Source organism: Vibrio phycocola (genome assembly GCF_054404255.1).
In genome coordinates, this window is the sequence record NZ_JBTAMQ010000004.1 from 1 (window position 1) to 230,686 (window position 230,686).

Genomic DNA, 230,686 nt, shown 5'->3' on the forward strand with positions numbered 1-230,686 from the left:
AATAGGCATTCTTCTGTCGTATAAACGGTACCATTTCCATCACAATGAATAGAGCCACCTTCTAAAACAAGAGGTGCCTGGTAGAGATCATCTTTAGTTATCTCTAACATCTTTCCGGCCACAGCATTATCGAAATCCCATGGGAAATATAGTCCGTCAACGAGTCCTCCCCATGCGTTAAATTCCCAACTAATGCCTCGACGCTCGCCATTTTCACTGACTACGTAGGTCGCACCAATGTCTCTCATCCAGCTATCATTGTATTCCATTTCAATAATTGTGATTAGAGAAGGTAACTGGGCACGTGCGTTGGTCAATTGATCATGTGGAACAAGCATAATGACTGGAGTCGCTTTTGCTATCGCAATTGCAGTCTCTACAAATGCTTTCTGAGCAGGTTTCCCATTTAAGCGCCAGTTGTCGCTTCGAGTTGGCCATGCCATCCATATTTCGCTGTGTGCTTCGTTCTCTCCTGGCATGCGAAAATTATCACTTGCTGGGAATGATTCTATCAAGTTGCTCACGTCATGCTCCTCGGTTTTCGTTTACTCCGTTCTTTAATTGGTCATCTAGTGTTAACAAGCTTCTGAATACGGCGTTGGTATGACTCCCCACATCAAGTAGAATGCAATAATTTCGGCCTAATTCCTTCTTAGTAAGGATTCATGGTATCTATGTTTTTCTCATGGTAATGGTGTTCAATGAAAAGAGTTAAGTTTTTCGCATTATCAGGGAGCCTTCGAAAAGATTCCTATAATTCAGCAGCTTTAAAATCATTAGTAAAGACCTCCCCAGATCATATTGATATTGTAATTGGTGATATTAGCCAGTTACCTTTGTTTAATCCTGATTTGGAGTGTGAAGCAATTCCTGCACTCGATGACATTAAATCTCAACTTAAATTATCAGCGGGAATAATTATTTCCAGCCCAGAATATGCTCATGGCATTAGTGCGCCAATGAAAAATGCATTAGATTGGTTAGTCAGTAGCTATGAGTTCTCTGATATTCCGATTATGTTAATCAATACTTCGCCACGCGCTATCCATGCAATAGAGTCTTTAAAAGAAGTATTAACGACAATGTCAGGAATTATCATTGAGAGCGCTTATGTTTCAGTTCCATTATTAGGCACCGATTTAGTTGACGGGGATATTGACAAAGATAGCGAGTGCCATTCTGTGTTGAACAACGGTCTGGCACGTTTTTACAGTGAAGTTGTAAAAACATAACACATAGACTCTCTATTAAAACCTTCTCTTCCCCCTTTTTAGTGCGGAGTTATGGTTGAGTGCTCGACTATTTATGCGAGAGGTAAGTTCGGCGAAATTACGGAGCTTTATGTTAAGCCCAAGTGAAGTTATGCCATGACACGCTGCGTCTCTTCTCGTAATAATTCGGCATCCAGATAAAGCTGACCCTTGCTCCCATGTTCTAACGTTGTTTTCACCTTATAGGCTTCTCCAAGTTCTGGCATGGCTAAAACGTCGAGGGCGTCACCTTGAGTTTGTATCACGCCTTTATTCAGCAGCATAATTTGGTCGCAAAATTTGGCGGCTAAATTCACATCATGCAGTGCTGCGATGGTTATGAAGTTTCTCTCTATGGTCAGTTTCTTGATCACCGTTAAAATGGACAGTTGGTGGTGCAAATCCAATGCGCTTGTCGGTTCATCCAGTAAAATGACTTTCGGGTTTACCACTAAGATACGCGCTAACGCCACGAGCTGTTTTTGACCACCACTGAGTTCGCTGATGTTTTTCTTAGCCAGATGTTCGATATTGAGCAAGCTTAAAACCTGAGCGACTTGTTTTATATCATCGGGTTTTACTCGCCAGCCAGAGTTTTGTTTAAACGACACCAACACCGACTCAAATACCGATAACGCCAAACTGCTATAAAACGACTGCGGCAAATAGATCACGTCGCGGGCGCGTTGTATTTTTGAATAGGTTTTAAGCTCTTTTCCGTCCAAGAATACTTCGCCAGACTGCGTTTTAATTAAGCCAGCGATCGATTTAAATAAGGTCGATTTTCCGGCAGCATTAGCCCCTAATAAAGCGGTAAAACAGCCTTTTTCTAACGGTGAGATATTTAAGCTTTTGAGCACGCTATGAGCGTCATAACCGACGCTTAAATTAGAAACGGATAAACTCATATCGATTGCTCCTTGGAGTGTTTTAAAATAATGGTTAAGAACACAGGGACACCAATTAACGCGGTGATGATACCGATTGGGTAAATGATACCTGGAGTAATGGATTTGCTGACAATGGAAGTAACACTTAACATCAGTGCGCCAAGTAAAGCAGAAAGAGGAATAAAGTAACGCTGGTTTTCACCGACCAACAATCGTGCAATATGTGGCCCAACAAGCCCGACAAAACCAATTGTTCCGACAAACGCCACTGCGGTCGCCGCCAATAATGAAATGCAAATCAGGATTTCAACGCGTAATCGAGCAATATCGATCCCCATACTGAGGGCGCTTTCTTCACCTAATCGTAAAGCCGTTAATTGCCATGTTCGCATCATACAAAATGGCATTACGGCACATAATAAAGCGGATCCCCAAAAGATCTGTAACCAACTGGCACGATTTAAAGAGCCCAACATCCAAAAGACGATGCGCTGTAACTGTGTTTCAGATGCGCCGTATTGCATCATCGCCAGCATCGCATTAAACGCAAAGAAGATCGCTATGCCAAACAATATGATGGTTTGAGTGCCAACACCTTTTAAACGCATGAGTAGCAAGAGCAATCCGCATGTTCCGAGTGCGAAAACAAAGGCATTTAGCGTGACTAAAAAGGAACCAATATTGGCCGCGAAACCCACACCTGCGACAATGGCTAATGCCGCGCCAAAGCTCGCCGCAGAAGAGACGCCCAGCGTAAAAGGCTCGGCGAGGGGATTGTTTAGCAAGGTCTGCATGAGAGCCCCCGAAATCCCTAACATAGCACCCACAATCACGGCGGTCACGGCGATAGGAAGACGGTAATCCCAAATAATGACGTCAAGTTTAACCCCGTGAGATGAACGGTCTAACAGAACATCAAGAACGGTAGATAGTGAAAAATTACCTGGGCCAATACTGACATCAATAATCAGGCTCGCCACTAATAAAGCAACGACCAATACTAGCATTTGAACCTTTTTCGCTTCACTGGCGACAAAGCCATGAATGAGGTCATTTTGCTTCTTCAATACATACGGTGCGATATCGGTATCGGTTGTGGCGTGTAATTCTTTCAAATCTTGGGTATTACTGGTCATAAAACCAACCTAACTATAAAAAGAGTAAACATTAAGAGGGCACTTAATCTTGAGTAAAAAGAGGATTTAAGAAGCTTGATTCACTTAAATACTCCTAAAAGGTTTTCTTTCTAATACCGATAAGCAGCAGAGAAAAGAAAACCTATTGAGTCATATAAACGAACTATTTAAGTTTGTGCCAAAACACACCGCTGAAGTCGATAGGAAGAAAACGGTCGTGCAATTCAATGAAGTTGGCCGTTGTATCAAGGTCTTTAAAGTCTTCTGGGTAAAACCATTTTGCAAATGTTTGCAACGCAATGAAATGGTATGGGCTGTTATAAAACTGGTGGTACATAGAATAGAAATGCTTAGATTTAACGGCTTCTAGCTCTGGCCAGCCTTTACGATCAGCAAGTGCTTGTAGACGTTCTTGAGCGAGTTCAGATGTTGCTTCGTAACCGAGTAATACTGCTTGAGTATTTGGGTTCGCTTCTGCCCAGTTCGCGCCTGTGCCAATGATGTAATCCAGTTTGTCGCTGAAGATAACCTCAGGGTTTACCGATCCGCTAAAACCAGAAATCTTGCGGCTTCCCCAGTTGATACCGCCCGCTTCATCAACCAAGCGACCTAGATTTGCAGCGCCAAATGTACTGCAACATTTATCAGGGTTGTAGCCCGCCGCCCGTTCAATGAAAACGATAGGGCGCTCTTCTGGTTGTTTCGCTAATACAACTGAGCTTACAACACGCATTTGTTCCACATAGTAATCGATGAATTCATTGGCTTCTTTTTCCCGGTTTAGAACTTTACCGAGCATTAATAAGCTTGGAACCGTGTTTTGAGTAGGTCTTTGACGGAAGTCGACAAAGACGACTTTAATGCCTGCTTTTTCAAGTTTTGTTAACAAGCCGCTTTCTTGTGCTTTTAATAAATTACCCAAGTTAAGAATAAATAAATCAGTATCAAGTGTGATGATCTTTTCTAAGCTGTAGTCGCCAGTGTAAGGACTTCCCAAATTTGCAATGTTAGCGATCTGAGGAAAAGCTTTTAAATATTTACGATACGCATCAGGGTCATATTGGATTAAATCGTCTTTCCAACCAACCACTCTCTCTAATGGATTCTCTTTGTCTAATAATGCCAACGAGTAGGTTAAACGGCCTTCACCCAAGACGATGTTGTCAATTTTTTCTGGGTCTAGGCTTACTTTACGACCTGCGATATCCGTCACTTGAATGACGTCCGCTGAAGCACTAAAAGCAACAGATAAGAAAATAGGCGCAACTAACTTTGTTATAAATGAACGATTCAAATTCATCTTCTCTTTCCTAGATAGGTAATTTGGAAAGGAGTTTACAGAGGCAATGCTATCTTGTAAATAGAAATGAGAATCATAATCATTTATGTTGGTTTTTTTGGGACTTAGATATCTAACCATCATAGGGGGATTGGTATGACTCCCAATATCAAGTAATTTCAACGAGTTTTTATAGGTATCTAGTCCGATGAAAAGTATGTTAAGTTTTGCCATTCTGATCGCCAGTTTTGAGTTTCGTTAACTTGTTTTAAAGCTGATCATGGAAATATGCACTCAGGAGTTCATTCGTATGCCACATGTAGAAATTAAATATTCTGACAACTTGGATATAGACACGAAAGAAGTGTTTGATGTCATTGAAAAAATTATTAATAAAAAAGATTCCAGTGCCGGGGTATGTAAATCTAGAGCTTATCCTTGCTCGGAATATAAATATTCCCACATTCTCATTACAATATCGCTGCTCACTAAACCTCATAGAGATGAAGAGTTCACGCTAACGTTAAGTCGAGAGCTAGAAGAGTCGATAAAACGGCACCTTAAACAAAGTGTCTATTTTTCACTAGATATCGAATATAGCCTAGCGTATTACACCACGAATGTTCATCTCGTGGATGGCGATACGTTGGAAGAAATGACGAGATAAATTTAAAAAAATTGAAGGTATCCATTTCACTGGCTGAAGACCAAAAACCACTGCGTGTTTATCGGTTGGGTGATGTTAGGCGTTCTACGGAGAAAAAGTTGTTGTTGAATATCGAAGTCGCTTTGGTAAATGCATTTACTGAAAACGGAAAAGGCGGAAATCCCGCAGGTATTGTCTTGAATGCTGACCAACTATCTGATGATCAAAAATTAAAAATTGCACAAGCGGTAGAGCATTCAGAAACGGCGTTTGTTTCCAGTGATGACGTCGCTGATTATGAGGTGTCTTTCTTTACGATAACTGGAGAAGTTGACTTTTGTGGTCATGCGACGCTAGCGACTTTTTCTACGATGTACCAAAAGGGTATTCTTGCCGCAGGCTCGTATGTTCAACGAACGAAAGCTGGAATGCTGCCAGTTACAATCGAGTCTAATGGTAAGGTCGTAATGGACCAGCAATTACCTCAAAAATTAGATAGTTTTACATACCAAGAGATTGCAAACGTTATTGGTATTGAAAGTCACATACTAGCAAGCACGGCGTTACCTATTGAAGTGATTTCAACTGGGCTAGCTGATGTGATTATTCCTGTTCCTAACGGGTATTTAGATTCCATAGAGCCAGATGATGATCTTATCGCCGACTTCTGCAAAAAACATAACGTTGTTGGTTTTCATGTTTTTGAACTTTGTGACCCTGAACGTAATCTTACAGCAAGCTGTCGTAACTTTGCGCCATTGTTTGGTATATCAGAAGAATCTGCGACAGGTAGCTCTAGTGGAGCATTAGCTTGTTATCTTACAGAGCATCTCGCTTTAGGCCATGAGTATGTTTTTGAACAGGGAAGGGCTATGAATTGCACTTCAATGATTACAGCATCAGTGGAGTCTCATGATTCAATGGTAATAAATGTAAAAGTGGGTGGCTTTGCAACTGGTCTTGGTACAGTGGTCATTCCCGTATAACACATAAAAATCGATGTAGGGCAGTCAGCAATCCGACAGCCTTGTTGTGCCTATTCCAAAAGGCGGTAAACTAAGAGTTAAAAGATGAGTTTGATTAAGTTTTCAGTTTTAAAAAATATCGCTACTTCCGTTTTTCTTCTGCTCCTCTCAAGTGCCGCTTTTGGCGTAGAACGAGAGTATGTTATTGGCCATGAAGCATTGGACATATTCGGAGCAGAAGCTCTTGCTTTTACGCCAATGTGGGTGAAGGTATGGCTGATCTTTTTGCTCGGTACATTTGTTGCGGGGATCTTCTTCGTTCGGCAACACCACTTGGCTCGATGGGTGGTGGGTGGATTCGTAATTTCTATGACAACCGGCCACTCAATATATTCAGCTCTTGATCTACCATTTTTGGGAGGCGGTATCGCGATTATGCACCTTGTTTGTTGGTCGCCAGCATTAATATTACTGTTGCTTAAACGGCCCTATTTTGACGTAAACGAATCAACAGGGTTTCGTATTTGGGCGGGACTAATAACGGGATTCATTATTTTCTCTTTCATCTTCGATATTCGAGATGCTGCAATCTACATTAATCATATTAATGGCCTAGATTAGAAAATATGGGCGTAACACGTTGCTACTCCGGAAAAATGATTCGTTAGCATTTTTTCATTTCACCATATATATTAACCCGCTTTATTAATCCGTTTGATTCGAAGTTCGCTCGTAATCATCCCCTTAGCCGCCGGAGTTTAGCTTTATGATTAATATGAAAATATTTTTATTGATACCTATATTGGCTTTTTCTTTGTCTTGTTCCGCCACAAATAATTTGGATGACAACGTTCCTAATGTTAAACCGGACAGCCCAAGGGTTGCTTGGGATAAAGATTGGTGGGAAAAAAGGCATAATGCAAAGATTAAGCAAGCTAAAAATGCAGAAATAGATTTATTAATGTTGGGGGATTCAATTACCCATCGTTGGGAGATGGCCGGTTCAGCTGTTTGGCAACAATATTACCAAGACAAAAACGCCTTTAACTTAGGTTTTAGTGGAGATAAAACCGAACAAGTTCTTTGGCGTCTACAGAACGGCGCAGTCGATAATATGAGCCCTAAACTAACGGTACTCATGATAGGCACAAATAATACAGGGCAGAGAATGGATCCCGCAGAAGATACCGCTAAAGGTATATCGGCCATTGTATCGGAACTGCGTACACGACTTCCAATGTCTAAAATATTATTACTGGGTATTTTCCCGAGAAATCATTCTCCAAACGATGAGATGCGCTTGAGAAACCAAGAAATTAATCAACTGATACGTTCACTCGACGATAATAAGAGTGTTTATTTTTTGAACATCAATGAAATATTTATCGACGATAAGCAAATATTAAATCAAAAACTCATGCCTGACTTACTTCACCCAAATAGCGAAGGCTATCAACGGTGGGCCGAGGCAATGGCACCAACCATTAACAGGTTGATGAACTAAGTGGTGTTTTTCCCTTTGAGTGCGACTGTTTTTGCCAACCCGTATTTTCCTCGCGCGAGGGGGTATACCTTTTGAAGGAGAGCGTATGTCTATACCAAAGAAGTCATTATTGAATGAGTACTCAATTGGTTCGTATTTCAGTGATAGTTTCTCAAAGAGAATAAAATATAACAATCAAACTGCGATTGACGTATTTCTTGAAATAACAACGCAAACACCGGATTGGGTGGCTGTTCTTATGTCGATGAGAAACTCGATAGTATCGAAGCTCGGTTTGAAAAATTTGGGCGGTCTACAAGATGTATCTGGAGACAAGTTAGGTTCAGACTATGCCGTGGGTGAGCGAGTCGGTATTTTTACCTTGGTCAGTGTCACAGATAATGAAGTCGTACTCGAAGACTGTGACAAACACCTAAATGTCCGAGTTTCTTTTTTCGTTGAACCTGAAGGCGATACCGCTATCATTCACGCAAGCACCGTGGTTCATGTGCACAACCTGTTTGGTAAAGTCTATATGTTCTTCGTTACTCCGTTTCATAAAATCATCGTGCCAAGTACTCTAAAAGGTTTAGATCCGGCTTAATATCAAAGGTGATGTTGCCGCTTTTTTTCGCCTTGAAAATGCGCCTTCATGCTATCTATTCATCATCCTATTAGATTTATTCATGTTCTTTTATATCAATTCCTTGCCTAAGGAAGTGAGAATCATAAAATTCCTTAATTGTTATGTTATAACGTATCAATATTGATTTTTCCCTTATATACTTCTTCGTCGTTGCTTCAGCAAGCACAGTACATAATCACCAGCGTTAAACGACAGGAACAACCAGTAAGGAAATGAATCGATATGTTTAGGAATTTTTTTCATTCAATTGAAGGCTACTCTGACGGAGATCATCTCCCCATCAATACTGTGCTTGATAATTTGTTTTTTAACGAAGCAGGCTTAATCCCTGTGATCACTCAAGATGCGAAAACCAAAGATGTGTTGATGTTTGCTTGGATGAATAAAGAAGCGCTGAATATGACTTTGTCGACCCAGCGTATGACGTATTGGTCTCGCAGCCGTAATCAATTGTGGATCAAGGGGGAAACCAGTGGGCATACGCAAGCGATGGTATCCATGGCCTTTGATTGTGATGGTGATGTGGTGCTGTGTTTGGTTAATCAGTCGGGTGCAGCTTGTCACACGGGCAGAAAAGACTGCTTCTATCTCGATGTCGATATTAAGGCGCAGCAGATCGTGATTAAAGGGGATGCGCAAGCAGTATGACCCATGTATTGATTAAGCAGCACTTTCACTGTGTGAATGATGGCAAAGTCATCGAAGCAAGTCTAAGAATTGAAGGCCAACGTTACGCCTTGTTTTCAACCGTGAGTTTCAGGAGTAAATTTTGTTAAAGCGTGTTCTACCGGATGTCACATCCGATATCCATAACGATACCCCATATACATTACAGTGGGTGGGTATGGAAGATATTGCCGTTCCATTTTTGCTAAAGCAATCCAATGGTGTGTTAATGCAAGTTGCTGCTAAAGCGAACGTCTTTGTAAGTCTTGATGCTGCTGAGTCTAAGGGGATCCATATGTCCCGTATGCATCTTGCGATGAATCGACTGGATGATGTCACTTTTGATAGGACGACGATTGATACTTTGTTGGATGATTTGGTTACGTCACAACAAGGTATTAGTCAGGCGGCGAAGGTGGAGTTTGGTTTTGATTTAATTTTAAAAAAGCCCGCTTTGCTCAGTGGTGAAAGTGGTTTTCAGTCTTATCCCATTGTTGTGCGTGCTGAAAAAAGTCCCCGAGGGTATGAGTATGAATTTGAGTTGACGATTCCGTACTCTAGTACTTGCCCATGTTCTGCCTCATTGACTCGGCAGCTCTATGCGGAAGCGATAGAGACCACGTTTCCTGATGCCATGATCAATAAGGCCGATTTACTAAAATGGGCGCAATCGCTACAGGGGTCGGTGGCTACGCCACATAGTCAGCGTTCTTATGCTTATATTTGTCTGTCGATGAGCGGCTGTGAATGGCCTGATTTACGCGAACTGATTGTTCAAATGGAAGACACCATTGGGACACCAGTACAGACTGCGGTGAAGCGAAGTGATGAACAGGAATTTGCGAGGTTAAACGCCGAGAATTTAATGTTTTGTGAAGATGCAGCGAGGCGTTTGAAAAAGCATTTAGAGCAAATGAATATCGTGAAAGATTATTCATTCAAAATTGAGCATCAAGAAAGCTTACACGCACATAATGCTGTGGTTGTTGATCAAAAGTTTGGGCGCTAGGGCTGTGACTAGGCTATTTAAATAGGAATCGATCGGTTTAGGATAACTCTATGTAGGTTATCATCATTGAGCAGTTTTGATGTGTAACCATACGGGTTGCCTAAACACTTTCCGTTGATGATTGGCAAAGTGTCGATTTCACCGATGTTCTACTGATAACATTTCAGGCTAAGATAACGATAAATCCTATTATTTGCTCGATTGAGTGAGTGTAAGGTATTACCATAAACTAATAGATTTTTACTTGTAAGTGGTCACATATGCCTTTTCCTCCTTGTCCAAATTGTCAATCTGAGTACGTTTACCAAGATCAAAATAATCTCATTTGCCCAGAATGCGCCTATGAATGGAACCCTTCAGAAGTCGACGAAGATCGGAGCATTAAAGATGCAAACGGAACGTCGTTGGTAGAAGGTGACAAGATCATTATGGTTAAAGATCTTAAGGTAAAAGGTAGCTCACTTGTTTTAAAAATTGGTACCAAAGCAGTGATCAGACGCATTAATGAGGGCAAAGATCATCAGATTGACTGCAAAGTGGATGGTGTCGGTGACATGATGGTGACCGCTAAATGCGTCAAGAAAGCCTAAACTTATTTAAGATCAATACGATGCATTTACGCAGGACATTAACGTGGCGTCTAGGCAGGAGTTGATCCGATTTATTATATTTGTTATACCTAATTGTGTTCTAACTGTATGATTTTATTGATTAGTTGTTATTTTTATTTCTAATGTTGTTGATCATTTATGATCGCTTTTTCTATGCCAATATAGTTGTTTTTACCTCCCAAAGTCCTGATGGGGTTATTATTTTAAAGGCGCATAAACTATTATTGCGCAACTTTGATCATATATTTAAATTAGATCCTTTAGGATCATAAAAATATATAAATGGTCGAAATTAAATATATTAAAACGGCTATTTTAGGAAGTGGATCTTTCGCTATGTCCTTCTTTGTTATAAATTTGTTTCCATAATCCCAAACTTAGACTAATATGTATATGTCTGTCGAAATTATATATTTTCTGGTATGCATAAAAATAACTTAATAATTGAAACATCTCAGTTTGGCTTTGATTTTAATATCGAGATATTACCGTGGAATAAAGGTTTAACAACTTACCGCGTATATCATGATGGCGAAATGGAAGAGCTTGAAGGAAATCTCGGTGTTGGGTTTGATTCATTCGGAATTTCGAGCAGTAACGAGTGGATGAGACAAATCCCGCTTGAGGCGCTTCAAAACACCTACGATTTTAGTGAATATCAATTTTATATGCTTTGGTTAGCAGCCAACTCTGATACCGCATTGGCACTATTGATCAAACAACCACTGTTGATCGCTCTTGTGTGCTCCGCGACTCAGATAGAGCGTACTGAAGCGTTGGAAATGTGTAACCAGGGGAGTAAATGCATTCTTGCGTCTCTTGGGTTAGACAGCAGTGATTTAGCACTATCATTTATTGATAAGCTACGTTTCACCTATGAGTATGGGCATGAACTGACCTATGTTAGAAAATACCTAGGTTCAGATAAAATGCATCATCGCTTTATGCACTACAACACTGTTAATGATATGGCATTCGCGATAGATCAATCGACGCCACAGCTCACCGGTTCGACGTTAAGTCTTAAGCTCTCTGAAGCCACGTGTAAGCACGTCTGGTCTAAAGCGGGTTTGATTCGCAATACGCTATTGCTGAGTGAAAAGGTGGAAGATTTTAATGCAATTGCGCTTAGAAATTGCCAATCTTTGTCAGATGTTAGAGCGCTACAAACGCAGCTGAGAGAGCTGGACACACCTCTTCAAATGGAACAGAGCAGAAAGTTAAATGTGTCGTAGAACGTAGAATATAGTGTTAACTTCTACGCTCAACGACTCAACGACTCAACGTTATCTTGCTACGCGTTCCAATCTCCCCGAGATCAACCATCCCAACATCAGCTGTCTAATTCTAAGTGATTCTCACGCGATCATTAACGATCCGCAATCATTAGCGATCTAAGTTGTCATATGAAATTAGAGTGCAAAGCCCACGCTATTAGCAATCTCTTTTAATTTGGCTTTTGCGGCGATCACATCTTCAAACCACTGATCATTTTGCGCCCACATTTCAATCACCAGAGGCGCGGCGTAATCTATTTCTTTTAATGTGGTAAAGATGGCGTGAAAGTCAACCTGGCCTTCACCGATGACGAGATCTCGGAACTGACCTTTACATGTGCCGGATACACGTAACGTATCTTTTAAGTGTATTTGTACAATATGGTCTTGCCCAAGTTTCAATTCGGTGCAGACGTCGTAATTCCAGCCAGAAATGTTGCCAACATCCGGATAGGCCATAAAGTATGGTGATGGAATTTCACGTTTAAGTACTTCAAATTTACCCAGTGAATTCAAGTAAGGCGTATCCATTATTTCAACACCTAACATGATACCTGCACGTTCGGCCATTTTAACAGCCTGCTTCATGCCATCGATAAAACGAAGATGAGTTTGCTCGGATTGTTCTTCGTAGTACACATCGTAGCCAGCCATTTGAATACAACGAATACCCAGCTTGTAAGCTAAGGCTATGGCTTTTTCCATAATTAATAACGACTCGTTACGAATAGCGTCGTCCATAGACCCAAATGGAAATTTTCGATGAGCGCTTAAACACATGGATTGCAATGGCATTTCGAGTTTTTCGCTGAGGCGGCGCAGTTCGTAGATTTCTGCATCGCTCCAGTCTAAACGGGCACGACGTTCATCGGTTTCATCCACAGAAATTTCGACAAAGTCAAAGCCAGCTTCTTTTGCCTTGGTGAAACGTTCTTCCCATGACAATGTGGTTGGCATCGCTTTTTCATACAGGCCTAAGCGAAATTTGTTTTGGCTGCTAAACATGATGGTTCCTTACAAATAGTGTCGATTCATTAACGGTGTATTCAGCACGGTAAACTCATGAGAAGTTTTGAGCAATGGCTTGGTGAAACTCTGTGGCAACATCTTCGCCATTATCAGCGGCGAGTGCTCGGCCAGCAATAAAGGACTTCACATTGATCTCTTTAAACAAATGTAAGTCGGCTGGTACGATTCCACCCGTAACAGAGAGTTCGATACCAATGCCCGAAAGTGCATGCATCTTTTCTAAATCCGCATCAGTCCATGTTACACCTGCGAGTTCTGCATCGCGCGAGCGGTGATAAATGGCTTGTGTTATGCCCATATCAATCCAGCTTTGCGCATCGTCCATTGTCCAATGGCCGTATAATTCAATTTGCACTTCACCGCCCAGTTCATCGGCTACCTTCTTAGCTGCGCGAATGGTTTCTAAATGCGCGGCGGCGCTGACGGTGACCCAATCGGCTCCGGCTTCAAGTGCAATGCGAGTCAAAATAGCGCTAGCATCAGTAATCTTCATATCACACACGATGGTGTGATCTGGGTAGCGTTGGCGTAATTCTCTAACCGATTGTACACCTGCGCCAAAAGCCAAAATGGTGCCCGCTTCAATAACATCGACAAACCCACTGACTTTTTTTGCGGTAGCCAGAGCGGTGTCTAGATCGGGAGTGTCCAGTGCAATTTGTAGTAGGGGTTTAGTCATCTTTGCTTTCCTCGAATTCTTTAAACAACGACACCAGTTTTAGGTAGCGTGCGTATTTGGTTTGGTACTGATCAAATTTTTCTGAGTTCGGTTCAATACAGCGTGTTCCGCTGTCAAATGCGGTTAGAGCGCTGTTCAAATCTGTGTGTTCTCCGGTTCCAACCATTGCCATGGCGGCTGCACCTAACGAGCCAGTTTCTTCAATGTTCGGTATCTCTAAGGTCATACCGGTCAAATCGGCGAGCATTTGCATCCATTGTGAAGAAGCTGTGGGGCCGCCAGTGACGCGAAGAATATCCGCCTCAGGGAAACGTAGCCGCATGCGTTGTAAGTGCACGTTATGGCAAAATAAAATGCCTTCCCAAATAGCTTTTACCAAATCGCCTCGTTTGTGGTGGGAGTTTAAACCATAAAAGCCAGATTTAATGCCTAGCCCCATGTTTGAGCCATATAAGAATGGGACAAAAAACAAGTCGTGGCTATCATCGGAAACACTCGCGACTTCGTTCGCAATCGTGTCATGATCGAGCTCGCCATTGTCACTAAGGTAATCAGCGAACCATTCATAGTTACTGGCCGAAGTTGGGCTGGCTTCATGCACAATGTATTGGTCTTTCACAGCGTAATGACCGTAGACAAAATTGTGATCCATCTTGGTTATGTCTTTTGATATGCCTGAGGTGACTGACCATGTGCCCATCACATAGTTAAGTTTTGGCTGCTCAGCATCAATACCGGAACAGACAGCGGTTGCGACCACGTCAAACAAACCACCGAAGACAGGTGTATCTTTCGCTAAGCCCGTCAGCTCTGCGGCTTTCGCAGTAATGCCGCCGGCAAGTTCATCGGCATTTAAGATCGGTGGCAAAGCATCCCACAATTCTTCAATGCCAAACAGCTCCAGCAATGCTTTATCGTATGAACCTGTGTTGGCATTAAAGAAATTGCTTTCCGACATATTGGTGAGCTCACCGTGTACGGCTCCGGTTAAGCGATAACGCAGGTAATCGTGAGCCATCATCACTGAACCAACATTCGCGTAATTTTCGGGTTCATTCTCTTTTAGCCAACGCATAATGGAAACAGGGTGACCAGTCCATAAGGTTTGTAACGTTAACGGGTAAATTTTTGCTGGGTAGTCCTGTTGATGCCACTCTTTAACGATTGGCAGTGAGCGGCCGTCGGATGATAAAATACCATTGCGTAAGTTATTACCCTGTTTGTCGAGTAAATAAACCCCTTTCCCTTGTGCAGAAATACTTACGCCCTTCACTTGTGCTGGCGTTACATCGGTTAAGGTAAATAACTGTTTTATCACATCGCAAGCGTTATCCCAGAGTGCGTCTAGATCGCGTTCAACCCAACCTTCTTGTTCAGTGACCACGCTGGCCGACACCCGTGCGAGGGCGATTTGTTTGCCGTTGCTATCAAATAAGCCCGCTTTCATAAACGTGCCGCCAGAATCTAAACCTATGAAATAATTCATGTCTGTATCACCTTGGGGTCACGCAGGGTATACCCCTGCAAAATGTTATCTATTTTGGATATTATTAAAAAATTGAATTCAAAAAATCGGATAGTGCATTGGCGTCGTCATGACCCGCTTGAAGTACTTTTTGAGCGGATTGTTTCACGGTGTCATCGGCATTGCCCATTGCAACTCCGAGCCCAGAAAGTTTAATCATGGAGATATCGTTGTGATTATCACCAACGGCCACGACTTGATCGGGATGATAGCCCTGCGTTTCAATATAAGTGCTCAAAGCGTTGCCTTTGGTGTTACCACACATGGCAAAATCAATACGGTCAACCCAAGAACGTTCACCAGAAAAGTCATTTTTAATTAAATCTTCTGAGGAGAAGCCTGCGAGATCGTTCCCTTCGACGACGTATTTCCATATGTAATCGGTTTTGTTTAGCTCGTCTTCAAAGCTCTCTACTTTACGAATGTCGGGACGTAATTCACCGTCAAATTTTTCAGACCATGCTTTTAATGCTTCCATATAATGAATTGGTTGCGCCTTGGAGTAGAGCATGGCGTCTTTTACGTACATCACTAATTTAAAATTATAGGATTGGGCTAACGCTAAAAACTCACGTGCTTTGTCAACAGGAATGGCGTTTTGCGTCAATATGGCTTGCTTCGCATAATCGTAAACATAGGTACCGTTACAACAAATAGCCGGCGTGTCTAAGCCAAGTTCATAGTGGTATGGCTTTGCGGCGGTATGGTGACGTCCTGTGACCAAAACAATGTGCACGCGATCTTTCAATGTCTGAATGGTTTGTCGCAGCGGCTCACTGATCTGGCGATCGGAATTTAGAACGGTGCCATCTAAATCGAGGGCGAGTACTTTATATTTAGTCATGATTATTTTTGACCATAATAGGCGTTTGAACCGTGTTTGCGGTTGTAATGTTTATCGAGTAATTCTTCTTGAATGCGGATGTTTGCGTTCAGAGCTCGTGTAGCGATCGCCATGGCTGAAACTTCTTCTAGTACGACCGCGTTATGAACGGCGTCAAATGCATCCTTTCCCCATGAAAATGGAGCATGACCTGAAATAATAGCGCTAGGAAGTGCAACAGGATCAATCTTACGTTTTGCAAACTCCTCGACAATGACATGGCCAGTATTTAATTCGTAGTCGACGTCAATTTCTGCTGGAGTAAGTTGGCGAGTGCAGGGAATATCGCCATAGAAATAATCTGCGTGGGTGGTCCCTAATGCTGGTACATCTAAACCCGCTTGTGCCCATACTGTGGCATGACGAGAGTGGGTATGCACAATGCCTCCAATATTTTCGAAAGCTTTATACAAAACAAGATGAGTTGCGGTATCGCTAGAGGGGTTGAGCTTGCCTTCCACTGTATTGCCATCTAGATCGACTATGACAATGTCATCTTCAGTCATCGCATCGTACGAAACGCCTGATGGTTTAATTGCAATCACACCATTTTCTCGATCAATTTCAGAAACATTACCCCAGGTGAACGTCACGAGACCGTATTCCGGTAACTGTAAATTCGCTTTTAATACACGTTTTTTTAGATCGGTATACATACAATGTCTCTCTATATTTTGTTTATTCAAGTGGGGCACTTCAGGTTTGTTATCGATTTTCTTTCTTCTAACTATTTTCTTTGGAATAACCTAAAACAGAACGAATTAGGTTATCCAAAAGCTATATGACACTACACTTCTAGGAAGCGAATGTAGTTAGGTGCAGGTACTTCAATTTCTTCGTCAGTCTTGGTAATAATGCCGGTTTCGATATCACGAGAGTAAACCAACACGTTACCTGTATCTTGGTTAGAAACGATGACTGCTTTGCCACAAGGAGAGATAGCAAAGTGACGTGGGAATTTTCCGTTGGTTGGGGTAATGTCGATACGATCTAACGTCCCATCATCCAATACTTTGAACACGGCAATTGAGTTATCGCCACGGTTTGATACATATAAGAATTTTGCATCAGGAGATAATTTAATTTCAGATACATAGCTGATCTGATCGTTGTTCTCTAGTGTTGGTTGGTATTGAATCGGAATCAAACGAGGTTTAACTTCGCTTGCATCGCTGTTGTCGAGTTTTGCGACACAAACTGTGTTGAATAGTTCGTTAGAAACGTAGCATATATCTAGTCTAGGGTGCATTGCCATGTGACGAGGACCAGAGCCAGCTTCGAACTCAATCCACGTTTCTCTTGTAAGATTTCGTTTTTCTGCGTCCCAACGGTATTGGAATACTGCATTTTCACCCAGGTCAGGAATGAAAACCCAGTCGTGCCAAAAATGCGCACAGTGAGCATGTGGGCCAACTTGACGGTTACCCCAGTGATCTTCCCGGTTCTCAACTTGACGCCATTCAGTTTCTGGACGGTAGAACTGTTTGAAGCTTTGAATGACTTCTCCTAAGCGGCCATTTTCGTCAACATCAACGACATCGATGATTGCATCCCAATAGTTGATGACAATCGCTGCATCTTTGTTTGGCGAGAACGATAGGTAGCATGTTGATTTACCATTAGCTTGAAAATCCGCGACCTCTTTTAACGAGCCGTCATTCTGTACTTCATATTGAATGATTGAACCGTTTTCACGAATGGTTTCCAAAATAGCGTACATATATTTGCTATTTGTACCTGGAATTAATACCGCTGGGTTCAACGCTTTTGTCGACGATTCGATCACTAGCTTGCCATCTTTGGTAAGAGTCGTTGAGTAGATACCTTCACCTGGTACTGGTGAGTATGGTTGGTGCGCTAATGCGTCGATGTCACTGTATGTACCAATAAGTAGTTTGTAGTCTTTTTCTAAGTTCATTTTCGTACCCAATATATAATGTTAAATAAAAATTTAGCCTTTAACAGCACCGGCGGTCATGCCTGTAATAATTTGTTTTGAGGCAACAAATGTGAAAATAATCGGTGGAACAGCAAGCAACATCCCCGTAGCCATGATCACACCCCAATCGATGTCGTATTCAGTTAACGAGTTTACGATGGTCACTGGCACCGTTCTGGTTCCACGGTCTAGCAACGCGTTCGCCAACAAGAATTCATTCCATGCAATGCGGAACGTAAAGATTGCTGCTGCAGCTAAGCCCGGCTTAATAATGGGCAAAACGACTAGGAAGAAAATTTGCATTGGTCGAGCACCGTCGACTTTCGCGGCCTCTTCTAATTGGATTGGTACCTGCACAATAAAACTCTGTAAAATCCATATCACAAAGGGCAGGTTCATGGCGACGTAGACCAGAATAATGCCGCTGAAGGTACCATCTAGCCCGTAGTTAAATGTCCAAATACCAAATACTGGAACAAGTAATACAGCGGGTGGAACCATACGCATCATCATGGTAGTTAATGATACCGCGCTACGACCCATAAACTTGAAACGTACAAGTGCATAAGCCGCCATACAGCCAAGCGTTAAAGTAATCCCTGTTGATATCAACGCGATAAGTAATGAGTTGCCTAATGAACGAGAGAAGGTTGGACTACAATAGTCAACATGATCGGGTTCATACCACAAAACATCACATAATACGGTTTCATAGTTTTTTAGAGTTGGTGAAAAAAGAAAGCTACTAGTATCACTCATAATATCGACGTTCAATTTTAACGACGTTGTTACCATGAGCATGATTGGACCTAGAGCCATAATCGCCAGTGCAACCAGTAAGGCATAAAATGCTGGATTTGGTTTTTTATCACCTTTATTAGCACTCATTCGTCATCCTCCTTATTCACAACTTTCGCTTTTTCAGCACGAGTTTCGTTGATTTTTGTATAAAGGAACATCGCCAGAGTGAGTCCTAACAATAAAAGCAATAGCATGTTGGACATGGCTGCTGCCATTCCTAGCTCTCTGAACTCAGAAGCGGTTCGAGAGATTCGCAATGCCATAATTTCGGTTGAAAGACCTGGGCCACCGTTGGTCATAACCAAAATAACTTCAAGAACTTTAAACGCATCGATCATTCGAAGTAGTAAGGTCACGATTAAAACTGGAAGCATTAATGGCAACTTGATGTATAAAATTTGGTGCCACGTCGATGCGCCATCAATACGTGCTGCTTCTAATGTCGATTTAGGGAGTGACTGCAATGCCGCAAGAGATAAAATAAAAATGAACGGCGTCCATTGCCAAACATCTGCAATGATAATTGAAGTCAGCGCCCATCCCGAGTCGGACAACCATGGAATCGATTCAAAACCAAGTGAGTTTAAGGTGCGGTTAAATATCCCTATGGTTGGGTGATACATATAACGCCACATTAAACCAACGACTATTGGTGCAATCATCATTGGTAGAATGAAGATCGTCCGTAATAGGGACATGCCTCGAACTTCACGATCCAGTAACAGTGCCAGTCCGACACCGATGAGCATCTCTAAAGTCACAACAATAACGGCAAACTTAACGGTAACACCGAGAGATTCGTGGAATGCTGCATCTTGGAATAAATTAATATAATTTCTAAAGCCAACCCAATCTGCTTCACCAATTAATTGGCTCGGGTTCCAGTCTAGAAAACTTGCGTAAATCATGTAGCCAATCGGGTACAGTAGCCCAAGCAACAAGATGACTCCCGCAGGCGCCAAAAACATATAAGGCGTCAAACGATTCAAGTTCGTGGATTTCATAGTAATTCCCTACAGGGTACTGAAATTTGGAGGTGCCTCGCGCACATCGTGCTAAGACGATGCCGCGAGACCGATCATCAACAGAGCTTACTCACTCCAAGAGTAGTAACCTGCATCTTCCATCACTTTCTTCGAACGTTCAGCAACGCCGTCAAGTGCTGTTTGGATATCAAGATCTTCTGTTAAAACTTTCGATAGTGTTGTACCTAAGTCTGCGTTGATTTTGCCCCAGACAGGGATAATAGGACGCCAATCTGGGTCCGCATCTTTAAGCGCAAGACCAAAGGTTTTCATGTGTGGGAACTTTTTGTTTACATCTGCATCTTCGTGCGTTGAGTAACGTGATGGGTTACCGCCAGCAAGGGCAATTAACTTGTCCGCTTTCTTAGAGGTTAGCCATTGCATTAACAAGAAGGCTGCTTCTTTATTCTCAGCGTTCTTAGGAATACCGATACCGAAACCACCTGTTTGTGAGCCTTTACGTACACCCATTGGATGTGGTGCCCAACCAACTTTACCAACAATCTTAGACTTTGTTGGATCGTCAACTTGGCCAGCAAAAACGGTTGAATCTAGGAACATTGCCGATTGGCCTTGTAAGAATGAGGTGCCAGCTTCTGCAAAACCAAATGTTTTCGAACCTTCAGCGCCACATTCAACGATTGTTTTCAATGCTTCAGCGGCTTTAACACCTTCAGCATTGTTCACAATTGGATTCCATTGGTCGTCGAAGATGCGACCGCCAAGTGGTGCAAGGTGTAATAGGAAAGCATGCGATGCATGGTGACCCGATGCAGCACGAGATGCTAAGCCGCCCATTCCAGGTTCTAACTTCGGAATTTCACACGCAAGTGCTAACAATTCGTCGTATGTTTTTGGTACTTCAAGATTATGCTTTTCAAAGATGTCTTTGCGGTAACCTAGTATCGATGTCTCAGAACCGAATGGAAGACCGTATACCGAACCTGTTGGACCGTCTAGGTAACCTTTTTTACCACCGACAACACCGATGTTTGCAACATAGCCGTCGACCAAATCTTCTGCGTCGTAGTTTGGATCAGCCAAACGTGGGTTCATGAAATAGCGAGCTAGGTTTTCAAGCTGATCGGCATAAACGTAATCGGCTTTCGAGAATACAACGTAAGCAATTAGGTCGTAATCGCCTTCACGTTTGGTTAATTCCAATGTTTGTTTTTCGCGCATGCGAAGGTATTGAAGTTGGTCTACTTCTACTTCTATGCCCGTTTCCTTGGTGAATTCAGGAAGCACTTTCATTACGGCATTGTAATGTGGGTGTGCTGGAAAATTCACAACAAGGGTCGTGTCTTTATATGCATCGTAGGGGTTGGCTGAAGCCATCGTCGCGACTGCAGCGGTGGCCGTCGCGAGTATCGCTTTGTTAAAAATCTTTTTAATATTCATCTTCATCTCCAAGAACTAACTGTATGAATTGTTGTTTTAAGTTCCTAACTTGAAATCACGTTATATCGAGTGTTACTTGTCTTACTTGTTTTTAAGTTGTTAACCTAAAAATTTAGTAAATTGCTTTTTCTGTTGTTTTGTCGAACACGTAAATATCTTCCGGTTCAACTTTAAAACTAACGGTATCGCCCAGGCTGTACTCATGGAACGAGTCCACTTCGGCCATAACGCGATTACCTTGGATTTCAGAAATTAAAACTGACTGAGTTCCAACGTATTCGTTAACGTTAATTTTAAATTTTAAAATGTTGTGAGATTCGTCGCTGTTGATTGGCTTAAGCGCTGATGGACGAATACCAATAACGACTTCGCCAGATTCGGGCAAATCTGCTTGATGTTCTAAATTCGGTAATTCAAATTCGAATTCTTCAAAAGCAGCGAATAATTTGCCGTCTTTTTTGCTTACCGTCATGTCTATAAAGTTCATCGGTGGCATGCCCATAAAACCGGCAACAAATTTATTGGCTGGTTTTTCGAACAACTCTTTTGGTTTGCCGTGCTGCTGAATATATCCATCCTTCATCACAACAATCCGATCGGCTAGGGTCATCGCTTCAATCTGGTCGTGGGTGACATAAATAATGTTCTTCTTAATTTTCTTGCTCATCATCGCCAATTCTGCACGCATCTGACCACGGAGCTTGGCATCTAAGTTGGATAAAGGTTCGTCCATAAGAAGAGTAGAGGAATCTCGTACCAGAGCACGGCCCATTGCAACACGTTGACGCTGACCTCCGGAGAGCTCCGCAGGTTTACGATGCAGATATTCGGTTAAGCCCAGCATATTTGCTGCTTCCGAAACGCGTTTTTCTATCTCTTGCTTTGGGAATTTCGCTAAGCGCAGCGCAAAAGACATGTTTTTTGCAACATTCATATGCGGGTACAGAGCGTAATCCTGAAATACCATTGAAATATTTCGATCGATAGGTTCAAGATGAGAAATATCTTTTCCATCCATTGTAATGGAACCATCTGACACTGTTTCTAAACCAGCAACCATTCGCAGCGTTGTTGATTTACCACAGCCAGAAGGCCCGACGAAAACGGTGAATTCGTTGTCTTCCATCACAAGATCGATGTCATGGATAACTTCGGTACTCTGATATTTTTTGTTTAATTTATTAAATGTAATTACAGGCATATTCAGTTACTCACTATCCTTGTTCTGCATGATAAGTGTAGATTTAAAGATACTGTCTACATGAGCCATAATGGCTCGTTCAGCAGCATCCGGGTCGTGATTTTTCAATGATCTAAAAAGTTGGTGATGTTCACGAAGACTTCGTACGGTAGACGTTTCCTCTAGTAATGCTGCAGTTCTGTACTCCAATGCATATGAATAAACATCTAATGCCATTTTCGTTAAAAGTGGGTTGCGGCATGATTGATAAATAAGCGTATGAAACTCGTTATCTGAAATCTGAAAAGCGACAGGGTCATCGATAACAGATTCTTGATATTCAAGCATCGACTCTAGCTTTTCTAAATCTTCTGCATTTATGTTGATAGCCGCAGAGCGTAGTATGGCGGACTCAACGACTTTTCGGGTCTCGGCAACAGTGATCGCATCGTAATTTTGGATATCGCTTAACGCACTGCTGGATTCAATTCGTTTCGCTGCCCCTTCTACAACAACACTGCGATTACCCTGTGATACTTTTATAAACCCATGTTCAATTAAAATCTGTAATGCTCCGCGAACGGTTTCGCGGCTGACATCATAAGACTTGGCTAAGTCTCGTTCAGATGGTAGAGCTTCACCTTCGGCAATCATTCTTGATGAAATCATTGCTCCGAGCTTATCGGCTATTTGAGATTTAAGCGTACGTTTACGAACATCTGCTTTGTAATCTGCTGAATATTTAGTGCTATTTGACATAACCCTATTTGCTTCCTATCGCCGTATTAATTTGTCTTATTATATTGGTATTGTTACCGTACCAGTTAGTATCTTAATGTTAAATTTTTAGCCTATTTCACGGCGTTAAATTAACCAGTATTTGGTGGATTTATTGATTCGAACACAAATAATGATCTAAAACAAGCTGATAAGAGGTAATTTTATACACAATATGATCCATCACACTCTTATTCTGTAACTTTTATCAATAATATTTAACCTAACACTGGTACGCATATAATACCAAATGTGGTTATCTTAACTAAGATGGATATTTGGACTGAATGGAAAGAACTGGAAAGAGTGCACGGATTAGATTTGGGAAATTCGAAGATCTAGAAGATGCTAAAGTTGATACATCTCTTGTGAGATATGGGCTATACCGACGTCTATTTTATAGCAGATCGTGCTGTTGGGGCTGGTCAATGTTTAGCTTTGAATTATACCCAAGATTAATGGTTGTTAGAGGAAATGAAAAAATCCCGCAATCTGTGGTAGATGACGGGATTGTATTTGCTATTGTTAGATTTAGAAGTCTACTAACTTAACTGTTTAACCATTCTATCGGCAATGATTTTACTATCACATTTATCTCGCCACCATTCTAAAGCGTCGGTATGCATTTTATCGAGGACGTCAGGTTGAGCGAGTAAAGATAAAATGGTTTCTTCGAGATCACTCCAATGCTCTAACTTTACAATTGGTGCGTCTTCGTAAAATTCTACATCAGGAACTACTTCCATAATTGGAATACACCCGAAACGAATAGCTTCATAAAAACGGTAGGTTTCGAGAGTCGTTCCTCTAGGGACTAGACAAAATTGGGAGCTCATCATCTCTTGTGAATAATTAAAGGTGCTCGCAATACTGGATTTGAAGTTGCTGGTCTGTCTCAAATTAATCGGTAAATCGGGATTGTTATCTTTTAAAACTGAGAGCGCTTCAAGCATTCTGTTTCGAGTCTGCTCTTTAGGGCTAGGAAATATCGGTTTATTGACGCGATGTTGCACACTTCCAGCAAAAGAAAGAAGGTATTCTCTTTGATTAAAGGGAATAAATTCTGCAGGTTGATCAGCGAAGTAACCTAGAGGAATTGCATAAATTGGCGCAAATTTAGTTCCGACAGCTTTCAATATAGTTGTTCGAATGCGGCCACCCAAACCATCGCGATATAAATCTCGACCATACGCTAAAACATTGGCAAGTTTTTCATTTATGCTGCCATGTTGCAAATTGTTCCACACCGTGGGTTTAAATCCACAGGTACGATATATCGCTTTAACTTTAGAACGATATCGTAGCTCTCTATTAAATTCGTCGAGTAATACAATAGCAATAACATTGTCGCCATACTCAGGTAACTGGTCTATGTTCCACATTGTTATATAAATGATAAAACCTTGATCAGGTAACTGGTTGTCAAATTCGCGAAGCACATCTTCAATATAACTTAAATGATATGAAGCTAAACATCCTGATTCTTGAGGATCAAATTCAAGAGGAGTACCTTCATGATTTTCTCTAAGGAATATATATCGATTGGTATTACTCGCTGACATTTAACATGGCCTATATATAGAAAACAGTTAGTTATGAAATAGGATCGTCTATTTATGTTATTTTTGCAAGTTTATCCTATTGTATTGATTAGAGTAAATAACTTAAAGTAGGGTGTTTCTTACTGATAATTTTAGCGGTAATACTGATTTATCATTGATATTCAAGCGTGTACAACTATTCACCCAAACATTATATTGAACAACAATGAGTTGCTTATTCTTCCTTTGCTATCATTTTCTTGCACCGAATGACGATGTTAATTTTTTCATCATCCGATTTATTGATCCAATCGGTAATTTCTTGTGACGTCCTGTAACATCCTGTACACACATTATTATTGTCTATTTTACATCGACTGGTACAAGGCGTAATGAGACTGGTATTGTTTCCTATAAACATATTGGTTTAATTATACTCTGTTGGTTCGTGACATGAGTGTCTAATTGGATTCTGATATAAACGCATCAGCGAGCATTATATGATGATCTATGGCTCAAAAATGATACTTTACTGGAGATATTTTAAACAACGATTGATCTGTATCATCTGTAAAACTATGCATTGTTTCTACTATTAAGCCATATCGCATTAGTACGAAGGAGTACAATATGGACTTATATCATATGTTATTAAATGATCCCGTTGTTTATTATTCATTTATTGGGTTGGGTGTGACAGTGTCTATCTTTGCCTTCTTGATGTTCTTCTTCATTAAAAACACAATCAAAGCGTCAAAGAAGTAGCGATTTTTTTTCTTGTTTTACTTAACGCTTCCCCCGTTGCTTTTTCATTGCTAAGGCATGCTAAGAGCAGTGGGTTTGTGCTTGTCTTTTAATTTGGTCCCTTAACCGCCAATCAACTAACCTCAAGCTCTCCACGATCTCTTTGCTTTATGATTTATCATCAGATTTTTGTAGATGTCGTCATTTAATATAACAAATAGATATTTCTAGATGAATTAATATAGCGTAAAATGTCAGGCTACATTTTCATATATATAGTGGTTAAAAAAATCATGAAGCAGTTTTTTAAGAAAATTATTCTCGGGTTAGCCCTAGTAGCAGTAGCGAATATCACTGTAGCCGCAGAACGTGATGTTAAAGTCGGTATGTCTGGCCAATATTTCCCTTTTACTTTTGTGAAACAAGATGAGTTGCAAGGGTTTGAAGTTGATATTTGGAACGAAATTGGTAAACGTAACGACTGGAATATTGAGTTCGTAACGGCTAACTTCTCGGGTCTGTTTGGTTTATTGGAAACGGGTCGCATCGATACTATTTCTAACCAGATTACCATTACCGAAGCTCGTCTTGCGAAATACAGTTTTTCTACACCTTATGTCATCGATGGTGTGCAAATTGTTGTGCGTAAAGGTAACGACAGCATTAATGGTGTTGAAGATCTAAAAGGTAAGAAAGTTGCTGTAAACCTTGGTTCTAACTTCGAAGAAGTACTTAGAAAACATAACGAAGACGACAGCATTAATATCGTGACTTATGACACAGGTATCGAACGTGATGTTGCATTAGGCCGTGCTGATGCTTTTGTTATGGATAAAGTGTCGTCATTGGCACTCATTGAGCAATCAGGCTTACCACTTCAACTTGCTGGTGAACCTCTAGAGTCGATTCAAAATGCAATGCCATTTGTGAAAAGTGAAGCAGGTGATGCGTTGCGAGTTAAGGTCGATGAAACATTGGCCGAAATGAAAAAAGATGGCACTTTGTCTAGCATTTCTCAAAAGTGGTTTAAAGGGGATATCACCCAGTAATGGCGTCCTTTGATTTTAACTATATGCTTGGTCTCTTCCCGATACTGTTTAAGTATTTGGAAGTCACCATCGGAATGGCCCTGATTGGGCTGTTCTTCTCTTTGATTCTTGCTCTTATCTTAACCATTATACGGGTATTTAAAATTCCTGGACTCAATGCTGCGGCGGTGATTTTTATCTCGTTCTTCCGTGGTACACCGTTACTTGTCCAGTTATTTCTCCTTTATTACGGCCTACCGCAAATATTACCTTTTATGGTTGGATTGGATGCATTTACGTGTGCAGTGATCGGTTTGACTTTGCACTTTTCTAGCTATAAATCAGAAAGTTTGCGTGCTGCGATTGATTCTGTACCGAAAAATCAGTGGGAAGCCAGTTATGCGTTTGGCTTGACTCGTTTCCAGGCACTTCGACGGATTGTATTGCCGCAAGCCTTTCGTATCGCGTTACCGTCATTGATGAACTATTTTATTGATATGTTGAAAAGCACGTCGTTAGCGTTCACGTTAGGGGTTGCTGAAATTATGGCAAAAGCGCAAATGGAAGCCGCGGGAAGCTTTAAGTTTTTCGAGGCATTTTTAGCTGTGGCATTAATTTACTGGGGCTTGGTTGCCATTTTAACGCAAGTACAATATCGACTAGAACAACATTTAGCCAAGGCTTATTAACATGATAAAAGTAACAAATCTGAGTAAGTCATTTGGTGACAATAAGGTACTAGAAGGTATCGACTTAACTGTAGAGCAAGGTGAAATCGTGGCGATTATTGGTCCTTCTGGGACTGGGAAATCAACACTGCTTCGTTGCTTGAATTACCTTGAAGAGCCAAGTGCAGGCGTGATTGAAGTTGGTCAACACAAGGTTGATGCGAGCCATGCTAGCCCACAACAAATTCTTGACCTCAGACGCAGCTTGAGTTTTGTATTTCAGAATTACTCTTTGTTTGCGAATAAAACGGCCGCTGAAAATATCAGTGAAGCGTTGACGACAGTTTGGAAACAGCCCAAAGAGCAGGCTCGCGCAACGGCCTTGTCGGTATTGGAAGAAATTGGTCTTAAAGATAGAGCCGATCATTATCCTAGCCAGCTTTCTGGTGGACAGCAGCAACGCGTCGGTATTGGTCGCGCAATGGCTGTGCCAAACGAGGCTATTCTATTTGACGAGCCTACTTCGGCATTAGATCCAGAATGGGTTGACGAAGTTTTAAGCCTGATTAAAAAACTTGCTGAGATGAAGCGTACGATGATTATCGTGACTCATGAAATCGAATTTGCTCGAGATATTTCCGACCGCGTGATTTTTATGGCAGAAGGTTCAATTATTGAACAAGGGCCATCGGACGAATTATTGAGTAATCCTAAGGATCCTAGAACCCAACGATTTTTAGCTCGAGTATTACGTTAGTTATTCATTGAATCTCAGCGAATAGTCACCGATAATCGTGGATTGTTTGTATTCGAGGTTTTGGCAATGTCAACGAAACTGACTCAATTGGTATGGAACTATAAAACCCATAAAGCAGAAGATAAATTGCTGTTTTTGGCGTTAGCTGAGATTGCCGATAATAAAGGAAATTTTTGCACGTCAATGACAGAACTTGTCGCTATGACAGGGATGCCAGATGGTGTTGTTAGGACTTTATTGCAGCATTTTACAACGCCCGCAACACCTTTAATTTCGTTGGACCGTTCTAATAAACAAGATTTAACCGGACAGTTTTCGGGCTGTCTTCAGATTGAAAAAAATCCCATTCAGTCCAAAACCTCTACCGGACAGGTCGATTTGATGAAACTGGCTCGTGAGCAGAATGAGCGATTAAATCAGAACAAAACCACTAGCAGAGCAAAACTCAATCGAAACCAACGCTCTCAAATCGCCCCTCTCGATAGAAATGCCAATGAAAAACAGTACAGTGTTCTGCAAATTCACATGGAAGAGATTCCGGATTGGGCGGAAGGCATTATGTATAAACAAGGTGTCCACAATAGAAAAGAAATTTGGGATGCATTTGTTGTCGATGTTCATGCTACTGGAGAAAAATTGTTTAGTTTAAGTCAGCTAACAAATCGGTTATATCAAAAAATTCAACATGTTAAAGACCTATCATTTTCACGAGTGAATGCCAAAGCGGCGAATCGACCTGTTAAGCAGTCGGCACTAAGTGAGTTTGAAGAAAAAGTGATGAATTATCTTTCAGAAGATGACGACTGAGGCTATTAATAAAGCTTTCTATCGGCGTACTATAGATACATTAAGAACAATAAGTAATTGAAGAGTGGATAAGTGACAATGTCAGATGATTTTAACAAACCGAAAAATATCGCTCAGGTAGGAGAATCATTCGAAGATCATTTACGACGTATGGGAAAAATGTCTAAGCAAGCCACCAATGATAGATACCCAGTACAACAGCGAAAAAGCAGTTTTCCTTCATCGGGTTCGAATACGCCCGCGTCATCCACAAATACGTCACTCAGTACAAAAGCGAAAGAATCTTTGTCTCAGTACAAAGAGAGCGGGCAACATATCCAGATTTTGAAAGTTTGGGGCATGTTGATGCAAGCATTTGACTCTAAACTTCGGCATTTTTTTGGTGACGAGCCGGATGTGCATTTTATGAAATTCGCTGCCTCATTGACGCCAGAATCATATAAGCGACTTGAAGCAAATCTGTTAGAACGCTTAGACGAAGATCGAGAGTGGCCACCTTCATTAATCAGGCTGCGTCAATTGGCGAATTCTCCAACTAAGGAGACGATGTATAAAGCGAGGCAAAATTTATTTCACTATCCAGTGCCGATTTCAGAGCTTACTCGCGTCGAGCTTTATATTAAGAGATTTAAAATGCATGAAGTTCGCCGATTATCCGATCGCTACTTCGAGACCGAATTTAACCGAAAATACACTCTATGGTTCCGAGAAGTCATGTTGGAAGACATGGACATAAAAATCGCCGCTAAGCAGAGTGAAATCGATGTTGCATTGGACACGCAGCATGTGACGGAGAATGATAGAATTATCGATGAAAGCATTGCTAAGGGTGATGCCTTCAACCATAAATTTGGCCAGCGAATTAGTGATGTATTAAAAGAAAAAGCGAGCCTCTCCATTGAAGAAATAACACCTTTAGATGCAGTCGAGTTAGAGCAACAAAACCTTGCTGAAAAAATTCGAAAAGACTTTGGTAATCACTAGTGCGAGATTTTGAAGTTATCGAGAAAGGTGAGCACTATTTTCGCTGCTATGTTGATGGCATAAAAGAGCGGCATTGCCGTATAGTAGTTGATGAGAACAGCTGTGAGCTTCCTATTGGATCGTTTCGGCTTCATGTTGAAGATGTCTCTGATCGATATAAGCATGGCTCGCTGGATAGTGTATTTCGATTGACCTTGCCATTTGAACAGCAAGACTCCATTGCAATTTGTACGCTAAATGGAGGAAGAAAAAATCGTTTTACTTATTTAGCATGCTTGAAGCTGGGGGGTAAGTGGGAACCGATTCTGAGTGAGTGGGTGTTTTCTGCTTCAGTGAAAGATAAAGTCGATGTACTCGGGGAGATTGTTCATTCAAAACCTGTTGTAGTTGATGTTGAATTTAAAGAAACGATCTCTGAGCCTAAAAAAGATCTAACGGTATTTGGCTTTGAATTAATTAAAGGAGTGCGAATCAACAATACGCCCATTTTTTGTAAAGGGGTTGTGTTGAAGAAAGGGGATGTTTCTTATATTGCGGGAATCAGTGCTAAAACGATTGTACTTGCTGGCTCCGTAATACGTCTTACTGTCCCTGAGCAAATGCTTGAATCGGATTTCTTTAAAGAGGACTATATGTGTAGCACTCGAGTTACGGTAGTGAAAACAAGAAAACGTAAAACGCGTTAATACGCTAATGTTTAAATCGTATTTAACGCGTTAATAATTTTACCACTTTTTCTTCTCACCAAATAGCATAGCCATATCGTTTTTACGTTCGTCATCGACTTGTTCATGACCTTCATCAAGCTTAGACTTACGACTATTTTCCATATCGTCAAACATAGTTTGGAGTTTTTCTCGTGCTTGAACTGAGAATTCATCATTTTTCTGACTTAACACATCAATTCCTTTTTTGAGTAATTGCACCGCGGTACCGACTTGGCCTTTTGCGATTGCGTCATTGCTGCGCTTCATCAGGTTTTCAATGTTGATTCTGAGCTGTATGGTTTCTAAACGTGCATTTTCAGCAATAAATGCTTGAGTTTCAAAACGGCCTTTATTGTGTTCACTGCGAATTGTCTCTCTCAGGCGTTTAACCAGTTTTAGCATTCCAACAGCTTGCTTGTCACTGCTTGGAACACGAAATGCCGCAGTTTTGGTATCGTCACCTTGTGCCTTCATTGCTTTAATATGGTTTTTTACATCGACAATGCGCTGTTTGATTTGCTTATTCTCTGGAGAGCACTCCAAGATGTTTTCTAATGAATCAAGGATTCGAGTATTCAAACAGATGAGCAAGTTGCGGCTATAGGGTATGTGGTGAGCGTTACTTATTAATTGCTCAGTACTATCGATGATAGCAAATTGGCGTGTTGATTCTTGCTTTTTTGCCGCGTTTACTTTGGCTTTGTACTGCAACATAACGTTGTAGCCCAAAACCATGACGAGCAAAATTCCAACTAATGTGATGATTAATCCAATACTCATATGATCGTTAGTTACTTCATGCCTAAAAATATTAGCTTAGCATATAGGATCAAACTCTGCTCTTTATAGAATTGTTAATTTATAATAAATTATTGATTGGTTGGAAATTGCGGGGTGCGGTTTAATATGCGTTATTGGGCTCCGTAATTAATTTAGTTATAGCCAAAGAGTTACACTTTATAACTAATCATTATATACTGATTTCATCTACGTCACACATGGGAATTCAGCCAAAATGAAACTACAACAACTCAGATATGTCGTTGAGGTCGTGAACAATAATCTCAATGTGTCGGCGACAGCAGAAAGCCTTTATACTTCTCAGCCCGGAATCAGTAAGCAAATCCGCTTATTGGAAGATGAGCTAGGAATTCAAGTATTTGAGCGTAGTGGGAAACACCTTACCCAAGTAACTCCTGCTGGCGAAGAAATTGTTCGCATTTCACAAGAGATTCTTGCTCGAGTGGAAAGTATCAAATCTGTTGCGGGAGAGCATACTCACCCTGAGATGGGAACGTTGAATATTTCGACAACTCATACCCAAGCTCGTTATGCGTTACCTGAAGTGATTAAGAGCTTTACGCAAAGATATCCTAAAGTTTCACTTCATATGCATCAAGGAACTCCCACGCAAATGTCGGAAGCCTTAGGGAAGGGGACTGCAAATTTTGCGATTGCAACCGAAGCGCTCCACCTCTATCAAGATTCTGTCATGCTCCCTTGTTACCACTGGAATCGTTCGATTGTTGTTCCTAAAGACCATCCTTTAGCTCAGAAAAGCAAATTGTCTATTGAAGATATTGCGGCGTTTCCTTTAGTGACCTACGTATTCGGCTTTACGGGGTTTTCTGAGTTAGATACTGCATTTTATCGCGTTGGGTTACAGCCTAAGGTTGTGTTTACCGCGACAGATACCGATGTGATAAAAACCTATGTTCGTATGGGTATTGGAGTTGGCGTTATCGCAAGTATGGCGGTTGATAAGCACCAAGATACCGATTTAGTTGCGTTAGACGCGAGTCATATTTTTGGATCGAGCACTACGTGTATCGGTTTTCGCCGCGGTACATTTTTGCGTTCTTATATGTACGATTTTATGGAACGTTTTGCTCCTCATCTAACCAAGCCAGTTGTTGAACAAGCCATGTCATTAAAATCGAATCATGAAATTGAATTGATGTTTAAGGATATCGATTTACCGATTAAATAGACGTTATTGGTGTTGATTTTGATGTTTACTGCAAGTGCGAGTCTTAGGTGAAATGGATTATTGTTCTCTGTTCGTATACTTAGATTCATACTTAGCCAAAACTGAATCACTATGGCGCTATCAGCCGTTTCAGCATATAACTCAAAGTGATGATTCATCACGCTATCCTTGGTGTGATGAGTATTTATTACTATCGGATTTTTTAAATTCGATTTCGGATCACGATATTGCCGCTCATAGGCAACAATCTGGTGACGATTGGTTGTACACATTGTTACCTGAATTGATTGATGTACGTCATGCAGCACGTTTTCCCACCAGCTCAAAAGTTGATGATAGCTACTCGATAGAGCAACAAGTTCAAGGTTTAATTAACGGTATTCCGGGAAGGAAAGCCGCTCAACTTGATGCAATGGTGAATGCCGTTGTGAGACGAGTGACGAAAGCCGAACAATGGTTAGAATGGTGTTCGGGTAAAGGCTATCTTGGGCGCTTGCTCGCAAGTCATACTAAGAAGAAAGTTGTGAGCTTTGAGTATCAAGCGACTTTATGTGATGCGGGACGAGCATTCGCTAAGCAACATTTGCTGCCTATTACATTTGTTCAGGGAGACGCTTTATTACCATCAGCCAAGAAGGCGATTCATCCTAGTTCCCATGCTCTCGCTTTGCACGCTTGTGGTGATCTTCATATCAAACTTATTCAGTATGGGACGGAGTTAAATCTTCCAGCATTAACTGTCGCACCTTGTTGTTATCACTTAATCCAATCTGATCGTTTCATGCCAATATCAGATGCCTATCAGCGTGCGCAAGTGAAATTGACCAGGGAAGAATTAAGGATTCCACTGCAACAAACAGTAACCGGTGGCGAACGAGTAAAACGTCACCGAAAACTTGAGATGATGTATCGGATCGGCGTGGATATGATTTTTCGTAAGCAGTGCGGTGACCAAGAATACACACCGTTGCCAAGTATCAAAAAGTCGATGCTAGCGGAAGGATTTGAACATTTCGTTCGCTGGGCCGCTGATTACCATTCTCGCGCTATTGGAGAATGTGATTTTAATGATTATATTTCTCAAGCAGAAAAAAAGTTCTATCAGATGGAAAGGATTTCACTTGTTCAGCAGCAGTTTTATCCAATTCTAGAAGCTTGGATAGTGCTAGATAAAGTCCTTTATTTACAAGAGTATGGTTACGATGTGTCTGTTGAACAGTTTTGTTCCAGCATAGTAACACCGCGAAATTTACTCATTCACGCACAGTTATAAACCTATTTTAAATGTTGTTAATGTATCGAAATGCGAGATATTTTGCCGATTTTTACTATTTTTGATTGTAAAATACAGAGTTTTGAATAAAATTTCGAGCATATAACTAGTAAAGTGCTATTATGATGGCTAGTTATACTTACAATTAGAACCCAATATTTGATTTTGCAAGGATGTGAAAAAGGTGGAACCTATGTCTGACTATAATAAAAAGCCCTCCAAGGATTTAGATAGAATTGATAGAAATATTCTCAATGAATTACAAAAAGATGGTCGAATCTCAAACGTCGAATTGTCCAAGCGTGTGGGGCTGTCTCCAACACCATGTTTGGAGCGTGTACGTCGTTTAGAACGTCAGAACTACATTACAGGTTACACTGCTTTACTTAATCCTCAGTATTTAGACGCGTCGCTTTTGGTTTTTGTGGAAATTACCTTGAACCGTGGTGCACCAGATGTATTTGAACAGTTCAATGTCGCAGTTCAAAAGTTAGATGATATTCAGGAGTGTCATCTTGTCTCTGGTGATTTTGATTATTTATTAAAAACACGTGTATCGGATATGGGCGCGTACCGTAAGTTGTTGGGTGATACCCTATTACGTCTTCCTGGAGTTAATGACACTCGAACCTATGTTGTTATGGAAGAAGTGAAACAAAGCAATCAATTGGTGATTAAAACGCGCTAGCGATAAGCGAAGGATGATAAGTTTGTCGTAGAGATACGATATCTTTCGAGATTCTGTCCTAAACAGATTGGGTTTTTAAAACTGATATGGTTAAATCCCATTTAAGAACCGAGCGGCTTTTGCCGCTCGTGCTGTTTTTATCCATTCAATGATATAATAAAGCGTATATGTTTACGCTCACATAAACTAGTTGGTTATGCTCAAAGAGAACGAAAACAAAGTTAAAACTATCGTAAAAACTAACGCGGTGCCTCAGTCATTACCGCGCACCACATCTCGCCTAAATGGACTTCAAAGACTCCGAGAAAGTGTCTTAATTATTGCTATTTTAGTCTCCATTTTCTTCTTTGTTGCTCTCATTACATATAGCCCTGCTGATCCATCGTGGTCTCAAACAGCCTGGGGAACAGAACTGCATAATGCGGGCGGATATATCGGAGCGTGGATAGCCGATACACTGTTTTTTATTTTTGGTTCTCTTGCGTATACGATTCCGGTTATTCTAATTTTTGCCACATGGTTGCTGTTTATCCGCCGGATAGAAGATGATTCACTCGATTTTACCTTGTGGGCGACACGACTATTAGGTATCACCATTTTGTTGCTGACGAGTTGTGGGTTGGCCGATATTAACTTTGATGATTTATGGTATTTCTCGTCTGGTGGCGTAGTAGGTGATGTGCTGTCGAGTCTTGCACTCCCAACATTCAATGTCTTGGGTTCAACGCTAACGTTCTTGTTCCTATGGGGTGCAGGATTTACGTTACTGACGGGGATTTCTTGGCTCTCAATCGTTGAATTTTTAGGTGATTCGGTTATCGATAGCACACAATTTGTGATGAACAAATTACGGGGTGAAAAAACTGAGCAATTCATGGAAGCAAAGAAAGAGATTCCGAGCGATCTTATTGCTGAAATGGATGAGCCTCTTGTTGAAACTCAGAGTACCTCGCTTCAACAAGAAAAATTGGGCAGTGAATTATTAGATACTGAGGTTGAGCATTCAGTTGAAAGTTTGGAAAAACCAGAGCCTGAAAAACCGCTCCGTCGTTTTAATATCCATATGCCACAGCCCCATGCACCTCAGTCTGATGCCCAAGAGCTTCATGTTGAGCCATCATTATCCGATGATATTGAACCTCGTTCTCAGCAACTCACTGCGACTATCGAAGAGTTAGATGACCAAGCTTTACAACATAATGATTATGCACCACAGATTGAAGAGGTACCGACAAGTGATGTGGATGTGTTTACCGATACTGTAGATGAGAAAATAACCATTTCGACCTTGGATATTGATAATAATCCTGAACCGACAATTTCGGATTTATCGGTTGTAGATGATGCGCCAGCCGAGAATGTTATACCAGAGGCTGATATTGACCCGGATGTCACCGCATTCCAAGAGATTGTCGCCGAGGCTCAGCAAAAACACGTTGCGTCTCAGAATCCATTTTTAATTCAAAAAGAAGTAAATCTGCCCAAACCAAAAGAGCCGATGCCAACGTTAGAGCTACTCTATCAGCCTGAAAAGCGGGCGGCCTTTATTGACCAAGAGGCGCTTGAAGATATTGCTCGTTTGGTTGAATCCAAATTGGCAGATTACAAGATTAGCGCTGAAGTAGTTGGTATTTTCCCGGGGCCAGTTATTACACGTTTTGAGCTTGATTTGGCTGCGGGTGTTAAGGTGAGCCGTATTTCTAGCTTGTCTATGGATTTAGCTCGTTCACTTTCTGCTCCTGCTGTTCGTGTGGTAGAAGTTATTCCAGGTAAACCCTATATAGGTATCGAACTACCGAACTTAACCAGAGAGACCGTTTTCCTTTCTGACGTAATCAACAGTGAACAATTCAAAGCATCAACGTCTCCGACTACGGTCGTATTGGGCCAAGATATTGCGGGCGAAACCGTCATTGCCGATTTAGCTAAAATGCCTCATGTGTTAGTCGCAGGTACGACTGGCTCGGGTAAGTCTGTCGGCGTTAACGTGATGATATTGAGTATGTTGTATAAATCTACTCCTGAAGATGTACGATTTATTATGATCGATCCAAAGATGTTGGAGTTATCGATTTACGAAGGTATCCCGCATTTATTATCTGAAGTAGTCACCGACATGAAAGATGCGTCGAACGCTTTACGTTGGTGTGTGGCGGAAATGGAGCGTCGTTATAAACTCATGTCAGTGTTAGGGGTTCGTAGTATAAAAGGGTTTAACGACAAGTTAAAAATGGCAGCAGAAGCAGGACATCCTATTCATGACCCACTATGGAAAGAGGGTGACAGTATGGATGAACTGCCACCACTTCTAGAAAAACTGCCATACATTGTTGTCATCGTCGATGAGTTTGCCGATCTGATGATGGTTGTCGGTAAAAAAGTAGAAGAATTAATTGCACGTCTGGCGCAAAAAGCTCGAGCAGCAGGAATACACCTGATTCTAGCGACACAGCGCCCATCTGTAGATGTCATTACGGGTCTAATCAAAGCTAATATTCCTACCCGTGTCGCCTTTACCGTTTCGACGAAAACCGACTCTCGTACCATCTTAGATCAAGGTGGTGCGGAAACGTTATTGGGTATGGGTGACATGCTTTACCTTCCACCAGGCTCAAGTCATACGACGCGAGTACACGGTGCATTTGCATCCGATGATGATGTGCATGCGGTGGTAAATAACTGGAAAGCACGTGGTAAGCCAAACTATATTTCAGAAATTACCAATGGCGATCAAGGACCAGAAAGCTTATTGCCCGGTGAGAAACCAGAGACAGATGAAGATGTTGATCCATTGTTTGATCAAGTTGTGGAACATGTGGTTCAATCTCGACGCGGTTCAGTGTCTGGGGTTCAACGTCGATTTAAAATTGGTTATAACCGAGCAGCGCGGATTGTAGAGCAGCTTGAAGCACAAGGCATAGTCAGTGCGCCTGGACATAATGGAAACCGTGAAGTGTTGGCTCCAGCGCCGCCTAGAGATATGTAAACATATAGGATGAACGTAAAAATGCCCTAACTCATAATGAAGTAGGGCATTTTTGTTTGTATCAATATAGATTTTTAACGCTAGGATTTTTTAAATTGTAAGGCGATAAATAGGAGTGCAATAATCGCATTTGCGGCGTAAATAACAACTAGCCACTGTGGCATCGACAAGCCAAACCATTGCCATACGATATCAGAGCAATCACCATACGCTTCAAACATTTGTGGTAGCCACTGATTTAGTGGTGCCCAACTTGGAAATTGAACAAAAAAATCACACGTTGCAAACGGTGAAGGGTTCATTTGGTATTCTACATGTTGAGAAGCAAGTAAATACCCTTTAACCGCCGCGCCAAGCCAAGCCAAAAGCCCAGCAATGCGAAATAATGGGGTATTTGGTGAAATCAAACCAATAATGGCTGCCCCACCAATTCCCAGCATGGCAACTCGTTCGTAGATACACATGACACACGGCTCTAAATCCATTACGTGTTGGAAAAACAGTGCACATAGCTCAAAGAGTATGACTGATGCGAGCAGTAATCCCCATGAGAGACGCTGCTGCGAAAATAACTTCAATTGGTTTAACACGATGATTACCTTACAAAGAAAAAAGCTCTGATACATCAGAGCTTTTTATCATGGAATGGTTCCGTAGAGAACTCTAAATTAATGTCCTGAAACTGCTGCTTCAGTAATATCTTTCGCCGAATGGTGGATAAGTAGTCCCCAGTCGTAGAAAAGCGAAGTCATTGGGTCGAGTAGATACACAATGCCAAATAGACCGACAAGAGCAAGTACGATAGTGTATGGGAATGCCATAATAACCATACGGCCATAAGACAATCTAATTAACGGTGCAAGAGCAGAAGTTAGCAGGAATAAGAACGCTGCTTGTCCATTTGGTGTCGCAACCGAAGGGAGGTTTGTACCTGTATTGATCGCGACTGCAAGCATATCAAATTGATCTCGAGTGATGATGCCTTCTTTTAATGCGGTCATGACTTCATTGATGTATACCGTACCGACGAACACGTTATCCGAAACCATGGAGAGTACACCATTCGCTACATAGAATAGAGCAAGTTGAAGGTCTGGGTTATCAACGGCAAGAACCGATTCGATAACAGGCTTGAACAGATGTTGGTCGATAATTACGGCAACAATCGCGAAGAAAACGCCAAGCAAAGCGGTAAATGGCAAAGCTTCTTCAAACGCTTTTCCAAGAGCGTGCTCTTCAGTAATGCCACAAAATGCCGTTGCCAAGATAATAACTGAAAGCCCAATTAAACCTACAGCGGCTAAATGAAATGCAAGTCCAACAATTAACCAAACTGCGATAGCACCTTGAATCCATAGCTTAGCGACATCAGTTTTAGAACGTTTCTTTGTTTCCTCTTCGTCGAAGTCGAGTAAGATTTGACGAACATTGGCTGGTAATTCAGCGCCGTAACCAAATACCTTAAATTTCTCAACAGCCATACAGGTTAAACAGCCACAGAAAAATACGGGTAAGGTAACCGGAAGCATGCGGAGAATAAATTCACCGAATTGCCAATGGGCTTGGCTTGCGATGATTAAGTTTTGAGGCTCGCCGACCATGGTCATTACCCCACCTAATGCGGTACCTACACCGGCGTGCATAAGTAAAGAGCGTAGGAATGAACGGTAGTTCTCCAAGTCTGAACGAGTTAAATCATTCAAATGACCATCTTGAGTGTGATCGTGAGAGTGGTTTGATTTACTCCCTGAAGCGACTTTATGATAAATCGCATAAAACCCTATGGTGACACTAATAATCACAGCGATAACGGTTAGGGCATCAAGGAATGCAGAAAGGAAGGCTGCGACAACACAAAAAGCTAAAGATAGTTGAATCTTGGAACGGACATTTAACAGTATCTTAGTAAAGATAAACAGCAGTAGCTGCTTCATAAAGTAAATGCCAGCGACCATGAAAATCAATAGTAACAATACTTCAATATTGGCGATAAGCTCATGAAGTACCTGATCGGGACTTGTCATGCCAATCGCTACTGCTTCTATTGCGAGCAATCCACCTGGCTGTAATGGGTAACATTTTAGCGCCATTGCTAAGGTAAAGATAAACTCAGCGACAAGTAGCCACCCTGCAGCAAAAGGGCTGACTGCAAAAAATACGATTGGATTGATAATTAAAAACGCAATGATTAAGACTTTATACCAGTCGGGCGTATGGCCCAGGAAGTTCTTAATAAATGCAGATCCCATTGTTAAAGGCATGGTTATTTCTCTTGTTATATATCGACAATATGTTCCACTTAATTTGGAATTATCGACGTCCCTAATAAATACACCGTAGCTTGTTGAGAGGCTCCTCTGCCACGGCACTCCTAAATAATTGTTACAATTCAAATTTAGAACAGCAAAAACTATACCCAAAGCACATAAAATATAGTTTCAAACGCTCAGGATGAGAACCTAATCTCATATTTGAATTATTATGCATAACAGGTGTATAAAGATGGCGGAATTATACGCTTTGACTTATCCAACGTGCTAGTACTATCGTCTATTTTTCTTATCAGACCTTAGTTTAATAAGTTTCCCTTGTTCCGTATTTACTCTAAATCAATTCTTTGTTGTAAATTGTGTGATTTATAACAAATGCCTATTTTTTGTTAGAGCTTTGTATTCGTGTCTATATTCGCATTCTTGATTGAGGTTTATAGTTTCCGTTGTGTGGTACTAGTGGTATGATGAGTCGAATAACATAATGAGAAATCAATAATTATTGGAAAACTGATTTAATGGTTATCAAGGCGAAAAGCCCCGCAGGATTTGCAGAGAAATATATTATCGAAAGTATTTGGAAAGGACGATTCCCTCCAGGTTCTATTCTCCCCGCCGAGCGAGAGCTATCTGAGCTAATAGGTGTTACCCGAACAACACTTCGAGAAGTGTTACAGCGCTTAGCTCGAGATGGATGGTTGACAATTCAACATGGTAAACCGACAAAAGTAAATCAATTTATGGAGACATCAGGTCTTCATATTTTGGATACACTGATGACATTAGATGCTGATAATGCGACCAGTATTGTCGAAGATCTTCTTTCAGCGAGAACGAATATTAGCCCAATTTTTATTAGTGCTGCATTTAAGCACAATCCTCAAGAAGCACAACAAACGTTGGAACGAGTCTTAACGTCTTGTGATGCTCTATTGAGTGCTGATAATTGGGATGAGTTTGTTGAACAATTTCCTTATGGCGAGAAGATTAGAGTAACGATTAAAGAAGATAGTGAATTATCGTCAGAGCAGAGAAATGATGATCTAATCGCAAAAACCTTTAATTACTACGACTATATGCTGTTCCAAAGGTTGGCTTTTAATTCTGGAAACCAAATTTACGGTCTGATATTTAATGGTGTTAAAAAGCTCTATGATCGAGTGGGTAGTTTTTACTTTTCTAACCCAACTGCTCGCGCTTTAGCACTAAATTTCTATCGTGATTTGCTGGCAATGAATCAGTCAGGTAATGGCAGTGAGTTACCTGTATTGATTAGACAGTATGGAAAAGACAGTGGTTTGATTTGGAACGAGATGAAGTTGGCGTTACCGACTAACTTCACCGAAGATGACTCCTAGTTAACCTTTGTTAGCGAATGATAATTTAGCGAAATAGTAATTTAGTGAATGATAAAGGGGCCGAGTTTGGCCCCTTTATTATTGAATAAAGCAATACCGTTATTCGGTGCCTCCTGCGTCGGCAAACCAGTTGGTGAGATGTGTTTTTAAGGTTTTTAGTTCTTCTGGCCCAATAAGCGCGAGCCCAAGATCACGTGCGCGGGAAATATCATTGTGTCTGAGAGGACGAAAACTCACTAACATTGCTCGTGCTTGTAGTCCACCTAAGAGGTCTCGTAGCGATTCAAGTTTGTACAATGTGTCATCGCCATCGTCTCTCATGCCTTTCGTTTTGCATTCAATGATATGAAGCTTGTTATTGACGACAGTAGCAACATCGAGCTCATTTTTGACTTCCTGTTCACCAAGTTGACGAAATACCTGAACGTTTAATGAGCGGTCTTGGATTGTTGGCATATCTTGTTGAATCTCACGCACGATCGAGTCGACCAAGGTTTCGAACCATTCACCATTGGAGAATCGTCTTGCATCTTCATTGGCAAAGGTGAGTATGCCATTGTCATACTGTGCGATTTCAGCATCAACTAAGTCATTAATTAATTGATTGAGTTCTTTATAGCCCTGTTGTTTCTCGCTTAATTCCACATCCAGTTTTTGTTCTTTTCGACAGGTGGTCGCTAAGTAGTTTAATGTTGCTAGCCCGGGGCCGAGTTCTAGTGCATTGCTCGCCCAACGTTCACCTAATTGATACAACTTTTTGTCTAACTCTTCCGGTATTTTATGGTCGATAAATTCACACCGAGCGCCAAATATTGAGAGGTAGTCAGGAATCGTAATAAGATCCTGAAGCTGGCTATACCCTTTTTCGTCTGGATAGAGCCAGCACAAGCGGTCGGAATTGGGCTCAACGACAAAAATAGGGCATTCATAACTGCGAAAAACTTCGTACGCTGAGAGCAAACGGTGACGCAGGCCACAACTGGCGTTTAGTCTGACTTTTTCACCGCGATTTAAAACATCCTCCGCGAGTTGGGTGATTGCTTCTTTGATAGCGGAGATACGTGTCCCTGATGGGATAAGGTAAAACTCTGTCGTGATGTCTTTTTCTTCTAATACTTTCTGCAATCTAGTGTAAATCGGGTATTGTGACTGATCGCCTAATAATAAAAGGTGTCTGCCATTACTTCGTTCGTCGAGAAGAGGTGTCACTAAGCGAACTGGATCTTGATCAATAATGCCAACGTGAATGGCCATAACTATTCCTCATACTTGGCTTGCAATGAGTCGTATAAAAAGCGGCAAGCTCTTTAATCATATCGGGTTAACATCGATAAAAAACAAGTGAAGTTCTTAAAATGAGAGTTTATTGGTAAAAAATAGGGAGATTAAGGGAAAGTGGGTCGCCATTGTCTATTGTGAACTTATTGTCTTGATTTGACTCTGATATAAGGTAATGAACATTGTGAAGTGAACAGGACGAAAGGACGTGGGGTTTTAATTGAGATTTATGATGCGTTACAGCATACTTACGTATTATCAATCTCGACGATTTTATGGAGTCGAACATGGCCGAAGAAACCATTTTTAGTAAGATTATTAGACGTGAAATTCCAACTGATATTCTTTATCAAGACGAGTTAGTTACTGCATTTCGAGACATAAACCCGAGAGCACCAAGTCATATTTTAATTGTTCCGAATAAATTTATTGCTACGGTTAACGATATCGAAGAAGTGGATGAGTTAGCGATGGGGCGAATGTTTACCGTGGCGAAGAAGCTCGCAATGGAGGAAGGGATTGCCGAAGATGGTTATCGTCTGATTATGAACTGTAACTCACATGGTGGTCAGGAAGTGTATCATATTCATATGCATTTATTAGGTGGGAAACCTCTCGGCCCATTATTAATGAACTGAAGGCTGACAGAGGGATAGTTCTGTCATTTTTGCTATGAAATCATTGCTAAGGTAAGACAAGTGAAGTTAATTAGCCGTATTGCATTGGTAATATTGAGTGCGCTCAGCTTGTCTGCTTGTAGCAATTTTTCGGCTGGAAATTTATTTAGCCACTATAGTGCACAGCATGTTGATCTTCATGATTATGTTAGCCAAGGTGAATATCAACAGGCGCAGCTAGCCGCACAGGGCGATGTTGCTGGTGACATTTTAGATAACTTTGAACGTGGTCGAGTTGCTCTCTTGAATCAGGACAATCAGGCAAGTCGTAAATGGCTTGAGCAAAGTGATGCAGCGGTAACGGAGAAACAACAGAAAGCAATAGTCTCTCTTTCTGAGTCATCAAATAGTGTTAGTGGCTTAATTACCAATGATAACCTGACAGATTATGAGCCAGCAGATTACGAGTTAGGCTTTCTTCATCTATATTTGGCTTTGAATTATGTCGTTGATAATAACCTAGACGATGCATTGGTTGAATTTAGGCGTGCAAACCAGGTCCAAGAAACAGCCAAAGATATTCGTCAAGATAGATTCGAGAAAGAATCCACACAGCTTGATTCTCAAGGTATTCGGGCCAATGTTGGTAGCATTCTTGCTCAGTATCCTACTTCGACAGAGTCTCTAGCAGCCGTACAAAATGGTTATCTATTTTTCGTATCAGGTTTGATGTACGAAGCCGATGGAAATGTAAACGATGCTTATATTGATTACAAACGGGGCTTAGCGCTTCAACCGAATAACCGGACTCTTATCGAGAGTGTTATACGTTGTGCAACTAAACTCTCTGCTTTCCAAGACCTCGATCTATTAATTGCGAAATATGGTCATGCTTCATCTCTAAATAAGGATCAAGCACGCGTTATTGTGGTTCAAGAACAAGGGGTGGTCAGTGCGCTTCGATCTTGGAAACAGAGTTTGCCAATATATACCGGTAAGGGGAGCATTTTATATTCTGTATCACTGCCTTTTTATCCCGATAGGTTGCGTGGTGCGTTTAGGTCTCCCATATTTAATGGTGAGGCTATTCAAGGTGACTTACTCACCGATGTAAATGAAATGGCGCAATATCAGCTTCATGAGCGAGTATCATCGACGTTGCTTCGACAAGTTGCACGAGTGGTGGTGAAGGAACAATTTCGTCAACAAATTAGCAAGGAAGACCCGTTGTCTGGCTTTTTGGTGAATATCTTTAACACCTTAACAGAGCAACCCGATACTCGAAGCTGGTTAACCTTACCTGCCGAAGTCTACAGTGCTACTCAAATAGTAGAGGCGGGAGAGGTGCAACTGGTTGTTGGTGGAAAAAAATATGAGATTCAGACCAAACGTCAAGGTACAACGCTAGTGTGGATTAGCCGACAAAGTGAAAATGCCGTTGTGTGGCATAAGCAGTTAGGAAATCTATGATGAAGAGATGGCTCTTAGTTCTAACGACCATGATAATCCTTGCAGGGTGCTCTAGCTCTCCTTCGGTTGGGTTATCGGTCGAAGGTAAGTTTCAGCAAGTTATCATGGATGACAGTCGAACAGCAGATACGATTAGTGTAGAAGGTGTTTCGTCAGCTGAAGAGCAGGGGCATTCGAAGGGCATCGTACGAGTGCGCAACAAAACCGCAGCGAACGTTGACATTCAATACCGCTTCCATTGGTATAATGAGCAAGGACTTGAAGTGAACTTAAGACCTAGTGCTTGGAATAAACTAACCATTTTTGGTCACGACGTAATGTCATTATCAGAAGTATCACTTTCTCCTAAAGGGAAAGAATTTCGAGTTCAAATTCGCGAATATTCTCATTGAATAAAGCCAGTATTTAAGGATCGATCAGGATGAAAAAATTAGTAATTTGTCTTTTGGGGTTATCAACCGTTCTGAGTGGTTGTTCGACTGTCGTGAATTATGGTGACGCACAATCGGTTGAGACGACAACGGTAGAATTCGGCTCAACCGATTTGCAAACCATCGCCGCTGATATGGTTGATAGTATGATGATGGCCGGTTCAATTAGCGCCATTACTCGTGATAGCCGCCCAATTGTATTTGTTGATGGAATTAAGAATAAAACCAGTGAACATATTGATACCGAATCGATTACCGATACGATCAGCACTAAGTTATTGCAGTCTGGAAAGTTCCGTTTTGTCGATGCCTCACGCGTTGAATCAGTGCGTAAGCAATTGAATTTTCAAAATAATGATGAGCTGGTAAACAAAAGTAGTTCCATTCAATTTGGTAGAATGGCGGGCGCTGAATACATGCTTTATGGCAATCTATCTAGTATCGTAAAAAGTACGGATAGTCGTGAAGATGTCTATTACAAAATGACAATGCGATTAATGGATCTAAGTTCTGGGCTGATCGAGTGGGCGGATGAGAGCGAAATTCGCAAAGAACAAACTAAGTCGTTTCTAGGTTTTTAAATTCACTCTATCAGTTTGCCACTGAGTCGTTGATAAGAGGGGAAATTTTATGGCTCAACTGTCATGGGATGAAGCTTGTTTGCTAGACCCCTCACTGAATTCACTACGTTCATCGATTCAAACACCAGACTCAGTCCAAACTGTGTCTGGTCTAACGAACCTCAGTTGGAAACTTAATTTTAAGAGTAAAACAACACTATTATGGCGGCCTGTTAGTCACATGACGCGGTCGTTTAATATATCTCGCCAACAAGAGTTTCAAGTTCTTCAGTATTTAACAACCCAAACTCAAGGACAATCGGTCAATGCAATTTTGGTTAATTCGCACGGCCTCTTGGTTGAATGGCTAGACGGGAATGAGGTGTTGTCCGCTGACGACTCGTTACTTGTTGAATTGGTTGGCCGGCTTCATGACTTAGATGTGTCTCATCTTACGTTTGCACCCTTTCAATTTACTGCTCGAATCGAGCATTATTGGCGTCAACTTATTAAGTCACCCTATATGACGCCACAGCTGCGTCATCTTTATCAACAATTGCGATCTCCTCCAACTCTATCACCCTTAGAAAATTGCTTATGTCACTTTGATGTGGGTGCACACAATGTTATTCAAACGAAAAGTAGCTATCATCTTATTGATTGGGAGTATTCTTGTTTAGCTGATCCTAGAATTGAATTGGCAATGTTAGTCGAGCAATCAGACGGCGACGTGATTACATTGGTATCACAGTATTGTCAGTTAAGAGGTATTGATGATGTTGAAGGTTGGATTGATGGTGTGGAAGCGTGGCAGCCGAGAGTGCGATTTATCGCTCTACTTTGGTATTATATTGCTCATCAACATAAAGAAAGTGATGAATATTTGCTCAATTCACAGCGACTTCTTGAGTCATTGTGTCGAAGCGATCACTGTTTACTCCATGAAAACAATCAATAAAAATCTAACCACTTTAAAACCTTGTATTTCGTGGTAGATTAAACACTTGGTTGTATGAGGGACGTACTATGATTATATATTTACATGGGTTTGACTCGACGAGTCAGGGAAACCACGAGAAAGTTCTCCAACTTCAGTTTATTGATAAAGATGTTCGTTTTATAAATTACAGTACGCTTCATCCGAAACACGATATGCAGCACCTGCTAAAAGAGGTTCATAAGCTTTTACAGGAAACGAGTGATGAAAGTCCATTGATTTGTGGTGTAGGGTTAGGCGGATATTGGTCTGAGCGAATTGGTTTTCTGTCTGGAATCAAACAAGTGATTTTCAATCCAAATTTGCACCCAGAAGATAATATGGATGGAAAAATTGACCGCCCTGAAGAGTATGAAGATATTGCAACGAAATGCGTTTCAGAATATCGAAAAACAAATCGCCAACGCTGTCTAGCGATCTTATCTAAAGAAGATGAATTTTTGGATAATCAACGCTCTGCTGATGAACTTTCGGACTACTACGATATTATTTGGGACGAAACACAAACGCATAAATTCCAGAAAATTTCCCAGCACCTCCAAACTATTAAAGCATTTAAGTCATCTTAATATTTTCTCGAACATTGACGATTACATCCTATAGTCAATGTTCGATTAATTTACCACTACTTCCGCTCGTATAAACCCTACCTCTGATAATGTTTTTTTCTCAATTTTGTTATTGCGTGCTCCAATTTGCTCGATATAATGTGCGCTACGAAATAAGTTGATTTACATCAATAAAAGAGCGAAATATTAATTCGCCCAATTTAATCTAAACCGCAATTCGATTGGTGAGTTTAGACCGTGCTTGAGACGACACTTGGCCCTACACATATATTGTTAACTAATTTCCGTTGTTCGACATTGTTCGGGCAGCGCTATTTTTGTACTTTTTGAGGATTATGTTGTGGAACGAATTATTGTTGTTGGCGGAGGCGCTGGTGGTTTAGAGCTAGCGACCAAGCTAGGTAGAAAATTAGGACGAAAAGGTAAAGCAGAAGTTACGCTGATCGATCGTAAATCAAGTCACTTATGGAAGCCTTTATTACACGAAGTCGCGACCGGATCTCTAGATGAAGGTGTCGATGCAATTAGTTACCGTGCCCACGCTAAGAACCACGGATTCAAGTTCCGTATGGGGAAGCTGGAAAATATTGATCGTGAAGGGAAATACATCACGTTAAGTGCGATGACCGACGACAAAGGTGAACAGGTCATGCCAACGCGACAGTTCCCGTATGACACATTAATAATGGCGATTGGTTCGACGTCTAATGATTTTAATACTCCAGGTGTACGAGAGAATTGTATTTTCCTAGATAGCCCAGAGCAAGCGCATCGCTTCCGTGAAGAGATGAACAATGAGTTCTTTAAGCTTCATTGGAAGCAATACAATGGAACCGTTGATATTGCGATTGTAGGAGCTGGGGCGACAGGTGTAGAGCTTAGCGCCGAGCTTCACAATGCGATCAAAGAGCTTAGAGCTTATGGATTTGATGATTTAGACTCAAGTAAGTTAAACGTTAACTTGATTGAAGCGGGTGAGCGTATTTTGCCAGCTTTACCACCTCGTATTTCCAGTGCCGCACATGCTGAATTGACTAAATTGGGTGTTACGGTTCGTACAACGACTATGATCACCAAAGCTGATGAAACAGGTTTGACAACCAAAGATGGTGAGAAAATCGACGCTACGATCATGGTATGGGCTGCGGGAATTAAAGCACCAGACTTTATTAAAGATATCGCAGGGTTAGAAACCAATCGAATTAACCAGTTAGTGGTTAAAGATACACTACAGACGACTCGAGATGATGATATTTTTGTGATTGGTGATTTGGCTCAGTGTACTCAAGCTGATGGTAAATTTGTGCCACCTCGCGCTCAAGCTGCGCACCAAATGGCCAGCTTAGCGTACAAAAATATCTTAGCTAGGCAAAATGGCAAAGAGCTGACGCCGTATGTGTATAAAGACCATGGTTCATTGGTTTCATTGAGTAACTTCTCTACAGTCGGCAGTCTGATGGGGAATTTGACTAAAGGCTCAATGATGGTTGAAGGGCGCATTGCTCGCATGGTGTACATTTCATTGTATCGTATGCATCAAATGGCACTTCATGGTGTCGTTAAAACAGGGCTAATGATGCTTGTTGGACGAATTAACCGCGTACTACGTCCTAATTTAAAGCTTCATTAATAACTTTTGGATAATAAAAAACGCTTCCATTTAGGGAGCGTTTTTTTATGTACGCAGCGCTTTCTTTAGGTAAGTTACTCTACTTTTCGAACCTGAATTACCATACCCATCAATGGATGGTCGAAGTAGTGGATTTCTTCACTTTTCATTTTCCGTTTTTGGTTGAGTCGGTAGGTTTTTAAAAACGGCTCTGATTCAAAGTTGTCTTGAAGGGAATCGATCCCATCGAGCGCGATTTCATCTGTATCGACATTCGCTATGTCCACACTCGGAACATCGATACTGGTTATGTCGGTGCTCACTGTACCTATATTCAAATCAATACCTTCATCGATGTCCGGTACTGGCATGTCGAGGTCAGACTCTTCCAATTCCACCTTACGCATGGCTGGCGCTCGCAAATCAAATTCAGCATTGGCAAATAAATAATGTTGGACATAGATTTGCAAATTGCCTTCAAACTCTAAAAGAGAGTCTGTTGAGGGTAATTCGGTCAATGCAATTTCGCTTCCGTCTGGGTTATATAGTGATGCATAGTTTTTACCCGCTGAGAAATGGAATATTGGAGCACGTGATGCCCCTCTGTCTCCCTGACGCCAAGCTGTGTGGAGTAATACTTGGAACTCTTGCTGATTATCTAAGCGCTGTTTCGCAGAGCTAAGTTGATACATTGAACGTGGCAGAAGACTCACTCCATGCGAACTTTTGAAGCTGGATGATTGCAGGCTACCACTGTTGCTGTATGAGATCGGTTCAACAGAATCAGGCCATGACTCCCCAGTTGTTTCTGCATTTACGTTACGTTTAAAAATGATAACTTCAACGTCAAACTGCCTAGCCCATGTTGGCATTGCAATCACTAACATCAGCAGTGAAACCAGTATTTTCATTTTAACTCCATCTCAATGTAAATTATTTATTATGACGCTTGTCGGCTTGTCACAGAATGTTATGTCGTACTTGGTAGACGATTTTGTTCAAATTCATTCAACATACTATTTACGAATTGAATTCGTTCGCGTCGATCGGTTAACGGTATGGTGAACTTGAATTTAGTTGGTCCTTCCATCGAAAACTGTTTCGGCTGACTTTGCAATAGTTTAACTAAAAATGCAGGGTTAATGTCAGCATTAGTTGTGAACTCAATGTGTCCACCACGATCATGTGCTTCTATTTTCTTAATCTTAAGACGATTTGCGCTAATTTTGATCCGAGCAACCTCCAATAGATTCAGAGCCGGATCGGGTATTTTGCCAAAGCGATCGATTAGCTCCACTTTCAATTCGCCGACATCATCATAATCGGATACGCTTGCAATCTGTTTATAGAGTGATAATCGAGTATTTATATCGGGAATATACTCTTCTGGAATTAGTGCAGGAATACGCAGTTCAACTTCCGTCTGTTCTCTTAAAAGATCGTCAAGAGATGGCTCTTTGCCAGATTTTAACGCTTCTACTGCTTGCTCTAGCATTTCCATATAGAGCGTAAAACCAAGAGACTGAATTTGTCCACTTTGCTCGTCACCTAGTAATTCGCCGGCTCCACGTATTTCTAAGTCGTGCGTTGCGAGGGTAAAGCCCGCTCCGAGATCTTCTAGTGATGCCAATGCTTCAAGACGCTTAACCGCATCTTTGGTTATTGCTTTAGGTGGTGGCGTCATTAAATAGGCATAAGCCTGATGATGAGAGCGACCAACACGGCCTCGCAACTGATGCAGTTGAGCTAAACCAAACTTATCCGCACGATTGATGATGATGGTGTTGGCGGTTGGGATATCGATACCGGTTTCTATAATCGTAGTACAGACCAATAAGTTGAAACGCTGGTGAGAGAAGTCATTCATGATGCGCTCGAGTTCTCTCTCTCGCATTTGGCCATGTGCAACAACCACTCGCGCTTCAGGAATTAACTTTTCTAAGTCGGAAGCGACTTTCTCGATTGTCTCGACTTGGTTGTGTAAATAATACACTTGCCCGCCACGCATGATTTCACGTAATACTGCTTCGCGGGTTGCAGCATCATCTTGTTGGCGAATAAATGTTTTAACGGATAAGCGTCGTGCAGGTGGTGTGGCGATAATCGACAGATCACGCATTCCACTCATTGCCATATTTAAGGTACGAGGAATTGGAGTTGCTGTCAGCGTAAGGATGTCTAAATTGGCACGCATGGCTTTGACTTTCTCTTTTTGTCGTACACCAAAGCGATGCTCTTCATCAACGATAAGCAAACCTAAGTCGCGATATTGAATATCACTGGATAGCAGCTTATGCGTTCCAACTAAGATATCGACTTTGCCTTCAGCAACATCTTGAATGATGGCCTTTTGCTCTTTGGCGGTTTTAAAGCGAGAGAGTACTTCGACTCGTATCGGCAAATTGGCAAAACGGTCACGGAAATTCTCAAAATGTTGCTGTGCTAGTAGTGTGGTTGGCACCAATACTGATACTTGCTTACCGTTATCTGTTGCGACAAATGCTGCGCGCATTGCTACTTCAGTTTTACCGAAACCGACATCGCCACACACCAAGCGATCCATCGCTTTGTTTTGGCACATATCGGAAAGTACCGCATTAATGGCCATTGCTTGATCGTCCGTTTCTTCAAATGGAAAGGTCGATTTAAAGCTCGCGTATTGTTCTCGATCTAGTTTAAACACAAAACCGGGTTTTAGTTCTCGTTTAGCATACACATCCAGCAGTTCTGCAGCCACATCGCGCACTTTTTCTGCCGCTTTACGTCGAGTTTTCCCCCACGATTCACTACCCAGTTTATTCAGCGGCGCATTCTCTTCAGCACCGCCGGAGTATCGGCTAATAAGATTGAGAGAGGCTACAGGGACGTAGAGTTTCGACTCATTGAGATATTCCAACGTCACGTACTCAGTCGCAATGCCGCCGGCTTCGATGATCTGGAGCCCCAGGTAGCGACCAACACCATGGTCGATATGAACGACGGGTTGCCCTGGTTTTAATTCTGTTAGGTTACGAAAAACCGCATCGGCATTGACGGTTTTTTTCTCTTTCTTGCGTCGCTGTGCAACACGGTCGCCCAAAATATCGCTTTCACAAATTAGTGCAGTGTTAGCATCGTTGAACAAACACCCATGTTCAGCGGAGCCAATGATAAGCGTGTGAACATCATTGGCTTGAAACGCATCATCAAACGAGGCATGACTGACAGGGCGGAGCTTTATCGGTTTCAGAAGTTCAAGCAAGGCTTCACGTCGACCTTCCGATTCTACCGAGAAAATGATTTTCCCCTGATGTTGCTCGCAGAATTGACGCAAAGCACCGAGTGGTTCTTTGTGATTATGTTGCGCTTTGAGTTCGGGAAGCGCTGATACGTCAGCATTAATTCGACCTGCTTGTTTATCGATCAGAACATCAGAGAGTATTGTTTGACGGTAATTCTTAAAATATTTGAATAACTCATCGTCTTTGAGCCATAGCGTTTTAGGTTCTAACAGTGGACGTAATGGGTCGACTTTTCGTTGATCGTAGCGAAACTCGACGTCCTTTAGAAAATGCTCGACAGCGGGTTGAATATCTCCCAATACTAATAATTGAGTTTCATTAGGCAAGTAATCGAAAAGTGTTTCTGTTTCTTCGAAGAACAGCGGTTGCCAATATTCGATACCGGCTGGCCACGTACCTTTAGAGACTTGCATGTACACAGATTCAGGCTCGCGGCGAGTTTCAAACTGTTGACGCCAACGATTTCGAAAACCTTCTATTGCCGCTTCTGTGGTTGGAAACTCGTGAGCGGGGAGTAGGCGTATTTCGCTTACTTCATCAATGGAACGTTGGTTTTCAGGGTCAAAAGTTCGAATTGAATCAATATCGTCATCGAGAAAGTCAATTCGGTAAGGTGAATCACTGCCCATTGGGAATAGATCGAGAATTGAGCCTCGGCTAGCGTATTCTCCGGGACCAAACACCTGATCGGTATGACGATATCCTGACTCTTCGAGTTGAGCGCGCATTTTTGTCATTGAAAACTCATCACCCACACTGACAAGCAAGGTATGTTGCAGTAAAAAACTGCGAGGTGACTGGCGTTGCAATAATGTGCTTATCGGCGCAATAGTAATGCCTTGTCGTTGCGTTGGTAATTGATACAAACGCAAAATTCGCTCGGAAATAATTTCTTGATGAGGCGAGAAACTATCATAGGGTAAGGTTTCCCAGTCAGGAAACAAGGTGACTGGGTAACGACAAAACTGTTCTATCTCATGTTGAAGTTTGATCGCACTCTGTGGATCGGGTGTCACGAGAAGCGTATGAGAAGAGTGCTGGTTAGCGAATTGAGCTGCTGAATACGCAAGGCTCGCGCCAGTCAGGTTACCCAGAGCCTTTTTGTCGCCGGCTCTGGTTGGTAGTGTAATTGGAAGCAGTGGCTGATTTTTCATTGATGATTTACTTTGAATCTCGTTCTAATGAGCGCTGGCGCAGAAGTTTTTGTTGCTGGAAGAGCGCAGCTTTGATTATTAGGTCTTGGTCAAGATCTCGAATTAAGACATATTTTACCGTTATTACATAACCTTGGTCAGTCGTTTCACACTCGGTAACTTCACCGTAGCAATATATTGCAGCGGCTGGGTTTTCGAGAAACATTTTGGCCCGCAAAATAGTATGTGCGTCGAGTGGGTTGCGTGAATAATAACTGAATTGGCTTGCGCCGAATGAGCGAGTCTTAGAGCGATACTGTTGGTCGTCTTGTTGAGCTAACATGTAGGTGAGAAGCAGGTTGAGCTTACTGTTCTGAGTATCCAATAACTGAATAACGTGGCGAAAATCACTGTTACGTAGTTCGGTTTTCGCTGATTCATTCAGATGGTCTAATTGACTAAATTCATTTGCGACAATAAAGGGAGCAGGAATTTCTGCTTCGAAAAGAATGGCATCAGGCAAGCTGAAATCACTCGCCATCGGTTCAACATTGACGGCAATAGCGTGGTGAACGGTAAAGTATTCTTGTTCGATCATGATGGGTTCCTTTATATATCGGAATATTGATTATCGTCATCGCTAGCAACATATCAAGGTATTGCTTCTTATTTAGGTGAATTAACAGCGTTTTAGCAAATAAGGACTACAACCCTTGCGCGTTTGTCGTTAAAGTACAGCCAATTGATTTATCTTGGTTTGGTGTATGTTTCATCCGATTTCTATTTTTATTGGTCTTAGATATCTGCGCGGACGCTCTGGAGATCGATTCAGCCGTTTCGTCTCCTATATGTCAACAGCAGGAATCACTATTGGCGTTATGTCTCTAGTGACCGTGTTATCGGTGATGAATGGTTTTGAGTCTCAGCTTAAATCTCGAATTTTGGGCGTTCTTCCTCAAGCGGTAGTCAGTCAAATAGATAATAAAACCGCGATTGCGATATTACCAAGTTTTATTGAACACTTGCCAAATAGCCAGCCGGCTCAACCATTGGTTCGGAGTGAGGCCATCGTACAAAGCCCAACGGGACTAGGCGCTGGTATGCTATTGGGCGTCATTCCTTCAAATGATGAGCCTGTCGCACAATATATTGTCGCCGGTAATTATGCGGCACTGTCATCTCAGAAATACCAAATTCTATTGGGTCACCGCTTGGCGCATACTCTTAATGTGACGGTCGGCGATAAGGTTCGCGTGATGGTGACGGAAGCCAGCGTAGTGACGCCTTTGGGGCGTGTTCCAAGCCAACGAAACTTTACGGTTGCTGGATTGTTTAACACAGGCTCAGATGTCGATGCGCAATTGATGATTACAAATATAGAAGATGCGCAAAAGCTGCTCCGGTATCGCTCCGAACAGATTTCAGGATGGCGTTTGTTTTTTGCAGACCCTTTCGATGTAGCCGAATTATCGAAGAGTGAGCGGATTCCTTCTGATTGGGCTTGGCATGATTGGCGTGAACAGCGTGGTGAGCTATTTCAAGCAGTTCGTATGGAAAAAAACATGATGGGCTTAATGTTAAGTCTCATTGTCGCGATTGCTGCATTTAATATTATCTCTGCATTGATCATGGTTGTGATGGAAAAACAAGCGGAAGTGGCGATTTTAAAAACACAGGGTTTGTCGAATTACTCAACCATGATGGTATTTGTGGTGCAAGGAGCAAGTAGTGGCGTTCTTGGTGCACTTGTTGGTGGTGGGGTTGGCGTTATTCTCGCGAGTAATTTAAATGCGCTTTTAGCCTTGTTAGGTGTAAACGTGGTCGCGACCGGTGGAGAACTGCCTGTGGTCATCTCTCTATCGCAAATCGTGGCAGTGGTGTTCTTTACCGTGTTATTGAGTATTGTATCGACCCTTTATCCATCTTGGCGCGCCGCGTCCGTTAAACCTGCTGAGGCTTTAAGATATGAATAACCTTCTTACATGTCGGAACATCACTAAGATTTACCAAGATGGTGATGTCGCAACACCGGTTTTACAAGGCGTAAACTTCTCACTAGAACAAGGAGAGTTAGCGGCCATTGTCGGGGCATCAGGTTCTGGAAAAAGTACGCTATTGCATGTGCTCGGTGCATTAGACACGCCAACTTCCGGCGACGTGGAAGTATTAGGTCAGTCATTGGCCGATTTAAGTCAGAATCAACAAGCTAAGTTTCGTAATCAAAATGTCGGCTTTATTTATCAGTTTCACCATTTGTTAGCAGACTTTACTGCATTGGAAAATGTTGCGATGCCACTTTTAATCGGCGGGATGAAAGTCAGTCAAGCTCAGGCAGAGGCAAAACAGATACTAGATCGAGTGGGCTTATCACATCGTGATGCTCATAGACCGAGTGAGCTCTCAGGTGGAGAACGTCAACGTGTTGCGATTGCACGCGCTTTGATTAATCGTCCTGCGTTAGTGTTGGCAGATGAACCTACGGGTAATTTAGATCACACTACTGCGCTCTCCATTTATGATTTGATGTGTGAGCTAAATCATGAATCACAGACTGCTTTTTTGGTGGTAACTCATGATCGCGACTTGGCAATCAAAATGGGACGTCAATTCTCTATGAAAGATGGGATGCTGGTTTAATTATGGGATCGTTATCGCTTTGGATTGGTCAACGTTTTAGTCGTTCAAAGAAACGCAATAAACTGGTGTCGTTTATCTCGGTATCGTCGACATTAGGGATCGCGTTTGGTGTTGCTGTGATCATTGTGGGATTGTCTGCAATGAATGGCTTTGAACAGGAGCTGCAAAAGCGAGTATTGTCAGTTATCCCTCATGGAGAATTTGAAGCGGTCGATGACCCGATTACAAATTGGTCATCCATTCAAACTCAATTAGCTTCGGAACCTCATATTGAGGCTGCGGCGCCTTATGTTCGATTTACTGGGCTTGCAGAAAAAGGCGCGAAACTCAAAGCCGTGGTGGTGCGAGGCGTCGATTTAACCCAAGAGCAGAGAGTCTCTGATTTGTTCTCGTTTATTGATGAAGGCACTCTGTCTGATGTTACTCCAGGTCAAAATGAAATTATTCTTGGTAAAGGGTTAGCGCGTTATTTAGGCGTCGAGAAAGGAGAATATCTCACCTTATTAGTTCCGCCAGACAATAAGGAGAAGTCACTAAAGTCACCCCAGAGAATTCGGCTTAAAGTGACGGCACTTTTTACACTGAACGGACAGATAGATCACAATATGGCGATTATACCTCTCACCGATGCTCAGCATTATCTTCGATTAGGAGAGAGTGTTCATGGCATGTCGGTTCGAGTGGATGATGTCTTTAACGCGTTAAACATTGTTCGTGAAGCGGGAAATAAGCTCAATGTCTTTGTTTACTTGCGCAGTTGGGAGTACCAATATGGCTATCTCTATCGAGATATTCAGATGGTTAGAATTATCTTGTATTTAGTGATGATATTAGTGATTGGTGTTGCCAGTTTTAATATTGTTTCGACACTAATGATGGCGGTAAAAGATCGTTCTTCGGATATCGCGATACTTCGAACCATGGGCGCTAGTGACGGTATGATCAAACGAATCTTTGTCTGGCAAGGCGTGTGGTCTGGTGTGACTGGGAGTATTTTGGGTTCAATATTTGGCGTTATTTTAGCCGTTAATTTAACTCGGATTATTCGCGGTGTTGAACAGTTGACTGGGTATACGTTTTTATCTGGCGATATCTATTTTGTCGATTTTTTGCCATCGAAAGTCGAATGGGTTGATGTGGCCGTGGTTTCTGTTACTGCGATTGTACTTAGCCTATTTGCGACATGGTATCCAGCCAAGCGAGCGAGTGCGTTGCAACCTGCTACTGTGTTGTCAGCTAAGTAACCTGAACTCGGGATAATTTAAGCCATTCAGTACCGCTATTTTAGCGTCTAACTGCGTTAAAATCAGCGCAATAGGCAAGCTATTGACTTATGATTTTGCCCTGTTATCCATCTAAAATGGCAGCACTGACTAAAAATCCTATTAGTGTATTGAAAATCAAAAAATGCAGACTTTCTTATCCCGACTTCAGGTTGAGTAACCCAATTCTTTGAACGATCTCTCTATTTAGACTGAAATAGAAATAACAATGGGCGCACTTTGTGCGCCCATTGTCGTATAACGAATTGTTCATTCTGCCTAAAGCGTGGGAATCATTTATCTTGAACGGCGCTTCTGCCAACTGCGAACCACTGAATATCGCCATAGCCAATGAATTGAAAAGTACCCAACAAGAGCACTGATTAAGCCACACAATATGCAGCCAATGATAAGTGGGGGGCCAATGGTCAGCATCTGATGAGATATAAATTCCCAGTTAGCTTCAAAGTGAATATGCAGTGGAGGTTTGTGCATGACCCAACTGCCTACTTTATACGCCCCATAAAACATTACGGGCATGGTGACAGGATTACTTATCCACACTAATGCGATGGAGAGTGGCAGGTTAACACCAATAGCTATGGCTGTACCTGCAGCGAACAACATCTGTGTAGGCAGTGGAATGAACGCAATAAAAAGCCCGACAGCAAAAGCACCCGCAGCAGAACGTCGGTTTAAGCACCATAAATTGGGGTTATAAAGCACGCTACCAAACACGCTCAAAACCTTCTGGCGTTGAATCGCCTCTCGGTTTGGCATGTAGCGTTTAATCCACTTTTTAGGCATAACTACTATGATTCTCTTAATGAACTACTGGCAACTGGGTTCGTTTTGCCTAATCCTAATTTCGTTACCATATTGGCCTATGGTTCCTGAGTTATTCTGGTGTGGTTTGTTTGTCATTTACTACTTAATTTTATTTAAAAGGCAGTCTTATCAAGTCATTAAGTATAGCTTGGGTATATCAATGGGACTGCTTTGGGGCGTGATGTTTGCAAACATAACACTAGAACAATCTGAAACGCTCTATAAATCTGATACGAATACTAGCATAAAGATCAGGGCTGAAAGTGATTTTGCACAAAATAATTTTGGTTTTAGTGGTCGAGTTCAAATCACTTCAGTTAATGGGCAAGCCCTCGAATGGTATCGTCAACCACGAGTTCAATTATATAGCCCCGTTATGTTACAGCGTGGTGATGAAGGGCAATTTAACGCCAAGATAAAGCCTATCTTTGGCTTATTGAATGAAGCGGGCAGTGACAGCGAACGTTATTATTTTGGTCAAGCAATTCTTGGTAAGGCGTATGTTGATAAGCGTATATCCCATTACGTCATCGAGCATATGTCGTGGCGAAAACGATTTAAACAACTGGTTAGCCTACGTGTTGAGCCACTGGTTCATTCAGCCATAATCTTGGCGTTATCATTTGCTGATCGCACCGGTATCGATAATCAACAATGGGAGAGGTTGAAATCGAGTGGCTTGTCTCATCTTGTCGCGATTTCAGGGCTCCATATTAGTATTGCATTTGGACTTGGCTACGGTGTCATACTTATGTTGTCACGTGTGATTCAGCGAGGCTACTGGGCAGCTTTGCCAGCGGGTGTCATGTTAGCGACGAGCTATAGTTGGTTGGCGGATTTCACTTTGCCTACTCAGCGAGCGCTGACGATGTTGTTTATCTATGTTGTGATTGCAAAACTGTCTGTGCAGCTAAGTTACGTTCAAAAAATGCTTTGGGTACTTACCATCGTACTACTTGTGAACCCTCTGGCGACAGTGAACAGCAGTTTTTGGCTTTCATTTTGCGCCGTATCAGCTGTGATTTATGTCATGACCGCTAATACTCATGCTCATGGGGTGAAAGCATGGGTAAAAGGGCATTTATGGGTATCGCTAGCGATGTTGCCACTCAGTGCGATTATGTTTGGCGGGATCAGTGTTGTTTCGCCATTCTACAATATGGTGTTTATTCCTTGGTTTAGTGTCGTTGTTGTTCCACTGTTATTTTTGGCACTCCTAGTTACGGGAATAGGCGTGCTTGGGGACCATTTGGTATGGACGCTAGTTGATTATTCTCTTGCACCATTGAGCTATCTGTTACCGTATTCTGATAATGCTTGGCTTGCTTTGTCTCAAAATGAGATTTGGTTAGTGAGCTGTAGCGTGTTTGTACTGGCGCTCAGACCAATATTAGGTGGCCAGTGGCTGATGCTTGTCCTACTCATCTTTTCGTCAGAATTTTATCGCCAAAGCCGACACGACTGGCGAGTCGATTTACTGGATGTGGGGCAGGGATTAGCAGTACTTATTGAACAAGATGGGCATTATCTACTTTATGATACGGGGTCAGGATGGAATGACAGTAGCATGGTGGATTTAGTGATAACGCCCGTCTTAGAGAAGCGTGGTGTTGATCAGTTAGATATTTTGGTGCTGAGTCATCTCGATAATGATCATGCTGGTGGTCGTTGGCAAGTTGAACAACGTTGGCGTCCTAGACGGCGTATTGCGTCTGCAAATCTCGCTGGCTATTCAACTTGCATTCAGGGGCAGAAATGGCAGTGGCAACGGCTGGACATTGAAGTCCTGTGGCCGCCAAAAACGCCAATGAATTCGAGAAATGAATTCTCATGCGTATTAAAAATATCAGGCCAAAATGGCGTCCACTCTGTCCTATTGACCGGAGATATTGGCGTGATGTCTGAATGGTTATTGGTGAAGCAGCTTGATGATGCTCAATGGGATTTGATGAGTGATATCATTGTAGTTCCACATCATGGCAGTGCGACTTCTTCATCATCTCAATTCATCCAAATGGTTCAACCTTCACTTGCTCTTGCAGGCTTAGCCAAAGGGAATCGTTGGAATTTTCCAAATTCTAAAGTAAAACAGCGATATACCGAGTCTGGTGCTCGTTGGTTAGATAGTGGGGATGCTGGGCAAGTGAGTGTAAGGTTTAACAAAGATGATTTTGTTGTTAGGTATCAAAGAAGTCGAGATTCCGTGTTCCACTATCAGTCGTGGTATAGGCAGATGCTACGTAAACAGGTAGAATGACCTCGTTAATTCTTAATAAAATTCAATTGGTTTTGTATGTCACTCGATAAAGATGAAGCAACATGGGTAACCTTTAAGCGTCTTTGGACCTATATCCGCGATTATAAAATTGGACTCATTGTCGCAAGCATTGCGCTTGTTCTCAACGCAGTTACCGATACCTACATGATTTCATTACTTAAACCACTATTAGATGAAGGGTTTGGTACGGTAGAATCTGATTTTCTCACTACCCTTCCATTTATTGTTTTTGGTGTCATGTTGCTCCGCAGCGTAAGTGGTTTTGTGTCGACTTATTGTTTGAGTTGGGTATCAGGGAATGTCGTCATGACGATGCGTCGAATGGTATTTAACCAATTTATGCACATGCCAGTCAGTTATTTAGACCAACAATCTGCTGGTAAGTTATTATCTCGAATTACTTACGATTCTGAGCAAGTCGCCACCGCTACAAGCCGTGCGTTAGTCAATATGGTGAGAGAGTCAGCCAGTATTATTGGCCTACTTGTGCTGATGTTCTGGAATAGCTGGCAATTGTCTTTGGTGCTTGTTGTGATAGTGCCGCTTGTGGCTTGGTCAGTGTCTTTCGTTTCAAAGCGTTTTCGCCGTATTTCAAAGAATATGCAAAATACGATGGGAGAAGTAACGTCTTCTGCTGAACAGATGCTTAAGGGCCATAAAGTCGTGTTGAGTTATGGTGGACACGATGTTGAGCGCGAACGGTTCGACAAAATTAGTAATCAAATGCGTCAGCAGTCGATGAAATTAGCTACAGCTCAAGCTATCGCTAACCCAGTGATTCAAATGATTGCATCTATCGCTTTACTGGTTGTCTTATTTTTAGCGAGTATGGAGGAATTCAGAGCAAATTTGACTCCAGGGACATTCACCGTCGTTTTTTCTGCAATGTTTGCACTACGTAAGCCAATCAACTCGTTGACCAACGTCATGGCCCCTTTTCAACGAGGAATGGCAGCGAGCCAAACTTTGTTTAGTATTATTGATTCTGACCGCGAAAAAGATGAAGGTGATCATGACGTAAAACGTGTTTCTGGTGATATCGAAGTCAATGACGTGACGTTTACTTACGAAGGTAAAGAAGAAGCGGCACTTTCATCACTTTCCTTTACTTTACCTAAGGGAAGAACCTTGGCGTTGGTTGGACGATCAGGTTCGGGAAAAAGTACGATTGCTAACCTTATGACACGTTTTTATAACGTTGACTCTGGACAAATTTTATTGGATGGCACTGATATTCGCGATTATAAATTGGCCAACCTAAGATCTCAATTCGCGATTGTGTCGCAAAATGTCCACCTGTTTAACGATACGATTGCGAATAATATTGCTTACGCAGCAACGGAAAAATACAGCCGAGAAGATATCGAATCCGCAGCTCGACAAGCACACTGTATGGAGTTTGTGAGTGAACTTCCAGACGGCTTGGATACCATTATCGGTGAAAATGGTGCTTCATTGTCCGGTGGTCAGCGTCAACGTTTGGCGATTGCCAGAGCCTTGTTGCGTGATACTCCAGTATTGATTCTAGATGAAGCCACGTCAGCCCTTGATACTGAATCTGAAAGAGCCATTCAAGCTGCGCTAAATACATTGCAACAAGATAAAACCGTATTGGTGATCGCCCATCGCCTATCAACCATTGAAGATGCGGATGAGATTTTGGTGATTGATCAAGGAAACGTAATTGAGCGTGGGAATCATAAATCATTGCTTGATCAAGGTGGCGCATATGCTCAACTTCATCGTGTCCAAGTCAGTGAGTAATCGTTGTGATCGATAAACTGTGGTTCTCTAACCATTGGCTTTCGCATTTACTGTGGCCTCTATTGTGGCCGCTCAGCCTTGTATTTAAGTGGGTGAGTACAAAACGAAAAGCGGCCTTTGTTAACGGCTCGCGAGAAAGTTATCGTGCACCCATTGCTATCGTTGTCGTTGGTAACGTAACGGCTGGTGGAAATGGCAAAACACCAATTGTCGTTTGGTTGGTTGAGCAACTGCAAGCACTGGGGCATAAACCTGGTGTCGTTTCTCGTGGCTATGGTGGCAAGTCTAATGATTACCCTTTGATCGTTGATGATGATACGGAAGCCTCCCAATGTGGTGATGAACCGAAACTAATCCAACAGAGAACGGGAGCACTGGTTGCTGTGAGTCCTGTCCGAAGTGATGCCGTACAAGCGCTCTTATCTCAAGGTGTTGATGTCATTATTGCTGATGATGGTTTGCAGCATTATGCGTTACAGCGTGATGTTGAAATTATTGTGGTTGACGGCGTGCGACGCTTTGGAAACGAGAAATTAATACCGCTGGGACCGCTACGCGAGCCCGTTAGTCGATGTGATGATGTCGACTTTGTGATTAATAATGGTGGAAAGGTGCAGGGCTGTGAGATGCCCATGACATTACATCCTAGTCTTGCAAAAAACTTAGTCACAGGTGAAACCAAATCGGTTTCTCAGTTAGGTTCGCTTGTCGCATTCGCGGGTATTGGTCATCCACCTCGATTTTTCAGAACATTAATAGATTTAGGTGCTGAGTTAAGTTTAACCAAAGGGTTTAGTGATCATAAGACATTTGACCCACAGGAACTTGAACAACTGAGCCAAGCTGGAGACAACTTGATTATGACAGAGAAAGATGCGGTTAAGTGTCGCACATATGCTCAAGATAATTGGTGGTATTTACCGGTCTCAGCTCAATTTGATAGAAACGATCAAAAAATTATAATTCAACGTATTCAAGAGGTTATTGAACAATATGGATCATCGTCTGCTTGAGATTGTGGCATGCCCAATTTGTAAAGGAAAATTGGTTTTTGATAAAGAAAATCAAGAGCTTATATGTAAGTTAGATAGGCTTGCTTATCCAATTAAAGAAGGGATTCCTGTTTTAATTGAGGCAGAAGCAAGAGTTATGGAAATGGATGAAAGGCGCTAATCTGATGTCATTTACTGTCGTTATCCCAGCTCGCTATCAATCGAGCCGCTTGCCCGGAAAGCCGTTAGCAGATATTGCTGGAAAACCGATGATTCAGTGGGTTTATGAGCAATCAGTGAAATCAGGGGCTTCGCTAGTCGTTGTGGCTACTGACGATCAACGTATTGCCGATGCTGTAGAGCAATTTGGTGGTACCGTTTGTATGACAGCGAATACTCATGAGTCGGGTACGGAGCGTTTAGCCGAAGTGGTGCAAAAATTGGGTATTGCCGACGATCATATCATTGTGAACGTTCAAGGTGATGAGCCTCTTATTCCACCATCTGTAATTACTCAAGTCGCTAATAACTTGTCAAACTCTATCGCGCCGATGGCGACATTAGCGGTGGAAATTGAAGATGAAGACGAAGCATTTAACCCGAATGCGGTCAAAGTACTGACGGATAAAGAGGGTTACGCGTTGTATTTTAGCCGTGCGACTATTCCTTGGGATCGCGATGGGTTTGCGCAAAGTAAGACATTACGGCACCCATTACGCAGACATATTGGCATTTATGCATACCGTGCAGGTTTTATTAATACGTATATTCATTGGCAGCCTAGTGAACTGGAGAAAATAGAAAGTTTAGAGCAGCTTCGTGTGCTTTGGTATGGTGAAAAAATCCATGTTGCGGTAGCCAACGAAACACCACCTCCAGGCGTAGATACTGCTGAAGACTTAGAACTGGTTCGACAAACCGTCATCGAAAATCAATCGTAAAAAAATCGGATAGTGAGAAAAACACTATCCGATATTTTGCGTACTAAGCTTTCACTACACCGCTATTATCGATGCTTATTTTTTACTTGGACAAATGGATAAAACTTCATGTCGTCCTGAGTCTTTGAGCTCCTCGAGTACAACGTCAAACCCCCATAATCGATGTAAATGTTTCATCACTTCATGATAGCTTGGATCTAGGGGAACGCGGTTTTGCGGGACAAATTGTAGAGTGAGTGAACGATCTCCACGTACATTAACGTTGTAAACTTGTATATTAGGCTCAAGGTTACTTAGGTTGTACTGAGAGGCCAGTTTTTCTCGAATTTGTCGATAGCCAATATCATCATGAATCGCACTGACTTCAATATGGTTCTTACGGTCATCGTCGCTGATAGCAAATAACTTAAATTCACGAATCAGTTTTGGGGATAAATATTGGCTTATAAAGCTTTCATCTTTGAAATTCTCCATCGCAAAATGAACCGAATCTAACCAATCGCTACCCGCTAAGTCTGGAAACCACTCTTTGTCTTCTTCGGTCGGTTCTTCACAAATTCGTTTTATGTCACAAAACATCGCAAACCCGAGCGCGTAGGGGTTAATCCCACTGTAGAACTGACTGTTATATGCAGGTTGAGCAACAACACTAGTATGACTATGTAGAAACTCGAGTATAAATCGTTCTGATACGAGACCTTCATCGTAGAGCTGGTTTAAGATCGTGTAGTGCCAGAATGTTGCCCACCCTTCATTCATCACTTGAGTTTGTTTTTGTGGGTAGAAATATTGACTTACTTTGCGAACAATTCGAACTAATTCTCGTTGCCATGGTTCTAGCAGAGGCGCGTTTTTCTCTACAAAGTAAAGAATGTTCTCCTCAGGCTCTGGCGGGAATCGATGTAGCTCATCTTGCTCTTCGTTGGTCTCTTTAGGAAGCGTTCTCCACAATTCATTGACTTGAGATTGAAGGTAAGCCTCTCGTTCTTCTTGGCGTATTTTTTCCTCGGCAATAGAAATTTTCTCAGGGCGTTTATAGCGATCTACCCCGTAATTCATTAAAGCGTGACATGAATCTAATATTGCTTCTACATTGTCAATACCATACTTTTCCTCGCATTCAGAGATGTAGTTCTTGGCAAAAAGCAAGTAGTCAATAATGGAGCTAGCATCGGTCCAAGTCCGAAAAAGATAATTTCCTTTAAAAAATGAATTGTGGCCATAACAAGCATGAGCGATCACCAGTGCTTGCATTGTTATGGTATTTTCTTCCATTAAGTAAGCGATACATGGGTCAGAATTGATGACAATTTCATACGCCAAGCCCATCTGGCCATGTTTATAATTTTGTTCCGTTTGAATAAATTTTTTACCAAACGACCAGTGGTGGTAATTTATTGGCATACCAACGCTGGAATAGGCATCCATCATCTGCTCTGAGGTGATAATTTCAATCTGATTTTGGTAGGTATCAAGGCGAAAGTTTTCAGCAACTCTCTTAATTTCTGTATGGTAGCGTTCTAGTAATTCGAACGTCCAATCGGGTCCATCGGGCAACCGCTTATCGTTTATTGGCGCTTTTGATTTTGATTTGGTTGTCATAGGAACACCTCCCTAAGCCGTCTCTTTTTGGAATAATTCCCGAAAAACGGGGAAAATATCATCGACTGACTGAATGTTTTTCATGGCAAAGTTCTGATATGTCTCTTCTAGCTTTTTATATTCATGCCACAACGTTTGATGAGAACGTTGTGTGATTTCAATGTACGCGTAGTACTGGCAATTTGGTAATAGATCTTTAGTGAGTAGAGAGTGACAGCGTGGAGAATCGTCGGCCCAATTGTCACCATCAGATGCTTGAGCACCATAGATATTCCATTGAGAAAGTGAGTAACGCTCCTTAATAATTTTGTCCATGAGTTTCAAAGCACTTGATACGATAGTGCCACCGGTTTCTTGAGAGTAGAAGAATTCATGTTCATCGACTTCTTTAGCTTGCGTGTGATGACGAATAAAGACAACTTCGACATTTTTATAGGTTCGGGTAAGAAAAAGATAAAGCAGCACATAAAAACGTTTTGCCGTATCTTTGGTTTCTTGATCCATCGAACCAGAAACATCCATTAGACAAAACATGACCGCTTGGCTTGAAGGAATAGGGCGCTTTTCATAATTCTTAAATCTCAAATCGAAAGTATCAATAAAAGGAACACTTTCTATTCGTTGCTTAAGTTCCTCTATTTCTTGTTTTAGGCGCTTTTCTTCGAGCAATTGAATGGGTTCACTCATCTGGATTCGATCTAACTCTTCTTCAAGCTCCTGCATCAAACGACGTTTTCCTGCAGTCATGGCCGTGCGTCGAGCAAGCGATTGCTGGAGTGATCGAACCACCGCAATATTTGATGGCACGCCTGATGTATTATATCCGGCTCGATGAGTTTCCCAGTCGAGGACTTTGTTGACCTGCTGTTTGTTTAGATTTGGTAATGCGAGATCTTCAAATAGGATGTCTAAATATTCATCTTTGGAAATTTGAAAAACGAAATCATCGGAGCCTTCGCCATCTTGACTAGCATCTCCTTGGCCTGAGCCTTGACCAGAACCGCCTTTTGGAGGCCGTTCTATCTGATCACCAGTAACAAATTGGTCATTGCCGGGATGGACTCTTTCTTTGTGCCCACCTTGGCCTTGATGGAAAGCAGGTTCACTTAAATCTCGGCTTGGGATAGAGATATCTTCACCAGATTCGGTGTTTGTAATGGAGCGTCGATTGACAGCATCCGCAACAGACTCTTTTATCTGCTCTTTATGTCGACGGATAAAGCGTTGGCGGTTGACTGAGCTTTTATTCTTTCCATTTAAGCGTCTATCAATAAATTGAGCCATATTATTCCCCTCACTGAATTCACCGAACTTCCCAAGAGACATTTTGTGTATTTGGGAGTTAAATTCAGGAGCGAATAGAGAAACTCCTGAATTTATATGTCGGTCGTTTCCTTACTTAAGAAGATTTACGTACACGTAAATACCACTCGGATAATAATCGGACTTGCTTTTCGGTATAGCCTTTTTCCATCATACGAGCGACAAAGTTATCGTGTTTTTTCTGTTCTTCTGTCGACGTCTTGGTATTGAACGAAATGACAGGGAGTAGCTCTTCTGTGTTGGAGAACATTTTCTTTTCAATAACGGTTCGCAACTTCTCATAACTTGTCCAAGCTGGATTCATGCCGTTGTTATTGGCACGGGCACGTAGAACGAAGTTAACGATCTCGTTACGAAAATCTTTAGGGTTGCTAATGCCTGCCGTTTTTTCAATTTTCTCCAATTCATTGTTTAGCGCAGAACGGTCGAATAATTGGCCTGTTTCTGGATCGCGATATTCTTGGTCTTGAATCCAAAAGTCGGCGTAAGTGACGTATCGGTCGAAAATATTTTGGCCATATTCTGAATAGGACTCTAGGTAGGCCGTTTGAATCTCCTTACCAATGAATTCTACATAACGAGGTACAAGATACCCTTTCACAAATTCAAGGTAACGGTCGGCGGTTTCAGTTGGAAACTGCTCCCGCTCAATTTGTTGTTCAATGACATAAAACAGATGTACTGGGTTAGCGGCAACTTCTGACTGATCAAAGTTGAACACACGAGACAAAATTTTGAAGGCAAAACGGGTCGATAAGCCATTCATGCCTTCGTCGACACCAGCATAGTCACGATACTCCTGATAGCTTTTGGCTTTTGGATCGGTGTCTTTTAGCGTTTCCCCATCATAGACCCGCATCTTAGAAAAGAGCGACGAGTTTTCTGGTGCTTTGAGACGGGAAAGAATACTGAATTGAGCTAATGTTTCTAAGGTACTTGGTGAACAAGGAGCCTGAGACAACTCACTGTGGTCGAGCAATTTTTGATATATCTTAACTTCTTCAGACACACGTAAGCAGTAGGGCACTTTGACAATGTAGACTCGGTCTAAAAAGGCTTCGTTATTTTTGTTGTTGCGAAAGCTTTGCCATTCGGACTCATTTGAGTGGGCGAGAATCATGCCTTCATATGGCAATGCTGATAACCCTTCAGTACCGTTGTAATTCCCCTCTTGTGTTGCAGTTAACAATGGGTGAAGCACTTTTATCGGTGCTTTAAACATTTCCACGAATTCCATAAGACCTTGGTTTGCCCGGCACAGTGCACCAGAATAACTATAGGCATCAGGATCATCTTGGGAGAAGTGTTCGAGTTTACGAATATCTACCTTACCGACTAACGATGAAATATCTTGATTGTTTTCATCACCGGGCTCAGTTTTAGCAACGGCAAGTTGGTCGAGGATCGAAGGTCTAACTTTTACGACCTTGAATTTACTAAGGTCACCACCAAATTCATGCAGACGTTTGGCTGCCCATGGTGACATTATCGTTTTAAGGTACCGTTGGTCGATGTCATATTCAGATTTTAGAAGCTTACCATCTTCGTTAACATCAAATAGGCAAAATGGATGGTCGTTGACCGGGCTACGTTCGTCGTTGGCGGTTAATACATAGATAGGCATCTGCTGCATCAATGCTTTGAGTTTTTCGGCTAGTGATGATTTACCGCCACCAACAGGACCAAGGAGGTAGAGAATTTGTTTACGTTCTTCTAGCCCTTGTGCGGCATGCTTTAAATAGGAAACGATTTGTTCAATCGCTTCTTCCATACCGTAAAAATCTTTAAATGTGTCGTATCGAGCGATGACACGATTAGAAAAAAGACGACTCAAATTGGGATCTTTTGCAGTATCAACCAGTTCAGGCTCACCGATAGCCATCAATAGTCGCTCGGCTGCATTCGCATACGCGCTTTTGTCATCCTTACATAGATTCAGAAACTCTTGTAATGTTAGCTCTTCTTCTTTCGCTGCTTCGTAGCGAGTTTGAAAATGCTCAAATATACTCATAGTCACTTCCCCTTTTAGTTGTCGCGATAGCTAATTGGCCTTACGAAAATGCAAACCGCTAACAACATTAGATTAGCCTTTATTAAACAAAAATGCTTAAAAAATATGCATATATTTACATTTTTTATCAATTTAATTATATTTAGTCACGTCTCGGCTTGAGCAAATGAAAAACAAAATGCAGCAATAAGGAGGAGAAAATAGTGGTAAAGAAAGGGATATTCGTAGAAAAGGCGAGTTTCCTCGCCCTTATTAATTTTGATAGATATATTATTAGGCGTTAAGAATTTGTCGTAATTCTGCAGGTGAAAGATGGTAATGACGAGGGCAATTTTGCCAAGTTGATAGCATTCTTCGGTATTTTTCAAGCATTGGTATTTGGCTGTTAAAGTGATGATCACCTTTGTCAAATTGGGAATATAAACCTTCTGAATCAACAAGAAAACGAACGTAATTGACTAGTTGAGTTTCCTTGGCTAGGTCAAATCCTAAGAATTGTAAACGACGAGGTTCCACTTCAGATTGAGCAGAATCATTTAGAATTTTAAACGATTCTTGCATCGCATGGTGCATTTCCATGATATCGATAATTTCACGACATTCATCTTCTTTCAAACAGCCAAACTCTTTGTTGAGTTCACGCATGTGAAGTGCATAGCCACGTTCCACAATGGTTTTTAGTCTTTTATATTTTGTTGAGTTCTCAGGATCTAATTGTGACATTAAAGTGTATTGATTCGATAGAATTAGGCGCTGAGCATTAGTCATATCCATAAAGGGAGTCCCATATTATAAGTTAATATTTTATTCCGTTAGAATAACGTGATTCGCGTGCCTGAAAAATGATCTCGCTACAATGTTAAGTCAATTAATGGGATGAGGTCTTGTAACAAAATGAAACTAATCAGAAACAAGAGTGATCAAGGTCCACTCAAATTCATGGGTACTTTTTAACAAAGGGAATACCTAAGTGAAGTTGAGTGGTTGTGGCTTAGTATTTGATATTTGAGTGGTATTGCTCAAGTATTGCAACGATGGAATCCATGGTCTCTTTCGATGGAGGATTGGTATCCGCTAATGGGTATTCTAGCCCCATCGCTTCCCACTTGTGAGCACCAAGCTTGTGATAGGGAAGGAGCTCGATTTTTTCGATATTATCCATACCTTTGATGAACTCTCCTAACATGTGAGCAGCTTCTTCATCATCAGTGTAACCTGGGACAATGACATATCTCAGCCAAGTGGTTTTACCTATCTTCTGCAGATATTTTGCGAAATCTAAAGTTCGACGGTTAGATACTCCAACTAAATCTTGGTGAATTTCATCTTTCATATGTTTGATATCGAGCATAACAAGATCCGTGGCATCAAGTACCTCATCGATAATGTCACTATGTTTACGAATATACCCATTGGTGTCTAAACAGGTATGGATATTTTCTGCTTGTGCAGCTCGGAAAAAGTCGCGAACAAACTCTGGCTGCAACATTGATTCACCGCCTGAACAAGTTACACCACCACCGGAGGCATTCATAAAGTGACGGTAACTTTTGGCTTCACTAATGATTTCTTCAACGGTGACTTCTTTCCCATCATGCAAATCCCAAGTGTCGCGGTTGTGACAGTATTTACAGCGCATTAAACAGCCCTGTAGAAAGACAATAAAGCGTATTCCCGGTCCGTCGACGGTGCCACAGGATTCAAAAGAGTGGATTCGGCCTTTGGTTGACATGTAACGTTCTCATTCAATTATTTGGTACATATATTAGTACATTTTGTGTGGTTTATATAGAGATGGACAGGCACAAGTTTCGAACTAATAAATAAATTTCGTAATCGTTGGTTTTGTGATCTAGATTTAAATGTGAAGGGGAAATTACTGTTTGAACAGTCACTACTAGCGAACATGAGACCATAGGGATTGAAATATGTTTGGATTGCATTTAACACAAAAGAATAAAATGGCGTTGTTTATTGGGATTTTGTGCGTCGGGTTTATTGTTGTCGGAATATTTACTTCACAAAGGCTAACTCACCTAGTTGAACAATACAGCCACAGTGCCAAAGTGTCGTTTGGTGCAAAAACTTTGTATGCGACTCAATCACATTTGTTGTCATTGGCGGCTCACAAAAATGACCTTACGATAAACGATGTAAGCAACACGGTTACATTGCTCGGTGAATTAAAGGAAGAAGCAAATCAAGATATTATGTTCCTTAACTCGATGGAATTAGGGGCTGATGCGGATGTATTACGTAACGCGATAGCTGAATTTGATGGTGCGATGAGACCATGGTTAGAACTCAAATCCGAATTAGGTTTTTCAGCCGATGAAGGTAAGCTAGGCGTGTTGAAAAAACTCGCTGCTGTTATTGAAGAAAGGATCGCCGAAACTGGAATGGTCAGTATTAATGCGGACTTTCAAGTTCTGATTAAAGCAGAACAGAATTACCTTCTGGAACCTAGCGATGATAATTTGACCTTGTTCAATCGTGCTATGGCGATGTTCAAAAACAGCTCAATTTCCTATTCAATGATGAATTTGTATGAAAGCGAGTTAAATGAGTTTCAAGAGACATTTGTGCGTGTGGGAGAGTTATCTCAGCAACTTGAAGTATTAGATGAGCAACTTAACAACGCTGAAACACGAGCTGAAACGGTAATTTACGACTTATCTGTAGAGTTAACGGGTATGAGTTCAGAATTTCAGGCTAGCGCTGAAAGTGATGCGAACTCCACTATATGGACACTTTTGATCTCACTTGTTGTATTGGCGGCTATTACCATTTCTATTGCAGGAACGATTTCATTCTCGATGAATCGCTCGCTATCTCAGGTCAAATCCGTTTTAGATAGTCTGTCCGAAGGAGATTTATCCACGCGTTTGACTGTCGGCAACAATAAAAATGACGAGTTTAATCAACTTGCTGTAACAATTAATCAAAGTTGCGAACACTTAGGGGAACTGGTGCAAGGGGTTCAACGTAATAGTGAAGCCCTGACTGGTGATACCACAGATTTAAATCATGAAATTGACTCATTAGTTCAAGCGCAACATGAAGTCATTGATCAAACAGACCTTCTAACTGCCGCAACCGAAGAAGTCAGTTGTACGACTATTGAAGTTTCAAATTCACTTGAAGTCGTCGCTCAAATGAGTATCGAATCAACCAAAACCTCTCAAGAGGGTGCAGAGGTTATTGGACTTGCGATTGAATCACTTGAAGAGGTCGGAGGGATATTGGCGTCGGCGGCGAACCACATTCAGCTCCTAGAGGAAGCATCGATGAAAGTGGACTCGGTAATGGACATTATTAATGGTATTGCTGAGCAGACTAATTTATTGGCATTGAATGCTGCCATTGAAGCAGCACGAGCGGGCGAGCAAGGCCGTGGTTTCGCAGTCGTTGCAGATGAAGTGCGTAATTTGGCGGTAAGAACGGTTGATGCGGTATCGGATATTTCGAGTACGATTGAGACAATGAAGAATGAAAGTTCAGAAGTGATTCGATATATCAATCAGTCTGAAGAGACAATGAAACGAGGTCAAGATCGAGGGATGCAAGCGATGGCGTCATTGTCGCAGATCACTGACAAAGCATCGAATACTGCAGATCAAACAACATTGATTTCTGATTCTATTAAGGAATTGGCAACAACAAGTCAATCGATGGCTGAGAGTATGGCAATCATCTCACAATCCCTTAAACAGTTGGAAGTGAATAATGATAAGTTGAGAGAGACGAGCGGGGTTGTTGATGACCGCTCTACTGAGTTGTCGAATGATTGCGCGAGATTCACAGTTTGATATCTGTTGGCTAAGTAATTAGTGTACATATGTTGAAGTGGATATATTTTTAAATCGGTCTTGTCTCGTCCTAAAATACGTTGACAGTTTTTAATAGAAGGTCAGAAGCTTTTCGCTCTGGCCTTTTTTGTGCACTTCATATAGTGTTTTCATCCCTAGGCTGTGGTGCGGCCTAAGATAGTTATATACCACTATTGATTCATTTACGCGCCTTTTATTTTATGGCAGGTTAAGCTGATGATTTATTAAGTTTATTGTCAATTAAATATGCTACCAGTCACACATTTAACAGTTAATTATACTGTAGAGTGTGGTGAATTAGTGTTATCTTTTCTTGAAATCATACTTTGTGTTGCAAATGGATATGCCCAAATTGTCTCTACGTTCTGTTCTTATTTTCCCCTACGTTATTCTTATCGTATGCTTAGCGATTGCGATTGGGTTCCTTTCTTATGGTGCCGGTGGCCATGCAGTACAAACGGTATCGAATCATTTACTTGAAGAAACCGTTAGTCGAATTAGTCAAGCGATAGACAGGCATGTGATGGGCTCAGTTGCAACGTTAGAAGTTGCTTTTCCTGATGGTATGTTGGCCGATTCAAATATTCAGACTAATGTAGAGGAGATGCGTACTCGTTTTTGGACTGCTTCGTCCTTGCATTTAGATCCTAATAATTATGTCTATTACGGCAATAAAGCGGGTCAGGCGTTGGGCTTATATCGGTACTCTAACGATAAAGGTGAATTACGGGTTAAATATCAACCTCAAGAGCATCGAAAATTTTATGAACTCGATGGTATAAACGGTATTCCGAGACTGACATCTATTGAAGAGAAAAACTTCGATCCGCGAGTTCGGCCCTGGTTCCATGCAGGTTCTAGCAATAATAGTGACACATGGACTTCGGTGTATATCGATTTTAGAACTCATGATTTAATTGCGACAAGAGCACGCCAGGTATTAGGGCTTGATGGGCAGTTTGAAGGGGTTGTTGCGACTGATATGTCGCTAAAGTCGTTAAATGATTTCGTGAGTAATCTTAATGTTTCAGAAAATGGTATTGCCTTTATTATTGAGCCCGATGGTCAGCTAATTGCCTCTTCACAGAGTGAAAACATTAAGCGTAATCAAGAAGGGGAAAATACAAGAGTCAATGCAGGTCAAAGTGGTAATGCGTTACTTTCGGAGATTTATTCGCAAATGGTCCCTTTAATTTCTGCAAAAGTAGCCAGTTTTAAGCCTGAAACCTTTCGTTTTACCGACGAATTACAGCGAGAAATTCATGTTGCTTATAATAAATTTGAAGATGGTGTTGGTTTAGAATGGATAAATGTCGTTGCGATGCCAAGTTCTGATTTTATGGGGGGTATTAAAAATAACGTTGTCCAAACTATTCTAATTGGCGTTTTAGCAACTTCGTTAGTGGTGCTCATCGGTCTTATGATACTGCAATGGGTAACGAAAGATTTAAAGATTTTGTCAAATGCTGTAAACAGCGTGAGCAGCGGACATATCGAAGAACCTATTAATATTCAAAGAAATGATGAAATAGGTGATTTAGCAAAGAGTTTCTCTGCTATGCAACGAAGATTACATTCGGACTATCTGACTGGTTTACCCAATCGATATGCCTTCGAACAACATCTTAAAGCAAAAATTAAAAAGTATGATTTGGAGATAGAGAAAAGTCCTTTTGCTATTTTGTTTATAGATTTAAATGACTTTAAAAAGATAAATGATGTTTATGGTCATGATGTTGGTGATCAAGTGTTGATTGAATTTGCGGTACGAATGTATACCACTATCCGAGAACATGATTTAGCCGCTCGATTTGCAGGTGATGAGTTTGTTATTGTCGTCAATGATATTAAGCGTAATGAAGAGCTAGACATTATTATTTCGAACTTAAAACAAACATTATCAGAGCCACTTAATTCATTCGATAATCCTATTGCGAGTTTGGGGGGATCTATTGGTGTTGCACATTATCCTGACGACGGGAATACTGTTGAGCAGTTACTCGTTGTGGCGGATCGTAATATGTATGTGGATAAGGCCGAGATAAAGGAAGAGAATAAAACTTCTTAAACTAAGCGAAAACAAAAAAGCCCTCGCAATTGCGAGGGCTTTTTTACATCCTATCTTTTAAGCTAAATAGCTTATAGAGATTCAGTAAAGGTACGCGCGATAACGTCTGCTTGCTGCTCTGTGGTTAGAGAGTTAAAACGAACAGCGTATCCAGAAACACGGATTGTTAGTTGTGGGTACTTGTCTGGGTTCTTAACTGCGTCTTCTAGAGTTTCACGGTTTAGAACGTTAACATTCAAGTGTTGACCACCTTCAATACCGGTTTCATGGTGGAAGTAACCATCCATTAGACCTGCAAGGTTAGCACGTTGTGAATCTTGCTCTTTACCTAGTGCGTTTGGAACGATAGAGAAAGTGTAAGAGATACCATCTTTCGCATCAGCAAACGGTAGTTTACCAACTGAAGTTAGAGACGCTACTGCACCTTTCTCATCACGACCGTGCATTGGGTTTGCACCAGGAGCAAATGGAGCACCAGCACGACGGCCATCAGGTGTATTACCTGTTTTCTTACCATATACCACGTTTGAAGTAATGGTTAAGATTGACTGTGTTGGAACCGCATTGCGGTAAGTTTGTAGTTTACGGATTTTGCCCATAAATACAGAAACAAGTTCACAAGCAATGTCATCAACGCGAGCATCGTTGTTACCAAATTTCGGATAATCGCCTTCGATTTCGAAGTCAACAGCAACACCATCTTCGTCACGTACTGGCTTAACAGTTGCGTATTTAATCGCAGAAAGTGAGTCAGCAGCAACAGAAAGACCAGCGATACCACATGCCATTGTACGGTACACGTCACGGTCATGTAGAGCCATTAGTGATGCTTCGTAGCTGTACTTGTCATGCATGTAGTGAATGCTGTTTAGTGCAGTCACGTATTGCTTAGCAAGCCAGTCCATGAAGTGGTCCATTTTGCCCCACAACTCATCGTAATCAAGAACGTCGCCAGTAATTTTGTCCATTGTAGGACCAACTTGCGCTTTAGACTTCTCATCGATACCACCGTTGATGGTGTAGAGCATTGTCTTAGCAAGGTTGGCACGAGCACCGAAGAACTGCATTTGTTTACCAACAACCATTGGCGATACACAACATGCAATTGCGTAGTCATCAGAGTTCATGTCTGGACGCATCAAGTCATCGTTTTCGTACTGAATTGAAGACGTATCGATTGATACTTTCGCACAGAAACGTTTGAAGCCGTCAGGTAGTTGCTCAGACCAAAGAACAGTGATGTTTGGCTCTGGAGATGGACCCATGGTGTATAGGCTGTTTAGGAAACGGAAGTTTGAACGAGTAACCAAAGTACGTCCGTCTAAGCTCATACCACCCATAGATTCTGTTGCCCAGATCGGGTCACCAGAGAAAAGTGTATCGTATTCAGGAGTACGTAGGAAACGAACCATACGTAGCTTCATTACGAAGTGGTCAATCATTTCTTGCGCTTGCGCTTCAGTGATTTTACCAGCAGCGATATCACGTTCGATGAAGATATCTAGGAAAGTCGAAGTACGACCAAGAGACATTGCAGCACCGTTTTGAGATTTAACAGCAGCTAGGTAGCCGAAGTAAGTCCACTGGATTGCTTCTTGAGCAGATGTTGCTGGAGCAGAAATGTCGAAACCGTATTTCTGAGCCATAACTTTGATTTGGCCTAGCGCACGGTGTTGTTCAGCAATTTCCTCACGAAGTTGCATAGTTGCAGTTAGATCTTCGCCATTCTCAAATTTTTCTTGAAGAGAAGTAAACTGAGCAAGCTTGTCCTTCATTAGGAAGTCAATACCGTACAATGCAACACGACGGTAGTCACCAATGATACGACCACGACCATAAGCATCTGGAAGACCAGTAAGAACACCTGACTTACGACATGCTAGGATATCTGGAGTATAAATATCGAAAACGCCAGCATTATGAGTTTTACGGTATTCTGAATAGATTTTAGAAATTTGAGGATCAAGTTCACGATCGTATGCTTTACAAGAACCTTCAACCATGCGAACACCACCGTTAGGGATGATTGCACGTTTAAGTGGCGCTTCAGTTTGAAGACCAACAATGGTTTCAAGGTCTTTGTTTATGTAACCAGCATCGTGAGCTGTGATGGTAGAAATAACTGAAGTATCAAAGTCAACAGGTGCGTGAGTTGCGTTTTCCTGTTTGATCCCTTCCATTACTTTAGCCCAAAGCGTGTTTGTTGCTTCAGTACCTTCAGAAACTAGGAAAGATTCGTCTCCTTCATATGGAGTGTAGTTTTTCTGAATAAAGTCACGAACGTTTACTTCGCTTTTCCAGTCACCAGAAACAAAATTTTCCCAAGCTTTAGCAAATTGCTCTGCCATGATATACACCTACCTTTTTAGCTGTAAATATACGTACTGACGTAGCTGTTGAGCCAGCTATCCTTATCCACCGTTTTGGTTGTGATGAAATAGGAGCAGTACACTCTTTAAATAACGATACGACTATTCAAATTGGATAGTTGTGATTCGGATACTAGTATCGTCAATTGGATTTTAATCTACACTGTAAATGCATTTTAGACTAAAAAAAAAACGCAAACCTTAAACTAAATCAATAAATCTTAAAAAATCTCAATAAATTTTTAGTCATAAATCTTATATGCATGCTTTAAGCTAGACGTTACGACAGTATTGTGACAAGTTATCTATTGATTACTCTAATTTGGGCAATAAGAATAGCAGAACAACTGTGTAAGAGTTTCCGCTTATCATCGTGGCGTGTCTACCCATTTGTGGTCCTATTTAATGATGTTTTAAAACATCTATCCGCTTTTCTATTAGAATAATTCACCACCTATCTAACTGTTAAGTTGAATTTGTGACTGTATGTAGTCGACAGCTTAGATGATAATTTGTTGCAACTTTATAGACGTAGTGATAGTTTTCACACTTTTTTACCAACCTTTTTAAGTGAATGATTTAAGGAGTTACAGCGCATGAGTCAGCCAGCGCTAGACATAAAAGAACTGCATAAGACGTTTGGTCAAAATGAAGTTTTGAAAGGAATCTCTCTACAAGCTCATAAAGGTGATGTTATATCCATTATCGGTTCATCTGGTTCCGGTAAGAGTACTTTCCTTCGTTGTATCAACTTACTTGAAACGCCAACATCAGGTGATATTTTCGTCGATGGCGAATTGATAGAGATGAAAGCGAATCGCCAAGGAGTGCAAAACCCGAGTAACGATAAGCAAGTACAACGAATTCGGTCACGTTTAGCCATGGTGTTTCAAGGGTTTAATTTGTGGTCTCACATGACAGTATTAGAAAATGTTATTGAAGCGCCTATTTATGTTCTTGGTGTGCCACGTAATGAAGCTATCGAAAATGCAGAACGCTTATTGAAGAAAGTTGGGTTGTACGAAAGAAAAGACTACTACCCAAACCACTTGTCAGGTGGACAACAGCAACGAGCTGCAATTGCACGAGCATTAGCTGTGGATCCTGAGGTTATGCTATTTGATGAACCAACGTCTGCGCTCGACCCTGAGTTAGTAGGGGAAGTGCTTAGCGTTATGCAGGATTTGGCTCAGGAAGGCCGAACTATGCTTGTGGTAACCCATGAGATGGCGTTTGCACGTGATGTTTCCAACCATGTTATGTTTCTTCATGAAGGAAAAGTAGAAGAGCAGGGCAGTCCGGAAGAGCTGTTTTCTAATCCAAAATCTGAGCGGTTGAAGCAGTTTATTTCTACCGTTTATTAGTGAACCATTCAACGTATAGTGATGGTTCGCAACGTGTCTATTTATGATGCTGAATAATATCTAAAATAATAATTTACAGGAGTATTAACATGAAAAAGTGGTTACTTGTCGCTGCATTAGCAGCAACTGCAGCAACGGGTGTTGCTCAAGCAAAGGAATGGAAAACAGTACGTTTTGGTATTGAAGGAGCATATCCTCCATTTAGCTGGACTGAAGCTGACGGCTCGTTAAAAGGCTTTGATGTTGATATGGCAAATGCACTTTGTACAGAGATGGAAGTGAAGTGTGTCATTGTCCCTCAAGATTGGGATGGGATTATTCCTTCTCTTCTTGCACGCAAATACGATGCAATTATTGCTGCTATGTCTATTACAGAAGAGCGCAAAGAGAAAGTTAATTTTACAGATAAATATGCCCTTATTCCTAACAAATATATTGCTAAGAAAGGCTCTAACCTAGAGTTCACTGCTGAAGGTTTGAAAGGCGTAAAAATTGGTGTTCAACGTGCAACGACTCATGATTTGTACATCACTGACAATTTTGGTGATTCTGTAGATGTTGTTCGTTATGGTTCGTTCGATGAAGCTTACCTTGATCTGGCTAATGGTCGTATCGCCGCAGTATTAGGAGATGCGTCAGCTTTAGAAGAGGGTGTTCTTAATAAAGAAGGCGGTGAAGCGTATGAATTCACTGGTCCATCGTTAACTGATCCAAAATGGTTTGGTGATGGCTTTGGTATCGCAACTCGTAAGAAAGACACCGATCTTACGATGAAATTGAACGCAGCGATCAAATCGTTACGTGAGAAAGGCGAATATCAAACGATTCAAAACAAATACTTTGATTATGACGTATATGGTGACTAATTCGTTATAAAACATCTTAGTACACGGGAGGGATTTATCTCTCCCGTATGTCTTCCACTAACGGTCATTAATATCCTTATATGCTGGATTTACAAGGTTACGAAAATTCAATCTTTGAAGGTGCCATTCTAACGATAGAAGTGGCATTACTTTCATTGGCGCTTGCCATGGTACTCGGGTTAATTGGGGCATTGTCTAAGCTGTCCCCTTATCGTGGGCTTCGCTTTATTGCCACTTTATATACGACAGTTATTCGCGGTATTCCCGATTTGGTATTAATGATGCTGATTTTTTTCGGTGGCCAAATTCTATTAAACAACTCACTTTATGCGTTCAATGAATGGATTAATGGTTGGATGCTTAGCTCCAATCCAGGCCATGAGTGGACGGAATATCTGCCAGAGTATGTCGACGTTAGCCCTTTTATTGCTGGTGTCCTCACCATTGGTTTTATTTTTGGTGCTTATATGGCAGAAACATTTCGTGGTGCGATTATGGCTGTTGACCGAGGTGAACTGGAAGCTGCAAAAGCATATGGTATGAGCTCGTTACTGTCATTTCGTCGAATTTTATTTCCGCAGATGATTCGTCATGCGTTACCTGGTTTTGGTAACAACTGGTTGGTGTTACTCAAAACAACCGCTTTAGTCTCCATTATTGGACTTGATGATATGGTACGAGTCAGCTCGTTAGCCGCAGGTTCAACTAAAATGCCCTTTACGTTTTACATGACTGTGGCCATTATATTTTTGTTATTTACGTCGATATCCACTGGCTTACTGAAGCTAGTTGAACGTAAATACAGTCTGCATATGAGGTAAATATGGATTTTTCTCTTATCGTTGACAGTTTACCTATTTATTTAAGCGGCTTATGGACGACGACTTGGTTGGTCTCGCTAGCGTTGATTTTGGGATTGATTATTGCGATTCCATTAGCACTAGCTCGCAATAGTAATAATCCTGTATTGTATTTGCCGGCTTGGGCTTATATTTACTTTTTCCGTGGCACCCCATTGTTGGTGCAACTCTATCTGATTTACTACGGTATGGATCAGTTCTTTCCAGTAAAAGGAACGTTATGGGAGTTTGCATGGTTTTGTGCTCTGGTCTCCTTTTTTCTTAACACATCGGCTTATACCGCTGAAATTATTCGTGGTGCGATTAATGGCTTACCGAAAGGGGAAGTGGAGGCAGCAAAAGCCTATGGAATGAGCACTATTCAGGCATTTAGACGCATTATTTTGCCTAGTGCGCTACGCCGTGCTTTACCTGCTTATAGTAATGAGGTGATTTTCATGATTCATGGTAGCGCCGTTGCGGGTATTGTGACGATCATGGATTTAACGGGGGCCGCTCGTTTGGTTAACTCTCGCTATTATGCTCCATTCGAATCATTTTTGACGGCAGGATTGTTTTATATGATGCTGACGTTTACCGTTATTTGGGTATTTAAGCGTGCAGAAACCAAACTTCTCGCGTTTATGCGTCCAAGAACTTAGTGCCGATTTAGCTATTCTAGAAAAACATAAGGCCGCATGTATTTAACCACATGCGGCCTTTTTAGTGATTCTATGCGTTTTAATTAGATATCAGAAAACGTCGCCCAAATGGGTGCGTGATCCGATGGCTTTTCTATACCACGAAGTTCGTAATCAATACCCGCATCGACACAATGTTCCTTTAAGCTCTCGGTAGCTAAGACAACATCGATTCGTAAACCACGATTATCTAAGAAGCCTTTCGAGCGATAATCAAACCAAGAATATTGATCGTTCACATCTGGATGCAAATAACGAAAAGTATCAACAAGCCCCCAATCGGTTAAGCGCGCATACCATTCTCGTTCTTCAGGCTGGAAGGAACATTTGCCAGTTTTAAGCCAACGAACACGATTGGGTTCACCAATTCCGATATCAATATCGGTTGGGCTAATATTGATATCACCCATTACAATCAAGTTTTCATCTGGCGAGTGGTGTTGATTGAGGTAGCTATCTAAGTCGTTATAAAAGGCGCGCTTATAGGGATACTTTGTCTCGTGCTTGATGTTGTCGCCTTGTGGGAAGTAACCATTTAATACGGTATAGCTTTTCCCATTTTCTCCCGCAAACGTAGCGATAATCATACGCTTTTGATGATCATCGTTATCGGTTGGGAACCCTTTTTGTAGATGTGTGGGTTCTGTTTTACTTAGCATAGCAACACCATAATGGGCTTTTTGTCCATGAAAGTAGACGTGGTAGCCCATGGCTTCAACATCTGCGATTGGGAAAGCTTCGTCATGAACCTTGATTTCTTGCAACCCAATAACATCGGGTTGATGTTTATCGATAATAGCTTGGAGTTGGTGAAGTCTGGCACGTAGCCCATTGATGTTAAAACTGATAATTTTCATCGTAGTCCTTTTCTCTATCAGGAGGTGATATTGAATGAGATGTTTTCGGTTATTCGTTATTCGTTAGTGACGTGAGCTTATTGATTTTTTCAAGTAAGTCTTGTTCGACAACTTTTAAGGCATCAATAGCAACCTTAGGATCAACTTCATTGGCCTCTAGAAGATAGATCAGATCAACGGCCAATTGAATGTGTTTTGGGGCATCATTTAATTCAGATGAGGTGTTATTCATTCGCTGTTTCTCCTCTTTTGCCTATCTAATCTATTTTGTAGCGTTTGTTTCGCCACTTGGCAACGAAATAAGCGTTGTTCTAATGTATTCACAGCTTGTTTGATTATCGAAGCATCTTCGTCCAATGACAATTCAAGTTGATGAGTTTTCTCTAGCAGCATCGTTTGCAATCGATATTCCCACTCTATATGTTGCGCTAAGTCTTGGTGTAATTGATGCGTCGATAATTGTGGCTCGTTGGAACGGGAGGCTGTTTGATTATTTATTTCTCTTTGAATGGCACTTAGTTGATTTATAAGTCGTTCACTTAAATAGTCCGTTTTCGTAGGATTCGTATCGAAGCCACAATGAACGATCAATTCAGACAAGCTCTGTTCGAGTTCTTCCACATAAGGATGTAATTTATAAGAGTGGTTACGAAACAGCGATGAATCAAATACTCGTTGGTGAGTTTTTTCTCCATGGCGGTCTAATGACAATGCCTTTGATTTTAATTCATTGATGACAGTGGAAAGTAGCTCTAGATTCATATCGCTATAAACCATGCTTCATAGGCGAGCTTAAGTGCGATGACGGAGACAACAGAAATAAAAACAGGGCGAATAAAGCGTCCACCAAAACGAATCGCAGAATGCGCACCAACATAAGCCCCTGCCATTAAGAAGACTCCCATGGTCAAGCCTACAAGCCAATCGATATGGCCCAACAAAGCGAAGGTAACCAACGAGGTTCCGTTGCTGGTGAAGTTCATTGCTTTCGCCAATCCGGAAGCTTTTAATATATCAAACTTATAGATTGCCATCGAACTTACGGTCCAGAATGCGCCTGTTCCAGGCCCGGCAACACCATCATAAAACCCTAAGACAGAGCCTTGTACCACTTGCTTAGGGTGAAATTGTTTGATGTCCTTAGTTGGAGTTATGTCCGTATTTTTGGGGGCCTTGTGCAATATCGTGTACAAGGCTGTAAGAAGTATGACAAGAGGTAGAACTTTTTCGAGCCATTCTGTTGAGATAAAACTCACCACATAGGTACCAATCGCAGCCCCAATACAGGTAGCGATAAACGCTCGCCCCCATAAATGAGGGTGAAATATTCTTTTTTTATAGTAGGTAAATGCCGCTGTTGATGAGGCGAAAGTTGAGGCAACTTTGTTAGTTCCAAGTGCAATATGTGGAGGCAGCCCAATGGAGAGTAGAGCCGGGATAGTGAGCATTCCGCCACCTCCTGCTACAGCATCAACAAAACCAGCGGTAAAAGCGACAATGGCTAATATCACGATAACCGAGGGTTCGAGTAATTCCAACATTGATTTATATTCCCAAAAGCTGCATTAAAGGCCGCTATTTTTCGACGCGCTTAAAAGGAGGCAGGGCATCTAAGAGAGCTTTGCCATAGCGACGTGTCATTATCCGCCGATCAAGGATGACGACTCTACCAGAATCTAGCTCCTTACGCAGCAAACGCCCAGCACTTTGGACGAGCTTTTTACTCGCTTCGGGTACCGTAATTTGCATGAAAGGGTTTCCACCACGACTTTCGATATATTCAGCCAAGGCTTGCTCGATGGGCGACGTTGGTACTGCAAATGGAATTTTAGTGATGATCACGTTCTCCAGAAGTTTTCCTGGTAAATCGAGGCCTTCGGAAAAGCTGCCAGTACCGAAGATAATCGAGGTGCCACCGTGATCGATGGTGAATTTATGATTATCTAGAATTTCTTTTCTCGACTTGGTTCCTTGGATTTGAATCAACCAACCTTTCTTACTTAGTTTGGCTGATAATGACGAAGCAACTTCATTCATTTGCCAATAAGATGCGAACAAGACTAAGTTGGCTTTTTTCTCTAATAAATAGTTAGGCAACTTGTTAACTAATTTTTTGGTGAAATCTTCTGCTTGAGGATCGACGCCAATATCCGCCACCAACAATTCACCCTGGGTTTGATAATCAAACGGCGAGGCCAAAGCTAGAAACTGAACACCATCTTCTTCTTTTTGACTGATACCAGCCTGATGACAAAAATAGCTAAAAGAGTTGAGTGCCCGCATAGTGGCGGAGGTGAGCACAGCTCCCACACATCGAGTCCATATCGCCTGCTCTAAGTGATAACCAACTTCAATGGGTGATACATGAACGACGACGTCATCTTCTCGTTCTTCACTTATCTCTAGCCACCGTGCTAGTGGTGTTGTGCTCTTCGAAGTAGGTTTTGCCATTAATGACCATACTTGGTTGAGATTTTCTAGGCGTTGCTCATAGCTTCCGAGTTCAGCTAAAGCGGGCTGAGCAATTCTCAATGCTAGCTGACCTTCCTTTGTTTTCTCGCTTATTAGGTCTGAAATTTTGCCCACGGCTTGGCGAGCTTTCTTGGTCGACTTCTTTAGATCCTTTGCTTCGGTTTGTAACCAGTCAGGCAATTCCCCATGCTCAAACCTAAGTCGCTTTTCGACAAAGTGCGTGGTGTCGATGTGTTTGGACACTAATAATAAGGATGGAATAATCACTTGGATTGCATCGGTTAGCTCATTACTAAAGCGAAAAACTCGTTGTTCTTCGGCTAATGTCGTAAATTTAGCCAAGGTTTGGTTAAGTCGTTCAAGCCAACTAATGCTGTTTTTTAACGGAGCAAATGCTGCGGTGTGTTCGCGGGCAATCTGTGGGAGATGGTGCGCTTCGTCAAAAATATAAATACTTTCTTCTGGCTCTGGCAGAATAACACCACCACCAAGCTCAGCATCGGAAAGCACTAGACTATGGTTTGCAATAATGACATCAGCCGCTTCTAGTTCTACTCGGGCTTTATGATATGGACATTGCCGATGGACAGAAAAGGTAGGATTACAGCCAAATTTGTCACTCGCGATACGCTGCCAAGTTTCATTTGTTATCGTAGAAGGCCAACTGTCACGTTCTCCATCCCACTTGCCTGAATCCAGAGCTTTATATAAGTCACGTAATAGGGCAATTTCATCCTCTTCGGGTTTTGTCTCAAATTGAAAGCCTAATTGATCGCCAGATTCTGAAAATGCAGCTAGCTTCTCTCTACAACAGTAACGTTGACGTCCTTTGGCAACGCGATATTGAAAGTCGATTTCGATTAAGCGACGGTATAAAGGAAGGTCTTTATGTGCGAGTTGCTCTTGAAGCGCGACAGTGGCGGTCGAAATGATCAATTTACGGTTGTTAAGCACGGCCATTGGTACGGCAGCCATTAAGTAGGAGAGAGACTTCCCAATTCCTGTTCCAGCCTCAGCAACCATTATGCGATTAGTTTTATGGTATTGACCATGTAGTGTCTTGGCTATTTCAGCAACAAGATAGTTTTGTGCTCGACGAGGAACAAAATTATCAAGTTGGTATGGGAGGTTTTGATAGCTTTTTTGGATGAGCTTTTGGACTTTACTGGTTAACATATTTGGCCCTAAATGATGATTTCACTATGTTACCACAGGCGTAGATACGGCGTTACTGCGTTTTACAACGTAACTTTTTTAAATAAAGTCAGATCCTTCTCACAAAAAAACCGAATCTTCAGTTACTTAAATTAAATTCGCGCTCAAAAAAATATAAAACTCTAAATGTCACGATTAGTTTTTATAAATGTCTAAATTTATGGGAATAAAATAACCAAACGAGTGTTTTATTTTGTTTTTGTGATAAAAATTAGAGCCCTATTTTTTTGGTTTTTGAGCGTGATATTGTGGCTGTTTTGTTATTTTATTGTTTAACTATATGTAAAATAGACAGTTATTTTTATTTTACATTGTTTTATTAAAGAGTTGACACGCAGGGTAATCTTTTGCAATCTAGGTTTCGGAATTACTGGCGAAGAACAAAAAAACTTTCGTTCTTCATCAAACAAAACAGAGGGAACCAATATTAGGATTCCCCAAAAGAAAAGGCAGTGGATTAATATGAAAAAGACTCTAGTAGCTCTAGCGGTATTAGCAGCAGGTTCTGTAAACGCAGCAGAAGTTTATAACGACGGTGGTGTTTCAACATCTATCTCTGGTGTAGCTGAAGTGCAACTTATTGGTAACGAAGGTTACACTGACTCAGACCTAGCAGTTCGTATCGATGATTTCGATCTAACAGCATCAACTTCTGTTGCTCTATCTGAAGATACTTCAGCAATTGGTGAAGTAAGTATTGATGATACTGCTGCAGACAGAACTTTTGTAGGTTTCTCATCTGCATCTATGGGTACTATCACTTTCGGTAAGCAACTTTATATTGCAGATGACGCAGGTATTGGTGCAGACTTCGAATTTGGTGGAGCTCAATACGGTACTACTAATGCTTCTGGCGACGATGTAATCAAATATACATTCGACAACGGCAGCTTCTTCTTTGGTATTTCTACTGACCTAGAAGAATCAGATGGTGAGAATTCTGATGTAGATGGTCGTATCGGTGTGTATGTTGGCGATCTTACTCTAGCAATCTACGCATTAGATGGCGAAGCAACTGGTTTTGAAGAGTCTGCTTACAACGTTCAAGCAACTTATTCAGCTGATGCACTAACTTTTAATGCATCAATCGGTTCTAAAGAAAAGAACGACGCAGAAACTGATTATTTAGAAGCTAACGTTAAATATTCTATGGATGCAACGACATACGCTCTAGGTTTCTCTACAGCAGATACTGAAGGCGTTGAAGATACAACTGTCTATGCAAACGTTGTTAACCAACTTGCAACTAACGTACGTGTATATGCGGAAGTTGGTATGAATGATTACGATCTTGATCAACGTGATGGCGTCGATACTGAAGAATTTGGTTACGTAGCTGGTATGGAAGTATCATTCTAATCTAGCGATTAGTTGAAACACTTTCTTTTAAGGCCGCCTTTAGGGCGGTCTTTTGCGTTTTAGGTTAATAGCATTAAAGTCAATCAATACAAAATTTATTCATTGTTTGTTTAAGTAAGGTTGTAAGTGATATGAGTAATAAACGTTTTCTAGTCTTGGGTATCAGCTTATTGTCGAGCTTGGTTGTAGAGGCGGCGACATTGACCGTCGATTCAACGATTGAACTGATGGCGATCGATGGTAAAAAGATAACGAAATCTGAATTAGTAAAGGGAACATTGAGTGATATCTCTGCGGGAGAGCACCAATTAGTATACCGTTTTAATGCTAGCTTGCGTGACGGAAGTATGAATCGGTTATATTCAACCACGCCGAATGTTTCGTTAATTCAGTTTAACGCTGATGATCAGTTATCAATTGTGTTGCCTAGGCTCCGTTCCTACTCTCAAGCAAAAGCCTATTTCAAGCGCGATCCTCAATGGACTTTAGTTAATCAAAAAGGGGATGAGTATCAACTGGAATATGATGCCTTACCTGGTCAAGGCTTTATGCCGTATTCGGATATTGAAAAGCCATTAGCGGCTTATAATTTGGCACAAGGAAATCAGTACGCACAAGATGGCGCTACAAAAGTTGTGACTGATGAAGTGATGCAGGGTGGGAATGATCTTTCGCTGCTGAATACGTTTAAGTTGCTTTATAACAATGCGACAGAAGAGCAGCGTGACCAAATAAAACAATGGCTTGCTGAACAAGAAAAGTAACTCGCGACGGTAGTAGTTGCTCTGAATTAATACATCTGAATCTACGTTGGGAGCTGGCTCATTGAGTCAGTTTTCATCTTATTTACTGTTCTTACGTCCTCACAATTCTCAATTGTTTCTTTTTAATAAGTTCCATCAACGTAGAACCAGAAACCTTTGTGTTTTATAAAGCGAGATTTTTCATTTAAGCACTGACTCTGACCATTATCATTGTAATAGGCCTTAAAGTGAACAAAGCCTTCAGTATTGCTCGACAAATGAGAATGCTCGACCACAAGCTTTGTCCATTCCAATTCACACCCTTCTTGAATATCATCTTTGGTGAATTCCTGTTGGCGATCGGGATGATAGGTCATGATGATGAAATCGACGAGATTAAGAACATGAGCGCAATAGCGAGCACGCATAAGTTGTTCGGGTTTACGTGCCTGAGCATGGTCATTATGAACTAACTGGCAGCAGTTTTTATAGTGTTTTTTGCTTCCACAAGGGCAATGCTTCATATTAATTAATCTATTTTAGTAAACAATTCAGATGTCCAAGCAATGGCGTTGTCATAGCAACTCGCGACCTGATCCATGTTGAGTTCAAGTGACTGCGCAATATCTTCCACAGTTCCCCATTCAGCTTTTTCATACGCCATAGATAGACGTATAAGGAGTCCTAATGAGCCAGTATGGTTGAGGAGTGCGTCCTTTACTGACTTCTCAATAGGAATGGCTTCTAAGAGCTCTTCGAGCGGTTGGTCAAGCAGGCTATCTAGGTAACAAAACATCCCACTTAGGAATGCGGAAGACGGGGTGATTTTCACGCTTGACAGTTGGGCAATTAATTCACAAAAACGAGCCGTTTGTAGAGATAAATTATAGAGATATTGCGGCTTATCTTCAGACGTTGACGCAATCGCTAACAGCGAAATAAATTTTCGTAATTTTTGCTCACCAAGATAAACAATAGCTTGTTTGAATGATGTGATATCAGTCATCACGTTGGGTGAACCATTCACAATAGTGAGCAGTTTAAAAGAGAGGCTCACATCTTTAGACATTAATGATTCAATGGCGTCGAAGTCCAATGCAGGCTTTGAAATCTCTTGGCACAGCTGAATGACCGTGAGTACTGATGGATCGATCTTTCTACTGCGTATGAGTTCTGGTTTACTGAAAAAATAGCCTTGAAATAGAGTAAATCCAGCTTCTAATGCTTCCTGGTACTCTTCATGAGTTTCGACTTTTTCAGCTAAAAATTGAATTGGAGTATGTTGCAATCGATCAAGAAGTATCTTTGCTTTCTCGATAGGTACGAGTCGAATATCGAACTTGATGATCGAAATATATGGTAAAAACGGCTTCCACTCAGGAGATGGAATAAAGTCATCTAAAGCCAGACGATACCCTTCTTTGTGTAACGTCTTCACAGCATTAAGAAGTGCTTGATTTGGTTCGCAATCCTCAAGAATTTCAATAATTAGGTTTTCTTTAGGCAACAGCGTAGGAACCAAATTAATAATGCTTTGATAAGGAAAGTTAACAAAGGTTAACACTGCCTGAGAATCTTGATTATGGACGGCAAAAAAATGCTCTGATAGCAGACGGCTAGTGGCTTGTTCCGCTTCTATGTCTGGAAATTTATTATTTGGGCCATCTCGGAACAATAGTTCATAAGCGACAAGGTTTTTATCCTTATCCAGAATCGGTTGACGAGCTATATATGAATACTGCAAAGGTGCCCCTTGTATTACCTTGTTTAATTAAATGCTGAAAGCCTGTTTATCAAATCTAATTTTAGATTAGTAATGGCAAAATATATTAGCTAGATCGGTTCGTCTTTTAATGTGTAACCATCATCATTAAAGTCCAAATAATACAGTTTGCTTCCCCAATCTCCCAGTACAATCCGAGTTAGACAAATACCTTGGTTATCTATCTGCTCAATATTAGGACTATGAGTATGACCATGAATCATGATTTCAGCACTATGGTTTGTCATAACGCGAATCACTTCTTCGTGCGTTACATCCATTATATCTAATGATTTCTTAGACTTATCCTGTTGTGTGCCCGTTTGTACTTTAATAGCGATTTTTTGTCTTACTTTAAAGGGTAGCTTGTTAAATCCCCATTGCAACCATGGATTATGGACTTTCTGTCTGAATGCCAAATAACGTTCATCTTCTAAACATAAAGTATCACCATGTAGGAGAACACATCGGCTTCCATTCAACGTAATCTCAGTGATCTCTGGTAAAACAACAACGCCTGTTTCTCGCTCAAACCTTGAGCCGATCAGAAAATCTCGATTGCCTTGGATAAAGTAACAATCGATACCACTATCAGTAAAAGACTTAAGAGTTGCTTTTATCGCTTGAGCAAATTCTGTTGAGTCATCATCGCCAACCCAAAAGTCAAATAGATCACCAAGAATGTAAAGCGCGTCCGCGTTACTGGCTTCGTTTTGTAAAAAGCGTATAAAAGCCTCAGTAAGTTTTGGCTGCTGAGGTGAAAGGTGGAGATCAGAAATAAAAAGTGTGCGCATAGTGGGTAATTAAAGTCTTCTTATAAAATAAAAGGCACTAATTTAATATTAGTACCTTTATTAGATAGGTTCAGAATCTCATAACGTCTGGCTTTGCGCCAACAGAGATAATTATTCTTCGATCGTTGTTCCAGTAATCACAACATCTTCCAGAGGAACATCTTGATGCATACCATATGAACCTGTACTTACGGCTTTAATTTTCTCAACGACATCCATTCCTTCTGTCACTTCTGCAAATACACAGTAGCCCCAACCATCTCTAGACTCCGAGCGGAAGTTAAGAAATGCATTATCATTGACGTTAATGAAAAATTGAGAACTAGCAGAGTGTGGGTCCATGGTGCGAGCCATTGCAAGCGTGCCAACAGTATTCTCTAAACCATTGTTTGCTTCGTTTTTAATTGGAGCGCGAGTGCTCTTTTCTTTTAGTCCAGACGTCATACCGCCGCCCTGAATCATAAAGCCGTCAATAACACGGTGGAATAATGTGTCATCGTAAAAGCCTTCTTTACAGTATTGAAGGAAGTTTGCGCTAGTTTCAGGCGCTTTTTCTGTGTTGAGTTCGATCTTGATGTCGCCAAAATTGGTATGAAGAGTGATCATCATCGTTACCTTAAGTTTTTGTGATTTTAGAAAGCGTAATTCTAGCTTAGTTAAGGCAACAATCAAAATACCTTAATGAAAGAATATAGATGACCTAGATACTTGAGAATGGTTATAATCATGGTTCATTTGACATTTAACCAACTTAGACAGTGATCATGCTAACTATATATAACTCCCTAACGCGTAAGAAAGAACAATTTAAACCCATTACTGATGGCAAGATCGGTATGTACGTGTGTGGTGTCACCATTTACGATCTCTGTCATATCGGCCATGGTCGGACGTTTGTTTCATTTGATGTTGTGGGGCGTTATCTTCGTTATTTAGGGTATGATCTTACATTTGTTCGAAATATTACCGATATAGACGACAAAATCATTAAACGCGCGAATGAAAACCAAGAGTCTTGTGATGCGCTAACTGAACGCTTGATCGGGGAAATGCACGCAGACTTTGACGCGTTAAATATTCTGCGTCCAGATCATGAACCTCGAGCAACTGACTATATTGATGAGATTATTACACTGGTAACAAGCTTAATTGATAAAGGTTTCGCCTATGTTGCTAGTAACGGTGACGTGATGTTTGAAGTTGCTAAGTTTAAACAATATGGAAAGTTGTCAAAGCAAGATTTAGATCAGCTTCAAGCGGGTGCACGAGTAGATATCGACAAGGCAAAACGCAGTCCGTTAGATTTTGTTGTGTGGAAAATGTCTAAACCGGGCGAACCAACATGGGAGTCACCATGGGGACCTGGGCGTCCAGGATGGCATATCGAATGTTCGGCAATGAATTCTGCGTTGCTGGGCAATCATTTTGATATTCATGGTGGTGGTTCTGATTTGCAGTTCCCGCACCATGAAAATGAAATCGCTCAATCATGTTGTGCTCACGGTACTGACTATGTAAATACATGGATGCACAGTGGGATGGTGATGGTAGACAGAGAAAAAATGTCTAAATCACTGGGTAACTTTTTCACGATTCGTGATGTTCTTGGTCATTATGATGCTGAGACGATTCGCTACTTCTTGATGTCGGGCCACTATCGTAGTCAGTTAAATTATAGTGAAGAAAACCTCAATCAAGCACGAGCTTCGCTAGAACGTTTGTATACCTCAATGCGCGGCTTAGATTTGACCGTTGATGCCGCTTATGGTGAAGAGTTTGTTGCTCGTTTTAAAACGGCAATGAACGATGATTTTAATACACCTGAAGCCTATTCCACATTATTTGATATGGCGCGAGAAGTGAATCGTCTTAAACCTAATGATACTGATAAAGCAGCAGCACTCGCGGTTCAAATGCGTGAGTTAGCCGATGTTATTGGTATTTTGTATCAAGAGCCTGATGCGTTTCTTCAAGGTAACGATGATAACGACGAAGTTGCTGAAATTGAAGGTTTGATTAAAATGCGCAACGATGCAAGAGCGGCGAAAGATTGGGAAAATGCTGATGTCGCTCGAGATCGTTTGAACGAAATGGGCATCGTCTTAGAGGATGGCCCAACAGGAACGACATGGCGTAAGAAGTAACCTGTTTGTTGTGCATTAACGTAAAGGGCTTGGGAAACTAAGCCCTTTCCACATTTAGGGCAATTATGTCGATTATATTGGGGATTGATCCAGGCTCGCGTATTACTGGTTATGGTGTTATTAAGCAGCAAGGTAGGCAACTTCAATACTTAGGAAGTGGTTGTATTCGTACCAGTGAAGGTGAATTGCCGGGTAGATTAAAACAGATATACGCGGGCGTGAGCGAAATTATTATTCAATTTCAGCCAGAAGAGTTTGCTATCGAGCAAGTTTTTATGGCGAAAAATGCCGATTCTGCGTTAAAGCTAGGCCAAGCTCGAGGTAGTGCGATAGTCGCCGCCGCCAATGCAGATTTGCCAGTGTATGAGTATGCAGCGCGATTGGTGAAGCAAGCTGTAGTCGGCTCTGGCGCAGCAGAAAAGTCTCAGGTTCAACATATGGTGAAGCAGATGTTGAAGTTACCAGCAAAACCACAAGCGGATGCGGCAGATGCGTTAGCAATTGCAATTTGTCATGCAAACACCAACAAAACGTTAGTGGCGTTATCTGGAAAAGCCACCGCTGCCAGACGTGGGCGATATCGTTAGTTAAATTGTTTAACACTGGCTATTTATCCAGTAATTTATTATTATTTTTTGAAATTCTTGAATTAGATAGGATCACGCTGTGATAGGACGAGTGCGCGGAAGCATCATTGAAAAACAACCTCCAGTAGCTTTGATTGAAGTGAGTGGTATCGGATATGAAATTCAAATGCCAATGAGCTGTTTCTATGAATTACCTGATGTCGGTGAAGAAGCTATTGTCTACACGCATTTTGTTGTCCGCGAAGACGCTCAGTTATTATATGGATTTAATACCATCCGAGAGCGTGCTCTTTTTCGTGAAGTTATTAAGGCAAATGGCGTAGGGCCCAAATTAGGTCTCGGGATTCTTTCAGGTATGACGGCAGAGCAATTTGTCGATTGTGTTGAACGAGAAGACATCTCAACCTTAATAAAATTGCCAGGTGTGGGTAAAAAAACTGCTGAGCGACTCGTCGTTGAAATGAAAGATCGTTTGAAAGGGTGGTCAACTGGCGATCTATTTAGCAGTCCACAGCCATCTCAAGCTGGTGTGGTAGCATCTTCAGCGAGCAGTGTCTCGGACGAAGCGGTTAGTGCATTGATTGCGCTTGGTTACAAAGAAGTTCAAGCAGTGAAGATCATCAAACAGGTTAGTGAACCTGATATGAGCAGCGAAGCCTTAATCAAAGCAGCCTTGAGAGCGATGGTATGATTGAAGCAGACAGATTGATTGCCGCAGATAACCCAGTTTTCAAAGAAGAAGAGGCCTTTGATCGTGCGATAAGGCCAAAAACACTAGCAGACTATCAAGGTCAAGATCATGTCCGTGTGCAGATGGAAATATTTATTGAGGCGGCGCAAAAGCGTCAAGAAGCACTTGATCATTTGTTGATCTTTGGACCTCCCGGGTTAGGTAAAACGACACTGGCTAATATTGTCGCTAATGAGATGGGGGTAAACATTAGAACCACGTCTGGGCCGGTATTGGAGAAAGCTGGAGACTTGGCAGCGATGCTAACCAATCTTGAAGAAAATGATGTGCTGTTTATCGATGAAATCCACCGCTTAAGTCCTGTGGTTGAAGAAGTGCTTTATCCAGCAATGGAAGATTACCAACTTGATATTATGATTGGTGAGGGGCCAGCGGCGCGTTCAATCAAAATTGACTTACCACCTTTTACCTTGATTGGCGCGACTACACGAGCTGGTTCGCTAACTTCACCACTTAGAGACCGTTTTGGTATTGTTCAACGGTTAGAATACTATCAAGTGGAAGACTTAAAAAATATCGTTAAGCGTAGTTCTGATTGCTTAGATCTTTCAATGGATATGGAAGGCGCGTTAGAACTAGCTAAACGCTCTCGTGGTACTCCTCGTATTTCCAATCGACTGCTTCGACGTGTTCGTGATTATGCTGAAGTTAAAGGGGACGGGCATATTGGTGTCGATACTGCAGATATGGCGCTTAAGATGCTGGATGTTGATCCTAAGGGGTTTGATTACATGGATAGAAAATTACTCCTCGCCATCATCGATAAATTTTCCGGTGGACCAGTCGGGCTAGATAATGTAGCAGCGGCAATTGGTGAAGAAAAAGACACCATTGAGGATGTCATTGAACCGTATTTGATTCAGCAGGGTTTTTTGCAACGTACACCTCGAGGACGAGTTGCAACAGATAGAGCTTACCTTCATTTTAATAAAGTAAAATAAGCTTTTCGAAAATGAGACCTAAGTCAATAGATTAAATCTAGTGTGATCTTTATCACACTTCATGAAGATATTTTATGATTCATAAATGTTGTTTTATCTGATTACTATTGTTAATTAAATGTATCCACAAATGGTTTGAATACCCATTTTCAACTCATTCAGACATTAACTCATATCTAAAAATTGATCTGCCTCAATTATTTTGTTAACAGATTGAAAATTAAGAAACTAAATTGATCTATATCAATACCCACGATTATTACAAAACCTTTGAAAGCCATCTCATTAACCAGTAAAATTCTCTCTATTATATTAGGTATTGCTTAATGAACTTATCTCTTTATAAGTTTATTTAACAGATGCCTCTTCCAATTACTTACAATTTGTAACAATAAAAAAATTTAAGATTGGTGCAGCTTAAGCTGCTTTATTTGAAAGACGTGTCATTCAGCCGACACAAAGGAGTTAACATGATCGACATAGTTGATCTATCGCGATTGCAATTTGCACTCACTGCGATGTATCACTTTTTGTTTGTCCCACTGACATTAGGAATGTCCTTTCTTCTGGCAATCATGGAATCACTGTATGTGATGACAGATAAACAGATTTACAAAGATATGACTAAGTTTTGGGGTAAGTTATTTGGTATTAACTTTGCGCTTGGTGTTGCAACTGGCCTCACAATGGAGTTCCAGTTTGGTACTAACTGGTCATACTATTCCCACTACGTTGGTGATATTTTTGGCGCGCCCTTAGCGATTGAAGCACTCGTTGCCTTTTTCCTTGAATCTACCTTTGTCGGGTTGTTCTTCTTTGGTTGGGACCGCCTGAGTAAGCGTCAACACTTAGTATCAACATGGTTGGTCGCGATTGGTTCAAACATGTCAGCACTTTGGATTCTAGTTGCAAATGGTTGGATGCAAAATCCTGTTGGATCTGAATTCAACTTTGAAACCATGCGTATGGAAATGACCAGCTTTGCTGAAGTGGTACTAAACCCAGTTGCTCAGGTTAAATTTGTTCACACTGTGGCTGCAGGTTACACCACAGGTGCGATGTTTATTCTAGGTGTGTCTGCATACTATATTCTAAAAGGTCGAGATCTCGCGTTTGCTCGCCGTTCGTTTGCAGTGGCCTCTTCATTTGGTATTGCCGCAGTATTGTCAGTTATCGTTCTTGGTGATGAATCGGGCTATGAAGTAGGTGAAGTGCAAAAAGTGAAATTGGCAGCGATGGAAGCCGAATGGCACACCGAAGAAGCACCAGCACCTTTCACCCTATTTGGTTTACCGAACCAAGAAACTCGACATACGGATTATGCGATTAAAATCCCTTACGTGATGGGTATTATTGCAACACGTTCTTTTGATGAAGAAGTCATAGGGCTTAACGATTTACGTGATGGTCACGTTGATCGTGTTCGCAACGGTATGTACGCCTATGAGCTGCTGACTAAATTGCGCTCAGGTGATAAATCCGCTGAAAATATTGCGGCATTTGATGAAGTTAAGCACGACCTAGGTTATGGCTTGTTACTTAAGCGATACACCGACAATGTTGTTGATGCGACAGAAGAACAGATTCAAGCCGCCGCAGATGACACAATTCCAACAGTATGGCCGCTATTCTGGGCGTTCCGTATTATGGTTGCGTGTGGTTTTGCGATGCTATTTGTATTTGGCGCAGCATTCATTCAAAGCTGTCGTCAGAAAATTGAGCAAAAACGTTGGGTTCTTAAAGCAGCACTGTTCAGTATTCCATTACCTTGGATTGGGGTTGAAACCGGGTGGTTTGTTGCCGAATTTGGTCGCCAGCCTTGGGCTGTCGGTGAAATTCTCCCTGTAAACGTGGCCAGTTCAGCGTTAAGTGCGAGTGAAATCTACATATCACTATTCGCTATTCTTGCACTTTATACCGTGTTCTTGTTAGCAGAAGTCTATTTGATGGTGAAATTTGCTCGTAAAGGGCCAAGTAGCCTAAAAACAGGTCGCTATCACTTTGAACAAAATGCAAACACTGCGGCGGATAACATCAGTCGCCAAGTCGAAGCTTAAGGTAGGGAGAACTAAAGAATGTTTGATTACGAAATCTTGCGATTCATTTGGTGGGCACTGGTCGGTGTCCTACTAGTAGGCTTTGCTATCGCCGATGGCTTTGATATGGGTGTAGGAGCGTTAGTTCCAGTTATCGGTAAAAGTGATGTCGAACGCCGAATAATGATAAATTCCATTGCCCCACACTGGGATGGCAACCAAGTATGGTTAATCACCGCAGGTGGTGCATTGTTCGCGGCATGGCCATTGGTTTATGCAACGTCATTTTCGGGTTTTTACTTGGCAATGATCATCACTCTTGCCGCTTTATGGTTGCGTCCAGTCGGGTTGGATTACCGCTCGAAATTGACGGATCCACAATGGAGACAAGCTTGGGATATTGCTATTTCAATTAGTGGATTTGTTCCGCCAATTATTTTTGGTGTGGCATTTGGTAACTTATTGCAAGGTGTACCATTTGAACTAACTGATTTTATGATGCCCTTGTACCAAGGTTCATTCTTCGGTCTGTTGAATCCGTTTGCCCTCTTGTGTGGTGTTGTAAGCTTATTGATGTTTTTGCTTCAAGGTTCATCTTGGTTGATTATGAAAACCTCTGATGATTTGCTTGCACGCTCAAAAGGCACTGCACAATTGGTTGGTTTGTTGCTAACAATTACATTTGTCGCTGCAGGATATTGGATTCAGAGTATCGACGGTTACGTAGTAAAAAGCGTTATCGATACCATGGCTGATTCTAATCCATTGAACAAAGAAGTGGCACGTGAAGCAGGTGCTTGGATGGCTAACTTTAATGCTCACCCATTACTTTGGATTGCTCCAGCGTTAGGAGCGGGCATGCCAATTATTGCTGTGATTGCTGCTCGTTTTAGTAAAGGTGGCATTGCGTTTCTAGCGGCGAGCTTATCGAGTGCAGGTGTTATTTGTACGGCGGGGTTCACTATGTTCCCATTTGTTATGCCTTCAAGTTTAGTGCCTAGTCATAGTTTGACGATGTGGGATGCGACATCGAGTGAGTTAACACTCCAGCTAATGACAGGCGTTGCAGCGGTATTTGTACCGATTATTTTGGCTTATACAACATTTGGTTATTACAAAATGTATGGCCGCCTTGATAACAAATTTATCGAAGACAATAACAGTTCACTTTATTAAGGAGTCGTAATTATGTGGTATTTTGCTTGGATTCTAGGTGTATTGCTTGCCTGCTCATTCGGTATTATCAATGCATTGTGGCTCGAACACAGTGAAATGATGGATAAGGATAGTGAATAGCAACCCAGCTGCTATTTTAATGAAGCCAATAAACAGCCTGATCGTTAGGCTGTTTATTATGGCTTTGGGACTGTTTCATGCAGGTTTATTGATGTGGGAGCCAACTCAATATGCCAATTCGATAGGCGGGTTTAGTCTATTGAAGGTGACATTGTTAATCTGGTCAATGTGCAGCAGTATGGTTGTAGGTATTGGATTTCACCCATATCGAAGCGTTTTTAAGATCATGTTTAGTCCTTATTTTTCATTACTAATATTATTAGGGTTTACAGGGCTGGTGTTGCTTTAGACATCACCGCTTACAATCGATGATAAAATAGCGTTACTTGTTTGAAGTAACGCTATTTTTTTATCATAACAATATCAATTTGAAGCAGAGCTTTTACGAATTGAAGAAAAGTACGTTATAGTAATCATTCGCATAGCAAAACTTATTGGGTTACTCGTGTCGCTAGAAAATATTGAATTTAAATGGCCAGTCACGGTTTATTACGAAGATACGGATGCTGGTGGTGTGGTCTACCATGCAAACTATTTAAAGTTTTTTGAACGCGCAAGGACGGAGATGATTCGAGCCTGGGGCGTCTCGCAATCAGTCTTACTTGAGCATGATATTGGTTTCGTTGTAAAGTCGATGGAAATTAATTATATCAAAGCGGCAATATTGGATGAACATTTGACGGTAATAAGTGTCATATCTGATCAAAGGAAAGCTTCTTTGCAATTTTGTCAGGAGCTCGTAAATGCTGAACAGCAGGTATTGTGCCGTGCTTTAGTTCAGGTAGCATGCATCAATAATAAGAAAATGCGCCCAATCGCTATCCCATTATCTATTTTTTCCAAGGAGTTACAGTGAACGCTGAACTTTCGATTCTCGATCTATTTTTACAAGCCAGCCTATTAGTTAAGTTAGTTATGCTTATTTTACTAGGCATGTCGGTTATGTCGTGGGCGATGATTATCAAACGTCTACGAGTGTTAAAACAAATTGGCAAACAATCTGCCTTGTTTGAAGATAAGTTTTGGTCGGGTGCGGATCTTACGCATGTCTATCAAGAAGTGAAAGCAAGGAAAGATGAGATCAGTGGATGTGAAGAAATCTTTTATGCGGGATTTACTGAATTTGCACGTCTACACAAGTCGAATAGCGGTGATGCCAATTACGTGATGGACGGAACTGCGCGCGCAATGCGTGTTTCTGTCTCTCGTGAAGTTGAGTCTTTGGAAGCGCATTTACCCTTTTTGGCTACGGTAGGCTCAATCAGCCCTTATATTGGTCTATTTGGTACCGTATGGGGAATTATGCATGCATTTATTGCTCTTGGTGCGGTAAAACAGGCGACACTCTCAATGGTTGCACCTGGTATTGCCGAAGCATTGGTTGCAACAGCGATGGGGCTATTTGCTGCGATTCCTGCCGTAATGGCTTATAACCGTCTTAGCAATATCGTTGGTAAGCTGGAACACAATTTCGCCACATTTTCTGAAGAGTTTCATAGTATTCTCCATCGTCAGGCTATGGTTGGGCGGGAGTAATTATTTATGGCCGGTTATCAGCCGAAGAAGCGTAAAATGACGGCAGAAATTAATGTCGTTCCCTATATTGATGTCATGTTAGTGTTGCTTATTATATTTATGGTGACATCGCCGTTTGTGACTCAGGGAGTCGATGTTGAATTGCCAAAAACGGAAAATGCGCAATCTGCTTCAGAGCTCGCAGGTGATAGTGATGTGAGCTTCATTATTGTAGAGATCACGCAAGCAGGAGAGATTGGTGTGAGTGTAAATAATGACAGTTTTCAACGCGGCTTATCATTACAAGACGCTATCGTGTTGGTTAAAGCTGAACGCTCAATTAACCCCGAATCTCCAGTGGCCGTTGGTGGGGATGCTCAAACACCTTATGCAGAAATCGTGCTTGTTCTTGATGAGTTAAATCAAGCAGGTATTACCAAAGTTGGCTTATTAACGGATATTCGAGAGTAGTTGTGTCGAATTTGAAAGAGACCTCAAAGGTTAAAAAATCAGGTTTGGGAATACCCCTATTCATTTCACTTCTTTTGCATATCGCGTTGGTGGTGATCTTGTTGTGGGGTTCTAATTTTATGTCCATAGAGCCTAAACAAACCGGAACGATGGTTGAGGCTGTAGTTATAGACCCGAACCTTGTGAGTCAACAAGCTAAGCGGATAAAAGAACAACGCTCTAAAGCTCAACAGCAAGAGCAAGATAGACTCGACAAACTGCGTCGTGAGAGTGACTTATTAGAGAAAAACCGTGCAGCGGAAGAAGAACGTATTCGTAAGCTGAAAGAGCAACAAGCGAAAGAAGAAAAAGCGACTCGAGAAGCCGAAAAGAAACGAGCTGAGAAAGAGAAAGAACGCAAAGAAGCGGAAGCTCGAAGTGCAGCCGCTGAGAAGGCACGAAAAGAGAAGCAAGCTGAACTAGAGAAAGTTGAAAAAGAACGTATTGCAAAACAGAAGGCCAAAGAAAAGTTAGAGGCCGAGACTAAAGCGGCGGCTGCGAAAGCTAAGGCTGCAAAAGAAGCGGCAGAGAAAGCGGAACAAATCAGAATAGCGAAAGAGAAGGCTGCCAAGGAAGCCGCTGAAAAAGCTGAAAAGGCGCGAATAGCGAAGGAGAAAGCCGCTAAGGAAGCAGCAGAAAAAGCAGCCAAAGAGAAGGCTGAACGGGAAGCGAAGGAAAAGGCAGCGAGAGAGAAAGCTGAGAAAGAAGCGAAAGAGAAAGCCCGTTTAGAGAAGTTAGAAAAAGAACGTTTGGCAAGAGAGAAACGAGAACAAGATGCGGCCTTGAGTGATGTATTCTCTGGGTTAGCAAATGAAGCTGAGCAAAATAGTAGTGCTCGATCGAAGTTTATTAGTTCAGAGCTCGACCGCTATGGCGCCATTTACAAGCAGCTGATCTCGAGTCAATTATTGACCAACGACAGTTTTTCCGGAAAATCATGTAAAGTGAATTTGCGCTTAATCCCAGCAGGCGGCACGGCTGTGTTGGGTAAATTAAGTGTATTATCAGGGGATTCCGCTGTGTGTGCTGCTACTTCGGCAGCGGTATTGAAAGTGAATTCTTATCCACTTCCAAACGATCCTGATATTGTTGAGCAGCTAAAAAATATCAATTTAACCGTAGAACCAAACTAAAAGGAAACGCTTGTGTTACAGCGCCTTATACTAAGTGTCACACTTATTGCTTTTAGTAGCATCCAACTTGCTCATGCTGCACTTGATCTTGTGATCACAGAGGGCATTAATTCAGCAAGGCCGATTGCCATTGTACCATTTGATTGGCAAGGTAATGAGCCGTTACCTGTTGATGTCTCTGCCGTTATTGCATCGGATCTGCAGCGTAGTGGGAAATTCAGCCCTGTCCCTACCAGTAAAATGCCACAAATCCCTTATGTGGATACGAATGTCGCATTTGAAGATTGGACAAAAATAGGCGTCGAATCGTTGCTGACAGGAGCGATTAGCGTGAATGAAAAAGGCGAGTATGTTATTCGCTATCAGCTGATCGATATTGTTGCTGGTCAATTGGGCGAGCATGAACGTAAAGGAGTCTCCAACGAAGGCTCATTGGTACTGTCGAAAGAATATTTACTGCTTAACAACGTCGCAGCTTATCCCAAAAAGCGTTTGAGAGAGTACGCTCACCGTATCTCTGATTTAGTCTATGAGAAACTTACTGGTGAGCGAGGGGCTTTTTTAACTCGAATTGCTTATGTTGTGGTACAGGATAATGAGAATTACCCATACCAATTGCGTGTATCCGATTATGATGGTTTCAACGAACGGTTAGTATTGAGCTCTAAACAGCCACTCATGTCACCTGCTTGGTCACCAGATGGACGTAAGTTAGCTTATGTGTCGTTTGAAAATGGTCGTTCAGAAATCTATGTGATGGATATTTATGCCGGTGTACGTGAGAAAATGACCTCATTCCCACGCCATAATGGTGCTCCGCGTTTCTCTCCAGATGGAAAATCACTCGCATTAGTTTTATCGAAGACAGGTAACCTCCAAGTTTATACTATGGATTTAGCGACCAAGAAGGTAAAACAAATTACTCGAGGGTCTGCTAATAATACAGAGCCATTCTGGCATCCAAATGGGAAATCACTGATATTCACGTCTGACCGTGGTGGTAAGCCACAGATTTATAACGTAGATTTGTACACAGGTGCGACAAAACGTATAACATGGCAGGGGCGACAAAACTTAGGTGGACAAATTTCACCTGATGGCCGTTACTTAATAATGGTAAATCAAAGTGCTAATGGCTTTAACCTTGCCAAACAGGATTTAGATTCTGGAACAGTGCAAATTTTAACAAAGACTTTGCTCGATGAATCTCCTAGTATTGCCCCTAATGGTGGTATGGTTATATACAGCTCAATTTTCAACAATACTAATGTGTTATCGATGGTTTCAATTGATGGACGTTTTAAAGCTAGACTGCCGGAAACAAATGGTCGTGTAAGAGCACCTGCTTGGTCTCCGTTTTTATAAAAAGTGATTTGAATTTAAGGAATATAAGATGCAACTGAACAAAGTTCTTAAAGGGTTAATGATTGCAATCCCGGTACTTGCGATGACCGCATGTAGTTCAAGTGATGAAGCTGCAAATGCTTCTGGAACTGGAAGTACGGTCGATCAAGCGATAACGAATGAATCAACCGTATTATCTTCAATTGACGAGAGCGGTCAATTATCTGAGCAGCAGTTGATGGAACGTGTCATGCAAGAGCAGACCGTTTATTTTGCATTCGATAACTCAACGATTTCTGCTGATTACGAAGACATGCTAGCACTTCATGCTACTTATCTAACGTCTAACCCAGCGGTAACCGTGACTATTGAAGGTCATGCTGATGAACGTGGAACCCCTGAATACAACATCGCTTTGGGTGAGTATCGTGCTGAAGCAGTTGCTCGTTACCTACAAGCTTTAGGTGCACTTTCTAGTCAAATTTCTATCGTAAGTTACGGTGAAGAAAAACCATTAGTTAACACTCACGATGAATCTGCGTACGCACAAAACCGTCGTGCGGTTCTTGTTTACTAATTAAAGAGTGGCTTAACTATGTTCGGTAATACACAGTTTAGGAGCACACCACGAGTTGCTATGCTTACGTTATTGGCGTGCGCAGCGAATAGTGCGTTTGCAGCTCCCGCTCCAGTATCCGATTTGAACGGTAATTCGACGATATTGCCTTCTGTCAGTGGAACGAGCAGCAATAAATCTCGTGTTGAGCGTCTAATCGAAAGTCGTAATCAAATGCAGCTACAAATGCAGCAGCAGCTTGAGCAAATGACGATGGAGCTTCAAGAGCTCCGTGGTATTGTTGAGCGCAACAGTTACGACATCGAGCAAACGATTCAACGTCAACGAGAGTTGTTTATTGAGGTCGACAGTATTCGCACTCAAGCTAAGAACACTCCTAGTGCTGCGTCGGGCTCAGAATCGACCGCGTCAACCGAAGGTACGTATAGCGAGAATGTTGATGAGCAAGCCGCATATCAAAATGCTGTTGATCTCATTTTGAAAAAACGTGATTACTCTGGAGCTATTGATGCGTTTAATCAATTTCGCCAGCAGTTTCCAAACTCATCATTTACTCCGAATGCCCATTACTGGCTTGGTCAGCTTTATTTTGCCAAAAAGCAATATAACGATGCGCAAACCAACTTTGCTTCGGTCGTAAATTTTGAATCATCGAGTAAAAGAGCCGATGCATTAGTGAAACTGGGTGATATTGAAAAGCAGAACAACAACAGTGCTGCGGCTACTCGATACTATCAACAGGTTGTTTCTGAGTATCCATCAAGTAAGTCTGCTGATGAAGCGAAACAGAAGCTCGGCAATTAATTAAGTTCGATAATAAAATAAAGGAGCATTTTTGCTCCTTTATTTATTTTTACTTCTTATTTTGCTCAATAAAGACACGTTATCGCTTTTGACTCTCTGCCTCTACGGTGTAGAATGCTCGGATTGAAAGATGTTGTGTAGAGCAGAGCAATGAGCCATATCCTAGATTCAATCCAAACATCCTACCCATTTCCGCCAAAACCAGTCCCGCTTTCTGATGAAGAAAAGCAGGCCTATATCAGTGAAATTAAGCAACTGCTGATCGACAATGATGCTGTATTGATAGCGCATTATTATACTGATCCGTTAATTCAAGCTCTTGCTGAAGATACGGGTGGTTTTGTCGGTGACTCACTGGAAATGGCTAAGTTTGGTAACCGTCACCCAGCACAAACACTTCTGATTGCTGGTGTTCGTTTTATGGGAGAGAGCGCAAAAATTCTCACTCCAGAAAAACGCATTCTTATGCCAACGTTAGATGCAGAGTGTTCGTTAGATCTTGGTTGTCCAGTGGATGAATTTAGTCAATTTTGCGATCAGCATCCCGACCATACTGTTGTGGTATACGCCAATACTTCGGCAGCAGTAAAAGCACGTGCGGATTGGGTTGTCACCTCTTCAATTGCTCTTGAGATTGTCGAACATCTAGATTCACAAGATAAGCCCATTATTTGGGGCCCAGATCGGCACTTAGGCTCATATATTGCGAATAAAACCGGTTGTGACATGCTGTTGTGGCAAGGCGAATGTATTGTTCATGATGAATTTTCTTCCGATGCATTAAGAAAGATGAAGGCGCTCTACCCAGACGCGGCAATTTTGGTTCACCCAGAATCACCTGCGAGTGTCGTGGATCTTGCAGATGCGGTGGGATCGACAAGTCAATTAATTAAAGCAGCGAAGTCACTACCACAGAAAAAACTGATTGTTGCAACTGACAAGGGTATTTTCTTTAAGATGCAGCAATTAGTGCCGGAGAAAGAACTCATTGAAGCGCCAACGGCGGGAGCAGGGGCAACGTGTCGCAGTTGTGCTCACTGTCCATGGATGGCGATGAACGGCCTTAAAGCAATTAAATCGGCGCTTGTAGATGGTGGAGAAGAACACGAGATATTCGTTGACGAAGCGATTCGGGTTAAGTCACTAATTCCATTGAATCGTATGCTAGATTTTGCAGAAAGTCTCAACCATACTGTCAAAGGGAATGCATAAAAGCACGACTTAGCTGGTGATAAGATAAAGTGAATGAAAAAATAAGGCCGAAAGTGGCCTTATTTTTATTGCGCTTGTTCGAGTTCTAATCCTTTGAGAGTAAGACCGCATACCATTCTTGGTATCGCGTTATAGATCTCTTCAAATTGGCTTAGTTCTGCTGCGTCGGATTGTTCGAGTGTTGCAATCGCGGTCTCTGGGTCGTAAAGCATTGAAATAGTGAGTAGTATTCCACCGATTAATGCGTTGTCTTCACTCTCTTCTTCGACCAAGTTTTGCCAATCATCTTGTGTCAGTTGCCAACCTTGTAAGAAGCCTTCGCAAAAGTCTTGGGTTGCTTGGTTGACTAATTGCTCTTCGTCGAGCAGGCAGTTATTTGGCCATTGCCAAGTTTGCTCAAGAAGTTGCTCGCGCGTATTATTCCAAAGTTCAACAATGGTCTGGCAATATTGCTCGAACTGAGCACCATCGCTAAAGGGGGCACTTTCGGTTCCGCCCCATAAAAACGGCAGCCATTCTTCAGCAGGCAGTAACATTGGTGCGCAAGTGATTGCGGTAATAAAGCCTCTCGTTGATGACTCATTCATCAGTTGCTCGGTAGGCTCAAGTTGAGCAAATAATTCAGTTAAGTTCATGTCGGTACCGTACTTGTAATTGTAATTGTGGGCTCAGTGTAGCCAAATTTCGTCAATGATTCTATTAGCTTATCGTGTATCCGTCATTATTTCGGCGGTTTGATATTGGTTCAGTATTTGCATGAAGTTAATTAATATTAAGGTCAAGGAAAACACGATGAAACCTCAACAATCACTGAAGCGAAAGAGCTTTATCGCTCTCGTTGCTTATCTCGTTCTATTTATTGCAATCAGTGGTGCTCTCATACATTGGGTTGTTAAAGCCCCAATTAGCTCTCAACTTAAGGAAAATTTAGATTTGAGAGCCGAGATATTCGCCGGTCACGTGAAAGAGCCACTATTAGAATCATTAAGTATCTTAGATAGCGTTGTTTCTGTGGGGCAGGCAAATATAGATCGTGATAGCCAAACCGAGCTATTAAAAGAGCTGTTCCAACATATTAACAGTATCGTTGTGAGTGGCGGGCTTTGGCCTCAACCGTTTCTTGATGGAGAAGACATGGTTTATTCCAGCCTATTTTTTAACCAAGGCAGCGATGGTGTTGTTGACCAGGTTACGTCGTGGGATAATGCCATTTCAGGAGGGTACGATCAGGAGGAATGGTATAAGTCAGTCGCAAATCAACCGCCAAAAACCGTTCATTGGTCTCAAGTGTATGTCGATGGCTATACACGAGTCAAAATGATCACTATCTCACAACCTTATTATATCGATAACGAGTTTTCTGGCGTTGCTACTGTTGATTTGTCTCTCGATGACTTAGTTGAACTTATTTCACCGACTGCGAGCCAATCTCAAATTGGTGTCAATCTAATTGATTCATACGGTTCACCGGTCGCATCTCATCAATTTCGAGTAAAGCAATCGGGTTACATCAGCCAATATCACTTCGCTGATTTGAATTGGATATTGGAAGTCGTCAATTCAAATAAATCGGTAAATGAACAAATTACCGAGATCGTTACTGATATCGAACTTTGGCTTATTCCCTTTTTGTTGGTCGGCTTAATCTTTGGTTACTTAATGCTAAATCGTAAGATTATTAGCCCTATTGTTGATATCGCTGACCGATTAAAGAATTCAAAAGAGGGCGGTATGATCGATATGCCGTACCGAAGTCACGATGAAATTCGCTACTTAATTGACGCTTTAAACCAAAAAACCGTCTTTCTAGATGCTGAGAAAATGAAAGCTCAAGAAAGTACCACTGCAAAGAGTAACTTCTTCGCGACCTTATCTCATGAGATTCGTACTCCAATGAACGGTGTGTTAGGAAACGCCCAGTTGATGATGAATGATGAGCTCAGTCCTGCACAAGCTAAACGCTTACAGGTTCTTCACCAATCCGGTGAACATATGATGACCCTGCTCGATGAAATTCTCGATTATTCAAAAATTGAACAAGGCTATTTAGAGCTTGATGCACAAGATTTCGCTTTAGAAGATTTGACCGACAGTATTGTCAGTGTTTACCAAGGGTTATGTGACGAAAAAGGCCTCACACTTAACATTGAATCGAATATCGAGCCAGACCGGTATTATGTTGGGGATATATCGCGGATTAAGCAGATACTTTTTAATCTCCTCAATAACGCGGTTAAGTTTACCGACCAAGGACACATTAGTATTCGTTTAGATGAAGAAGTGACAGGGTATCAAGAAAATACGTTAAGCATATCGATTGAAGACAGCGGCATTGGTATTAGCCCAGAAGCGCAAGATAAAATTTTCAGACCTTTTGAACAGGCCGAACTCAACACCAACCGTCGATACGGTGGAACAGGTTTGGGCCTCGCCATCGTTGATCAATTAATAAAACTGATGGGTGGGGAAATTAAGCTTACAAGCATACTGTCGCTTGGGAGTTTCTTTGACGTCAAACTTCCTTTGAAATTGGGTACTAAAACCGAATCATCGACTTCGTATGTGACGAAAGATGTTCAGTTTAATGGAATAAAAGCCTTGATCGTGGAAGACAATCGAGTCAACGCTCATATTTTGGAATCGTTTCTTGTTAAGCGAGAGATCGAGAGTGTCGTTGCTGAAGACGGCTCCATCGCACTTGATCAACTCGAGAAGGAGGACTTCGATTTTATTCTTATGGATCATCATATGCCAGTTATGGACGGTATCGAGACGATCAAACGTATTCGCGCTCGTGGAGATGCGATCAATCAAATCTTTATCCTCGGCTGTTCCGCTGATGTGTTTAAGCAAGCGAAGGATAAGATGATGAACGCTGGCGCCGATGTGATGCTCAATAAACCAGTAATGGAGCAGGAACTCAATGATGTGCTCTATCGTCATACCGATAAAATTTATCAATATCATAAAGAAGCAGCGCAACCTTCGGAGAATGATCCTCTAGCAGACGACAAAGAGACAGAGGACTAACCCGATTTATTTAAGCACAGAGGCGAACCCAGATGTTTATTGTTTAACCAAACAACTGTTTTTTGTATGAATATACTTGACCCAAAGTCAGATAATCATTACATTGACGCCTCGTTAGCCTATCGCGCTAACAATACGGTGAGTTGGCCGAGTGGCTGAAGGCGCACGCCTGGAAAGTGTGTATACGGCAACGTATCGAGAGTTCGAATCTCTTGCTCACCGCCACATTCTTGAATCAAGACGTCTTAGGACGTCTTTTTTTATGCCTCAATATAAGTAAAATCAATGACTTACTGTCTCATTCTATCTCATCTTGTCTCATAACATCCGCCAATTTGGTGTATGACAGAGTGTATGATTTAATCAAATCCGGATTGGGAGATATACACTTTATCAGCTTGAACTGCCAGGAGTATATCAGTTCAAAACTACAGTATTCTCTCCTTACTTAATTCGATTAATTTAATAAAAACATGCAGTTAAACATGAAAGTGTAGGACGAGAAATTTGCATGTTTTTGAACTTGATGGATAGTCCTACACTAGGGGAAGATATGTCACATTTATTGAACAAACTAACGGCCAAAGAGGTTAAAGAATCGCAAGGTAGAGAGAAGCCATATCGTCTCAACGACGGTGGTGGACTTTACTTACAAGTGAAGCCAAACAAACTCAAATACTGGGAGTTTCGCTACAAGAATAGAACTACGGGTAAAACCACAATGTTAGGGTTAGGAAGCTTAGATGTGCTTACATTGAAGAGTGCTCGCGATAAAGCACATGACATGAGAGTGCTTTTAAATGAAGGTATCGATCCTAAGCAAAATCGCCTTGATGAAAAAGCTAAACGAAATGAAGAGTTATCAAATACATTTATGGTTGTTGCTACGGGTTGGATTCAAACGAAAAATAAACTTAAGCCCAAAACGATCCATGATAACTGGAGAAAGCTCGAGATGTATGCATTTCCTAAATTTGGCGATGTTCCCGTAACGAAATTGACCCCTATGGTTGTTCAGGATGCGTTACGCCCCCTTGCTAAACTTGGTAAGTTGGAATCGGTTAAGCGCATCATTCAACTTATTAACGAAGTTATGAACTATGCCATTAATAGTGGTCTTTTACAGCATAACGTTTTGAGTGGTTTAGGTAGGACTTTTGAATCTCCAGAAGTAAAGCATATGGCTGCTCTGAAGCCTCATGAGATAACAGAGCTGCTTCAAACCGTTGCGACTGCGAACATGCAATTGGCTACAAAATGTTTGATTGAATGGCAGTTACACACAATGACTAGGCCAAGTGAAGCAGCTGGTGCTCGTTGGGATGAAATTGACTGGGAGAATAAGCTATGGATTATCCCGGAAAGTAGAATGAAGATGAAAAGAGAACACCGTATCCCTTTGACGCCACAAACAGTCGGCATATTGGAACGTATCCGCCTAGTTAGCGAAAACAGGGTTCACATATTTCCCTCTATGCGCTTTCCTAAGCGCTCTATAGATGCCGAGACGATCAACAAGGCTCTCGGACGTATTGGTTTTAAATCTCGTACCACCGCTCACGGTATGCGTTCCTTAGCCAGCACTACGCTAAACGAGAAGGGGTTTGCCCCAGATATTATTGAAGCTGCGTTAGCACACCAAGATCGTAATGCTATTCGTGCAGCATACAATCGCACAGATTATCTTGAGCGGAGACGTGAAATGATGGAGTGGTGGAGTGATTATATCAATCAAGCCGCAGTTGGTTCGTTATCCGTTATAGGCCATATGTGAATTGTATTGGAAGTATAATTTTACTTTATCGCTAAGTGGGTAAAAATTAGATTATCGTTGATATTTTTCAGGTTTAACCAACTTCTAGCTAAGTCCGATTAGAAAAGCCCAATCTCATCCATCTAGTTGTAATGTCAAAGACAAGCTATAGATCCTCGATTCCTCAGTGGCAGATTATGCCACTGAAATCGCTACACCGTAACTCATAGGCAGGCTGGCGAGAAGTAAAGGACAACATTAGCCAGATACGGATAACTTTTGGTATCCCAAAACGCAATCAGGCACCGCTGATAGGAGGTCGCGAGATGGAAGGAATGGATAAAACCTGAAGCACTTTTCTCCAAAGCGGATCTTAGCCTCTCTCCACCTTGTGTGATCACCAAGCGATTCTGAACTTATTGAACAAAAAAAAACACGCTGGCGGTCTTGCTCATAAACTATTTCTATTAAAGCATCAACTTAAAGCTCTTTAACTTTGAGACGAAACTTGGAAGTCTCTGCTTTTGCAAGCAAGCTAAAAACTCATCCTGACTCATGGATGGCCTTTTCAACGAGCTTCTTTGTTGCTGGGCAGCCTTAACGCACGCGCTGCTATCTAGCTCAAACATGTCACATAAGAACTCGTCTGGATGTATTGCAGATAAACCTATAGGATCAAGCTCCTTTAAAGGGAAATCTTTTAGATTGAAGGTGATGATAGACTCCGCTTGCCCTTTAATAGCAGCAGCAACAACGTGTCTATCATCTACGTCTGGTAAGGTTAACCCGTCAATCAATGGCTCATAACCTTCAACCAAGCAGTCAGGTACATGAGCGTTCATTAACTGCTTGGTTCTTTCTAGCCGCACAGGATCTGCATCAGGGTTGTTTTTGAGGAGATTTCTAATCCATTCATCATGTATTTGCTCTGTCCATCGCGCTCTGAATAACCCAGTGTTGGATAAATACATTAGGTAACTACGAAGCGGAGCAGGATACATAACACATGCGTCTAAAACTACCGTATATGATGTCATTAATATCCCATATCCATTTCTTGGTCTAATGCGGATAGTTCAGCAAGAGCAGCTAGTCTGTTCTCTTCTAAACGTTTTTTGTATTCCACAAGATCGGCATAGGCCACCTTCCTGCGGTTACCAGTGCGACTATACGGAATCTCTTTAGAATCGAGAAGTTTAATAAATGTAGGGCGAGACATATTTAGCATTTCAGCACCTTCTTGCGTTGTGAGTTCCGCATGAATAGGTGTAATACTAACAGAGTTACCTTGACCCAATTGAGTAAGCACCTCGATCATCATGTTTAATGCACTTGATGGAATAGTGACTTCGTGAGTCTTACCAGACTTATCAACAACATTAATCTTTTGAGCTTCACCATTGGTTTCCATAACGGCTGACAACTCTTGACTACCAAGCTTAGCCAGTGCAATTTCTTCAGCGCTTGGCAATTTTGTAGCAGTATTCATCATATTTCTCTCTAGTTTCTGATTTCAGACTATGCAAATCTGTATACCACTACATTATCCGAAATATTCGAAAAGGTCAATATTCGAAATATTCGAAACAAATAGAAGACTACTGTGAAGGGGGCTCACATTTCACTATATAAGCTCGACCTAAAAATTTATGTCCAGTTGCTAGATCTGCCTTCCGTCGAGATTGCATAAGCATGCAGGTGATTAATTCTGGTTAAGAAAGCTGCTCATGAACGAAACTGGGAGTTCATGAGCAATGCCGTTCTGGTGTCCGCCATAACTTCATGTATTGCAAACTCAGCAGCGTAGCTTGCTGTTGAGTAATCGCACAAGCAGGAATGGGGCAGCGGTGAGTTTGCCAACATCGCCCCGATTCGAACCCTATCAGCATAGGAAGCACTGCTTCTAAAAGAACTATACTTTCTTTCAGTTCACCTACAATATCTTAGATATTAACCATTATGAGGGTGTTACATCTTTAGTGATTTATAACATTAATGTTATTTTCTTGTTGTTCTTTTTTGAGATTTTTAATCTGCTCCTGTAGCTCTTTAATTTCTCGACTTTTAGCATCTAGTTCGGCGCATAATCTATTATTGATTTCATCTTGTTCACAACGAATAGATATGATTTTTTGATGCTCAATGTTTAAATCGATTAAGAATTCCAGAGCTTGCTTTACCGTCAATCTCTCACGGTACCTAAAACTATCAAAGTTCATTTTATGGCTTAACGACACCATTTCAGATATATAGCTTGTAGATTTCTTTTTATTGCTCCTTTCACAATGTTTCTCCCATGCATTAAACATTTTCTTGAGAACGATTTCGTTTTCAACGTTACTGAATACCTTTTCTTTTTTTTTGATGGTGTTGATAAATTCCGTTACATAACGAGTGGGGTGTGCAAACCAGCTCCCTAACATCGGGGTATTCGGTATGTAGTTTTTTTTACGTAAATAATTTGCTGCCCATTTAAGTTGTTGCTCATTATTGGGTCTTAACCAAGAAATATTGGCAGGTTGTCTTTTCTTTCTAATATCGCTCATTTCAAGGCCTATTTAAATCGAACTGGATTTCAATTAATATTAAGTTTTCAAAATGACACTGTCAATTGACAATCTTTGTTGTATCATAAATATAGGCTATCATGAAAAATTAATCGTATCGTAGGGGCCGGGAATATGACTGAATCTAAACTGTCTGCAGAAGCTCGATATTGTTTACTTTTACTGAGAGAGGATAGGGAGTTCGTATTTAATTGCTCCCTTAAAGTATTGGCCCAACGATACGCGATTCCATTAAGAGCGTTGCGCTCCGCATTGGATTACATGGAGGAAAATGATCGACTTGAAATATTGGTTAAAGGAAGACTAGGCAAAGGTAAATCTTATGAATATCGATTAAATTTTGATGGCATTTCACTTTTACCTGATATTGGCTGTGAGACCCTTTATTCACATATGCAAAAAACGATAACGCTAAAAGAGTGGAATGTATCACCAAAAATTAGCGGGCTTCGAGTGAGTCAAAAAATGTTTTTACTCATTCTTGCAGCGCACGCCGAGACATCCGGTATGGTACGAGAACTATCGTATTCATCAATTAGAAAATCGATGGGATCAACTTTCACTAAAAGTAGGTATAGAAACCAAATATCAAAACTTAAGAATGCGGACATCATTAGTTTTTATCGGCCAGGGTTCACTGATAATAAAATATTAGGGAAAGTGAGTAGCAGTTATGCTATAGACCGAAACTTATTTAGTAGCAATCCGAGCCCACATATTGATATTCTGTTTAATTGTGAAAGTTCACTCATAAATAATATCGTAATTGGTGATTTACAGTTGCACTTGCTCAAGCTTAGCGACTTGGATGTCAGTAGCCAAAAGCAATGGAAAGCACTAGTTTCACTAAACTCAAAGCCATATCTATGTGAACATATGGATAAAATTGTATCAAAGCTACTTTGTTTCAATGCTAGTTGTATTAAGGACAAAAAGCATTCTGTTCATCAATGGGTGTTTGAGCAGTTGCCCCTATTGAAGGTATTTCCACATTTGTGTGAAAATAATAAAGACGTTGAAGGCTTGTTATCTGAAGCAGCCCTAGATCTCAATATTATCGATTCAAGCATAGAAGAGTTACTTAAACTAAATGTTAATGACTCAGGAAAAGATATCATAGACCGAGAGGTGCTCACTTCATATCTTTGGGTGTTGAAGTTCGTTGCGAGTATGGCATTGAAACGGGCGTTAGCACTTAGGATAGTACTAGATGCTGTTAATGCTCCTAGTGGTGAAGGGGTTACTTATTTTTTGACTCCCATCGAATATCCAATCTTTAAAATTAGCATATCATTTTGTGATTCAAACAATGATACTGATTATGCACTCAGTTCAGTTATCACGTTAAAACAAAAAAGTACTAGTTCTGCCAGCTGGTTTTTCTATAAGCCCCCGGAATACATTGATTTGAATGTAGTACGCTGGATAAAAATTATGTCCCCAAAAAATTCGATTTCGTCTCTATATGTCGATGAGTTTCTCGTTCAGAAGACTCATGTTAATGATAAAAAACCTATCGACATTCAAAGCCTAGTTGACAATCTAAATTCGAGTTAAATGAATAATTACCGCAAGTCTTCTATTTAGGTATTAGTGCTTAATTTGGTTACATCTGAAAACTTTTTATCAGAGTTATTACAAATAGTGATTTACAAGTATGGCTTTGTTGCTCGGAAAGGTTATCTAAGTACAGTGTTTATTTTTGTTAAATTGGGCTGCGGTTGGGTAATATATGCAATATGCACATACTCTTTCCATTATTTAGTCACTTTATACCTAATGTATAAAGTGATAACTGAATCTTCACTATCATAATAAGTTAAAAAATACTGCCAATAACTCTTCTATGAACCCACCCATTGGAGAGTACCATGAACTACCTACCCATCAACCACACATCTACTTCTGGACCAACATATAAAGGATTGGAAGTATTACCGAAGTATCACCTAAATGAGCAGTATTTAGAATCCATTTATAACCTAATGAACAGAGCGTTAGCAGAGCACCCAAGAACAATGGTGGTTAGGTTTGATTTGCATCTACCCTACAGAGTGAATTGCCCTGATTATCCTTATGAGTATGGCACCGACGTGATAACCAAATTTATTGAGTCATGTAAAGCTCAAGTTAGATATGATCTCTCAACCAAAATAGGACGTTATCAAAATTGTACGGTGAGATATGTGTGGGCGAAGGAAACAGCGACAGCCAATCAACCACATTATCATGTTGCTTTATTTTTAAACAAAGATGCGTACTTTTGTATAGGCGATTACCGAACATTTACCGGTAGTAATCTTGTAAGTAAGATTTATAAAGCTTGGGCTAGTGCCTTGGGTTATCGAGATGCCGAAGAGGTGATACATTTCGTGCATTTCACTCGTGGCAGCCCTGTACATTATTTGAATCGTAACACTGAAGATTACACCACGGAATGCAACGATGTATTCTGCCGTTTAAGCTATCTGGCTAAATTTGAAACGAAGCAATATGGTGATAGAAGTAAGAATTTCATGTGTAGTCGTACATAGTACGCAGGTAGTTGTCTACGATTTAAGATTATCAGTGACTTGTTTTGAAAATATAGTGATTGAGATCCGCAATTGATTAGTGGCCCCTGTTCGAAGCGACTGCCTCATTATAGAGTATTTCTTTTTAAATAAAGGGATCTCCATTATGAACTGTAAATTAATGCCACGTGAAATTGAGTATATTAAAGATGGAGAGGACTTTGTGACGGGGGTTCCTCGGATTGAGTCGAGGGACGCCTGGACCGAATCGTCTTCTGGTTATCAAGAGCCTGATGACCGAGTTGAGGAGATCACGTGTGTAGCAGATTCGGAACATGGCCCATTTATTTGGAAAGTCACCTTTAGAGCTATTGGCTTTGAAACGAATCAAGATAGAGATGTTGAGTTAATATCGAGTCCGAATGGAGTTGAAGTTATGGGAGAACCACAGTTCGAATTTGAATAACAAAAAAATTAGAAGAAGTAATCAGGTGCTAGTTGCACCTGAAACTTAGTATAGAAGCAATGTCTCAGGCCTGTTTAAGGAATTTTAGTAATAATATATATTTGCAGAACTTTTGTTTGTCGCCAGTAGAAGGCTCAGAAACTCAACTAGGATAGACGGTTCAGCTGTATATCGTACTGTAAAAGATGTTCTTAACCTCAATCAATCGATTTTGGTTATTTAATAGCATTGCAGTGTTCTAATCGAGTGTATGTGAATATAATTTAACTGTTAAACCCCCTTTTATTAAATAATATATATCCAAAAGAAATTTGAATTGTTTTAATTAAATTAACTGGTTATAAACGTTACCCTGATTGGCCTTGTATGGATCGCCAGAAGGCTAAAGTGTGAGGTGGGAAGGTAAGTGTAAGGAACTAAACAAAAGCCTACCAGAGTACTCTGATGTCCTGGTAGGCTGGGGCTTTAAGCAGTTTAGACTATCATTACCACTTATTGACAATAGCTACGCTTATTTGATTAAAACTCCTATTTTGGATCTGGTTAAGTAAGACTGGTTCCCAAACACGATATAGCTCCGCAACCTTTGGGTGGTGGAGTTCACACATCCCAATATCTGGTTGATAAAACCAGCTATGCCTGAAGTTAAAGTAAAGCTCGATTTCGGCTTGTCTTGCATTCTCGTCAGGATACGCAAGGCTTGCGATGTCGATAATTTCCCATCGGTCAGTGATTTTTTCCATTTGGATTTCCATTGGTCGCGCTTCATGTTTTGTTTGGTAATAGTCACGATGGCGAAAGCTAATGGAGATACATTGAGTATGAATAGGGATATCCAGCTTACTGGTCAATTGAATCAGACAGTTGAGTAGATCTGCACTCGGTCGAGTCTCGTACTTCAATACGGGATAATGGTTCATAGCATTCCTCTCTCTGCAAATGACACGCACGTTTCACCAATTATTAAGTGATCTAATACTCTAATATCCACCAGCGATAAAGCTTGAGTTAAACGTTCGGTAATTCGTCTATCGCTTTGAGATGGCTCGGATACGCCAGACGGATGGTTATGCGCAAAGATCACCGCCGCTGCATTTCGTTCAAGGGCGAGCTTGACGACTTCCCTCGGGTACACACTGGCCGAATCTATTGTGCCGTAGAACAACTCTTGTATATCAATGAGCCTATTTTGATTATCGAGAAGCATCACAGCGAACACTTCACGTTCGTGTCCACCAATTTTATACGTTAGAAAATCCTTTACGGCTTGCGGGTTGCTGTATGTATCTCCACGTAAATATTTGTTTGCCAATATATCAGCCGCTTTCTCTAGGATGAGCATGGCACATTCAGGTAGTGCTGATTTGTAATCATTGTGCATATTAATGTCCTCTATAGATTGTCATGCACTGTGATGATGTATATCTGAAAATATTTTGTATCGAATGCCCATCTGATCACGTCATGGCTTAAGTGGGAGTGTCGACGTTGGCATATCTGGTCTACTGATAATGATTTCTTTATGTATTGTTGGCTTGTTTAATTCAAAAAATACGGGACGCCGTTATATGTGAGCGATATGACAGGAGGACCGTTCAATGAGCAAACGATTAATCAGATTTAATGAAGTCATGTATCTGACAAGCTTATCGAGACCGACGATTTATCGATACATGAAAGACGGTATCTTTCCGCAAAGAATAACTCTTGGTGGAGGTACTGTTGTATGGAAAGAGAGCGATATACACGATTGGATGGCTGCTTTAGTAGCCGATAGAGACAGGTCAGTTAATCAGGAAAACAACGCCACTAAGCTTAGGCTTATTGACTGGGAGTAGAGCTCTATCTTGAGGGTACGAGCATGAGTTAAATACGATCGAACATTAGGTTAAGATGGAGGTGACGATGAGGTTCATCCGATTGACAGAAGTACTTAAGTTGACGGGACTTAGCAGAACGACAGTGTATAAGTACATATACCAGGGTAGTTTTCCCCGGAACATCAAAATAGGTCCCAGAGCCGTAGTCTGGATTGAAGGAGAGATAGATTTATGGATAAAGGCATATAAACGTAATCCATGTCGAAACGTCGAACAGACTCTTGATTCAATTTCATCTCAACGGTTAATACATCAGGTTTTCAACTGAATAGCAGCCCTTTGAGTGAATAGCAATCGAATTACTCAATCACATCAACTAACTACATTCATCTCACAATACACCATTATTCACTACTCGAAAACACTAATTCGTCGTATATCGGTCTATGGCCAATATACCCGGGGCGATTGCGCCTAATAGAGGTGAATTTAATGAAGTGTGTGGTCGCCCAGGACCTTCGGAAACTCGAAGTGTATCGGTGATGGTCATTACATTGATGTAGCCCTGCGTTGTTGCGATGTGGAATTTGTATTCAACAATGTTGCCGGAAAACGACAACGAAGGTTCGTAAAAATATTAGAATGCCTACTTTATTCAGACAAGTCACGTTTGTCATTTGAACAAGAGAAGGTATTGTTTATCGACTTTTGTCGGCGTAATAAATATTTGAAACGCAACGGTCCGCAATTTAATCAAGAACTCAGCCGAGACCTATACTTTCACGCTATCCGTGTCAAATTTGGTTACGCGATTACTTGTCATAAAGCACAAGGCAGTAAAGCAGTAAATGGGAAAATGTGTTTGTATAGTTTAGTTCCGGCTCTAACTGCTTTTCAAAAAGCTATCTTAGATGGTTGTATACCACGATAACTCGAATTTCTAATCGATTGTACTTGATTGATGGTCCTTGGTGGAGCTGATATTGTGAATTGCAATAAATAAGAAGCTAGTTGCTTAAAATGTTTCATTCTTCAATTAAACAAGTGAAATTATGTTATTATTTCATTGGGTTATACATGTTGTTAGTTTTAGCCAGAGCTCTTTAAATTCGAAGGCTATGTAATGTTCGACTATAACTTGTGTTAGTAGGGCTTTGACTTTCGTTGTGCTGACATTCATCAGTGTTCTAGTTGAAGAATGATTTATTACTGAAATATAGAGATTATGAAGAAGTATCAAAAGCAGGGCGATCCATTTAAGTACTCACACGACTTTCCTAAAAACTGTTTTCATTTAGCTAAGCTTTGGTTTCATGCCAAAGCTATGTGGCGATGGCTTCGTGTGCAAAAAATAGTCACTAGAGTATTGGGATTTCAATACCAAGTTGCGAATGATTTGATTGAAATTGATATCACATACCAGTGTAACTTAAAGTGCAATAACTGTAATCGCTCTTCAGCACAAGCCCCATCAAAGAAGCACATCCAACTTGCCGAAATAATCGCATTCGTTGATGATAGCTTAAAGCAAAATAGAAGTTGGACTAAAATCCGGATTCTCGGTGGAGAGCCTACATTACATCCACAGTTACCAGAAATCCTTGATCAACTATATCGCCTTAAAAAGGCAAACACGGACCTATCGATACAGCTAGTAACGAACGGATATGGACGTCGTGTTAATCAAGTTATTTCAGAGTTGCCAAAATGGCTATATATTGAAAACTCATCTAAAACAGACTCCATTCAGCCTGAATTCGGTCCTTTTAATTTGGCTCCTATTGATAGTTGGTATCATCGATATACCGATTTTTCAAATGGTTGTGATATCGCGAACACGTGTGGTGTAGGGCTTACACCACAAGGTTATTACCCTTGTGCGGTAGCTGGTGGTATTGATCGAGTCTTAAACAAAGAAGGAGGCCGTAAACGGTTACCTGAACAAGGCGATGAAATGCGTGACCTTATGAAAAAAGCATGTGGATTATGTGGAAGGTTTAGAGATGGTCATTATGTACCACCTAAATTACGTTCCCAAATATTCGAACAGCGCACTTCGGTTTCATGGGAAAAGATTTATGCGGATTGGAAATCAGATTGAACTGTGAATGTCTGATAATAAGTTGTGAGTTCTTACCTCAGTTGACAACAGAGTTGAGGTAAGATTAAAGCTAAACATCTCTTTAATTCGCTACTTGTTCAGAAAGCGATGGCATCGTTAATAATTCTTCGATTAGCTCATCCTCACGTTTTCGTTCTTTTTGACCAATATATTTGCGGAAATGCCAATATGTATACCCTTCATCCAGATACATTGGTTTTTTTGCTAGTTCAGCCATAGGTAACATCGTTAAATAGTCGGTAACAGTATCAAACCATTCAGAGCTTTCTTGCCGTTTGAAATAGGTGATTGGAATCAATTCAAAGAGCTCTTTAGTAAACACCCTCAGATGACTCCAAACGTTGCTTCCAGCTTGCTTTCTTGGATTGTCATAATCTGAGATATAAAGATTAACTGGTTTATTTGGGCGGTACATTGGCATTTGTATTAAATCAGCACCTTTCCGCTTTGCATGTAATAGTGATTCAACGACGTTCTCCTGCATTAAGCAATCATCTTGGTCTAATATGGCAATTAAAGTTTGAGGGTCTTGGCAGATTTTATTGATAGCAAACAGGAAGTTTGGCATACGGCCCAAGTGGACACTATTTCTTATCAGTGTGGTCTTGTTTTGCAGATTGGAGAGTAATTTGGGGTAAAGCCAGTTGTGTTCTGCACCACTAGCATCATCAACTAATACTATCCCAAAATTTTGATTAGTTTGCATCCTTAGTGAATTCAAGCATCGTTCAAGCAAGGTATATTCGGTGAGTCTACCTTTTAGGATAAATACTAATTTTTCATTTCTTTGTTCATACTTCCAGTGCTTACCTGGTACCCAATCAAAGTTATCTAGTTGTTCAATAGGTTCGATTCCTTGAGCAATGATATCTCTTGCAACAGGTAACTCTTTTCGTTGTTTATGCTCATTACGAGGGTGGATATAATAACTACGTGGGTCACCGCCTCGTACAGCACGTAGCCCTCGGTGTTTCATTGCTGCTTGTAAAGCACGATGCCAGGTTAAAGAAAATTTATTATTCAATAGCGGATTATTTATTGGTAGCTGGTCTTTGATGCGAGTGAGATTTAGAAGGCCAAATCGTACTTCAGGTGCAAATTCACCGGGATCACCATGATATGGGGTAAACTGAGAGCTACTTTTAGGAATGTTAAAACCAACAGCTAAGATCTCCTCTTGAGCACTTGCACTAATCATGTCTGAAATAAAGTCATGTCCCCAATCACGACGTCCCACAAGTACATCTAAATCACATTGAAGCACATAAGGTGTCGAGATTTGATCGAACCCCCAAATTTGAGGGAAAAGAGGAGCATTATCAGAGGTATGAGAATCTAGGCAAGCTGTTTGATTAAACCATTTGTAATAAGTTGCGATTACTTCTTTTTTGTCTAACGGTGCGATAAGTATGGAGTCGATAATCCCGTTTTTTCTAAGTTGTTGAGCTTGTTCAATTACTGATTGTAGATTGGAGTTCGCGTATTGTCGTAAAAATTCCCCATCATGTGGATCTATTAAAAGTACTCTTTCCAAAAATGTCGATGGAAAGCTCAATTGAGTAACTATATGAGTTACTTGCTCGGTTAAAATGTTTGCATCTTGCCCACAAGCTTTAATTAATAGGGTGACAGTGTCATTTTTATATGGCGTTGTGGAAGTGAGTTTAATTGGTTTAATGCATTCTGGATGGAGTAAGTGAATCAGTTCGCGATAGAATTCTTCAAAGCCAGGTAAATCTTTCAAAGCGTCATCTTGGCGGCGCCAACTCTTTCTTCGAACTAATTCTTCATCGTGATTACCTAGAATGCCAATAGAATAAAGGCGTGCACTCATATCACGAAAGAATGATGTTGTTAAAGGTTGTATGTCACGACCAATGTCGATGTAGCTTAACTTCCCGCTAGCAGAAAGGGTTAGGTTGTCTCGTTTTATATTGAGTGTGGATATTCCAGCGCGATATAGGTTAGTCAGATATTCGATTACTGATTGCTTGGGTATTTTTTTTCTTGGGTTCGAGTTATTTAAATAAGCGGTTTGACACTGCCATAAGGAACCTTGTTTAACCCATGTTGCGTTAGGAATAGGGACGTTTTTATTTGCTAGAAGGGAAGTTAGTTTTTCTACGTCAGTGTCTGTAATTGCCCATGGGTAAAACTCTTTAATAACTTTATCATGCTCGAACCATACGGTACCTTCCATACCAACACCAAGAAGTTGTTTGCCAGCGGTATGAATCGCACTCCATTTACTTGCTACATGAGCCAAGCGTGCTCTTTGATTTTGCCAAGAGTCATTGTCTTTATTTAGCTTTGTATCCATTCCATCTAGAGCGTAGATTGAGTAGACGGGGAAAGGGGTAATCGCAGTATCGGCTGGGTAAAGCGTCAACAATATAGTTAATAGCCAATGGTCTTCTGCACTTCTAATATTCGGATATCTTAGTCCGAGGTTTGTTCTAAGTAGCAAGTTGCACGATGGAAGCTCTCTCTGTTGATAACCATTCGAAAAATTATTAATAAATTGAGCTAGTGACACGTGGTCAGTTAGTTCATCTGGGTTCGCAATATTATCAAAAGGTAGTAGCTCTCCATTCTTACGTAATTTATTACTACCAATAGCCGCTTTTTTATCCGACCCATGAACGGATTTCCATAACCCTTCTAAACTAATATCAGTAAAAAGCTCATCATCAGCATCTAGTCGTGAAATCCATTGAATATGTGGCTGTTCATCAGCCCAATCCAATAAGAGGTTACGAGCCCTTGCTGGGGAGCCACATTCGGCAAACAGAAGCGTAACAGAGGGGTGGTTGAGCAGAGATAATGTTTCTCGTTCCCAACTTGTATCTGAACTATCATCTAATACGACTATTCGAGCTATTCGTTTTTTTACCAGTGTTTGGTTAAACGCACTTTTCAAGGCTCTAGTTAAGTGATGGGTTTGATTCTTATGACTAATTGCTATGACGACTTCCGCATATTCAAACTGTTCTGCTGAGCGTTTCTTCAGCTGTAAATTTCGGCTACAGAGTATTTCGCGATACCTTGTCGGCGCCGTTGTTTTAAAGTTAGTCATTAGTTATTTCCGTTCTTTAGTTCTTCTAGCACATCTTTTCTGGGGATTGAGAAAAAATCTTGGATTCGTTGATAATAAGAATCCATTTCTGGCTCTGACATTTTGTCTCCATGTAATCGAAGAAATTGAGCACACCCTTTAAGCTTTTGTTGTGATTTTGGAGCAGAAAGAGCATCGGGTGATTGATTGCAATTCCAATCTACTGAAGCAAGCTTGGTATAAGAGATCGCTGCTTTTCCTGAATCTAGTACCTTAATCGCAAAATCTCGATCATTGCAGCTTATCAAGCCATCAGTGAATCCACCGATGTATTTAGCCAGTTCGGTTTTGACAAAAGTATTCGACCCTTGCCAGCCTGGGTTGCCGACTAAGAAATCGTTTTTAGAAATAGAGCTGGGGATGTTACATGCTACAAGGTTTTTACCAATTTTTATGTTGATTCCCGAAAGCACAACGTTGGCTTTGCCATTATCACTGTTAGCCACACATGAAGCTAAATGTTGTGGGGACCAATAATCGTCATCGTCAATAATGGCTATGTAACTATTGGGGTAGCGATCAGCGATATAATCGATACCTGTATTCCAACTCCCTGCTGCCCCGGCACAACGAGCGTTGGTCAGAGTCTTGACTGGAATATCTTTAAGTTCGAACTGTAATCGCAATTGTTCATCACAACTTAATTGCCTAGTATCACTAACTATGACTACGGCTGTAGGTAGAAACGTTTGATTAATGATTGAAGGTAGAGCGTATCTTGATAGTAAAGAAAGCCTAGGAGTGGTTGCGATGAGGACAATAACTTGATTCATGATTAGTTAGTATATTGTTTTCAATAAGAAAAATTATGTCATTTAACTAACTAAAATTAAATAAATATTATTGTTTTTTTCAATATTAGGGTCTTTTTATTAGCCTAAAATGATTGTGCTAATTCTAACGTATAGACGAAGGTTCGAGAAACGTTAATCATCTTGCCGTTAATTCAAGGGAACAATAATTCAGGAGATATATTTCGAATTTCTGGACGAATAGGTGTTGTATTCTCAAACCCCATATCGAGCTCATCAAACCCGATGCAAAAAAACAAATAAGAAAAGGGAATAGAGGAGGAGCCGAAGCTCCTCCATAAATTAAATTTTCTTAGAAAGGACAGCTTGAGTAACTGCTATCCATAACTACCATACTAGACTCACCAGAAGTACCACATTCTAGAACGTAGGTACCATCGTCGTTATACGTTTTCTTAGACCAGTAACTGTAATAATTATGCCAGAATATAAACTCGTCAGTTGACCAATCCCGAATCCAGTAACCAGCGCCGTTGTCGTCTTCATTGTAGAAGTCAGTACTATACGCTGCTAAATCAACTACTAGAGCATCACCATCTAGTGAATCTAGACTGTCTTCTACGTCAATCCATGCAGATAGATCGATTGGGTTTGCATCATCAGAATCGTATTGCCAAGTATTGGTTACAGATTCTGAATCATTGGTGCCACTAACAGTACGACGCACGATAGATTGCGATGTTAAGTTTGACGTGAGATCACCAGCTTCACAATCGTCATAGCTATCACCATCGAAGTAAGCTGTATTGCTAACGCCGGACGATACGTCTTCATCGGTCATGATCTCTTCAGTAACAATACATAGATATTTACTATAGAACTCGTTCCACTCAATCTTAATGTCCTTGGTGTATTCCAAATCATTTTGATAAGTGACTGTGTTCGTTGAATCGTAGTGAAGGAAGTCTATTTCTAGATCATCTGTTAGATACCATTCTGTAGCGGTTGACTCATCCCCGCTATAGATAGCTTCGCGTTTAACCCAAGTATCGTTTAGCTCACCGTTTTCATCAGTACCTTTCAGGTAAGTAATTCGAACGATTGAGTCAGGATAGAGAGCTTGAAGGGTAGTTTGTTCTTCAAATGCAATCTTTAATCCATCCACGATTTCCATTGCTTCATCATGCAGGTCAGAATTACCTTCTGCGATGAAGTCGGCAAAGATGTCGTCACCAGAGATATTGTAGTGATCAGCTAGAATGTTAACTTGGTCTTCAATACTACTAGAGATTGTAGAGCGAAGGTCTGATTCTTCAATCATGCGTTGACACGACATATCATCGTCTAACTCATCTAGTGCATCTTCAACAGTATCCCACACTAATGTAGTTAGAGGGGTAATGTTTAGGATATCCTCATCATTGAATGAAGTTATGGCGGGAGGGGTCGTCAATTGGTAAGCCTCAGTCACCACTCCTAGATCGCTATCAACGGCTCCGACAGGAACATCTACAACCAGTGGAGAGTATTGATAGCACACATCCACGATTGAAGAATTCGATAGAGTGTAGTCACCATTCTCACCAGTTATTGCGGATGGCTCACCGCTATCCAGTTCGCCATTATAGTTAATATCTAAAAAGACGGTTGCGCCTTCTAGATACCCGTCAATCGCTTTACCGGTTAAAGTAATGTCACCACCAGTTGAATCAACTGATGAACTAGAACTACTGCCACCGCCACAGCCAACCAGCGCGAATGTTAGTGTTAAAGCTACTATGGAATTTTTAGTATTGAATGTAGCCAAAATATTTTCCTTCTAATTAAAATAAAGTGTTGGATTAATTTACTGACTCATCCTTGTTATATGTATCTGAAATATTTTCCATTCGAGGTTTATTGATTTCGAGTAAATACTCTACTGACTTAATCAAGTGTAGGCATATGCCACGCTTATCGCCAATCTGGATCGCGAGGCTATTTAATGGTATCTGTTTAGATTTGTAGAGTTGAAGGAATACTCTAAAATTAAATTAGACGATGGTGAAAGGTTCGGATATTTAAAGCGATGCTGTATGCATGTCATTTAACTGTATTTATAAAAAGTAGCGCTATTATTCTGTACGGATGAGAAGGCAGTTCGAAACTTTGGCAGTAGCCAATGATAGTGGCACTGCTTTAGTTTAGTCGTCGATAAATTCTAAGCATCTTTTGGTACTTAGATGTTTGGCAAAGGATTATAAATCCTCGTTAATAGCATTTTTTTGATTTTCTAACAGCAAGACATCGTACTTTGGTGATGTGTAGACCAAAAGCGCACTTTGGGTGTAGTTTTCATCTGACTCTAGGATGAGATAAATGGTATCTCTATCAAAACCTAAAAATGCCTGTCGGTTTGGTAGTGTATCTACTGCTTCAAATTCTTCTTCAGTTGAAATAGAAGATGGAGGACCATATTTATCTGATAGAGAAGCAACTACCCCCTCGACAATATCTACTGAAGGTACAATACCAACCCGCAATAATTCATTATTGATAAAAAAGACACCTGCTTCTACGCTCTTACCGCCAAAATTAAAATTTGAACAACCATAATATTCAACGCCAACTTGACCCGACTCCAATTTTTGTAACGTACATATATCACTCGCAATAACTTGTTGTTTAGACATACCAAATTTCAAGCTTTTATAACCATCAATAGCAAATGCTATTTGAGGTAAAAACGTGATACCTAAAATTAAGGATTGTAATGCATACTTTTTGAGATTCATGATTTTTTGTCCATTTATATTCTTACGTGATAAAAGAATGTAACTTTATGATAGTGTAGTACTTTCATATGAAATCAACGCAGATTTCCCAAAAAATATTGGGTAACAAACAAGCTATGATCCGATCCAGAAGTTTTGGACACTGAGTTAAGTGAGTAAAATCACTAATGAGGTGAATTATGACAACCAAGAAAAAACGTATTATCTATTCTCCTGAATTTAAAGCAGAAACTCTAAATCTTGTTGAAAAAGAGGGAGTAGCTGCTGCCGCTAGATTATGTTCGAAGACCGACTAACTGACTACTTGTGACCAATGGCAGTTACACAGAATTATATACAGGGTCAGATAAACCCATGAGCTTAAATAGTGAAACCAGCCCAGTTCAAAATTATGGCTTTAGTTTTAATGTCCCAGCTTGTATCAGTTTATTAATAGCACCTGATGTCTCTTTATCACCAAAGGTTTCCCATTTTCCTGCAATATATTCAGCTCTGCTACATATAAGCGGGAAGCCAGTCTCTTTCCACCAACGAATAGAAATTTTAGAATGATTCCTTTCTTTATCAAAAGCTTTTATATATATCAGCTCATCAGGTGAAACAGAACGACATTCAACATCGATTCCAAATTCTTTTAGGTCTGTTTTTACGAAATCAATAATTTTCAGAGTCGAATCTATGCGTGCTTCTCTAAGCGTGCAGGACTCTTTTAGCCATATCCATAACTCGTCGTTTCCTCGTGAGCCAAATTGTTCTGGTTCTTCGAAAATAAACTCTATTCTTTCACTCATACAAACACCACTGTATATGACCAATTAACATCACTTATCGTATTTAATGCCCAATAACACCATCACCTTTATTTACAATGGCAATATCATTCAAGTAATCATAACTTGCTTCGTTTATGTTTTGCGCTGCTTCTTTCAAACAAAGTTCCCACGTATCCAGAGATTGTGACAAGGCGTTTTCTGTCAGCGGACTAACCCACAGTACTAACTGCTTTTCACTAATGGATACACAGCATCACCCCAAACTTTATCAGCTGAATCCATCATAATTTCTATTATGATTGGCACTAACTTTTCTAGGATACTAGTACAGTCTCTGAGTTGCTGCCGATTTGCCGAACTTAGGTAAGTTGCGCCGCCGTGAATTAGTTGGTTTCGCAGAGTATAAAGGCGAGACAATAGGATAGACAGAACCTTTGCCGTATCGTTTTGACTAAGGGCTTTGTTCGCAGCAGCCTTAGCTTTACTACGCATAGATTTCCAATCATCTTCAGTCACTCTACCAGCCTGAAAGTCCCAGTAGGCTTGCAGGATAAATTCGTTATCTAGAATTACTCTTATCGTTTTCGAGTACTCATCCCAGATTAGATTGTGCAGTTGCTTGTTCTGATCGCAATTGATTAGCTTTTTTAGAAACTCACCATAGATACCTTGCTCACTAAATTGTTGTCGTTGTTCAAACTCTTGTGCATAGGCGGAATTGAATGCAACCCAAAGAAAGATAAACCTAGAGTCATCATCGTCGCATTGCTCAGATTTATTCAACCAACTTAATGCTCTGTGGACGCGGAGGCTAAGGTTCCGAGGGTAAGTATCACGTTCATTACGTTGGCGTTGTTTTAGTTGTTCAAAGTTGAGCATGCGGTAATCTCATATATCTCGGGTTCATAGAGTTAATATATAAGCATTAGATTGCTTAGAAATTGATCTGTGATGTAAGTTTTACAATCAGTGGTTTGGTTCTATAGTTGTAAACTTGTTAAAGTGATAGGGATCTTAAAGCGAATGAGTAGGGATATATGGATTTTCAGGTTTTTAAATCACTGGTTGAACAAATAAAAGTCGGGAAGCGGTTACCAGATGCAGTCTATCTCCATAAAGATGCATTAGGTGCGGCTCCTGATCAATTACAACGTTTTATCCCTGCTGTAGCTCAGGCTGTCAATGTACCCAATGAACAGTGGAACTTAATCAAATTGTTTAAAAATGAGTTTCGCTTATCACTTCTTAATTATCCTGAATTCTACAATGATTCATATCCAGCGCTTGAGCAAAGTCTTAACGTAGATCTAAGTAAGTTAAGCCATAAAATTACATGTTATCGTGAATCTGATAACCCCCCGATTCTGCACCGAAAGGAAACGATGGTGTTGCCGGATAGTGACTACTATGAGCATTTTGTTGCCTTAACTCAGGAAGGTGAAAAAGCTGGCTTATATGACAATACAAGGATAATTGGTTTTAAAAATTCATGGTTAAACTTGATACATAAAAATGGATATCAGCTCGTAGAAGGACGACTAATAAAGATTTACGATAAAGAGCAATTAGAAAACAACCGTGAACCGGCGGGTATCGATCGCTATAAAACCGCTATTGTTCGTCACGAACTCTCTGCTCCTATGAAATCTTTGGTTAAACAAGGTTATTTAGACGGCCGATTTTCCATCTTTGATTTTGGCTGTGGGCGGGGTGACGACTTAAGGGAATTGGAGGCACATGGCCTTGACGTATTGGGTTGGGATCCAGTGTATTTACCCGATACTGATAAAGTGAATTCAGATATTGTTAACTTAGGGTTTGTTCTAAATGTTATTGAAGATCAAGATGAGAGACTTGAGGCGCTTTTAAATGCGTGGGACTTAGCGGATAAAATACTAGTTGTGTCAGTTATGTTGTCAAATGAGTCATATATTGCACAGTTTCAGCCGTATAAAGATGGAGTAATAACTTCTCGAAACACGTTTCAGAAATATTATGCACAATCAGAAATTAAAGGTTACTTAGAACGCTCTTTGCAGGAAGACATTATCGCTGTAGCACCTGGTATTTTTTATATTTTCAAGGATAAGTTGGAAGAGCAGATATACCTACAACGTAAGTATCATAGGCATCATACTTGGCAACAGCTAACCTCTCCTCAACCAGCTGAAAGCAAAGATCGCGCTAAACTTCTTATCACACAAAATAGTGAACTCTTTGATTCGTTTTGGAATACGTGTTTAGAACTTGGACGCATACCAGCCAATGATGAATTTGAACGAACTGACGAGATTAGAAATCTCATTGGTTCTCACAAGAAAGTGTTTAGTTTACTACAAGAGATGTTTGATACCCATGAATTTACTATGGCGGAGAGGTCAAGGAAGGAAGATCTTCTTGTTTATTTTGCGATGGAGTTATTTGAGAAGAGAAAACCGTATACGCAACAGCCGGAAGGTTTAAAGCGAGATATAAAGGCCTTGTTCGAAGACTACCGTTCGGCAATTGACCTTGCTACTGAGTTGCTATATGCGATTGCGGATAAATTGCTTATCAATGAACAGTGTGAAAAAGCATATCAGGAATTACCAGCAAGTATTCTCAATGATGGCCATTCTCTTATTTTTCACAAGAGTTATATAGAGAAGTTGCCAATACTATTACGAGTGTACGTAGGAGCAGCTCTTCAAATGTACGGAGAGCTAGATGAATCAGTTGACCTGATTAAAATACATATTACTTCTGGGAAGTTAACGTTAACTCATTACGATAACTTTGAACAATCAGTACCGTATTTAGTAGAGAGGACTAAAGTCAAAATGGCCGAACAGGATATCGATTTTTTTGATTATGTTGACGAATCTCGTCGGCCACCTCTTCTTAACAAGCACTTATTGATTGACAATAAACATGAGCACTATGAAAAACAAAAGAGCTTCGATAGGAGATTATCTAAACTATTGGGCGCAACTGATAATCGAGAAGTGATTTTACATAGACAGACATTTGACGAGCTTTTAGGGTTGGCTGGTAAACAAATTTCCGGTTTTCGTATTACTTCTCATTAAATCGATAAGGTGGAAGACTAATCCGATAGGTTCTTCGAGCTTTTTCCTCAGTCATTCCGATCGCCGTCAATACATGTGAAGCCACGTTAGATAGTGCATTGCAAGCAGAACCCTGAGAGATGAACCAAGGATAGCTGTTTGTAAAACGCTGTACATCGGCATCAGAGTGAAATGTTACGCTCCATGTGGTTGGTACGACATCAGTACTACCGTTTCTCGTGTAATTGAACGGTTCGATTGCAGTTAAAAATGTTTTTAGTTCATGGCTTGGCCTTGCTGGGTAATACTCAACAGCAGTGGCTAAACCGACAATTAGAGAGGTAGGGGAGGTTCCACCTCGCAGGCCTGCTTCTTGTCCGCCACCGTGAATGAGTGGAACTAACTCTGAGTCTCGAGCATCTCGAACGTACAGAGCGCCTATACCTTTAGGTCCATATATCTTGTGCCCTGAGAGCGAGAGCATATCGATATCCAAGTCATCTACGTCGATATCGCATTTACAGAAACTTTGCGCAGCATCCGTATGAAAAGGAATATTTTTTTCAAATGCGATTGCACCGAAATCTTTAATAGGCTGAATAGTTCCCAACTCATTGTTTACATGATGGATGGAAATCAGGATAGTATTATCACGTATCGCTTTACGTACTGATGCAGCAGAGATTTTTCCCTCATTATCAGGAGCTAGATAAGTAACGTCAAAACCTAACTCTTCAAGAAAAGCACATGTATTGAGAATACATTTGTGCTCTATTGATGAAGTGATTATGTGACCTTTCGATTCTAATTTATTGAAACATAACCCTTTTATAGCTAGGTTGTTTGCCTCGCTCGCACCGCTAGTAAAAATAATCTCGCTAGGTAGTGCTCCGATTTTTTCTGCGACGATCTCTCTAGCTTGTTGTATGGCTTGATAGCTGGCTCGTCCCGCTTGGTGTGCAGATGAGGCATTAGCAAAATTATCTATTTCCCATGGTTTCATCGCTTCAAGCACTTGTTCTGAAACTGGAGTAGATGCTGCATAGTCGTAATAGTTTTTCATTAGACGGTTGTTAGCTCGAGGTTAGAAATAAATATGATAATTGAGTCTTATCGTATACTGATTAAGTTGTGCCTTAAAGATCATTCTTAGTACAATGAGTAAGTTAATGAATCATATGAACTAATAATGATTGCCATTGGATTGATACTTATTATTCCGACAACTCTGTTTTGACTTCACCCTCAAGTCAAAATGAATGTGAAAATGTTACCTGTGTAGCTAATTTGTTGTATATTTCTGTATGTGACTGTTTATATATACAGCATTGTGACATCTTTCAGTAAAAGTACCTAGACCTAATGATATTAATGTGTAAGATCGGTGTTTGGATAAAATCTCCAATTCAACAAGGTACGCACAGTGAATATCGAATCAACAACTCTGAAGTTCTCCGGACATCAAACCTTCCCTATCCGTTATGGCTGGATTTATAAGATAATTCAAGAGGTTGTAAATGGTGAATCACTTTCTAGTAAGGATGATGTTGATAAACAGATGGAATCTATGGGTATGGGGAGAAATATGGTTCTCTCTGTGCGGTATTGGATTCAAGCACTGAATTTGGTTACATGCGTTGATAATAAAAATCAAATTTATCGATTAACACCTCTAGCCGAAAAGCTATTTACGAGCACTGGTGAGCATATAGCTTTTGACGAGTATTTAGATAAAATTGGCACAACCTGGCTTTTACATTGGTTACTTCAATCACTAGAAGTAAATGAGGGGAAATTAAACACTTCTAGATTTTTCTTTAATTACTTCAATGGTATAAAGGTAAAAAAAGAAGCTTTGTCTACTGAGATAAAGGATTCGTTGGTTAACCATGATAAAGAGGTGACGGAAGCGACTCTAAATAAAGACATAGACTGTTTTTTGCAGATGTATGCACATAAGCCCCTCCAAGCAAGCAAAATCAATGAAGATAGCTTCGCATCTCCTTTCACTGAATTAAGCTTGATCAAGCAAGAAGGAGCGAAAGAATATATTGCTGAACTTTCTCGAAGATCCTCACTACCTGTGGAAGTTTTTGCTTTTGCGGTTATCGATTTTATGAAGATAAAACAAAAAGATAGCAAGATAGGTACCCTCTCTTTTGAATCATTGTTGAATGATGTAGGCTCGCCTGGTCGAGTATTCCGCTTATCCTCAATTGGAATTAGCGATTTGTTAGATCAAGTGGAAACCCTGACTAATGGGATGATTGCTTGGACTGATACTCAAGGGTTAAGACAGGTACAGCATTCTTTTAAAAATATAAATGATGTCGACTCGGCAGAATACCTTAAGCAATACTACCAACCAGAGGATAAATAAGCCGTGACTCTTAGCAATATGTACTCTATCGCAACGCGCCATCAACGTTCAACTCGTATCGATAGTGACTTGAACGCCGATTTTTTTCATGGTTTGGTTTATCACGGTACCGCTCAAACAGCACTTGAAACCTTGTTTCGTCAGTTCAATCAGTCTGGGCAAAGTGCATATACTCTAACCGGAGCTTATGGATCAGGGAAGTCGACGGTTGCGCTTTTGATCGCTGGACTATTACACGCAGATTCAGAAATCCGCCACTCAGCTATATCAACTATCCATGAGGAGTCTAAAGCACTTGTTGACGCAAGTTTTGACTACAAAGATGGTTGGTTACAGATTCGATCTGTAGGCGGTGTCAGTGGTGCCGTAGAGTCATTTTGGAATGCTACGCTTGTTGCTTTGGAAGAGCACCCAAATACTCGAGGAAGGAAAAAATTTAATAAATATAAGAAGGCGCAAGTAGAAAGCGATATTGATTTAATAAAATCATGGAAATCACTTTTTGATGATGTTGCCTCTCATGTGGATGGTATTTTGATTGTCGCTGATGAGATGGGTAAAAGCCTTGAATACATAAACCGCAGCGGTGGTGATTTACACTTATTCCAAGATATAGTAGAGAAGTTCTCTCGTATTAACACGCCAATGATTTTTTTAGGGCTTTTACACCAAGCATTTAGTGAATATGCAAAAGAGCGTGGAACTAAACTCCAAGATGAATGGGCAAAGATACAAGGGCGTTATAGTGATATTTTGTATAACGTATCTACCGATGAGACTGTCGCGTTAATTAGTGATTCGATCAAAGCTGACTCAAGTCATCAAGGTCATCACAATCAACTCGTAAAAAGAGTGTTGGATGCTCTTGAGGATAAAAAGAGACGTAAAGAGTTACTGTTAAAACGCTTGGAAGGTTGTATTCCCCTGCACCCTTTAACAGCCTTGCTTTTGGGACCTATTGCAAAAAGACGATTTAGCCAAAACGAACGCAGTACTTTTAGTTTTCTAAACTCACACGAACAGTTTAGTTTTCAGCTGTTTTTGCAGCAAACTAGCGATGAGCATTCGCTATATGATTTAAGTAATCTGTGGGACTACTTAGAAGCTAACATGGAACATGCGATTCTAGGTTCTCCTGATGGGCATGCTTGGGCAACTGCTACAGATGCTATTAGAAAAGCAACAAAGAAGGATTTTCCGCTTCAAACCATTAAATTATTGAAAGCTATTTCGCTGATTACACTCTTTGGAAAGTTAGCTAATTTAACTGCAACTAATGAAATCCTTTTAACGACGAATGATATTTCTGATCATGAAGAGTTAAATCAGTATTTACAACAACTCAAAAGTGCTTCCTGTATTGTTTACCGTAAACATCTTTCATCATGGGTTGTATTTGAAGGCTCTGATATTGATATTGCTGAACTCGTTGAAGAAAAACTAGAACAGATACAAGACGGGAATGAATCAATTGAACGTATCAACTTTAGTTCACAAGTTATTGCGAAAGGTCATTATCATGAATTTGGTACATTGAGATGGGTGACTCAGACCGTTGTTCAAAAGTTTAATCATGTTGATCTTGAAAATCTAAAAAGAAATCGAAATGGAGAATTCGCGAATTTTGTTTTATTGCTCAAACACGAGCCAGAAAAACAATTACTTGAGTTAACTCGAAGTGACAAGTCCTTGATGCTTGCTTATGCACCCAATGCAGAAGAAATTATTGGTTTAGCAAATGAGAAATATGCTCTAGAGCTTATCAAGAGTGATAAAACAACGGGTTCAATCCTAACTCACGATAAGGTCGCTCGTGAGGAATATCGAGCTCGAATATTTAATGCACAATCTGCCTTGGATTCAGCATTAGTCGCAGGATTCAATGGAGCCCGTTGGTTGCATGATGGTGAGATCTACGAGAGCGAAACCATGAGTGAAATAGCTACTTTTGCGGCTGACAGGATTTTTTACAAAGCACCTAAAATTCTTAATGAGTTGGTGAACCGAAATAAGCTATCTGGAACAGCGGTATCTGCACTTAAAAAGCTTCTTGAGGCTATGTTATATCAAGAAAAAATTGAAGCTCTTGGTATTAAAGGTTTTCCACCAGAAAAATCAATGTACTTCAGTTGCCTTAAAACGACGGGTATTCATTCTGCTGATGCAGACGATGGGAAGCATTGGAAGAGAAATGAGCTGAATGGCAATTTCGAAGATGTTTTTATTACTGCAGAAAAATTATTGAAGCAACATCATGGATCTCAAGTAGAGTTATCCAAGATTGCAGAATTATGGGCGTCTGAACCATTTGGATTAACTAAAGGTGTTATCCCCATTTTTATTCTTGTTTTATTAAAGTCGATGGGAGATGAAATAGCCTATTATGAAAAAGATATGTCTGGAGATTTTTCCTATATAGCGGAACCAGATACTGACTATGTTCAAAAGCTTATTAAAAACCCAGGAGACCTCGCGGTAAAGTACATCGTTCTTGCGAAAGAAGATAAAGAATGGTTACAACACTTATCAGTTTTTGCCGCTGCAGAAACTAACCGAGATGTCGCAAACAACATACTAGCCGTTGCAACACCATTAGTAACTACCATGCATAATCTACCTCAATGGGTGAAAAATGCGCATAATTTAGTGCCCGATGACGAGATAAAGAATAAGAAATACCTGAAAATCCGAGACCTTTTTTTACAGGCAAATGACCCGCATACTCTACTGATAAAAGATTTAAAAGAAGTACTAATAACTGAAAAGTTAGACGGAGATCTTATTGGCAAAATTGACATGCTAGAAGATTGTTTTTCTACGCTTCGTCAGAAACATGAAATGATGTTGGCCAGCATCAAGCTCAAAGTTAAAGCGATATTCCCCGAAACGGGTGAAGAGCTGACTCAAATGTGTCAGTACGTTGAACAAAATTCAGGTGATTTGCGCCTTAAGGCATTTGCTAGAGAGTTAGCAAAGAGTGATACGGGCTTACTTCAGTGGTTAGAAAGCATGATACAGATTGTGATCGGGCGAGGTAAACAGAACTGGAATGAAGGTATTCTACAAACAGCTTCAAACAAGATTAGTGACTATGCGCAAGACTTTTTAAGTGTGGTTAAGTCACAACGCTCTAGTGAGGAATATTCAAGCCCAGCGAAAACGAAACTTGTCTCTCTTGTTTTGGAAGGTGATGACGGGCAGCTAACATCATTTAAGAAAGAAATTAGAGCTGTAGAGGTTAAACAAATTCAGCCAGTCTTAAATGCTATTGAGACTCAGCTAGCGGATCTGGATGAATTTGAAAAAGTCAGCGTGTTACAAAGGTTATTGAGACAAACGTTAGAGGTTCGGAGTTAAAAGCTTAGGTATTATTAATGAGTGAAGAACGAAAAGTAAAACATGTCCTGGGCCTGTCTGGTGGAAAGGATAGTGCAGCGTTAGCTGTGTATATGGCAAGGAACTATCCGGAACTCGATATCGAGTATTTTTTTACTGACACGGGGAAGGAACTTCCCGAGGTATACGAATACCTTGAACAGCTAGAAATCGTTTTAGGCAAGCCTATTTTACATATCAATGATAAAAAGGGATTCGACTACTGGCTTAAGGAGCACAATAACTATTTGCCAGCAGGTCAACAGCGTTGGTGTACTATTCGCATGAAGTTAGAGCCTTTTGAAAAATGGATAAGACCGTATCTAGATGATGGTTATGAAGTTATTTCGTACGTTGGAATACGCGCCGACGAACCATGGAGAGATGGATACAGGCCAAACGAAAATCAGAAATACCTGACGATCAAAATGCCTTTCGCAGAAGACGGTATTAAAAAGCAGGGTGTTCTAGATATGCTTGATAGTGCCGGATTAGGTTTACCGAAATATTATGAATGGCGTTCGCGGTCTGGGTGTACTTTTTGCTTCTTTCAACGAAAAATCGAATGGGTACGTTTACGCGAGAGGCACCCTGAAGCTTTTGAAGAAGCTAAGTCATATGAAAAGCGGGCAGAAACGAGTGCCAATGGAGAAACCTTTTTTTGGATGGGGCCAAACGAGCCTCTAGAAACATTGGAAGACCCTGAGCGGATTAAACAAATCAAAGAAAATCATGAAAAAGTTAAAGTTCGCTTCGAGAAAAAGAAGCAGCGCGAGCGCAAACGCCGCCTAGGCATGCATGCAATGGTTGATGAAAGCATGCTCATCGATACATTGGACATGGATGCCATGTATGATTTAGAAGAGGGTGGTGGAGCTTGTATAACGTGTTATAAGTAGTGAACCCGGAATCGATGATAAGAACTCTGCTAGATTTAAATTAGTCAGAGTTCTTGCATTTTTATAAAATTAAGCTGAAACAATGGTTTTATAAAAAATCGCTTTTAAGAATGCTTTACGCTCTAGAAAAAACTTATGTGTAGGAATCCCATTAGCACTATGTTTATCAAAAATAGTTTTTGTTTCACTTACTAACCAGTGTTGACCAAGCCCTGATTTTTCTAAAAATTTAAAAGCTTCGAAACAAGGTTGATTAGACTTACTCATATTTAGGTTTCCTGGAAGAGGGAACATGTTACCTAAGCCATTAACAATAACTTGCCTATCTTCACTATCAAAGTAACTTGACCTATTGTGGCTTTGTATACTACTAGGCTCCATATGATCAAGATGAAGCTTCTCTACATCGTTTTCACTTATAGTCATCTTAAACTCATTTAATTTAAGCTCTTTGGATGACGATTTTATAAGTCTTGAAAATAGGACGCAAACTTTAATATCATTTTTATTGTAGCGCCAGTTATCAAGCCAGTGGTTTAGTTCATCCTCTAAACTTTTTGTAATGAAATCCTCTTCATTAAAGTCAATATTTCTTGAGTTGATATTATTACTTTTTATTAACTTTATAGCATATTCTCTTGGAAGCTCTGCTGAAGGTGACTGCATTACTAATTGCCAAATTCGTTTAGATAAATTGTGTATTTCAATATGCTCCTTATTATCACTTATTAGTGTTTTAAAAAAATTACTAACCAACTTTGGCTCAAAGTCTTGAGAAATGTTCTTTTCAGTGTATTTAAATATTACGTTTGTCAGTCCAACTAAAACACCGAACTGGCCGAGAGCTGATAATAAGTGAACCAATTTGTACGTAGGAGTTCTGTTTATCGAATATTCAGCCTTTAATGCTTTTTTGTTACGACTTTTATGCCATATATCAAAGGTGTTAACAAAAATGGTTGAAGCTTCTAATGTATTAAAATCTTTGACGAAACTAGAGTGTTCGTAGCTTGATCTATTTTCAAGGTAATTAGTAATTTTTAATCTATTCTTTTCATTTGATTGCAACAGGTAGTCGGTTTCACCTGAATAGAAAGATGAAAAAATGTAGGTAATTAGAGGTTTATGCGCAATCTTTATCCCATCAGGGAAAATAGACTCTCCCCATTGCTCTTCTTGTTTTTCAATTACTTTATTAATTGTTTCTTCGGGTTCGGTTTTATTAAAAAGGCAATATTTTTTATAAAACTGGTTTTTAATTAAATCAAGATCATCTAATGATAAAGCTCGATCATTTAAGACTTCAAATAAAGTATAAGCATCATTTACACTACCAGTTTGTATGACACAAAAATTAACTTCTTTCATGAATCTTTCTATCATTTTTATAGTATTTATAGCCTTTAATAATGGTTCTTCACCAACAGAGGAGCTGATTTTTGTAAAATTATTAAATATAGTTAATATAGAATTCATATATTGAGAAACGATAGGATTTTCATCATTTTCAACAAACTCGAATGTTTGTTCATTTTGGCTATCTAGTTTTATTAGGCTATTAATCAGTGCCGAATTTAGTTGGCTATTGAATGCTGAACGGTCATACGATAATTTTATATCTTTTTCTGCAAGAGATTTTTCCAATAACTTTTTATATTCATATTTATAGTCTGTTTTACCTTCACTTCCTTTAGGTAAATAAGCACTGTTTGCAAAGGTTTCTAGTAGAGAGGTTTGTATATTGTTTTGTTCTTCTTCAGTTTTTGCATCCTCAAAACTATCTATTTTAGCTAGTATATTTTCTTTAAGAGTTTCAAATTCTTTTTTGTTATATTCTTTATATAAATAAGTAGCGCTCAGAAAAAAACTATCCAGCAACCCAGAGACTCTAGATCTTCTGTATAGAAGCGCCTCTCTAATTGCTACTCTAATAATTAAAAAACAAACAAAGTTTATTAAAAAAACAGTTGTAAATCTTTGCTGACCATCTATTAATTGATGGGTAATACCACTATCTTTTTTTACCGTAACAATAGACCCGGTAAAATAATTACCACTTTCCTCGTTGTGCCAATCACTAATTAGTGTATCTATATACTCTGATGGCCAACGATATGGTCTTTGGTAATGTGGTATCTTAACTAAGGCTTTTTCAATACCTTGTTCAGTTCCAAACGTTAAATTATAGTAATTGGCTATTTTAGCTTCTTTTAATTCCATATTAGTCTCTTTAAATTATTAGTCTTAAAGCTTCACTTTTTCTACCAGGTAAATAAATTTCTATTTCATCAAATGCATATAGCTTGAGGTACGAGTAGAAATTTTTTTGGAGGCTTTTCACTTCTTGTCTATAAGGAGCAGGGTCATCGGCAATCGCATCGTGCAGTAAACGCGATATTTGCCCAAACCCTAGATCGCGGTCGCTAATGTTGTTACAAACTTGGGTCTTTAACCACCGATAAGCTTTACTTTGCTTAAATAGTACTGTGGCAAGCTCTTTATCATTTCTAGCGTTTTCTATTTGAGCAAATGGAAGGGATGGATTGAGTTCATACTCTTTGGCAAAATTGCCAGGCTTTACTAACGGGAAATCAGAAACAAAAAGCTCTTTACACTGCGGTAGCACATACTCAGGCCACGACATTTGAAGTTCAGGTTTATCTATCCCCTCGATGCTTTGTATGTACTGTTCCATTTTATCAATGTTTTCCAACGTTAGCTCAGATGCTGAGTTGATTATTTTATTGATAAACTCCTTGGAATCAGAGGAAGCCAGCACTCTGTTACAAGCTTCTATGTTGCAATCATTAACTAGTGCTAGTCCCTTTCCTGTTAGGTTGGCACTACCACTAAATATTGTATCTTCATCAACTTGAAAGATTTTAGCATGTAAGTTGGGGAGCGATTTGACTTGGAACCCTTTTGCAATGCAATCGTGAAGAGCACTTAGATCACTTGAGCCTTGGATAAAATCTAATGGTGTAAAACGCCCGACTAATTTTACAGAAGGGTAGTGTCCTTCAACTAACTGACTCAACCAGCGTGTCGCTGGTTGGGTCATGAAAGCGGAAATAATGTTCAAGCTCTTGCAATTAGGGATTATGGCCTCTAACTCTTCTGTTAGCTCAGAGTTGGAAATTAATCCTGTCATTAAAAGTCGTCCATTTCATCGTCTGATGGCTCGTCTAAGAACTCACTGATAACTATGCCCCATTCTCGTCTAATAGAATTCAAATAAGCCAAGCGCCGTTCATCGGTTGTTTCATTCATTACTCGAGCAAACCCAGCTATGGTGGTTTGCATTATTTCGAGTTCATCTGGTTCCAATTTACTTACTAATTTTTTATAGAATATATGATTAGTATTAAATAGAACGAGTGTTAAGCCTTTACTGGTAGATACATCAAAAAAAGCATCTGAATCTCTAGCCACATCTTCAATTAGAAAACGATTTCCTGTCAGTATTAAACGTTCCGCTTTTTCTTCTGCTTCTTCTTCACTCATACCACCGGCTTTTTTTAGATGGTCGACGACATCCTTTTTCTCGAGTTTTTCAGGTGGAGTATCTTTGGCTTTGTGGCCATGATTATCTCGATTGACTGATCCTTGCGTAGCTTTTGATGCAGCACCTTCAGATGCTGTTTTTGGTTCTTCACCTTTTACAGCTTTACCTTCAATATTGATCGTATCTAATAATTTCGTTAAGGCTGATACATGTTTTTTTATTACAGCGACTACTTTAAGAACTTGTAATAACGAGTCAGAGTTTTCCTCAAGATCACGAAGGTATTCTTGCTCGGAGTCAAAACCGGCTTGAGTGAATATATTCTTCATTTCGTAAGGTATTAATCTTACGGCATCTTGCTTATTGTTCGTGACGCCAAAAACAGCATCTAGAGTAGGAGGGAAAGATACCTCGATACCTATGAATCGTCCCTTACTTTCCCTAAGTGCAGAAGTTAGGAAAGAATCCCTTAGTACAAGTTCTCTGTTTGCTCGAACTATTGAAATGCCGACATTTTTACCACAATGCTTACCCCATTGAGTACCTCCTAATCTGCCAACAGTGTCCTTGAGGATTCTATTCGAAATATTTTTCTTAACAATCGAGGTGGTGACGGTTACATCATCTCTCTTAGGTTCACCATTTTCATTTATATACTCAACGGAGATAACCTCTTCATCGACTTTTTCGAAGAAAGCTTCACCTTTATAGTTACCTGGGAGGGCTGGCAGCGAGGTCTTCTTTTTTAGATACATAGGATCGTTGGCTTTGAATGTTTCACGATCATAAACATCAAGACGGTTTTCGCCTGATTTACGGTAGGTGATACTTTCTATTTTTATATTGTCATCACTGATGAAGTTGCGATACATTCTGCCCACTAAATGTTCACAATGACGGTAAATAGACTTACCTGTTTTCCAACTAAGGCGGTCAAGCTTAGACCATATAATGAGGGTCCCTGATTCTGGTCTTTTGGTAAAAAAAGCTTTTTCATATTTGGTTGGGATTGGTTTAGCTAATGGAATTGGAACTTCTTCAAGTTGTCCGCTTTTCATTTCATCTACATCTAGATAGGTGTAATGAGGTTCGTTACCATTTTGCCAACTCCATACTTCAACTCGCTTGCATTGCGAGATAGAAGAATTGGGCAGCCCCATACCAAATTTACCCATACCCCCAGTATCTTTTCTATGCGTTCCACCACCAAATTGCATGGCAACACGAAGAGTTTCACTGTCCATGCCAATGCCGTTATCCCATAGAGAAATTTCCGAGACAGTATAGTTTTTTCGTGCAGCTAATTGTTCTTCAATAAAACCGACTTCAACGCGAGTCGCTGTTGCTTGTAAACTGTTATCAATTAATTCAGCTAGCGCATAAGCTGTGTTGTTGTAGCCATTGTCTCTTAGAGATTCAATGACAGTTTCTGCACTTAAAAACCTGTTACTCATTAATTTGTATCCTTGTCCGCCCACATATCGTTCCAATACCCGAATGCGAGACTAGTGCTTTGAAATTCTGGTATATCATCCATTACGGTATAAATATTACATTCTTTATTCCCACCACTTCTTGGACCTCGCATCGCTCTTCCCGCCATCTGCAAATATTGAACTAACGAGTTCATAGGCTTTGCTATGACAGTGACATTAGTCTTGGGTGCGTCGAAACCAGCAGTTAAAACATTGAAGTTAACTAAAACTTGTAACTCACCGTTTTTATATTGTGCGATTTTAGCTCTTCTACTTTCAGGTGAATCGTTTTTACTATCAATAGAGGCAGCTTTAATACCTTGGTAAGACAGTGCTGTGGCTAAATTAATACCGTGTTCAACAGTGCATGCGAAAACGATGATTTGTGAATTCAACTTACATTCGTCGATTATAGTGCTCATAATCTGGCGATTACGTTCAATATTGTTAGCTAGTGTTGTCATTGTTTCGGTACCACCAGCATCCTTTAGCTCGTAGGCAGTGATACTTGAATGATCGTAGTTGAGAGACTTAAAATTCGCCTTAGCGAGATAGCCATGTTCAACCAAGTAATCAATTGGTGAAAGGTATCCGGATATTTGCATTGATACCTTATTGTTATAAAAAAAATCAGCCAACCTTTTGTCTTCTGTAGATAACCCGTCTACAGAATAGCTTCGGCCAGGGGTCGCTGTTAACCCAATTAAATCGGCTTGAAATGCTTCATTGTTGATAAAATCGTAGACGACTTCTTGAAATTTTGGAGCGACAGCTTTATGTGCCTCGTCAAAAATGACTAATGTTACTTTTTCGGCAAGCTCTTTATAAAGAAGTTTTAGTTGCCGCGAGTTAGATTTTCTTAAGCTCAATAGTTTATGTAACCCAGCAACAACAAAGCCAGCATCAATTCCACTTAAACTTTCAGTCGAGCTTGAGTAAAAACCGTAGAGTGAAGTGGGGCGATTACCCAATGCTTTCCAAGCAGTTGAGAATTCGTTATACGCCTGTGAACATAGCTCTTCACGGTCAGCTAGCCAGAGTACTAGGTTGTCTTCGCATTCTCTCAAGTGTTCAGAAGCAATATTCATTGCTGTACGAGTTTTTCCTGCTCCTGTTGGTAGGTGGATTAACACTCTTTCTTTCTGGCTATTGAGATTGGTAAAGACCTGTTTACTGATGTTTTGTTGATAAGGGTAAAGGGCGTAAGCTGGCTCGACGTAAGCAATGCTATCAAATTCAATTTCTTGATCTAGCTGACTTTTATATATGTCTGATAGCCCTAAAGTTATTGAGAACTTTTCTAGATTCTCCTCTGCCCAGGCAACAATTGCATCGTAATGCTTTGGTGTTACGTGTTGGGGTTGTAAACCAAAGCTCGGAAATAATTCTGTTAGTTGCTTTTGAGTTAGCCGATCAATTAATTTATTACGTAATGATCTGTCAAATATGAAGTCTACTTGTTTGACACTTGCAACAATTCCCGCGAGTTTAGCTTTATTGAAAGATGAGTCTTCTGAGGAGGAGAACTGTTGGTCAATATCTAGTGCGAAGTTGATGGCACTTTTAGGTAAGAAATCTAGCAACTCATCTTCGGAAAAATTTAAGAGTATTTTAATGAGCATTTCTCTTCCTTCAAGCTCGAACTGGGTGACACATCATATTACTGCTGTGATAGTTTGCGTAGTTTATTATCATTATATTCAAAACATTACATTAATAACCCTGCTCCTTCAAGGATATTAGTGAGATTGTATGCATACGACTCTTATAGTGAGAAGTTGCATAACAAAAAATCAAGATTTTGTACATATCAGGTGTTAAATTCAATTAGATTTATAATTTTTGTTTCTATCACATCTGAGCGCTCCCTTCGTTAGGGCTGTGGAGCGATTCATTTATTCGGACAGTATGCACAGGATAATTAGAGGTAGAAATGCACGTCTCGTCTAATTCGTTACATGGTATAGAATAAAATGGAGGAGGTTAGAAGCTTAGATCTAATTCCAATCGAACTGAATGATGATCAGATTTACTTTTTGCAACACAGAGTCAACTACTTTAATCTGTATATTAATCAATCTAGCAGTTTAGTTTATCGGACCTATACTCTACGATTGTCTTATTCTCTATTTTTCGAAAGGTGTTCAAATTGAATGAGAATAGGTCCACCGAAACATAAATCGTAATGATTTTTGTGAACTTTGTCTCAAAAAACTGGTGTATGACAGAGTGTATAATCCCGAAAGTCGACTTGAGATAATTCTTTTATTTTCAGTGTACTAACTTCTTAATCTGACTCCCTTGCTCACCGCCACATTGTAGTCCGCAGACGTTCGTCTGCGGACTTTTTCGTTAAAATCTTCTTATTTTTCATTGTCTTACCTTTCGTGGTCGTTCGTTTGTGTTCACCTCTATCCGTGCATTTGTGTATGCCAAAATGTATGCCTACTATGTAGAACTCATTTTGGCATACACTTACAACAGGCTAGTCGTTAATGGAAAAGGGAACGATTTTACCTACTGTTGTTGAGATAATTGGTAATATTTTCAATACGTTAACTTATCAAGTGTATAACGGCCAAAATACCCAATTTCATCAAAAAATCCGCATACACTTGGAGATTGAAATATGGCTAGAAGCTTATACAAACTGTCTGCTAGAGAAGTAAATACCTTGAAGGCTAAATCAAAACCATACCGTGTGTCAGATGGTTTTTTGAAAGCAAACCGCCGATTAAACTTGAAATTAACGCAACAACAAAAGACCAATGGAACTCATGGGTCATCAATACGTTTATCCATCAACGTCCTTAGAGCACCGTGTTTTATCGAAATATATTACGGGCCGCTTCACTTGTATTAGGACAGATCGACACCGCATGCCGAATTCCTGGATAAACGTCACTAGATACACTGGCCGCTGAAAGTAAGTCCCCTAGCTCTTTCGGATTTTTCTCATACCAAAACGACACATTATCCGTCTCTAACTCTCCGTTTGAGAGCAGTCCAATTGGTCCATATTGACATTGCAAAATGGGATAGCCTTGTTTCTGTATCACAAGGCCAATTCGACGCATGTCTTCGTTTTGTCCCACACCATCCAATGCCAATCCCATACCTGTGCGGTAGGCCAACAGATCTTGTGAATAAAGAGCGTACCCATCTTCGGTTTTCTGTGGATTGCGGGCCCGCGCTTCATATGTTTTTCGCATGTAACGCAAAATATCTTTTTTTGTTGCAGGCTCGAAGTTGAGTTTTGGTTCAACGAGGTTAATCCGTGTAGTTTGGACAGGTTTAAGGTTATTTGCACCTCTCCATAAGTTTTCAGCGTATTGTTTTACAATCGGAGAGGCACAAGCTTCATTGGTTAAGAAATGCGCAGTTTCTGCATCGGACACCAACTCGTCATTAAGGGATGTTAATCTGTTTTGCGCAAATGAAAAAACGTCGCCATTTGATGTTGATGCGGCCCCGATTATTGCAAAAGGACTGAATTCACCGCTTAGATACTTCGCATTTGCCATGGTTTCATATTTTTTCGCCAAACGGTTTTCCATATCCACAGATTTTTGTCCATATGGCGTTGTCACCCCATAACGGGTTTGAAACCAAGATTCCGTATATCTAGTGCGGTTTGCGGGTAAATGCGTTTTACAAAGTTTTGAGTATTGATCGACATATATTACATAGCTCTTTGCAAAATCCCCCGCGTTAGCAATAAACTGAAAATTACCCTCAATAATATTCCGAGGTGTCTCAAAATTCTGGTAACTACTCCAATAAGTACCGGATTTATAGATAAGACCAGGTCGTTTAGACCAGTGTAGGAGATTCGCGAACCCGTCATATCGTTTCTTTTCTAGTGCCTGTTTTTGAACTTTGTGGCGTTCAAACATCGCTGAAATGTCGGTAAGGGCAGCCGTTTGTTGTGCCGACTTTGGTTTACGTCGCTTCAGTACGGTTGAAGCAGTCAGGTACTCAATTCCATAGGGGACTCCTTCAAGGCCATCGATTTCATATCCGGGTCGCCAAGGTGTGCCATCTGCAGGTTGTTTAAAACTTAAATAGATAACTGGATCTTCAGCTTCAAAGGAAGCCTTCTTACCGCCACCATACGGATGAAGATAATTGTCTTTTATATAGATCCATGCCGCGACACGTCGACGATTAGATTGATACCTTGGGTGATTTTTCCATTCTGGGAATGTTGCGTAAAGTGCAGGAATAATATGATTTGAGAAACGAGCAATTTCCACCTCCGAATACGTGAACCCAGGTTGGGGTGCTTCGATTGGTGTCGTTTGAATAGATGCCTCATCTGCTTCGAAATAAGTGCCTTTTGAAGAAATTGTTCTTTCGGCAAAAATCATCAACTCAATATTTCCTGGCGCACTATCTCTTGGATGAATGCCGGTGTAAGAGAGCATTGCACCATAATAGACACCGCTGGTATCCTCGTATATTTTGCGGGCTTCAGGTATGTTCCTCAAATCAAGAGTTTGCGCCATGGTGAGGAATGAGGAACATAATACCAGTGTGATCGATAACAAAAACCGCATGTAAGAGCCTCTATCGATTTTTCAACAACCTAATACTCAAGCTGACATCTTCACCACTTGAGACTTGTATGGAGATGAAAAACATTTTTGACGTTTAGAACGTTAATACACTAAACGACATTTCTTATCCATTCAACAGGTGCTGATTTTCCCAAAAATAAACCTTACTCAATTTTATGAGATATTTATACCCTATAGGAACCCACCTTAACTAACTGATATATTGCTCTGAAAACAGTACCACTCAATTACCCAAAGGCTAATTATTGTCTTTACATCTTTAACATTAACCTTTAAGTTAGATTTTTATTAATTAGATTATGCTAATGTTAATATATAGAAGTACCACATGAATTTAACACAGCGTCTTACTATATCCATTTTAGCCGGTGCATTGCTAACGGCTACTTGCGCTATGGCCGAGAGTACAGCCACTAATCCGATCGAGAATAAAGCACTTTTCATAGTCACCAGTGATTCTTTACAAACACAAGGGATGGCAATGGTATTAGGCAATGCTATGCAATCAAAAGGAGTTTCTGTAGATGTACTATTATGTGACCAAGCTGGTGATTTAGCGCTGTCATCTACTGTTAGTAACCCATTAAAACCACTCAATGCGACTCCCGAACAGCTGATCGCTAAACTACAATCGAAAGGGTCTAATATCAGTGTTTGCTCCCTTTATCTTCCAAATAGTGAGCACAGTAAACAAGATCTACGTGATGGTATCAAAGTTGCCACTCCACCAGAAATGGCAACAATGATGATTTCTGAAAATGTTCGCGTCTATAATTTTTAATCGATAGCCTTAAGTAAAGGGACTAAATGTAGATTAGAACATTGTTTTAGATTGAAAATATTGGCCCATTCGTGATTAATTGGCTCCGAAGCCTCAGGGCAGAGTCACGGTTAGGCCAATGAAATGGTTAAAAAAGTTGTTGGTGTGAAAAATCGAGCCTGTCACAGATTCTGTGTAACTTATATAAACACTAGCCATAAGCCGGGATAGTGTTTTTACAGGTGAGTAACAACTACTGGCCGTTGGTCTAACTGAATAATCTGTGAGTTTACTTCAAATAAATGACGAATCAATTCACGATTAATGATGTGATTGGGCTCGCCATACGCAAACAAGCTACCACGATGCAACGCTGCTACTTTGTCTGAATATTGAATCGCTAGATTTAGATCGTGAATAACCATTAACGTGCAAGCTCTTTGTTTAAGAGTATAGGCTTTTACGTATTCTAATAACTTTAATTGATTGTTCATATCCAGTGCTGAGGTGGGTTCATCGAGGATTAATATGGCGGGTTTGTTTATTACAGCTTGTGCCAAACCAACCATCTGACTTTCACCACCGGATAGCTCAGTACACACTTTGTTAGCGAGGTGTACGATGCCAATATCTATCAATAACGCTAGTGCTCGTTCTGCGCTGTTTGCTTGGGTAAACAAAGACCTAGATCCTACATGCATGGTAGTGATCAGCAATTCAACTACCGTAATACTTGCGGAAATTCGGTGGTCTTGAGGTAGGTACCCAATTTCGTCATTCTCAATTGGCTGGCCATTGTAGGTAATCAAGCTAGGATTTAACCGGATGAGTTTGGTCATTTGTTTGAGAACGGTCGATTTACCCGCTCCATTTTTTCCTATCAACGAAACCATTTCACCAGGTTGGATTTCAGGAATACTGAGAGCATCTAACACTTTATGCCCAGAGAAAGAGACAGATAACTCATTGATTTTTAGAGCCATTAAAATTTCCCTCCTTTTTTCACAATGAGAAAAATAAAGAAAGGCACGCCGACAGTCGACATCATGACGGTGAGGGGGAGAATAATCCCTGGCATGATAGATTTGCTCGCGATCGATGCTAGCTCAAGCAGCACAGCACCAATTAGAAATGAGGCGGGCAAAAAGAAACGCTGGTCTTCTCCTAAAATCATTCTAGCAATATGAGGGGCGACTAGTCCGACAAACCCAACAGCTCCCACAAATGAAACTGATAGCGACGTAATCACAGACACTAAGATCAACGTTTTAATACGCAGGCGATTCACATTTATCCCCATCGATTCTGCACGTTCTTGGCCAATTTTTAATGAGGATAACTTCCAAGCATCTTTCATCATGATGGCCATCACAATCGGTAACAAAATCGCAAGAATAGTGATTTTTTCCCAGCTACCTCTGTCGAGTGAACCCATTTGCCAGAATATCAGAGTCTGCAGTTGTGTCTCGGTGGCAATATATTGCATCATCGTCAACATTCCGTCATAGGCAAACATAATTGCAACACCAAATAACATTACTCCCTCAATCGAGATACGGCGTAATGATGACATTCCAGCAATCATAAATGTGGTGAGTAAACACATAACAAATGCCATCGTTGCAATTTGATATTGCTCTGGAATCAGAGGTAAAGAAATAATATTCGTGATGACCAAGGCTGCCCCAAAACCTGCCGCTGCCGAAACACCGAACGTATAGGGGTCAGCTAACGGATTATTGAGTGTTGTTTGCATCTGTGCCCCAGCAATGGCCAAGGCTCCACCAATAAACGGTGCCATCAAGGACATCGGCATACGGATGTCCCAAATGATGATTCGACTTGCAATATCACTCGATGCTGGGTCAAAGATTCCTCTTATAACTTGTGACAACGTAAGGCCTTGAGAGCCAATCAAAATATCAGCGATTAGGCACACAATACTCAATACAAAAAAGACAGCTAGAGCTATCCTTTTCTTTCTCGCCCTCATGTAGTGAAGGTTCAGAGCGTCAGACGCTTCATTCGTTAATGTGTCTTGGTTATCAATACTGATACTTTTGATGCAAGTCGACTCACTCACTATTTCATTGCCTCAAAATTATTTTGACCAAACACACCCGTTGCAGAACGATCGGCAAATTGCTTATTCATCTGTTCAAACGTCGCAAGTGGGTCTAAATCTTTAAACTGTTCTGGATGAATCCATTTTGCAAAATATTCCATCGCAACAAGATTATAAGGTGAGTTATAAAATGGCATATAAATAGAATATACGTTTTCAGTCTGATAACTTTGCGTTGCTTTTAGCCAAGTACGCTCCATTAATGCGCTAGTCGCCTTAGTAATCGCAGCTTCATTGAGTGGGGCATAACCGAATGGTACGCCCGCTTTGTTATTACCATCTTTATCTATCCACCCAGTCGTTTGCATGATGTACACATCCGGTTGAGAGGTAATCACGCTTTCTACCGACATTTGACCAGTAATAGCTCCTTTAAGTGGTTCATCCGCAATATTTGTCGCTTTTAAGAAAGGAATGTATGCCCCCATATTGCCCGCTGCAAATGTACGGCAACAAGAGTCTCGATAACCAGCGGCTCTCTCAATAAAGACCTTTTTGTTCATTTCATTTTCTGGCAGGTTTTCAACAACATCTGCTAGGTGCTGTACATGAGCTTGATAGTAGTCGGCAAATTTCTGGCCCTGCTCTTTTTCACCAAGTGCGGTCGCCAAACTCGTGACCGATTGAAGCGTGTTTTTAATTGGGTTTTCGCGAAAATCGATTGCGATGACCTTAATACCCGCGTCATCAAGTTTGGCAATCAGTCCTTTCTCTTCTGCGAGTTTGATGTTCGATATATCGACAACGAACAAATCAGGCCTATTATCCATACTTATAAAACGTTCGGCGTCAAACTCACCGGATTTGATTGTCCCTACCTTCAAAATATTCTCAAGTTGTGGGTAATCTTTAATATAGCTAGCATACATACTCGGCGCAGATAGTCGCATATCATCACGCCACGCAACTAAGTGTTCAGCCGCATCACGCTGGTAAATGATTTCCAACAATGGAAACACACGACCTGTTGATAACGCGATATTATTCGGTTTTTTTTCTAGGGTAATACTCCGCCCCGCAACGTCAGTAACCGTAACAGGAAATTTGTCGGCATGCGCAATATTAGGGAGTACGGAAACGGTAAAAATAATCGCTGACGTCGTAAGGTATTGACTAAATATGTTATTTGTCATGGGGAACACCAATTTATTAGAATTGATTTTAATGGTAATGATAAGTGTTCTCATTGCGATTAGTCAATCTAATTTAGTTGGTGAACACGGCCTGAACACGCATTAAATGAGTCAATTCTGAATAGCAGTAGGTGTGGAAAGTCTGATTTCGTGTAAAATCCCTTGTTAATTATCCTTTAAAATACAGAGTAACTCATGGAAGTTGAACTGTTAGAAATTCAAGACTTTATTAGACAATATCCTCCTTTTGATGAGTTACCAGAAGACGCATTACAAGAAGTCGCCAAGAGTGTTGAGATATCTTACAGCCGCGCTGATACTGATATTATTGCGTTTAAAGATGATATCCATGAGTTATATATGATCCGTAGTGGTGTCGTTGAAATTTATCGACGTAACGGTCAGCTTCATAATCGATTAGATCAGGGTGAGTTATTCGGTCAAATGGGCCTACTCACTAACAATAAAGTACGCTTTCCTGCTAAATCAATTAAAGATACGCTTTTGTATTGCATCCCAGACACGGTTTTTTATAGCTTATGCGAGCGTTTTGAATACTTTGCCGATTTTGTCGAAGCAGAGGACAGTGCTCGCTTAAAACAAGCCGTAAAAAATCAAAACGAGGGCGGTAATGATCTCACTACGTCTAAAGTAAAGACACTGATAGCGCGTGACCCGCTAATATTACCGTTGACTGCATCCATTCGTGACGTTGCAAAAACCATGGCAGATGAATATCAATCTGCTGCGTTAATTAATGACCCCGATAGTGAAATTGAAACGAATGGCTTTGTTGGATTGATCACCGAACATGACCTTTGCACACAAGTGGTGGCGCAAGGTATTTGCATCGACAATCCTGTTTCTGAAGTGATGACAACGGATCTTATTTCGTTAGACCGAAATGCCTACATCTCAGAAGCGATGTTAATCATGCTTCGCTATAATGTGCACCATCTACCCATCCTCAAAAATAAGCGTCCTATTGGTCTCATTACCGCCTCCGATATCATTCGTTATGAATCACAAAACAGTCTGTTATTTGCGAGTAGTATTTTTGAGCAGCAAACCACTGAGGAGCTGGCTCAACTCTCAACCCATCTAAAATATACCTTTGTGCGCATGGTTAATGAAGATGCCAACTCACATATGGTGGGACGTGCAATGTCGGAAATTGGGCGCAGTTTTAAGCAGCGTTTATTAATGTTAGCTGAAGATAAGTTTGGCCCACCGCCTATTCCATACTGCTTTCTAGCGCTTGGCTCTATGGCTCGTGATGAGCAACTTTTGGTTACCGACCAAGACAATGCATTGATTTTAGATAACAGTTACGATGTCACAGTCCACGGTGCTTATTTTGAACAATTATCCCAGTATGTGTGTGACGGCTTAGCGGCATGTGGTTACACTTATTGCACCGGTGACATTATGGCAACCAACCCTGAATACCGAAAAACTCAAGCGGAATGGGAAGCCTGTTTTGCTGATTGGATTGATAACCCTAATCCAAAAGCATTATTAAATTGCAATATCTTCTTCGATTTAACCGGAGTGCATGGGCGTATCAAATGGGCTGAAAAACTGAATGCCTTTATTTTACGAAGTGCCAAAAAGAACAACCGATTTTTAGCCTGTCTTGCTCGTAACGCGTTAAATAGAAAACCACCACTGGGTTTCTTTAAAGACTTTGTCATGGAAAATGATGGTCGTCATAATAACTCAATCAACTTAAAACGCCGTGGTACCGCGCCACTTGCAGATCTTATTCGGGTTCATGCTTTAGCCATTGGTTCGCACTCGCAAAACTCTTTTGGCCGATTGGAGGACATTATTGAAGCGGGTATTCTGCCTAAGTCTAAAGGGGAGGATTTACGACACGCCATGGAGCTTATTTCACTCGTACGACTACGTCATCAAGCATTAGACGTAGAGTCAAATATTGAACCGGATAATAATATTGAGCCAGAAAATATGTCCGATCTTGAAAGACGTAATTTAAAAGATGCATTTTTGGTGTTAAGTAATGCTCAAAATTTCCTAAAATACCGTTACACAGCGAATAAATTTTAAGGCAATCTATTCATGCATAGTATTACCTTCAATGACATTGTTAGCTGGGATGCACATTTACGTTTACAAGCTCGGTTATGTAAAGATCCGCGTTTAAAAACATTTTATAGTGCGGGTACATACCACAACGAAACGGCGATCAAGGATATCGAATTTGTTGCGTTAGATTTTGAAACAACAGGTTTGAATCCTGAAGAAAATAGTATTATCAGTATTGGTCTAATTCCTTTTAACCTCGATCGAGTCTTTTGTAACCGAGCAAAAAAATGGTTTATCACCCCTCAAGATAACTTGGATGAAAACTCTGTGGTCATCCATGGCATTACACATTTTGATTTAATAGATGCTCCGGATTTAAGCCATGTACTATCTCCGCTCTTAGAGGCACTCGCGGGAAAAGTCGTGGTGGTGCATTATCGTAATATTGAACGGAATTTTTTAGATCGTAATTTACGCGCATCAATCAATGAAGGTATCGTTTTTCCAGTGATTGATACGATGCAAATTGAAGCTAATATCCAACGTAAAGCCGTGTCCGGTGTTTATAATTGGTTAAAAGGTAAGAAACCGAAATCTATCCGTTTGGGGAGTTCTCGCCAACGCTACAATCTTCCGAGTTACCAGCCGCATGATGCATTAACGGATGCCATCGCAACAGCAGAGTTATTTCAAGCGCAGATTCGTCATCATTATGATCCTGACATACCCATCAAAAAGTTATGGCTCTAGTTATTTGTGTTGCTGTGGGTATAGCAGTAGAACGGTGAGTGGGTGAATCGTGAGGAAATCGATTCGCTGGGGAAAGAGTAGGGGAAAACATGTTCAAAAATCTGATGGTATAAAAAAACCGATTAACCATTGCTAATCGGCTTTTATCAATCAACTAGAAGGGTATGGTTAACTCACACCCATCCAAGACCCTATTTTCTAGAGTGCGGTTCTGTTCTCATCCCCATTAGCAAACTCACACACATCACGAGTAAGATAATAGTGAACGGTAAAGCGGTAGAGATGGTGCCTGCTTGCAGCGCCTGGATAGCATTAGTTCCACCAACCCAGAGCAAAGCAATCGCAATCGCTCCTTCAATTGAGGCCCAAAAAACGCGTTGAGGTATAGGCGCATCTACTTTACCACCCGCTGTAATGCTATCAATAACTAGAGAGCCTGAATCAGAGGACGTGATAAAGAAAACTAGAACGAGTACCACAGCCACTAATGACAATATGCTACCGAATGGAAGTTGATCAAACATTTGGAACATTGCTAACGGTACTTCCGTTAAACCATTGACACCTAATTCACCGACATTATTAATAATTTGATCAATCCCGACGCCACCAAATACAGACATCCATATAATAGTCACAAGTGTTGGAATAATTAATACGGCGATAATGAATTCACGCACTGTGCGACCACAAGAGATACGCGCAATAAACATACCTACAAATGGTGACCAAGAAATCCACCATGCCCAATAAAATACCGTCCAACCATGCATCCAAGCTTCATCTTCTCGGCCATGTGGATTACTTAAAGGAATGATATTCTCTATATAGCCCATTACCGTTGTTGGGACTGTTCCCATTGAGACAGCTAGGGTCACTAATGCAACAAATACCACCAATACAATCGCTAAAATCATGTTGACGTTGCTGATCAGTTTAACACCGCCATCAATCCCACGAACCACCGATATAATGGCAAGTAATGTCACGCCGACAATGATGGTTATCTGAGTGGTGATACCTGAATCAATACCAAATACATGATGAAAACCACTTGCCGCTTGTTGCGCGCCTAAACCTAAAGACGTCGCCAGACCAAATAAGGTTGCTATAACCGCGAAAATATCGATGATGTGTCCAGCCCATCCCCAAGTACGATCACCTAGAATAGGATAAAATACGGAACGCATTGAAAGCGGTAAGCCTTTATTAAAGGCAAAAAATGCGAGTGATAAAGCGACAACCCCATAGATAGCCCATGGGTGTAAGCCCCAGTGAAACATGGTCGCTCCCAAGGCCAACTTAGCGGCTTCAGGTGTATTAGGCGTTACGTTTAATGGTGTTTCATACCAACCGGTAAAGTATGCGACTGGCTCGGCGACTCCCCAAAACATTAAGCCAATACCCATGCCTGCGGCAAATAGCATTGATAACCATGACAACGTAGTGTAGTCACTTTTGGCCTGTTCACCACCAAGGCGAATTTTACCAAATGGTGACACCACGAGTATCAAGCAGAAAATAACGAAAAAGTTTGCTGACCACATAAATAAGCCATCAAAAGCACCGATTATTTTCCATTTTAAACCGTCTAAACCAGCTTTAGACACTTCAGGATCGATCACCATGATCGCAATTAAAAACGCAATGATCAATCCAGCACTTATTCCGAAAACAGCATTGTGGATATCAAATCCCCACTTCTGCACATTATCTCGCCCAATAGTATAATCGGTATTATCTATACTATATTTATCCTTATTTGAATTCATTTTTCCTCGTTTAGAGCATATGCTCATCTTATCAATTCTCGCAAATGCATAATAACAAAAGTGATGCCTGAATTCCGTCCTAAAAGCACAACCAGATTAAAAAGGTGCTTAACTGCGTAGATAACAAACAATTAATTTCAGAGGCTTGCTCCCTTCAACTTACATACACTTGAGGACAAAATAGGATTTACATAGTGGGCAGCATAAAGACCATTATTGGCCCTTTTATATATTTTTAAAATCAAGTGGCTCTTTTATGGTTCATAATAGATTGCTTTAGTTTATATTTGACCTTTAGTCGTTTAATAAGGAAATATCAGATCATTTGTGAATTCATCGATTAATCTGAAGTCGCTTTAATGCATTGGCAGGAGAGAAACTTCAACAATAATAGACTCTCATTGAAGCGGTGGCTGTTGCGTACAACTTTAACGTCCGCATAGGACTTCCTTAAATATTACCTTGGCTATGACAATACGCCGATTGTGGTAAATCGTTCATTTTTTCATGGTATGAGAAGAAAAAATGGGTTCGTTCGCTTCGGGATCGTTTAAACTCCTCAACATTGACGATAATTGGGACACACACATGCCTCACCGCTACACACCTACCATTAAAGATTGGCTATCTCTGCTAGTGCTGATTCTACTGTGGGGTACGTCATTTATGTTTACCACTGTCTCTCTGGAAAGTTTTAGCCCTGTTGGAATCGTCTCTCTTAGAGTGTTGTTCGCAGCGGTTATTCTCACGTTTTTTATGCTTGCCAAAGGTTTGAGCTTGCCCAAGGAACCGTTAACTTGGGGCGTGTTTCTACTGTTGGGTGCTGTGGGTAATCTATTGCCGTTTCTTTTGATCTCCATCGGTCAGAAGGAGGTTAGCTCAGGAATTACAGGGTTGTTGATGGCCTTTATGCCTTCAGCAACGATGATTTTGGCGCACTATTTTGTGGTTGGGGAACGTCTCAATCGTTTTAAAATACTCGGTTTTCTATTGGGTATTTCAGGCGTGGCGGTTGTACTTGGACCATCGATAGTAGGGACTCACAACAATTTACTCAGTGGTCTACTGATCGTGCTCGCCACCTTTTAATGAGCAATGCGAGAAAGCACACCAGAAATTACCAGCAAGTATTCTCAACGATGGCCATTCCCTCATTTTCCACAAAAATTATATAGAGATGTTGCCAATACTATTACGAGTGTACGTAGGAGCAGCTCTTCAAATGTACGGAGAGCTAGATGATTCAGTAGACCTGATTAAGATACATATTTTTCCCTATAAAAAACACACGTTAAAACAGTGAGTTAATATCAAAATAGTATGCTTCAAAAGTTGGCCTTATTTTAACTAAATTAAGCATACTAATGGGGTGATCATGGGACGTAGTTTATATCGTTTATCCGCAAGGCAAATCACTAGTCTAAAACCCAAAACAAAGTCATATAGGCTTGCAGATGGTAGGCATTGGCTTATTTCAGTCTCTAAACTAGATACTCAACTTTGTACCTTAGCTATCCCCTGGTCGGCTTGACGTATAAAGTTAGAAGGCTTTTGCGCGACGAGGAAAAAGGTAAGTTGAAAACATCCTTAGATTAATAATCATAAATAATGAAAAAATAAATGAACTATTTTTACGTTCTCGTCGTATTGAGATTAAGAATATATAATTTGTTTTAATTTTAGAGTCGCAAACTAACAATATGTAAAGCCATTACGCGCCTCGCGACAACCAATGAAAATGAATTAATAGAAGATTATTCAAACAAACTAGCACTCTTGTCATTGGGGTAGGGATATCATGCAAAAGAGCAAAAAAGTTGCAGTTATAGGTGGTGGTATAGCAGGGGCTTCTGTTGCTTTATACTTAAGTGAAATAGGGCTTGAAGTGAGTTTGTTTGAGAAAGGAACAAGCTTAGTTAATGGTCCTCCTATATGTCATTTGCATGCTGGTGGTAACTTATATCGTGAAATATCCGATAAACAGTGTGTCACCTTGCTTAAAGAGTCTATCGACACGCTAAGGTTATTTCCTGACTCTATTGATTACCGCCCGACAGTGATTGCTGTACCTAAAAGAGACAGTGGCGACGCACTTGCATTATTACCTCGTTTAAAAATGCTAACGCGTGAATATGAACAACTTATTCGACAAGATGCTAATAATGAAGTGCTCGGCGCAGCGCAGGATTATTACCGCTTATTTGAATTACAAGAGATGCAAGCATTAGCAAGGTTGGATGACGTCGCAGTACCGAGTACACCGGAAGAGTGGATGATACCGATTGCTAAGCATGTGGATTTATCCACTCTTAAATTTCCCTTAGTACTGGTTCAAGAATTTGGCTGGAATGTATTCCGATTAGGAGCTAGCGCGGCATTGTCATTAGAAAAGAACCCAAAAAGTAACATTCTGCTGAATACTAAAGTCAATAAACTAACGCATGCAGAAGATAAAGGTTGGAAAGTGTCTTTTGAGAAAGGCCAACAAGAAGTCTTTGAATATTTTGATTACATAATTAATGCCGCTGGTTTTAAAAGCGGTGAAATAGATGATGCGGCAGGTTTTCACAAGCAACGTATTGTTGAGTTCAAGGCTGCTTATGTAACGCAATGGGATGGAATGGGTAGCTATTGGCCTGAAGTTATTTTCCACGGTGAGCGGGGAACTCCTCATGGCATGGCACAGTTTACACCTTATCCAGATAACGTGATCCAAATACATGGTATGACTGAAAAAATCACCTTATTTGACGATGGACTGATTGCCAATGACGAAAATAGTGCTCAACCTAAGCTAGGACAACCTTTTCTAGATAAAATCTACAAAGGTTGGTCTTTGGATGAAACTAAACTTCGTACTCAGCGAGCTATTGAGCATATTGCAGAGTTCATCCCAAGTTTCTTAGAGGCAAGCGTAACCGATGTGCCATTATTTGGTGCGCAGCAAATACCTGGTGATGATGCAAGCCTGCGCGCTGCAGGTGTTTCATTTGAAGACAATAATTATGCACGTTGTGAAATAGTGAAAGCTTCTTCAGTATTAACTTGTGCAGATGAAATAACAAAACAGTTAATTTCATTAGGCTATGTTAATAAATCGGCTCAAGGTAGTAGAGAGTTTGCAATTACAAATTCTATTAGTGATGAAGCAATTACACAACGTGCTTTAACTTACACAAATCAGCGTGGTTATCCTAGCGGACTGGCTTATCGAAATATTGAACAAACATTTAATAAGACAGAATCACAAGTTATTTGTGCTTAATAACTTTCTTAAAACCCTGATTAGAAAGCTTCACTGCGAAGACATTTGGCAGAGTTAAGTTTACTTTCTGATTAAAATCATTACTAAAAATATGAGGCGTGAATGAACATTTTTATTCTAGATACTGATATTCAAAAATGTGCGCAATACCACTGTGATCAGCATGTTGTGAAAATGATTTTAGAAAGTGTACAACTTCTTTGTACTGCGTTAAATAAAAAAGGTTTCGTAACTCCTTACAAGACGACCCATACAAATCATCCTTCAGTATTATGGGTTGAGCAATCATATGATAATTTTTTGTAGCTTAAAAAATTAACGTTGGCACTCAATAACGAATATAAGTATCGATATAATAAACGAGCCGATCATAAATCAATAGCAATACTAAATGAAATTAGTCGTTATTCATTTCAGGCCAATGGCTTAACTCCTTTTCCTCAAGCGATGCCAGACAAATATAAAGTGGATGGTGATGCAGTAAGCGCCTACAGAAATTTTTATATTGGTGATAAAGTCAGATTTGCGAAGTGGACTAAACGTGCTGCGCCACATTGGTTTCCACTCGCTCAATAAGGAGGGATCGAGCAGTATTGTTAGGTTGGCAGGATATCAACCAATTAACGCAATAATCTTCTGGTCTTCAAAATCACCATTATCAAGAGCCTCTGTAAAAACATATGGCTCGTAGCGACACAACTAAAAACTTCATCTTTTTAATACAACTAGGAATTTTGCTTCTTCAGTTGTCATAACCTCTCCGGTTCCCATCATTACAAATACAATAACCCATAGTTTCTTTTTATGTACGTCATGGAGATTCCTTAAAATCGATTCTTGTTAAATACACACGTATGCAACACCCTGAGATATCATCTAAATCAGTGGCGTATAGATGCACGGTACCTTTATTAAATATATTCCTACCACTAAGTCTGTATCAAAAAATGATCTTAAATAGCCTTACACTCGTATAAATGAAAATAACTCAACAGCCTAAGTGATTTAATGAAGCATATCAGCGAAAAGCAACTTACAACGATGAACGATCGATATAGAGCACACTTAATTAACAGTCTATCGGGTTTTAAAAGTGCTAATCTCATTGGCACTATCAATAATCAAGGGCAAACGAATTTAGCGATGGTTAGTTCAGTAGTACACCTTGGCGCATCACCGGCTTTAGTTGCTTTTGTTACCCGACCACATAGCGTGACGCGCCATACATTGGAAAATATTAAGCAAACTAAGCAATACACGATTAATCAAGTTAATGAATCCTTTTATAAGCAAGCTCACCAAACTTCTGCCCGATATGAAAGGGAGCAAAGTGAATTTAATGAAACGGGGTTAATCGAGCATTATATTGATGGAAATATTGCCCCTCTTGTTAAACAGAGCGAACTAAAATACGCATTAACCTTACGCGAGATAATGCCTATTTCACTTAATAATACACAACTCGTGATCGGTGAAATTACGGACATTATTTGTAATGAGAAGGCGATTTATAGTGACGGCTACATTGATATTGAATATTTAAACACAGTTAGTATCTCAGGATTAGATAATTATCATGCTAGTCAGCGATTATCGCGTTTAAGTTATGCGAAACCAGCGTGTTTTACTGAAGAAATAACACTCAATGGGCAGTCAGTTAATAGCCAACGTGATTTCAATTTATAAGTACTATTTGGATTACCATGAGAACAATAAAAATACTCGGTTTTATGGGATTAATTCCCTTGTTTGCTAGCTTATACCTGAGCATAAATGACGTTGCGTGGCAATTAGAAAGTAAACAAGCATTCATGGCTTATAGCGCTATCATTTTAAGTTTTGTTGCAGGCACATTGTGGAAAAATCAGGATCAACAGATAAACAAGATCCACCTAACACATACTCAACAAAATTATATAAGTAATATCTTTAGTCTTTTTGCTTTTCTTGCATTACTGGTAAATCAGCATTTAGGTTTAGCTATTCTAGCGACTAACTTTCTCGCTTTATTTTTGTATGAGTCAAGGCTCGCTAAGGTTACAGAATGCAAAGAGAGCTTGAAGGGATATCTGGCAATGCGCTTACAACTTACGGTGATTGTCATTTTACTACAGCTCACAGCCTTGATTGTGTGGTGATGATTTCAATTTTACCCATATACATATTTGCCCGTAAACTTAGAAAAAAGGATTAACAATGTTAACCATATTTTATGATGGGCATTGCCCAATGTGCTCTGCAGAGATGAAGCACCTCAAAGAGAGTGATATAAACAATGCAATAATAACTGTAGATATACACCAAGAAAATTTTAGCAGGCTTTATCCCGAAATTGACTTTGAGAAAGCAATGAAAATACTCCATGGCGTCTATAAAGGTGATTTATTATTAGGTCTTGAAGTAACTCATCGTGCTTGGACGTTAGTAGGAAAAGGTTTTTGGGTCGCACCACTGAATTGGCCGATCATAAAAACAGTCAGTCATTGGATTTATTTAGGTGTAGCAAAACATAGGCATTCAGTATCACCCACAATTGCTAAAGTTTTCGGCGTTAAAACAAGTAGCTGCTCATCAGGGACTTGTTATAATAAACTAACCAACATTAATCGTCGGCGCTAACAGCGATTATAAAAATATTTAATCATCTACTATAAATCAAACAAGCAGTGACTCAAACTGAGCTTCTTAATGGACTGATCCGCACCAGAAGCTTTTGACACTGAGTGGAGTAAATACAATCACTAACGAAGTTGTAACCATCCCCTAAAATAGGTGTATTCCGATTTAGAGTTCTTCCGTTTAAGCTAAATAAAACGGAGAACGATGATCAAAAAGTCACGCTATACGGAATCGCAGATCGTTAAGATTTTGAAGGAAGTTGAAGCAGGCCGAAAAGTATCGGATGTTTGTCGTGAATACGGTATTTCGGACGGAACGTATTATAACTGGAAGTCTAAATACGGCGGTATGGAGGCTCTGATTTCAAGCGATTGAAAGAGCTTGAAGAAGAAAACCGTCGATTAAAACAGATGTATGAAGATTTAAGTCTGGATCACTCAATCCTTAAAGATGTTATCGAAGAAAAGCTGTAACGCCATAGGTTCGCCGTGAGTTGGTTGATTATGTGAAATACAAACATAACGCCAGCCAACGCAGAGCGTGCGAGTTGTTGATATTAGCGATTCAGTTTATCGGTACGAGCCGGATCTACATCGAGACGATGAGGTCATTGATGCGCCTCGAACAGCGGTTGAACGCTATCCAGCATACGGATTTAGTAGGTTATTTAAGACTTTAAAACGATGGGGTTACAAATGGAACCATAAGCGTGTCTATCGCGTATACCGTTTGTTAAACCTGAATGTGCCGACGTGGTAAGAAACGGCTTCCAACTCGTCACCCTATACCGCTGTGCGTGCCAGACCATGAGAATGAATGTTGGTCTATGGATTTTATGAGCGACTCTTTACAGTGTGGAAGACGTTTTCGTACGTTTAACCTTTTAGATGATTTTAATCGTGAAGCATTGGCAATAGAAATCGACTTGAGCTTACCAACGGTTCGTATACTTCGAGTGCTTGATAGAGTTGTTGCATGGCGTGGGTATCCACCAAAGATAATAATGGATAACGGGCCTGAATTTATCAAACCAGGAAAGCCCACTCAGAATTCTTATATTGAGCGATTTATTCGAACCTATCGTGATGCCATTCTGAATATGTACGTATTTAAAACGTTGAATGAAGTGCGAGAACTAACGGAAGTCTCGGTTAAGGAATATAACGATGAACGGCCACATGATTCACTGGGAGATCTTACTCCTTGGGAATATTTGTCCAAATCACAACAAAGGAAAAACTTTAATCACAGTTTGAGTCACAAGGATAGAAAATGACACGAATAATATTAATTGTTATGTCTTTATTTCCATTATTCGCAAATAGTCATGAAAAATTATTGCGTGATGTATCCGAATTACAATGGGAAAATAGAGTCTTGCTAATTTGGTCTGAAGATAGGCTGGAAAGTAGTTTGGAGACACTCACCGATGGGATTGATGAAAGGGATCTGGTTTGGTTTCTGCTATCAAAAACTGAGGTTACTAGCAATTATAGCGGTGAAATTTCTGATGATTTTTTGGCGGGCGCAAATAAAAAGCATCACGATCCTGAAGTAAAAGTAATATTGATCGGTAAAGATGGTGGTATCAAAAATAGATACTCTTCACTTGATGTGCTGTCGGTATTCAAATCAATCGATGCTATGCCAATGCGTCAATCTAAGATTAGAAATGGAAAACTGTAAAGCTAACCATTTCGTCCTTCTTTTCTCAATAAAGTAACTCAACAGTTGTTATGCGCCAATAAAGCTTGGCCTTTCTTGTCAAACCTTGCTTCTGACGTTGTGCCCATCGAGATTATTTTAATTGTGGCGTTTTCAATTTCTGATTCAGAGACGCGTATATTGCCCAATTCGCTTTGCTCTAAGGTGTCGTCTACATCAATGGTAAAGTGAGTCGAGCTATTAGCGTTGAGGGTAGCAATGTTGATGGACAATGTTGTTGCCCCATCATTGACTTGATTACCTTTAGCAAGTTGTATATTTCCATCACTTGATTCAAAAGGTTGAAAAACTTCAACGCCAGCCCCTGTGGCTGTGGTATCAAAAATCAGTTTGCCTGTGCTGTTGGATAAATCAATATTCGCAGTGATGTTTTGCATGGTGCATTCACCGTTGTTGTTTACTACAAATCTATCTTTGGGTGCGCTCTCAACAAAGCGGACTTCTATATCGGCGTGTGCGAATGGGCTGATAGAAAATAGCAAAGTAGTGATGCTAGAGAGCAATAATTTCGGCATCGGGTTTCCTTAAAATTTACATATTATGATTACAATACGCCAATTGTTGTAAATCGATCATTTTTCATGGTATGAGAAGAAAAAATGGGTTCGTTCGCTTCGGGATCGTTTAAACTCCTCAACATTGACGATAATTGGGACACACACATGCCTCACCGCTACACACCTACCATTAAAGATTGGCTATCTCTGCTAGTGCTGATTCTACTGTGGGGTACGTCATTTATGTTTACCACTGTCTCTCTGGAAAGTTTTAGCCCTGTTGGAATCGTCTCTCTTAGAGTGTTGTTCGCAGCGGTTATTCTCACGTTTTTTATGCTTGCCAAAGGTTTGAGCTTGCCCAAGGAACCGTTAACTTGGGGCGTGTTTCTACTGTTGGGTGCTGTGGGTAATCTATTGCCGTTTCTTTTGATCTCCATCGGTCAGAAGGATGTTAGCTCAGGAATTACAGGGTTGTTGATGGCCTTTATGCCTTTAGCAACGATGATTTTGGCGCACTATTTTGTGGTTGGGGAACGTCTCAATCGTTTTAAAATACTCGGTTTTCTATTGGGTATTTCAGGCGTGGCGGTTGTACTTGGACCATCGATAGTAGGAACTCAAAACAATTTACTCAGTGGTCTACTGATCGTGCTCGCCACCTTTAGCTATGCGGTGAACGCTATTTTAGCACGGCGCTTACCTTCCTTTGATCCTATCGTCACGGCAGCGGGTGTGATGATTGTGTCCAGTGTCGCCATAGTCCCATTGTGGCTTTGGCAAGATTTACCGTGGCAACAAAGCTACTCTTTCAAGTCCACGTTGTCTTTGTTGTGGCTGGGTGTCGGGCCAACGGCCTGTGCCACCATTATACTGTTTTCCGTTGTCCGCACCGCAGGCCCAACCTTTCTGTCGTACATTAATTACGTTATTCCCTTAGTGGCGTATTTTACTGGTGCGATTATTTTGAACGAAGCGATCGAATTACGTAGCTTAGTTGCAATGTTATTGATCATTGTGGGTATAGCGTTAACGCGTAAGCGGGTAGATATAAGGGCAAGCTAGCGTATTGAGGCGGGTATATGTTTGTTCTTTTTCACTTTTACCACTACAAACATCCTCTTCTCTCAGGTAACCCCCTTAAAATATCAGTTGGCTCCCTGACACTAATCTGTATATGATTTAATGACCTAATTAAATGGCGCGCACTATGTCTTCAACTTCTTCTTTTTATGACCAAAATGCTCATCGACTTTCAGAGCGATATAATGCTTTAGAGTTTGAAAAAGTGCATGAATCTTGGGAACTGTTTTGGCCTGGAATGGGTGAAACAGTATTAGATGTTGGTGCTGGAACGGGTAGAGATTCGAAATGGATGTCAGAACGAGGAGCGAATATTATCGCATTAGAACCTTCTTCTGCGATGCTTGAATGCGGAAAACAAGTTACGGGCGATAAAGTGACTTGGGTAAAAGATTCGCTCCCTTCTTTAAAAAAGATCGAAAACTTGGGTATACGTTTTGATCTTATCTTAGTCAGTGCCGTATGGATGCATTTAGCACCGAGTCATAGAAGCCGAGCTTTTAGGAAGTTATCCAACTTACTTGCTCCTAACGGTCGATTGGTGATTTCACTTCGTCATGGTGAATTCTCTGATGGAAGAGAAAGTTACCCTGTCTCGATTGAAGAGTTCGAGAGTTTCGCTAAAGATACCGCTTTGCTGGTTAGACGTAAAACACACTCAGATGACACTCTAGGACGCACAACGGTTACTTGGCATACGGTCGTGATGTCATTGCCCGATGATGGCTCTGGTGATTTGAACAAAGTGCGACATATTATTGTTAATGACAGCAAAAGTTCGACCTATAAGCTTGGTCTACTTCGAGTTTTATTACGTATTGCTGATGCTCACCCCGGTTGCGTGATCGACAGTTCAGAAGGTGAGGTGTCTATTCCGTTGGGGTTGGTCGCTTTGTATTGGGTTAAAGCGTATAAGCGTCTAATTGATATAGAAAATATTCAACAAAATAGTAATACTAAGGTTGGACTGGCGTTCATCAAACCTGATGGTTGGGATATAATTACTCACCTTTTAGCGGATGATTTGGCAATTGGTAGTTTCTTTACTGGTGATGACGCAATAGCAATTCAAAATACCCTCAAAGACTCAATTGAAACGATGAAACGGGGACCAATCAAGTTTATCTACAGTGGCTCTATTGAAGATAAAAATCAGGAATTTAGAACGAAGACTCCTCCCAAACGCCGAAAAATGGAATCAGGTATCGTTCTAGATAATGAATTTTTTTCAGGTTTTGGCTCGTTAGTACTTAAAGAGAGCTTGTGGGAGTGTTTTCGCTTATATAATTCATGGATTGAGCCGTTGGTCGTTAATCAATGGGTTATGCAAATGCAGCGCTTTAAACTCAATCAAGAGCGTCAAATTACCTTGCAGACTTATCATAATAGCTTGATATGGGTAGATAAAGAACACGATACAAGTGATGTGAGAAAGCGAGTTAACGATTTACAGCGTGATAATGTTCGAATTTCCAGCGTTTGGAGTAATACAAAAATTACTCAAGATTATCATGTCGATCATTGCTTACCTTTTTCGTATTGGCCTAATAATGATCGCTGGAACTTATTGCCAACAACGAAAAAGGAAAATCAAAATAAAAAAGATCGGTTACCTAAGCGAGAACGTTTGGTTCATTCCAAACATCGTATACTCGATTGGTGGCAATTAGCTTGGGGTGATAATGATGTTAACACTCAACGATTTTTTTCAGAAGCATCGCTATCGTTGCCCAATATCCCTTCGCAATGCCGTGAATTCGAAGAGGTGTTTGAAGCGATGGGATTGCAAATTAGTGGGGTAAAAAGCAGATTATTGGTGAGGGAGTGGTAAATCATTAAATCTGTAGAAAACCTTAAATCTGGTGTTAATCCCAAATTAAAAAACAAGCCATTACCAGATACACGGGTAATGGCTGGAACTTACTTTTCTCTATTTAGCTGTTTTATTCAAGAGGGCGTTTAGAAATCAAAAACAAGCCCTAGGCCAAGAGCTAATCCATCATCCAGGTCACTGCCTGATTCAGCAGTAAACGATGTATAAGATAAACCAACGCCAGCACTTACATGATCACTAATGGAATACTGAGCAGCCGCGTTAAGGATTGCTAGGCTCGTCCAGCCAGTATAATCATAGACAAAAATATTAGCTTCAGTATTGTTATCGCTATCTTCAGGTACCAGGTACATCAACCCACCGGTAAGCGTCATTGGTTTTGAAGGCTTATACATGCCACTGACAACGGCACCGATAACACCAGAGTTTTTGGTAATTGCAAACGGGGTGGTCGGTTTACCAAACATCTGCAGATTCGAGTCATCGTGATCAAACATCTGGCCAAGACCTTCGTTGAAAGGCTGGACCATCCCTTGTTTGAATATGTTAACTTGCTGAGTTTTATCGTTATCTACACTAGCTGCATAATAAAGCTTGGTGTTTACATAACCAGCAGGTAGTTGGTATTTGGCATTTATTACCAGTTGAGTACCATCATAATCTGTACCACTGCCGTCGTCGCCAAAGAAGGTCATCGCCTCACCAGTAAAACGAAGTTTACCGGTTTTATAACTGCCTGCTACACCAACCGATTGTTTGTCATCATTCGTCAATTGATCGATTTTACGAACGTAGTAAGCAGACATGCCACCTGCTGTATTTCCATGGCCGACCTCGATACCATAAGCGTATGCATCCTCGTCGGTTCCACTGTCACCATCGATATATTCGTTGCCTTCGAAAGGTGAATAGCCATCATTTCCAGAGCTAACATCATCGTTTTCAGAAGTGATAGCACCGAACGTGTGGATAACGGTACTCGTAGGTAGAGTATATTCTAGGTCTACACCGGTAAAACTATCACCTTGCAGGTTATAACCACCGCCAAAGAACACCGGCATCATACCGACTTTCAAATCGACAGTGTCAGTTTTCACTCGTCCGTAAACCTGAGCAATGGTGAGTTCCGAGCCTTCATTCTGAGCCATGGATAAATCGTCGCTTACCCCACTGTCATAACCCATGATTCCATCTACAGCTTTGACCCACCAATTTATCGTACTTATTTCATCAATGGTATACGACCCGACGTTGTTATATGCCATGGTGGTATACTCTGAACCCTCACCATCTTTAAAGGCACGATCATCGAGACTATATGTTCTAACTGCAAACTGGTTTCTCATACTAAATCCAAGCGCGGCTGCAGATGGTCGAACGAATCCTTCATCAACGGCATCTCTTGGGTGTTCAGGCTCGGCAGGTTTCTCAAATTCTGTAGCAAACCCAGCAGCGAATGCGGATGTGCATAAGACTGAAGAAATAATGGCGGCCAGTGGCAGTACGGCAAATTTTTTCACGTTATTCAAATATTTCATTTCTTGCGCCTCAGTGTATTTTTAGTTTATTTCATTGAATTCTTTAATAAAATTAAACTCTAGATTAACGGCTGGTAAGAGATAAAGGGCTTTCAACTTTGAGCAACACATGATGAATTTCCCATTAATGACCTATCTTCAGTGGCTGGTCGATAAAGCGTCGTGAGATGACAATATGTATCCACAACAAATTTAGCTAAGCGTCTAGTGCACTTATTTCTGCTAAATTTTTTGAATTATCCATCAACATTTTTCTATCTAGCACGAGTTACAGTGTTTTACGCTTCATTGAGCGTAGACAAACTTATCTTGTGTCAAAGAACTGCATTACGAGCATGAATATTAGTTAATCCATAGTTAGATAAATAATAGTTAGCTAAGTAATAGTTAGTTGAATAATGGTTAGCTAGGTAATAGTTAGATAACTAACTAGAAAGTTAAACCAATTAGGTAGGCGGGACAAAAGGTTTTATTTTATAATGTGAGGCTTATCACCACCAAGAGAGTTACGTACGGTGATTAAGGAAGATGTGAGGTCTTTAACCTGATCTAAATCAAGGGACTTGCGTAATTCATTATCAAGTTCAACCATGATTTCTAAGCTAATTTTAGCCGATTTTATGCCTTGCTCTGTAAGAGACACATTCATAATTCGGTCGTCTTGAGTATCTTGTTTTCGCACTATTAACCCCGAAACCTCCATTTTTTTGACTAAATTGGTCACAGTCGCGGGTTTGATGTCCAATCCTTGAGCAATTTCTCTTTGTGTTAAGGCGTCATAATCGAGTAACGAAATTAAAATTCGAGCCTGGCCAAAGTGAATTCCCAAGCTACCCAATGAGGATCTCATTTTGTCTTTAAGCAGTTTTTCTATATGCATGAAATAGTTGGTTAGTGGGTATTTTGTGTGATTTGATATCATGATCCTGTCTAAATCCTATACAAGCACGTAGATTATAGTTTACATGATGTCACACAAGTCTCGGTAGACAAAGGAAAAAACAAGAGAAGAAATTAACTTACGCTATTCTGCCGTCTTTCACACTGCAGGTTAACTAAAGCCACCAAATAATATAACGACTGTTTCTTATCTCTCTCTTGTCCCAAAAATGTTATTCAACTGAATTCATTACTTATACTTTACACATCAAATATTCACCTACTAGTATAACGAGTAGAGTCTAATAAAAGTTAAGGTGGAATATGAGGTTTCAGGTAAAAGAAGCGTTAGATAAAGTGTCGGATCTCGTTTCATGTGATCCAAATAGCGTTATCATAAATAGCATTGAGCCAAACAATATCAAACTTAGCTACGTGGATGAACTCAATTCTGAGTACGAGTTTACTTATCAAAATGGTGAGCTTTATCCATATCGAACAAAGACGATGAATTCTATTCCCAGTTAGTCGATAGCTGAATCTTTTTCTATCCCATTTGCCATTAAGATTTGGTTTCCCTTCACGATTTTTCCTTAATAATGACGAGTGGGCCTTTAACGACGTCCATAACCTTGGAAGCGGGTTGACCCTGTTCAATCAACTGAACCATGACCTTCATGTAGCGATGGATGTGCCTGAAGTATTTGTAATAACCTTCACAGAGATAGTTTAAGCCCGGTTCACCGCTAGGGGTGGTTAAAAAGCGATGGCGGGGGCACTCCCCATTGCACGCAAATAGGGCTTCACAGTTAAGGCATTTCTTTGGTAACGAGGTGCTTTTGTTTGCTCCAAAGTTCTGCTGCTGGTCTGAGGCAACCATATTTTTAGGGTCTTCTTTTAGGACATTGCCAAGGAGATAGTCGGGGTAGACATAATGGTCGCAGGAATAGATATCGCCATTGTGCTCCAATGCTAATGCGCTGCCACATTGTTTGGCAAAAATGCAGATTGTAGATGGTAGCCCCAACCAGGATTCGAGTGCCCACTCAAAATTGACGACAAAAACCGAGCCGACATCGGTGCGCACCCATTGCTCAAAAATCTGGATTAAAAAGTCACCATAGACGGCCGGTTCAACAGAGTAGGGTGATAGAGTGACATCCAGTTCTTCATCATAAATAGGTGGCGCTGCATGTTTGAGCCCCTGCTTCAACTGCGAATCGTTTGGAACCCTTTCTACAATAGGCGTGAATTGGATGTATTCAATCTCCAGCGATTTTAGGAAATTATAGATTTCGAGTGGGTGTTTTGATGTTTCTCTGGTAACGCAGACAAGAGCATTGTAAGGGATGTCATATTTTTTCAATAAATTAAGCGCGGTGAGGACTTTGCTTAATGTTGGTTTGCCTGAATGGTCAACGCGATAGCGGTCGTGATATAGCTCTGGCCCATCGATGCTTAGGCCGACGAGGAAGCTGTTCTTTTTTAAGAAAGTGCACCACTGGTCATTCAGCAATGTCCCATTGGTTTGCAGGGCATTGACGATTGACTTGCCATTCGCGTATTTGGCTTGAATTTGAACGACTCGCTCAAAGAAATCTAGGCCCGCTAAAGACGGCTCGCCTCCTTGCCAGACAAACTGAATTTCTGGAATATCCTGTGAGGAAATGTATTTACTGATAAAGGCTTCGAGTACCTCATCCGACATGCGGTAATAATTTTCCTTTCGAAGAAATGATTTCTTCTCTGAATAAAAACAGTACTCACAATCTAAATTGCACAGAGGCCCCATCGGTTTTGCCATCATGTGATAGCCGCTTCCTATTTGGCGATCATCGGTTTTCATTTTATATCTCTTTCTCTATGTTGTGGGGTGAGTTCAGTTTGAAAAATTAACCTTCGACCTGTGTGCCACTACAACCTTAGGCCGCTCCGCTAAATGACATAAAAGCTGAGCCAAGGCTGGGATTCCTTTTGGGAAAACCCAGCCTCGGCTCTTAGCACTTTAAGTTAAATAAAATATTCAACTTAAAGTATGGTCTAGTGACTTGCTGCGGCAGGGGCACCCGGTGGACGACCGCCCTCTGCACCTGGCTTGCCAGCACCCGGAGGAGGCCCAGCCATGAATGGCTTAACATCGAACTGGACGTAATCGATGCTTCCACTAAAGGCAAAACCATTCTCTTCGTCGGCATATGCCTTGCTAACAGGAAGGAAGAGGTCTTTACCAACATCCATGCCTTCAGGTCCGAGATTCGCAGAGGTTCCGATTTCGCCTTGACCGACCTGCTTGTCGTCGATGAAGAGTGTGCCGATACCGTTCTTGCGACTCTTTCTGTCGAACACATATTTCACAACGGAATCACCGGTTGGCACATTCGTGTCTGACGAAGCTTTATACATAACGCCATGGCTGTCGTACTCATAGACAAGCTTCTCATCCTTGATGTAGAAGGTATAACCGGCGATGTTGTCACCTAATGCAACCAGAACGCCTTCGTCATTTTTGTCGTCTCTGCTAATCGGAACAGTGATGGTCATGCTTCCTGAGTGAGGAGGAAATCCGCCGATGATGTGTGACATTTCTGGATAATATTTGAAACTGCTCCTAGCGGAGGCTGCATCTTTAGGGATGTAAGCGGCCAGCATTGGCGAAAAGGGTAGCATTGGAATTTCAGCTTCTTTTGTCATTTCAAAAAAGCGAGCCTTCATTTCATCGTGCTTAGCTGGATATTTGGCTGCGACATCGGTGGTTTGGCCCATATCCTCGTTAACATTGTAGAGTTCCCATTGGTCGGAGCTGAAATCCTGTGTCATTGCGACCCAGCCCTGATCATAGATATAGGACTTATTCTGATAGAGAACGAAGGCGTTATCCCTTACTTCGGGTGCTTCGGCGTTGTTAAAGGTGCTCGCAAGGCTGACACCCGTAACCGGAAGCTGCTCGATGCCTTTGTATACGGTTGGTGCTTCAGCATCGATAATATCGAGCATTGTTGCCGAGATATCACTTGAATGCAGGTACTGGGAGCGAACTTTGCCCTTATCGGCGAAGTCGCCTTCAGGCCAGGAGATTAGCAGTGAGGCTCTGATTCCGCCCTCGTATACGTTGCCTTTATATCCTTTGAATGGTGTATTGCCGACCTGCGCCCAGCCTTTCGGATAGAGGCCTGCAACATTAGGCCCGCCAATCTCTTTAAGTTTTGGATAGAGATCTTTAAGTGTTCTCGCTTTTCCGCCTGCCAGCGCCGCTGCAAAACTGTCGGTTCCATCAGGTCCACCGGCATCTGTGGCACCGTTGTCATTGAGCAGAACAATAATGGTGTTGTCGTACTCGCCAACCTTTTTCAGGTAGCTGACCAGTTCACCGATTTTTTCATCTGCTTCGGTAATAAAGCCGGCATAGACTTGCATGAAGCGAACGTAGAGTTCTTTCTCTTCATCGCTAAGGCTATCCCAAGGCCGTATGCCTGGGTCGGAAGCTGGAAGAGCCATGTCGGCAGGGAAGATGCCAAGGGCCTTCATGCGCTCAAATCGCTCTGCTCTGATGACGTCCCAGCCCTTGTCGTAAACCCCATCGTACATATCGACGTATTTCTCGACGACCTGTATAGGAGAGTGGCTGGTTCCGAAGGCAAAATTCATGAAAAAGGGTTTGTCGGGGTAGACCGATGCGTGATCCGCTATGTACATCTTTGCGTGAGCGATCAGGTCGTTGTTGAGAATGTAGTTTTCGTCATCGACTGGAGGCAGCGTCTCATTGCCGTTGATGAGTTGTGGCGTGAACTGATCCGTTTCGCCATCGAGAAATCCGAAGTAGCGATCATAGCCTTTAGCTAAAGGCCAATAGTCGAAAGGGCCAGCAGGAGTGTTGTGAACTTTGGGTGAATTATGATACTTCCCAACGCCATATGTACTGTAACCATTCTCTTTCAGCATCTGCATAATGGTTGCAGCATTGTGGGTTATGCGCCCTTGTAAGTTGGTTCTTTCTGGTGGGCCATTAAAGGCTGCGACGTGACCCATTCCGACTGTGTTACTTTCACGACCGGTTAAGAGGGATGCTCTGGTCGGGGATGATAGCGGCGATACATGGAAATTGTTGTAGCGCAACCCTTGCTCAGCCAACTGGTCGATATTAGGAGTCTTGATTTCAGACCCGAAAGCCCCCCAATCGGAGAAGCCCATATCGTCCAAAATGATATAGACAATATTAGGATCGGTTTGTTTTTGAGTATCAGTCTTCTGATCAGAAGCGGACATGTCTTTCATATTTTCGCCATCTGATTTTTCGGCTGGCGCTGCGTGTGGACCTGCTCCGAGCGGTGAGATTGTTGCCGCAACAGCAAGTGCAGTGCCTACTGCTGTAGGTCTGTTAAATAACTTATTCCACTGACCTCTATCCATGTGTTTCCCTCGTCAAGTGAGTTCCAGTTGACGGGGTGCTGGAACCACCAGAACCATCAGCAATCGGAACGTTTCAAAATCCAGATTTCAATTGATAGCAGACCCCGTTCCGAAAAAGTCACCATGATTACTTACCAATAAGATATTGAACGAAGTTTTTTGTTGCAAGTGCATCAATTTCGAATGAAACTATATGAGTAAATACCGGCAAGATCATTAGAAATTTGGACATTTATTGATCTGGGAACTGATCGTTAAAAAAATAAAATCTTTTCGGCATTTTTCGTCACATTGCTGGAATGTTGTTAGGGGTTAAGGGGGGAGGGGTAGTGAAGATCTCAGCCACTTCTTTTAGTGAGTTCTTAATGGTGGCAAAATGTATCACGAGATACGCCCGTGACTTTATCAATCTAATGAACATTCTTCCCCGAAATAAAGATATGTTTTTCAGCCAAGCAGCTGTTAATAATAAAATCCCACGTGAGTTTGAGATCTTTAAATTGATGCAAATCTTTACTGGTTGATATCCAAAGCTCTCTATCAAGTTGCTGGCTAGGAATTACGCTACTCAAAGTCGTCTCATCATAAGCGACAAAGTGAGGGAGAATGCCTAGACCTAACCCAGTCTTTATCGCCTGACATTGCGTGTGTATTGTCGTTGTTTTATATACAAACTGGAGACCTGGCGAGATTTCGTTTTGGTACTTTAATAGACTTGAAAACACTTGATCTTCTATATAGCCAATGAAGGGGTGTTCGATTAACTGCGAACGTTGTGTAATGGGTAGACGGGTGGCGAGGTAGTCTTGGCTGGCGAAAATACCGAGGGTGTAGTCCGTTAATTTCTTTTGAATAATATTGCTCCCTTTTTGCGGACCAATAGTGATGCTGATATCGACCTCTCCACTTGTCATGACAGTGAAACCGGCAAGCGAGACTAACTCTATGTCGATATTTTTGTCTCTTACCCACTGTGGAAGCCGAGAGGCGAGATAGTAATTACTAAAGCCTTCGGTGACGCCAATACGTATCTTTGAACGAATATTCTGACGGCTTCGATAATTCTCATTCGCGAGTCGCAGTGTTCTTTCGCACTCTTCGGCGTAAGGTAATAAATTTTCTCCTGCCTTCGTTAAATGAAACCCTCTACTGTTTTTAAAAAATAACTTGGTTTCAATGGCAAGCTCAAGTTGTTCAATACGGTTGGCGATGGTGACGTGCGTGCATCCCAATTTTTTTGCGGCAACGGAAAGACGTCCATAGCGTTTTAGCGCTAAGAAATACTTCAAGTCGTTCCAGTTGATATTGAGCAGATCAGGGGGCGTATTCACATTATTTGATTCCGATGAGGCGTTGGACAGAGATCTTCATGGTCTTATTTCATACTAAAATTTATAACATGTAAGCGATTTTAATGTAAATTTTTTTTCAGTTACTGTAAGAAAACTGCTATTGCCTTTGGTCTGAGCGACGTTTAGTTTGGTATTAAGCATACGGATTCTTGCTGTGTATAGGAATACATCACCTGTCCCATACGATGTGATTTATGTTCTCAAGTTAGAGAGCAATAAATTGACATGGGAAGAGTCGAGACTTACATGTAACTATAAGGAAATTATGATGAAAAAACGTTTATCAATGGCTATAGCCCTTTTATTGAGCGGCGCTGCGTCAGCGGCAGATTTTAACTTTACATTTGCCCATGTCCTTATTGATGAAACCCCAAATGGTCAGGCAGCGATTGCTTTTGCCAAAGAGGTCAATGAAAAATCAGACGGACGCATTTCAGTGACAGTACTTCCTGCAGCTCAGCTTGGTGGTGATGTAGAAATTATTGAACAATTGCAAATGAATATGGTTCAAATCGCCATCCCGCCAACGGCTACCTTAGGTAATTTTGAACCTCGTGTTCAGATTTTAGACCTGCCTTTCTTATTACCTTCTGAAGATAAAATGAAAAAAGTGCTCGATGGTCCAGCGGGTCGTAAGATCTTGGATACGTTAGACGGTCACGGCATGCATGCGGTCAATTTTTGGGGAGCAGGCTTTCGCCACATGACGAATAACGTTCGCCCAATCGAAACACCGGAAGACTTGAAAGGGATTAAAATGCGAACGATGCAATCCCCGATTCTATTGAGTACTTATCGAAATTTAGAAGCTAACCCAACGGCGATGGCCTATACCGAAGTTTATAATGGGCTTCAGCAGAACGTGATTGAAGGACAAGAAAACCCGATTGCCAATATCACGAGTAAGCGTTTTTATGAAGTTCAAAAATTCATGACGTTAACCGCAAATGCTTACCATGGCTATGCCGCTATCGTGAACAAGGATGCTTGGGATTCGCTACCTGAGGATTTACAACTTGTGATGACCAACGCGTTTAATCACGGCCGAGACGTTTCGCGTAAATTAACCAATGAATTGGAAAGTGCCGCTCTAGAAACGATCAAAGAAAGTACTCAAGTGACAGAGTTATCTTCTGAACAGATCGACGCCTTTATTGAGGCAAGTAAACCAGTACATGAAGAATTTCGTGACACGCTTACTTCCGACCTTCTAGACCTGGTTTATGCTGAATTAGATAGCGAATAATGGAAAAACGGTATCTTTGTGCAATGTAAGCAAAGGTACCATTTTCTAGTCATTTCGAAGTACGACTAAAAAGAGACAAGCATGTTTGAACGAGTAAATCGCATTGTAGATAAGGTTGAAGGTTTTGCTATCGCGGGTATTTTAGCGCTGGCGACGATTTTGACTTTTATTCAGGTCGTATTTCGTTATGGTCTCAATGATTCCATTTTTTGGGCAGAAGAGGCCATCTTATACCTCATTATCTCGATGACTTTTTTGTCAACCAGCTTAGGCATTCGCCGTGGTACTCATATTACGGTCGATGTGGTAAAAGTTCTTGTTAGTCAGACTTATTTGCCAATATTTAAAGCGATCTCGGCGACTCTAGGGTTGGCATTCGCGGCAGCTCTGTTGTATTACGGCGGCAATCTTTTCTATGCCACGTTAATGAGAGGGCAGCTTTCTCCCGCGCTTAGACTTCCTGTGGCTTCGATTTACGCATTTATTCCGATTACTGCATCGCTTCAAATGTATCGCTATAGCGAGCTTATATATTCGGCTTATAAAGAGCACATGCAACGAAAGTAAGTTGTGTTTCTACAACGATGAACGATTACTTTTCTTTTTAGTATAAGGCCTCTCATGATCGCATTCTTACTCCCAATTTTTATCGTATTGTTGTTATTAGGCTTGCCTATTTATGGCTCACTTGCCTTTTCGGTGGTTGGGGCTCTTGGTTTAGCTGGACCGATGGATCCGACTATCGTCCCAATGAGGATGTTTTCGGGCATCAATAATTTTTCTTTGATGGCGATTCCTTTTTTCATTCTTGCGGCGGAATTAATGCGTGTTGGTGGTTTGTCTACTCGGCTCATTCGCCTTGCTCAAGTTTTGATTGGTTGGTTGCCCGGCGGTTTAGCGTCTGCGGCGGTATTATCGTGCTTATTTTTTGGTTCAATTTCAGGTTCGAGCCCTGCGACTGTGGTTGCGATTGGTAGCATTATGTTTCCTGCTTTAGTGGAGGCGGGTTACAGCAAACGCTTTTCGATTGGTTTGCTGACAACCGCCGGTACATTGGGGCCAATCGTGCCGCCAAGTATCGCATTGATCATTTATGGTTCGGTGACTGCAACAAGTGTTGGTCAGCTCTTTGCGGCAGGTATTCTTCCAGCGTTGCTGTTAGGAAGTATGTTGATCGCGTATTGCGTGGTTCATGCAAAACGGAAGCAGTATGTGGGCAGTGAGTTCCCAAGCCTCAAAGAAGTGGTAGAAGCATTTAAGGGCTCGGCATGGGGCTTAGGTTTACCCGTAATCTTGTTAGGTGGCATCTATAGTGGGGTGTTTACCGCAACCGAATCAGCTTCCGTGGCTTGTGTCTATGGTCTGTTTGTTGGAATGGTGGTTTACAAGCAGATTACCCCTAAAGATGTTTGGAAAATTTTAGAAAACACCGGACTTACGTCTGGCTCACTATTGTTGATTACTGCGGGCGCCTCGGCATTTTCTTGGTTATTGACGATAACCGGTACTCCTACTGCTATTGCAAATAGCGTACTTTCATTGAGCGATTCTACGTTTGCGATAACCGCATTACTTAATATTGTCATGTTAATTGCCGGATTTTTTCTTGATAGCTCATCGGCCATTATCGTACTGGCGCCATTAATGACACCGATTGCTTCCGAAGTTGGGTTAGATCCTGTCCATTTCGGAATTATTAACCTCGTCAATTATTCTGTTGGAATGATCACACCACCTGTTGGGCTAAATCTCTTCGTTGCCGTCACTATTTCACAGATGAAGTTAGCCGATATTTTCAAGGGATGTATACCGTTTCTTCTTATTATGCTCGTTGGTCTAATGATCATTACTTATTGCCCATGGATTAGCTTGGCGATACCGGATCTGCTGTTTAAATAATGGTGGATGATTTAAATAGCGATTATTAAACCTCCTATTACTTGAGTTATGTCTAGATGTTATCCAGAAAGGAAAAGGCTTACGATGTTTCTTGCTGTCTGGAGTAAGGCATTGATATTAAATATTATCTTTTTGATTAAGGATTGAAATGAAACAAAGACAAGCATTGAAAGTCGGCATTATTGGTTTAGGTGCAGTTGGGCAAACGGTCGCGAGTTGCATCGAAAATGGCGATGCAGGCAATGCAACCTTAGTCTCGCTGTTGTGCCGAGATAAGCAGAAAAATCTCGCGAGAAATGGGCATCAATCGGATCATTTCAAATCAATCATTACTGAGAGTCGCGAGCATTTTTTTGCCCAACAACCCGATATTGTCGTTGAAGCTGCCGGGCAGGGAACACTGAATAGTGATGGTATTGATGTGTTGCAAAGAGGTATCGACCTTGTTGTGTCGAGCATTGGACTTTTTACAAACGATAAACTACTACGAGATTTTATCGATGCTGCAGATCAGTCTGGATCCAAAATATTATTATCTTCTGGTGCGCTTCCCGGTGTCGATTGGATGTCGGCGGCTTCGCTAGCGGATGTCGAACAGGTATCAATCTCACAGATAAAACCGACGTTGTCTTGGCAAGGTACACACGCAGAAGAGTTGGTTGACTTGAAAAATATCACCGATACAACCTGCTTTTTTAAAGGAACCGCTCGTGAGGCCGCTCATCTTTTTCCCAAAAGCAGTAACATCACCGCGATGCTTGCCCTCGCGACCGCTGGACTCGATAGTACCAATGTCGAGTTACATGCCGATCCTGTGAGTTCAACAATGAAAACTCGTGTTGAATTTAATAGCACTGTCGGAAATTTGAATATTGATTGGCAAGGTGTACCATCGGAGTTAAACCCAAGTACCAGTGCAGATGTTCCACTTGCCATCGTAAAAGCAATTAGAAATCTTACATCACCTGTTATATATGGGGTGTAGTGGGCTGAGGTTTCTATTTGTACGGCAGACTCGATGCTACAGTGAATTTTCTCTTTCTAGCATCATCGCTCGATTTGATGTAACGCCCATAATTGCGACATATGACGCTTGATAGTGCGACATATGGCGTGTATATTGTAGGAGTGTAAACATGAGGGTGAAATTATGTACTCAACAGCTTATCAATCGCTTGGCGGCAAGAAATCGGATATGAGCAATGTGGCGCAAAGCCTCGCTATGATTCGTAATGGCTTGCCCGTCTCGGTATTGGATAATGGGACAGAGCAATTAGGCGTAACCAAGCAGGAGTATGCGTTACTCATTGGTGAGAACCTACGTAATATTCAACGCAAAACTAAAGCCAATGGAAAACTTAGCTCCGCATCGAGTGAGCATGTTCTGATGCTTGCTGAGTTGGTCAACCAATGCGACAAGTACTTTGGTGATACTGAGAAACGTAAACGCTGGTTTCAACGCCCGAATGTCAGTTTGGGCAACGTAACGCCGATCTCTATTTGTGATACGGTAACGGGCATAAAATTAGTGAGTGAGACGATTACAAAACTCACCTATGGGTTTTCTGCGTAATGGAGTTGTATCGGCTATCCGTGGCTGACTTCGCTGATTTAGAGGGGGTTGGTGGACTCTATACTGCGGGTCGGTGGCATGATAGAGGCATGTTGGCATGTTATACGGTTTTTTCTCGATCTCTCGCTGCCTTAGAACGGCTCGTGCATGAATCTATGGACGAAATGCCAAAATTAGTTATGCTGACGATCTGGGTGCCAGATGATATTAAGATCCAACGCTTGATTACTGAAGAATTACCAAAAGGGTGGGACAGTTTACCCGACAGCGGCATTGCACGAGTGGTGAGTCAATCCTTTTACGACGAGAGAGAATCACTGTTACTGCAGGTACCGAGTGCCGTCATTCACGATGAATTTAACTGCATCATCAACCCAAGGCATAAAGATTTTCACCGAATTAAAATTGTAGATAAACGCCCCTATTATTACGATGTACGCTTACAGAAAATGATTCGATAAAGTCACTCTTTTTAGTTGCTTTCCACACATCAATATTACGGTATCACTGGATTAGCGAGCTGTAAAAAGTGCTTATTTAGTAAAGTCGACATATCCTCGCTACATTCAAAATCCTATCAGAATTGCTGGTTTTTTACTCTACCTCTCAATATATTTATCATTTCTTGCGCTTCTTAAGAGTTTCTTAAGTTTCACGTCTTATTGTGTTGATATCAAATCACACAAAGGAGACGCCATGACGGCTCGTAGACGAACCTCTCTGAATAACGTTACGTTGGATATTATTCATCCAACTCATCCACTGCGAAAGAGAGTGATTGAGCATGTTTCTCGCCGTTATCAGGATGCTTTCTTTGCTGAACTCAAGCAGTTTATGCCAGCTTATCTAACGCTGATGGACAACAATAATATTGTCTCAGTGTGCGGTATCCGCATCGCCGAGGATGAGCCTTTATACCTTGAGCAATACCTAGATGATGATGCCGATAAAGTGATCTCATCGATGCTTGATTGCGAGGTTAGTCGCTCAAGTTTGGTGGAATTTGGTCATCTAGCCTCGTTTGCTAACGGTATGTCGTCACTTCACTTTTACCTTATGGCGAAGACGTTAGTTGAGTTTGGGTTTGAATGGTGCATTTTCACCGCCACAGACCCGTTACACGCAATGATGGTACGACTGGGTTTAGAGCCTCAAGTTATCGTACATGCAGATCAACAAAAAATTCCTAATGCACATTCTACTTGGGGATCTTATTACGAGCACCAGCCTCGAGTATTGGCTGGCAATCTCCGTAAAGGACTTGAACGCCTTCAATGTATTCACGAACGAAAAACCAAGCAAGCATAGGTGGTATATGACAATTCTTCTCGACACCATAGTTAAGTGGGCGACAACTAAACCAGACGGAATTGCTTTGGTTGGGATGAATGAAGCGGATCAACAGATTCAACTAACTTACTCAGAACTGAAAAATAAAATGGAATCTGTCGCGACAGAGCTGATTGCACAAGACATAAAGGCTCTCGCGTTGCGATCTGAAAACAGCTTAAATTGGGCGATAATCGATCTCGCTGCAATGACGGCCAATATTGTGGTTGTCCCGATTCCAACATTCTTCTCTGATGCTCAAGTTGAACACACTATTATAGAATCAGGTGTCGATGCATTGATTGGTGATTGGCAAAAGTTATCCGTCTCAAGTCATGTTGAACTCCGTGCAAGTATAGAAGCCAATACGACGATCGCTGGGCAATCGTTATGGCGCAGAAAATCAGTAGGGCAACAACACTATCTGAAAGGCACGGGTAAAATTACCTTCACTTCTGGTTCGACCGGACGGCCCAAGGGAGTGTGTTTGAGTAATGATCATCTTTGTTTGGTTGCAAACTCACTTGCCCACCGTATTAACCATCTCGCTCAATCGCATTTGGTGTTACTCCCTTTGTCCACCTTATTGGAAAATATCACCGGTATTTATGTGCCGCTAATCTTGGGAGTAACGTCTTATATTTTTCCTGGCCGATACACTGGACTTCAAGGCTCAAGCCAATTTAAACCAAATCTATTTTCTGAAATTTTAGCGAGTGTTAAACCAGAAAGCTTAGTGTTAACGCCTGGGTTACTGCTTGCGCTTATTCAACTCGTCAAACAAACCCCTTCACTCGCTGAATCCCTCAAGTTTGTTGCGGTTGGTGGTGCTCGGGTTTCCGCGCAACTGATTGATTCTGCATATGCGCTGAATATTCCCGCATATGAAGGTTATGGGTTATCAGAATGTGGCTCTGTTGTGTGTTTGAATACACCTTCTGACTCTAGATCGGGGACGTGCGGAAAGCCTTTGCCTCACACCCAAATCCGTATCGCTGAGGATGGTGAACTATTGGTAAAAGGAAACGTTGCGCTGGGGTATCTAAATGATCCATTCACTCAAGAGTGGCTCGCAACTGGCGACTTAGCTCAAATCGATGAGCAAGGCTACGTTACGCTATCTGGTCGTAAAAAAAACCTGATTGTTACCGCTTTTGGCCGCAACGTTTCACCAGAGTGGGTTGAGTCAGAAGCGATGATATTGATGCCAAACGTTCCGTTCATTATTACTGGAAATGACCAGCATGCATTATGTGCAGTCATAGAGAATAACAATAATGTTGAACACAAAGTCTCGGCACTAAATGACAGACTGCCCGATTATGCACAAATGCAAACCCTATTCATGCTCGAAAAACCACTTGCGATCTCGAGTTGGTACACCGAGAACGGAAAAATTAAACGAAATGAAATCGAGGTCTGTGTTGCTCAATGGCTTCAAGACACAACATCCGAATTAATGCTGGAAGGACAAAAGATAGAAAGAATTAACGTCACTTCTCAACATATTATTGCTTATTAAGGAACAGGTTATGACACTATTTTTTGAACAGCTCAAACAAGCCACCTTCACCACTCAACAGGCAATGTTAGAAGCGCCTGTTATTACCGAGGTTCAACAAGGCAATATTTCGAAAGAAATGTACATAGCCTTTCTTACTCAAGCCTATCATCACGTTAACCATACGGTTCCTTTATTGATGGCGTGTGGTGGTCGTTTGTCTGGTGAATATGAATGGGTACGTGAGGCTATCGCTGAATATATTGATGAAGAAAAAGGTCATCAAGAATGGATTCTGAACGACATTGAAGCCTGCGGTGGTAGTGCCGAATCGGTACGTCAAAACCATGATGAAGGCCAGGTTGGGCAAGCCATTGAACTTATGGTTTCTTATCTTTACAACGCCATTGATAGACATAACCCATTAGCATTATTTGGAATGGTTTGGGTATTGGAAGGGACAAGCGTTGGGATTGGAGGTCAGATGGCTGATAAAATTCAAACGGTATTGAACTTACCACCTTCAGCGATGACGTATCTCATTTCTCATAGTGTTTTAGATCAGGAACATTTGCAGTTTTTTGAGTCTCTTATGAACAAAATAACCAAAGACGAAGACAAACAAGTCATCATCGATTCCGCCAATATGGTGTTTTCGTTATATGGACAGATGCTGCGTTCACTTCCAAGTCAACAAGAGGTGAAATAAGTCATGAAGATAGAGAATAGTACCATTTTACTGACTGGCGCGACTGGCGGAATAGGGCAGGCTATCGCACTTGAGTTGGCCAATAGTGGCGCACATCTTATCCTTGTGGGACGAAACCAAGAAAAACTTCAAAGCTTAAAAGCCTCGCTCCCATACCAGGATAAGCATGAGATCTTGGTTGCCGATATGATGTTGTCAGATGGGTTAACCTCGATCAATGAGCGAGCAACGCAAAACAAACATGTCGCGGCTTTGATTAATAATGCAGGCAGCAATGACTTCTCACTATTAAGCCATAAAAGCCAAGCTCAGATTGCCGATGATATTCAACTTAACCTTGTTGCTCCAATGTTGCTGTGTCAATCCGCACTAACTTGGCTAACTCGCCCCGGTATTATCCTAAATATTGGCTCAACGTTTGGCTCTATTGGATACCCAGGTTACACCTCGTATTGCGCTGCCAAAGCGGGTCTGCATCGCTTTACAGAATCCTTGGACCGAGAGCTCTTCACTACGGGGATTCGAGCTCAGTATTTAGCGCCGAGAGCGACGGAAACATCACTCAACAGTGATGCGGTTAATCAAATGAATCAGCAACTCGGTAACAAAACCGATTCACCAAAAATAGTCGCACAGCACGTTGTGAATATGCTGGAACAAGAACTTTCAGCGAAGTGGATAGGCTGGCCAGAAAAGTGGTATGCACGAGTCAATCAAATACTTCCTAGTGTTGTTTCTTCAGCGATTAAAAAACAGCATGAAACCATTCATCAATATGTGAATAAATTCAGTCATAAATAAAGGTAACGATGATGAAAACTAAGCAACTACTTTGTAGGTTAACGGTATCTCTGACACTTGCTTCAACGCCAGTGTTGGCGGTCAACCGGTCCGTTCATGATATTCAAACAAAATGGGCTGAATGTCAGTACGACACAACAGATGCTGATGAACGAGAACAATGTCTTCAGTTCACTATTGAAAAAACCAAGGCGTATTTGGTGGGTAATCCGGAAAACCCAGATTTGATGATCTGGCTCGCGATTAATAAAGCTTCTCTTGCTGGAACGGTCGGTGGTTTAGGAGGGTTATCTTTGGTCAAAGAAGCGAAAGCGATACTCGAAGATGCCATTGAAATTTCACCTACTGCTCTTAGCGGTTCCGCCTATACCAGTTTGGGATCTCTATATTACAAAGTCCCAGGGTGGCCAGTCGGTTTTGGTGATGATAAGAAAGCTGAAGAAATGTTGAAAAAAGCGTTGGAGATCAATCCAAATGGTATTGATTCCAACTATTTTTATGGTGACTTCCTTGCAGAAGATGGCCAAGATGAGGAAGCGAAAATATATCTTAACCGTGCCATGCAAGCATCGCCAAGACCTAATCGTGCGTTAGCTGATTCGGGTAGGAGACAAGAAATTGAAGCTGCACTTGGGAGATTAAATTAATCTATGCGTTTATTGCTCGTAGAAGATGACAAATTACTTGGTAAATCGATGGTGACTTCACTCAGTCGCCATGGGTATACCGTTGATTGGGTTGAAAAAGGTGCAGGTGTTGCGACGGCGTTAAAAACCGACGATTTTACAGCCGTGGTTTTGGATCTAACTCTACCCGATATCGATGGATTAGAGGTATTGCGTAATATTCGGCGTGGCGGTTTTAAACTTCCCGTTATGATACTCACGGCGAGGGATGATATTCATGACCGGGTTCAAGGACTCGACGGTGGCGCTGACGACTATATCGGCAAGCCGTTTGCGTTAGAAGAATTGCTTGCTCGATTGAGGGTATTAATTCGTCGTCAGTCAGGTAGTGCGGATGAAATCATTCAAGTTGGTCTTTTGTCTTTGTCATTGTCAGAACAAATTATCCGATATAACGACTCTCCACTAAAGCTCACACGTAATGAATTTAAGATATTAGCATGTTTAATCACAAATGCGGGGCGAGTACAAAGTAAAGAACAACTCCAGCAGTCAATGCATGGCTGGGATGAAGGCTCAAGTGATAATGCGATTGAAGTACATATTCATAATGTACGAAAAAAAGCACCAGACGTTATCATTAAAAACCTTCGTGGTGTGGGGTATATTCTTGAAAAATAAAAAGATGTATTCAATTAAGCGACAATTAACTCTCTCCGTGGGACTGTTAGTGAGTGTTCTGTTGCTTATTTCCTTGTATTTCAGTTTCCAATCTGCAAAACACGAAGTTGAAGAGGTTTACGATGCTAGACTGGGACAATCCGCCAAGTTGATGCTCCTAACCCTTTCTATTTCAAGTGAAGAGAACGTAATTGCACAACGTCGCCAGTTATTCGACCAATGGATGCAGAGCATTGAAACGTTAGCCGAGGAAGATGATGACAAAGAGACTCAATTCGGGCATCCGTATGAACAAAATTTAATATTTCAATTTTACCGTGACAATCATCTAGTTTGGAGCTCGGCACCAGAATTGGATGCACTTTCATCGTCATTCAAAAATAATGGATATGCCAACGCGGATAAAAATGGGGAGCAATGGCGAACTTTTCAACTCTCTTTATCTAACACTGTGAGCCAAAATGAGTTTGTAGTTGCAGCAGAAAAACAAGAAATTCGACAAGAGATTATCAACGAAATAGCACTCTCAACATTGGTAGAACAAATTTTAATTGTGCCGACGCTTTTAATACTGCTGTTTTGGTTAATCGATAAATATTTTCGCCCTATCAATGAACTTCGCACAGCTATCACACAGAGAAATGTACATTGCTTGGATAGGGTTCACGTGAAAGAGAGTACTGCAGAATTAGACCCGTTAGTGGATGCATTAAACCTATTATTTTCGAAACTTGAGCTCGCATGGCAACGTGAGAAACGCTTTACTCGAGCTGCCGCTCACGAGTTAAAAACCCCATTAACCATACTGCGTTTGAACGTTGAAAATGCTCTCGAAAGCAATGATCCGGACCAATTGCGCAGTGATTTTCAAAATATACTTCAAGGAATAGAACGAACCGATCGCCTTATTCATCAACTGCTGACATTAGCAAAAGTGGATAACCCTTCAGAGCGTATTTTTGAGAACGTAGAACTCACTCCTCTTTTGCAAAATGTGATTGCTGATTTGGCACCGTTAGCGTTGAAACAAAACCAAGATATTAGCCTTTCTGGTTGCCAAGTCGGTGTCTCGGGTGATCAGATGCTATTAGAGGTTCTATTTAGAAACCTCGTCGATAATGCGATTCGATATTCTGGTGCTCAAAGTGACATTCAGGTACATGTTTCACAAAACAAAAGTTCAGTGAATGTATTGATTTCTGATACAGGGCAAGCAATACCGAAAGAGGCACTTGAAAGGATTTTTGAGCATTTCTGTCGTGGCAGTACTGAAGGTGATGGTGCTGGCTTGGGAATGTCTATCTGTAAGGACATAGCAACACGACATAATGCAACGATAGAAGCTATTCCACGAGAAAATGATCGAAATAGATTTCTTGTGACGTTTCCAATATACAATTGAGCCACAGATGAGTGCCGAAATGATCTATCAACACATTAACGATTCCGATGTTTCTGAAACATTAGACCAACAGCTCCGAGAATTACTTAGCCTCTGCTTTGTTAGTGGAAATGATGAGGAAATCTTCAAAAAACAGCGCTATTACAATGACATGCCACAGCACCGATATATGTTGTGGCAAGGCGATGAACTTGCTGCACATATTGCTGTGCATGAAAAGCAGGTCATAATTGATGAACAACCTAGCGCAATCTGTGGAATTGCCGAGGTTTGCGTTCACCCCAAATACCGAAAGCTAGGATTGGTTAAGCGTCTTTTAAAAGAAGTTCACCTCGATCGCGCTCAGCGTGGTGATGCGTTTTCGATATTATTTGGAGATGAGGAAGTGTATGGATCTAGTGGCTATCAATGCATACACAATTTAAAAGCACTAAACCCAAATCAAGAATGGACGGTCACCGGACATACAATGGTATTGTCCCTCAATAAGCAATGGCCGTCCATTGAGGTTAAACTGGTCGGTATCCCATTTTAACCCCTCGTGGCTAGAAGCTACTCAGCAACTTTGTTCCCCATATTTTTCGTGGCTTTCTTTTTTGAAGATAGCTCTTTGAAAATGACGTCCCATTGACTCGCAATCATCCCTAATAGCATCAAGCCACACCCAAATAACCCTCTGGTCGTCATACCTTCCGAGAGAAAAAGAATTCCCCCAATAAGTGCAAACACGGACTCCAAACTCATGATAATCGCCGCGTGTGCGGGTGGAGCGTCTTTCTGAGCGATAACTTGAAGGGTATACGCGGTGCCGACAGAACCAAGCCCACCATAGAGAATGGGAACGGTGGCTTGAAGTATTGGTTCCAGCATAATGGGTTCTTTGATGATGGCAACAATAAAGCTAAATAGGCCACACCAAGCAAATTGGATAGAGGCAAGAGTGACAGGCTCTACACGCTTGGAGAAGTGATCGATCGTTAACACATGCATGGCAAAGAATAGCGAACACGCCAATATTAGCAGGTCACCTTTGCCGATATAGAAGCCATCTTTTACGCTAATAAAATAGAGGCCGATTGCAGCAAATAGAGCACCAACCCAAGTCGCGGCTCCTGTTTTGTGTTTCAAAACTAGGCCTAAAATGGGGACTAACACAACATATAACCCTGTGATAAATCCTGCATTTCCAGCGGTGGTATATTGAAGGCCAACTTGCTGTAGTGACGCGCCGAGAAACAGGATCGTTCCTGCTAATAATCCCGCAATAAAGATACTCTGTTTATTGGTTGAGCCGCTTTGCGTGCTATTTGCTCTCTTTCTGTTGAGAAAATAGATTAGAGGCAGTAATGAGATCGAACCAAGAGCGAATCTGATTGCGTTATATAAGTAGGGACCAATGTAGTCCATCCCCTTAAGTTGAGCGACAAATGCGAAACCCCAGATAGCAGACGTGAGCAGTAAGAGAAGGTCGGAGCGTAGTGTTTTATTCGTCATAGTGGAGTTTTAAAGGTTGTTGTTATAGGTGGCAAAATCGAATGAGGAGCATAACACGGTTTTGTTTATTCTCACGATATAAAGATTGGCTCCAACTATTATTAATATGCATCTTATGGAACTTTCGTATTGACATATCAACGTTTCACATATATTGTCTGAAATCAGACTATCTTTTTACAGACTATCTCTTTTCGTACTAAATTCTCTTTCAGTTTTATATCTAGACATGCTTTATCAACACATACTTTAATTAAAAAATGAGCTGCTTTTATGATCAACTTGGACGCCGACGATATTCTGCTTTTGTTTCAGATTCCCCATCACTTTGTCCATCAACTGATGCACGATCATATTGTGCCGAGTGAGTTGGGGGTCAATAAGACAGAGATGCGTACTCTGATGTCGGTTCGCCGTGGTGGTGGACTCACAATGCTTGAGTTGGGGCACCGTGTTGGGATCCCTAAAGGTTCGTTAACGTCCGTCGTCGATAAGTTGATCACACTAGAATTGGTTGTACGCTCTCAGCACCCTGATGATAGACGAAAAGTCGTGGTAGCCATTACTGACAAGGGTTTGGAAACCGGTGAGCTCATGGATACCCACCTGCGTAACCATTTGGGGAAAAAGTTCATGGCACTAAGTGAAGAACAACGTACAGACCTTTTTCAAGCTCTTAGAACCATTCATAACATTTCAGAACAACTACAGGATTTAAAATGAAACGCGCAGCGAACTCAGATTTTTTAGGTAGCGATCCTCTTGTGCCGTTATTGATGCGGCTTTCCATTCCAGCGGTTGTCGGCATGATGGTTATGGCGCTGTACAATATCGTAGACAGCATTTTTGTTGGACTTGGTGCCGGAGCGTTGGCACTTGCAGGTCTGGCCATCGCGTTTCCGATTCAAATTACCCTTGGTGCTTTAGGTCAAATGGTTGGAGTAGGTTGTGCATCGATTGCGTCTCGAAAAATGGGACAGGGTAAACAAGAAGAAGCCGAAGCCGTTCTTGGGACGTGCATTGTATATTCTCTGGTGCTCGCGATTATTGCAACGTCAGTTTTAGCGTATACATTGGAAGATGCCTTAATTCTGTTTGGTGCGACGAAAGCGATTCTTCCTTACGCGAAAGGGTACGTGCAAATCCTTCTGATTGCAGTTCCGTTTCAAATGATGAGCATGTCTACTATGAACATGATCCGCTCTGAAGGAAATGCGAAGAAAGCGATGAACGTGATGCTTGTTGGCGTCGTCATTAATCTTATCTTGGACCCGATATTTATTTTCACCTTAGATATGGGAATCGAAGGGGCTGCGTGGGCAACGGTTATTGGCCAGACAACTAACTTCATTCTGGTATTTTCATACTATTTACGCGGGCAAGGTGTATTAAAACTGAAATTCACACACATGGTTCTTCGATTTAGGTTGGTAAGACAAGTTACCGTATTAGGTTTACCTAACTTTATTCAAATGGCGGGGACTGGGTTAATTGCGATTATTGTTAATAATTTACTCGGGACGTTTAGTGGTGATATTGCGATATCAACCTACGGGATTATTTCACGCTTAATGTCTTTCGTGATGATGCCATTGGGGGGAATCGCACAGGGGTTTCAACCTATCGCAGGTTATAATTATGGTGCTCAAAACTACCAACGAGTGAAAAAGGTATTTCAGCTAGCCTTAGCCTTTGGCACTGGGATTTCCGTGGTATTCTTTACTTTAGCTATGGTGTTACCGGGTAACCTTGTTGGGATGTTTACAACGGATCCTGAGCTAAAAGCGTATGCGATTCCGGCGCTGAAAACATTCTGTCTATGTACTCCTATCATTGGGGTACAAATCATTTCGTCGATCTATTTTCAGGCGATTGGCCGCGGAATGCCGGCACTTTTGCTCGGGCTATCGCGTCAATTTATTGTGCTGTTGCCAATGATATTGCTGCTTTCCCACTACTATCAGGCTGACGGTATCTGGATTGCGTTCCCTGCATCAGACTTGATTTCTACCTTACTCACGGTATCTATTGTGTTTTTTGAGATCAAGAAACTAAACAGAAAAATTGATATGTCGACGTATTCGGTATCGACGACAGTCCCATCTAAATAAGATTGAGCTCAAACTTGTTCTCACATAGGTTTGAGCTTGAATCGATCACGTAACCTTCAAGCTTTTATCGAACCACTCATAAAGTGTCTGAATGATGGGGCTGGACTGACGGTAAGAGGGTGCAAGGAAGTAAAACCCATAACCGCTCGCAAACGATAAGTTAAGTGGGTTGACCAACTCACCTGATGTTAAGGCGGCTTCTGCCAGAAAATCCGGTACAAGCGCGACGCCTTGTTTGTGCTTCGCCGCTTCTATCGACATGAAAAAATGCTCAAATCCATGATAGAAATTAGGGTTGCTAGACAGTTCGCCTTGATTGACTTGCTGACTAATGAACTGGTCCCAAATTTGTGGGCGAGTGGTGTGCATTAGCAACGGAAGTGCTAAAAGATCCGTGCTGTTTTCCATGGGGTGCGAATCAAGGAAATCACGGTGAACCAAAGGCAGCATGGTTTCTGAACGTAATAGAGTCGCATTATCGTGAGTTAATGATAAAGTCAAACATCGAATGGCAATATCGGCACTAGATTGATGAAATTGATAATATCCATCCCCTGAAATAATGTTGAGTTTCATATTGGGAACAAGTTGGTTGAGTTGCGTGAGGCGTGGAATCAACCAAAGATTACTGAAGGACGGTGTCACATCTATCGTGATGTGTTTGGTCTCTTGTGAAAACTGTTGTAAGCGAGACGTTGAGGTTTGAATTTGATCAAGGGCAGACATGATGGTGGGTAGATACTGACGTCCCTCTTCGGTGAGTTTTAAGCTGCCATTGATCCGATCAAATAAGGGAAGCTCCAAGTACTGTTCGAGAAGCTTAATTTGTTTACTGACGGCTCCTTGAGTGACACACAACTCCTTTGCCGCGAGAGAGAAACTCAATTTTCGAGCCGCAACTTCAAAGGTTTTCAGTGCATTAAGGGGAGGGAGTTTGTTGGGCATGTGATACCTATGAGTTTTTTTCATGCATCTTGATAATATATCGTTTGTTTGACTCGGTAAAGCTGTACTAATTTAAAGCACTCCTACGAAATAAAGGGCTCTAAATAAAATGCCGAATCATCTGTTTCAACGTCACTGCCACGTCAATTTGCCATTAGCTAAACAAGCGAAAGGAGTTTATCTCTACGATCAACATGGTAAAGCCTATTTCGATGGTAGCGGAGGAGCAGCCGTTTCTTGTTTAGGCCACAGCCACCCAGCAATACGTGAAGCATTGCACCAGCAGATCGATCAAGTCGCTTATGCCCATACCGGATTTTTTAATACCGAAGTTGCGGAAAACCTAGCAGAAAAACTAACCGCTGCTGCGCCAGGTTCACTGGATAAAGTGTATTTCGGATCGGGTGGTTCGGAAGCGGTAGAAGCGGCGCTAAAATTGGCTCGTCAGTACTTTGTTGAAAAGGGTGAACTGCAACGAACGCGATTTATCTCTCGTCGCCAAAGTTATCATGGCAACACTTTGGGGGCGCTTGCGGTTGGAGGAAATGCCCTGCGTCGCGCACCATTTTCATCGCTATTGATGGACGTGGAACATATTTCACCGTGTTTTGCCTACCGAAATAAAACTGATCAAGAAACGCATTTTGAATATGGTCAACGCGTTGCGAATGAACTTGAAGAACGTCTGCTTGCTGTTGGACCAGAAACAGTGATTGGCTTTATTGCCGAGCCTGTCGTTGGAGCAACAGCAGGAGCGGTTGTTGCTGAGCAAGGATATTTCAAACGCATTCGCCAGATTTGCGATAAATATGGGATTCTTTTGATCCTCGATGAGGTGATGTGTGGAATGGGACGAACAGGAACGCTGTTTGCTCACGAACAAGAAGACGTTACTGCGGATATTGTAACAATAGCGAAAGGACTTGGTGCGGGTTATCAACCGATTGGCGCGATGATCGCTACTAAAGAGATTCACGATACCATATCGCAAGGGTCTGGGTTCTTTCAACATGGACACACATACATGGGGCATGCGGTTGCGATGGCAGGATCGCTTGCCGTATTGAATGTGATTGAACAGGAAAATCTATTACCCAAGGTACGCAGTTTAGGTGAGTTACTGCAATCACAACTTGAAGAAAAATTTAATAATCATCCATTTATTGGGGATATTCGCGGGCGAGGTTTATTTAGAGGGATTGAGATTGTTGAAGACATTACAACCAAGCGACCTTTCGATTCTAGCACTGCAATTCATAGCCAGATAAAAGCAAAAGCAATGGAGCTGGGGCTGATTTGCTATCCAATGTCAGGTACTGCTGATGGTCAAAACGGTCACCATGTTTTGCTTGCCCCGCCATTTATTATGAATGAGTCCCATGTTAATGAATTAACGGATAAAATTTTTATTAGTATTGATTCAGTGACACAGGCTGCGTACAAAAAATAATAGGAAATTACGATGCAACAAACACAGTGTGATAGCGATAAAAGTACCATGGTTATCGTCGCGTTAAATGGCGCACGTAAAACCAAACAGGATCATCCGAATTTACCGATCACGGTTGAAGAGATTGTAAAGGAAGTTAAAGGTTGCGTTGAAGCCGGTGCCGCGATGGTACATTTGCACGCGCGAAACCAAGAAGGGCTGCATTCGCTTGAAATTGACGATAACGCCTTGATTCTCGATGTCGTGAGAGAGCAAGTTGGTGACAATGTAATTATCCAACTTACCACCGAAGCGGTTGGAATGTATCCGCCACAACAGCAGATGGACCTGATAAAAGCACTAAAACCTGAAGCTGCTTCATTTGCAATTTCAGAGTTGATTCCTTCGAAAAATCAGGAAATTGCAGCGAGTAAATTCTTTCATTGGGTAGCCGAAGAGGGAATTATCGCTCAATATATCCTTTACTCAGAACAACAGTTTGAATATTATCTAGATCTTGTTGAGCGAAACATTCTCCCTAATCATCACCATCACATACTTATAGTGTTGGGTCGATATGATAAAAACCAGCAGTCTGACCCGTCAGAATTAGCCCCGTTTGTTCCTTTGGTTGAAAAATTAAATGGCACACGGTGGGCGGTATGTGCTTTTGGGGAAAAGGAGCAAGCTTGTTTGTTAGAAGCCGCGAAATTAGGTGCCGATATTCGAATTGGGTTTGAAAATAACCTCTATGATACCGAAGGACACCTCGCCGAAAATAATCTGCAACAAGTGACCGCGATCAACGCAAAATTGGAAGAAAGCGGGCACTATTTGCTTTCTGCTCGTGATAGTAGAGCAATGTTTGTAAAATAAGTGTGTTTTATGGTCAAAACATCTGATTCATTTAACCAATGATTTATTAAAATGTTGTTGTTCTGTACGTTACCTTTCTAGAATCGAAATATGACAGTATTTCAATCATCTATGAATGGATAAAACTAAAACAAAATGGAGTTAAGCATGTTTTTAAAAAAACTCGCTCTAACCGCTCTGGTTGGAACCGCGCTAGTGAGTACCGCATCAATTGCAAGTACTAAACACGTTGTTATTGGTACTGGTGGACAGACAGGTGTTTATTATCAGGTAGGTGGAGCTATTTGCCGTCTAGTAAATAAGGGCACTTCGGATCATGAAATTAACTGTACTCACAAAACAGGTGGTTCAGTAACTAACATTAATGGTATTCGCTCTGGTGATGTTGATATGGGCGTTGCTCAGTCAGACTGGCAGTTCCATGCGTACAATGGTACGACTCCTGACAAATTCCCAGATGGTGCGTTTACAGACTTACGTGCCGTTTTCTCTGTGCATGCTGAACCGTTCACTGTGGTTGCACGTACTGATTCTGGTATCAAAACCTTTGAAGATCTAAAAGGTAAAAAAGTTAACGTTGGTAATCCAGGTTCTGGTCAACGTGGTACTATGGAAATCCTGATGGATAAAATGGGTTGGAAGATGGACGATTTTGCCATTGCTTCTGAACTCAAGTCGTCTGAACAAGCTGCAGCATTATGTGATGGCAAAGTAGACGCGATTATCTTTACTGCTGGCCACCCAAATGGTTCAATCAAAGAAGCGACCACTTCTTGTGATGCAGTTCTAATCCCAGTTGACAACGATGTTGCTAAGCAACTTGCTGCTGACAATGATTACTATGCGATGACAACTATCCCAGCAGGTATGTACAAAGGTACTGATACAGATACTGCGACTTTTGGTGTTGCGGCGACGTTTGTTAGCTCAACAGCGACTGACGAAGAGACAGTTTATCAAATGGTTAAAGCGGTATTTGATAACTTTAAACGCTTCAAAAAAATGCACCCAGCATTTGCACATCTTAAAGAAAGCGACATGATCATTAAGAACTTGTCAGCTCCGTTGCACGACGGTGCAGTTCGCTACTACAAAGAAAAAGGCTGGATGTAATTATTCAGTCGCGCTAAGTTAGTCGATATCAGTTGATACGCTGCTTAGTGCGTTAGTGAACCTTTTAATTTAATGTAAAACGGAGTTTTTTCTCCATTTCAAATTGGTGTGAAGTATTGAGTTATTCAATATTTCGCATCAATTTTTTGCCTCAAATGTTGTTGCATATTTGTCTCGCTACTTTTTAAAAATTTGCTTTATTAACTTTTCGTTATTAACAAAGCTAAGAAGAATTTAGAGACAGAGTTCACTATTTAAAAAACCAATTTATAACTGATTCGCAAGAAGCAATTTGCAGTGCGTATTCAATAAGAAAAAACATTGGAATAGGAAGTCACAGGATGATGACAAACGATACGACGAATACACAATTAGATGACAAGGAATTGCAAGACCTTGTTGCGTCGAATGATATGGGAGGGAGGAATCCAAGTAATAAATCGATTGTCAAGCTGATGGCTGGAGTCGCACTTGCTTGGTCTCTTTTCCAAATTTGGATCGCTTCTCCGTTACCGTATATGATCGGATGGGGCGTGTTTGCCAGCGGTGAGGCACGTTCTGTCCACCTCGGCTTTGCTATATTTTTAGCGTTTCTTGCTTATCCAGCTTTTAATCAATCTCCAAGGGATAAAGTACCAGCGCTTGATTGGGCGTTCGCAATTGTTGCATCTCTATGTGCTTTATATCCATTAATTGCCGATTCTCAATTGGTCGACCATTTGTTTGGTCTTCGCCTAAGTGATCGTCCAAGTGCTCCAAAACCGTTTGATATCGCGGTATCCATTGCGGGTATGATTTTACTACTCGAAGCCACACGACGAGCATTGGGCCCTCCTTTGATGGTCGTTGCGATGGTTTTTCTTGGCTATACCTTTTTGGGACCGTATGCACCAGAACTGATTGCGTGGAAAGGCGCTACGTTCGGCGGTGTGATGGATCACCAATGGCTTTTCTCTGAAGGCGTCTTCGGTATTGCGCTTGGCGTTTCAACGGATATGGTGTTCCTGTTTGTATTATTCGGTGCCTTACTAGACCGTGCAGGCGCGGGTAACTATTTCATTAAAGTAGCATTTTCATTAATGGGGCACCTACGGGGTGGACCAGCAAAAGCAGCTGTAGTGGCATCGGGAATGACTGGCTTGATCTCTGGTTCATCGATAGCAAACGTGGTCACCACGGGTACGTTTACCATTCCGATGATGAAACGAGTTGGCTTTTCTGCAGAGAAAGCCGGTGCCATTGAAGTGGCGTCGTCTGTGAATGGGCAAATTATGCCACCGGTAATGGGAGCTGCGGCTTTCCTTATGGTGGAATATGTCGACATCCCTTATTTTGAAGTGGTTAAAACCGCGTTCTTACCTGCAATTATTTCGTATATTGCCTTGGTGTATATTGTGCATCTCGAAGCAATGAAATCGAACATGCAAGGTCTGGTTCGTGACGAAAGTAGCCGTACGTTTAAAGATGTGTTGATGTCATGGGCAATGACATTGTTGCCGATCGTTGCGTTAGCAGGTGCTGCGGTATACCTTTCTGAGTTGTACGAAGTATTAGCCAGCAATGCAGCGAGATTGCTGTTTGTTCTCGCGGTAATTTTGATTCAGTTCGTCGTATTGCGCAGTGTGAAATCTTCTTTAACTGAGGATAAGTTAGCCAAGGTTTTCTCCGTTGGCGCAATGGTGCTTTGCAATACAGTTATTGGTGCATTTGGTCTGTTTTTCTTAATTGGATCGATCAAATCTCACATCCCAAGTGAACTGGTAGCTTGGGTGATCATTGCGATAGTTATCGTGGCTTATGTGATACTGGCGAAGATCAGTTCACAATATCCAGACTTAGAACTCGATGATCCGAACGCACCTGTTCAGCATTTGCCAAAAGCGGGTCCAACAGTGATGTCTGGTTTGCATTTCTTGCTTCCAGTACTAGTGTTGATCTGGTGTTTAATGATTGAACGCAACTCACCAAGCCTTTCAGCATTTTATGCCACAGCATTAATGATTTTCATTCTGGCGACTCAACGTTACTTGTTTGATTTCTTCCGTGGAAATAAGACAGACGGTGCCCTAAAACTTGGATTTTCCGAGCTGGTTGAAGGACTAATCGGTGGTGCTCGAAACATGATCGGTATCGGTATTGCTACGGCTGCTGCTGGGATTATCGTTGGTGCCGTTTCACAAACGGGTGTTGGTTTAAAGTTAGCAGCATTGGTTGAATTTCTGTCGATGGGGCATATCTTATTGATATTGCTTTGGACGGGTATTTTAAGCTTGATTCTTGGAATGGGCTTACCGACGACGGCGAACTATATTGTTGTTTCTTCGTTGCTTGCACCTGTTATCGTTAGCTTGGGTCAACAAAGTGGTCTGATTGTTCCATTGATTGCCGTGCATATGTTTGTGTTTTACTTCGGTATCATGGCAGACGTAACGCCTCCGGTCGGGCTGGCATCATTTGCGGCCGCCGCGGTCTCGGGAGGCGACCCAATTCGAACTGGATTTGTTGCGTTCTTCTATTCGCTTCGTACCGCACTATTGCCATTTTTGTTTATCTTCAACACAGATTTACTTCTGATTGATGTGACATTCCTACATGGCGTTATGATGTTTATTACCTCGACAGCGGCAATGTTGATCTTTACTGCTGCCACTCAAGGGTATTTCTTGACCAAGTCTAGGCTTTGGGAGTCATTTAGCTTGCTTCTTATTGCCTTTACCTTGTTCCGTCCAGGATTCTGGCTGGATTACGTTATGCCTCCATACGACGAGCACTCTGGCAAAGAGTTTGCGCAAGTGATGGAAAGCGTAACTCCAGGTACTGAACTTCGCGTGCAAGTTGATGGTCAAAATGACGTTGGCGACGCAGTTAAACTTACGATGTTAGTTGAAGTCAGCGAAGGTGAAACAGGACAAGAACGTTTGGAAAATTATGGCTTAGAATTGCTGCCTCAAGATGATGGCTCGATACTCGTCGATGGTATCGGGTTTGATAGTCCGGCGGAAAAAGTCGGTTTTGATTTTGACCAAATTGTTGAAGTTGTCGGTGTTCCAGCTGATCGCCCTGCAAGACAGTGGTTCTATATTCCAGCGCTACTCTTACTCGGTAGCATTGTTATGTTGCAGCGTCGTCGTCGGTTTAATGACAATGCGGCTGCTCAAAATAATGCAGCTGGATCTGCTTAACGCGATCGATATAAACTTCTAGTGGCTTTATCTACAAGAAGTCATTTACAAAAGGAGCGCAGCAGCGCTCCTTTTTATTTATGTTTGAGGTTTAGAACGCTTGAAAGTAATATGGAGTAATTTATATAACTAATTCTCATTAAGCTTATCATTTGATACTGCACTTTTTGCTTATTGTACGTGGTCGATGGATATATAAGATAATGAATTAATTGCTATATTTTGATGGAGTTACATGAATATTTCGAAATTGTCTAAGGTATATCACGGGTCTGTGCTGTTGTTTGGGCTTAGCCTTGTAGCGTGTGGCTCTAGTGAGTCGGGTGATTATTTAGAAAGCAACATTCCAATTGATAATGTTGCTAAACAACATCGTGTTTCAAATGATAACGTTATAGACGATTCTTTGCCTATAGCGGAATTAGTTAACAATTATCCTTTTGGTTCGGCATTACCAGCAGGTTTTGCTCGAAATAGCGTGTTTAAGCGAGAAGATCTTCAAGCCGTTGTCGTAGAACATTTCAATCAAATAACCGCAGAGAATGTAATGAAACCTTCAAATCTTCAACCAAGAGAAGGGGTGTTTAATTTTCAATATGCTGATGAGTTAGTAGAATTTGCGGAAGAGAATAACTTGTCGGTGCATGGTCATACCTTGGTCTGGCGGCATCAATCTCCTAAATTTATGGAGAATTGTTCAAGTTATCAACAGTGTAAAGGGTATTTAGTCAAACATATCGAGAACGTAGTAGGACACTATAATGGTAGGGTAATCAGTTGGGATGTTGTGAATGAAGCTTTTACTAATGTAGGAAAGTCTGGAGCCACATATCGAAATAAAGGTGGTAATGGGAGTTTTTGGTACCAGCAAATGGGTGCAGATTACATTCCAATTGCGTTTACTACCGCTCATTCGGTAGATAGAAATGCAGAGTTATATTATAACGATTACGGACTTGAAAGTAATAGAAGCAAACTAAATGCGGTATTAAATATGACCAAGGAATTATTGAGCGATTCTGTTCCAATTCACGGTATTGGCTTTCAAATGCATATCGATTTAGAATTTCCGACAATTGATGATATTGAGTATGCGCTTTCTAGAGCTGTTGAAACTGGTTTGAAAGTTAAAATTACAGAGTTAGATGTTGCGGCAAACAAAGAGAATAAATATGCTTCTTACACTAAAGAGCTAGCCTATCAATTGGAATCTCGTTATAGGGATATTGTTTCGACGTATCTTAAAGTAGTACCAGAAGACCAACGGGGAGGCATATCATTGTGGGGAGTTTCTGATTCAGATAGTTGGATCCCTCATAAGACAGGCTTTGATGACTGGCCGCTTTTATTTAATGACAAACTAGAAAAGAAGCGAGCCTATTATGGTGTTGCTGCTGCAATAAGAGATTTTGGGGACTAGATTCTTATCTCACCAATAATTAACCACCTAACAATTAATATTGTAAGGTGGTTAATTCCGGTTTGTGTTTCAATATTAACATTCAGAGGGATCCATATCATAAATAACTGTTAAGTTAAAAATCTACTTATTATTAAAATAAGACTAAAATGAACCATTGTTTTATTTTATTTGTAACTGGTTTCAAATATTTAAAAAGATAGATGCGTTACATTGGGAATGACAGGCTATATTGTGGCGCTGATTATTTCACTTCAATGGTTAAACTGCGCTTCATTTTTAACGGGTAGGAGCCCTGATATGAAACCTTTTCTGTGTGATGATTTTTTACTGACTAACGATACAGCAAAAACGCTTTATCACAGTTACGCTAAACACCTCCCGATTATCGACTATCACAATCACCTAAGTGCCCAAGAAATTCATGACGACATTATGTTTGAGAATATTGCTCAAGCATGGCTAGGGCATGACCATTACAAATGGCGTGCGATGCGCAGTAATGGCATTGATGAATCGTTGATTACTGGTGATGCCGATGAATTCGATAAGTTTCAAAGTTGGTGTGCGACGGTCCCGCAACTGATTGGCAATCCATTATATGCGTGGACTCACATGGAATTGCGTCGTTATTTTGGTGTCGATACGATTATCAATGCTCAAAATAGTAAAGCGATTTGGGATGACGTAAATCCTAAAATTTCGACGGAAAGTTATTCGGCTCGTAACTTGTTACGCATGATGAATGTTGAATCACTTTGTACCACTGATGACCCTCTAGATGATTTGAAATATCACAAAGGGTTATCCGAATCGGACTTCGAGATCAAAGTATTACCAACTTTCCGAGCTGACCCACTTTATAACATCGATCGTCATGAAGCTTTCCGAGCATGGATAAGTAAGTTATCGGCAATCACCCAGCTAGACGTGACTGATATCGGCCAGTTGTTTGCAGCGTTGAACTTACGCTTTGATTACTTTCATCAGGCGGGTTGTCGCTTATCAGACATGGGGCTAGCTGAAGTCGCATTTGTGGAATGTTCCTTGGAAGATGCGAATGCTGCATTAAAGAAAGTCCTGTTGGGAGAAGAGATCTCAGATTTAGAAGCGGCTCAGTTTAAAACTCAAATCTTTCAATTTATTGGCAGTAAGAACCATGCATTAGAGTGGACGTTTCAACTGCATATCGGCGTTCTCCAAGACCCCAATAAACGCCGCCTAAAAGAGGTTGGACCCGCGACAGGTTTCAGTGCGATTAACGACAGCTGCTTTGCGAAAAATCTCAGTTGTTTATTGAATGGGCTCGATCTTAATAAAAACATGCCACAGACGATTATTTATTGTTTAAATCCTAGAGATAATCATGTTCTCGGTACTTTGATAGGTTCTTTTCAAGACAGCGACGCCTCGCCGGGTAAAATTCAATTTGGCGCTGCGTGGTGGTTTAACGATCAAAAAGAAGGAATGATTGAGCAGCTTAAAACCTTAGCCAACCTTGGTTTGTTAGGCCGATTTGTTGGCATGCTAACGGACTCACGCAGTTTATTATCCTTCCCTCGACATGAATATTTCCGCCGCATTTTATGTAATCTCATCGGAGAGTGGGTAGAGCAAGGTGAACTGCCTAATGACGAAGCATTACTAAAGGAGACTGTGGAAGCTATTTGTTACGGGAATGCGAAAGAATATTTTGATCTTTAGTCGGAAACAGGCGCTAGCAGTATCAAAAATATTGTCACTTCGATGATCCTGGTGTTTGAAATTATTGTATGTGTGAATGAGGTTTAGAACGGATGCTTCAGTTTACTGATTCTGAAATGGCTCATATAAAAAGCCGATGTAGCCAAGCGATGACCGATGCGATTATCGCGAAAAACCAAACAGTGATTGAGACAGATACACTCGTTCCTCCCGATGCTCGAGCAACGTGGAATCATTACTTTTTTTGCCCTGAACATGGTGTTAGGTTGGAATGGGATCGTCACAATCAGACAGAGCATCGTTGCCCGGTTGATGGAAAGGTATTTACTGGCGAACCGTATGATGGTGCTTGGTGGCGTTGGCTTAACGGGCTCAATGCAAGAGCGTGTAATGACTTAGGGTTATTATGGCATTTAACGGGAAGCGATGTTTATCTGGAGAAAGTGAAATCGATTCTATTAGGTTATGCCGATGTGTATCCAGAGTATGAAGAGCATGGTGGGATTCCCTATAATAACCCGGGAAAAGCCAATTCTCAGACATTGTGTGAAGCGAATTGCCATATTGATTTTGCTCGAGGCTACGATTTTATAAAGCAAAGCCTTTCGAATAATGAACAAATGCATATTGAACAGAATCTACTCCGCGAAGGTGCTGAATTTATGATGCAGTATCGCACACCTCAAATTCACAATCATGAAATGAAAATTGGTTCGACCATCGGTGTGATAGGGCTGCTACTCGATGATAGGGAGTTAATCGACTTTGCGGTGGAAGCGAAGTATGGATTGCGTTACCAGATGGATCACGGCCTCGTTGGTGAAGGTATGTGGTTTGAAGGCTCGGTGCATTATCACTACTATGCGCTTCAAGCGTTAATGGGTTTTGAGTTAATGGCTCGTAAAACGCAATATTCGTTAAAATCGCACGCCAATTTCCACACGTTTCTCGCTTATCCGCTGAAGTTGATTATGCTAGATGGGCATTTCCCACTAATCAACGATTGCGTGGCTGGGCAGGAAGTCTTTACTAATGCAGATTTGTTTGAATATGCGTACGCTGAGTTCAATGATCCAATATTTGGTCGTGCTCTAAAAAGTATTTACAACAACATCAGTCGCGATAATCTTGACGCTTTGTTATACGGGGTCGAAAAAATACCGGATGAACTAACACCATTAACGGTTGAGCCCTTACATGCTCCGGTGGCGGGGTTGACGAAAATCGTCGATGTTTCCAATCAGAATATGCTGTTGCTGAAGCACGCTCCGTTTGGTGGTGAGCATGATCACTATGATCGATTAGGCTTAATTTTGTTTCGCCACGGCCATCAATTGCTGCCAGACCTTGGAACCTGCGGCTATGGCGCAGAACTGCATTATGGCTATTATAAAAACTCTGTAACTCACAATACGTTGGCGGTGAATCAACAGAATCAGCCACCAGCAAATCCCAAAGTGCTTAGCTATCAACAAAGCGACGACTGGGTATTACTCGATACTTTAGTAGATTGGAGTGAGCCCTATCCGGGTGTTGATAGTCATACTATTGTGCAATGGAGTGATGAAGCTTATCGAGACGTGAAATTTCGCCGTACGATATTTTGGCAAAATGATGTGATGATTCAAGTCGATCACGTTGATAATTCTCATCGGGCCGAACTTGATCTAGTGTGGCATTTTCGAGCAAAACATCACCGGTGTACTGCACATAACAAAATTGACAATGTGTTCACCGAAGGCCCGCTTAGCTACCTGAGTGACGGTTATTCTCGTTCAATTCTAGGGGTGGTTCGCGAGCAATTTCAAGTTGCAAACGAAGCCAAACCGTACCAGTGTTTTATTTCTGCTAACGGAAGTCTGTTGTTTGGAGAGGGGCCGGATAATCCAGCGACTCAAAACCTAGCGTATATGCTATGCCGAAGCAGTGACAGTATTCTACGTTCTGTCGTTGTGCATGATTTGACCAATCAAAGCACAATTGACAAAGTATCGGTGGAATGGAACCAAGATAATGTTACTTTGATGCTAGAAGGTGGGAAAGTTAAGCGAGAATTGAAATTGATGTTTGAAGAGTCGGGCTGTTCTGTATGGAACTAACCTCGAAGCCGATGTTGGCAGTAGATTGTCGAAATACGCTCGGTGAAGGTGTGGTATGGAGTGAAGCTCGAAATAGTGTCTTCTGGACGGATATAGAAGGGCGACAACTTTGGGAGTATTCACCTCAATCCGGTGTTTCAAAATCCCGTGCAATGCCATCACGCTTATGTGCTTTTATGTTCAGAGATAAGAACACGTTACTGGCGGCATTTGATAAGTACGTGGCGTTATATTCACTTAATGATTCTAAGGTAACCCATTTATTCGACTTTGAGCCGGATAATCCACATAGCCGCATGAATGATGGAAAATGCGACCCTTATGGTAATTTCATTGTCGGCGGCATTAATGAATCTGATGATGATGCCTTTCGTTCGTCTGTTATTAAAATAGACCCTGATTTCAACATTACGACATTACTGACTAATGTGACGTGCAGCAATAGTATTTGTTTTTCGCCAGATGGTAAGACGATGTATTTTGCAGATACACCAGAGAAGCAAATTTTGGCCTATCCATACTCTTCAGATAGCACACAGCTTTCCAATCCTCGCTGCGTTTATCACGGAGAGGGTGATCTTTCATTTCCCGATGGAGCGACAGTCGACGAGCAAGGGTTCCTATGGTGTGCGATGTGGGGAGGAGGATCAGTAATTCGCATTGACCCAATATCCGGTCAAATAGACACAAGAATCGACCTCCCAGTTAAGAATCCCACATGTGTCGCATTTGGTGGGGTGACAATGAATACATTGTTTATTACGTCTTCGACGCTACAGATGAGCGACGAGGAACAATTGGCAATGCCATACTCAGGTGGTTTATTCTTGGTCGATGTTGGTCCTTTAGGGTGATTGAACTTTGCTCATTGGAATAAAAAGAGCGGTCAATTTTATGTATTCCGTGATCCTACATCGGACATTGTTTTTCTAGATTAGCTATTTTTAATGGGTAAAGAGTACTATTTTTTGAAGTGTTGATTAGGTATCTATAGAGAATCGATACAAATTTCACATCTTATTTATTTTTGCATTAAGCCATCAAATGGAGAGTTATATGGTTAAAAAAATTGGAGTACTTACAAGTGGTGGTGATGCGCCTGGTATGAATGCTGCGGTTCGTGCAGTGGTACGTGAAGGGCAACACCAAGGACTAGAAGTGTACGGTGTGTTTGATGGTTATGCTGGCTTGCATCAAAATAAGATCAAAAAACTAGAGCGCCAATCGGTATCGGATGTGATCAATCGTGGTGGTACATTTTTAGGTTCGGCACGTTTTCCTGAATTCAAAGAAGAGAGCGTGAGAGCTGAAGCTATCGAAAATCTCAAAAAGCATGGGATAGAAGCGCTCGTTGTGATTGGCGGTGATGGCTCCTATATGGGGGCATCTAAATTGACAGAGATGGGTTACCCCTGCATTGGTATCCCAGGAACCATCGATAACGACATTCCAGGAACAACGTATACCATTGGTTATGATACTTCTCTAAACACGGTGGTTGAAGCTATCGATCGCTTGAGAGATACATCAGCGTCTCATAAACGGATATCTCTTGTTGAAATTATGGGGCGCTATTGTGGTGACCTGACATTGCGAGCGGCCGTAGCTGGCGGTGTCGAATTTGTTGTGGTCCCAGAACAGGTATACGATGAAGCAGAAATTATTAATCGTATACAAGCAGGTATCGATAAAGGTAAAAAGCATGCTTTGGTAGCGGTGTGCGAACATGTTACTGATATCGAAGCGTTAGCCCGTAATATAGAAGCCAGCACCGGGCATGAAACTCGCGCGACGATTCTAGGTCATATACAACGTGGTGGTAAACCAACAGCACGAGATAGAATTATTGCCAGTCGTATGGGATCGTACGCGGTTAAACTGTTGATTGAAGGACATGGGGGACGTTGTGTTGGAATGATGAATTCTCAAATGGTGCATCATGACATTATTGATTGTATTTCCACAATGAAACGACCATTTAATCAAGAGTTGTATGATCTTTCAAACTCACTGTTTTAATGGTCGCCAAATAGCCGTATACAACATGTACAAGTAGCCATGTTGCATCAGGATAAAAGAACTATTAAATATTTGATGTCACTCACAAAAAGATGGCCAGTTTATAGTGGTCATCTTTTTTTTATTCTAAGCGATGCAAATCAAGTTCTCGTCATCGTCTCCTAGTTAGTCGACATTTCATCAAGCCTATTCAATTCACCCTCGCATTATTTACAAGTAGAACCTAATATTAAAGTAAGATTATTGTTCTATATTGTATTTGTTATTGTTTGAGTGTTAATTGATAGATTAGTTAATATTTATGCTCTGACACGTTGTTATTGACTCACTCTCGGGGAATGAATCGGTTGCTAAATGAGATGTTGAAAAATAACTTTTTTCGTAGCATTCGAATGAAGGTCGTTATTTTATATTGCGTCCTAACAGTCTTATTTACGACGGCTCTGCTATTTACGCTTTATGTAAATGAGAAGGATCGCGTCTTGAATTTGGCATTAGACAGTTCTGCTGAAATTTCACGCTTGCATGCGACGTTACTGAGCCATGAATTTACACAGTATGTTGCAATGCTGAAGATGGTAAGTGAAGAGCCTAGAATTAAAGAAGGTGATGTTGATCATATCCTCGAAGACGTAAAAAGACTTGTGACATTGGGAAATGGTGATTTTATCAATGCTGTTTATCTTGATAGTGACTTCACCTTATATGATGCGAAGGGCAATGTAGGAAAGGCTAAGTATTCAAAGATCTTAAAAGCAAAAGATTGGGAAGGTAAGGAATTCAACATAACATCGCCACTAAAGAGTATTTTTGAAAATGAGTTGATCATTATGGTAGCTGTTCCTATTCGCGATTATTCAGGAATGTGGAAGGGGTCATTGGCTGTTGCATTGGATGTTCACCGTTTGATTGAACGAGTCTCTTCGATTAAATTGAAAAATGGAAGTTATGCGTGGTTAGCCAATGGGAATGGGGATGTCATTTTGCATCCAAATCCGAAAGTTATTATGAAAGCGAATATAGCCAAGGCAGCACAATCTGGTTTTTTAGGGTTTGAAGAAACGTTAGAAAAGGTAAAAACCCAAGATCATGGCTATGGTCGCTTTAGAGATACAAATATTAATGAAAATAAAGTCATTACTTTTTCTAAAGTCGATGAGATTCCGGGGTGGGTTTTGTTTGTGACGACGATAGAGAGTGAAATTTTCAGCGATATCTACGCAATCGTATACAACGTATTCCTTGTATCAAATATATTGATGCTTGTATTTATGTATCTACTCAGCAAATTCGCGAAAAAAATTACAGAGCCGATTGCGAGATTGACATACGAAGTAAGAGTTTCTGCCGTAAGTAACAACCAATCGATTACTGTGATTGATTCGAATGACGAAATAGGGCTATTATCACGCGCGTTTTCTCAAAGCCTAAGAAAAATTCGTCAACATACCAGTCAGTTAGAATCATTGGTGTCTGAAAGAACGAAAGAAATTGAGGCTAAGAACCTCACTCTTGCTACTCAAAATAAAAAGCTTGAGGAACTTGCTTCGAAAGATCCTTTGACACAACTCTATAACCGACGCGCTTTCTACGTTTTTTTAGAAAAAGAGATCGCTAGAGTGAATCGTCACGGCGGTAATGTGTGTTTGGTGATGATAGATTTAGACCACTTTAAACTCATTAACGACAATCATGGTCATGATGTCGGGGATGAAGTGTTGTGCAGTATCGCTGATTGTATTTCAATGAATTCAAGAAAAGAAAACGTGATCTGCCGCTGGGGAGGTGAAGAGTTTGTCGTATTAATTCCTGAAGCAAACCTTGAGGCTGGAATGATGTACCTTGAAGGCTTGCTGAAGAAAGTAAACACGTTGAAAGTAAGAGAAAAGTATAAAGTGACATTTAGTGCTGGAATTTCTGAGTTTATATTGAGAGAGCAACCAGAGCAGTGGATAAAACGAATTGATGAAGCACTGTACCAAGCTAAAGAAGCCGGACGAAATCGAATCGTATCGGCTTAGTTTAGACAAATAAACGAGTTTGATAGAGCTCTCTTTAAATAAAGGGATGCAGCAGAGCAGAGGTGTTTGTTTTTCACTTATCACTTACTAGTTGCCATGTTGTTTTACCATGTTTAAAGCAACAGCTTCCGCTATTTTAATACCATCAATCCCCGCAGAAAGGATTCCACCCGCATAGCCCGCTCCTTCACCACCAGGATATAAGCCTTTAGTATTAATACTTTGGAAATCCGCTCCGCGTTTTATTTGAACAGGTGACGATGTCCGTGTTTCAACACCTGTAAGCATGGCATCTGGCGTCGAAAATCCACGAATTTTCTTATTAAAAGCAGGTAACGCCTCACGAATCGCTTCTATGGCAAAATCGGGAAGACTAGTGCTAAGATCCGTCATATGAACATTAGGTTTGTAGGATGGTTCGATGTCAGCAAAAGGTTTGGCAGTGGAGCCTGCCAAAAAGTCTCCTACTCGTTGTGCTGGAGCATCGTAGTTACTTCCGCCCAGTATGTAAGCATTGCGCTCAAGTTTACGTTGAAGAGCAATACCTTGAAGTGGGTCATTGTCGAAATCATCCGGTGAAATTCCGACTACAATCGCACTATTGGCATTTCGTTCGCTTCGAGAATACTGACTCATTCCATTGGTAACCACAGCTTCTGTTTCTGACGTCGCGGCTACGACCACGCCACCCGGGCACATACAGAAACTGTATACACTGCGCCCGTTTTTACAATGATGGACCAGTTTATAGTCAGCAGCACCTAAAATTGGGTGGCCTGCATTTGTACCAAATCGAGCATTATCAATCATTTCCTGCTTGTGTTCGATACGGAACCCGATAGAAAAAGATTGAGCCTCTAAATGGACGCCTTTGTCATGGAGCATTTGGACCGTATCGCGAGCACTATGCCCAATTGCTAACACCACATGCTTAGAGTGGATTATTTCGCCACTTTTTAGCGTCACGCCCGTAATCTGATTTTCTTCGATGTTGAGTTCATCAACTCGAGTTTCAAAGCGAATTTCGCCACCAAGTTCAAGAATTTTGCTGCGCATTCTCTCGACCATAGTAACCAATTTGAACGTGCCGATATGAGGTTTGCTAACATAAATGATTTCGGCTGGCGCACCCGCAGCAACAAACTCTTGTTTGACTTTTAGACCAAGAAAGTTGGGGTCTTTGACCTGACTGTATAATTTTCCATCGGAAAACGTTCCAGCACCGCCTTCACCAAACTGTACGTTAGATTCAGTATTAAGTTCTGCTTTACGCCAAAAACGAAAAGTGTCTTTAGAGCGTTCATGAACAGATTTACCACGCTCTAAGAGAATGGGTTTAAATCCCATTTGAGCGAGGATTAAAGTTGCAAAAAGACCACATGGGCCCATGCCAATGACTATCGGACGCTCGGCTAGGTCTTTAGGTGCTTGCGCAACATATTTATATTGAGTGTCCGGTGATGCACTTACATTTTGATCATCGCTAAACTGGTCGAGCAAGGCTTTTTCATCTACATCTACTAGCGTGACGTCCAGGGTGTAGATTAAGGTGATGGTATTACGTTTACGCGCATCGTATCCACGCTTGAACACATGTATATCTACCAGTTTTTGTTCATTAATTGCTAATTTTTCCAAGACAAATAGCTTTAATGCATCGTCATTGTGATCGAGTGGAAGTTTGACTTGGTTCAAGCGAATCATGAGGTCACCTTATGGAGCGTTGCGAAAGCGCGTAATTTACTTCATAACCAGAAAAATTGAAAATAATTCGTGGTAAAAAAATCTGTTTTGTATTGGTTTTAAAGTAAACAGGTAGCGGATGACAAGGTGTGGGGTGATTAAATAAGTCGATTGCGCACTTGGATAGCAAGTTTATTGGGAATTTAGCCGTGAACCTCTTGGGAAATTCTTCCGATCAATGTAACATTGCTGCTAACAATCACCAGAACAATCTGGTTAGTGTAATCAGCTAAATTTCACATTTATTACGCCCCTTGGGTGTGTGCTCGCAAAAGGCTTTAAAATATGTCAAATACCATTCTTCAGAATATTCCAGTTGGTGAAAAAGTGGGTATCGCTTTTTCTGGTGGACTCGATACCAGTGCAGCGCTGCATTGGATGAAACTTAAAGGTGCCCACCCTTATGCTTACACGGCTAACTTAGGTCAGCCAGATGAAGAAGATTATGATGAGATCCCTCGTAAAGCAATGGAATATGGTGCAGAAAAAGCGCGTTTAATTGACTGTCGTCCTCAGCTAGCGGCTGAAGGTATTGCTGCACTGCAGTCTGGAGCGTTTCATGTCACGACAGCGGGTTCTACCTATTTTAATACCACGCCAATTGGCCGTGCAGTAACTGGTACTATGCTAGTGGCCGCAATGAAAGAAGACGGCGTTAATATTTGGGGTGATGGTAGTACCTTCAAAGGTAATGATATCGAACGTTTTTATCGTTATGGTTTGTTGACCAACCCAGCATTACGCATTTATAAACCATGGCTAGACCAAACGTTTATCGATGAACTTGGTGGCCGTGCAGAAATGTCTGAATTTATGAATACTCATGGTTTCGGCTATAAAATGTCACTGGAAAAAGCGTATTCTACCGACAGTAATATGTTAGGTGCGACTCATGAAGCGAAAGATTTAGAGTTCCTCGCGACCGGCATGCATATTGTGACTCCAATTATGGGTGTACCATTTTGGAAAGAAGATTGTGTTATCAAATCAGAAGAAGTATCGGTTCGATTTGAAGAAGGCGTTCCAGTTGCATTAAATGGTGTTGAGTACCCTGATCTTGTTGAGCTTATCTTAGAAGCGAACCGTATTGGTGGACGTCATGGTTTAGGCATGAGTGATCAAATCGAAAACCGCATCATTGAAGCAAAAAGTCGTGGTATTTATGAAGCCCCGGGACTGGCCTTACTATTTATTGCTTATGAGCGTCTGTTAACCGGTATTCACAATGAAGATACGATTGAACAATATCGTATGAATGGACTTAAGCTAGGTCGCTTACTGTATCAAGGTCGTTGGTTCGATTCACAAGCATTAATGCTACGTGAAACGGCACAGCGTTGGGTTGCTCGTGCGATTACGGGTACGGTAACGTTAGAGCTTCGTCGCGGTAATGATTACTCTATCCTGAATACAGAATCAGCTAATCTTACGTATGCGCCAGAGCATCTAAGTATGGAAAAAGTGGAAGATGCACCATTCTCTCCATTGGACCGTATTGGACAACTTACTATGCGTAATTTGGATATCGTTGATACTCGTGAGAAGCTCGGCATTTACTCAGATACTGGCCTTGTGTCGTTGCGTGATGGTAAGAGCTTCCTAAGTTTAAACGACGAAGAAAGCAAATAAGATGTTTATTCAATAATTGACTTTATTGAATTGCAATAAATGAAAAATAGGACGATTTTATCGTCCTATTTTTTTGTTGGTAGATAAGTACAAATTGCTATTCTGCTTTGATTACATTGTCGACGACATGCGGTTGATGTTTAACTCTAAACCATAGCAGGCTTGCTACAACGCCGACAGATAGCTGTAAAATTCCGAGATTGGTGATTAAGGTGTCCGGATTTAGCGAAACCAATAGCATTCCCAAAGAACCCGCCATCATAGAGCTAAACTGAATTATTGCCACCGCTGAACCCGTATCTTGACTTTGTTGATCGAGCATCAAGTTGGTTCCAGGAACTCGCGTTGTTAATACCATCATGCTTGCTGGTCCAATAATCGCAGCAAACACCCATGGCGAAAGGTGACCGATCGTTAGGGTGAATATTCCACACGTTGCTGTGACGGCAAAGCATGCTGAGATAATACTTTGAACCTTAATTTTCTTGGTTAGCCTCATATACATTGATGGGCCGAACGAAGCACACAAGGCATTAAACCCAAAAATATAGCTGAATTCCTGTTCAGTAAAGCCAAAGCCATCAATATAGATATAAGAGCCTGAGGCAAGAAATGCCATCAATGAGATCGGCGGTAGCGTGAAAATAGCCAATAGTGAAAGGAAATTGGGGTTTTTTACGACAACCGTTAATCTGCCCCAAGAGCGAAGAATGGAACCTTCATATTTACTTTCTAATGTTTCGCGATAAAACAAAGAAAATATCATGCTCATTCCACCAAATATGGCTAAGGCGAAAAACATTAAATGCCATGAGCCCAATTTTAATAGCAGTGCACCAAAAATAGGGGCAACCATTGGAGCAATGATCACGAGAGACATAATGGTTGCCATGATCTTTTGTCGTTCACGTCCATCGTATAAATCCTTAACGACAGCAGTAGCGACAACGGTAACAGCGCTGCCACCAAACGCCTGGATAAGACGGCTGATAATCAGCATCTCAATCTGATTAGACAGAGCACACCCTAAACTGGCGACTACATAGATTGCCAAACCAGTCATAAGAATCGGCTTACGACCAAATTTTTCGCTTAATGGTCCCCAAAAAAGTAAGCCACATGCATAGGTGACGAAATAAATACTTAGAGTAAGGTTAACCAAAGCTTTGGTAGTGTCTAAGGTTTCGACCATCGACGGCAACGCAGGTAAGTATAAATCGGTTGTAAGTGGTGGAAAGGCACTGATGATGACGAGAAATATTAATGTTCCAGTCTTGCCAAGGAAAGGCTGTTCTACTTTCACATTTGAGCTCCAATTGGGATGTTAAAATAGGTTGAGAGTTATACACCTTAGAGGCGTATGTATTTTCGGATAATATAGGCACACGCTGCTACGATTCAGTATTTGGGTCTAAACCTCGAATTACTGTTCAATCTTAAGATAGGGGGTGCAATGATGTCTACTGTACTCGTGATGGTGTCAATAAGAAAGCGGTTGAATGCATTAGAAAGTGATTAAATGAGTAGTGTAATGGAAATTGCTGAAAACGGGTGTATTTTATTTGAACCTTTGTCAGGCTGTTTGCCGTATAAGCGTTTAATGCCACCAAAAGCGGTTTTGTCATTTCCTATAATTGATTGGTTATGTGGTTTTGTGAAGGCGAGGTTATTTCAGAACAAAATAGTGAATATTACGTGATAAGTTCGTGATATCTGTTCGTCATACTGTATTTCTTAATAAAAAATACACACTTGACTAAGATAAAAGGGAGTTTTTCATGACAAACAAGCACTTAATTGCAGTAGGTCTTTTCGGTCTATTTTCTGCAACTGCACAAGCGCAAGACTTAACGGTTACATTAACTAATCTAACCCACAATATTTACTTTACGCCAGTTGTTGCTGGTGCACATGATTCAAGTTTTGAAATTTTTGAAACAACTACTCCCGCAACAGCAGAATTAGAGGTTTTAGCTGAACAGGGTGACATTTCTGGTGTCAGTGGTTTATTAGGTAATGCTGGCGCAGATGTTATTGAAAACCCTGCTGGAGGATTGTTAGCTTCTGGTGAATCAACAACATTTTTATTAAGTAATTCAGTTGGTAATGATTATTTGTCTGTTGCAGCAATGATGTTACCTACTAATGATGCATTCATTGGCTTAGATAGCTGGGAGATTCCATCTGAAGTCGGTACTTATACTGTCTATTTGAATGCTTATGATGCGGGTACAGAAGCTAATGATGAACTAGCTGACAGTATCCCAGCCTTCCCGGGCGGTGATGCAGGAACTGGAGGTTTTGGTGTCACGGCTGAAATTGGTACGTCTAATATACACATCCATCCTGGTGTCATTGGTGATGATGATGCCTTAGGTGGTATTAGTGATTTAGATAGCAGTGTACATCGCTGGTTAAACCCTGTTGCTAAATTGACCGTTGTGGTTGAATAGGAGGCTTTATGATGAAATTTTCTAAAGTCGCTCTTGTTACCGTTGGTGCGTTAGCGTTAGTGGCATGTGATGATGATGCTGATTCCGATTCACCGGTGGCGACTATTGATACATCGGTTGAATACGAAGTCGTGCTCAAAAATCTAACTAATGGTCAGACTATTTCACCACCGTCATTAGTATTACATGATACGGGATCTTTATTTACCATTGGCGAACCTGCTTCTGAAGCATTAGAGTTATTAGCTGAGGCTGGTGATGCAAGTCTTATCTTAAGCGATACTAGTTTTATTTTAAATTCTGCAAGTGCGAGCGGTGGTATTGCTAATGGTACGTCAACGACAATGACGGTTAGCCACACAGATGCTGTAGAATATTTATCATTTGTTAGTATGTTAGTGAGCAGTAATGATGCTTTCACCGGCGTTAACCAAGTAGACTTAACTGACTTAGAGCTGAATGACTCAGTCACTTATCAAACAGTTGCCTATGATTCGGGTACTGAAGCCAATACGGAAACTGCTGATACAGTGCCTGGAACCGGTGGGGAAGCTTATAATCCTGAGCGTGATGATATTGATATTGTTACTATGCATCCAGGTATTGTGAGTAGCGATGATGGACTTACAACTTCAGCGTTGTCTTACCAACAAAAGTTCGATAACCCTGTTATGTCTGTTACTATCACACGTACCAGATAAACTAATATGACTTATTAATTGTTATTGGTGAGTAACGGTTAATAAGTCTCTTTCTTAGAGAATTGAAAGTGCCAGATAGTATTTTAATCGTAGAAGATGACCAAGATATTGCTGAGCTAATCAAGGTCAATATGCAAGATATTGGCTTGGAAGTCACACATTGCGATAATGGCGAAGATGCGATTAAACAAGCTTTAGAAAATGATTATTCGTTACTAATGCTAGACCTTAATTTACCTGGGTGTAGTGGTCTCGATGTCTGTCGTAAGGTTAGAGAATCTAAGCAAGAACAAGCTATTTTAATGCTCACCGCTAGAACCTCTGAAATAGATCGTGTATTGGGGCTAGAATTAGGTGCAGACGATTACATGGCAAAGCCCTTCAGCGTGAGAGAGTTACAAGCTCGAGTACATGCATTATTACGCCGAGTACATTTGTTACAAAACAATCAAACCCAAGAGCCAGTAGCAGACAATAGTATCATTTGTCATGGTCAATTGATTATCAATCAACGCTCTCATGAAGTGGTGTTGCGCGAGCAGCGTATAGAGCTTACTTCTACAGAATTTGACCTATTGAGTTTTATGGCTCAACATCCAGGCCAAGTTTTTTCTCGTACTCAGTTACTCGATAAAGTATGGGGATATAAACATAGTGGGTATGAACATACAGTAAACTCTCATATCAACCGACTACGCAATAAATTAGCCGCTGGTCAACCCAATTCAAATAACAAGACGTTCCCTCATATAATTCAAACGGTCTTTGGTGTCGGTTATAAATTTAGTCCGGAAGGCGTCGTTTAATGAGAGTGTCACTTTATCAACGAATGACTCTTGCTTTAGTGCTATTGTTTATCGCTATCACATGTTTGGTTTTTTGGTGGTCTGCTACGTTAGAAAAACACTCTCACCATGAAGCTGAACAACGGCTCCACCTAGAGCTTGCAGAACATCTTGGGCATGATAATCCTCTATTAAAAGAGGGGGTCTATGATAAAAATGCATTAAAGAACCTGTTTCATAGTCTAATGATTCTAGGGCCTAGTTTTGAATTTTATTTTATCTCTCCAAGTGGGCAGCTAGTGAGCTACTCAGCAGAAAAGAGTGCGATAAAACGTCAGCATATCGATGTTGCTCCTCTAGTTGACTTTATTAACCGCAAAAAACCATTGCCAATTTATGGTGATGATCCTCGTGATCACAATCAACAAAAAATATTCTCTACAGCACCCATTTATAACGGAGAAAACCTACAAGGGTATTTATATGTCATTATCGGTGGTCAAGCTTATGACTCCGCTTTTGCTGATGTAGAACCTGACTTACTTCGCTCGCAATCTTTAATTTTTATCTTAGGTATCGTGGTTTCGTTCTTTTTAGTCTCGATTATCTTATTACGTATTTTAACCCACCCTTTAAAGCAATTAACGAATAATATTCGTGCTTTTAAGAAAGCAGGTTTTGAGAAAAATAAAGTGGAATTGCAACAATGGCCTGCGGCAAAGCATAACGAGATTCATGAATTAGGTGAGGCTTTTAATGAAATGGCTGAGCAAATCAATTACCAATTTGTCCAGTTACAATCTATTGATAAAACAAGAAGGGAGATGCTAGCCGATCTTTCCCATGATTTACGAACGCCATTAGCGGCTTTGCAAGGTTATTTAGAAACCATTCAATTACGGGGTGATTCGTTAGAGAAAGAACAACATCAGCGCTTTATTGAAATTGCTTTCAAAAATGCCAATCAACTTAAAAAATTAGTGGATCAAATTTTTGAATTAGCCCATTTAGATGGGGGACAAGTAACATTACAGTTAGAAAGCTTCCCATTAGCTGAATTATTACATGATATTGTGGCTAAGTTTCAGCATCGTTTACAGGATAAACAATTGAAGTTGAGTATTACACCTGAGCAGTGTAATTGTATGGTGTATACAGATATTGGTAAATTAGAGCGCGTGTTGAGCAACTTGATTGATAATGCAATTCGTCATAGCCATCAAGGCGGTTGTATTAATATCGAAGTCAATGAAGATGAAAGTAATAAGTTACACGTAGCGGTGATTGATAATGGTACAGGGATTCATGAGCATGAATTAGCTTATATCTTTGATGCCCGCTATCGAGCAAGTAATGCTCTATCTGATAAAAAAGAACACGGTGGGTTGGGTTTAGCGATCACTCAAAAATTATTACATCTCTTACATTCTGAAATTAATGTAGAGAGTCAAATTGGAAAAGGTACCTCTTTTCATTTTTATTTGAACAGAAGTTAATTCTCTTATTTGTATAAGTATGGCCTTTCATTAGACTTAAGCTCGAAAGGCCAAAATGGTCGGGATTTAATCGCTACCTATAGAAAATCGTCACGACGTGGTGAGAATACATCAAGTAGGATACTGCCGTCTTCTAAAGCAACCGCACCGTGCTCAAATGTTTTAGCTGCAATATAGGCATCGCCTGCTTTTAATACTTTTTTCTCACCATTAATCTCTGCTTCAAAACTTCCTGATACAACGTATCCAATTTGATCATGGATTTCGTGAGTGTGAGGTGCGCCAATCGCGCCTTTATCGAATTCTAGGTGAACCGCCATTAAATCTTTGGTATGGCCAATGATCTTACGTTTGATTCCGCCGCCAAGAACTTCCCATTCGTTTTCATCTATCATAAAAAAAGGGGACATAGCTATCTTCTCCAGTGTTCAGTTTATTAATTATATACAATGACGTCGATTATACGCATTAAGTTATATTATAATACAAAAGTAACACATGATTGTGATGCCGATCAAGAAGGGAATTATGATAGGAATAAAGGAAGAAAAAAAGCGTACCCAAAAGAGTTAGGTACGCCAAAATACTACGGAATTACTGTTCAAAAAAGAACAATGGGTCTAACTAATTAGAAGTCGACAGACATACCAACAACGAAACCTAACTGGTCTTTGTCTTCGTCATAGACTTCTGCGTATGCATCTACGTTTTTAGTGAAGTTGTAGTTAGCGTTTACGTACGTCCAAGTAACGTCATCGTTAGCATCTTCGTCATAGTTAACTAAGCCAACACCAGCTGCTACTTTAATTTTTTTGCTTATCTTGTATTGTGCAGCAAGATCGATACCTGAAGCATCTTTATTATCATCATCTCTATCACCATAGACATATGATGCACCTAAATATAGGTCTTGAATACCAGTGTACTGGATCTGAGCACCGTACGAAGTTTGATCGTAAGCGTCATTACCGGTTCCACCATCATAATACTCTTGGAAAGAGTATACTGCGCCAATAGTTACGTCATCTGAGACATTAAATTTAGCGAAGATGTCATAGCTAGTTTCATCGCTAGCATCGTCTTTATCAAATCCGGGATCAAAAGAAGAAGCAACATAGAAACCATCGCCTTTGTATTGTACTTCTAACACAGATTTTGAACCATCTGCGTCAGAATCATCAGGGTTACCAATGGAATCATTAGTTGTTTTTGCATCTAGATCTTTAGCGATACCAAATCGATCGACAGAATAATCGAAGTCACCATATTGAACAGTTAAGCTATCTTTTTTTACGATAATGTAGTGATCTTTCAATAAGTCTTTAGCGCTGCTTTGCTCTGCACTCCAACCTGCAAATTCAAATGCGTAGTAGCCTGCAACCTCAACGCCATTTTCTAGTTTATACCCTGCTTTAACTTCTAAATCGACGTTGTCGGTTTTTGGTTCAGTTTTATCGCCGTCATCAACATCACGAATTAATTCAAATGCAACTTCACCAGTAAGGTTAAGGTACATTGCATCATCTTCATAAACTGTTTTTGCTTGAACGCCAGTTGCGAATACAGAAGCAATAGCAACTGACAGTGTTAGAGGAGAAAAAATTGTCTTTTTCATATTAATTAACCTTATTAAGTAACAACAAAAATATTGGATAAAAACTAATTTAAGAACATATTGTATTATTAAATTATCATATGCAGGCCAACCATAACACCATGGTATCGGGTGCGCAAATATCTTTGCTGTTAAATGTGACATCAGTTAACATACTGATATATAAGAGTTTAATTATAAATCACCCAATTTTATTGTGATCATAATCAAATAAAATGACTAAATTGAAGATATTGGGATATTAATGAATTGTTATCAGTGTGATATTTGTCACGCAATAGTATTAAATGATAATAATTAACAAATACGTAGATTAATGATATTTATTTCAATTTAGTTAAAAGTATTTTGCGGATATGTGAATTAATGAAAAGGTGATATTGTTAGTGATATAGCACCTTACTTCTTACAGTCGAAAAATTTATGACCCTAGCAGACAATTTGGAGTGTGGTGGGGAAAAAGTCTTAATGTTAGCTATTTCCATTGTTGATTCTCGAAGTGAATCAGTGATATTTAATACGAGCATTCTAATCGCTATTGTATGTTTTATGGTAACTTTTTGTTGCGGAAATAATAAGTGAGGTAATTAGGGGTTATGAATGTTTGACGAAAATTACAGTATTTAAAGTTATTCTCAGTACTAAATATTAGAAGCCATTATTGTAAAAAATTAACTCCAAATTATTAAGATTAATAATCTTCTTAGTATCACCTTAATCTTTAGGGAAGGGCAAATGTAAAGGTAAGAGGTCGATTGTATTATACTAACGAGAGCTGAGTCATACTTAGAACGATGTATTTTAAGTCTCATCTCTGTGGTTTTTATATCATTTATATGAAACTAAGAGCGTCTTTTATCCATTATTATGATATTAAATAGCTAATAAGTTTAGGTCAATTACTCTATAAAGTTGAAGATTTATCGTATTATTACTATCACATCGGAAACCTCATGTTTCTTGCTATCTTATCAGATTAATCAGAGTTTTCATGAGTGTATAAATTACTACTCTTATTGATTCTACATAGGTCGAAAACTGTAGAGTTGTTTGTTGTTTTTTATTTAACCATATGTTTTTAAAGTTATTTTATTTTTCATGCCGAGCTTTTGGGTGAGGTTTTGTCTTAATCTTGGTCTTAGTTGTGTGTCGGGGATATATCAGTAGATACAATTAACTCAATTGATTGCGCTCGTTCTGTTGTGAAGTGTGACTAATAGAAGGTTATTCATTCTTCACTCGTTGCCTCTAAGTTTAGAGCCTTATATAGACGTTTAGTGAAATATAAGATTATAAAAAATTCTATTATCAACAACGTTAGATCTAATATTATTTTGATATTTAAGTGAATATCTATGAATAAATTAATTTTTAATTAGCTTTGACTCAGATCATAGAGTTGTTTAATTAATTATACTTAGGATATCCTATCCTAGATAGGAATAGATTTTTCATATATAAAGCTTGGTCGATATTTCCTCTGATGCTATATTGAATTTATTGCTTCATTTCAACTTCATTTATTATTAAGGCGTATCATGTCCAGTAAATTTTCCACGATTACAGAGTCGAAGCGTAGCTTACATGTTCAAGTCGCTCGTGAAATAGCACGCGGAATTCTATCTGGGCAGTTAGCTCAAGGAACTATTATTCCTGGAGAGATGGCTTTATGTGAGCAGTTTGGTGTGAGTAGAACGGCTCTGAGAGAAGCGGTAAAATTGCTTGCTTCGAAGGGATTGATAGAGTCGCGTCCTAAAATCGGTACTCGAGTGATGGAGCGTTCTAGCTGGAATTTCCTTGATTCACAGTTGATTGAATGGATGGATGGATTAATGGAGACCAAAGAATATTGTGAAAAGTTCTTAGGTCTTAGAAAAGCACTTGAGCCCGAAGCTTGCGCATTAGCAGCGATAAATGCGACGTCAGAACAACGGATCGAGTTATCTGAAACGTTTCAGAAGATGAGCGCATTGTCAGAATCTGAAGTGTTTAATCAACAGGAGTGGATTGACGTTGATATTCATTTCCACAGTCTTATTTTTAAATCAACGGGAAACCTCTTTTATTTACCGTTCGGAAATGTGTTTAGTACCATGTTTGTTAACTTTATTGCGCACTCTTCTGCAGGAGGAGAGTTGTGTTTTGGTGAGCATCGCCGTATTTATGAAGCAATCATGGCGGGAAATGCAGATAAAGCACGTGAAGCCTCTGCAAACCACCTTTCAACTGAAAATCATCGACTCCCTGTCATGCAATAAAGAGTAGAAAAACAGCTGGTTTTAATTGTCGTGCGTTGGGAAAGCTTGCTTAACAATATGGCTTTGATTGATAATAGTGCTAAGTAAATTTGGTTAGCTTAGGAATTAAAAGTCATGGCATGGACGACGTATTTTCATCCCTTACGCAAGCTACATAGAGCAAGACAAAAAGCGAGGGATAATGAAACGATTCCTGATTTTTTAAGCGCTAATATAAATTGGGATTGCCCTCATTTAGATGAAGATGCTAAAGATCTTGAATATATCTGTTTGGATCTGGAGACCACCGGGCTAGACCCTAATCATGACACGATAGTGAGTATTGGCTGGGTTGTGATTAAAAACTATCATATTGACCTCTCTAGCAGTGTGCAAATGTTGGTGAAAGACAGTGCTAAGGTATCGAAAGAATCGATCGTTATTCATCATTTAACACCAGAAATGTTATCTAATGGCTATACACTTGATGATGCAATGGAAGCCTTTTTTACTCAAGCGCAAGGAAGAGTGATTGTTGCTCACGCGTGCTTTGTTGAGCAAGGGTTTCTCGATCGATATATTAATCATAAATTTGGGTTACCTTCTTTGCCTATGGTTTGGCTTGATACGTTAGGGCTTGAAAAAAGGCTGTGTCAAAGTATTAATAAGGATTCAAATTACGATCTTCGTTTATCTTCAATTCGAGAAAAATATGGACTTCCAGAATACAATGCTCATGGAGCTCTGATTGATTCCATATCCAGCGCTGAGCTATTGCTAGCTCAAATAAAACGAGTATTTGGTAATCGAAAACATTGCTTCGGTCGGTTATATAGAATCAGTCATGGCCACTAACGAGATATACATAGTAACTTGTCTCTAGGTTCAAGTTAAATTACCTAGGGCAGGGTATTTTCTTTGATAACGTTTTTCCATACTTTCGTTGCCCAATAAACCACCTTGATGAATGTAAATCAAGGTGTGACCTGAATGCTGCTCCAGCCATGGCGTTAGTGCTTGCCACATTAACGGGTCATAAAGTAAATCAAATTCCACTTCAGTTTCGTGTTTTAATTGCTCCCAAATTAGATAATCCTCAAGATACAGCTTACCAAAATGATGCTTCGGTTTGCCTGATAAAAGGGTCGGATAGTGTCCACCTTTTAATTCTCTAAATTGGTCTATTAGGTAATCGTTACCTCCGACACAGGCACAGGTGAGTACGTCGATATGATGAGGTTTTAAATACTGTTGCAAAAAGAGCGCTGTTGTACCTGTGCCTGAAGGTAGCGCAATCACAGGGTTTTTAATCGAGTTTTGAGTAATCCAATCTACAAGCTCTTGGCCCAACACCTCGACGCCCATTTTAGCCATGTGTGAACGACCACCTTCAGGGATACAAAGTTTGTTTTTGTCTTGAGAAAAATTATGTTCGATATATTCACTCGGGTGTTGCCGATTTGGGTTTAGGCTAGAATCGGAGAGATCAATAATCTTGGCGCCAAGTTTCAACGCAGCTGCATAGTTTCCAATCGGTGTTTGCTGCAACCACAATGGAATTCGGCTAACATAAAACTTTAGAGAAACGTGTTTGATATGGGCAAGCGCTGCCAATGAAAAGAGAGAATTCGCCTGGGGTGAACCGTAACCAATAATGCAATCTACTTGGCTAAAATCATAGGTAAGTAATTCACTGAACTTTCGGGCTTTATTTCCTGAAAATAGAGGATGAAGTAAATCATCTCGCTTGAGATAAAATTCCCTACCTTCAAATGAATGCTTAGTTACTGGGCTTTGGCTTAATTTAAGTGACATTCACAATGGATTACGTCATGGAGTGTATTTTAATGCTACTGGCAAATTAGCGAGATTTAAACAAAAAAATACCGAGGAACATGTTCCTCGGCAGAATATAAGGTTAACAAGAAAAAGCAGCGTATACAGGGATTCAGTTATCAATCTTGCGAACATCTGACGACATCATTTCTGTTACAGAGATATAGACTGTGCTATTTACAAACAGTTCCAATCTTTTTGTATTTTTTCGCATATTTGCTCAAGTAATTTCGCGAAAACGAAATTGAATGGCATTCTAGAGATCCAACCACTCACAATTTTACGAAGATATTTAAGAAATAAGGTGAGATTTGCTAGGGAAACTTTTATTCTAGCTAAGATTTTTTAAAGGAAGTTGAATATGATAATCAAACCTAAAATTCGTGGTTTTATTTGTACAACGACTCATCCAGTTGGTTGTGACGCGAATGTAAAAGAACAAATTGAATATACTAAAGCTCAAGGCGAGATTAAAAACCCACCGAAACGTGTTTTAGTTGTCGGCTCTTCTAGCGGTTACGGTTTATCGTCACGAATCGCAGCAGCATTTGGTGGCGGCGCAGCCACTATTGGCGTTTTCTTTGAAAAAGCGGCAACGGAGAAAAAACCGGGCACAGCTGGGTTCTACAATACGGCAGCTTTTGATAAATACGCTAAAGCAGAAGGATTGTATTCTAAGAGCATCAATGGTGATGCATTTTCCAATGAAGCGAAACAGAAAGCTATTGAGTTGATTAAAGAAGATCTTGGTCAAATTGATATGGTTGTTTACTCGTTAGCTTCACCAGTGCGCAAAATGCCTGAAAGCGGAGAAGTCATCCGTTCGTCATTGAAGCCTATTGGAGAAACCTATACTGCAACTGCAGTGGATACTAATAAAGATGAAATCATCACGGCAAGTGTAGAACCAGCGACAGAGCAAGAAATCGCTGACACTATCACCGTTATGGGTGGCGAAGATTGGGAGCTTTGGATTAACGCTCTTGACGATGCAGGTGTACTTGCTGACGGTTGTAAAACAGTCGCTTATAGCTATATTGGCACAGAGTTAACTTGGCCAATTTATTGGGATGGTGCTCTAGGGCGCGCTAAAATGGATCTCGATAGAGCCGCAGCCGAATTAAATGATAAATTATCTGACAAAGGTGGTTCAGCGAATGTTGCTGTATTGAAGTCAGTGGTGACTCAAGCAAGTTCTGCAATTCCGGTAATGCCGCTATATATTGCAATGGTATTTAAGAAAATGCGTGAAGAGGGCGTCCATGAAGGGTGTATGGAGCAAATTTACCGCATGTTTAGTCAGCGCTTGTATAAAGCGGATGGTACCAGTCCTGAGGTTGATGACAAAAATCGTTTACGCTTAGACGATTGGGAATTGCGCGATGATATTCAACAACATTGCCAAGATTTATGGCCTCAAGTGACGACTGAAAATCTTAAGTCGTTGACGGACTATGAAGCGTATAAAGAGGAATTTCTAAAATTATTCGGCTTTGGCGTTGAAGGTGTGGATTACGACGCAGATGTTGATATCGCGGCAAAATTTGACGTTATAGATTTATAGTCAAAAATTCTTGTAAGTTAAAAAATGCGCTCAATTTTGAGCGCATTTTTTTGGTTTTTATTCACTGATTAGTCGAATAGACCTAAATTTTCTTTAGCGTAGGCTTCAAACTCAGTACAGCCTCCAACATGGTCTTGATCAACAAAGATTTGTGGCACGGTATTCACAGGTTTGCCAACGGTTTTTTCTAGGTCAGCTTTACTAATACCTTCAGCCTGAATATCAACGTAGCGATAGTTAAAATCATCACGTTTTTCCTTTAGTGTTTCCGCGTGGTCTTTTGCACGAACACAGTATGGACAACCAGGGCGACCAAAAATCACTACAAACATATCTCTCTCCTTATTCTTTTGTTGCCGTAACTATGCCTTATCCCTCATAGAAATGAAAGTAAGTTTTATCTCTTGTTTTAATAGCTAAAAGCTATGAAAGAAAAAGTGTTGTTGTATATGGAAAAGTTAGAGTGAGGAGTGTTACTAATAAGATAGAGTTATGTATTTACGGCTGTGAAATGATAAGAGGAACGTAACAGGTCCCTCTTTCATCAAGAAGTTAGCTGATTATTCGTAATGGGATAATTTATCAAAACGAGATTCTTTCAACACATCTTTGACTCGCTTTAGGTTTTCTCTAAACCCAGAGCCACGACGTAATGTAAATCCTGTCGCTAATACATCAATCACAGTCATCTGAACCACACGACTTGCCATTGGCATGTATACATCAGTATCTTCTGGAACATCTAAGCAAATTGAAAGTGAGCAAGCTTTATCAAGAGGTGAGTCTTTAGATGTTATGGCGATTACTGTAGCACCATTCTCTCGAGCAAGATCGGCTATTTCAACCAAGCTTTTGGTTCGTCCAGTGTGTGAAATCAAAACAATAACATCGTTGTCGCTGCAATTGATACAGCTCATACGTTGCATAACAATATCTTCAAAGCAAGAAATAGGGATGTTGAAACGGATAAATTTATTCTGGGCATCTCTAGCCACAGCTGAGGATGCTCCAAGGCCAAAGAATGATACTCGTTTAGCTTGCGTGAGTAGGTCAACAGCGCGGTTAACTTGAGCGTGATCCAAACTGTTTTTAGCGACATCTAAACATGCCATTGTCGACTCAAAAATCTTTTGAGTGTAGGCATCTGGGCCATCATCTTCTTCAACGTTACGGTTTACATATGGTGTTCCATTAGCGAGGCTTTGGGCTAAATGCAATTTAAAGTCAGGAAAACCTTTTGTATCAAGACGACGACAAAAGCGGTTTACAGTAGGTTCACTAACATCCGCCATTTTAGCAAGTGTCGCAATACTCGAATGAATGGCTGTTTGCGGCGCACCCATAATTACTTCTGCAACTTTGCGTTCAGACTTACTGAAATTTTCTAAGTTTTTTTGAATTTTTTCTAAAGTATTCATCGTATTCACACAAGTAATTTGTCAATTTCGTAAGCAAAATGAGAGATAATTATCTCTTCTAACCGTTTCACTAATTTTGCCATGATCACTGAACAAGTATAAACCTAAGTCTCTTGGTTTCTGTAGTAATTAGAAATAGTAAATGATAAGAATATGACTATCATCAAACAAAATTTCACATAAATTTCAGTGATTAGTATAAAAGTCGCATCTTTGAGTAAAACCTTCAACCGTTTTGTTTATTTCATTACAAGAAAAAGAAAGTTACTTTCAAATCAACGTTGAATAATCGCATTTGAAAGGTCAATTATCTTTCCTAATAATATAGGAGCGGCTTTGGCTATTTCTCTCTGCTCTTGCAAGATTGATGAAAGAACAGTGCGTGTCGTTAATGGGTTGGCCAATACAACGCGAAATACGACAGTATCGAGCTTTGTCCAGCGAATTGGGTTGAGTTGGGTACGCGAAACAAACGATTTACCTGACTCTCTCTGACGCTTTTGGATAAAGACACAAAGCTCATTGAGTAAATGGTTCAGGGTACGTTTGTCTTCAGGGAGAGCGATTGAGAGTGCCTGACAAGCGACCTCCGGCAGGTAGCGGTAAGTAAGGATGCATAACTCTGGTTTTGATACCAACTCGAAGTCTTGTTGTTGTTTGATTAACGATGAAAAATAGTGCGCTTTCTCGATGCTTTCGTCGATCAACAACTGATAACCTTGTCGACTAATGATGTGCATGCTGGCATAAACAAGCATCGCCATACCCGATCGAGAGCCTTCTAAAGTGCGGCTCCCTAAGTCTTTTGAACCTTCGCGCAAAATGTATTTTGCATGATGTTCGATAACATCCATCGCACTTGGGTCTTTAAATATGACCATTCCCGCACCCATTGGAATATACAGTTGCTTATGGGCATCAAGAGTTACAGAGTCGGCCAGTTCAATTCCATCTAATATCGCTCTGTGATGGTTCGACATTAATGTCGCTCCACCCCATGCCGCATCGACGTGGAAGTGACACTGGTATTTTTGACAAAGCAATGCGATTTCTCGTAGAGGATCGACATTTCCTGTTTCGGTTGTACCGGCTACACCAATTACGGCAAAAGGCTTAATATTTTTTTCTTGTAGCTCGAGAATTTTTTCTTCCAGCGCACTAGGAATGATCTTGTTATTTTCATCGGTTTTAATCGCTATTATGCTTTCTTGACCCAAACCTAATAGGTCGACCGATTTTTTCAACGAGTAGTGACCACGCTCAGAGACTAAAATAGCGAGATCGTTATACCCATAATGCTTAATAGCTCGAAATAACCCTTCTTTTTCGACACCGGTAAACTCACCGTCTGGGCGTAGTGCGTTGTTACGTGCTACCCATAAAGCGGTAATGTTGGCAATCGTACCACCCGAGCAAAATGCTCCTAGTGAATGATTAGTGCTATGCATCGATGAAGAATAGAATGCATCATCCTGTTTATAAATCAGGCCATGAATCATTCCTAAAACTTGGCGTTCAAGTGGTGTGAATGCTTTTGATGTTTCGACTTTTACAAGGTTCTGATTTAGCGCAATCATAATTTTTGACAAGGGCATTAGGAAATAGGGCAATGCCGAGGTCATATGACCAATGAAGCTGGGTGACGAGGTATGAACGGAATGCGCAACTAGCTTTTCTAATAAATGTTGAGTGTGTTCAGAGACAAATTCAGGAATTTCAGGAATATGGGGGCTTGAAAAGTCTTGCTCTATTTCGGAAAGAGGCTTTTCTTCAGCTACAATATGTCCACGCAAGAAATCATTTAGATTTTGCGAAATCTCTTCTTCAATTTTTGTTAGGGTCGAATCGGGACCTTCAGGCACTGTAAAAATGCGCAGTAAACTCTGAAAGTTCGCTTCTGCTGTTTTATTATCTGAGACCATGGAATTTGTAACAGTATCTAATTCTTACTAGCGGGACAATCTAAACGAAAACGGGACGAATGTCCCGTATTAATTCTGTGTCTAAAAATCTACATGTTTATAACATTTTTATTTGCATGGGCTCTGTTCAATGAGTTCCATTTTTTCATTGTATTTACTTAATGCAGTATCAATTTTTTTCGGGTGACTTAAGAGCTCAGCAAACGCAGAGCGTAAGTCATAATTTTTCTCGTGTGGTGTTGATTGACGATCATTAAACGTTTGTTTTGCCAAAGCTCCAATTTCATCATCACGCATTGAAAGTTCTTTGACGTCAGATTGTTCCAGCTGAAGCCACGATTCTATTGAACGAGAAGTCGAAATTGATTCAGGGCTATTATGTAATGCATCGTGAACAACGGCGCGGCTTAGTTCAAAGTGGTGTTTACGGCCTTCCAAAAACCATTCAGAAACGCCAGCAAGGTCTGGGTACTCACTAACAGTGATCGTGGTGAGATCTTGGTACCAATTCAGAGAAGCATCAATGTAAGTATCGTATTGTTGAATTTCACATTCTTCAATGCTTTGAGCACTAACGTTGGAAATCAGAATAAGAGGTAGCAGACTGATGAGGGAAAGACGTTTCATTATTCAACCTTTATGTAGCGAACGGTAATATTAGTATTTGTTAATTATCTTAAATGATCTAGCAGAATTACCAACAATTTCTTAACTAAAATGTTAATCGTGGGATCTAGGCTGCAAGGGAAAGAAACATTAGCATAAATAGCGGTACGCAGATACTGAGTAAAAAGCCGCTAACAATTGCGATAGGAACGCAGTTTATACCACCATTTAATTGAATGATAGGTAACGTAAAATCCATAGCGGTCGCACCAGCATAGCCGACTCCAGTTAACGGACGACGACGGATGAGCACGGGCAAGAGTACTAGTGCGACCATTTCTCTACCTAGCTCTAACATGAAAGATGCAGCGCCCATTAGTGGGCCAAGCTCTTTGCCAATCAAAATACCAGAGAGGGAGTACCATCCAAATCCTGACGACATTGCAAGAGATTCATACAAAGGGATACCTAAGAAATAACCTGCAAAACTGCCCCCGATCCAAGACGAAAAAATGACAATAAGCGCAATTTTTAACCCATTAATATTGAGTAGAATCTCTCGTAGTGACAGGCCACTTGCTCTCAGCTGAATCCCGATTAGTACGAGCAATAGAAATAATGCCCACTCCATACCTGAGTTCACCCAATGCCAGTTAAACGGCAGGGCAAAGGCAATGATAGCACCAGAAACGACCGTCAAAATGAGAAAAATAGAATCCTTGAACATTGCCATTTTTGCGGATGTTTTACTTTTTCCATTGGTGACAATTTTTGTTGTTCGATCTAACCAAGGCAGAAACAACAGGTTGACGATAGAGATCGAAATAAAAAACGTAACACTAATGATCACGACTTGAGAAAACTGATGAGAAAAATCATCTAAAGTTGAAAAACTGACACCCAATAAGCCAAGCATTAGATAGATCAGAATCATAACTGCACGATTCACTATCTGATTCAAACTAGAAGAGCCTTTGGGAATTAAGTAGCCCCCTAATAAAGGCGCAAATATAAAGGCGAGATCAAACAACATTTCGATTTAAAAACCAGTGCTATTTAGTATATCTCGAACTGCGATATCAAATTCAATGTCAGTTAAATTGCTTAACTCGTAGAGGACTTCCGCTCCAGCTGTATTGATTTCCACTTCATGTTGCTCATATTGCTCATCTTGATTACGAAACAACAAAAGGTGATAAGCAATTTTTGCAATGTCGAGATAAGAAACCGGTACATCGTTATTAGCAAGAGGCTTATTCCGAGCAACACTTAAAAAATCTTGATCAAATCCCCATGTATTTAACACCTGATAGCTTGCATTGGGGCAGGCTGTTTCGAAAATGCGTAGGGATAATTCGCTATCAATATAGTTCCCTTTTTCCAGATAGAGATGATATTCACTAAGAATGCAAAATAAGCCGATATCTGCCAGAAGCCCGACAATTAAAGATTTATCATGTTCCAAATACGCGTATTTCTTAGGATCTATTTGTTGAAATTGGCGTGTAACTAAAACCATTACAGCGCCAAGTTCTCGGGAATGAATCGCACTATCACGAAGTAGTTTGTCGCATTCAGCATCTAGCTGGATAGAGTACTTTATTTGTTCAATGGATTGAGCCGTGACAATGTCGCGTACTCGCATTATTCCAAGGCGTGAAACGGCAGTGTGGATATCTTTAAACTCAATTCCACGTCGATTAAAAATAACAGAATTCGCGATACGCAAGACAATTGCGGTAAGACTTGGGTCATCTATTAAACAGTCCGCAACGTCCTTAACCGTTGTTGTTTCAATTGTGCAGAGTCGCTGAATATCTAATACCACACTAGGAATAGGGGGCAGGATGAATTTCCCATTATTAATGGAGGTATTTAGAAAGTGAGAAAATTCATTCTCTACTGACTGATACACAGCTTGTTTATTTTCTGGAAGCCAAAAAAAAGATACGTGATTCATAGCATTATCGATTACAGATTCATAAATACAGTCTAGCAACGTCTGAAGCTATTCGGCAATGACTATTCAATAAATGTGACATTTTATCAATATATTCACTTGTGATGAGAAGATGTTCGCATTTGTTGTTTTTGGTTGCATAGATTTTAGGTGCGTATGCGCTTTATCTCATTTGGAAGACGAATGATTATAATTTTAAATGGTATAAGGATAAATGATAGCAGAGGCTGATGGTTTCGTTATTAATCCACTAAATCAACATGTTAATCTAACCGAGGTGTTTATGATAATAGACAGGTTCTTTCAATTACTCCTTGATGTTATTTCAGAATGTAGTACGAAGTCAGTATTTGGAAATATAGGTGTATTTTACCGTGGAGCAATGTTTGCTCAATTTGACAATGACAAAGTATATGTCCGTGGTGGTCCCACACTGGATCACAAATTCAAACGTATGGGTTGTTCGACTTACATTCACGTAAAGAAGCAATCGAAGTCGGCGATGAACTATTACGATATAAGCGATCATATCGAAAATGACACTTCTACCATTAAGGAGCTTGTGGTTGATTCATGTCATTGGGCGTATGAGGAACAAATTGAGCGTGATACTGGGAAAATGACTCAGTTGAGACATTTACCTAACTTAAACCATACTCTGGAGAAAAAATTAATAAGTTGTCAGATTAACACGGTAGAAGACTTACATAATTTGGGTGCGGTAAAATGTTATATACGGTTACAGGATCGTTACCCTTATGCTCGCGAAACCTATGATTGGCTTTGGCGGCTATATGGTGCGATACATCGTATGAATTGTGCACTTATTCCTGAAGAGGAAAAGAAGATTTTGGTTGAAGAGTGTAATAAAATCTTATGGGATAGAAACGACTAATGAATAATTAAATTCGGGAAATGCTATTGATGCATTTCCCGAATAGATATAACTAGAGAATATTTGCTAGTTTAACGCTTAGTATTTGAAACGAGCAGTGAACAAAATTGTGCTGTCATCGATTCTATCGTAGCCGTTAAATTGAACACTTGCGCCAATCGAGAATAACTCTGTAGAGTGGAAGCGGCCATAGGCGCTTGCTACCCAGTCATCCTCATCATCAATAGTAATATACCCAGCGTTACCACCCACTTCGAGTTGCGGACCTAACCATTGACGTACACCAAGGTTCAATTCCATACCGGTTTCTGAATCATTACTCGCAGAACCTTCGAAATCAAGAAAACGCAATTTCATTTCACCGGTAAAATCTGCCCAGTTATTGATTGGTGCGTGAAATGCGAGTCCAGCAGAAATATCGTAATCATCATCAAATTGAGAATCAATACTGGCAATAATATGAGCATTTGGGTGAACTGAACGACTGAGCCCCGCACCATATGTTGTTGGGCTTACACCAATACGAGCTTCGACATAATCGTAGCTAAAATTACTCATTACAGAGGGACTGCTGGGATCGATCGCAGCAAATGAAGAGCAAGAAAACAATGCTATTGAAGCCAGACTAAGAGTTTTGCGCATATTGAAACCTATTCACCTTAAATATTATTAAGTTGGAACTATTTAACGTTAACAACAAAAGATCACTATAATATATGTACTTAGCAGATCTATGCCAGAACAAAAGTGTCAGTATTTTGTCGAATACCTAGTATTTCACTGATATACGACATCATTCTTTTGCTTTTTCCTATAATTAAGCAATTTAGATGCCATGTTAATACGTAATTCAATTAGTCATTGTTCACTTTTTATTCTCCAAAGGAGGTGCGTTGGGAAGACATTGCATTTAACAGCGCCTGTTTGTCCAAAATTGGCAACCAAGGCATAAGGTCCGCTTCATGTTTAATTACATATTGTGTGAGTTGCTGTTTCACCACCTCTCTCAACTCATCTCCATTCCAAGGTTTACCAATATAAAAATCAATGCTTGCGTGATTGATGGCATCCACCGTGTCGTCGAGTCCAGCCTGCCCGGTTAATAGAAGTTTGCGACTATTTTCGTCGGCGACAGTTAATTCTATTAAAAATTGAATTCCATTTTTTTTGGGCATTATATGGTCACATAAAATCAGCGCCAATGGGACACCACGCTGCTGGTAGTCGTCAATAACGTGTTGTGCTTCAATAACCGATTCAGCAGATTCTAGATAGAAGAATGATTCGAAACACTCCAAGTCCTGGCTAACACTATCCAAGACTTCACGTTCATCATCGACACATAAAATAAGATGTTTGGTTTGCATAATCATTCCTCTTCCTGTTGTTTAGCAACCGAGTTATTAATCGGAAGGGTGACACTTACTTTTGTTCCGGTTCCCACACTTGAATCCACGTCAATCCAACCTTGATGCTGTCTAACAATTTGTTGGCATACAGAAAGCCCAATTCCGAGGCCGAAATTGCCTTCTTTTTTTGTGGTAAAATTGAGATCGAAAATTTTCTCTTGTAACTCTTTTTCTATACCACATCCATTATCAGCGATAGAGATTTCAACGAAGTCGAGTTGATCATAATTGACCAATTGTGACGTTACGTGTATTTCCCCGTGAGTACCTCGAATTGCATCTAATGCGTTTGCGACCAAATTCGTCCAAACTTGCTGCAATGCATTTGGCTGTATTAAGAGGGATGGAATGGGTTGATATTCCTTTGTCACGGCATGATGTTTTAACTGATTTTCAAAGATGGTTAAAGTATCTTCAACGCCTTCAAGGATATCCGTTAGATAGTATTTTTCGTCGTCTTCGCGCGCGTAGCCTTTTAAGCTCTTAACCATATTGGCAATACGTTGTGCGCAGACTAAAATTGAGCGTAACGAACTTCCTGTCATTGCAAAGCTTTCGAGCTGTTCCAACTGTTTTTTTGCCTGCTCAGGGCGTTTTTTCGCGAGTTCGATTATTGGTTTATTATTCTCTAACCCAAGTCTCACCATTTTCTTGGCCGTTAACCGATCGTTGATTTGAGACTCTAGCAACCTTGTTTTTTCTCGAGCTACAGAAGTAGACACGGGCTGACTTTTTAAACAGTGATTTAACAGTTCTATGCCTTGTTGATGATGAGTTTCGTTGTAATCTGATTCTAAAATTGTATTCAGTTTCTCACTTAATGTATCTGCGCCACGTAAGATAGCTGAAACTGGGTTGTTAAGTTCATGAGCGACGCCGGCGACTAACTCACCGAGTATGGCCATTTTTTCATGATCGACCAGTTGTTGTTGAGCC

At 40.8% G+C, this 230,686-nt stretch carries 208 protein-coding genes, 1 tRNA gene and 3 pseudogenes (1 of these 212 cut by a window edge); 126 read left to right on the plus strand and 86 right to left on the minus strand.

Annotation, left to right across the window (positions count from 1 at the left end; translation table 11 throughout):
• A partial coding sequence (locus ACXJY6_RS06235) for an agmatine deiminase family protein (RefSeq protein WP_458767730.1) occupies positions 1 to 524 on the minus strand: 524 nt, incomplete at its 3' end.
• A 177-nt stretch (positions 525 to 701) separates the two neighbouring features.
• Between ACXJY6_RS06235 and ACXJY6_RS06240 the strand changes: the two genes are divergently transcribed.
• Positions 702 to 1,232: an NADPH-dependent FMN reductase gene (locus ACXJY6_RS06240; RefSeq protein ID WP_458767731.1), complete on the plus strand. Its 531-nt coding sequence runs from the start codon at positions 702 to 704 to the stop codon at positions 1,230 to 1,232.
• 128 nt (positions 1,233 to 1,360) lie between these two features.
• Here ACXJY6_RS06240 and ACXJY6_RS06245 read toward each other — a convergent pair whose 3' ends face one another.
• The 3 genes from ACXJY6_RS06245 to ACXJY6_RS06255 all read right to left on the minus strand — a co-directional run bounded on the left by ACXJY6_RS06245 (position 1,361) and on the right by ACXJY6_RS06255 (position 4,576).
• Positions 1,361 to 2,158 carry an ABC transporter ATP-binding protein gene (locus ACXJY6_RS06245; RefSeq protein ID WP_458767732.1) on the minus strand — a complete coding sequence of 266 codons (798 nt, stop codon included), beginning with the start codon at positions 2,156 to 2,158 and terminating at the stop codon, positions 1,361 to 1,363.
• Positions 2,155 to 3,276 carry a FecCD family ABC transporter permease gene (locus ACXJY6_RS06250; RefSeq protein ID WP_458767733.1) on the minus strand — a complete coding sequence of 374 codons (1,122 nt, stop codon included), beginning with the start codon at positions 3,274 to 3,276 and terminating at the stop codon, positions 2,155 to 2,157. The genes ACXJY6_RS06245 and ACXJY6_RS06250 overlap by 4 nt, the downstream gene beginning before the upstream one ends.
• 163 nt (positions 3,277 to 3,439) lie before the next feature.
• Positions 3,440 to 4,576: an ABC transporter substrate-binding protein gene (locus ACXJY6_RS06255; RefSeq protein ID WP_456049331.1), complete on the minus strand. Its 1,137-nt coding sequence runs from the start codon at positions 4,574 to 4,576 to the stop codon at positions 3,440 to 3,442.
• 289 nt (positions 4,577 to 4,865) lie between these two features.
• Here ACXJY6_RS06255 and ACXJY6_RS06260 point away from each other — a divergent pair, with 289 nt between their 5' ends.
• The 9 genes from ACXJY6_RS06260 to ACXJY6_RS06300 all read left to right on the plus strand — a co-directional run bounded on the left by ACXJY6_RS06260 (position 4,866) and on the right by ACXJY6_RS06300 (position 11,816).
• A complete protein-coding gene (locus ACXJY6_RS06260; RefSeq protein ID WP_456049332.1) occupies positions 4,866 to 5,222 on the plus strand; it encodes a hypothetical protein in 357 nt (118 codons plus the stop codon).
• Positions 5,223 to 5,320: 98 nt separating this feature from the next.
• Positions 5,321 to 6,187: a PhzF family phenazine biosynthesis protein gene (locus tag ACXJY6_RS06265; protein ID WP_458767734.1), complete on the plus strand. Its 867-nt coding sequence runs from the start codon at positions 5,321 to 5,323 to the stop codon at positions 6,185 to 6,187.
• 84 nt (positions 6,188 to 6,271) lie between these two features.
• The gene (locus ACXJY6_RS06270; protein ID WP_458767735.1) at positions 6,272 to 6,787 is read left to right on the plus strand and encodes a hypothetical protein; all 516 of its coding nucleotides are present in this window, start codon (positions 6,272 to 6,274) and stop codon (positions 6,785 to 6,787) included.
• A gap of 145 nt (positions 6,788 to 6,932) precedes the next feature.
• Positions 6,933 to 7,670 (plus strand): platelet-activating factor acetylhydrolase IB subunit, encoded by a 738-nt coding sequence (locus tag ACXJY6_RS06275; RefSeq protein ID WP_458767736.1) that lies wholly within the window; start codon positions 6,933 to 6,935, stop codon positions 7,668 to 7,670.
• Positions 7,671 to 7,755: 85 nt separating this feature from the next.
• Entirely contained in the window at positions 7,756 to 8,253 is a 498-nt protein-coding gene (locus tag ACXJY6_RS06280) for a DUF2867 domain-containing protein (protein WP_458767737.1), read from the plus strand.
• Between the two features lie 264 nt (positions 8,254 to 8,517).
• Positions 8,518 to 8,943, plus strand: coding sequence for a phosphoribosyl-AMP cyclohydrolase (gene hisI / locus ACXJY6_RS06285; RefSeq protein WP_458767738.1), 426 nt, complete (start codon positions 8,518 to 8,520; stop codon positions 8,941 to 8,943).
• A gap of 121 nt (positions 8,944 to 9,064) precedes the next feature.
• On the plus strand, positions 9,065 to 9,970 hold the full coding sequence (gene folE2, locus ACXJY6_RS06290) for a GTP cyclohydrolase FolE2 (protein ID WP_458767739.1): 906 nt from the start codon (positions 9,065 to 9,067) through the stop codon (positions 9,968 to 9,970).
• 260 nt (positions 9,971 to 10,230) lie between these two features.
• A complete protein-coding gene (locus tag ACXJY6_RS06295) occupies positions 10,231 to 10,560 on the plus strand; it encodes a zinc ribbon domain-containing protein YjdM (RefSeq protein WP_458767740.1) in 330 nt (109 codons plus the stop codon).
• A 443-nt stretch (positions 10,561 to 11,003) separates the two neighbouring features.
• A complete protein-coding gene (locus ACXJY6_RS06300; RefSeq protein ID WP_458767741.1) occupies positions 11,004 to 11,816 on the plus strand; it encodes a hypothetical protein in 813 nt (270 codons plus the stop codon).
• A gap of 177 nt (positions 11,817 to 11,993) precedes the next feature.
• On the opposite strand, the gene ACXJY6_RS06305 is transcribed toward ACXJY6_RS06300, so the two are convergent.
• The 13 genes from ACXJY6_RS06305 to ACXJY6_RS06365 form a co-directional block, all read right to left on the minus strand.
• Positions 11,994 to 12,863 carry an L-ribulose-5-phosphate 3-epimerase gene (locus tag ACXJY6_RS06305; protein ID WP_456049341.1) on the minus strand — a complete coding sequence of 290 codons (870 nt, stop codon included), beginning with the start codon at positions 12,861 to 12,863 and terminating at the stop codon, positions 11,994 to 11,996.
• A gap of 55 nt (positions 12,864 to 12,918) precedes the next feature.
• Positions 12,919 to 13,566, minus strand: a complete 648-nt coding sequence (locus ACXJY6_RS06310) for a 3-keto-L-gulonate-6-phosphate decarboxylase UlaD (RefSeq protein ID WP_458767742.1) — start codon at positions 13,564 to 13,566, stop codon at positions 12,919 to 12,921.
• Entirely contained in the window at positions 13,559 to 15,052 is a 1,494-nt protein-coding gene (locus tag ACXJY6_RS06315; RefSeq protein WP_458767743.1) for an FGGY-family carbohydrate kinase, read from the minus strand. Before ACXJY6_RS06315 ends, ACXJY6_RS06310 begins: the two co-directional genes overlap by 8 nt.
• A 64-nt stretch (positions 15,053 to 15,116) precedes the next feature.
• Positions 15,117 to 15,935 (minus strand): Cof-type HAD-IIB family hydrolase, encoded by an 819-nt coding sequence (locus ACXJY6_RS06320; RefSeq protein ID WP_456049344.1) that lies wholly within the window; start codon positions 15,933 to 15,935, stop codon positions 15,117 to 15,119.
• Between the two features lie 2 nt (positions 15,936 to 15,937).
• Complete coding sequence (locus tag ACXJY6_RS06325) at positions 15,938 to 16,630, minus strand: L-ribulose-5-phosphate 4-epimerase (RefSeq protein ID WP_456049345.1); 693 nt, start codon at positions 16,628 to 16,630, stop codon at positions 15,938 to 15,940.
• Positions 16,631 to 16,761: 131 nt separating this feature from the next.
• A complete protein-coding gene (locus ACXJY6_RS06330; RefSeq protein ID WP_456049346.1) occupies positions 16,762 to 17,892 on the minus strand; it encodes a lactonase family protein in 1,131 nt (376 codons plus the stop codon).
• 33 nt (positions 17,893 to 17,925) lie between these two features.
• Positions 17,926 to 18,801, minus strand: coding sequence for a carbohydrate ABC transporter permease (locus tag ACXJY6_RS06335; protein WP_458767744.1), 876 nt, complete (start codon positions 18,799 to 18,801; stop codon positions 17,926 to 17,928).
• Entirely contained in the window at positions 18,798 to 19,718 is a 921-nt protein-coding gene (locus ACXJY6_RS06340; RefSeq protein ID WP_458767745.1) for a carbohydrate ABC transporter permease, read from the minus strand. Before ACXJY6_RS06340 ends, ACXJY6_RS06335 begins: the two co-directional genes overlap by 4 nt.
• An 87-nt stretch (positions 19,719 to 19,805) precedes the next feature.
• On the minus strand, positions 19,806 to 21,140 hold the full coding sequence (locus ACXJY6_RS06345; protein WP_458767746.1) for an extracellular solute-binding protein: 1,335 nt from the start codon (positions 21,138 to 21,140) through the stop codon (positions 19,806 to 19,808).
• Positions 21,141 to 21,252: 112 nt separating this feature from the next.
• Positions 21,253 to 22,341, minus strand: coding sequence for an ABC transporter ATP-binding protein (locus ACXJY6_RS06350; RefSeq protein ID WP_456049350.1), 1,089 nt, complete (start codon positions 22,339 to 22,341; stop codon positions 21,253 to 21,255).
• Between the two features lie 6 nt (positions 22,342 to 22,347).
• Positions 22,348 to 23,079 (minus strand): FadR/GntR family transcriptional regulator, encoded by a 732-nt coding sequence (locus tag ACXJY6_RS06355; RefSeq protein WP_456049351.1) that lies wholly within the window; start codon positions 23,077 to 23,079, stop codon positions 22,348 to 22,350.
• Between the two features lie 560 nt (positions 23,080 to 23,639).
• Positions 23,640 to 24,659 (minus strand): exostosin domain-containing protein, encoded by a 1,020-nt coding sequence (locus tag ACXJY6_RS06360; RefSeq protein WP_458767747.1) that lies wholly within the window; start codon positions 24,657 to 24,659, stop codon positions 23,640 to 23,642.
• Positions 24,660 to 24,873: 214 nt separating this feature from the next.
• Positions 24,874 to 25,059, minus strand: a complete 186-nt coding sequence (locus tag ACXJY6_RS06365; protein ID WP_456049353.1) for a DUF1289 domain-containing protein — start codon at positions 25,057 to 25,059, stop codon at positions 24,874 to 24,876.
• A 209-nt stretch (positions 25,060 to 25,268) separates the two neighbouring features.
• Here ACXJY6_RS06365 and ACXJY6_RS06370 point away from each other — a divergent pair, with 209 nt between their 5' ends.
• From ACXJY6_RS06370 to ACXJY6_RS06400, 7 genes are all read left to right on the plus strand, one after another.
• On the plus strand, positions 25,269 to 25,403 hold the full coding sequence (locus ACXJY6_RS06370; protein WP_456049354.1) for a hypothetical protein: 135 nt from the start codon (positions 25,269 to 25,271) through the stop codon (positions 25,401 to 25,403).
• A 272-nt stretch (positions 25,404 to 25,675) separates the two neighbouring features.
• Positions 25,676 to 26,431 (plus strand): amino acid ABC transporter substrate-binding protein, encoded by a 756-nt coding sequence (locus ACXJY6_RS06375; RefSeq protein WP_458767748.1) that lies wholly within the window; start codon positions 25,676 to 25,678, stop codon positions 26,429 to 26,431.
• Positions 26,431 to 27,099, plus strand: a complete 669-nt coding sequence (locus ACXJY6_RS06380) for an amino acid ABC transporter permease (RefSeq protein ID WP_458767749.1) — start codon at positions 26,431 to 26,433, stop codon at positions 27,097 to 27,099. The genes ACXJY6_RS06375 and ACXJY6_RS06380 overlap by 1 nt, the downstream gene beginning before the upstream one ends.
• A gap of 1 nt (position 27,100) precedes the next feature.
• Positions 27,101 to 27,835, plus strand: a complete 735-nt coding sequence (locus tag ACXJY6_RS06385) for an amino acid ABC transporter ATP-binding protein (RefSeq protein WP_456049357.1) — start codon at positions 27,101 to 27,103, stop codon at positions 27,833 to 27,835.
• A 66-nt stretch (positions 27,836 to 27,901) separates the two neighbouring features.
• Positions 27,902 to 28,642 (plus strand): hypothetical protein, encoded by a 741-nt coding sequence (locus tag ACXJY6_RS06390; RefSeq protein WP_458767750.1) that lies wholly within the window; start codon positions 27,902 to 27,904, stop codon positions 28,640 to 28,642.
• A gap of 78 nt (positions 28,643 to 28,720) precedes the next feature.
• Complete coding sequence (locus ACXJY6_RS06395; protein ID WP_458767751.1) at positions 28,721 to 29,626, plus strand: hypothetical protein; 906 nt, start codon at positions 28,721 to 28,723, stop codon at positions 29,624 to 29,626.
• A complete protein-coding gene (locus tag ACXJY6_RS06400; RefSeq protein ID WP_458767752.1) occupies positions 29,626 to 30,312 on the plus strand; it encodes a hypothetical protein in 687 nt (228 codons plus the stop codon). Before ACXJY6_RS06395 ends, ACXJY6_RS06400 begins: the two co-directional genes overlap by 1 nt.
• A 39-nt stretch (positions 30,313 to 30,351) precedes the next feature.
• On the opposite strand, the gene ACXJY6_RS06405 is transcribed toward ACXJY6_RS06400, so the two are convergent.
• A complete protein-coding gene (locus ACXJY6_RS06405) occupies positions 30,352 to 31,113 on the minus strand; it encodes a DNA repair protein (RefSeq protein WP_456049361.1) in 762 nt (253 codons plus the stop codon).
• A gap of 235 nt (positions 31,114 to 31,348) precedes the next feature.
• Between ACXJY6_RS06405 and cysB the strand changes: the two genes are divergently transcribed.
• The 4 genes from cysB (at position 31,349) to ACXJY6_RS06425 (ending at position 37,270) form a co-directional block, all read left to right on the plus strand.
• On the plus strand, positions 31,349 to 32,323 hold the full coding sequence (cysB, locus tag ACXJY6_RS06410) for an HTH-type transcriptional regulator CysB (protein WP_456049362.1): 975 nt from the start codon (positions 31,349 to 31,351) through the stop codon (positions 32,321 to 32,323).
• A 52-nt stretch (positions 32,324 to 32,375) separates the two neighbouring features.
• Positions 32,376 to 33,596, plus strand: coding sequence for a methyltransferase (locus ACXJY6_RS06415; protein ID WP_458767753.1), 1,221 nt, complete (start codon positions 32,376 to 32,378; stop codon positions 33,594 to 33,596).
• A gap of 193 nt (positions 33,597 to 33,789) precedes the next feature.
• A complete protein-coding gene (lrp, locus tag ACXJY6_RS06420) occupies positions 33,790 to 34,284 on the plus strand; it encodes a leucine-responsive transcriptional regulator Lrp (RefSeq protein WP_456049364.1) in 495 nt (164 codons plus the stop codon).
• A gap of 196 nt (positions 34,285 to 34,480) precedes the next feature.
• Positions 34,481 to 37,270 (plus strand): DNA translocase FtsK, encoded by a 2,790-nt coding sequence (locus ACXJY6_RS06425; RefSeq protein WP_458767754.1) that lies wholly within the window; start codon positions 34,481 to 34,483, stop codon positions 37,268 to 37,270.
• An 80-nt stretch (positions 37,271 to 37,350) separates the two neighbouring features.
• On the opposite strand, the gene dsbB is transcribed toward ACXJY6_RS06425, so the two are convergent.
• Both dsbB and nhaB read right to left on the minus strand, forming a co-directional pair.
• Complete coding sequence (gene dsbB, locus ACXJY6_RS06430; protein ID WP_458768079.1) at positions 37,351 to 37,866, minus strand: disulfide bond formation protein DsbB; 516 nt, start codon at positions 37,864 to 37,866, stop codon at positions 37,351 to 37,353.
• 72 nt (positions 37,867 to 37,938) lie between these two features.
• Positions 37,939 to 39,531 (minus strand): Na(+)/H(+) antiporter NhaB, encoded by a 1,593-nt coding sequence (nhaB, locus tag ACXJY6_RS06435; protein ID WP_456049367.1) that lies wholly within the window; start codon positions 39,529 to 39,531, stop codon positions 37,939 to 37,941.
• 527 nt (positions 39,532 to 40,058) lie between these two features.
• On the opposite strand from nhaB, the gene fadR reads away from it, so the two are divergent.
• Positions 40,059 to 40,898: a fatty acid metabolism transcriptional regulator FadR gene (fadR, locus tag ACXJY6_RS06440; protein WP_458767755.1), complete on the plus strand. Its 840-nt coding sequence runs from the start codon at positions 40,059 to 40,061 to the stop codon at positions 40,896 to 40,898.
• Positions 40,899 to 40,997: 99 nt separating this feature from the next.
• Here fadR and ACXJY6_RS06445 read toward each other — a convergent pair whose 3' ends face one another.
• Complete coding sequence (locus ACXJY6_RS06445; RefSeq protein WP_458767756.1) at positions 40,998 to 42,152, minus strand: Card1-like endonuclease domain-containing protein; 1,155 nt, start codon at positions 42,150 to 42,152, stop codon at positions 40,998 to 41,000.
• A gap of 311 nt (positions 42,153 to 42,463) precedes the next feature.
• On the opposite strand from ACXJY6_RS06445, the gene hinT reads away from it, so the two are divergent.
• The 7 genes from hinT (at position 42,464) to ACXJY6_RS06480 (ending at position 48,450) form a co-directional block, all read left to right on the plus strand.
• Complete coding sequence (gene hinT, locus ACXJY6_RS06450; RefSeq protein WP_456049370.1) at positions 42,464 to 42,814, plus strand: purine nucleoside phosphoramidase; 351 nt, start codon at positions 42,464 to 42,466, stop codon at positions 42,812 to 42,814.
• Positions 42,815 to 42,874: 60 nt separating this feature from the next.
• Entirely contained in the window at positions 42,875 to 44,263 is a 1,389-nt protein-coding gene (locus ACXJY6_RS06455) for a COG3014 family protein (RefSeq protein WP_458767757.1), read from the plus strand.
• On the plus strand, positions 44,260 to 44,655 hold the full coding sequence (locus tag ACXJY6_RS06460) for a YcfL family putative periplasmic lipoprotein (RefSeq protein ID WP_458767758.1): 396 nt from the start codon (positions 44,260 to 44,262) through the stop codon (positions 44,653 to 44,655). The genes ACXJY6_RS06455 and ACXJY6_RS06460 overlap by 4 nt, the downstream gene beginning before the upstream one ends.
• A 29-nt stretch (positions 44,656 to 44,684) precedes the next feature.
• The gene (lpoB, locus tag ACXJY6_RS06465; RefSeq protein WP_456049373.1) at positions 44,685 to 45,275 is read left to right on the plus strand and encodes a penicillin-binding protein activator LpoB; all 591 of its coding nucleotides are present in this window, start codon (positions 44,685 to 44,687) and stop codon (positions 45,273 to 45,275) included.
• Between the two features lie 49 nt (positions 45,276 to 45,324).
• Entirely contained in the window at positions 45,325 to 46,212 is an 888-nt protein-coding gene (locus ACXJY6_RS06470; RefSeq protein WP_458767759.1) for a phosphotransferase, read from the plus strand.
• A gap of 68 nt (positions 46,213 to 46,280) precedes the next feature.
• Positions 46,281 to 46,820 (plus strand): alpha/beta hydrolase YcfP, encoded by a 540-nt coding sequence (gene ycfP / locus ACXJY6_RS06475; protein WP_456049375.1) that lies wholly within the window; start codon positions 46,281 to 46,283, stop codon positions 46,818 to 46,820.
• Positions 46,821 to 47,160: 340 nt separating this feature from the next.
• The gene (locus ACXJY6_RS06480) at positions 47,161 to 48,450 is read left to right on the plus strand and encodes an NAD(P)/FAD-dependent oxidoreductase (protein ID WP_456049376.1); all 1,290 of its coding nucleotides are present in this window, start codon (positions 47,161 to 47,163) and stop codon (positions 48,448 to 48,450) included.
• Positions 48,451 to 48,524: 74 nt separating this feature from the next.
• On the opposite strand, the gene ACXJY6_RS06485 is transcribed toward ACXJY6_RS06480, so the two are convergent.
• From ACXJY6_RS06485 to ACXJY6_RS06495, 3 genes are read right to left on the minus strand one after another with little or no spacing between them, the layout of a single operon-like run.
• Positions 48,525 to 49,340, minus strand: coding sequence for a peptidoglycan binding protein CsiV (locus tag ACXJY6_RS06485; protein ID WP_458767760.1), 816 nt, complete (start codon positions 49,338 to 49,340; stop codon positions 48,525 to 48,527).
• Positions 49,341 to 49,399: 59 nt separating this feature from the next.
• The gene (mfd, locus tag ACXJY6_RS06490; RefSeq protein WP_458767761.1) at positions 49,400 to 52,864 is read right to left on the minus strand and encodes a transcription-repair coupling factor; all 3,465 of its coding nucleotides are present in this window, start codon (positions 52,862 to 52,864) and stop codon (positions 49,400 to 49,402) included.
• Positions 52,865 to 52,871: 7 nt separating this feature from the next.
• The gene (locus tag ACXJY6_RS06495) at positions 52,872 to 53,441 is read right to left on the minus strand and encodes a PilZ domain-containing protein (protein WP_458767762.1); all 570 of its coding nucleotides are present in this window, start codon (positions 53,439 to 53,441) and stop codon (positions 52,872 to 52,874) included.
• A gap of 166 nt (positions 53,442 to 53,607) precedes the next feature.
• Between ACXJY6_RS06495 and lolC the strand changes: the two genes are divergently transcribed.
• The 3 genes from lolC to lolE are packed head-to-tail and all read left to right on the plus strand — an operon-like array spanning position 53,608 to position 56,724.
• A complete protein-coding gene (gene lolC, locus ACXJY6_RS06500; RefSeq protein WP_458767763.1) occupies positions 53,608 to 54,816 on the plus strand; it encodes a lipoprotein-releasing ABC transporter permease subunit LolC in 1,209 nt (402 codons plus the stop codon).
• Positions 54,809 to 55,480, plus strand: coding sequence for a lipoprotein-releasing ABC transporter ATP-binding protein LolD (lolD, locus tag ACXJY6_RS06505; RefSeq protein WP_458767764.1), 672 nt, complete (start codon positions 54,809 to 54,811; stop codon positions 55,478 to 55,480). Before lolC ends, lolD begins: the two co-directional genes overlap by 8 nt.
• On the plus strand, positions 55,480 to 56,724 hold the full coding sequence (lolE, locus tag ACXJY6_RS06510; RefSeq protein WP_458768080.1) for a lipoprotein-releasing ABC transporter permease subunit LolE: 1,245 nt from the start codon (positions 55,480 to 55,482) through the stop codon (positions 56,722 to 56,724). The genes lolD and lolE overlap by 1 nt, the downstream gene beginning before the upstream one ends.
• Positions 56,725 to 57,039: 315 nt before the next feature.
• On the opposite strand, the gene ACXJY6_RS06515 is transcribed toward lolE, so the two are convergent.
• Positions 57,040 to 57,549 (minus strand): DUF2062 domain-containing protein, encoded by a 510-nt coding sequence (locus ACXJY6_RS06515; protein WP_456049382.1) that lies wholly within the window; start codon positions 57,547 to 57,549, stop codon positions 57,040 to 57,042.
• A 7-nt stretch (positions 57,550 to 57,556) separates the two neighbouring features.
• On the opposite strand from ACXJY6_RS06515, the gene ACXJY6_RS06520 reads away from it, so the two are divergent.
• The 5 genes from ACXJY6_RS06520 to kdsB are packed head-to-tail and all read left to right on the plus strand — an operon-like array spanning position 57,557 to position 63,545.
• A complete protein-coding gene (locus ACXJY6_RS06520) occupies positions 57,557 to 59,827 on the plus strand; it encodes a DNA internalization-related competence protein ComEC/Rec2 (RefSeq protein ID WP_458767765.1) in 2,271 nt (756 codons plus the stop codon).
• Positions 59,828 to 59,863: 36 nt separating this feature from the next.
• A complete protein-coding gene (gene msbA / locus ACXJY6_RS06525) occupies positions 59,864 to 61,612 on the plus strand; it encodes a lipid A ABC transporter ATP-binding protein/permease MsbA (protein ID WP_458767766.1) in 1,749 nt (582 codons plus the stop codon).
• Between the two features lie 5 nt (positions 61,613 to 61,617).
• Positions 61,618 to 62,625, plus strand: a complete 1,008-nt coding sequence (gene lpxK / locus ACXJY6_RS06530; RefSeq protein WP_458767767.1) for a tetraacyldisaccharide 4'-kinase — start codon at positions 61,618 to 61,620, stop codon at positions 62,623 to 62,625.
• Positions 62,606 to 62,785, plus strand: coding sequence for a Trm112 family protein (locus ACXJY6_RS06535; protein WP_456049386.1), 180 nt, complete (start codon positions 62,606 to 62,608; stop codon positions 62,783 to 62,785). Before lpxK ends, ACXJY6_RS06535 begins: the two co-directional genes overlap by 20 nt.
• A gap of 4 nt (positions 62,786 to 62,789) precedes the next feature.
• Positions 62,790 to 63,545, plus strand: coding sequence for a 3-deoxy-manno-octulosonate cytidylyltransferase (kdsB, locus tag ACXJY6_RS06540; protein ID WP_458768081.1), 756 nt, complete (start codon positions 62,790 to 62,792; stop codon positions 63,543 to 63,545).
• 75 nt (positions 63,546 to 63,620) lie between these two features.
• On the opposite strand, the gene ACXJY6_RS06545 is transcribed toward kdsB, so the two are convergent.
• The 5 genes from ACXJY6_RS06545 to pflA form a co-directional block, all read right to left on the minus strand.
• The gene (locus tag ACXJY6_RS06545; protein ID WP_456049387.1) at positions 63,621 to 65,147 is read right to left on the minus strand and encodes a SpoVR family protein; all 1,527 of its coding nucleotides are present in this window, start codon (positions 65,145 to 65,147) and stop codon (positions 63,621 to 63,623) included.
• A 12-nt stretch (positions 65,148 to 65,159) separates the two neighbouring features.
• Positions 65,160 to 66,431 carry a YeaH/YhbH family protein gene (locus ACXJY6_RS06550; RefSeq protein WP_458767768.1) on the minus strand — a complete coding sequence of 424 codons (1,272 nt, stop codon included), beginning with the start codon at positions 66,429 to 66,431 and terminating at the stop codon, positions 65,160 to 65,162.
• 115 nt (positions 66,432 to 66,546) lie between these two features.
• Complete coding sequence (locus ACXJY6_RS06555) at positions 66,547 to 68,481, minus strand: PrkA family serine protein kinase (RefSeq protein ID WP_456049389.1); 1,935 nt, start codon at positions 68,479 to 68,481, stop codon at positions 66,547 to 66,549.
• Positions 68,482 to 68,754: 273 nt separating this feature from the next.
• Entirely contained in the window at positions 68,755 to 69,255 is a 501-nt protein-coding gene (locus ACXJY6_RS06560) for a YfbU family protein (protein ID WP_456049390.1), read from the minus strand.
• A gap of 217 nt (positions 69,256 to 69,472) precedes the next feature.
• Positions 69,473 to 70,213, minus strand: coding sequence for a pyruvate formate lyase 1-activating protein (gene pflA, locus ACXJY6_RS06565; protein WP_456049391.1), 741 nt, complete (start codon positions 70,211 to 70,213; stop codon positions 69,473 to 69,475).
• A 196-nt stretch (positions 70,214 to 70,409) separates the two neighbouring features.
• Between pflA and ACXJY6_RS06570 the strand changes: the two genes are divergently transcribed.
• Together ACXJY6_RS06570 and ACXJY6_RS06575 are read left to right on the plus strand one after the other, a co-directional pair.
• The gene (locus ACXJY6_RS06570; RefSeq protein ID WP_458767769.1) at positions 70,410 to 72,290 is read left to right on the plus strand and encodes a methyl-accepting chemotaxis protein; all 1,881 of its coding nucleotides are present in this window, start codon (positions 70,410 to 70,412) and stop codon (positions 72,288 to 72,290) included.
• Positions 72,291 to 72,648: 358 nt separating this feature from the next.
• Positions 72,649 to 74,379: a sensor domain-containing diguanylate cyclase gene (locus tag ACXJY6_RS06575; protein ID WP_458767770.1), complete on the plus strand. Its 1,731-nt coding sequence runs from the start codon at positions 72,649 to 72,651 to the stop codon at positions 74,377 to 74,379.
• A gap of 71 nt (positions 74,380 to 74,450) precedes the next feature.
• Here ACXJY6_RS06575 and pflB read toward each other — a convergent pair whose 3' ends face one another.
• The gene (gene pflB, locus ACXJY6_RS06580; RefSeq protein WP_458767771.1) at positions 74,451 to 76,727 is read right to left on the minus strand and encodes a formate C-acetyltransferase; all 2,277 of its coding nucleotides are present in this window, start codon (positions 76,725 to 76,727) and stop codon (positions 74,451 to 74,453) included.
• A gap of 617 nt (positions 76,728 to 77,344) precedes the next feature.
• Between pflB and ACXJY6_RS06585 the strand changes: the two genes are divergently transcribed.
• From ACXJY6_RS06585 to ACXJY6_RS06600, 4 genes are all read left to right on the plus strand, one after another.
• Positions 77,345 to 78,112 carry an ABC transporter ATP-binding protein gene (locus ACXJY6_RS06585; protein WP_456049395.1) on the plus strand — a complete coding sequence of 256 codons (768 nt, stop codon included), beginning with the start codon at positions 77,345 to 77,347 and terminating at the stop codon, positions 78,110 to 78,112.
• Between the two features lie 89 nt (positions 78,113 to 78,201).
• Positions 78,202 to 78,978 (plus strand): L-arginine-binding protein AotJ, encoded by a 777-nt coding sequence (locus ACXJY6_RS06590; protein WP_456049396.1) that lies wholly within the window; start codon positions 78,202 to 78,204, stop codon positions 78,976 to 78,978.
• Between the two features lie 80 nt (positions 78,979 to 79,058).
• The gene (locus ACXJY6_RS06595) at positions 79,059 to 79,799 is read left to right on the plus strand and encodes an ABC transporter permease (protein ID WP_456049397.1); all 741 of its coding nucleotides are present in this window, start codon (positions 79,059 to 79,061) and stop codon (positions 79,797 to 79,799) included.
• A 2-nt stretch (positions 79,800 to 79,801) separates the two neighbouring features.
• Positions 79,802 to 80,479 carry an ABC transporter permease gene (locus ACXJY6_RS06600; RefSeq protein ID WP_458767772.1) on the plus strand — a complete coding sequence of 226 codons (678 nt, stop codon included), beginning with the start codon at positions 79,802 to 79,804 and terminating at the stop codon, positions 80,477 to 80,479.
• 83 nt (positions 80,480 to 80,562) lie between these two features.
• Here ACXJY6_RS06600 and xthA read toward each other — a convergent pair whose 3' ends face one another.
• The 5 genes from xthA to dinG are packed head-to-tail and all read right to left on the minus strand — an operon-like array spanning position 80,563 to position 85,023.
• Positions 80,563 to 81,375, minus strand: a complete 813-nt coding sequence (gene xthA, locus ACXJY6_RS06605; RefSeq protein WP_456049399.1) for an exodeoxyribonuclease III — start codon at positions 81,373 to 81,375, stop codon at positions 80,563 to 80,565.
• A gap of 49 nt (positions 81,376 to 81,424) precedes the next feature.
• On the minus strand, positions 81,425 to 81,607 hold the full coding sequence (locus ACXJY6_RS06610) for a DUF2496 domain-containing protein (RefSeq protein ID WP_456049400.1): 183 nt from the start codon (positions 81,605 to 81,607) through the stop codon (positions 81,425 to 81,427).
• The gene (gene priC / locus ACXJY6_RS06615) at positions 81,604 to 82,137 is read right to left on the minus strand and encodes a primosomal replication protein PriC (protein ID WP_458767773.1); all 534 of its coding nucleotides are present in this window, start codon (positions 82,135 to 82,137) and stop codon (positions 81,604 to 81,606) included. Before priC ends, ACXJY6_RS06610 begins: the two co-directional genes overlap by 4 nt.
• On the minus strand, positions 82,134 to 82,913 hold the full coding sequence (locus tag ACXJY6_RS06620) for a sulfite exporter TauE/SafE family protein (RefSeq protein WP_456049963.1): 780 nt from the start codon (positions 82,911 to 82,913) through the stop codon (positions 82,134 to 82,136). The genes priC and ACXJY6_RS06620 overlap by 4 nt, the downstream gene beginning before the upstream one ends.
• Before the next feature lie 37 nt (positions 82,914 to 82,950).
• Complete coding sequence (gene dinG / locus ACXJY6_RS06625) at positions 82,951 to 85,023, minus strand: ATP-dependent DNA helicase DinG (RefSeq protein WP_458767774.1); 2,073 nt, start codon at positions 85,021 to 85,023, stop codon at positions 82,951 to 82,953.
• A 501-nt stretch (positions 85,024 to 85,524) separates the two neighbouring features.
• Between dinG and ACXJY6_RS06630 the strand changes: the two genes are divergently transcribed.
• Together ACXJY6_RS06630 and ACXJY6_RS06635 are read left to right on the plus strand one after the other, a co-directional pair.
• Entirely contained in the window at positions 85,525 to 86,421 is an 897-nt protein-coding gene (locus ACXJY6_RS06630; protein WP_458767775.1) for a porin, read from the plus strand.
• 131 nt (positions 86,422 to 86,552) lie between these two features.
• Positions 86,553 to 87,185, plus strand: a complete 633-nt coding sequence (locus ACXJY6_RS06635; RefSeq protein WP_458767776.1) for a YccT family protein — start codon at positions 86,553 to 86,555, stop codon at positions 87,183 to 87,185.
• Positions 87,186 to 87,307: 122 nt separating this feature from the next.
• Here the strand turns inward: ACXJY6_RS06635 and ACXJY6_RS06640 are convergent, their stop codons facing one another.
• The 4 genes from ACXJY6_RS06640 to ACXJY6_RS06655 form a co-directional block, all read right to left on the minus strand.
• The gene (locus tag ACXJY6_RS06640; RefSeq protein ID WP_456049405.1) at positions 87,308 to 87,688 is read right to left on the minus strand and encodes a YchJ family protein; all 381 of its coding nucleotides are present in this window, start codon (positions 87,686 to 87,688) and stop codon (positions 87,308 to 87,310) included.
• Between the two features lie 5 nt (positions 87,689 to 87,693).
• Positions 87,694 to 88,908, minus strand: a complete 1,215-nt coding sequence (locus ACXJY6_RS06645) for an EAL and HDOD domain-containing protein (protein WP_456049406.1) — start codon at positions 88,906 to 88,908, stop codon at positions 87,694 to 87,696.
• 89 nt (positions 88,909 to 88,997) lie between these two features.
• Positions 88,998 to 89,720, minus strand: a complete 723-nt coding sequence (lpxH, locus tag ACXJY6_RS06650; RefSeq protein ID WP_458767777.1) for a UDP-2,3-diacylglucosamine diphosphatase — start codon at positions 89,718 to 89,720, stop codon at positions 88,998 to 89,000.
• 111 nt (positions 89,721 to 89,831) lie between these two features.
• The gene (locus ACXJY6_RS06655; protein WP_456049964.1) at positions 89,832 to 90,326 is read right to left on the minus strand and encodes a peptidylprolyl isomerase; all 495 of its coding nucleotides are present in this window, start codon (positions 90,324 to 90,326) and stop codon (positions 89,832 to 89,834) included.
• Positions 90,327 to 90,484: 158 nt separating this feature from the next.
• Between ACXJY6_RS06655 and cysS the strand changes: the two genes are divergently transcribed.
• From cysS to nadA, 16 genes are all read left to right on the plus strand, one after another.
• Complete coding sequence (gene cysS, locus ACXJY6_RS06660; RefSeq protein ID WP_458767778.1) at positions 90,485 to 91,864, plus strand: cysteine--tRNA ligase; 1,380 nt, start codon at positions 90,485 to 90,487, stop codon at positions 91,862 to 91,864.
• Positions 91,865 to 91,929: 65 nt separating this feature from the next.
• Positions 91,930 to 92,451, plus strand: coding sequence for a crossover junction endodeoxyribonuclease RuvC (ruvC, locus tag ACXJY6_RS06665; protein WP_456049409.1), 522 nt, complete (start codon positions 91,930 to 91,932; stop codon positions 92,449 to 92,451).
• 79 nt (positions 92,452 to 92,530) lie between these two features.
• Entirely contained in the window at positions 92,531 to 93,142 is a 612-nt protein-coding gene (gene ruvA / locus ACXJY6_RS06670; RefSeq protein ID WP_456049410.1) for a Holliday junction branch migration protein RuvA, read from the plus strand.
• Positions 93,139 to 94,143: a Holliday junction branch migration DNA helicase RuvB gene (gene ruvB / locus ACXJY6_RS06675; protein WP_456049411.1), complete on the plus strand. Its 1,005-nt coding sequence runs from the start codon at positions 93,139 to 93,141 to the stop codon at positions 94,141 to 94,143. Before ruvA ends, ruvB begins: the two co-directional genes overlap by 4 nt.
• 470 nt (positions 94,144 to 94,613) lie before the next feature.
• Complete coding sequence (locus ACXJY6_RS06680; RefSeq protein ID WP_456049412.1) at positions 94,614 to 96,200, plus strand: cytochrome ubiquinol oxidase subunit I; 1,587 nt, start codon at positions 94,614 to 94,616, stop codon at positions 96,198 to 96,200.
• An 18-nt stretch (positions 96,201 to 96,218) separates the two neighbouring features.
• A complete protein-coding gene (gene cydB / locus ACXJY6_RS06685) occupies positions 96,219 to 97,355 on the plus strand; it encodes a cytochrome d ubiquinol oxidase subunit II (protein ID WP_458767779.1) in 1,137 nt (378 codons plus the stop codon).
• A 12-nt stretch (positions 97,356 to 97,367) separates the two neighbouring features.
• The gene (gene cydX / locus ACXJY6_RS06690; RefSeq protein ID WP_087479513.1) at positions 97,368 to 97,475 is read left to right on the plus strand and encodes a cytochrome bd-I oxidase subunit CydX; all 108 of its coding nucleotides are present in this window, start codon (positions 97,368 to 97,370) and stop codon (positions 97,473 to 97,475) included.
• Positions 97,468 to 97,764, plus strand: a complete 297-nt coding sequence (locus ACXJY6_RS06695; RefSeq protein ID WP_458767780.1) for a cyd operon YbgE family protein — start codon at positions 97,468 to 97,470, stop codon at positions 97,762 to 97,764. Before cydX ends, ACXJY6_RS06695 begins: the two co-directional genes overlap by 8 nt.
• A gap of 156 nt (positions 97,765 to 97,920) precedes the next feature.
• Positions 97,921 to 98,331 (plus strand): tol-pal system-associated acyl-CoA thioesterase, encoded by a 411-nt coding sequence (gene ybgC, locus ACXJY6_RS06700; protein WP_456049415.1) that lies wholly within the window; start codon positions 97,921 to 97,923, stop codon positions 98,329 to 98,331.
• A complete protein-coding gene (gene tolQ / locus ACXJY6_RS06705) occupies positions 98,328 to 99,011 on the plus strand; it encodes a protein TolQ (RefSeq protein ID WP_456049416.1) in 684 nt (227 codons plus the stop codon). Before ybgC ends, tolQ begins: the two co-directional genes overlap by 4 nt.
• A 6-nt stretch (positions 99,012 to 99,017) precedes the next feature.
• Positions 99,018 to 99,461 carry an ExbD/TolR family protein gene (locus tag ACXJY6_RS06710; RefSeq protein WP_456049417.1) on the plus strand — a complete coding sequence of 148 codons (444 nt, stop codon included), beginning with the start codon at positions 99,018 to 99,020 and terminating at the stop codon, positions 99,459 to 99,461.
• Between the two features lie 11 nt (positions 99,462 to 99,472).
• Positions 99,473 to 100,633: a cell envelope integrity protein TolA gene (tolA, locus tag ACXJY6_RS06715; protein WP_458768082.1), complete on the plus strand. Its 1,161-nt coding sequence runs from the start codon at positions 99,473 to 99,475 to the stop codon at positions 100,631 to 100,633.
• 12 nt (positions 100,634 to 100,645) lie between these two features.
• The gene (gene tolB, locus ACXJY6_RS06720; RefSeq protein WP_456049418.1) at positions 100,646 to 101,998 is read left to right on the plus strand and encodes a Tol-Pal system beta propeller repeat protein TolB; all 1,353 of its coding nucleotides are present in this window, start codon (positions 100,646 to 100,648) and stop codon (positions 101,996 to 101,998) included.
• 28 nt (positions 101,999 to 102,026) lie between these two features.
• Positions 102,027 to 102,554, plus strand: a complete 528-nt coding sequence (gene pal, locus ACXJY6_RS06725; RefSeq protein ID WP_456049419.1) for a peptidoglycan-associated lipoprotein Pal — start codon at positions 102,027 to 102,029, stop codon at positions 102,552 to 102,554.
• 18 nt (positions 102,555 to 102,572) lie between these two features.
• Entirely contained in the window at positions 102,573 to 103,358 is a 786-nt protein-coding gene (ybgF, locus tag ACXJY6_RS06730; RefSeq protein ID WP_456049420.1) for a tol-pal system protein YbgF, read from the plus strand.
• 150 nt (positions 103,359 to 103,508) lie between these two features.
• Positions 103,509 to 104,570, plus strand: coding sequence for a quinolinate synthase NadA (gene nadA, locus ACXJY6_RS06735; RefSeq protein ID WP_456049421.1), 1,062 nt, complete (start codon positions 103,509 to 103,511; stop codon positions 104,568 to 104,570).
• 65 nt (positions 104,571 to 104,635) lie between these two features.
• Here the strand turns inward: nadA and ACXJY6_RS06740 are convergent, their stop codons facing one another.
• Positions 104,636 to 105,205 carry a UPF0149 family protein gene (locus tag ACXJY6_RS06740; protein ID WP_458767781.1) on the minus strand — a complete coding sequence of 190 codons (570 nt, stop codon included), beginning with the start codon at positions 105,203 to 105,205 and terminating at the stop codon, positions 104,636 to 104,638.
• Positions 105,206 to 105,362: 157 nt separating this feature from the next.
• Between ACXJY6_RS06740 and ACXJY6_RS06745 the strand changes: the two genes are divergently transcribed.
• The 3 genes from ACXJY6_RS06745 to ACXJY6_RS06755 all read left to right on the plus strand — a co-directional run bounded on the left by ACXJY6_RS06745 (position 105,363) and on the right by ACXJY6_RS06755 (position 109,374).
• Positions 105,363 to 107,600 (plus strand): hybrid sensor histidine kinase/response regulator, encoded by a 2,238-nt coding sequence (locus ACXJY6_RS06745; RefSeq protein ID WP_458767782.1) that lies wholly within the window; start codon positions 105,363 to 105,365, stop codon positions 107,598 to 107,600.
• A gap of 137 nt (positions 107,601 to 107,737) precedes the next feature.
• Positions 107,738 to 107,825 (plus strand) — tRNA-Ser (locus ACXJY6_RS06750).
• 328 nt (positions 107,826 to 108,153) lie between these two features.
• Entirely contained in the window at positions 108,154 to 109,374 is a 1,221-nt protein-coding gene (locus ACXJY6_RS06755; RefSeq protein WP_458767783.1) for a tyrosine-type recombinase/integrase, read from the plus strand.
• A gap of 446 nt (positions 109,375 to 109,820) precedes the next feature.
• Here the strand turns inward: ACXJY6_RS06755 and ACXJY6_RS06760 are convergent, their stop codons facing one another.
• The 3 genes from ACXJY6_RS06760 to ACXJY6_RS06770 all read right to left on the minus strand — a co-directional run bounded on the left by ACXJY6_RS06760 (position 109,821) and on the right by ACXJY6_RS06770 (position 111,899).
• Positions 109,821 to 110,390 (minus strand): PIN domain-containing protein, encoded by a 570-nt coding sequence (locus ACXJY6_RS06760; protein WP_458767784.1) that lies wholly within the window; start codon positions 110,388 to 110,390, stop codon positions 109,821 to 109,823.
• A complete protein-coding gene (locus tag ACXJY6_RS06765; protein WP_458767785.1) occupies positions 110,390 to 110,845 on the minus strand; it encodes a helix-turn-helix domain-containing protein in 456 nt (151 codons plus the stop codon). The genes ACXJY6_RS06760 and ACXJY6_RS06765 overlap by 1 nt, the downstream gene beginning before the upstream one ends.
• A gap of 484 nt (positions 110,846 to 111,329) precedes the next feature.
• The gene (locus ACXJY6_RS06770; protein WP_458767786.1) at positions 111,330 to 111,899 is read right to left on the minus strand and encodes a hypothetical protein; all 570 of its coding nucleotides are present in this window, start codon (positions 111,897 to 111,899) and stop codon (positions 111,330 to 111,332) included.
• Between the two features lie 135 nt (positions 111,900 to 112,034).
• On the opposite strand from ACXJY6_RS06770, the gene ACXJY6_RS06775 reads away from it, so the two are divergent.
• The 3 genes from ACXJY6_RS06775 to ACXJY6_RS06785 all read left to right on the plus strand — a co-directional run bounded on the left by ACXJY6_RS06775 (position 112,035) and on the right by ACXJY6_RS06785 (position 114,899).
• On the plus strand, positions 112,035 to 113,477 hold the full coding sequence (locus ACXJY6_RS06775; RefSeq protein WP_458767787.1) for a hypothetical protein: 1,443 nt from the start codon (positions 112,035 to 112,037) through the stop codon (positions 113,475 to 113,477).
• Between the two features lie 314 nt (positions 113,478 to 113,791).
• A complete protein-coding gene (locus ACXJY6_RS06780) occupies positions 113,792 to 114,454 on the plus strand; it encodes an inovirus Gp2 family protein (protein WP_458767788.1) in 663 nt (220 codons plus the stop codon).
• 145 nt (positions 114,455 to 114,599) lie between these two features.
• Positions 114,600 to 114,899: a hypothetical protein gene (locus ACXJY6_RS06785; RefSeq protein WP_458767789.1), complete on the plus strand. Its 300-nt coding sequence runs from the start codon at positions 114,600 to 114,602 to the stop codon at positions 114,897 to 114,899.
• Positions 114,900 to 115,384: 485 nt separating this feature from the next.
• Here ACXJY6_RS06785 and ACXJY6_RS06790 read toward each other — a convergent pair whose 3' ends face one another.
• Together ACXJY6_RS06790 and radC are read right to left on the minus strand one after the other, a co-directional pair.
• On the minus strand, positions 115,385 to 115,819 hold the full coding sequence (locus tag ACXJY6_RS06790) for a DUF2787 family protein (protein ID WP_458767790.1): 435 nt from the start codon (positions 115,817 to 115,819) through the stop codon (positions 115,385 to 115,387).
• Positions 115,816 to 116,280 carry a RadC family protein gene (radC, locus tag ACXJY6_RS06795; RefSeq protein ID WP_458767791.1) on the minus strand — a complete coding sequence of 155 codons (465 nt, stop codon included), beginning with the start codon at positions 116,278 to 116,280 and terminating at the stop codon, positions 115,816 to 115,818. Before radC ends, ACXJY6_RS06790 begins: the two co-directional genes overlap by 4 nt.
• A gap of 217 nt (positions 116,281 to 116,497) precedes the next feature.
• Between radC and ACXJY6_RS06800 the strand changes: the two genes are divergently transcribed.
• Positions 116,498 to 116,737 (plus strand): helix-turn-helix transcriptional regulator, encoded by a 240-nt coding sequence (locus tag ACXJY6_RS06800; RefSeq protein WP_458767792.1) that lies wholly within the window; start codon positions 116,498 to 116,500, stop codon positions 116,735 to 116,737.
• A gap of 67 nt (positions 116,738 to 116,804) precedes the next feature.
• Positions 116,805 to 117,047, plus strand: coding sequence for a helix-turn-helix transcriptional regulator (locus ACXJY6_RS06805; RefSeq protein ID WP_458767793.1), 243 nt, complete (start codon positions 116,805 to 116,807; stop codon positions 117,045 to 117,047).
• 96 nt (positions 117,048 to 117,143) lie between these two features.
• On the opposite strand, the gene ACXJY6_RS06810 is transcribed toward ACXJY6_RS06805, so the two are convergent.
• Complete coding sequence (locus ACXJY6_RS06810) at positions 117,144 to 117,338, minus strand: hypothetical protein (protein WP_458767794.1); 195 nt, start codon at positions 117,336 to 117,338, stop codon at positions 117,144 to 117,146.
• Between the two features lie 606 nt (positions 117,339 to 117,944).
• On the opposite strand from ACXJY6_RS06810, the gene ACXJY6_RS06815 reads away from it, so the two are divergent.
• Complete coding sequence (locus ACXJY6_RS06815) at positions 117,945 to 118,820, plus strand: radical SAM protein (RefSeq protein ID WP_458767795.1); 876 nt, start codon at positions 117,945 to 117,947, stop codon at positions 118,818 to 118,820.
• An 82-nt stretch (positions 118,821 to 118,902) separates the two neighbouring features.
• Here ACXJY6_RS06815 and ACXJY6_RS06820 read toward each other — a convergent pair whose 3' ends face one another.
• From ACXJY6_RS06820 to ACXJY6_RS06850, 7 genes and pseudogenes are all read right to left on the minus strand, one after another.
• Positions 118,903 to 121,917, minus strand: a complete 3,015-nt coding sequence (locus ACXJY6_RS06820) for a glycosyltransferase family 2 protein (RefSeq protein WP_458767796.1) — start codon at positions 121,915 to 121,917, stop codon at positions 118,903 to 118,905.
• Positions 121,917 to 122,729, minus strand: a complete 813-nt coding sequence (locus ACXJY6_RS06825; RefSeq protein ID WP_458767797.1) for a glycosyltransferase family 2 protein — start codon at positions 122,727 to 122,729, stop codon at positions 121,917 to 121,919. The genes ACXJY6_RS06820 and ACXJY6_RS06825 overlap by 1 nt, the downstream gene beginning before the upstream one ends.
• A gap of 176 nt (positions 122,730 to 122,905) precedes the next feature.
• Positions 122,906 to 122,995: pseudogene (locus ACXJY6_RS06830) on the minus strand (WYL domain-containing protein); the annotation flags it as partial.
• A 65-nt stretch (positions 122,996 to 123,060) separates the two neighbouring features.
• The gene (locus tag ACXJY6_RS06835; RefSeq protein WP_458767798.1) at positions 123,061 to 124,515 is read right to left on the minus strand and encodes a hypothetical protein; all 1,455 of its coding nucleotides are present in this window, start codon (positions 124,513 to 124,515) and stop codon (positions 123,061 to 123,063) included.
• A gap of 430 nt (positions 124,516 to 124,945) precedes the next feature.
• The gene (locus ACXJY6_RS06840; RefSeq protein ID WP_458767799.1) at positions 124,946 to 125,482 is read right to left on the minus strand and encodes an HI_1492 family protein; all 537 of its coding nucleotides are present in this window, start codon (positions 125,480 to 125,482) and stop codon (positions 124,946 to 124,948) included.
• 389 nt (positions 125,483 to 125,871) lie between these two features.
• Positions 125,872 to 126,273, minus strand: a complete 402-nt coding sequence (locus tag ACXJY6_RS06845; RefSeq protein WP_458767800.1) for a hypothetical protein — start codon at positions 126,271 to 126,273, stop codon at positions 125,872 to 125,874.
• Positions 126,274 to 126,477: 204 nt separating this feature from the next.
• A complete protein-coding gene (locus ACXJY6_RS06850; protein ID WP_458767801.1) occupies positions 126,478 to 127,134 on the minus strand; it encodes a hypothetical protein in 657 nt (218 codons plus the stop codon).
• Between the two features lie 158 nt (positions 127,135 to 127,292).
• Between ACXJY6_RS06850 and ACXJY6_RS06855 the strand changes: the two genes are divergently transcribed.
• Positions 127,293 to 129,323, plus strand: a complete 2,031-nt coding sequence (locus ACXJY6_RS06855) for a DNA phosphorothioation-associated putative methyltransferase (RefSeq protein WP_458767802.1) — start codon at positions 127,293 to 127,295, stop codon at positions 129,321 to 129,323.
• Here ACXJY6_RS06855 and ACXJY6_RS06860 read toward each other — a convergent pair.
• Positions 129,310 to 130,365 carry a cysteine desulfurase family protein gene (locus ACXJY6_RS06860; protein ID WP_458767803.1) on the minus strand — a complete coding sequence of 352 codons (1,056 nt, stop codon included), beginning with the start codon at positions 130,363 to 130,365 and terminating at the stop codon, positions 129,310 to 129,312. The genes ACXJY6_RS06855 and ACXJY6_RS06860 overlap by 14 nt on opposite strands.
• Before the next feature lie 360 nt (positions 130,366 to 130,725).
• Here ACXJY6_RS06860 and ACXJY6_RS06865 point away from each other — a divergent pair, with 360 nt between their 5' ends.
• The 3 genes from ACXJY6_RS06865 to ACXJY6_RS06875 are packed head-to-tail and all read left to right on the plus strand — an operon-like array spanning position 130,726 to position 135,956.
• A complete protein-coding gene (locus ACXJY6_RS06865) occupies positions 130,726 to 131,682 on the plus strand; it encodes a DUF4007 family protein (RefSeq protein ID WP_458767804.1) in 957 nt (318 codons plus the stop codon).
• A 3-nt stretch (positions 131,683 to 131,685) separates the two neighbouring features.
• On the plus strand, positions 131,686 to 135,039 hold the full coding sequence (locus tag ACXJY6_RS06870) for a hypothetical protein (protein ID WP_458767805.1): 3,354 nt from the start codon (positions 131,686 to 131,688) through the stop codon (positions 135,037 to 135,039).
• Between the two features lie 17 nt (positions 135,040 to 135,056).
• Entirely contained in the window at positions 135,057 to 135,956 is a 900-nt protein-coding gene (locus ACXJY6_RS06875) for a phosphoadenosine phosphosulfate reductase domain-containing protein (protein ID WP_458767806.1), read from the plus strand.
• 69 nt (positions 135,957 to 136,025) lie between these two features.
• On the opposite strand, the gene ACXJY6_RS06880 is transcribed toward ACXJY6_RS06875, so the two are convergent.
• The 5 genes from ACXJY6_RS06880 to ACXJY6_RS06900 all read right to left on the minus strand — a co-directional run bounded on the left by ACXJY6_RS06880 (position 136,026) and on the right by ACXJY6_RS06900 (position 145,426).
• On the minus strand, positions 136,026 to 138,176 hold the full coding sequence (locus tag ACXJY6_RS06880) for a DUF262 domain-containing protein (protein WP_458767807.1): 2,151 nt from the start codon (positions 138,174 to 138,176) through the stop codon (positions 136,026 to 136,028).
• A 10-nt stretch (positions 138,177 to 138,186) separates the two neighbouring features.
• Positions 138,187 to 139,107, minus strand: coding sequence for a phospholipase D-like domain-containing protein (locus ACXJY6_RS06885; protein ID WP_458767808.1), 921 nt, complete (start codon positions 139,105 to 139,107; stop codon positions 138,187 to 138,189).
• Positions 139,107 to 140,915, minus strand: coding sequence for an ATP-binding protein (locus ACXJY6_RS06890; protein ID WP_458767809.1), 1,809 nt, complete (start codon positions 140,913 to 140,915; stop codon positions 139,107 to 139,109). Before ACXJY6_RS06890 ends, ACXJY6_RS06885 begins: the two co-directional genes overlap by 1 nt.
• The gene (locus ACXJY6_RS06895; RefSeq protein ID WP_458767810.1) at positions 140,915 to 142,558 is read right to left on the minus strand and encodes a DEAD/DEAH box helicase; all 1,644 of its coding nucleotides are present in this window, start codon (positions 142,556 to 142,558) and stop codon (positions 140,915 to 140,917) included. The genes ACXJY6_RS06890 and ACXJY6_RS06895 overlap by 1 nt, the downstream gene beginning before the upstream one ends.
• A 1,203-nt stretch (positions 142,559 to 143,761) precedes the next feature.
• The gene (locus ACXJY6_RS06900; protein ID WP_458767811.1) at positions 143,762 to 145,426 is read right to left on the minus strand and encodes a hypothetical protein; all 1,665 of its coding nucleotides are present in this window, start codon (positions 145,424 to 145,426) and stop codon (positions 143,762 to 143,764) included.
• A 418-nt stretch (positions 145,427 to 145,844) separates the two neighbouring features.
• Here ACXJY6_RS06900 and ACXJY6_RS06905 point away from each other — a divergent pair, with 418 nt between their 5' ends.
• Positions 145,845 to 146,297: a DsrE family protein gene (locus tag ACXJY6_RS06905; RefSeq protein WP_456049425.1), complete on the plus strand. Its 453-nt coding sequence runs from the start codon at positions 145,845 to 145,847 to the stop codon at positions 146,295 to 146,297.
• Between the two features lie 215 nt (positions 146,298 to 146,512).
• On the opposite strand, the gene ACXJY6_RS06910 is transcribed toward ACXJY6_RS06905, so the two are convergent.
• From ACXJY6_RS06910 to ACXJY6_RS06920, 3 genes are read right to left on the minus strand one after another with little or no spacing between them, the layout of a single operon-like run.
• Positions 146,513 to 147,259 carry an ABC transporter ATP-binding protein gene (locus tag ACXJY6_RS06910; RefSeq protein ID WP_456049426.1) on the minus strand — a complete coding sequence of 249 codons (747 nt, stop codon included), beginning with the start codon at positions 147,257 to 147,259 and terminating at the stop codon, positions 146,513 to 146,515.
• Positions 147,259 to 148,359, minus strand: coding sequence for a FecCD family ABC transporter permease (locus ACXJY6_RS06915; RefSeq protein ID WP_458767812.1), 1,101 nt, complete (start codon positions 148,357 to 148,359; stop codon positions 147,259 to 147,261). The genes ACXJY6_RS06910 and ACXJY6_RS06915 overlap by 1 nt, the downstream gene beginning before the upstream one ends.
• On the minus strand, positions 148,359 to 149,534 hold the full coding sequence (locus ACXJY6_RS06920) for a TroA family protein (protein ID WP_456049428.1): 1,176 nt from the start codon (positions 149,532 to 149,534) through the stop codon (positions 148,359 to 148,361). The genes ACXJY6_RS06915 and ACXJY6_RS06920 overlap by 1 nt, the downstream gene beginning before the upstream one ends.
• 195 nt (positions 149,535 to 149,729) lie before the next feature.
• On the opposite strand from ACXJY6_RS06920, the gene ACXJY6_RS06925 reads away from it, so the two are divergent.
• Together ACXJY6_RS06925 and ACXJY6_RS06930 are read left to right on the plus strand one after the other, a co-directional pair.
• Positions 149,730 to 151,604: a DUF294 nucleotidyltransferase-like domain-containing protein gene (locus ACXJY6_RS06925; RefSeq protein WP_456049429.1), complete on the plus strand. Its 1,875-nt coding sequence runs from the start codon at positions 149,730 to 149,732 to the stop codon at positions 151,602 to 151,604.
• 12 nt (positions 151,605 to 151,616) lie between these two features.
• On the plus strand, positions 151,617 to 152,333 hold the full coding sequence (locus ACXJY6_RS06930) for a 3'-5' exonuclease (protein ID WP_458767813.1): 717 nt from the start codon (positions 151,617 to 151,619) through the stop codon (positions 152,331 to 152,333).
• Between the two features lie 191 nt (positions 152,334 to 152,524).
• On the opposite strand, the gene ACXJY6_RS06935 is transcribed toward ACXJY6_RS06930, so the two are convergent.
• Positions 152,525 to 154,105, minus strand: a complete 1,581-nt coding sequence (locus ACXJY6_RS06935; RefSeq protein WP_458767814.1) for a BCCT family transporter — start codon at positions 154,103 to 154,105, stop codon at positions 152,525 to 152,527.
• 588 nt (positions 154,106 to 154,693) lie between these two features.
• Between ACXJY6_RS06935 and ACXJY6_RS06940 the strand changes: the two genes are divergently transcribed.
• The 10 genes and pseudogenes from ACXJY6_RS06940 (at position 154,694) to ACXJY6_RS06985 (ending at position 161,675) form a co-directional block, all read left to right on the plus strand.
• Positions 154,694 to 155,194: a DMT family transporter gene (locus ACXJY6_RS06940; protein WP_458768083.1), complete on the plus strand. Its 501-nt coding sequence runs from the start codon at positions 154,694 to 154,696 to the stop codon at positions 155,192 to 155,194.
• Positions 155,193 to 155,375 (plus strand): annotated as a pseudogene (locus tag ACXJY6_RS06945) (hypothetical protein); the annotation flags it as partial. The gene ACXJY6_RS06940 and the pseudogene ACXJY6_RS06945, both read left to right, overlap by 2 nt.
• A gap of 528 nt (positions 155,376 to 155,903) precedes the next feature.
• The gene (locus tag ACXJY6_RS06950; protein WP_458767815.1) at positions 155,904 to 157,370 is read left to right on the plus strand and encodes an FAD-dependent oxidoreductase; all 1,467 of its coding nucleotides are present in this window, start codon (positions 155,904 to 155,906) and stop codon (positions 157,368 to 157,370) included.
• A 102-nt stretch (positions 157,371 to 157,472) separates the two neighbouring features.
• Positions 157,473 to 157,676: a pyrimidine dimer DNA glycosylase/endonuclease V gene (locus ACXJY6_RS06955; RefSeq protein WP_458767816.1), complete on the plus strand. Its 204-nt coding sequence runs from the start codon at positions 157,473 to 157,475 to the stop codon at positions 157,674 to 157,676.
• Positions 157,677 to 157,691: 15 nt separating this feature from the next.
• Positions 157,692 to 157,946, plus strand: a complete 255-nt coding sequence (locus ACXJY6_RS06960; RefSeq protein ID WP_458767817.1) for a hypothetical protein — start codon at positions 157,692 to 157,694, stop codon at positions 157,944 to 157,946.
• A gap of 432 nt (positions 157,947 to 158,378) precedes the next feature.
• The gene (locus ACXJY6_RS06965; RefSeq protein ID WP_458767818.1) at positions 158,379 to 159,056 is read left to right on the plus strand and encodes a flavin reductase family protein; all 678 of its coding nucleotides are present in this window, start codon (positions 158,379 to 158,381) and stop codon (positions 159,054 to 159,056) included.
• Positions 159,057 to 159,073: 17 nt separating this feature from the next.
• Positions 159,074 to 159,508 (plus strand): DUF3429 domain-containing protein, encoded by a 435-nt coding sequence (locus ACXJY6_RS06970; RefSeq protein WP_458767819.1) that lies wholly within the window; start codon positions 159,074 to 159,076, stop codon positions 159,506 to 159,508.
• A 58-nt stretch (positions 159,509 to 159,566) separates the two neighbouring features.
• A complete protein-coding gene (locus tag ACXJY6_RS06975) occupies positions 159,567 to 159,989 on the plus strand; it encodes a thiol-disulfide oxidoreductase DCC family protein (RefSeq protein WP_458767820.1) in 423 nt (140 codons plus the stop codon).
• A 207-nt stretch (positions 159,990 to 160,196) separates the two neighbouring features.
• Positions 160,197 to 161,265, plus strand: a pseudogene (locus ACXJY6_RS06980) (IS3 family transposase).
• Complete coding sequence (locus ACXJY6_RS06985; RefSeq protein ID WP_458767821.1) at positions 161,262 to 161,675, plus strand: DUF4174 domain-containing protein; 414 nt, start codon at positions 161,262 to 161,264, stop codon at positions 161,673 to 161,675. Before ACXJY6_RS06980 ends, ACXJY6_RS06985 begins: the two are co-directional and overlap by 4 nt.
• A 38-nt stretch (positions 161,676 to 161,713) precedes the next feature.
• On the opposite strand, the gene ACXJY6_RS06990 is transcribed toward ACXJY6_RS06985, so the two are convergent.
• Positions 161,714 to 162,229, minus strand: a complete 516-nt coding sequence (locus ACXJY6_RS06990; protein ID WP_458767822.1) for a hypothetical protein — start codon at positions 162,227 to 162,229, stop codon at positions 161,714 to 161,716.
• Between the two features lie 84 nt (positions 162,230 to 162,313).
• Between ACXJY6_RS06990 and ACXJY6_RS06995 the strand changes: the two genes are divergently transcribed.
• Both ACXJY6_RS06995 and ACXJY6_RS07000 read left to right on the plus strand, forming a co-directional pair.
• Positions 162,314 to 163,273, plus strand: coding sequence for a DMT family transporter (locus ACXJY6_RS06995; RefSeq protein WP_458767823.1), 960 nt, complete (start codon positions 162,314 to 162,316; stop codon positions 163,271 to 163,273).
• Positions 163,274 to 163,418: 145 nt separating this feature from the next.
• A complete protein-coding gene (locus ACXJY6_RS07000) occupies positions 163,419 to 165,122 on the plus strand; it encodes a class I SAM-dependent methyltransferase (protein WP_458767824.1) in 1,704 nt (567 codons plus the stop codon).
• Between the two features lie 128 nt (positions 165,123 to 165,250).
• Here the strand turns inward: ACXJY6_RS07000 and ACXJY6_RS07005 are convergent, their stop codons facing one another.
• Both ACXJY6_RS07005 and ACXJY6_RS07010 read right to left on the minus strand, forming a co-directional pair.
• On the minus strand, positions 165,251 to 166,663 hold the full coding sequence (locus ACXJY6_RS07005) for a hypothetical protein (RefSeq protein ID WP_458767825.1): 1,413 nt from the start codon (positions 166,661 to 166,663) through the stop codon (positions 165,251 to 165,253).
• 469 nt (positions 166,664 to 167,132) lie between these two features.
• Positions 167,133 to 167,585 carry a MarR family winged helix-turn-helix transcriptional regulator gene (locus tag ACXJY6_RS07010; RefSeq protein ID WP_456049437.1) on the minus strand — a complete coding sequence of 151 codons (453 nt, stop codon included), beginning with the start codon at positions 167,583 to 167,585 and terminating at the stop codon, positions 167,133 to 167,135.
• A gap of 281 nt (positions 167,586 to 167,866) precedes the next feature.
• Here ACXJY6_RS07010 and ACXJY6_RS07015 point away from each other — a divergent pair, with 281 nt between their 5' ends.
• Positions 167,867 to 168,070, plus strand: a complete 204-nt coding sequence (locus tag ACXJY6_RS07015; RefSeq protein ID WP_456049438.1) for a hypothetical protein — start codon at positions 167,867 to 167,869, stop codon at positions 168,068 to 168,070.
• A 52-nt stretch (positions 168,071 to 168,122) separates the two neighbouring features.
• Here ACXJY6_RS07015 and ACXJY6_RS07020 read toward each other — a convergent pair whose 3' ends face one another.
• Positions 168,123 to 169,388 carry an anaerobic sulfatase maturase gene (locus ACXJY6_RS07020; RefSeq protein WP_458767826.1) on the minus strand — a complete coding sequence of 422 codons (1,266 nt, stop codon included), beginning with the start codon at positions 169,386 to 169,388 and terminating at the stop codon, positions 168,123 to 168,125.
• Positions 169,389 to 169,582: 194 nt separating this feature from the next.
• Positions 169,583 to 171,814: an arylsulfatase gene (locus ACXJY6_RS07025; protein ID WP_458767827.1), complete on the minus strand. Its 2,232-nt coding sequence runs from the start codon at positions 171,812 to 171,814 to the stop codon at positions 169,583 to 169,585.
• Between ACXJY6_RS07025 and ACXJY6_RS07030 the strand changes: the two genes are divergently transcribed.
• Positions 171,804 to 171,938, plus strand: a complete 135-nt coding sequence (locus ACXJY6_RS07030; RefSeq protein WP_456049441.1) for a hypothetical protein — start codon at positions 171,804 to 171,806, stop codon at positions 171,936 to 171,938. The two genes, ACXJY6_RS07025 and ACXJY6_RS07030, sit on opposite strands and share 11 nt — an antisense overlap.
• Positions 171,939 to 172,359: 421 nt before the next feature.
• Here ACXJY6_RS07030 and ACXJY6_RS07035 read toward each other — a convergent pair whose 3' ends face one another.
• The gene (locus ACXJY6_RS07035; protein ID WP_458767828.1) at positions 172,360 to 173,280 is read right to left on the minus strand and encodes a LysR family transcriptional regulator; all 921 of its coding nucleotides are present in this window, start codon (positions 173,278 to 173,280) and stop codon (positions 172,360 to 172,362) included.
• Between the two features lie 286 nt (positions 173,281 to 173,566).
• Here ACXJY6_RS07035 and ACXJY6_RS07040 point away from each other — a divergent pair, with 286 nt between their 5' ends.
• The 14 genes from ACXJY6_RS07040 (at position 173,567) to ACXJY6_RS07105 (ending at position 185,603) form a co-directional block, all read left to right on the plus strand.
• Positions 173,567 to 174,547, plus strand: a complete 981-nt coding sequence (locus tag ACXJY6_RS07040) for a TRAP transporter substrate-binding protein (RefSeq protein ID WP_458767829.1) — start codon at positions 173,567 to 173,569, stop codon at positions 174,545 to 174,547.
• Between the two features lie 81 nt (positions 174,548 to 174,628).
• Complete coding sequence (locus ACXJY6_RS07045; protein ID WP_458767830.1) at positions 174,629 to 175,114, plus strand: TRAP transporter small permease; 486 nt, start codon at positions 174,629 to 174,631, stop codon at positions 175,112 to 175,114.
• A 54-nt stretch (positions 175,115 to 175,168) separates the two neighbouring features.
• Positions 175,169 to 176,446 (plus strand): TRAP transporter large permease, encoded by a 1,278-nt coding sequence (locus tag ACXJY6_RS07050; RefSeq protein WP_458767831.1) that lies wholly within the window; start codon positions 175,169 to 175,171, stop codon positions 176,444 to 176,446.
• A gap of 148 nt (positions 176,447 to 176,594) precedes the next feature.
• A complete protein-coding gene (locus ACXJY6_RS07055; RefSeq protein ID WP_458767832.1) occupies positions 176,595 to 177,431 on the plus strand; it encodes an aspartate dehydrogenase in 837 nt (278 codons plus the stop codon).
• A 165-nt stretch (positions 177,432 to 177,596) separates the two neighbouring features.
• On the plus strand, positions 177,597 to 178,019 hold the full coding sequence (parS, locus tag ACXJY6_RS07060; RefSeq protein ID WP_458767833.1) for an Xre family toxin-antitoxin system antitoxin: 423 nt from the start codon (positions 177,597 to 177,599) through the stop codon (positions 178,017 to 178,019).
• Positions 178,019 to 178,480: an RES family NAD+ phosphorylase gene (locus ACXJY6_RS07065; protein ID WP_458767834.1), complete on the plus strand. Its 462-nt coding sequence runs from the start codon at positions 178,019 to 178,021 to the stop codon at positions 178,478 to 178,480. Before parS ends, ACXJY6_RS07065 begins: the two co-directional genes overlap by 1 nt.
• Positions 178,481 to 178,715: 235 nt before the next feature.
• Positions 178,716 to 179,327 carry a thermostable hemolysin gene (locus tag ACXJY6_RS07070; protein ID WP_458767835.1) on the plus strand — a complete coding sequence of 204 codons (612 nt, stop codon included), beginning with the start codon at positions 178,716 to 178,718 and terminating at the stop codon, positions 179,325 to 179,327.
• Positions 179,328 to 179,334: 7 nt separating this feature from the next.
• Positions 179,335 to 180,870 carry an AMP-binding protein gene (locus tag ACXJY6_RS07075; protein WP_458767836.1) on the plus strand — a complete coding sequence of 512 codons (1,536 nt, stop codon included), beginning with the start codon at positions 179,335 to 179,337 and terminating at the stop codon, positions 180,868 to 180,870.
• 10 nt (positions 180,871 to 180,880) lie between these two features.
• On the plus strand, positions 180,881 to 181,558 hold the full coding sequence (locus ACXJY6_RS07080; RefSeq protein WP_458767837.1) for an iron-containing redox enzyme family protein: 678 nt from the start codon (positions 180,881 to 180,883) through the stop codon (positions 181,556 to 181,558).
• Between the two features lie 3 nt (positions 181,559 to 181,561).
• Complete coding sequence (locus ACXJY6_RS07085; RefSeq protein WP_458767838.1) at positions 181,562 to 182,359, plus strand: SDR family oxidoreductase; 798 nt, start codon at positions 181,562 to 181,564, stop codon at positions 182,357 to 182,359.
• Positions 182,360 to 182,370: 11 nt separating this feature from the next.
• Positions 182,371 to 183,006: a tetratricopeptide repeat protein gene (locus tag ACXJY6_RS07090; protein WP_458767839.1), complete on the plus strand. Its 636-nt coding sequence runs from the start codon at positions 182,371 to 182,373 to the stop codon at positions 183,004 to 183,006.
• Between the two features lie 3 nt (positions 183,007 to 183,009).
• Complete coding sequence (locus ACXJY6_RS07095) at positions 183,010 to 183,666, plus strand: response regulator (protein ID WP_458767841.1); 657 nt, start codon at positions 183,010 to 183,012, stop codon at positions 183,664 to 183,666.
• On the plus strand, positions 183,656 to 185,068 hold the full coding sequence (locus ACXJY6_RS07100; protein WP_458767842.1) for a sensor histidine kinase: 1,413 nt from the start codon (positions 183,656 to 183,658) through the stop codon (positions 185,066 to 185,068). The genes ACXJY6_RS07095 and ACXJY6_RS07100 overlap by 11 nt, the downstream gene beginning before the upstream one ends.
• Positions 185,069 to 185,075: 7 nt before the next feature.
• Positions 185,076 to 185,603 carry a GNAT family N-acetyltransferase gene (locus ACXJY6_RS07105; RefSeq protein WP_458767843.1) on the plus strand — a complete coding sequence of 176 codons (528 nt, stop codon included), beginning with the start codon at positions 185,076 to 185,078 and terminating at the stop codon, positions 185,601 to 185,603.
• A gap of 17 nt (positions 185,604 to 185,620) precedes the next feature.
• On the opposite strand, the gene ACXJY6_RS07110 is transcribed toward ACXJY6_RS07105, so the two are convergent.
• On the minus strand, positions 185,621 to 186,562 hold the full coding sequence (locus tag ACXJY6_RS07110) for a DMT family transporter (protein ID WP_458767844.1): 942 nt from the start codon (positions 186,560 to 186,562) through the stop codon (positions 185,621 to 185,623).
• A 273-nt stretch (positions 186,563 to 186,835) separates the two neighbouring features.
• On the opposite strand from ACXJY6_RS07110, the gene ACXJY6_RS07115 reads away from it, so the two are divergent.
• A complete protein-coding gene (locus ACXJY6_RS07115; protein ID WP_458767845.1) occupies positions 186,836 to 187,285 on the plus strand; it encodes a MarR family winged helix-turn-helix transcriptional regulator in 450 nt (149 codons plus the stop codon).
• On the plus strand, positions 187,282 to 188,673 hold the full coding sequence (locus ACXJY6_RS07120; protein ID WP_458767846.1) for an MATE family efflux transporter: 1,392 nt from the start codon (positions 187,282 to 187,284) through the stop codon (positions 188,671 to 188,673). Before ACXJY6_RS07115 ends, ACXJY6_RS07120 begins: the two co-directional genes overlap by 4 nt.
• A gap of 45 nt (positions 188,674 to 188,718) precedes the next feature.
• Here the strand turns inward: ACXJY6_RS07120 and ACXJY6_RS07125 are convergent, their stop codons facing one another.
• Positions 188,719 to 189,618 carry a LysR substrate-binding domain-containing protein gene (locus ACXJY6_RS07125; protein ID WP_458767847.1) on the minus strand — a complete coding sequence of 300 codons (900 nt, stop codon included), beginning with the start codon at positions 189,616 to 189,618 and terminating at the stop codon, positions 188,719 to 188,721.
• A gap of 109 nt (positions 189,619 to 189,727) precedes the next feature.
• Here ACXJY6_RS07125 and ACXJY6_RS07130 point away from each other — a divergent pair, with 109 nt between their 5' ends.
• The 10 genes from ACXJY6_RS07130 (at position 189,728) to ACXJY6_RS07175 (ending at position 205,481) form a co-directional block, all read left to right on the plus strand.
• Positions 189,728 to 191,068 carry an aspartate aminotransferase family protein gene (locus ACXJY6_RS07130; protein ID WP_458767848.1) on the plus strand — a complete coding sequence of 447 codons (1,341 nt, stop codon included), beginning with the start codon at positions 189,728 to 189,730 and terminating at the stop codon, positions 191,066 to 191,068.
• A gap of 12 nt (positions 191,069 to 191,080) precedes the next feature.
• Positions 191,081 to 191,923, plus strand: coding sequence for a beta-keto acid cleavage family enzyme (locus tag ACXJY6_RS07135; RefSeq protein WP_458767849.1), 843 nt, complete (start codon positions 191,081 to 191,083; stop codon positions 191,921 to 191,923).
• 147 nt (positions 191,924 to 192,070) lie between these two features.
• Positions 192,071 to 193,036, plus strand: a complete 966-nt coding sequence (locus ACXJY6_RS07140; RefSeq protein WP_456049454.1) for a TAXI family TRAP transporter solute-binding subunit — start codon at positions 192,071 to 192,073, stop codon at positions 193,034 to 193,036.
• Between the two features lie 341 nt (positions 193,037 to 193,377).
• Positions 193,378 to 196,218, plus strand: coding sequence for a TRAP transporter permease (locus ACXJY6_RS07145; RefSeq protein ID WP_458767851.1), 2,841 nt, complete (start codon positions 193,378 to 193,380; stop codon positions 196,216 to 196,218).
• Between the two features lie 235 nt (positions 196,219 to 196,453).
• Positions 196,454 to 197,638 (plus strand): endo-1,4-beta-xylanase, encoded by a 1,185-nt coding sequence (locus ACXJY6_RS07150; protein WP_458767852.1) that lies wholly within the window; start codon positions 196,454 to 196,456, stop codon positions 197,636 to 197,638.
• A gap of 300 nt (positions 197,639 to 197,938) precedes the next feature.
• Positions 197,939 to 199,342, plus strand: coding sequence for a glucuronate isomerase (uxaC, locus tag ACXJY6_RS07155; protein ID WP_458767853.1), 1,404 nt, complete (start codon positions 197,939 to 197,941; stop codon positions 199,340 to 199,342).
• 116 nt (positions 199,343 to 199,458) lie between these two features.
• Positions 199,459 to 201,441 (plus strand): heparinase II/III domain-containing protein, encoded by a 1,983-nt coding sequence (locus tag ACXJY6_RS07160; RefSeq protein WP_458767854.1) that lies wholly within the window; start codon positions 199,459 to 199,461, stop codon positions 201,439 to 201,441.
• Complete coding sequence (locus ACXJY6_RS07165) at positions 201,432 to 202,295, plus strand: SMP-30/gluconolactonase/LRE family protein (protein ID WP_458767855.1); 864 nt, start codon at positions 201,432 to 201,434, stop codon at positions 202,293 to 202,295. Before ACXJY6_RS07160 ends, ACXJY6_RS07165 begins: the two co-directional genes overlap by 10 nt.
• Before the next feature lie 202 nt (positions 202,296 to 202,497).
• Positions 202,498 to 203,460, plus strand: a complete 963-nt coding sequence (pfkA, locus tag ACXJY6_RS07170) for a 6-phosphofructokinase (RefSeq protein WP_458767856.1) — start codon at positions 202,498 to 202,500, stop codon at positions 203,458 to 203,460.
• A 482-nt stretch (positions 203,461 to 203,942) separates the two neighbouring features.
• Positions 203,943 to 205,481, plus strand: a complete 1,539-nt coding sequence (locus ACXJY6_RS07175; protein ID WP_458767858.1) for a sensor domain-containing diguanylate cyclase — start codon at positions 203,943 to 203,945, stop codon at positions 205,479 to 205,481.
• 87 nt (positions 205,482 to 205,568) lie between these two features.
• On the opposite strand, the gene ACXJY6_RS07180 is transcribed toward ACXJY6_RS07175, so the two are convergent.
• On the minus strand, positions 205,569 to 207,185 hold the full coding sequence (locus ACXJY6_RS07180; protein WP_458767859.1) for an NAD(P)/FAD-dependent oxidoreductase: 1,617 nt from the start codon (positions 207,183 to 207,185) through the stop codon (positions 205,569 to 205,571).
• A gap of 324 nt (positions 207,186 to 207,509) precedes the next feature.
• Here ACXJY6_RS07180 and argG point away from each other — a divergent pair, with 324 nt between their 5' ends.
• Positions 207,510 to 208,853 (plus strand): argininosuccinate synthase, encoded by a 1,344-nt coding sequence (gene argG / locus ACXJY6_RS07185; RefSeq protein ID WP_456049462.1) that lies wholly within the window; start codon positions 207,510 to 207,512, stop codon positions 208,851 to 208,853.
• A gap of 97 nt (positions 208,854 to 208,950) precedes the next feature.
• Here the strand turns inward: argG and ACXJY6_RS07190 are convergent, their stop codons facing one another.
• Positions 208,951 to 210,156: a multidrug effflux MFS transporter gene (locus tag ACXJY6_RS07190; protein ID WP_458767861.1), complete on the minus strand. Its 1,206-nt coding sequence runs from the start codon at positions 210,154 to 210,156 to the stop codon at positions 208,951 to 208,953.
• Positions 210,157 to 210,631: 475 nt separating this feature from the next.
• On the opposite strand from ACXJY6_RS07190, the gene ACXJY6_RS07195 reads away from it, so the two are divergent.
• The 4 genes from ACXJY6_RS07195 to ACXJY6_RS07210 all read left to right on the plus strand — a co-directional run bounded on the left by ACXJY6_RS07195 (position 210,632) and on the right by ACXJY6_RS07210 (position 214,288).
• The gene (locus tag ACXJY6_RS07195) at positions 210,632 to 211,306 is read left to right on the plus strand and encodes a spondin domain-containing protein (protein ID WP_456049464.1); all 675 of its coding nucleotides are present in this window, start codon (positions 210,632 to 210,634) and stop codon (positions 211,304 to 211,306) included.
• An 8-nt stretch (positions 211,307 to 211,314) separates the two neighbouring features.
• Positions 211,315 to 212,007 carry a spondin domain-containing protein gene (locus ACXJY6_RS07200; RefSeq protein WP_456049465.1) on the plus strand — a complete coding sequence of 231 codons (693 nt, stop codon included), beginning with the start codon at positions 211,315 to 211,317 and terminating at the stop codon, positions 212,005 to 212,007.
• 68 nt (positions 212,008 to 212,075) lie between these two features.
• The gene (locus ACXJY6_RS07205) at positions 212,076 to 212,813 is read left to right on the plus strand and encodes a response regulator transcription factor (RefSeq protein ID WP_458767863.1); all 738 of its coding nucleotides are present in this window, start codon (positions 212,076 to 212,078) and stop codon (positions 212,811 to 212,813) included.
• A complete protein-coding gene (locus tag ACXJY6_RS07210) occupies positions 212,813 to 214,288 on the plus strand; it encodes a sensor histidine kinase (protein WP_458767865.1) in 1,476 nt (491 codons plus the stop codon). The genes ACXJY6_RS07205 and ACXJY6_RS07210 overlap by 1 nt, the downstream gene beginning before the upstream one ends.
• Positions 214,289 to 214,365: 77 nt before the next feature.
• Here the strand turns inward: ACXJY6_RS07210 and ACXJY6_RS07215 are convergent, their stop codons facing one another.
• Together ACXJY6_RS07215 and ACXJY6_RS07220 are read right to left on the minus strand one after the other, a co-directional pair.
• Entirely contained in the window at positions 214,366 to 214,698 is a 333-nt protein-coding gene (locus tag ACXJY6_RS07215; RefSeq protein ID WP_456049468.1) for a cupin domain-containing protein, read from the minus strand.
• Between the two features lie 218 nt (positions 214,699 to 214,916).
• Positions 214,917 to 215,903, minus strand: a complete 987-nt coding sequence (locus ACXJY6_RS07220) for a porin (RefSeq protein ID WP_456049469.1) — start codon at positions 215,901 to 215,903, stop codon at positions 214,917 to 214,919.
• Between the two features lie 1,538 nt (positions 215,904 to 217,441).
• Here ACXJY6_RS07220 and ACXJY6_RS07225 point away from each other — a divergent pair.
• Both ACXJY6_RS07225 and ACXJY6_RS07230 read left to right on the plus strand, forming a co-directional pair.
• Positions 217,442 to 218,161, plus strand: a complete 720-nt coding sequence (locus ACXJY6_RS07225; RefSeq protein WP_456049470.1) for a FadR/GntR family transcriptional regulator — start codon at positions 217,442 to 217,444, stop codon at positions 218,159 to 218,161.
• A 114-nt stretch (positions 218,162 to 218,275) separates the two neighbouring features.
• Entirely contained in the window at positions 218,276 to 218,995 is a 720-nt protein-coding gene (locus ACXJY6_RS07230) for a 3'-5' exonuclease (protein WP_458767867.1), read from the plus strand.
• Between the two features lie 30 nt (positions 218,996 to 219,025).
• Here ACXJY6_RS07230 and ACXJY6_RS07235 read toward each other — a convergent pair whose 3' ends face one another.
• Positions 219,026 to 219,955, minus strand: coding sequence for a 1-aminocyclopropane-1-carboxylate deaminase/D-cysteine desulfhydrase (locus ACXJY6_RS07235; RefSeq protein ID WP_458767868.1), 930 nt, complete (start codon positions 219,953 to 219,955; stop codon positions 219,026 to 219,028).
• 382 nt (positions 219,956 to 220,337) lie between these two features.
• On the opposite strand from ACXJY6_RS07235, the gene fabV reads away from it, so the two are divergent.
• Positions 220,338 to 221,540, plus strand: a complete 1,203-nt coding sequence (gene fabV / locus ACXJY6_RS07240; protein WP_458767870.1) for an enoyl-ACP reductase FabV — start codon at positions 220,338 to 220,340, stop codon at positions 221,538 to 221,540.
• Positions 221,541 to 221,608: 68 nt separating this feature from the next.
• Here the strand turns inward: fabV and ACXJY6_RS07245 are convergent, their stop codons facing one another.
• From ACXJY6_RS07245 to ACXJY6_RS07270, 6 genes are all read right to left on the minus strand, one after another.
• Positions 221,609 to 221,872, minus strand: a complete 264-nt coding sequence (locus tag ACXJY6_RS07245) for a GrxA family glutaredoxin (RefSeq protein ID WP_456049474.1) — start codon at positions 221,870 to 221,872, stop codon at positions 221,609 to 221,611.
• Between the two features lie 228 nt (positions 221,873 to 222,100).
• Entirely contained in the window at positions 222,101 to 222,958 is an 858-nt protein-coding gene (locus ACXJY6_RS07250; protein ID WP_456049475.1) for a MurR/RpiR family transcriptional regulator, read from the minus strand.
• Between the two features lie 275 nt (positions 222,959 to 223,233).
• Complete coding sequence (panP, locus tag ACXJY6_RS07255; protein ID WP_458767872.1) at positions 223,234 to 224,880, minus strand: pyridoxal-dependent aspartate 1-decarboxylase PanP; 1,647 nt, start codon at positions 224,878 to 224,880, stop codon at positions 223,234 to 223,236.
• Between the two features lie 108 nt (positions 224,881 to 224,988).
• The gene (locus tag ACXJY6_RS07260) at positions 224,989 to 225,507 is read right to left on the minus strand and encodes a hypothetical protein (protein ID WP_458767873.1); all 519 of its coding nucleotides are present in this window, start codon (positions 225,505 to 225,507) and stop codon (positions 224,989 to 224,991) included.
• Between the two features lie 106 nt (positions 225,508 to 225,613).
• On the minus strand, positions 225,614 to 226,519 hold the full coding sequence (locus ACXJY6_RS07265; RefSeq protein WP_458767874.1) for a LysO family transporter: 906 nt from the start codon (positions 226,517 to 226,519) through the stop codon (positions 225,614 to 225,616).
• Between the two features lie 6 nt (positions 226,520 to 226,525).
• On the minus strand, positions 226,526 to 227,446 hold the full coding sequence (locus ACXJY6_RS07270) for an HDOD domain-containing protein (RefSeq protein ID WP_456049479.1): 921 nt from the start codon (positions 227,444 to 227,446) through the stop codon (positions 226,526 to 226,528).
• 214 nt (positions 227,447 to 227,660) lie between these two features.
• On the opposite strand from ACXJY6_RS07270, the gene ACXJY6_RS07275 reads away from it, so the two are divergent.
• Positions 227,661 to 228,341 carry a TfoX/Sxy family DNA transformation protein gene (locus tag ACXJY6_RS07275; RefSeq protein WP_456049480.1) on the plus strand — a complete coding sequence of 227 codons (681 nt, stop codon included), beginning with the start codon at positions 227,661 to 227,663 and terminating at the stop codon, positions 228,339 to 228,341.
• A gap of 78 nt (positions 228,342 to 228,419) precedes the next feature.
• Here ACXJY6_RS07275 and ACXJY6_RS07280 read toward each other — a convergent pair whose 3' ends face one another.
• The 3 genes from ACXJY6_RS07280 to ACXJY6_RS07290 form a co-directional block, all read right to left on the minus strand.
• Positions 228,420 to 228,983, minus strand: coding sequence for a hypothetical protein (locus ACXJY6_RS07280; protein ID WP_456049481.1), 564 nt, complete (start codon positions 228,981 to 228,983; stop codon positions 228,420 to 228,422).
• 230 nt (positions 228,984 to 229,213) lie between these two features.
• Positions 229,214 to 229,708 (minus strand): response regulator, encoded by a 495-nt coding sequence (locus tag ACXJY6_RS07285; protein WP_456049482.1) that lies wholly within the window; start codon positions 229,706 to 229,708, stop codon positions 229,214 to 229,216.
• A gap of 2 nt (positions 229,709 to 229,710) precedes the next feature.
• Positions 229,711 to 230,686 carry the 3' end of an ATP-binding protein gene (locus ACXJY6_RS07290; protein WP_458767875.1) on the minus strand. Its footprint extends 980 nt past the window's final position, so the window shows 976 of its 1,956 coding nt (coding positions 981-1,956); its start codon lies beyond the right edge, outside the window; the stop codon is at positions 229,711 to 229,713.

What these genes read in the sequence shown, in the direction of transcription:
- ACXJY6_RS06240 (WP_458767731.1), top strand. Translation starts at nt 702, where the DNA reads ATGAAAAGAGTTAAGTTTTTCGCATTATCAGGGAGCCTTCGAAAAGAT.
- ACXJY6_RS06245 (WP_458767732.1), bottom strand. Translation starts at nt 2,158, where the DNA reads ATGAGTTTATCCGTTTCTAATTTAAGCGTCGGTTATGACGCTCATAGC.
- ACXJY6_RS06250 (WP_458767733.1), bottom strand. Translation starts at nt 3,276, where the DNA reads ATGACCAGTAATACCCAAGATTTGAAAGAATTACACGCCACAACCGAT.
- ACXJY6_RS06255 (WP_456049331.1), bottom strand. Translation starts at nt 4,576, where the DNA reads ATGAATTTGAATCGTTCATTTATAACAAAGTTAGTTGCGCCTATTTTC.
- ACXJY6_RS06260 (WP_456049332.1), top strand. Translation starts at nt 4,866, where the DNA reads ATGCCACATGTAGAAATTAAATATTCTGACAACTTGGATATAGACACG.
- ACXJY6_RS06270 (WP_458767735.1), top strand. Translation starts at nt 6,272, where the DNA reads ATGAGTTTGATTAAGTTTTCAGTTTTAAAAAATATCGCTACTTCCGTT.
- ACXJY6_RS06275 (WP_458767736.1), top strand. Translation starts at nt 6,933, where the DNA reads ATGATTAATATGAAAATATTTTTATTGATACCTATATTGGCTTTTTCT.
- ACXJY6_RS06280 (WP_458767737.1), top strand. Translation starts at nt 7,756, where the DNA reads ATGTCTATACCAAAGAAGTCATTATTGAATGAGTACTCAATTGGTTCG.
- hisI (WP_458767738.1), top strand. Translation starts at nt 8,518, where the DNA reads ATGTTTAGGAATTTTTTTCATTCAATTGAAGGCTACTCTGACGGAGAT.
- ACXJY6_RS06295 (WP_458767740.1), top strand. Translation starts at nt 10,231, where the DNA reads ATGCCTTTTCCTCCTTGTCCAAATTGTCAATCTGAGTACGTTTACCAA.
- ACXJY6_RS06300 (WP_458767741.1), top strand. Translation starts at nt 11,004, where the DNA reads ATGCATAAAAATAACTTAATAATTGAAACATCTCAGTTTGGCTTTGAT.
- ACXJY6_RS06305 (WP_456049341.1), bottom strand. Translation starts at nt 12,863, where the DNA reads ATGTTTAGCAGCCAAAACAAATTTCGCTTAGGCCTGTATGAAAAAGCG.
- ACXJY6_RS06310 (WP_458767742.1), bottom strand. Translation starts at nt 13,566, where the DNA reads ATGACTAAACCCCTACTACAAATTGCACTGGACACTCCCGATCTAGAC.
- ACXJY6_RS06315 (WP_458767743.1), bottom strand. Translation starts at nt 15,052, where the DNA reads ATGAATTATTTCATAGGTTTAGATTCTGGCGGCACGTTTATGAAAGCG.
- ACXJY6_RS06320 (WP_456049344.1), bottom strand. Translation starts at nt 15,935, where the DNA reads ATGACTAAATATAAAGTACTCGCCCTCGATTTAGATGGCACCGTTCTA.
- ACXJY6_RS06325 (WP_456049345.1), bottom strand. Translation starts at nt 16,630, where the DNA reads ATGTATACCGATCTAAAAAAACGTGTATTAAAAGCGAATTTACAGTTA.
- ACXJY6_RS06330 (WP_456049346.1), bottom strand. Translation starts at nt 17,892, where the DNA reads ATGAACTTAGAAAAAGACTACAAACTACTTATTGGTACATACAGTGAC.
- ACXJY6_RS06335 (WP_458767744.1), bottom strand. Translation starts at nt 18,801, where the DNA reads ATGAGTGCTAATAAAGGTGATAAAAAACCAAATCCAGCATTTTATGCC.
- ACXJY6_RS06340 (WP_458767745.1), bottom strand. Translation starts at nt 19,718, where the DNA reads ATGAAATCCACGAACTTGAATCGTTTGACGCCTTATATGTTTTTGGCG.
- ACXJY6_RS06345 (WP_458767746.1), bottom strand. Translation starts at nt 21,140, where the DNA reads ATGAATATTAAAAAGATTTTTAACAAAGCGATACTCGCGACGGCCACC.
- ACXJY6_RS06350 (WP_456049350.1), bottom strand. Translation starts at nt 22,341, where the DNA reads ATGCCTGTAATTACATTTAATAAATTAAACAAAAAATATCAGAGTACC.
- ACXJY6_RS06355 (WP_456049351.1), bottom strand. Translation starts at nt 23,079, where the DNA reads ATGTCAAATAGCACTAAATATTCAGCAGATTACAAAGCAGATGTTCGT.
- ACXJY6_RS06360 (WP_458767747.1), bottom strand. Translation starts at nt 24,659, where the DNA reads ATGTCAGCGAGTAATACCAATCGATATATATTCCTTAGAGAAAATCAT.
- ACXJY6_RS06365 (WP_456049353.1), bottom strand. Translation starts at nt 25,059, where the DNA reads ATGTTTATAGGAAACAATACCAGTCTCATTACGCCTTGTACCAGTCGA.
- ACXJY6_RS06370 (WP_456049354.1), top strand. Translation starts at nt 25,269, where the DNA reads ATGGACTTATATCATATGTTATTAAATGATCCCGTTGTTTATTATTCA.
- ACXJY6_RS06375 (WP_458767748.1), top strand. Translation starts at nt 25,676, where the DNA reads ATGAAGCAGTTTTTTAAGAAAATTATTCTCGGGTTAGCCCTAGTAGCA.
- ACXJY6_RS06380 (WP_458767749.1), top strand. Translation starts at nt 26,431, where the DNA reads ATGGCGTCCTTTGATTTTAACTATATGCTTGGTCTCTTCCCGATACTG.
- ACXJY6_RS06385 (WP_456049357.1), top strand. Translation starts at nt 27,101, where the DNA reads ATGATAAAAGTAACAAATCTGAGTAAGTCATTTGGTGACAATAAGGTA.
- ACXJY6_RS06390 (WP_458767750.1), top strand. Translation starts at nt 27,902, where the DNA reads ATGTCAACGAAACTGACTCAATTGGTATGGAACTATAAAACCCATAAA.
- ACXJY6_RS06395 (WP_458767751.1), top strand. Translation starts at nt 28,721, where the DNA reads ATGTCAGATGATTTTAACAAACCGAAAAATATCGCTCAGGTAGGAGAA.
- ACXJY6_RS06405 (WP_456049361.1), bottom strand. Translation starts at nt 31,113, where the DNA reads ATGAGTATTGGATTAATCATCACATTAGTTGGAATTTTGCTCGTCATG.
- cysB (WP_456049362.1), top strand. Translation starts at nt 31,349, where the DNA reads ATGAAACTACAACAACTCAGATATGTCGTTGAGGTCGTGAACAATAAT.
- ACXJY6_RS06415 (WP_458767753.1), top strand. Translation starts at nt 32,376, where the DNA reads ATGGATTATTGTTCTCTGTTCGTATACTTAGATTCATACTTAGCCAAA.
- lrp (WP_456049364.1), top strand. Translation starts at nt 33,790, where the DNA reads ATGTCTGACTATAATAAAAAGCCCTCCAAGGATTTAGATAGAATTGAT.
- ACXJY6_RS06425 (WP_458767754.1), top strand. Translation starts at nt 34,481, where the DNA reads ATGCTCAAAGAGAACGAAAACAAAGTTAAAACTATCGTAAAAACTAAC.
- nhaB (WP_456049367.1), bottom strand. Translation starts at nt 39,531, where the DNA reads ATGCCTTTAACAATGGGATCTGCATTTATTAAGAACTTCCTGGGCCAT.
- fadR (WP_458767755.1), top strand. Translation starts at nt 40,059, where the DNA reads ATGGTTATCAAGGCGAAAAGCCCCGCAGGATTTGCAGAGAAATATATT.
- ACXJY6_RS06445 (WP_458767756.1), bottom strand. Translation starts at nt 42,152, where the DNA reads ATGGCCATTCACGTTGGCATTATTGATCAAGATCCAGTTCGCTTAGTG.
- hinT (WP_456049370.1), top strand. Translation starts at nt 42,464, where the DNA reads ATGGCCGAAGAAACCATTTTTAGTAAGATTATTAGACGTGAAATTCCA.
- ACXJY6_RS06460 (WP_458767758.1), top strand. Translation starts at nt 44,260, where the DNA reads ATGATGAAGAGATGGCTCTTAGTTCTAACGACCATGATAATCCTTGCA.
- lpoB (WP_456049373.1), top strand. Translation starts at nt 44,685, where the DNA reads ATGAAAAAATTAGTAATTTGTCTTTTGGGGTTATCAACCGTTCTGAGT.
- ACXJY6_RS06470 (WP_458767759.1), top strand. Translation starts at nt 45,325, where the DNA reads ATGGCTCAACTGTCATGGGATGAAGCTTGTTTGCTAGACCCCTCACTG.
- ycfP (WP_456049375.1), top strand. Translation starts at nt 46,281, where the DNA reads ATGATTATATATTTACATGGGTTTGACTCGACGAGTCAGGGAAACCAC.
- ACXJY6_RS06485 (WP_458767760.1), bottom strand. Translation starts at nt 49,340, where the DNA reads ATGAAAATACTGGTTTCACTGCTGATGTTAGTGATTGCAATGCCAACA.
- mfd (WP_458767761.1), bottom strand. Translation starts at nt 52,864, where the DNA reads ATGAAAAATCAGCCACTGCTTCCAATTACACTACCAACCAGAGCCGGC.
- ACXJY6_RS06495 (WP_458767762.1), bottom strand. Translation starts at nt 53,441, where the DNA reads ATGATCGAACAAGAATACTTTACCGTTCACCACGCTATTGCCGTCAAT.
- lolC (WP_458767763.1), top strand. Translation starts at nt 53,608, where the DNA reads ATGTTTCATCCGATTTCTATTTTTATTGGTCTTAGATATCTGCGCGGA.
- lolD (WP_458767764.1), top strand. Translation starts at nt 54,809, where the DNA reads ATGAATAACCTTCTTACATGTCGGAACATCACTAAGATTTACCAAGAT.
- ACXJY6_RS06515 (WP_456049382.1), bottom strand. Translation starts at nt 57,549, where the DNA reads ATGCCTAAAAAGTGGATTAAACGCTACATGCCAAACCGAGAGGCGATT.
- ACXJY6_RS06520 (WP_458767765.1), top strand. Translation starts at nt 57,557, where the DNA reads ATGATTCTCTTAATGAACTACTGGCAACTGGGTTCGTTTTGCCTAATC.
- msbA (WP_458767766.1), top strand. Translation starts at nt 59,864, where the DNA reads ATGTCACTCGATAAAGATGAAGCAACATGGGTAACCTTTAAGCGTCTT.
- ACXJY6_RS06535 (WP_456049386.1), top strand. Translation starts at nt 62,606, where the DNA reads ATGGATCATCGTCTGCTTGAGATTGTGGCATGCCCAATTTGTAAAGGA.
- kdsB (WP_458768081.1), top strand. Translation starts at nt 62,790, where the DNA reads ATGTCATTTACTGTCGTTATCCCAGCTCGCTATCAATCGAGCCGCTTG.
- ACXJY6_RS06545 (WP_456049387.1), bottom strand. Translation starts at nt 65,147, where the DNA reads ATGACAACCAAATCAAAATCAAAAGCGCCAATAAACGATAAGCGGTTG.
- ACXJY6_RS06550 (WP_458767768.1), bottom strand. Translation starts at nt 66,431, where the DNA reads ATGGCTCAATTTATTGATAGACGCTTAAATGGAAAGAATAAAAGCTCA.
- ACXJY6_RS06555 (WP_456049389.1), bottom strand. Translation starts at nt 68,481, where the DNA reads ATGAGTATATTTGAGCATTTTCAAACTCGCTACGAAGCAGCGAAAGAA.
- ACXJY6_RS06560 (WP_456049390.1), bottom strand. Translation starts at nt 69,255, where the DNA reads ATGGATATGACTAATGCTCAGCGCCTAATTCTATCGAATCAATACACT.
- pflA (WP_456049391.1), bottom strand. Translation starts at nt 70,213, where the DNA reads ATGTCAACCAAAGGCCGAATCCACTCTTTTGAATCCTGTGGCACCGTC.
- ACXJY6_RS06570 (WP_458767769.1), top strand. Translation starts at nt 70,410, where the DNA reads ATGTTTGGATTGCATTTAACACAAAAGAATAAAATGGCGTTGTTTATT.
- ACXJY6_RS06575 (WP_458767770.1), top strand. Translation starts at nt 72,649, where the DNA reads ATGGATATGCCCAAATTGTCTCTACGTTCTGTTCTTATTTTCCCCTAC.
- pflB (WP_458767771.1), bottom strand. Translation starts at nt 76,727, where the DNA reads ATGGCAGAGCAATTTGCTAAAGCTTGGGAAAATTTTGTTTCTGGTGAC.
- ACXJY6_RS06585 (WP_456049395.1), top strand. Translation starts at nt 77,345, where the DNA reads ATGAGTCAGCCAGCGCTAGACATAAAAGAACTGCATAAGACGTTTGGT.
- ACXJY6_RS06590 (WP_456049396.1), top strand. Translation starts at nt 78,202, where the DNA reads ATGAAAAAGTGGTTACTTGTCGCTGCATTAGCAGCAACTGCAGCAACG.
- ACXJY6_RS06595 (WP_456049397.1), top strand. Translation starts at nt 79,059, where the DNA reads ATGCTGGATTTACAAGGTTACGAAAATTCAATCTTTGAAGGTGCCATT.
- ACXJY6_RS06600 (WP_458767772.1), top strand. Translation starts at nt 79,802, where the DNA reads ATGGATTTTTCTCTTATCGTTGACAGTTTACCTATTTATTTAAGCGGC.
- xthA (WP_456049399.1), bottom strand. Translation starts at nt 81,375, where the DNA reads ATGAAAATTATCAGTTTTAACATCAATGGGCTACGTGCCAGACTTCAC.
- ACXJY6_RS06610 (WP_456049400.1), bottom strand. Translation starts at nt 81,607, where the DNA reads ATGAATAACACCTCATCTGAATTAAATGATGCCCCAAAACACATTCAA.
- priC (WP_458767773.1), bottom strand. Translation starts at nt 82,137, where the DNA reads ATGAATCTAGAGCTACTTTCCACTGTCATCAATGAATTAAAATCAAAG.
- dinG (WP_458767774.1), bottom strand. Translation starts at nt 85,023, where the DNA reads ATGTTAACCAGTAAAGTCCAAAAGCTCATCCAAAAAAGCTATCAAAAC.
- ACXJY6_RS06630 (WP_458767775.1), top strand. Translation starts at nt 85,525, where the DNA reads ATGAAAAAGACTCTAGTAGCTCTAGCGGTATTAGCAGCAGGTTCTGTA.
- ACXJY6_RS06635 (WP_458767776.1), top strand. Translation starts at nt 86,553, where the DNA reads ATGAGTAATAAACGTTTTCTAGTCTTGGGTATCAGCTTATTGTCGAGC.
- ACXJY6_RS06640 (WP_456049405.1), bottom strand. Translation starts at nt 87,688, where the DNA reads ATGAAGCATTGCCCTTGTGGAAGCAAAAAACACTATAAAAACTGCTGC.
- lpxH (WP_458767777.1), bottom strand. Translation starts at nt 89,720, where the DNA reads ATGCGCACACTTTTTATTTCTGATCTCCACCTTTCACCTCAGCAGCCA.
- ACXJY6_RS06655 (WP_456049964.1), bottom strand. Translation starts at nt 90,326, where the DNA reads ATGATCACTCTTCATACCAATTTTGGCGACATCAAGATCGAACTCAAC.
- cysS (WP_458767778.1), top strand. Translation starts at nt 90,485, where the DNA reads ATGCTAACTATATATAACTCCCTAACGCGTAAGAAAGAACAATTTAAA.
- ruvC (WP_456049409.1), top strand. Translation starts at nt 91,930, where the DNA reads ATGTCGATTATATTGGGGATTGATCCAGGCTCGCGTATTACTGGTTAT.
- ruvB (WP_456049411.1), top strand. Translation starts at nt 93,139, where the DNA reads ATGATTGAAGCAGACAGATTGATTGCCGCAGATAACCCAGTTTTCAAA.
- ACXJY6_RS06680 (WP_456049412.1), top strand. Translation starts at nt 94,614, where the DNA reads ATGATCGACATAGTTGATCTATCGCGATTGCAATTTGCACTCACTGCG.
- cydB (WP_458767779.1), top strand. Translation starts at nt 96,219, where the DNA reads ATGTTTGATTACGAAATCTTGCGATTCATTTGGTGGGCACTGGTCGGT.
- cydX (WP_087479513.1), top strand. Translation starts at nt 97,368, where the DNA reads ATGTGGTATTTTGCTTGGATTCTAGGTGTATTGCTTGCCTGCTCATTC.
- ACXJY6_RS06710 (WP_456049417.1), top strand. Translation starts at nt 99,018, where the DNA reads ATGGCCGGTTATCAGCCGAAGAAGCGTAAAATGACGGCAGAAATTAAT.
- pal (WP_456049419.1), top strand. Translation starts at nt 102,027, where the DNA reads ATGCAACTGAACAAAGTTCTTAAAGGGTTAATGATTGCAATCCCGGTA.
- ybgF (WP_456049420.1), top strand. Translation starts at nt 102,573, where the DNA reads ATGTTCGGTAATACACAGTTTAGGAGCACACCACGAGTTGCTATGCTT.
- nadA (WP_456049421.1), top strand. Translation starts at nt 103,509, where the DNA reads ATGAGCCATATCCTAGATTCAATCCAAACATCCTACCCATTTCCGCCA.
- ACXJY6_RS06740 (WP_458767781.1), bottom strand. Translation starts at nt 105,205, where the DNA reads ATGAACTTAACTGAATTATTTGCTCAACTTGAGCCTACCGAGCAACTG.
- ACXJY6_RS06745 (WP_458767782.1), top strand. Translation starts at nt 105,363, where the DNA reads ATGAAACCTCAACAATCACTGAAGCGAAAGAGCTTTATCGCTCTCGTT.
- ACXJY6_RS06755 (WP_458767783.1), top strand. Translation starts at nt 108,154, where the DNA reads ATGTCACATTTATTGAACAAACTAACGGCCAAAGAGGTTAAAGAATCG.
- ACXJY6_RS06760 (WP_458767784.1), bottom strand. Translation starts at nt 110,390, where the DNA reads ATGACATCATATACGGTAGTTTTAGACGCATGTGTTATGTATCCTGCT.
- ACXJY6_RS06765 (WP_458767785.1), bottom strand. Translation starts at nt 110,845, where the DNA reads ATGATGAATACTGCTACAAAATTGCCAAGCGCTGAAGAAATTGCACTG.
- ACXJY6_RS06770 (WP_458767786.1), bottom strand. Translation starts at nt 111,899, where the DNA reads ATGAGCGATATTAGAAAGAAAAGACAACCTGCCAATATTTCTTGGTTA.
- ACXJY6_RS06775 (WP_458767787.1), top strand. Translation starts at nt 112,035, where the DNA reads ATGACTGAATCTAAACTGTCTGCAGAAGCTCGATATTGTTTACTTTTA.
- ACXJY6_RS06780 (WP_458767788.1), top strand. Translation starts at nt 113,792, where the DNA reads ATGAACTACCTACCCATCAACCACACATCTACTTCTGGACCAACATAT.
- ACXJY6_RS06785 (WP_458767789.1), top strand. Translation starts at nt 114,600, where the DNA reads ATGAACTGTAAATTAATGCCACGTGAAATTGAGTATATTAAAGATGGA.
- ACXJY6_RS06790 (WP_458767790.1), bottom strand. Translation starts at nt 115,819, where the DNA reads ATGAACCATTATCCCGTATTGAAGTACGAGACTCGACCGAGTGCAGAT.
- radC (WP_458767791.1), bottom strand. Translation starts at nt 116,280, where the DNA reads ATGCACAATGATTACAAATCAGCACTACCTGAATGTGCCATGCTCATC.
- ACXJY6_RS06800 (WP_458767792.1), top strand. Translation starts at nt 116,498, where the DNA reads ATGAGCAAACGATTAATCAGATTTAATGAAGTCATGTATCTGACAAGC.
- ACXJY6_RS06805 (WP_458767793.1), top strand. Translation starts at nt 116,805, where the DNA reads ATGAGGTTCATCCGATTGACAGAAGTACTTAAGTTGACGGGACTTAGC.
- ACXJY6_RS06815 (WP_458767795.1), top strand. Translation starts at nt 117,945, where the DNA reads ATGAAGAAGTATCAAAAGCAGGGCGATCCATTTAAGTACTCACACGAC.
- ACXJY6_RS06820 (WP_458767796.1), bottom strand. Translation starts at nt 121,917, where the DNA reads ATGACTAACTTTAAAACAACGGCGCCGACAAGGTATCGCGAAATACTC.
- ACXJY6_RS06825 (WP_458767797.1), bottom strand. Translation starts at nt 122,729, where the DNA reads ATGAATCAAGTTATTGTCCTCATCGCAACCACTCCTAGGCTTTCTTTA.
- ACXJY6_RS06840 (WP_458767799.1), bottom strand. Translation starts at nt 125,482, where the DNA reads ATGAATCTCAAAAAGTATGCATTACAATCCTTAATTTTAGGTATCACG.
- ACXJY6_RS06845 (WP_458767800.1), bottom strand. Translation starts at nt 126,273, where the DNA reads ATGAGTGAAAGAATAGAGTTTATTTTCGAAGAACCAGAACAATTTGGC.
- ACXJY6_RS06850 (WP_458767801.1), bottom strand. Translation starts at nt 127,134, where the DNA reads ATGCTCAACTTTGAACAACTAAAACAACGCCAACGTAATGAACGTGAT.
- ACXJY6_RS06855 (WP_458767802.1), top strand. Translation starts at nt 127,293, where the DNA reads ATGGATTTTCAGGTTTTTAAATCACTGGTTGAACAAATAAAAGTCGGG.
- ACXJY6_RS06860 (WP_458767803.1), bottom strand. Translation starts at nt 130,365, where the DNA reads ATGAAAAACTATTACGACTATGCAGCATCTACTCCAGTTTCAGAACAA.
- ACXJY6_RS06875 (WP_458767806.1), top strand. Translation starts at nt 135,057, where the DNA reads ATGAGTGAAGAACGAAAAGTAAAACATGTCCTGGGCCTGTCTGGTGGA.
- ACXJY6_RS06880 (WP_458767807.1), bottom strand. Translation starts at nt 138,176, where the DNA reads ATGGAATTAAAAGAAGCTAAAATAGCCAATTACTATAATTTAACGTTT.
- ACXJY6_RS06885 (WP_458767808.1), bottom strand. Translation starts at nt 139,107, where the DNA reads ATGACAGGATTAATTTCCAACTCTGAGCTAACAGAAGAGTTAGAGGCC.
- ACXJY6_RS06890 (WP_458767809.1), bottom strand. Translation starts at nt 140,915, where the DNA reads ATGAGTAACAGGTTTTTAAGTGCAGAAACTGTCATTGAATCTCTAAGA.
- ACXJY6_RS06895 (WP_458767810.1), bottom strand. Translation starts at nt 142,558, where the DNA reads ATGCTCATTAAAATACTCTTAAATTTTTCCGAAGATGAGTTGCTAGAT.
- ACXJY6_RS06905 (WP_456049425.1), top strand. Translation starts at nt 145,845, where the DNA reads ATGAATTTAACACAGCGTCTTACTATATCCATTTTAGCCGGTGCATTG.
- ACXJY6_RS06910 (WP_456049426.1), bottom strand. Translation starts at nt 147,259, where the DNA reads ATGGCTCTAAAAATCAATGAGTTATCTGTCTCTTTCTCTGGGCATAAA.
- ACXJY6_RS06920 (WP_456049428.1), bottom strand. Translation starts at nt 149,534, where the DNA reads ATGACAAATAACATATTTAGTCAATACCTTACGACGTCAGCGATTATT.
- ACXJY6_RS06925 (WP_456049429.1), top strand. Translation starts at nt 149,730, where the DNA reads ATGGAAGTTGAACTGTTAGAAATTCAAGACTTTATTAGACAATATCCT.
- ACXJY6_RS06930 (WP_458767813.1), top strand. Translation starts at nt 151,617, where the DNA reads ATGCATAGTATTACCTTCAATGACATTGTTAGCTGGGATGCACATTTA.
- ACXJY6_RS06935 (WP_458767814.1), bottom strand. Translation starts at nt 154,105, where the DNA reads ATGAATTCAAATAAGGATAAATATAGTATAGATAATACCGATTATACT.
- ACXJY6_RS06940 (WP_458768083.1), top strand. Translation starts at nt 154,694, where the DNA reads ATGCCTCACCGCTACACACCTACCATTAAAGATTGGCTATCTCTGCTA.
- ACXJY6_RS06950 (WP_458767815.1), top strand. Translation starts at nt 155,904, where the DNA reads ATGCAAAAGAGCAAAAAAGTTGCAGTTATAGGTGGTGGTATAGCAGGG.
- ACXJY6_RS06955 (WP_458767816.1), top strand. Translation starts at nt 157,473, where the DNA reads ATGAACATTTTTATTCTAGATACTGATATTCAAAAATGTGCGCAATAC.
- ACXJY6_RS06965 (WP_458767818.1), top strand. Translation starts at nt 158,379, where the DNA reads ATGAAGCATATCAGCGAAAAGCAACTTACAACGATGAACGATCGATAT.
- ACXJY6_RS06970 (WP_458767819.1), top strand. Translation starts at nt 159,074, where the DNA reads ATGAGAACAATAAAAATACTCGGTTTTATGGGATTAATTCCCTTGTTT.
- ACXJY6_RS06975 (WP_458767820.1), top strand. Translation starts at nt 159,567, where the DNA reads ATGTTAACCATATTTTATGATGGGCATTGCCCAATGTGCTCTGCAGAG.
- ACXJY6_RS06985 (WP_458767821.1), top strand. Translation starts at nt 161,262, where the DNA reads ATGACACGAATAATATTAATTGTTATGTCTTTATTTCCATTATTCGCA.
- ACXJY6_RS06990 (WP_458767822.1), bottom strand. Translation starts at nt 162,229, where the DNA reads ATGCCGAAATTATTGCTCTCTAGCATCACTACTTTGCTATTTTCTATC.
- ACXJY6_RS06995 (WP_458767823.1), top strand. Translation starts at nt 162,314, where the DNA reads ATGGGTTCGTTCGCTTCGGGATCGTTTAAACTCCTCAACATTGACGAT.
- ACXJY6_RS07000 (WP_458767824.1), top strand. Translation starts at nt 163,419, where the DNA reads ATGTCTTCAACTTCTTCTTTTTATGACCAAAATGCTCATCGACTTTCA.
- ACXJY6_RS07005 (WP_458767825.1), bottom strand. Translation starts at nt 166,663, where the DNA reads ATGAAATATTTGAATAACGTGAAAAAATTTGCCGTACTGCCACTGGCC.
- ACXJY6_RS07010 (WP_456049437.1), bottom strand. Translation starts at nt 167,585, where the DNA reads ATGATATCAAATCACACAAAATACCCACTAACCAACTATTTCATGCAT.
- ACXJY6_RS07015 (WP_456049438.1), top strand. Translation starts at nt 167,867, where the DNA reads ATGAGGTTTCAGGTAAAAGAAGCGTTAGATAAAGTGTCGGATCTCGTT.
- ACXJY6_RS07020 (WP_458767826.1), bottom strand. Translation starts at nt 169,388, where the DNA reads ATGAAAACCGATGATCGCCAAATAGGAAGCGGCTATCACATGATGGCA.
- ACXJY6_RS07030 (WP_456049441.1), top strand. Translation starts at nt 171,804, where the DNA reads ATGTCTTTCATATTTTCGCCATCTGATTTTTCGGCTGGCGCTGCGTGT.
- ACXJY6_RS07025 (WP_458767827.1), bottom strand. Translation starts at nt 171,814, where the DNA reads ATGAAAGACATGTCCGCTTCTGATCAGAAGACTGATACTCAAAAACAA.
- ACXJY6_RS07040 (WP_458767829.1), top strand. Translation starts at nt 173,567, where the DNA reads ATGATGAAAAAACGTTTATCAATGGCTATAGCCCTTTTATTGAGCGGC.
- ACXJY6_RS07045 (WP_458767830.1), top strand. Translation starts at nt 174,629, where the DNA reads ATGTTTGAACGAGTAAATCGCATTGTAGATAAGGTTGAAGGTTTTGCT.
- ACXJY6_RS07050 (WP_458767831.1), top strand. Translation starts at nt 175,169, where the DNA reads ATGATCGCATTCTTACTCCCAATTTTTATCGTATTGTTGTTATTAGGC.
- ACXJY6_RS07055 (WP_458767832.1), top strand. Translation starts at nt 176,595, where the DNA reads ATGAAACAAAGACAAGCATTGAAAGTCGGCATTATTGGTTTAGGTGCA.
- parS (WP_458767833.1), top strand. Translation starts at nt 177,597, where the DNA reads ATGTACTCAACAGCTTATCAATCGCTTGGCGGCAAGAAATCGGATATG.
- ACXJY6_RS07065 (WP_458767834.1), top strand. Translation starts at nt 178,019, where the DNA reads ATGGAGTTGTATCGGCTATCCGTGGCTGACTTCGCTGATTTAGAGGGG.
- ACXJY6_RS07070 (WP_458767835.1), top strand. Translation starts at nt 178,716, where the DNA reads ATGACGGCTCGTAGACGAACCTCTCTGAATAACGTTACGTTGGATATT.
- ACXJY6_RS07075 (WP_458767836.1), top strand. Translation starts at nt 179,335, where the DNA reads ATGACAATTCTTCTCGACACCATAGTTAAGTGGGCGACAACTAAACCA.
- ACXJY6_RS07080 (WP_458767837.1), top strand. Translation starts at nt 180,881, where the DNA reads ATGACACTATTTTTTGAACAGCTCAAACAAGCCACCTTCACCACTCAA.
- ACXJY6_RS07085 (WP_458767838.1), top strand. Translation starts at nt 181,562, where the DNA reads ATGAAGATAGAGAATAGTACCATTTTACTGACTGGCGCGACTGGCGGA.
- ACXJY6_RS07090 (WP_458767839.1), top strand. Translation starts at nt 182,371, where the DNA reads ATGAAAACTAAGCAACTACTTTGTAGGTTAACGGTATCTCTGACACTT.
- ACXJY6_RS07095 (WP_458767841.1), top strand. Translation starts at nt 183,010, where the DNA reads ATGCGTTTATTGCTCGTAGAAGATGACAAATTACTTGGTAAATCGATG.
- ACXJY6_RS07105 (WP_458767843.1), top strand. Translation starts at nt 185,076, where the DNA reads ATGAGTGCCGAAATGATCTATCAACACATTAACGATTCCGATGTTTCT.
- ACXJY6_RS07110 (WP_458767844.1), bottom strand. Translation starts at nt 186,562, where the DNA reads ATGACGAATAAAACACTACGCTCCGACCTTCTCTTACTGCTCACGTCT.
- ACXJY6_RS07115 (WP_458767845.1), top strand. Translation starts at nt 186,836, where the DNA reads ATGATCAACTTGGACGCCGACGATATTCTGCTTTTGTTTCAGATTCCC.
- ACXJY6_RS07120 (WP_458767846.1), top strand. Translation starts at nt 187,282, where the DNA reads ATGAAACGCGCAGCGAACTCAGATTTTTTAGGTAGCGATCCTCTTGTG.
- ACXJY6_RS07125 (WP_458767847.1), bottom strand. Translation starts at nt 189,618, where the DNA reads ATGCCCAACAAACTCCCTCCCCTTAATGCACTGAAAACCTTTGAAGTT.
- ACXJY6_RS07130 (WP_458767848.1), top strand. Translation starts at nt 189,728, where the DNA reads ATGCCGAATCATCTGTTTCAACGTCACTGCCACGTCAATTTGCCATTA.
- ACXJY6_RS07135 (WP_458767849.1), top strand. Translation starts at nt 191,081, where the DNA reads ATGCAACAAACACAGTGTGATAGCGATAAAAGTACCATGGTTATCGTC.
- ACXJY6_RS07140 (WP_456049454.1), top strand. Translation starts at nt 192,071, where the DNA reads ATGTTTTTAAAAAAACTCGCTCTAACCGCTCTGGTTGGAACCGCGCTA.
- ACXJY6_RS07145 (WP_458767851.1), top strand. Translation starts at nt 193,378, where the DNA reads ATGATGACAAACGATACGACGAATACACAATTAGATGACAAGGAATTG.
- ACXJY6_RS07150 (WP_458767852.1), top strand. Translation starts at nt 196,454, where the DNA reads ATGAATATTTCGAAATTGTCTAAGGTATATCACGGGTCTGTGCTGTTG.
- uxaC (WP_458767853.1), top strand. Translation starts at nt 197,939, where the DNA reads ATGAAACCTTTTCTGTGTGATGATTTTTTACTGACTAACGATACAGCA.
- ACXJY6_RS07160 (WP_458767854.1), top strand. Translation starts at nt 199,459, where the DNA reads ATGGCTCATATAAAAAGCCGATGTAGCCAAGCGATGACCGATGCGATT.
- ACXJY6_RS07165 (WP_458767855.1), top strand. Translation starts at nt 201,432, where the DNA reads ATGGAACTAACCTCGAAGCCGATGTTGGCAGTAGATTGTCGAAATACG.
- pfkA (WP_458767856.1), top strand. Translation starts at nt 202,498, where the DNA reads ATGGTTAAAAAAATTGGAGTACTTACAAGTGGTGGTGATGCGCCTGGT.
- ACXJY6_RS07180 (WP_458767859.1), bottom strand. Translation starts at nt 207,185, where the DNA reads ATGATTCGCTTGAACCAAGTCAAACTTCCACTCGATCACAATGACGAT.
- argG (WP_456049462.1), top strand. Translation starts at nt 207,510, where the DNA reads ATGTCAAATACCATTCTTCAGAATATTCCAGTTGGTGAAAAAGTGGGT.
- ACXJY6_RS07195 (WP_456049464.1), top strand. Translation starts at nt 210,632, where the DNA reads ATGACAAACAAGCACTTAATTGCAGTAGGTCTTTTCGGTCTATTTTCT.
- ACXJY6_RS07200 (WP_456049465.1), top strand. Translation starts at nt 211,315, where the DNA reads ATGATGAAATTTTCTAAAGTCGCTCTTGTTACCGTTGGTGCGTTAGCG.
- ACXJY6_RS07210 (WP_458767865.1), top strand. Translation starts at nt 212,813, where the DNA reads ATGAGAGTGTCACTTTATCAACGAATGACTCTTGCTTTAGTGCTATTG.
- ACXJY6_RS07215 (WP_456049468.1), bottom strand. Translation starts at nt 214,698, where the DNA reads ATGTCCCCTTTTTTTATGATAGATGAAAACGAATGGGAAGTTCTTGGC.
- ACXJY6_RS07220 (WP_456049469.1), bottom strand. Translation starts at nt 215,903, where the DNA reads ATGAAAAAGACAATTTTTTCTCCTCTAACACTGTCAGTTGCTATTGCT.
- ACXJY6_RS07225 (WP_456049470.1), top strand. Translation starts at nt 217,442, where the DNA reads ATGTCCAGTAAATTTTCCACGATTACAGAGTCGAAGCGTAGCTTACAT.
- ACXJY6_RS07230 (WP_458767867.1), top strand. Translation starts at nt 218,276, where the DNA reads ATGGCATGGACGACGTATTTTCATCCCTTACGCAAGCTACATAGAGCA.
- ACXJY6_RS07235 (WP_458767868.1), bottom strand. Translation starts at nt 219,955, where the DNA reads ATGTCACTTAAATTAAGCCAAAGCCCAGTAACTAAGCATTCATTTGAA.
- fabV (WP_458767870.1), top strand. Translation starts at nt 220,338, where the DNA reads ATGATAATCAAACCTAAAATTCGTGGTTTTATTTGTACAACGACTCAT.
- ACXJY6_RS07245 (WP_456049474.1), bottom strand. Translation starts at nt 221,872, where the DNA reads ATGTTTGTAGTGATTTTTGGTCGCCCTGGTTGTCCATACTGTGTTCGT.
- ACXJY6_RS07250 (WP_456049475.1), bottom strand. Translation starts at nt 222,958, where the DNA reads ATGAATACTTTAGAAAAAATTCAAAAAAACTTAGAAAATTTCAGTAAG.
- panP (WP_458767872.1), bottom strand. Translation starts at nt 224,880, where the DNA reads ATGGTCTCAGATAATAAAACAGCAGAAGCGAACTTTCAGAGTTTACTG.
- ACXJY6_RS07260 (WP_458767873.1), bottom strand. Translation starts at nt 225,507, where the DNA reads ATGAAACGTCTTTCCCTCATCAGTCTGCTACCTCTTATTCTGATTTCC.
- ACXJY6_RS07265 (WP_458767874.1), bottom strand. Translation starts at nt 226,519, where the DNA reads ATGTTGTTTGATCTCGCCTTTATATTTGCGCCTTTATTAGGGGGCTAC.
- ACXJY6_RS07270 (WP_456049479.1), bottom strand. Translation starts at nt 227,446, where the DNA reads ATGAATCACGTATCTTTTTTTTGGCTTCCAGAAAATAAACAAGCTGTG.
- ACXJY6_RS07275 (WP_456049480.1), top strand. Translation starts at nt 227,661, where the DNA reads ATGATAGCAGAGGCTGATGGTTTCGTTATTAATCCACTAAATCAACAT.
- ACXJY6_RS07280 (WP_456049481.1), bottom strand. Translation starts at nt 228,983, where the DNA reads ATGCGCAAAACTCTTAGTCTGGCTTCAATAGCATTGTTTTCTTGCTCT.
- ACXJY6_RS07285 (WP_456049482.1), bottom strand. Translation starts at nt 229,708, where the DNA reads ATGCAAACCAAACATCTTATTTTATGTGTCGATGATGAACGTGAAGTC.